Annotated in this window: 172 protein-coding genes, 3 pseudogenes and 2 riboswitches; of the genes and pseudogenes, 102 read left to right on the forward strand and 73 right to left on the reverse strand. The window is 65.0% G+C overall.

Features of this window, described 5'->3' with window-relative positions; translation table 11 throughout:
* From JWQ90_RS17085 to JWQ90_RS17115, 7 genes and pseudogenes are all read left to right on the forward strand, one after another.
* A pseudogene (locus JWQ90_RS17085) lies at window positions 1-133 on the forward strand (IS110 family transposase); the annotation flags it as partial.
* 144 nt (window positions 134-277) lie between these two features.
* Window positions 278-1,426, forward strand: a complete 1,149-nt coding sequence (locus tag JWQ90_RS17090) for an amine dehydrogenase large subunit (RefSeq protein ID WP_299696203.1) — start codon at window positions 278-280, stop codon at window positions 1,424-1,426.
* Complete coding sequence (locus JWQ90_RS17095; protein WP_299696204.1) at window positions 1,423-1,941, forward strand: MauE/DoxX family redox-associated membrane protein; 519 nt, start codon at window positions 1,423-1,425, stop codon at window positions 1,939-1,941. Before JWQ90_RS17090 ends, JWQ90_RS17095 begins: the two co-directional genes overlap by 4 nt.
* A gap of 28 nt (window positions 1,942-1,969) precedes the next feature.
* Window positions 1,970-2,581: a methylamine dehydrogenase accessory protein MauD gene (gene mauD, locus JWQ90_RS17100; protein ID WP_299696205.1), complete on the forward strand. Its 612-nt coding sequence runs from the start codon at window positions 1,970-1,972 to the stop codon at window positions 2,579-2,581.
* On the forward strand, window positions 2,578-3,144 hold the full coding sequence (locus tag JWQ90_RS17105; RefSeq protein ID WP_299696206.1) for a methylamine dehydrogenase light chain: 567 nt from the start codon (window positions 2,578-2,580) through the stop codon (window positions 3,142-3,144). Before mauD ends, JWQ90_RS17105 begins: the two co-directional genes overlap by 4 nt.
* Before the next feature lie 5 nt (window positions 3,145-3,149).
* Complete coding sequence (locus JWQ90_RS17110) at window positions 3,150-3,572, forward strand: cytochrome c (RefSeq protein WP_299696207.1); 423 nt, start codon at window positions 3,150-3,152, stop codon at window positions 3,570-3,572.
* Window positions 3,569-4,030, forward strand: coding sequence for a cytochrome c (locus tag JWQ90_RS17115; RefSeq protein WP_299696208.1), 462 nt, complete (start codon window positions 3,569-3,571; stop codon window positions 4,028-4,030). Before JWQ90_RS17110 ends, JWQ90_RS17115 begins: the two co-directional genes overlap by 4 nt.
* Window positions 4,031-4,106: 76 nt before the next feature.
* Here the strand turns inward: JWQ90_RS17115 and JWQ90_RS17120 are convergent, their stop codons facing one another.
* Together JWQ90_RS17120 and JWQ90_RS17125 are read right to left on the reverse strand one after the other, a co-directional pair.
* Window positions 4,107-4,523: a hypothetical protein gene (locus JWQ90_RS17120; RefSeq protein WP_299696209.1), complete on the reverse strand. Its 417-nt coding sequence runs from the start codon at window positions 4,521-4,523 to the stop codon at window positions 4,107-4,109.
* 2 nt (window positions 4,524-4,525) lie between these two features.
* On the reverse strand, window positions 4,526-5,536 hold the full coding sequence (locus JWQ90_RS17125; RefSeq protein WP_299696210.1) for an NAD-dependent epimerase: 1,011 nt from the start codon (window positions 5,534-5,536) through the stop codon (window positions 4,526-4,528).
* Between the two features lie 117 nt (window positions 5,537-5,653).
* Here JWQ90_RS17125 and JWQ90_RS17130 point away from each other — a divergent pair, with 117 nt between their 5' ends.
* Complete coding sequence (locus tag JWQ90_RS17130) at window positions 5,654-7,420, forward strand: permease (protein ID WP_299696211.1); 1,767 nt, start codon at window positions 5,654-5,656, stop codon at window positions 7,418-7,420.
* A 34-nt stretch (window positions 7,421-7,454) separates the two neighbouring features.
* Window positions 7,455-8,474, forward strand: coding sequence for an AI-2E family transporter (locus JWQ90_RS17135; protein ID WP_299696212.1), 1,020 nt, complete (start codon window positions 7,455-7,457; stop codon window positions 8,472-8,474).
* A 251-nt stretch (window positions 8,475-8,725) separates the two neighbouring features.
* Here the strand turns inward: JWQ90_RS17135 and JWQ90_RS17140 are convergent, their stop codons facing one another.
* The gene (locus JWQ90_RS17140) at window positions 8,726-8,935 is read right to left on the reverse strand and encodes a hypothetical protein (protein WP_299696213.1); all 210 of its coding nucleotides are present in this window, start codon (window positions 8,933-8,935) and stop codon (window positions 8,726-8,728) included.
* A gap of 28 nt (window positions 8,936-8,963) precedes the next feature.
* Between JWQ90_RS17140 and JWQ90_RS29220 the strand changes: the two are divergent.
* Both JWQ90_RS29220 and JWQ90_RS17150 read left to right on the forward strand, forming a co-directional pair.
* A pseudogene (locus tag JWQ90_RS29220) lies at window positions 8,964-9,154 on the forward strand (ferritin-like domain-containing protein); the annotation flags it as partial.
* 223 nt (window positions 9,155-9,377) lie between these two features.
* Window positions 9,378-12,686, forward strand: a complete 3,309-nt coding sequence (locus tag JWQ90_RS17150) for a M36 family metallopeptidase (protein ID WP_299696215.1) — start codon at window positions 9,378-9,380, stop codon at window positions 12,684-12,686.
* Window positions 12,687-12,815: 129 nt separating this feature from the next.
* Here the strand turns inward: JWQ90_RS17150 and JWQ90_RS17155 are convergent, their stop codons facing one another.
* The gene (locus tag JWQ90_RS17155) at window positions 12,816-13,640 is read right to left on the reverse strand and encodes a hypothetical protein (protein ID WP_299696216.1); all 825 of its coding nucleotides are present in this window, start codon (window positions 13,638-13,640) and stop codon (window positions 12,816-12,818) included.
* Between the two features lie 183 nt (window positions 13,641-13,823).
* Between JWQ90_RS17155 and JWQ90_RS17160 the strand changes: the two genes are divergently transcribed.
* Complete coding sequence (locus JWQ90_RS17160; protein WP_299696217.1) at window positions 13,824-14,762, forward strand: DUF3299 domain-containing protein; 939 nt, start codon at window positions 13,824-13,826, stop codon at window positions 14,760-14,762.
* Window positions 14,763-14,839: 77 nt separating this feature from the next.
* On the opposite strand, the gene JWQ90_RS17165 is transcribed toward JWQ90_RS17160, so the two are convergent.
* Window positions 14,840-15,190, reverse strand: coding sequence for a TfoX/Sxy family protein (locus JWQ90_RS17165; protein WP_299696218.1), 351 nt, complete (start codon window positions 15,188-15,190; stop codon window positions 14,840-14,842).
* Window positions 15,187-16,542, reverse strand: coding sequence for a class II 3-deoxy-7-phosphoheptulonate synthase (locus JWQ90_RS17170; protein ID WP_299696219.1), 1,356 nt, complete (start codon window positions 16,540-16,542; stop codon window positions 15,187-15,189). The genes JWQ90_RS17165 and JWQ90_RS17170 overlap by 4 nt, the downstream gene beginning before the upstream one ends.
* A 142-nt stretch (window positions 16,543-16,684) precedes the next feature.
* On the opposite strand from JWQ90_RS17170, the gene JWQ90_RS17175 reads away from it, so the two are divergent.
* Window positions 16,685-17,125: an Hsp20/alpha crystallin family protein gene (locus JWQ90_RS17175; protein ID WP_299696220.1), complete on the forward strand. Its 441-nt coding sequence runs from the start codon at window positions 16,685-16,687 to the stop codon at window positions 17,123-17,125.
* Between the two features lie 110 nt (window positions 17,126-17,235).
* On the forward strand, window positions 17,236-18,165 hold the full coding sequence (locus tag JWQ90_RS17180) for a DnaJ C-terminal domain-containing protein (protein ID WP_299696221.1): 930 nt from the start codon (window positions 17,236-17,238) through the stop codon (window positions 18,163-18,165).
* A gap of 102 nt (window positions 18,166-18,267) precedes the next feature.
* Here the strand turns inward: JWQ90_RS17180 and JWQ90_RS17185 are convergent, their stop codons facing one another.
* Window positions 18,268-19,755 (reverse strand): amidase, encoded by a 1,488-nt coding sequence (locus JWQ90_RS17185; RefSeq protein WP_299696222.1) that lies wholly within the window; start codon window positions 19,753-19,755, stop codon window positions 18,268-18,270.
* Window positions 19,756-19,759: 4 nt separating this feature from the next.
* Entirely contained in the window at window positions 19,760-20,884 is a 1,125-nt protein-coding gene (locus JWQ90_RS17190; RefSeq protein WP_299696223.1) for an SMP-30/gluconolactonase/LRE family protein, read from the reverse strand.
* 212 nt (window positions 20,885-21,096) lie between these two features.
* On the opposite strand from JWQ90_RS17190, the gene JWQ90_RS17195 reads away from it, so the two are divergent.
* On the forward strand, window positions 21,097-22,746 hold the full coding sequence (locus JWQ90_RS17195) for an AMP-binding protein (RefSeq protein WP_299696224.1): 1,650 nt from the start codon (window positions 21,097-21,099) through the stop codon (window positions 22,744-22,746).
* Window positions 22,747-22,817: 71 nt separating this feature from the next.
* On the opposite strand, the gene JWQ90_RS17200 is transcribed toward JWQ90_RS17195, so the two are convergent.
* The 3 genes from JWQ90_RS17200 to JWQ90_RS17210 all read right to left on the reverse strand — a co-directional run bounded on the left by JWQ90_RS17200 (window position 22,818) and on the right by JWQ90_RS17210 (window position 25,735).
* Window positions 22,818-23,285: a DUF4442 domain-containing protein gene (locus JWQ90_RS17200; protein ID WP_299696225.1), complete on the reverse strand. Its 468-nt coding sequence runs from the start codon at window positions 23,283-23,285 to the stop codon at window positions 22,818-22,820.
* A gap of 100 nt (window positions 23,286-23,385) precedes the next feature.
* Window positions 23,386-24,255 (reverse strand): formyltetrahydrofolate deformylase, encoded by an 870-nt coding sequence (gene purU / locus JWQ90_RS17205; RefSeq protein WP_299696226.1) that lies wholly within the window; start codon window positions 24,253-24,255, stop codon window positions 23,386-23,388.
* Window positions 24,256-24,397: 142 nt separating this feature from the next.
* Entirely contained in the window at window positions 24,398-25,735 is a 1,338-nt protein-coding gene (locus JWQ90_RS17210) for a thioredoxin family protein (protein WP_299696227.1), read from the reverse strand.
* A gap of 278 nt (window positions 25,736-26,013) precedes the next feature.
* Here JWQ90_RS17210 and JWQ90_RS17215 point away from each other — a divergent pair, with 278 nt between their 5' ends.
* Together JWQ90_RS17215 and JWQ90_RS17220 are read left to right on the forward strand one after the other, a co-directional pair.
* Complete coding sequence (locus JWQ90_RS17215) at window positions 26,014-26,493, forward strand: SET domain-containing protein-lysine N-methyltransferase (RefSeq protein WP_299696228.1); 480 nt, start codon at window positions 26,014-26,016, stop codon at window positions 26,491-26,493.
* Window positions 26,490-26,882 (forward strand): SET domain-containing protein, encoded by a 393-nt coding sequence (locus JWQ90_RS17220; RefSeq protein WP_299696229.1) that lies wholly within the window; start codon window positions 26,490-26,492, stop codon window positions 26,880-26,882. Before JWQ90_RS17215 ends, JWQ90_RS17220 begins: the two co-directional genes overlap by 4 nt.
* Before the next feature lie 91 nt (window positions 26,883-26,973).
* Here the strand turns inward: JWQ90_RS17220 and JWQ90_RS17225 are convergent, their stop codons facing one another.
* Window positions 26,974-27,867, reverse strand: a complete 894-nt coding sequence (locus JWQ90_RS17225) for an Hsp33 family molecular chaperone HslO (RefSeq protein WP_299696230.1) — start codon at window positions 27,865-27,867, stop codon at window positions 26,974-26,976.
* 109 nt (window positions 27,868-27,976) lie between these two features.
* On the opposite strand from JWQ90_RS17225, the gene JWQ90_RS17230 reads away from it, so the two are divergent.
* Complete coding sequence (locus tag JWQ90_RS17230) at window positions 27,977-29,113, forward strand: sulfotransferase (protein WP_299696231.1); 1,137 nt, start codon at window positions 27,977-27,979, stop codon at window positions 29,111-29,113.
* A gap of 125 nt (window positions 29,114-29,238) precedes the next feature.
* On the opposite strand, the gene JWQ90_RS17235 is transcribed toward JWQ90_RS17230, so the two are convergent.
* From JWQ90_RS17235 to JWQ90_RS17250, 4 genes are all read right to left on the reverse strand, one after another.
* Window positions 29,239-30,384 (reverse strand): beta-ketoacyl-ACP synthase III, encoded by a 1,146-nt coding sequence (locus tag JWQ90_RS17235; protein ID WP_299696232.1) that lies wholly within the window; start codon window positions 30,382-30,384, stop codon window positions 29,239-29,241.
* Window positions 30,385-30,463: 79 nt separating this feature from the next.
* Window positions 30,464-31,684 carry a beta-ketoacyl-ACP synthase II gene (gene fabF / locus JWQ90_RS17240; RefSeq protein WP_299696233.1) on the reverse strand — a complete coding sequence of 407 codons (1,221 nt, stop codon included), beginning with the start codon at window positions 31,682-31,684 and terminating at the stop codon, window positions 30,464-30,466.
* 7 nt (window positions 31,685-31,691) lie between these two features.
* Window positions 31,692-31,949 (reverse strand): acyl carrier protein, encoded by a 258-nt coding sequence (locus JWQ90_RS17245; RefSeq protein ID WP_299696234.1) that lies wholly within the window; start codon window positions 31,947-31,949, stop codon window positions 31,692-31,694.
* Window positions 31,950-32,006: 57 nt separating this feature from the next.
* Entirely contained in the window at window positions 32,007-33,431 is a 1,425-nt protein-coding gene (locus JWQ90_RS17250; protein WP_299696371.1) for a cytochrome P450, read from the reverse strand.
* A gap of 130 nt (window positions 33,432-33,561) precedes the next feature.
* Here JWQ90_RS17250 and JWQ90_RS17255 point away from each other — a divergent pair, with 130 nt between their 5' ends.
* Window positions 33,562-34,587 carry a methyltransferase gene (locus JWQ90_RS17255; protein WP_299696235.1) on the forward strand — a complete coding sequence of 342 codons (1,026 nt, stop codon included), beginning with the start codon at window positions 33,562-33,564 and terminating at the stop codon, window positions 34,585-34,587.
* A gap of 64 nt (window positions 34,588-34,651) precedes the next feature.
* Here the strand turns inward: JWQ90_RS17255 and gatB are convergent, their stop codons facing one another.
* Window positions 34,652-36,088, reverse strand: coding sequence for an Asp-tRNA(Asn)/Glu-tRNA(Gln) amidotransferase subunit GatB (gatB, locus tag JWQ90_RS17260; RefSeq protein ID WP_299696236.1), 1,437 nt, complete (start codon window positions 36,086-36,088; stop codon window positions 34,652-34,654).
* A 132-nt stretch (window positions 36,089-36,220) separates the two neighbouring features.
* On the opposite strand from gatB, the gene JWQ90_RS17265 reads away from it, so the two are divergent.
* The 5 genes from JWQ90_RS17265 to JWQ90_RS17285 all read left to right on the forward strand — a co-directional run bounded on the left by JWQ90_RS17265 (window position 36,221) and on the right by JWQ90_RS17285 (window position 40,195).
* On the forward strand, window positions 36,221-38,719 hold the full coding sequence (locus tag JWQ90_RS17265; RefSeq protein WP_299696237.1) for a DEAD/DEAH box helicase: 2,499 nt from the start codon (window positions 36,221-36,223) through the stop codon (window positions 38,717-38,719).
* A 72-nt stretch (window positions 38,720-38,791) separates the two neighbouring features.
* Complete coding sequence (locus JWQ90_RS17270; RefSeq protein ID WP_299696238.1) at window positions 38,792-39,028, forward strand: type II toxin-antitoxin system VapB family antitoxin; 237 nt, start codon at window positions 38,792-38,794, stop codon at window positions 39,026-39,028.
* Complete coding sequence (locus JWQ90_RS17275; protein WP_299696239.1) at window positions 39,025-39,432, forward strand: type II toxin-antitoxin system VapC family toxin; 408 nt, start codon at window positions 39,025-39,027, stop codon at window positions 39,430-39,432. The genes JWQ90_RS17270 and JWQ90_RS17275 overlap by 4 nt, the downstream gene beginning before the upstream one ends.
* Before the next feature lie 107 nt (window positions 39,433-39,539).
* Entirely contained in the window at window positions 39,540-39,770 is a 231-nt protein-coding gene (locus tag JWQ90_RS17280; RefSeq protein WP_299696240.1) for a type II toxin-antitoxin system HicA family toxin, read from the forward strand.
* The gene (locus JWQ90_RS17285) at window positions 39,767-40,195 is read left to right on the forward strand and encodes a type II toxin-antitoxin system HicB family antitoxin (RefSeq protein ID WP_299696241.1); all 429 of its coding nucleotides are present in this window, start codon (window positions 39,767-39,769) and stop codon (window positions 40,193-40,195) included. The genes JWQ90_RS17280 and JWQ90_RS17285 overlap by 4 nt, the downstream gene beginning before the upstream one ends.
* 23 nt (window positions 40,196-40,218) lie before the next feature.
* Here JWQ90_RS17285 and JWQ90_RS17290 read toward each other — a convergent pair whose 3' ends face one another.
* From JWQ90_RS17290 to JWQ90_RS17300, 3 genes are read right to left on the reverse strand one after another with little or no spacing between them, the layout of a single operon-like run.
* Window positions 40,219-43,557: a hypothetical protein gene (locus JWQ90_RS17290; protein WP_299696242.1), complete on the reverse strand. Its 3,339-nt coding sequence runs from the start codon at window positions 43,555-43,557 to the stop codon at window positions 40,219-40,221.
* A 3-nt stretch (window positions 43,558-43,560) separates the two neighbouring features.
* The gene (locus tag JWQ90_RS17295) at window positions 43,561-44,388 is read right to left on the reverse strand and encodes a hypothetical protein (RefSeq protein ID WP_299696243.1); all 828 of its coding nucleotides are present in this window, start codon (window positions 44,386-44,388) and stop codon (window positions 43,561-43,563) included.
* A 2-nt stretch (window positions 44,389-44,390) separates the two neighbouring features.
* Window positions 44,391-45,095, reverse strand: coding sequence for a hypothetical protein (locus JWQ90_RS17300; RefSeq protein WP_299696244.1), 705 nt, complete (start codon window positions 45,093-45,095; stop codon window positions 44,391-44,393).
* On the opposite strand from JWQ90_RS17300, the gene JWQ90_RS17305 reads away from it, so the two are divergent.
* The 6 genes from JWQ90_RS17305 (at window position 45,094) to JWQ90_RS17330 (ending at window position 48,279) form a co-directional block, all read left to right on the forward strand.
* Window positions 45,094-45,489: a hypothetical protein gene (locus JWQ90_RS17305; protein ID WP_299696245.1), complete on the forward strand. Its 396-nt coding sequence runs from the start codon at window positions 45,094-45,096 to the stop codon at window positions 45,487-45,489. The two genes, JWQ90_RS17300 and JWQ90_RS17305, sit on opposite strands and share 2 nt — an antisense overlap.
* Window positions 45,490-45,509: 20 nt before the next feature.
* A complete protein-coding gene (locus JWQ90_RS17310) occupies window positions 45,510-46,208 on the forward strand; it encodes a vWA domain-containing protein (RefSeq protein ID WP_299696246.1) in 699 nt (232 codons plus the stop codon).
* 14 nt (window positions 46,209-46,222) lie between these two features.
* Window positions 46,223-46,906, forward strand: a complete 684-nt coding sequence (locus JWQ90_RS17315; protein WP_299696247.1) for a hypothetical protein — start codon at window positions 46,223-46,225, stop codon at window positions 46,904-46,906.
* Window positions 46,900-47,292, forward strand: coding sequence for a hypothetical protein (locus JWQ90_RS17320; RefSeq protein WP_299696248.1), 393 nt, complete (start codon window positions 46,900-46,902; stop codon window positions 47,290-47,292). Before JWQ90_RS17315 ends, JWQ90_RS17320 begins: the two co-directional genes overlap by 7 nt.
* Before the next feature lie 359 nt (window positions 47,293-47,651).
* Window positions 47,652-47,882 carry an AbrB/MazE/SpoVT family DNA-binding domain-containing protein gene (locus JWQ90_RS17325; protein ID WP_299696249.1) on the forward strand — a complete coding sequence of 77 codons (231 nt, stop codon included), beginning with the start codon at window positions 47,652-47,654 and terminating at the stop codon, window positions 47,880-47,882.
* Window positions 47,872-48,279, forward strand: a complete 408-nt coding sequence (locus tag JWQ90_RS17330) for a PIN domain-containing protein (RefSeq protein ID WP_299696250.1) — start codon at window positions 47,872-47,874, stop codon at window positions 48,277-48,279. The genes JWQ90_RS17325 and JWQ90_RS17330 overlap by 11 nt, the downstream gene beginning before the upstream one ends.
* 156 nt (window positions 48,280-48,435) lie before the next feature.
* On the opposite strand, the gene JWQ90_RS17335 is transcribed toward JWQ90_RS17330, so the two are convergent.
* From JWQ90_RS17335 to gatC, 3 genes are all read right to left on the reverse strand, one after another.
* Window positions 48,436-49,035: a Uma2 family endonuclease gene (locus JWQ90_RS17335; protein WP_299696372.1), complete on the reverse strand. Its 600-nt coding sequence runs from the start codon at window positions 49,033-49,035 to the stop codon at window positions 48,436-48,438.
* 110 nt (window positions 49,036-49,145) lie between these two features.
* Window positions 49,146-50,600 carry an Asp-tRNA(Asn)/Glu-tRNA(Gln) amidotransferase subunit GatA gene (gatA, locus tag JWQ90_RS17340; protein ID WP_299696251.1) on the reverse strand — a complete coding sequence of 485 codons (1,455 nt, stop codon included), beginning with the start codon at window positions 50,598-50,600 and terminating at the stop codon, window positions 49,146-49,148.
* A 120-nt stretch (window positions 50,601-50,720) separates the two neighbouring features.
* Window positions 50,721-51,008, reverse strand: coding sequence for an Asp-tRNA(Asn)/Glu-tRNA(Gln) amidotransferase subunit GatC (gene gatC / locus JWQ90_RS17345; protein ID WP_299696252.1), 288 nt, complete (start codon window positions 51,006-51,008; stop codon window positions 50,721-50,723).
* 170 nt (window positions 51,009-51,178) lie between these two features.
* On the opposite strand from gatC, the gene JWQ90_RS17350 reads away from it, so the two are divergent.
* From JWQ90_RS17350 to lipB, 9 genes are all read left to right on the forward strand, one after another.
* Window positions 51,179-52,216 (forward strand): rod shape-determining protein, encoded by a 1,038-nt coding sequence (locus JWQ90_RS17350; protein ID WP_299696253.1) that lies wholly within the window; start codon window positions 51,179-51,181, stop codon window positions 52,214-52,216.
* Window positions 52,217-52,311: 95 nt separating this feature from the next.
* Window positions 52,312-53,286, forward strand: a complete 975-nt coding sequence (mreC, locus tag JWQ90_RS17355) for a rod shape-determining protein MreC (protein WP_299696254.1) — start codon at window positions 52,312-52,314, stop codon at window positions 53,284-53,286.
* Between the two features lie 8 nt (window positions 53,287-53,294).
* Window positions 53,295-53,771 carry a rod shape-determining protein MreD gene (mreD, locus tag JWQ90_RS17360; RefSeq protein ID WP_299696255.1) on the forward strand — a complete coding sequence of 159 codons (477 nt, stop codon included), beginning with the start codon at window positions 53,295-53,297 and terminating at the stop codon, window positions 53,769-53,771.
* 8 nt (window positions 53,772-53,779) lie between these two features.
* Window positions 53,780-55,756 (forward strand): penicillin-binding protein 2, encoded by a 1,977-nt coding sequence (mrdA, locus tag JWQ90_RS17365; RefSeq protein WP_299696256.1) that lies wholly within the window; start codon window positions 53,780-53,782, stop codon window positions 55,754-55,756.
* Window positions 55,757-55,763: 7 nt separating this feature from the next.
* Window positions 55,764-56,900: a rod shape-determining protein RodA gene (gene rodA, locus JWQ90_RS17370; RefSeq protein ID WP_299696257.1), complete on the forward strand. Its 1,137-nt coding sequence runs from the start codon at window positions 55,764-55,766 to the stop codon at window positions 56,898-56,900.
* 221 nt (window positions 56,901-57,121) lie between these two features.
* The gene (locus tag JWQ90_RS17375; RefSeq protein WP_299696258.1) at window positions 57,122-58,108 is read left to right on the forward strand and encodes a lytic transglycosylase domain-containing protein; all 987 of its coding nucleotides are present in this window, start codon (window positions 57,122-57,124) and stop codon (window positions 58,106-58,108) included.
* Window positions 58,105-58,965, forward strand: coding sequence for a septal ring lytic transglycosylase RlpA family protein (locus JWQ90_RS17380; protein ID WP_299696259.1), 861 nt, complete (start codon window positions 58,105-58,107; stop codon window positions 58,963-58,965). Before JWQ90_RS17375 ends, JWQ90_RS17380 begins: the two co-directional genes overlap by 4 nt.
* A gap of 73 nt (window positions 58,966-59,038) precedes the next feature.
* Window positions 59,039-60,208, forward strand: a complete 1,170-nt coding sequence (locus JWQ90_RS17385; protein WP_299696260.1) for a D-alanyl-D-alanine carboxypeptidase family protein — start codon at window positions 59,039-59,041, stop codon at window positions 60,206-60,208.
* A 13-nt stretch (window positions 60,209-60,221) separates the two neighbouring features.
* Window positions 60,222-60,854 carry a lipoyl(octanoyl) transferase LipB gene (lipB, locus tag JWQ90_RS17390; protein WP_299696261.1) on the forward strand — a complete coding sequence of 211 codons (633 nt, stop codon included), beginning with the start codon at window positions 60,222-60,224 and terminating at the stop codon, window positions 60,852-60,854.
* A 48-nt stretch (window positions 60,855-60,902) separates the two neighbouring features.
* Here the strand turns inward: lipB and JWQ90_RS17395 are convergent, their stop codons facing one another.
* Window positions 60,903-61,166, reverse strand: a complete 264-nt coding sequence (locus JWQ90_RS17395) for a hypothetical protein (protein ID WP_299696262.1) — start codon at window positions 61,164-61,166, stop codon at window positions 60,903-60,905.
* 109 nt (window positions 61,167-61,275) lie between these two features.
* Between JWQ90_RS17395 and JWQ90_RS17400 the strand changes: the two genes are divergently transcribed.
* From JWQ90_RS17400 to JWQ90_RS17425, 6 genes are read left to right on the forward strand one after another with little or no spacing between them, the layout of a single operon-like run.
* Entirely contained in the window at window positions 61,276-62,109 is an 834-nt protein-coding gene (locus JWQ90_RS17400; protein WP_299696263.1) for an ABC transporter ATP-binding protein, read from the forward strand.
* A complete protein-coding gene (gene mlaE, locus JWQ90_RS17405; RefSeq protein WP_299696264.1) occupies window positions 62,106-62,873 on the forward strand; it encodes a lipid asymmetry maintenance ABC transporter permease subunit MlaE in 768 nt (255 codons plus the stop codon). The genes JWQ90_RS17400 and mlaE overlap by 4 nt, the downstream gene beginning before the upstream one ends.
* 35 nt (window positions 62,874-62,908) lie before the next feature.
* On the forward strand, window positions 62,909-63,448 hold the full coding sequence (gene mlaD / locus JWQ90_RS17410; protein WP_299696265.1) for an outer membrane lipid asymmetry maintenance protein MlaD: 540 nt from the start codon (window positions 62,909-62,911) through the stop codon (window positions 63,446-63,448).
* A 2-nt stretch (window positions 63,449-63,450) separates the two neighbouring features.
* Window positions 63,451-64,116, forward strand: coding sequence for a phospholipid-binding protein MlaC (locus JWQ90_RS17415; protein WP_299696266.1), 666 nt, complete (start codon window positions 63,451-63,453; stop codon window positions 64,114-64,116).
* Window positions 64,116-64,376, forward strand: a complete 261-nt coding sequence (locus JWQ90_RS17420) for an STAS domain-containing protein (RefSeq protein WP_299696267.1) — start codon at window positions 64,116-64,118, stop codon at window positions 64,374-64,376. Before JWQ90_RS17415 ends, JWQ90_RS17420 begins: the two co-directional genes overlap by 1 nt.
* A 31-nt stretch (window positions 64,377-64,407) precedes the next feature.
* Window positions 64,408-65,229, forward strand: a complete 822-nt coding sequence (locus JWQ90_RS17425; RefSeq protein ID WP_299696268.1) for a VacJ family lipoprotein — start codon at window positions 64,408-64,410, stop codon at window positions 65,227-65,229.
* A gap of 117 nt (window positions 65,230-65,346) precedes the next feature.
* Here the strand turns inward: JWQ90_RS17425 and JWQ90_RS17430 are convergent, their stop codons facing one another.
* The 6 genes from JWQ90_RS17430 to JWQ90_RS17455 all read right to left on the reverse strand — a co-directional run bounded on the left by JWQ90_RS17430 (window position 65,347) and on the right by JWQ90_RS17455 (window position 75,111).
* Window positions 65,347-66,933, reverse strand: coding sequence for a thioredoxin family protein (locus tag JWQ90_RS17430; RefSeq protein ID WP_299696269.1), 1,587 nt, complete (start codon window positions 66,931-66,933; stop codon window positions 65,347-65,349).
* Between the two features lie 2 nt (window positions 66,934-66,935).
* The gene (purL, locus tag JWQ90_RS17435; protein ID WP_299696270.1) at window positions 66,936-70,769 is read right to left on the reverse strand and encodes a phosphoribosylformylglycinamidine synthase; all 3,834 of its coding nucleotides are present in this window, start codon (window positions 70,767-70,769) and stop codon (window positions 66,936-66,938) included.
* 140 nt (window positions 70,770-70,909) lie between these two features.
* Window positions 70,910-71,671, reverse strand: coding sequence for an MBL fold metallo-hydrolase (locus tag JWQ90_RS17440; protein WP_299696271.1), 762 nt, complete (start codon window positions 71,669-71,671; stop codon window positions 70,910-70,912).
* Window positions 71,671-72,006 (reverse strand): DUF1820 family protein, encoded by a 336-nt coding sequence (locus JWQ90_RS17445; protein WP_299696272.1) that lies wholly within the window; start codon window positions 72,004-72,006, stop codon window positions 71,671-71,673. The genes JWQ90_RS17440 and JWQ90_RS17445 overlap by 1 nt, the downstream gene beginning before the upstream one ends.
* Before the next feature lie 54 nt (window positions 72,007-72,060).
* Window positions 72,061-74,052 carry a pilus assembly protein TadG-related protein gene (locus JWQ90_RS17450; RefSeq protein ID WP_299696273.1) on the reverse strand — a complete coding sequence of 664 codons (1,992 nt, stop codon included), beginning with the start codon at window positions 74,050-74,052 and terminating at the stop codon, window positions 72,061-72,063.
* A 111-nt stretch (window positions 74,053-74,163) separates the two neighbouring features.
* A complete protein-coding gene (locus tag JWQ90_RS17455) occupies window positions 74,164-75,111 on the reverse strand; it encodes an outer membrane beta-barrel protein (RefSeq protein ID WP_299696274.1) in 948 nt (315 codons plus the stop codon).
* A 161-nt stretch (window positions 75,112-75,272) separates the two neighbouring features.
* Here JWQ90_RS17455 and JWQ90_RS17460 point away from each other — a divergent pair, with 161 nt between their 5' ends.
* Both JWQ90_RS17460 and JWQ90_RS17465 read left to right on the forward strand, forming a co-directional pair.
* Window positions 75,273-76,079, forward strand: a complete 807-nt coding sequence (locus JWQ90_RS17460) for a D-hexose-6-phosphate mutarotase (RefSeq protein ID WP_299696275.1) — start codon at window positions 75,273-75,275, stop codon at window positions 76,077-76,079.
* Window positions 76,080-76,096: 17 nt separating this feature from the next.
* Window positions 76,097-76,558: an NAD(P)H-dependent oxidoreductase gene (locus JWQ90_RS17465; protein WP_299696276.1), complete on the forward strand. Its 462-nt coding sequence runs from the start codon at window positions 76,097-76,099 to the stop codon at window positions 76,556-76,558.
* Window positions 76,559-76,822: 264 nt separating this feature from the next.
* Here the strand turns inward: JWQ90_RS17465 and JWQ90_RS17470 are convergent, their stop codons facing one another.
* Window positions 76,823-77,716, reverse strand: a complete 894-nt coding sequence (locus JWQ90_RS17470; RefSeq protein ID WP_299696277.1) for a LysR family transcriptional regulator — start codon at window positions 77,714-77,716, stop codon at window positions 76,823-76,825.
* Window positions 77,717-77,834: 118 nt separating this feature from the next.
* Between JWQ90_RS17470 and JWQ90_RS17475 the strand changes: the two genes are divergently transcribed.
* Window positions 77,835-78,317, forward strand: coding sequence for an SET domain-containing protein-lysine N-methyltransferase (locus tag JWQ90_RS17475; protein ID WP_299696278.1), 483 nt, complete (start codon window positions 77,835-77,837; stop codon window positions 78,315-78,317).
* A gap of 92 nt (window positions 78,318-78,409) precedes the next feature.
* Here JWQ90_RS17475 and JWQ90_RS17480 read toward each other — a convergent pair whose 3' ends face one another.
* From JWQ90_RS17480 to JWQ90_RS17490, 3 genes are read right to left on the reverse strand one after another with little or no spacing between them, the layout of a single operon-like run.
* Window positions 78,410-79,594 carry an acetyl-CoA C-acyltransferase gene (locus tag JWQ90_RS17480; RefSeq protein ID WP_299696279.1) on the reverse strand — a complete coding sequence of 395 codons (1,185 nt, stop codon included), beginning with the start codon at window positions 79,592-79,594 and terminating at the stop codon, window positions 78,410-78,412.
* A gap of 36 nt (window positions 79,595-79,630) precedes the next feature.
* Window positions 79,631-80,659: a phosphotransferase family protein gene (locus JWQ90_RS17485; protein WP_299696280.1), complete on the reverse strand. Its 1,029-nt coding sequence runs from the start codon at window positions 80,657-80,659 to the stop codon at window positions 79,631-79,633.
* A gap of 25 nt (window positions 80,660-80,684) precedes the next feature.
* Entirely contained in the window at window positions 80,685-81,005 is a 321-nt protein-coding gene (locus JWQ90_RS17490) for a 2Fe-2S iron-sulfur cluster-binding protein (RefSeq protein WP_299696281.1), read from the reverse strand.
* Between the two features lie 162 nt (window positions 81,006-81,167).
* Here JWQ90_RS17490 and JWQ90_RS17495 point away from each other — a divergent pair, with 162 nt between their 5' ends.
* A complete protein-coding gene (locus tag JWQ90_RS17495) occupies window positions 81,168-82,217 on the forward strand; it encodes an NAD(P)-dependent alcohol dehydrogenase (RefSeq protein WP_299696282.1) in 1,050 nt (349 codons plus the stop codon).
* Window positions 82,218-82,240: 23 nt separating this feature from the next.
* On the opposite strand, the gene JWQ90_RS17500 is transcribed toward JWQ90_RS17495, so the two are convergent.
* From JWQ90_RS17500 to JWQ90_RS17515, 4 genes are read right to left on the reverse strand one after another with little or no spacing between them, the layout of a single operon-like run.
* Window positions 82,241-83,365 carry a zinc-dependent alcohol dehydrogenase family protein gene (locus JWQ90_RS17500; RefSeq protein WP_366919539.1) on the reverse strand — a complete coding sequence of 375 codons (1,125 nt, stop codon included), beginning with the start codon at window positions 83,363-83,365 and terminating at the stop codon, window positions 82,241-82,243.
* A 2-nt stretch (window positions 83,366-83,367) separates the two neighbouring features.
* Window positions 83,368-83,823 (reverse strand): thioesterase family protein, encoded by a 456-nt coding sequence (locus JWQ90_RS17505; protein ID WP_299696284.1) that lies wholly within the window; start codon window positions 83,821-83,823, stop codon window positions 83,368-83,370.
* Between the two features lie 16 nt (window positions 83,824-83,839).
* A complete protein-coding gene (locus JWQ90_RS17510; protein ID WP_299696285.1) occupies window positions 83,840-84,535 on the reverse strand; it encodes a histidine phosphatase family protein in 696 nt (231 codons plus the stop codon).
* Between the two features lie 59 nt (window positions 84,536-84,594).
* The gene (locus tag JWQ90_RS17515; protein ID WP_299696286.1) at window positions 84,595-85,350 is read right to left on the reverse strand and encodes an SDR family oxidoreductase; all 756 of its coding nucleotides are present in this window, start codon (window positions 85,348-85,350) and stop codon (window positions 84,595-84,597) included.
* 184 nt (window positions 85,351-85,534) lie between these two features.
* Between JWQ90_RS17515 and JWQ90_RS17520 the strand changes: the two genes are divergently transcribed.
* Window positions 85,535-87,712: a malate synthase G gene (locus JWQ90_RS17520; RefSeq protein WP_299696287.1), complete on the forward strand. Its 2,178-nt coding sequence runs from the start codon at window positions 85,535-85,537 to the stop codon at window positions 87,710-87,712.
* Window positions 87,713-87,794: 82 nt separating this feature from the next.
* Here the strand turns inward: JWQ90_RS17520 and JWQ90_RS17525 are convergent, their stop codons facing one another.
* Complete coding sequence (locus tag JWQ90_RS17525) at window positions 87,795-88,682, reverse strand: LysR family transcriptional regulator (RefSeq protein ID WP_299696288.1); 888 nt, start codon at window positions 88,680-88,682, stop codon at window positions 87,795-87,797.
* A gap of 137 nt (window positions 88,683-88,819) precedes the next feature.
* On the opposite strand from JWQ90_RS17525, the gene JWQ90_RS17530 reads away from it, so the two are divergent.
* Window positions 88,820-89,239: a DoxX family protein gene (locus JWQ90_RS17530; RefSeq protein WP_299696289.1), complete on the forward strand. Its 420-nt coding sequence runs from the start codon at window positions 88,820-88,822 to the stop codon at window positions 89,237-89,239.
* A 100-nt stretch (window positions 89,240-89,339) separates the two neighbouring features.
* On the opposite strand, the gene JWQ90_RS17535 is transcribed toward JWQ90_RS17530, so the two are convergent.
* Window positions 89,340-90,605: an NAD(P)/FAD-dependent oxidoreductase gene (locus JWQ90_RS17535; RefSeq protein WP_299696290.1), complete on the reverse strand. Its 1,266-nt coding sequence runs from the start codon at window positions 90,603-90,605 to the stop codon at window positions 89,340-89,342.
* A 169-nt stretch (window positions 90,606-90,774) separates the two neighbouring features.
* Between JWQ90_RS17535 and JWQ90_RS17540 the strand changes: the two genes are divergently transcribed.
* Window positions 90,775-91,668, forward strand: coding sequence for an acyl-CoA thioesterase II (locus JWQ90_RS17540; protein ID WP_299696291.1), 894 nt, complete (start codon window positions 90,775-90,777; stop codon window positions 91,666-91,668).
* Here JWQ90_RS17540 and JWQ90_RS17545 read toward each other — a convergent pair.
* Entirely contained in the window at window positions 91,662-92,600 is a 939-nt protein-coding gene (locus JWQ90_RS17545) for a YbhN family protein (RefSeq protein ID WP_299696292.1), read from the reverse strand. The two genes, JWQ90_RS17540 and JWQ90_RS17545, sit on opposite strands and share 7 nt — an antisense overlap.
* A 213-nt stretch (window positions 92,601-92,813) precedes the next feature.
* On the opposite strand from JWQ90_RS17545, the gene JWQ90_RS17550 reads away from it, so the two are divergent.
* Window positions 92,814-94,487, forward strand: a complete 1,674-nt coding sequence (locus JWQ90_RS17550) for an alkaline phosphatase D family protein (protein WP_299696293.1) — start codon at window positions 92,814-92,816, stop codon at window positions 94,485-94,487.
* Between the two features lie 78 nt (window positions 94,488-94,565).
* On the opposite strand, the gene JWQ90_RS17555 is transcribed toward JWQ90_RS17550, so the two are convergent.
* A complete protein-coding gene (locus JWQ90_RS17555; RefSeq protein WP_299696294.1) occupies window positions 94,566-95,576 on the reverse strand; it encodes an AraC family transcriptional regulator in 1,011 nt (336 codons plus the stop codon).
* A gap of 99 nt (window positions 95,577-95,675) precedes the next feature.
* On the opposite strand from JWQ90_RS17555, the gene icmF reads away from it, so the two are divergent.
* On the forward strand, window positions 95,676-98,957 hold the full coding sequence (gene icmF, locus JWQ90_RS17560; RefSeq protein WP_299696295.1) for a fused isobutyryl-CoA mutase/GTPase IcmF: 3,282 nt from the start codon (window positions 95,676-95,678) through the stop codon (window positions 98,955-98,957).
* Between the two features lie 192 nt (window positions 98,958-99,149).
* Window positions 99,150-102,812 carry a WD40 repeat domain-containing serine/threonine protein kinase gene (locus JWQ90_RS17565; protein WP_299696296.1) on the forward strand — a complete coding sequence of 1,221 codons (3,663 nt, stop codon included), beginning with the start codon at window positions 99,150-99,152 and terminating at the stop codon, window positions 102,810-102,812.
* A gap of 230 nt (window positions 102,813-103,042) precedes the next feature.
* On the opposite strand, the gene JWQ90_RS17570 is transcribed toward JWQ90_RS17565, so the two are convergent.
* Complete coding sequence (locus JWQ90_RS17570; RefSeq protein WP_299696297.1) at window positions 103,043-104,392, reverse strand: sorbosone dehydrogenase family protein; 1,350 nt, start codon at window positions 104,390-104,392, stop codon at window positions 103,043-103,045.
* A gap of 153 nt (window positions 104,393-104,545) precedes the next feature.
* Here JWQ90_RS17570 and JWQ90_RS17575 point away from each other — a divergent pair, with 153 nt between their 5' ends.
* Window positions 104,546-106,096 carry a cellulase family glycosylhydrolase gene (locus JWQ90_RS17575; protein WP_299696298.1) on the forward strand — a complete coding sequence of 517 codons (1,551 nt, stop codon included), beginning with the start codon at window positions 104,546-104,548 and terminating at the stop codon, window positions 106,094-106,096.
* Window positions 106,097-106,427: 331 nt separating this feature from the next.
* Here JWQ90_RS17575 and JWQ90_RS17580 read toward each other — a convergent pair whose 3' ends face one another.
* The gene (locus JWQ90_RS17580; protein ID WP_299696299.1) at window positions 106,428-108,008 is read right to left on the reverse strand and encodes a cation:proton antiporter; all 1,581 of its coding nucleotides are present in this window, start codon (window positions 108,006-108,008) and stop codon (window positions 106,428-106,430) included.
* Between the two features lie 131 nt (window positions 108,009-108,139).
* On the opposite strand from JWQ90_RS17580, the gene JWQ90_RS17585 reads away from it, so the two are divergent.
* Window positions 108,140-108,298: a hypothetical protein gene (locus JWQ90_RS17585; protein ID WP_299696300.1), complete on the forward strand. Its 159-nt coding sequence runs from the start codon at window positions 108,140-108,142 to the stop codon at window positions 108,296-108,298.
* 497 nt (window positions 108,299-108,795) lie between these two features.
* Window positions 108,796-108,945: pseudogene (locus tag JWQ90_RS29225) on the forward strand (VOC family protein); the annotation flags it as partial.
* A 47-nt stretch (window positions 108,946-108,992) separates the two neighbouring features.
* Here JWQ90_RS29225 and JWQ90_RS17590 read toward each other — a convergent pair.
* Together JWQ90_RS17590 and JWQ90_RS17595 are read right to left on the reverse strand one after the other, a co-directional pair.
* Complete coding sequence (locus JWQ90_RS17590; protein ID WP_299696301.1) at window positions 108,993-111,065, reverse strand: tetratricopeptide repeat protein; 2,073 nt, start codon at window positions 111,063-111,065, stop codon at window positions 108,993-108,995.
* 136 nt (window positions 111,066-111,201) lie between these two features.
* On the reverse strand, window positions 111,202-111,744 hold the full coding sequence (locus JWQ90_RS17595) for a TetR/AcrR family transcriptional regulator (protein ID WP_299696302.1): 543 nt from the start codon (window positions 111,742-111,744) through the stop codon (window positions 111,202-111,204).
* A gap of 224 nt (window positions 111,745-111,968) precedes the next feature.
* On the opposite strand from JWQ90_RS17595, the gene JWQ90_RS17600 reads away from it, so the two are divergent.
* Window positions 111,969-112,661: an START domain-containing protein gene (locus tag JWQ90_RS17600; RefSeq protein WP_299696303.1), complete on the forward strand. Its 693-nt coding sequence runs from the start codon at window positions 111,969-111,971 to the stop codon at window positions 112,659-112,661.
* 167 nt (window positions 112,662-112,828) lie between these two features.
* Window positions 112,829-113,047 (forward strand): hypothetical protein, encoded by a 219-nt coding sequence (locus tag JWQ90_RS17605; protein ID WP_299696304.1) that lies wholly within the window; start codon window positions 112,829-112,831, stop codon window positions 113,045-113,047.
* 294 nt (window positions 113,048-113,341) lie between these two features.
* On the opposite strand, the gene JWQ90_RS17610 is transcribed toward JWQ90_RS17605, so the two are convergent.
* On the reverse strand, window positions 113,342-113,803 hold the full coding sequence (locus JWQ90_RS17610; protein WP_299696305.1) for a hypothetical protein: 462 nt from the start codon (window positions 113,801-113,803) through the stop codon (window positions 113,342-113,344).
* A 409-nt stretch (window positions 113,804-114,212) separates the two neighbouring features.
* Here JWQ90_RS17610 and JWQ90_RS29230 point away from each other — a divergent pair, with 409 nt between their 5' ends.
* The 4 genes from JWQ90_RS29230 (at window position 114,213) to JWQ90_RS17625 (ending at window position 116,628) form a co-directional block, all read left to right on the forward strand.
* Window positions 114,213-114,620 (forward strand): hypothetical protein, encoded by a 408-nt coding sequence (locus JWQ90_RS29230; protein ID WP_366919538.1) that lies wholly within the window; start codon window positions 114,213-114,215, stop codon window positions 114,618-114,620.
* 8 nt (window positions 114,621-114,628) lie between these two features.
* Window positions 114,629-115,066 (forward strand): hypothetical protein, encoded by a 438-nt coding sequence (locus tag JWQ90_RS17615; RefSeq protein WP_299696306.1) that lies wholly within the window; start codon window positions 114,629-114,631, stop codon window positions 115,064-115,066.
* A 220-nt stretch (window positions 115,067-115,286) separates the two neighbouring features.
* Window positions 115,287-115,943, forward strand: a complete 657-nt coding sequence (locus tag JWQ90_RS17620; protein WP_299696307.1) for a hypothetical protein — start codon at window positions 115,287-115,289, stop codon at window positions 115,941-115,943.
* Between the two features lie 184 nt (window positions 115,944-116,127).
* On the forward strand, window positions 116,128-116,628 hold the full coding sequence (locus JWQ90_RS17625) for a DUF2059 domain-containing protein (RefSeq protein ID WP_299696308.1): 501 nt from the start codon (window positions 116,128-116,130) through the stop codon (window positions 116,626-116,628).
* 213 nt (window positions 116,629-116,841) lie between these two features.
* Here the strand turns inward: JWQ90_RS17625 and JWQ90_RS17630 are convergent, their stop codons facing one another.
* From JWQ90_RS17630 to JWQ90_RS17650, 5 genes are all read right to left on the reverse strand, one after another.
* On the reverse strand, window positions 116,842-117,132 hold the full coding sequence (locus JWQ90_RS17630; protein ID WP_299696309.1) for a hypothetical protein: 291 nt from the start codon (window positions 117,130-117,132) through the stop codon (window positions 116,842-116,844).
* Entirely contained in the window at window positions 117,129-117,809 is a 681-nt protein-coding gene (locus tag JWQ90_RS17635; RefSeq protein ID WP_299696310.1) for a nucleotidyl transferase AbiEii/AbiGii toxin family protein, read from the reverse strand. The genes JWQ90_RS17630 and JWQ90_RS17635 overlap by 4 nt, the downstream gene beginning before the upstream one ends.
* Window positions 117,810-117,927: 118 nt before the next feature.
* Window positions 117,928-118,167 (reverse strand): hypothetical protein, encoded by a 240-nt coding sequence (locus tag JWQ90_RS17640; protein WP_299696311.1) that lies wholly within the window; start codon window positions 118,165-118,167, stop codon window positions 117,928-117,930.
* A gap of 130 nt (window positions 118,168-118,297) precedes the next feature.
* Entirely contained in the window at window positions 118,298-119,113 is an 816-nt protein-coding gene (locus tag JWQ90_RS17645) for a hypothetical protein (protein WP_299696312.1), read from the reverse strand.
* Between the two features lie 41 nt (window positions 119,114-119,154).
* Complete coding sequence (locus JWQ90_RS17650) at window positions 119,155-120,105, reverse strand: alpha/beta fold hydrolase (RefSeq protein WP_299696313.1); 951 nt, start codon at window positions 120,103-120,105, stop codon at window positions 119,155-119,157.
* Window positions 120,106-120,325: 220 nt separating this feature from the next.
* Between JWQ90_RS17650 and JWQ90_RS17655 the strand changes: the two genes are divergently transcribed.
* Window positions 120,326-120,964, forward strand: coding sequence for a Crp/Fnr family transcriptional regulator (locus JWQ90_RS17655; RefSeq protein WP_299696314.1), 639 nt, complete (start codon window positions 120,326-120,328; stop codon window positions 120,962-120,964).
* 30 nt (window positions 120,965-120,994) lie between these two features.
* Here JWQ90_RS17655 and JWQ90_RS17660 read toward each other — a convergent pair whose 3' ends face one another.
* The 5 genes from JWQ90_RS17660 to xerD form a co-directional block, all read right to left on the reverse strand.
* Complete coding sequence (locus tag JWQ90_RS17660; RefSeq protein ID WP_299696315.1) at window positions 120,995-121,273, reverse strand: hypothetical protein; 279 nt, start codon at window positions 121,271-121,273, stop codon at window positions 120,995-120,997.
* A 332-nt stretch (window positions 121,274-121,605) separates the two neighbouring features.
* The gene (locus JWQ90_RS17665) at window positions 121,606-121,914 is read right to left on the reverse strand and encodes a PGPGW domain-containing protein (RefSeq protein WP_299696316.1); all 309 of its coding nucleotides are present in this window, start codon (window positions 121,912-121,914) and stop codon (window positions 121,606-121,608) included.
* Window positions 121,915-121,933: 19 nt separating this feature from the next.
* Entirely contained in the window at window positions 121,934-122,749 is an 816-nt protein-coding gene (locus JWQ90_RS17670) for a DsbC family protein (protein WP_299696317.1), read from the reverse strand.
* A gap of 121 nt (window positions 122,750-122,870) precedes the next feature.
* Window positions 122,871-123,695 carry a DsbC family protein gene (locus JWQ90_RS17675; RefSeq protein ID WP_299696318.1) on the reverse strand — a complete coding sequence of 275 codons (825 nt, stop codon included), beginning with the start codon at window positions 123,693-123,695 and terminating at the stop codon, window positions 122,871-122,873.
* A gap of 114 nt (window positions 123,696-123,809) precedes the next feature.
* Window positions 123,810-124,781, reverse strand: a complete 972-nt coding sequence (gene xerD, locus JWQ90_RS17680; RefSeq protein ID WP_299696319.1) for a site-specific tyrosine recombinase XerD — start codon at window positions 124,779-124,781, stop codon at window positions 123,810-123,812.
* A 131-nt stretch (window positions 124,782-124,912) separates the two neighbouring features.
* Here xerD and JWQ90_RS17685 point away from each other — a divergent pair, with 131 nt between their 5' ends.
* Window positions 124,913-125,719, forward strand: a complete 807-nt coding sequence (locus JWQ90_RS17685; protein WP_299696320.1) for a lysophospholipid acyltransferase family protein — start codon at window positions 124,913-124,915, stop codon at window positions 125,717-125,719.
* The gene (zapE, locus tag JWQ90_RS17690) at window positions 125,716-126,813 is read left to right on the forward strand and encodes a cell division protein ZapE (RefSeq protein WP_299696321.1); all 1,098 of its coding nucleotides are present in this window, start codon (window positions 125,716-125,718) and stop codon (window positions 126,811-126,813) included. The genes JWQ90_RS17685 and zapE overlap by 4 nt, the downstream gene beginning before the upstream one ends.
* Window positions 126,814-126,820: 7 nt before the next feature.
* Here zapE and JWQ90_RS17695 read toward each other — a convergent pair whose 3' ends face one another.
* The gene (locus tag JWQ90_RS17695) at window positions 126,821-127,396 is read right to left on the reverse strand and encodes a DedA family protein (RefSeq protein ID WP_299696322.1); all 576 of its coding nucleotides are present in this window, start codon (window positions 127,394-127,396) and stop codon (window positions 126,821-126,823) included.
* Window positions 127,397-127,487: 91 nt separating this feature from the next.
* Between JWQ90_RS17695 and JWQ90_RS17700 the strand changes: the two genes are divergently transcribed.
* Window positions 127,488-128,042 carry a DUF1003 domain-containing protein gene (locus JWQ90_RS17700; RefSeq protein ID WP_299696323.1) on the forward strand — a complete coding sequence of 185 codons (555 nt, stop codon included), beginning with the start codon at window positions 127,488-127,490 and terminating at the stop codon, window positions 128,040-128,042.
* An 83-nt stretch (window positions 128,043-128,125) separates the two neighbouring features.
* Here JWQ90_RS17700 and JWQ90_RS17705 read toward each other — a convergent pair whose 3' ends face one another.
* Together JWQ90_RS17705 and JWQ90_RS17710 are read right to left on the reverse strand one after the other, a co-directional pair.
* The gene (locus JWQ90_RS17705) at window positions 128,126-128,590 is read right to left on the reverse strand and encodes a hypothetical protein (RefSeq protein ID WP_299696324.1); all 465 of its coding nucleotides are present in this window, start codon (window positions 128,588-128,590) and stop codon (window positions 128,126-128,128) included.
* Between the two features lie 46 nt (window positions 128,591-128,636).
* Window positions 128,637-129,845, reverse strand: coding sequence for an MFS transporter (locus tag JWQ90_RS17710; RefSeq protein ID WP_299696325.1), 1,209 nt, complete (start codon window positions 129,843-129,845; stop codon window positions 128,637-128,639).
* A gap of 179 nt (window positions 129,846-130,024) precedes the next feature.
* Between JWQ90_RS17710 and JWQ90_RS17715 the strand changes: the two genes are divergently transcribed.
* The 6 genes from JWQ90_RS17715 to JWQ90_RS17740 all read left to right on the forward strand — a co-directional run bounded on the left by JWQ90_RS17715 (window position 130,025) and on the right by JWQ90_RS17740 (window position 141,447).
* On the forward strand, window positions 130,025-135,769 hold the full coding sequence (locus tag JWQ90_RS17715) for an MG2 domain-containing protein (RefSeq protein ID WP_299696326.1): 5,745 nt from the start codon (window positions 130,025-130,027) through the stop codon (window positions 135,767-135,769).
* A gap of 186 nt (window positions 135,770-135,955) precedes the next feature.
* Window positions 135,956-138,064 carry a penicillin-binding protein 1C gene (pbpC, locus tag JWQ90_RS17720; RefSeq protein WP_299696327.1) on the forward strand — a complete coding sequence of 703 codons (2,109 nt, stop codon included), beginning with the start codon at window positions 135,956-135,958 and terminating at the stop codon, window positions 138,062-138,064.
* Between the two features lie 160 nt (window positions 138,065-138,224).
* Window positions 138,225-139,736, forward strand: a complete 1,512-nt coding sequence (locus JWQ90_RS17725; protein ID WP_299696328.1) for a S8 family serine peptidase — start codon at window positions 138,225-138,227, stop codon at window positions 139,734-139,736.
* A 174-nt stretch (window positions 139,737-139,910) separates the two neighbouring features.
* Entirely contained in the window at window positions 139,911-140,360 is a 450-nt protein-coding gene (locus JWQ90_RS17730) for an antitoxin Xre-like helix-turn-helix domain-containing protein (protein ID WP_299696329.1), read from the forward strand.
* Window positions 140,361-140,371: 11 nt separating this feature from the next.
* Complete coding sequence (locus JWQ90_RS17735) at window positions 140,372-141,067, forward strand: RES family NAD+ phosphorylase (RefSeq protein WP_299696330.1); 696 nt, start codon at window positions 140,372-140,374, stop codon at window positions 141,065-141,067.
* Between the two features lie 14 nt (window positions 141,068-141,081).
* Window positions 141,082-141,447, forward strand: a complete 366-nt coding sequence (locus JWQ90_RS17740) for a YajD family HNH nuclease (RefSeq protein WP_299696331.1) — start codon at window positions 141,082-141,084, stop codon at window positions 141,445-141,447.
* Window positions 141,448-141,530: 83 nt separating this feature from the next.
* On the opposite strand, the gene JWQ90_RS17745 is transcribed toward JWQ90_RS17740, so the two are convergent.
* The 6 genes from JWQ90_RS17745 to fdxA all read right to left on the reverse strand — a co-directional run bounded on the left by JWQ90_RS17745 (window position 141,531) and on the right by fdxA (window position 149,238).
* Window positions 141,531-142,235 (reverse strand): GntR family transcriptional regulator, encoded by a 705-nt coding sequence (locus JWQ90_RS17745; protein ID WP_299696332.1) that lies wholly within the window; start codon window positions 142,233-142,235, stop codon window positions 141,531-141,533.
* Window positions 142,232-143,719, reverse strand: a complete 1,488-nt coding sequence (locus JWQ90_RS17750; RefSeq protein WP_299696333.1) for an efflux transporter outer membrane subunit — start codon at window positions 143,717-143,719, stop codon at window positions 142,232-142,234. Before JWQ90_RS17750 ends, JWQ90_RS17745 begins: the two co-directional genes overlap by 4 nt.
* Entirely contained in the window at window positions 143,716-144,909 is a 1,194-nt protein-coding gene (locus JWQ90_RS17755; RefSeq protein WP_299696334.1) for an efflux RND transporter periplasmic adaptor subunit, read from the reverse strand. The genes JWQ90_RS17750 and JWQ90_RS17755 overlap by 4 nt, the downstream gene beginning before the upstream one ends.
* 61 nt (window positions 144,910-144,970) lie before the next feature.
* The gene (locus JWQ90_RS17760) at window positions 144,971-148,147 is read right to left on the reverse strand and encodes an efflux RND transporter permease subunit (RefSeq protein ID WP_299696335.1); all 3,177 of its coding nucleotides are present in this window, start codon (window positions 148,145-148,147) and stop codon (window positions 144,971-144,973) included.
* Between the two features lie 140 nt (window positions 148,148-148,287).
* Entirely contained in the window at window positions 148,288-148,785 is a 498-nt protein-coding gene (locus tag JWQ90_RS17765; RefSeq protein ID WP_299696336.1) for a GreA/GreB family elongation factor, read from the reverse strand.
* Window positions 148,786-148,914: 129 nt separating this feature from the next.
* Window positions 148,915-149,238, reverse strand: coding sequence for a ferredoxin FdxA (gene fdxA / locus JWQ90_RS17770; protein ID WP_299696337.1), 324 nt, complete (start codon window positions 149,236-149,238; stop codon window positions 148,915-148,917).
* A gap of 171 nt (window positions 149,239-149,409) precedes the next feature.
* On the opposite strand from fdxA, the gene gshA reads away from it, so the two are divergent.
* Complete coding sequence (gshA, locus tag JWQ90_RS17775; protein WP_299696338.1) at window positions 149,410-150,720, forward strand: glutamate--cysteine ligase; 1,311 nt, start codon at window positions 149,410-149,412, stop codon at window positions 150,718-150,720.
* An 11-nt stretch (window positions 150,721-150,731) separates the two neighbouring features.
* Here the strand turns inward: gshA and JWQ90_RS17780 are convergent, their stop codons facing one another.
* Window positions 150,732-152,048, reverse strand: a complete 1,317-nt coding sequence (locus JWQ90_RS17780; RefSeq protein WP_299696339.1) for an MFS transporter — start codon at window positions 152,046-152,048, stop codon at window positions 150,732-150,734.
* Window positions 152,045-152,863, reverse strand: coding sequence for a TetR/AcrR family transcriptional regulator (locus JWQ90_RS17785; protein ID WP_299696340.1), 819 nt, complete (start codon window positions 152,861-152,863; stop codon window positions 152,045-152,047). The genes JWQ90_RS17780 and JWQ90_RS17785 overlap by 4 nt, the downstream gene beginning before the upstream one ends.
* A 107-nt stretch (window positions 152,864-152,970) precedes the next feature.
* On the opposite strand from JWQ90_RS17785, the gene JWQ90_RS17790 reads away from it, so the two are divergent.
* The 8 genes from JWQ90_RS17790 to JWQ90_RS17825 all read left to right on the forward strand — a co-directional run bounded on the left by JWQ90_RS17790 (window position 152,971) and on the right by JWQ90_RS17825 (window position 163,109).
* On the forward strand, window positions 152,971-154,404 hold the full coding sequence (locus JWQ90_RS17790) for a M28 family peptidase (protein ID WP_299696341.1): 1,434 nt from the start codon (window positions 152,971-152,973) through the stop codon (window positions 154,402-154,404).
* Window positions 154,405-154,462: 58 nt separating this feature from the next.
* Window positions 154,463-156,766 carry a TonB-dependent receptor gene (locus JWQ90_RS17795; protein ID WP_299696342.1) on the forward strand — a complete coding sequence of 768 codons (2,304 nt, stop codon included), beginning with the start codon at window positions 154,463-154,465 and terminating at the stop codon, window positions 156,764-156,766.
* Window positions 156,767-156,973: 207 nt separating this feature from the next.
* On the forward strand, window positions 156,974-158,479 hold the full coding sequence (locus JWQ90_RS17800; RefSeq protein ID WP_299696343.1) for a carboxylesterase family protein: 1,506 nt from the start codon (window positions 156,974-156,976) through the stop codon (window positions 158,477-158,479).
* Window positions 158,480-158,562: 83 nt separating this feature from the next.
* On the forward strand, window positions 158,563-159,519 hold the full coding sequence (gene gshB / locus JWQ90_RS17805) for a glutathione synthase (protein WP_299696344.1): 957 nt from the start codon (window positions 158,563-158,565) through the stop codon (window positions 159,517-159,519).
* Between the two features lie 96 nt (window positions 159,520-159,615).
* Window positions 159,616-160,176, forward strand: coding sequence for a YqgE/AlgH family protein (locus JWQ90_RS17810; RefSeq protein ID WP_299696345.1), 561 nt, complete (start codon window positions 159,616-159,618; stop codon window positions 160,174-160,176).
* On the forward strand, window positions 160,173-160,598 hold the full coding sequence (gene ruvX, locus JWQ90_RS17815; protein ID WP_299696373.1) for a Holliday junction resolvase RuvX: 426 nt from the start codon (window positions 160,173-160,175) through the stop codon (window positions 160,596-160,598). The genes JWQ90_RS17810 and ruvX overlap by 4 nt, the downstream gene beginning before the upstream one ends.
* A gap of 122 nt (window positions 160,599-160,720) precedes the next feature.
* Window positions 160,721-161,701: an aspartate carbamoyltransferase catalytic subunit gene (locus JWQ90_RS17820; protein ID WP_299696346.1), complete on the forward strand. Its 981-nt coding sequence runs from the start codon at window positions 160,721-160,723 to the stop codon at window positions 161,699-161,701.
* Window positions 161,702-161,801: 100 nt separating this feature from the next.
* Window positions 161,802-163,109 carry a dihydroorotase gene (locus JWQ90_RS17825; protein WP_299696347.1) on the forward strand — a complete coding sequence of 436 codons (1,308 nt, stop codon included), beginning with the start codon at window positions 161,802-161,804 and terminating at the stop codon, window positions 163,107-163,109.
* Here the strand turns inward: JWQ90_RS17825 and JWQ90_RS17830 are convergent.
* On the reverse strand, window positions 163,106-163,426 hold the full coding sequence (locus JWQ90_RS17830) for a hypothetical protein (RefSeq protein WP_299696348.1): 321 nt from the start codon (window positions 163,424-163,426) through the stop codon (window positions 163,106-163,108). The two genes, JWQ90_RS17825 and JWQ90_RS17830, sit on opposite strands and share 4 nt — an antisense overlap.
* 196 nt (window positions 163,427-163,622) lie before the next feature.
* On the opposite strand from JWQ90_RS17830, the gene JWQ90_RS17835 reads away from it, so the two are divergent.
* Window positions 163,623-165,287 (forward strand): phosphoenolpyruvate carboxykinase (ATP), encoded by a 1,665-nt coding sequence (locus tag JWQ90_RS17835; RefSeq protein ID WP_299696349.1) that lies wholly within the window; start codon window positions 163,623-163,625, stop codon window positions 165,285-165,287.
* Window positions 165,288-165,436: 149 nt separating this feature from the next.
* On the opposite strand, the gene JWQ90_RS17840 is transcribed toward JWQ90_RS17835, so the two are convergent.
* Together JWQ90_RS17840 and JWQ90_RS17845 are read right to left on the reverse strand one after the other, a co-directional pair.
* Complete coding sequence (locus tag JWQ90_RS17840) at window positions 165,437-165,808, reverse strand: SDR family NAD(P)-dependent oxidoreductase (protein ID WP_299696350.1); 372 nt, start codon at window positions 165,806-165,808, stop codon at window positions 165,437-165,439.
* Window positions 165,809-165,821: 13 nt separating this feature from the next.
* Window positions 165,822-167,648 (reverse strand): acyl-CoA dehydrogenase C-terminal domain-containing protein, encoded by a 1,827-nt coding sequence (locus JWQ90_RS17845; protein WP_299696351.1) that lies wholly within the window; start codon window positions 167,646-167,648, stop codon window positions 165,822-165,824.
* 175 nt (window positions 167,649-167,823) lie between these two features.
* A riboswitch (glycine riboswitch) is annotated at window positions 167,824-167,917 on the forward strand.
* Window positions 167,918-167,921: 4 nt separating this feature from the next.
* Window positions 167,922-168,031, forward strand: a riboswitch (glycine riboswitch).
* Between the two features lie 79 nt (window positions 168,032-168,110).
* On the opposite strand from JWQ90_RS17845, the gene gcvT reads away from it, so the two are divergent.
* From gcvT to JWQ90_RS17870, 5 genes are all read left to right on the forward strand, one after another.
* Window positions 168,111-169,193 carry a glycine cleavage system aminomethyltransferase GcvT gene (gene gcvT, locus JWQ90_RS17850; protein ID WP_299696352.1) on the forward strand — a complete coding sequence of 361 codons (1,083 nt, stop codon included), beginning with the start codon at window positions 168,111-168,113 and terminating at the stop codon, window positions 169,191-169,193.
* A 45-nt stretch (window positions 169,194-169,238) separates the two neighbouring features.
* Window positions 169,239-169,628, forward strand: a complete 390-nt coding sequence (gene gcvH, locus JWQ90_RS17855; RefSeq protein ID WP_299696353.1) for a glycine cleavage system protein GcvH — start codon at window positions 169,239-169,241, stop codon at window positions 169,626-169,628.
* A 142-nt stretch (window positions 169,629-169,770) separates the two neighbouring features.
* The gene (gene gcvPA / locus JWQ90_RS17860) at window positions 169,771-171,129 is read left to right on the forward strand and encodes an aminomethyl-transferring glycine dehydrogenase subunit GcvPA (protein WP_299696354.1); all 1,359 of its coding nucleotides are present in this window, start codon (window positions 169,771-169,773) and stop codon (window positions 171,127-171,129) included.
* 14 nt (window positions 171,130-171,143) lie between these two features.
* Window positions 171,144-172,658, forward strand: a complete 1,515-nt coding sequence (gene gcvPB / locus JWQ90_RS17865; protein ID WP_299696355.1) for an aminomethyl-transferring glycine dehydrogenase subunit GcvPB — start codon at window positions 171,144-171,146, stop codon at window positions 172,656-172,658.
* 122 nt (window positions 172,659-172,780) lie between these two features.
* Complete coding sequence (locus tag JWQ90_RS17870) at window positions 172,781-173,713, forward strand: carbohydrate kinase family protein (RefSeq protein ID WP_299696356.1); 933 nt, start codon at window positions 172,781-172,783, stop codon at window positions 173,711-173,713.
* A gap of 194 nt (window positions 173,714-173,907) precedes the next feature.
* Here JWQ90_RS17870 and JWQ90_RS17875 read toward each other — a convergent pair whose 3' ends face one another.
* Window positions 173,908-174,342, reverse strand: a complete 435-nt coding sequence (locus JWQ90_RS17875; protein ID WP_299696357.1) for a TA system VapC family ribonuclease toxin — start codon at window positions 174,340-174,342, stop codon at window positions 173,908-173,910.
* Complete coding sequence (locus JWQ90_RS17880; protein ID WP_299696358.1) at window positions 174,339-174,617, reverse strand: type II toxin-antitoxin system VapB family antitoxin; 279 nt, start codon at window positions 174,615-174,617, stop codon at window positions 174,339-174,341. The genes JWQ90_RS17875 and JWQ90_RS17880 overlap by 4 nt, the downstream gene beginning before the upstream one ends.
* A 163-nt stretch (window positions 174,618-174,780) precedes the next feature.
* Between JWQ90_RS17880 and JWQ90_RS17885 the strand changes: the two genes are divergently transcribed.
* The 13 genes from JWQ90_RS17885 to der all read left to right on the forward strand — a co-directional run bounded on the left by JWQ90_RS17885 (window position 174,781) and on the right by der (window position 186,930).
* Window positions 174,781-175,032, forward strand: a complete 252-nt coding sequence (locus JWQ90_RS17885; protein ID WP_299696359.1) for a type II toxin-antitoxin system VapB family antitoxin — start codon at window positions 174,781-174,783, stop codon at window positions 175,030-175,032.
* Window positions 175,019-175,444: a TA system VapC family ribonuclease toxin gene (locus tag JWQ90_RS17890; protein ID WP_299696360.1), complete on the forward strand. Its 426-nt coding sequence runs from the start codon at window positions 175,019-175,021 to the stop codon at window positions 175,442-175,444. The genes JWQ90_RS17885 and JWQ90_RS17890 overlap by 14 nt, the downstream gene beginning before the upstream one ends.
* A gap of 21 nt (window positions 175,445-175,465) precedes the next feature.
* Window positions 175,466-176,638 carry a class I SAM-dependent rRNA methyltransferase gene (locus tag JWQ90_RS17895; protein ID WP_299696361.1) on the forward strand — a complete coding sequence of 391 codons (1,173 nt, stop codon included), beginning with the start codon at window positions 175,466-175,468 and terminating at the stop codon, window positions 176,636-176,638.
* 121 nt (window positions 176,639-176,759) lie between these two features.
* Window positions 176,760-177,572 carry a prolipoprotein diacylglyceryl transferase gene (gene lgt / locus JWQ90_RS17900; RefSeq protein WP_299696362.1) on the forward strand — a complete coding sequence of 271 codons (813 nt, stop codon included), beginning with the start codon at window positions 176,760-176,762 and terminating at the stop codon, window positions 177,570-177,572.
* Window positions 177,573-177,723: 151 nt separating this feature from the next.
* Window positions 177,724-178,155 (forward strand): nucleoside-diphosphate kinase, encoded by a 432-nt coding sequence (ndk, locus tag JWQ90_RS17905; RefSeq protein WP_299696363.1) that lies wholly within the window; start codon window positions 177,724-177,726, stop codon window positions 178,153-178,155.
* Between the two features lie 12 nt (window positions 178,156-178,167).
* Window positions 178,168-179,355 (forward strand): 23S rRNA (adenine(2503)-C(2))-methyltransferase RlmN, encoded by a 1,188-nt coding sequence (gene rlmN / locus JWQ90_RS17910; protein ID WP_299696364.1) that lies wholly within the window; start codon window positions 178,168-178,170, stop codon window positions 179,353-179,355.
* The gene (gene pilW, locus JWQ90_RS17915) at window positions 179,352-180,134 is read left to right on the forward strand and encodes a type IV pilus biogenesis/stability protein PilW (RefSeq protein ID WP_299696365.1); all 783 of its coding nucleotides are present in this window, start codon (window positions 179,352-179,354) and stop codon (window positions 180,132-180,134) included. Before rlmN ends, pilW begins: the two co-directional genes overlap by 4 nt.
* Complete coding sequence (locus JWQ90_RS17920) at window positions 180,131-181,063, forward strand: RodZ domain-containing protein (RefSeq protein WP_299696366.1); 933 nt, start codon at window positions 180,131-180,133, stop codon at window positions 181,061-181,063. The genes pilW and JWQ90_RS17920 overlap by 4 nt, the downstream gene beginning before the upstream one ends.
* A 31-nt stretch (window positions 181,064-181,094) precedes the next feature.
* A complete protein-coding gene (gene ispG / locus JWQ90_RS17925; RefSeq protein ID WP_299696374.1) occupies window positions 181,095-182,210 on the forward strand; it encodes a flavodoxin-dependent (E)-4-hydroxy-3-methylbut-2-enyl-diphosphate synthase in 1,116 nt (371 codons plus the stop codon).
* A gap of 130 nt (window positions 182,211-182,340) precedes the next feature.
* Window positions 182,341-183,615 (forward strand): histidine--tRNA ligase, encoded by a 1,275-nt coding sequence (hisS, locus tag JWQ90_RS17930; protein WP_299696367.1) that lies wholly within the window; start codon window positions 182,341-182,343, stop codon window positions 183,613-183,615.
* 70 nt (window positions 183,616-183,685) lie between these two features.
* Complete coding sequence (locus tag JWQ90_RS17935) at window positions 183,686-184,342, forward strand: tetratricopeptide repeat protein (protein ID WP_299696368.1); 657 nt, start codon at window positions 183,686-183,688, stop codon at window positions 184,340-184,342.
* A gap of 8 nt (window positions 184,343-184,350) precedes the next feature.
* Window positions 184,351-185,511 (forward strand): outer membrane protein assembly factor BamB, encoded by a 1,161-nt coding sequence (gene bamB, locus JWQ90_RS17940; protein WP_299696369.1) that lies wholly within the window; start codon window positions 184,351-184,353, stop codon window positions 185,509-185,511.
* Between the two features lie 12 nt (window positions 185,512-185,523).
* Window positions 185,524-186,930, forward strand: a complete 1,407-nt coding sequence (der, locus tag JWQ90_RS17945) for a ribosome biogenesis GTPase Der (protein ID WP_299696370.1) — start codon at window positions 185,524-185,526, stop codon at window positions 186,928-186,930.
* Window positions 186,931-187,366: the final 436 nt, after the last annotated feature.

The following is a 187,366-nucleotide window of genomic DNA, read 5'->3' on the forward strand; positions in this document are numbered from 1 at the left end:
CTTCTTCATGCTCAGCCGAAAAGAGCCCTACCGCGATACTGTCATCGACTTCCAAGCCCTCAGCGTCAAACGCAATGCACCTCGCTGGATCAAGGCCCTCACTCAGTACGGCCTGATCCCCGCAGCATCCTGATCTCCACCCCGCTTCCCATGGCCTCAAAAGGCCAGGGACCTCTGCGCCCTAAATCAGGTCTCTTTCACGTTAACCTACAAGCTACAAGCTGGCGCGACTGTTGCTATTTGTAACCGCAAACCTTCGGCCAAGAAGAAGAACGCTATGCGTGCGAGGATCGCCCCGCTTTCCGGACTTCTGCTCGCATTGCTGGCGTCGGCCGCCGCGGCCGAGCTGCCGCCGGAGGAGCTGAAAGTTGCCGAATTCCCGCCGGTCACGCCGCATACGCTGGCGCTGCTGAGTTACGAAGGCGGCGTCATGAACCGCTACTACTTCGTCGACGGCGACACCGGCAAGGTGCTCGGCATCCTGCCCGGGGCCTACAACTCGGCGCTGCGCTTCGCACCCGACGGCAAGTCGTATTACTCGGCCGACACGTTCTACGAGAAAATCGTCCGCGGCAAACGCAGCGACCAGATCACGATCTTCGACGCCAAGACCGGCCAGGTCTCCGGCGAGATTGCCATCCCGGCCAAGCGCCAGCTGTCGTACACGGTCAACAGCGCGTTCGACTACACCGAAGGCGGCCGTTATCTCTTGCAGTACAACATGGCACCGGCCGGCTCGGTCACGGTGATCGACACCGTTGCCAAGTCGGTGCTGACCGAAATCCCGACCGCCGGCTGCGGCCTAGTCTACCCGTATGCGCCGACCGCGTTCGCGATGCTGTGCGCCAATGGCGGCATGCTGCGCATCGCGTTCAACGACAAGGGCGAAGTCACGCAGCGGCAATCGGTGCCCAGCTTCTTCGACGTCAACACCGATCCGCTGATGCAGAACGGCATCACCGTGCCGGCCAAGGATTTGGGTGTCTTTGTCTCCTACGAAGGCCTGATCCATGAACTCGATCTGGCCGGGCCGAAGAAGACTTACGTCGCCAAGCCCTGGCCGGTGCGCGGCAAGGACGAGGGCAACTGGTGGCCGTCGGCCTGGCAGCCGATCGCGTACAGCGTCGCCAGGAATCTGGTCTATGTGGTGATGCGCGACGGCAAGCAATACGAGCACACCGCCGGCGGCACCGAGGTCTGGGCACTGGATCGCAAGACCCACAAGCGCGTGTTCCGCGCGGTGTTCGAGCATCCGATCTTCTCGATCGTGGTCAGCGGCGACGACAAGCCGCTGCTGTACGCGCTGACCAACGAAGACGACATCAAGCTCTATATCTGCGACGCGGGCAGCGGCGAGGTGCTGCGCGAGGTCGAAGAGCTGGGCAGCTTCCCGTTCGCGATGGTCGTGCCGGCGTTGACGCCGTGAGCCACGACATCATCAGCGGCATTTTGAACGCGGTACTGCAGGCGGCTCTGGGCGCGCTGCTGCTGGGATCGGGCCTCGCCAAACGCCGGGCTTTCGTCGCGTGGTGGCAGGCACTCGGTATGTATCGCGCGCTGCCGCTGCGGATGAAACCGCTGATTGCGCAGGTGATTCCGGCTGCTGAAATCGCGCTCGGCACGCTACTGGTGCTGCCGCTGTTCGATGCGTTTGCGGCACTGCTAGCTGCGGCGCTGTTCGCACTGTTCGCGCTCGTGGTCGCGATCAACTGGGCGCTGGGCGTGAGCCGCTTCGACTGCGGCTGCCAGTTCGGATCGCGGCGCTCGCATGCTCGCGTGATCCTGGCGCGCGCCGTGGCGCTGTCGGTTCTGAGCGGCGCCTCGATGCTGCTGCCGGCGACGGCGCCGCTGGAAGCCGGCGTCTGCGCAGTGACGGCGCTGCTGATCGCGCTGATCGCACTGAGCTGGCGCCAACTCGCGGCGACGCCGCGCCTCAACTGATCTTCGATCGTCGCTCTAAGGACCGGACATGGACACTCCCTTCATCGTGCTCGCCGTCACCCAGGGCATCAGCCTGGTCGCGCTCGTCGCCCTCGCCATCGTCGTGTTCGCGCTGGCGCGGCAGATCGGCCTGCTGCACGAGCGCATCACGCCGGTCGGCGCGCTGATGACGCATCACGGCCCCAACGTCGGCGAATACGCGCAGGCCTTCGACGTCAACACTGACGCCGGCCTGCCGATGAAAATCGGCGGCGCCAACAGCAACGGCAAGCGCAGCCTGCTGCTGTTCACCTCGCCGACCTGCCCGGTGTGCAAGAAGCTGATGCCCTCGGCGCTGTCGCTGGCGCGCGAAGAACGCGCAGGCCTCGACCTGGTGCTGATCAGCGACGGCCCCATGGCCGACCACACCGCGTTCCGCGAAATCACCGGCGTCAGCGACGCCAGCTACGTGGTCAGCAGCGCCGTCGGCATCCAGTACCAGATCGGCCGACTGCCGTTCGGCGTGCTGCTCGATGCCCAGGGCCGCGTGCTGGCGAAAGGCCTGACCAATACCCGCGAACACCTGGAAAGCCTGCTGAACGTGGAGACGCTCGGCGTCGCCTCGATCCAGGAATATCGCCACCGCAAGGCCCAGCCATGAGCAAGTTCGACGACCTGACGGAAAGCTGGACGCGCAACGCGGCCCAGCGGCGCTCGCGGCGCGGCTTTTTGGCGCGCCTGGCCGGCGTGCTGACCGCGACCGCCGCGGCGCCGCTGCTGCCGATCGATCGCAGCGGCCGCGCCAACGCCGCCGAGCCGCCCAGTCAAGTGCCGAGTGAAGTGCCGAGTGAAGTGCCGACGATGGGCGCATCCGATGGCCCCAGCGACGATCCCAGCGACTGCGAGTACTGGCGTTATTGCGGCATCGACGGCTACCTGTGCAATTGCTGCGGCGGCGGGCCGGCGCTGTGCCCGCCCGGCACCACCGCCTCGGCCACGGCCTGGGTCGGCAGCTGTATGAACCCGGCCGATGGGCTGACCTATCTGATCGCGTACAACGACTGCTGCGGCACCGGCGATTGCAGCCGCTGCGAATGCTGGCGCAACGAGGGCCAGACGCCGATCTACTCGCCGCAGCGCAACAACGACATCATCTGGTGCTTCGGTGCGCCGACCATGCTCTACAACTGCTCGATCGCGCGCGTGATCGGCCGCGCCGGCTGAGTGCCGTGAGCGTCTTCCCGGGTTTCGCCCGGGCTACGGTGGTGGTGGCGCTGCTATCGATCGCCACGGCCAGTTCCGCATCCGAAGGCGAGACGCTCTACGCGCTGAACTGCTCCGGCTGCCACGGCCGGGACGCACGCGGCATGCCGCCGCAGATTCCGGATTTGCGCGCCTCGCTGCCGCTGCTGCTGAGCACGGCCGCCGGCCGCGGCTACGCGCTGCGCGTGCCGGGTGTGGCGATGTCGATCGCCACGCAGCAGCAGGTGCGGACGATCCTCAACTGGATGCTGCCGGCACTGATTCCCGGCGGCGAGCGCTACACGCCGTTCACGCTGGCCGAGGTTGCGACCGCCAGACGTAGCCCGTTGACCGATCCGGAGTCGGCGCGCGCGCTGCTGCTCGACGATGGCTATGGAGATCCGCGATGACCCGAATATTTGTGCGCCGCTGCGCGCTGCTGCTGGCGATCAGCCTGCCGGCGCCAGCTGTGATGGCCGACCCCGGCGCCGAGATGTTCGCGACACAGTGCTCCGGCTGCCACCAGGCCGACGGCAGCGGCGTCGAGGGCATGTATCCGCCGCTGACCGGCTTGTCGGCCTGGGCCGCGACGCCGGCCGGCCGCGAATACCTGGCGCAGGTGCTGACGCACGGCCTGTTCGGCACTATCGAGGTCGGTGGCGCCTCGTACATGGGCGGCCTGATGCCGGGCTTCGCTCACCTGAAGATCGAGGAAATCGTCGATCTGCTGAACTTCGTCACCGGCACGCTGAACCAGCCTGCCAAGAACTACACGCCATTCGATGCGGCGCTGGTCGAGGCGGCGCGCGCGGCCAAGCTCAGCGGGCCGGCGATGAAGCCGGTGCGCGACAAGCTGCCGAAGCGCTAGGCCGTAGGTTGGGGTGAGCCTGCGAACCCCAACATCGGCGCGGAACGAATGTTGGGGTTCGCAAGCTCACCCCCACCTACGCGGGCGGCGCCTCCTCATCCGGCTCAACCGGCTTGCGCGTGCCCAGTTGGTCGATCGGCCGCGGTGGATTCCTGATCTCCGGTGGCAGCGACCATTCGTTGAGGTCATAGCCGGCGGCGCGCATCGAGCGTGCGATCGCCTCCAGTTGGCGCGGATGGCCGCGCGTCGAGGCGATGCTGCCGGGACGCGATACCAGCACCAGCCAGCGCTCGATCAGGCGGCCGCGGTCGTTCAGCGCATTGCCGCTGGCGATGCGCGCCGAGGCCCATTTCTGGGTCTGCACGAAATCCGCCATCGGCACGATCATCGCGCCCGCACCGTCGACGATGAAGCAGACGATGTCGATGTGCCGGACGACGCGCGCGCGCTGCATCGCTGATTCCAACAGGCTGCGCGTGCGCGGCACCGCCATGCTCAGCCGCCGTAGTAGCCGCGATACCAGTCGGCGAAGCGGCGCAGGCCTTCCGCGATCGGCGTCGCCGGCGCGAAGCCGACGTCGCGCTGCAGCGCGGCGGTGTCGGCATAGGTGGCGACCACGTCGCCGGCCTGCATCGGCAGCAGGTTCATCGTCGCCTTGCGGCCCAGCACGTCCTCCAGCACCGCGATGAAGTCCAGCAGTTCCACCGGCTGGTGGTTGCCGATGTTGTAGACGCGGTACGGCGCGCGGCTGCTCGCCGGGTCCGGCGCCTGCGCGTTCCAGTCCGGGTTGCCCGTCGCCGGCCGGTCGGTGAGCCGCACCACGGCTTCGACGACGTCGTCGATATAGGTGAAATCGCGCTGCATGCGGCCGTGGTTGTAGACGTCGATCGCTTCGCCTGCCAGGATCGCCTTGGTGAACTTGAAGTAGGCCATGTCCGGCCGGCCCCAGCTGCCGTAGACCGTGAAGAAGCGCAGGCCGGTGCAGGCCAGGCCGTACAGGTGCGCATAGGTATGCGCCATCAGCTCGTTGGACTTCTTGGTCGCCGCGTACAGCGACACCGGGTGGTCGACGTTGTCGGCCACGGCCCAGGGCATCTTCTCGTTGGCGCCGTACACCGAGGACGAGGATGCGTACAGCAGCGGCGGCAGCCCGTGATGGCGGCAGGCTTCGAGAATATTGGCGAAGCCGACCAGGTTGCTCTGCACATAGGCCTGCGGATGGGTCAGCGAATAACGCACGCCGGCCTGCGCACCGAGATTGATCACGCCATCGAACTTCGCTGAGGCGAACACCGCGTTCAGCGCCGCCGCATCCGCCAGATCGACCGGGGCGAACGAGAAGCCGGGCCGGCCCTCGAGCTGTGCGAGCCGGTCGCGCTTGAGCTGCACGCTGTAGTAGTCGTTGAGGTTGTCGATGCCGATCACGCGGTCGCCGCGGTCCAGCAGGCGGCGGCTCAGGTGGTAGCCGACAAAGCCGGCGGCGCCGGTCACGAGCAGGGTTTTCATGTGCGCCATCAGGCCATAAATGCAGTCGCGGGTACAATGTCGCAACCGGATACTCAACAAAACAATCGCCGGACGAACGACCCGCCGGGCGTGATCGTCTGCTGGCCCTCTTCGCCGATGAATCTCCTGCTGCTATCAGCGACTCTGCTGGCCCTGCTGTCGGGCCCGCTGCTGTATGGCGCGGCGCGCGAGCGGCCGGCGGTGCTGGCCTTCCTCGACGGCTTCGTGCTGGTCGCGATCAGCGGCCTGGTGATGCTGGAAGTGCTGCCCGACACGCTGCAATCCGGCGGCTATGCCTCGCTGGTGTTCCTGGCACTCGGCGCGCTCGGCCCCAGCCTGCTCGAGCATCAACTGCATCACGCCAAGCGCGCCCACGTCGCGGCGCTGGTGCTGGCGATGGCCGGCCTGGTGCTGCACAGCATTGGCGACGGCACCGCGCTGGCGCCGCTGCCCGGCGCGGCCGCCGGCGGTGATGAGCCCAACATCGCCCTGGCGCTGGCGATCGCGGTGCACAGCGTGCCGGTCGGCCTGATGGTCTGGTGGCTGCTGTACCCGGTGTTCGGCGCGCTGTTCCCGGCGCTGGCGATCGCCGCGATGTGCCTGGGCACGATCATCGGCTATGCCTACGCCGGGCCGGTCAGCGGCTGGCTCGGCGCCACCGGCTGGGCCTGGCTGCAGGCCCTGGTCGCCGGCTCGATCCTGCACGTGGTGTTCGGCCGCCCGCATCTCGGCGACACCTCGGCGCACCGCATCGCGCGGCCGCCGTTCGAAGGCCTGGGTAACCTGGCGGCGCTGGCCGCGCTGATCCTGCTCGAGAACCTGCACCCGGAAGGCCACCACAGCCACCAGGGCTTTCTCGACCGGCTGATCGACTTGGCGCGCCAAGTCGCACCGGTGCTGATGCTGGCCTGGATCGGCGGCAGCCTGCATGCCCACAGCCAGCGCCGCGTAAAGCCGACACGCTCGCGCCTCGGCGGCCTGCTGAGCGGCCTGCTGCAGAGCGAATCCGGCGAGCCGCTGCCCGAACACCTGCTGCGCACCAATGCCGGCGTGCCGCTGCCGGCGAGCCTGGCCTGGCTGACCGGCGCCAGCCTGCTCGGGCTGTCGGTGCTGCTGGTCGGCTGGCCCTTGCTCGGCTGGCAGCTCGCAACGGCGCGCGCCGCCGCGGCGCTGCTGATCGCGATGCTGGTGGCGTTGCCGCTGGCCTGGCTGTTCCGCGACGCGCCGCTGCGGGTGTTCCGGCCGATGGCCGCCGGCGCCGCGCGGTTCACGCCGATGACGCCGGCGGCCGCGCCGCTGTCGGTGCCGCCGCCCAAGCGCATCGACAACAGCGTCCGCGGCTACCTGCTGGCCCGGGTCGATCGCGACGCGCCCTGGCTGCTGGCCGGCCTGCTGTTCGCCGCACTGGCCGCACCCTGGCTGCAGCAGGCGCCCTGGACCAGCCTGCCGCTGCTGCTGCAACTGCCGCTGTTCGCAGTGCTCGGCCTTGCGTTCGCCGGCAACCCGCTGGCGGCGACTCCGATCGCGGCGCTGCTGATGGCATCCGGCCTCGGCTCCGGGCCGGTGCTGGTGTTTTTGCTGGTCGGGCCGCTGCTGAGCCCCGCGCTGCTGGCCGGCCTGGCGCGGATGCATGGCCGCGCGCTGGCGACCGGCTTCGGCGCGGTCTCGCTGGTGTCGAGCCTGGCGATCGGCCTGGCGGCGCAAAAGCTGCTGCCGGCCGGCAGCCTGCCGCTATCCTCTTCCGGCTCGACGATCGCAAACTTGCAGACCCTGCCGCTGCTGGCGGTTTGCCTGCTGACCGCGCACTCGCTGCTGCGGCGCGGCGGCCGCCAGTTCTTCGGCATGCTGCTGAAATATGTGAACCACAGCCACGACCACCATTGAGCACGCCCTTCATGAGTGACAGCGAGACCCGCCGATGACGCTGCCCGGCACCGCCACGCAACGCATCGATATCGCCACCTGGGCGCTGACCGGCATCGGACTGGTCGCGGTACTGCAACTGCATCTGCTGCCGGCGCTGCTCGGCGGCCTGCTGGTCTACGAGCTGGTGCGCGGGCTGGCACCGTTCATCCGCTCGCGGCCGATCGAGGCCGACCTAGCCAAGATCATCGTCGTCGCGCTGATCGCAGTGCTGGTGGTGACCGCGCTGACCGGCCTGATTCTCGGCGCGCTGTCGTTCTTCCGCAGCCAGGCCGGCGATCTGTCGGCACTGCTGGAAAAGCTCGCGCAGATCATCGACGAATCGCGCAACCGGCTGCCGGCCTGGATGCTGACCTACGTGCCGGGAACCGCCGACGATCTGCGCGCCGCGCTGTCGCGCTATCTGCGCGAGAACGCCAGCATGCTGCAGGGCGCCGGCACCAACTTCGTCCGCGCGCTGGTGCATGCGCTGGTCGGCATGGTCATCGGCGGCCTGGTATCGCTGCGCGAAGCCACCGTCGCGACCACGCAGCGGCCGCTGGCGGCGGCGCTGAGCGAACGCGCCGAGCGCATCAGCGACTCGTTCCGCCGCGTGGTGTTTGCGCAGTTCTGGATCGCGGCGCTGAACACCACGTTCACCGGGCTGTACCTGGGCGTGGTTCTGCCGCTGATGCACGTGGAACTGCCGCTGACCAAAACCCTGATCGCGGTGACCTTCGTCTGCGGCCTGCTGCCGGTGCTGGGCAACCTGATCTCCAACGCAGTGATCGTGCTGGTCAGCCTGTCGAACTCGGTACTGGTCGCGGTCGGCTCGCTGAGCTACCTGATCGTGATCCACAAGCTCGAATACTTCCTCAACGCCCGCATCATCGGCTCACGCATCCGCGCGCGCGCCTGGGAACTGCTGATGGCGATGCTGGTACTCGAAGCCACATTCGGCATCGCCGGCCTGGTCGCCGCGCCGATTTACTATGCGTATCTGAAGAACGAGCTGACGGCGAAGGAGCTGGTGTAGGTCGGCAATCCCTTGCCGACGTGCAAACCGACATGACCGACATGTGGAGCCGATGCGTAATCGGGGCTGCGTATGCCGTCGGGTGAGCAAAGGCCGCAGGCCGTTGAGTCAGAGCATGTAGGTTGAGGTGAGCGCAGCGAACCCCAACGGGGTTCCGCGCCGATGTTGGGGTTCGCCGCGCTCACCCCTACCTACTCAGTGCGCGCTGATCGCTTGAGCCTGTCGGCAACAGGATTGCCTACGGATCACGGCTACTTCTTGTGCTGCGCCTTGTATTCCTCTTCCTTGGCCTTGTTGCGCGTCGAGCTGCTGATCGCGTCGACCGCGTTGCGCGCGATTGCGTCAGTGCGGCGCACTGCCAGCTCTGTGATCGACAAGCTCAGCTCAACTTCCTTGAGGATGATCGCCGCGCGGTACTGCGCCATCGCCGACTTGCTGCCGTCGCTGGCGGCCAGCTGCACATCAGTGCTGAAACCCAGGCCCGATGCTCACTTCCACTGGCACATGAGAGGCCCCCACTTCCGCGACTACCATCTGCTGCCGAACGAGCAGGCGGACTGATCTACGCGATGACCGATCCGATCGACGAACGGATACGCGAAGTCGGCGGTTCGACTTTACGCTCGATCGGACACATTGCCCGCTTGCAGCGGATCAAGGACAACGACGCCGACTACGTCAGTAAAACTGGCCCATTGCACCTCCCTAAGTGAATTTTCCCACTCCACTCAGGGCGAGACCTGCGCAGGATGGTACGGATCACGCTTTTATGACGCGCCATTCAGGTCCGGCTCGTCTGGATTCTGCCCGCCTATCGCTTCGCCATCCGCAGTTCACCGCAAGGCCACGGCTCAATACGAGCCGGCGCAGGCGTTTCCTAAAAAACTTAAAGGGATTCACCCAATGCAACGCAGTGCACTCGTATTGCTCACATCGATGTCGATAGCCGCGGCGACCGCGGCAGCTGCGAGTCCCGACAGCTCGGTGATTACCCATGCCGCCTATCAGGCCCGCACAATCCCGGTAAACCCGGAACTCGCGCCGCGCCTGGCTGATATCGACGCCTTCCGCGCCGGTACCGCGGGCCGCAATCTGCCGGTTCCGGCGGCCGACTACAGTGGCCGGCACCAGTCGGCGCTGTTCGACGCGACGCTCGGCACACCGACCTTCCTCTGGGCCAAGACCCATGCGGCACCGATCGCGGTCGGCGCCCTGGGTTCGACCCGGGACCTGCTCGCCGCCAGCGCGCGCGCCCATCTGCGCAGTGAAGCGGCCGCGCTGAAGCTGAGCCCGGCGATGATCGACGACGCCCAGGTCAGCGACGCCCAGTACAACGGTGCCGGCCCGGCAGTGGTTCGCCTGCGCCAGCGCGTCAACGGCATTGAGGTGTTCCAGCGCTACATCAGCGTGCTGCTCGACCGGAACAACAAGCCGGTCGCCACGTCCGGCTATTTCGCCAACGGCTATCCCGCCCCCGCGACCACGTTCACGCTCAGCCCGGCTGTCGCCGTGTCCAGGGCCTGGGCTGCGCTGGGTGGTGTGATCGATCCGCTGACGCTGGTACACAGCGCGACGCGCGGCGAGTACGAGCTGTTCTCGCTGACGTCGCCGGTTCGCGGCAGCCATGGTTTCGAGCGCGAACCGCGCGTCCGCAAGATCTACTACCCCTCCGCCAGCGGCAAGCTGCTGCCGGCCTACCTGGTCGAAATCTTCGCCGCGGCGCGTTCCAACGGTGCGCTCAGCGCCTACTCGATGGTGGTATCGGCCGGCACCGGCAAGGTCCTGCATCGCCGCAACCTGAGCGCCAGCGACGCACCGGCGCCCTTCACCTATCGCATGTTCGCGGACACCACATCGCCCTACCAGGTCTTCGACCAGCCGCTGGGCAATGGCTACACGCCGTTCCCATCGACCAACCCCGCCGACACCATCGTCCGCATGCCGACACCGGCGATGCCCAACCTGGTCACGCTGGTCGCCGGTCCGATCTCCAACCCGGACGCCAACCCCTGGCTCGCCGACGACGCCAGCGAGACCCTGGGCAACAACGTCGATGCCTGCCTCGACACCAACGACACCGCCGTCGACGGTATTGTGTCGACGCCGCTGAACACCTGCGATCCGCAGCTCGGCGACATGCGCGGCACCCCCAGCTCGGACCACACCTTCGACTACGTCGCCACGCCGGACGCCGATCCGAGCACGCCGGCAGCCAAGGGTGGCGCGGTGGTCAGCCTGTTCTACCTGAACAACTTCCTGCATGACTGGTGGTACGACCACGGCTTCAACGAAGCCGCGGGCAACGCGCAGACCAGCAACTACGGCCGCGGCGGTGTCGAAGGCGATCCAATCAAGGCCCAGGGCCAGGACGGCTCAGGCCGCAACAACGCCAACATGTCGACGCCGGCCGACGGCTCGTCGCCGACCATGCAGCAGTACCTGTTCGACGGTCCCATCACCGGCGACGTGCGTGAACTGACGCCGTCCGACAGCGGCACCCTGAAGTTCAGCGGCGCCAGCTTCGGCCCCACCGAGTTCGACGTCACCGGCGCCGTGGTGCTCGCCGCCGATGGTGCCGGCACATCACCGACCGACGGTTGCGGAGAACCGATTCCGGATCCGCTCGGCACCGGCCTGATCCCGACGGTCCCGGCGCCGCCGCAGCTGTCGCTGCTCGGCAAAATCGCGCTGATCGATCGCGGCAACTGCAACTTCACCAACAAGGCGGCGTTCGCGCTGGCGTCCGGCGCCATTGCGATGGTGGTCGTCAACAACGATAACAATGATCCGATCACGATGGGCAATGGCGATATTCCGATCAATGTCGGCGCCAGCCCCACCGACCTGATTTACCAGATCCCGTCGGTGATGATCCGCAAGGACGCCGCCGCCGCGATCAAGACGGCGATCGCCGCCGGCGCGACGGCGATGCACGTTCAGCGCATCGCTTCGACCGATCTCGACGGCACGCTCGACAACCAGATCGTCGGTCATGAGTACTTCCACTACGTGCACCACCGCCTGACCGATTCGAGCAACCAGCAGTCCGGTGCGATGAGCGAAGGCTGGGGCGACATCGATGCGCTGATGGTTTCAGTCCGTGCCGACGATCGCAGTGCGCCGAATAACAACGCGTACCAGGGCGCTTACGGACTGGCCGGCTATGTGATCAACAACTTCTACAGCGGCATCCGCAGGGCGCCGTATTCGACCGATTTCGCCACGAACGCATTTACGCTCAAGCACATCGCCGACGGCGAGCCGACGCCTGACGGCGGCCCGGGCACCAGCAACTCTGAGGTCCACAATGCCGGTGAAATCTGGGCCAACGAGGTGTGGAACTGCTATGCCGGCATCCTCAATGAGCCGGGCCTGAGCTTCGACACCGCCCGCAGCCGGATGATGGACTACATCATTGGCGGCCTGAAGATGACGCCTGCCGACTCGACCTACACCGAGGCGCGCGACGCCATCCTGTCCGTGGTCAAGGCCGCAAACGCCTACGACTACGCAGTCTGCTCGGCGGGCTTCGCGGCGCGCGGCAGCGGCAAAAATGCGATCTCGCCGGCACGCGACAGCAGCGACCTGACCGGCGTGACGGAAGACTTCACGCCGTTTGTCGACTACACGCCGGATGCGTTCAAGTTCAGCAGCAAGCAGGCACAGCCGGGAACGGTGCAGGCTTCCAGTATCGTCACCATCACCGGTGTTTCGGAGCCGGTGCCGGTGTCGATTTCCGGTGACAGTTCGGCGATGTACTCGAAGAACGGCGGCGCCTTCACCAAGGATGCGGGCACCATTACCAACGGCGATACGCTGCAGTTGCAGCTGACCGCTGCGCCGAAGGCCAACAAGGCCATCAAGGCCAAGGTGACCGTCGGCACCTACACCAGCGGCTACACGCTGACCACGCTGGCCGACACGACGCCGGACGCCTACACCCTGACGGACAAGACCGGCGTCGGCCTTAATCAAACCGTGAAGCTGGGAGTGACGCTGACCGGATTCAACGTGACGATTCCGGTGGCAGTGACCGGCACGGCATGCACGATGCAAATCGCAGGCGGCAGCGCGGTTACCAGCGGCGACCTGATACCGGGTGACAAAATCAAGCTGCTGGTGCAGTCGGCGACGACCAGGAACACCACGAGCAATTGCGTGCTCAATGCCAACGGCGTCCAGGATACCTGGAGCGTCACGACCAAGCCCTAAGCTTGACCAGGTGGCGACTTTCAGGAGTCGCCACCCCACTCCGGGCATCGACAAAAAAGCGGCTTTGGCCGCTTTTTTGTTGGCCGCTGAAAATCCATCCGACGGCCTCAGGATTGCCTACGATCACGGCTACTTCTTGTGCTGCGCCTTGTATTCCTCTTCCTTGGCCTTGTTGCGCGTCGAGCTGCTGATCGCGTCGACCGCGTTGCGCGCGATTGCGTCGGTGCGGCGCACTGCCAGCTCGGTGATCGACAAAGTCAGCTCGACTTCCTTGAGGATCGCCGCACGGTACTGGGCCATCGCCGACTTGCCGTCCGGCGTCGCCGCCTTGCTGCCGTCGCCGGCGGCAGCAATCTGCGCCGACGCCCGGTTCACGATCGCGGACCGCGTGGTCTTCCAGTCCGTGAACAGCGAGGTCCAGGTGCGCAGATCGCGCTCGACCATCTCCTGCTTCTGCGCCTCGAACGGCGCGTTGGCCGCATTGATCGCCGCGTCCTGGCAGGGATACGGGCAGGGCTTCCACTTTTCGAACAGCTTGAGCGTCGGCTCGCCCATCGCCGCCTGCAGCCAGCGGGTGCGCTTGGCCAGCGCCGCCTTCGGCTCCTTGGTGCCGGAATTGTCGTTGAGGTAGGCGTCGTAGCCGCGGATCGCGGCCTGTAGCTCGGGCGCCTCCGGGATATTGGGGCTGGGTGCGGTACCCATCAGTGGCGGCGTGCCGCCATTGAGCGCGGCCTCGGCGGCGCGCTCGGCTTCGATCGCCGCCTTCAGTTGCAGATAGCCGGGCTCGATGATCTGGCCGTTCTGCACCCAGTTCATCGTCGTCGCCATGTCCTTGGGCGGCGCCGGCACGCTGGCCATCAGCTCGGCCAGATTCGCCGCCTCGGCGTCGCCGGCGCCAAAGGCCATCGCGGCCGCCACGAACGGGCTCAACACAAAGGAGCGATACCGGCGCATCAGTGGGGCTTCCTGCTTTGAACGAAGGCAAACGGGCAGCAATAGATATGCCGCTGGCGTCATATTGGGCAGCCGATGGAACCGCCAGACTCGCCGGGGTTCTGAGGGAGCAGCCCGATCCCGGGCCGGCCCATCCACACGGAAACGACACTGAAGATCAGCCGCAGAAAAACCGGGGCCGGAGTGCTAGCGCTCGCGGCGGTGCTCAGCCTGATGGTTCTGCTCCGGGCGCCTGCCGACGATCCGGCCGCGCCGGTGATGGTGCAGGACACCTCCGGACCCGACTTCTCGTTCCACGGCGACGAGGTGCAGGCGCCGGTCGGCGGCTGGCGCCGCTGGATGCGCCGTGCGCAGAAAATCTTCAGCCAGCTGGCCGGGGCCGATGGCGACGAAGTTGACGGCGGCGCCGGTTCCGACACCGACATGCAGCTGACTTCCGAGACCGGCATCGAGGATCACTCGCGGCTGCTGATCAATGCGCGGGTGCGCGAGATGGTGCCGATCAACGTCGCGCTCTACAACGGTGACGGCGAGCCGATGGCCGGGCACGAGGTGCATGTCAGCTCGTCGCAGAAAAATCCGCTGACACTGTCGGCGGCGCGTTCCGACGTCGATGGCGAAACCGACGTGCAGGTCTACGCCGAGCACGCCGGCCGCGACCGCATCGCGATCAGCGCCGCGGGCCAGACGCGCGTGGTGCTGCTGCAGGTACTGCCGGCTGCGGACAGCGGCGCGCTGGCGGCGCTCGGCATCCGCGAACAGGATCTGACGCCCTGGGATGTGCTGATGGACGGCAAGGATGGCGCGCAGCCGGCGGCCGGCACCACGCCGGCGTTCTCGCCTTCGCTGACCCGGCTGGCGGGCCAGCGGATCAAGGTCGCCGGCTTCATGCTGCCGCTGGAAACCGCCGCCAGACAGGGCCATTTCCTGCTGTCGGCATCGCCGCCGAGCTGCTTCTTTCACGCGGTGCCGGGCTCGACGACGGTGATCGAGGTGCACTCGACCCAGGCGGTCGCATCGACCGCCGATCCGATGGTGGTCGACGGTGTGCTGGAGCTGGTGACCGACGACCCGACCGGGATTCTGTACCGGCTGAATGACGCGCAAGCGATCACCCAGTAGGTCGGCAATCCTTTGCCGACGTGCGGCCTTCGTTGCGCATCGACGGTACACGTCGGCAAGGGATTGCCGACCTACGTTTAGCGGCGTGTCGGCGGACGTGTGCGGAACGCCGCTTCGCTGGAACGGCGCGCCCAGACCGCGGCCTCGCTCGGGCTGTCCAGAATCGCCGGCGGCGCCTTGAAGTAGGACAGGCGCACGCGGCGACCCTTCTGCTCGTACTGAAAGGCCTCGAGCCCGGCTTCGGTGAAGCTCGCCTGGTTCTGCGCATCGGCCTTCAGATACAGCACGTCGTCCTGCACCAGGCCAAACATCAGGCCGTCTCGATAAATGCCGTGCCCGCCGAACATGCGGCGCGTGTTGATCGCGCCGAACTCGGCGAACACATCGTGCAGGGTTTCAACGAAGGCGCTCATCTGCAGCGCGCTCACGCTGCGCGCCGCTGACGCGACACGATCTCGAGCGCCAGTTCCAGCGCCTGCTCGTAGTTCAAACGCGGATCGACCTGCGAGCGATAGGCACGCGCCAGATCCGCTTCGGTCAGATCGCGTGCGCCGCCCAGACATTCAGTCACGTCTTCACCAGTGAGTTCCAAGTGCACGCCGCCCAGATGAGAACCGGCGGCGCGATGCAGATCGAAGGACAGATGCACTTCGGCCAGAATGTCGTCGAAGCGGCGTGTCTTGATGCCGGTCGACGTGGTCTGGGTGTTGCCGTGCATCGGGTCGCACAGCCACAGCACGCGGTGCCCGGCGCCGCGCACCGCATCGATCAACCGCGGCAGATGCTCGGCGATTTTGGCCGCGCCCATGCGATGGATCAGCACCAGCTTGCCGGGCTCCTTGTCCGGATTCAGCGTGCGGCACAAGCCGAGCAGCCATTCGATGTCGATCGACGGCCCGATCTTCACACCGACCGGATTGCGGATGCCGCGACAGTATTCGACGTGCGCGCCATCCAGCGCCGCGGTGCGCATGCCGATCCACGGAAAATGCGTGGACAGGTTGTACCAGCCGCTTTTGCGCGGCACCTGCCGTGTCTGTGCCGCCTCGCCCGCCAGCAGCAGCGCTTCATGGCTGCTGAAGAAATCGACGCGGCTGAATTCATGGATCGCGTTGCCGGCCAGGGTCTCCATGAAGCGCAGCGAATCACCGATCGCGTCGACGCGCTTCTGGTAGTCCACCGCCAGGATCGAATGGCCGACCCAGTCCAGATCCCAGTATTCCGGGTGATGCAGATCGGCGAAGCCGCCGTCGATCAGGCCGCGGGTGAAATTGAGCGTCATCGCCGAGCGCGCATGCGCCTCGATCAGGCGCTCCGGGTTCGGCTGGCGCGCCTCCAAGGTGAACGCCGGCGCGTTGACGATATCGCCGCGATACGCCGGCAGCGTCACGCCGTCGCGCGTCTCGGTATCGGCCGAACGCGGCTTGGCGTACTGGCCGGCAAAGCGGCCGACGCGCGTCACCGGCCCGCGCAGACCGTGCACCAGCACCAGCGACATCTGCAGCAGAACCTTCAGGCGATTGGCGATGATTTCGGACCGGCAATCGGCAAAGCTTTCGGCGCAATCGCCGCCCTGCAGCACGAAGCGCTTGCCGGCTTCGGCTTCGGCGAACTGCGCGCGCAGCGTCTCCACTTCCCAGGACGTGACCAGCGGCGGCAGATGCGACAGGCGCTCGAGCGCGTCGGCCAGCGCAGCCGGATCGGGATAGGTCGGCTGCTGCACGGCTGGGTGGTTTTGCCAGCTGTACGGGTACCAATTCTGGAGAGGGTCGGGCGTCATAAGGCGCGGGAGTATACGGCAGTGCCCGCCGACACTTGTGCTCGCGCTTGACTCGGCTCTTGAAAGCTGCGCCAGCCACCCTAAGTTCTGCTGCACGGGACGAAGCCCCCCGGACACACCGCTCTCAACAAGGAGATTCAAAATGGCATTTCTGGCGCGTTATCAACCGTGGTCCGTCAATCACGAATTCCTCAACGAAGTGAGCCGCCTGCTCGATCGCAACAGCGCGAACGACGCCTCCACTTCCGCAACCGCTGACTGGGCGCCCCCGGTCGACATCGAAGAGTACGCCGACAAGTTCGTGCTGACCGCCGACGTCCCCGGCGTCGATCCGGCGACCATCGAAGTCACGCTGGAGAAAGGCGTGCTGACGCTGTCGGGTTCGCGCGCTGCCGCGGTCGAGCAGCAGGGCGTCGAGCGCCGCCGCAGCGAGCGCGCCAGCGGCCGCTTCCATCGCCGCTTCACGCTGCCGGACACCGTCGATGGCGATTCGGTGTCGGCCAGCGGCAAGAACGGCGTGATCGAAGTGTCGATCCCGAAGCGCGCGCAGGTGCAGCCGCGGCGGATTAGCGTCAAGGTCTGAGCCCGCGCGAGTCGCGGCAACGCGCTCGCTCCGGTAAAACCAGATGTACGGCAACATCACGGGGCGCTTCGGCGCCCCGTTCCTTTTCGATCTGTAACATACTTTGTCATATGGATTACAAGGACTATTACAAAACCCTCGGCGTCGCCCGCTCCGCCACGCCTGACGAAATCAAGAAGGCTTTTCGCAAGCTCGCGCGCGAATTTCATCCTGACCGCAACAAGGCCAAGGGCGCCGAGGATCGGTTCAAGCAGATCAACGAAGCCAACGAGGTGCTGTCCGATCCGGAGAAGCGCAAGGCCTACGACACTCTGGGCCCGAACTGGAAAGCCGGTGCGCAGCAGCCGCCTCCGGGCTGGGAGCAGAACTTTCGCGGCGCAGCTGGGCGCGGCCGTCGCACCGGCGGCACCGACGCCGGCAATGCGGGCTTCTCCGATTTCTTCTCGTCATTGTTCGGCAACGCCGCGGCCGGTGGCATGGGTGGCATGGGTGGCGCGGGATTCGGCGGAGCGGCGGATTTCGACGACGTCGAAGCCGTGGGCGGCCATCCGCAGCGCGCCAAACTGAGCATCAGCCTGGAAGACTCCTACCACGGCGGCTCGCGCCAGGTGAGCCTGTCGACCGGCCGCACGCTCAACGTGCAGATCCCCAAGGGCGTGACCGCCGGCCAGACCATCCGTCTTGCCGACCAGGGCGCCCGCGGCGCCGATCTGCTGCTGGAAATCGAGTTCGCGCCGCATCCGCAGTTCAAGGTCGAGGGCCGCGACATCCAGGTCAATGTCGCAGTTTCACCGTGGGAAGCAGCGCTCGGCGGCAAGATCGATGTGCCGACACTCGGCGGCACCGTCGAGCTCGCGCTGCCGCCCGGCGCGGCCAGCGGCCGCAAGCTGCGGCTCAAGGGCCGCGGCCTGCCGGGCACGACACCGGGCGACGAGTTCGTCACGATCCTGATCCAGGTGCCGGCGGCGGAAAGCGAGAGCGACAAGGCCTACTTCCGCGACATGGCGAGGCGCTTCGAGGATTTCAAGCCGCGCGGTTGAGGCTGCGCCACGCTCGATCCGCAACTGTAGGAGCGGACCTTGTCCGCGATTGAGGCGGCACCGACACCATCGCGGTCAAGGACCGCTCCTACAGTTCCAAAATCACAGCGGCGCTCGTTTGTCGAACCACGGCCGCGCCTGCTCCAGCTGCGCGGCCAGTTGCAGCAGCCTATCCTCGCGGCCGAACGGCGCGATGAACTGCGTGCCCAGCGGCAAGCCGTCCTGCGTCCAGTGCAGCGGCACCGACATCGAAGGCGTTCCGGTCAGATTCGACAGCTGCGTAAACGGCACATGGCGCAGGCTGTCGACCGCCATTTCCTCGACCAGGCCGCTGCGCCTGAGCAAGGCACCGACGCCGAGGCTCGCGCCCATCGCCAGCAGCGGTTTCAAAGCGAGCCGCTGCCAGGCCGGCAGCTGCCCGCCGACCGCGATCGGCGGCGTCGCCAGCACCGGCGTCAGGTAAAGATCCCAACTCTGGAAGTAGCGGCCGAGCGCGCGTGCGAAGTCGTTCCACTGGCCGCGCCATGCGACGTATTCGCCCGCGCTCAAGCTGTCGCCCAGCAGCGCCAGCACGCGCGTTTCCAGCTCGAATTCGCTGGCCGACGCACCGGTCTGCGCGCGGATCTGCGCGAGCGTCGCCGCGGTCTGGCCGAAGTACATGTGCAGGTAGGCGCGTGCCAGCTGCATGCCGTCGATCTGCGGCTCGGCGGCGTCGACGCTGTGGCCGAGATCGCGCAGCAGGCGTGCCGTGTCTTCGATCGCGGCAACGCATTCGGCATCCACCGGCGTGCCGATCGGCGAGCGCGTGGTGTAGCCGATGCGCAACCGGCCCGGCGCGCGCTGCATCGCATCCCGATACGGCTCATGTGGCGGCGCGATCACGAAGGGCGCGCCGACGTCGGCGCCCTGCAGTGCGTCCAGCATCGCCGCGCTGTCGCGCACGCTGCGCGTCAGCACATGCTCGCTCGAGGCGCCGTCCCAGATCTCGCCCTGCGTCGGCCCCGCCGGCACCCGGCCGCGCGAGGGTCTCAAGCCGAACAGCCCGCAGCAGGCAGCGGGGATGCGGATCGATCCGCCGCCGTCGCTGGCGCCGGCCATCGGCACGATGCCGGCCGCCACTGCGGCCGCCGCGCCGCCGGACGAGCCGCCCGGTGTGCGATCCAGATTCCAGGGATTGCGGCAGATGCCGAAACGCGCCGGCTCGGTGACGCCTTTCAGCGCCAGCTCCGGCGTGCTGGTCTTGCCGAAGATGGTGACGCCGGCCGCCAGGAAGCGGCGCGTGACCTCGGCGTGCTCGGCCGGCGCATGCTCGCGCGTGGCGCGCGATCCCTGCGTGGTCGGCACGCCGGCGTAATGCTGGCCGATATCCTTGATCAGGAACGGCACGCCGGCGAACGGCCCACTCACCGATTCGCTCGAGCGCGCACGGGCCTGAGCCGTCATCGGGATCGTCAGCGCATTGATCTTCGGATTGACTTCCGCGCAGCGCTGCAGCGCGGCTTCCAGCAGCTCTGCCGCGCTGACTTCGCGGCGCTGAACCAGGGCAGCGAGCCCCAGCGCGTCGTGCTGGACATACTCGGAAAAGTTCATCGCGTCATCCGGCATCGCAGCCCGGATGCAGCGGCGCTTGCGGCGCCTTGCCGGGCCCGGTGGCCAGCGCGTCTTCCAGGCGGATGCGTCCGAGCGCGGTGTTCGACAGGCTGCCGAAGATCAGCCAGCCGTCGCGCTCCTCGACGCTGGTGATGAAGCCGTAGGCGTCGGCGCCGGCGTATTGCAGATCGGCCACGATATGGCCGTCGAGGTCGAGACCGACGACGTGCGCGACCTTGGCCGGCTTCGGTCGCAATGCTTCCGGCAGCCGCGCGACGATCTTGCGCAGCCAGGGCGTCGGCAGGAACTGGTCGAGCATCGCGTCGCGCGGCGAATACAGCGCGACCCAGAAACGATCGCGGCCGTTGAAGCTCAGATTGTCCGGGAAGCCCGGCAGATTGTCGGTAAACGTGTCGGTCTGCCCGGCCTTGTCTCCGCTCAGCCAGTAGCGCGTGACGCGGTATTCCCAGGTCTCGGCGAACAGCAGGTAAGCCTCGTCGGGCCCGAGCGCGATGCCGTTCGCGAACGGCCGGTTCTGCAACAGGGTCTGCGTCGCAGCGGTTTCGAAGTCATAGCGCAGCAGGCGCCCGCTGCGGCCGTGCTCGAGCAGATCGTCCATATGGTGGCCGTAGCCGAAGCGCGAGGAGGCGTCGGTGAAATACACCCGGCGGCCGTCATGCGTCACGTCGACATCGTCGGTGAAGCCGAACCGGCTGCCGTCGGCAGCGTCGCTGAGCGCGCGCAGCTCACCATTGGCGGACAGGCCCATCAGGCCCTTGCGCGCATCGGCGATCAACAGGCTGCCGTCGGCCGCCACGGCGAGCCCCAGCGGACGGCCGCCGGTGTTGTCGAGTAGGGTGCAGCCGGAAAAATCCGCAGTGAACCGCAGCAGCTGCCCATCGCTCAGGCCGGCGTAGACGCGGCCCTGGGCGTCGAGCGCAATCCCCTCGGGGCCGGCAAAGCCGGTCAGGCTTGGCTCAATGCGCTGGATGCCGCGCAGCTTGTCGTTGGGCGTAGACGCGGCGAGCGGCGACGGCTGCCATGCGAGCGGCTCGATCGCCACCGGCCACAGCAGCAGATACGCCGCCAGCGTCGCGAGCACCCAAAGCGCTCCATACACAATCTTCATGCGCGTACTCCCCCTGAATACTGTGCAGATGGTTCCTGCGATGCGTCCTTGCCGGCCGGATTGTGCGAGCCGGCAAGGAGCCCGTCCACCGGCACCGCCCGCGACCCAAGTCCAAGGGCACTCGCGCCGGCCGCCGGGCTCGATAAGATGTCGGGATTCGATGGCGGAGCGTCGCGGATCAGCGTTTACCAAAACCTCACATGGAGGAGACCATGAAAGATCACCGCAACCCGGTGCAGATGCTGATGCATTGGGCCGAGCGCCGCCCCAACGCGCCGTGGCTGTTCCAGCCACACGGCGGCCAGTGGCAGCGCACCACCTGGGGCGAAGCCGACGCGCAGGTGCGGCGCATGGCGAGCGCGCTGCACAGCCTGGGCCTTGCGCCGGGCGCGCGGATCGCGATCTCGGGGCTGAATACCGCACACTGGTTCCTGGCGGACATGGCGATCACGATGGCCGGCTACGTCAGCGTCGGCCTGTATCCGAAGCAGCAGGCCGAGCACGTCACCTACATACTCGAGCACAGCGAGTCCCGCGCGCTGTTCCTGGGGCCGATGAGCGACGCCGACGAGTTCATGCGCGCGGTACCGGCCGGCACGCGCACGGTCCGCTTCCCGTATCCGGCCGCGCCCAAGGGCGAGTTCGACTGGGATGACTTGATCGCCGCCCACGTGCCGATGCACGGCTACACGCCGCCGGCGCCGGAGTCGCTGAGCACGCTGGTCTACACCTCGGGCACCACCGGCAAACCCAAGGGCGTGATGATCACGCAGCAGAACAGCCTGTTCGCAACCGCCGGCGGCCTGAAGGCGATGCCGCCGGTCGGCACCGAGCGCCTGTTCTGCTACCTGCCGCTGGCGCACATGTTCGAACGCGGCGCGGTGGAGCTGACCAGCCTGTATCTCGGCGCGGAGGTCTGGTTCCTGGAGAGTATCGACAAGCTCGGCGAGCAGATCGTCGACGTGCAGCCGACGCGCTTCTTCGGCGTGCCGCTGGTCTACACGCGCATGCAGGCGGCGATTCTTAAAAAACTGCCGCAGGCCAAGCTCGACAAGCTGCTCGGCATTCCGCTGGTGTCGACACTGATCAGGCGCAAGATCCGCAAAGGCCTGGGCCTGAGCCGCGCGCGCTACATCATCGTCGGCGCCGCACCGATGCCCGATCCGCTGACCAACTGGTTCGCCCGGCTCGGCGTGACGATCCTGCAGGGCTACGGCATGACCGAGAACTCGATCTACGCGACCGTGAACCTGCCGCATGCGAACCGTGTCGGCAGCGTCGGCCGCGAAATGCCCGGCGCCGGGCTGAAAATCGCCGACGACGGCGAGATCCTGTTCAAAAGCGACGCGGTGATGGCCGGCTATTACAAGGAGCCGGACAAGACGCGCGAGACCTTCACTGCCGACGGTTATCTGAAAACCGGCGACCAGGGCCGCGTCGAAGACGGCTATCTGTACATCACCGGCCGCGTGAAGGATCTGTTCAAGACCGCCAAGGGCAAGTACGTGTCGCCCTCGCCGATCGAGGGCGCGCTGGCGCGCAATGCGGACCTCGACCAGTTGTGCTTCATCGGCACCGGACTGAATCAGCCGATCATGCTGGCGACTTTGTCGGCGGCCGCCAAGTCACGCCCGCATGCGGAGATCGAAGCGCGGCTGATCGCCGACCTCGACGAGGTCAACGCCACGCTGGAGCCGCACGAGAAGATCGCCAAGATCGTCATCGTCAACGACACCTGGGGCATCGACAATGGCCTGACCACGCCGACGATGAAGATCAAGCGCAGCGAAGTCGAGAAGCGCTATGCGGCATTGCTGCAGCGCGAGGCGCAGACGCGCTCGAAAATCGCCTGGGAGACGTAGGTCGGCAATCCCTTGCCGACGTGTACCTTCGATGCGTAACGCGAGCCTCACGTCGGCAAGGGATTGCCGACCTACGCGCGTTTGCGAATATGCAGCGTCTTGGTAACGCGGGCGACGACCTTGTTGCTCGCGTTGCGGATATCGAGCCTGTAAACCGGCTCGAACTTGCCGCCGTTGAGCGTGGCGGCGCGTACTTCCTCGACCTGCTCGTCGCTGAGCACGAAGCGCGCGGTCACGGTGCCGGTGCCGGGCCGCACGAAATCGATCTGCGCGGCCTTGTCCCAGACCAGGTAGTCAGGGCCCAGCCGGGCGACCAGCATCAGCGCGTAGAACGGATCGGTCATCGAGTACAGGCTGCCGCCGAAATGCGTACCGAAAGCATTGCCGGTGAGCTTGGACTCGCGCAGCTCGACGACGACTTCGCCGAAGTTATCGGAGACATGGACGACTCTAATGCCGGCGCCCAGGTACGGCGGGTACAGGCTCATCACTACGCGGAACAGGCGCGGATTTTCGAAGACTCTGGAACGCAGGCTCACTGGCGTACCTTTTCGTATGTGTGAGGCTCGGATGCGTGAGCCTGCTGCCCTGCTCCCGCACCCGCTGCCGCTACGCGGCAGACACCGTGTCGCAGTGCACTCATGCGAACACCACGGTCTTGTTGCCGTCGACGATGATCCGGTCCTCGACATGCCAGCGCACCGCGCGCGACAGCACCTGGCGCTCCATGTCGCGGCCGAGGCGCTTCAGGTCATCCACCGAATGCCGATGCGAAACGCGCGCGGTGTCCTGCTCGATGATCGGGCCCTGGTCGAGTTCGGCGGTCACGTAATGCGCGGTCGCGCCGATCAGCTTGACGCCGTGCTGGTAGGCCTGCTGGTAGGGATCGCCGCCCGGGAACGCCGGCAGAAACGAGTGATGGATGTTGATGATGCGACTGGTGTAGTGCTGCACGAAGTCAGCGGACAGTATCCGCATGTAGCGCGCGAGCACGACAAAATCCGCTTTGCCGTGCAGTGCCGCCAGCATCTGCGCCTCGGCTGCCTGCTGAGTCTCGGCGGTAAACGCGACGTGCTGGAACGGCACGCCGAAGCCTTCGACCGCCGCCTTCAGATCGGCATGGTTCGACACCACCATCGGAATCTCGACGCGCAGCTCGCCGCGCGCGTAACGCCACAGCAGTTCCAGCAGCGCATGATCGTGGCGCGACACCAGGATCGCCATGCGCGGCTTGTCGGCCGCGAAGGCGATGCGCCAGTCCATCTCGAAACGCTTGCCGACCACGTCGCCGAACGCGCGCAGCAGTGCATCGCGCGTGAGGTCGAGGTTCGGCGTCTGGAATTCCAGGCGCAGAAAGAACTTGCCGCCACTGGGATCGGAGGAATGCTGATCCAGCTCGGTGATGTTGACGCCGTGGTGATACAGAAAAGTGGTCACGGCCGAGACGATGCCGGGGCGGTCCGGGCAGGTCACCAGCAATCGGGCCGTCGTTTCAGGCTGTGTGGTCACGTAAAAGTCGCTACGGCTTGATCGGGGGCGCGTATTGGAGCGCCCGGGCGGCCAATAGGCAAGTCAGATCGCCTGTAGGGCGGGTCATGACCCGCCGTTTCGCCAGCGCAACAAAATCCAAAACGGCGGGTCGCGACCCGCCCTACAGAGCGGCTTTCAGATGCGCGGTGTCTTCCGGAAACCAGGGGCCGTTGGCCTTCAGCGCTTCGGCGACGACGGTGCGCGCCTCGGCGTCGCGCTTCAGCGCCTTCAACGCGATCACGCGCTGCTCGGCCACCTTCAGACGGTTCTGGCCATAGGCCTTCTCGCTGGCCTGCTCCAGATACGGCAGCGCCTGTTGCGCCTGGCCGCGCGCCAGCAGGTTGCGGCCGTAGCGGAACGCATAGACGTAGTCGTCCGGATACGCGGCGATCAGCTTCGGATACAGCAGGTCCAGCGCCGCATTGTCCTTCAGCACCTCCAGATACACGCGCCAGTTGTCGGCCGCATTGCGATCGTCGGCAAGATGCGCGCTGGCGGCTTTGCTGAGCTGCGCGACCGCCTTGCGCAGCACCGCGATGCGCTCGGCATCCTGTCCCGTGCCTTCGTAGACGTCGGCCAGGCCGAGCACCGCGCTGCGCTTGTCGGCGCACAGTGCGGACTGCTTGGCACCGAACACACCGGTGTCGACCAGCTTCTTCATCGGCACCACTTGCGATGCGAACACCGCCTTGCGGCTTTCCGGCGAGGCTTTCTCGGTGCAGGCGCTCCAGCGGTCGATCTCGTAAGGACGCTCGCAGCCCAGATCGCCGGCGAAGACTTTCGGCGCGATCGATTCGCACAGCGCGACGTCGCCGAGCTTGGACGCCTGCAGCAGCTTGAGCCGCTCGATCAGCAGGGCGATCGCCGGATCGGCGTCGTACTGCTTGCGCGCATCGGCCGGCAGGCTCGCGTACCAGGCAAGACCGGATTCATCGTAGCGCGCGCGATACACGGCGAGCGCTTCGCGCGCGGTCTTCAAGCCACCGGCGCCGCCCTTGGCCGCGGCGGCTTTCAGATCGTCCAGCGTCGAGCTGCGCTTGAGGATGTCGTTCACCTGGGCAAAGAACTGCGGCTGGGTCTGCTCGGCCAGGATGCGGCCCAGTTCGGCGCCGTCAGGCTTCAGGATCACGTAACTCGGCAGCGCCTTTACGCCCCAGAGATTCTTCCAGTAAGCGCCCTCGGGGCTGTCGGCATCGAGCTCGACGACCACGGTCCTGTGCTCGATCTTTTCCCATTCCGGCCCGACCAATACATGCTTGGCCATGAAGTAGCAGGAGTAGCACCAGGGCGCCTGGAAATCGACGATCACCGGCGCCTGGCGCTCGACCGCGGTCTTCAGCGCCGCGTCGATGGTCGGCGTGTCGGGCTTGTCGGTGGCGGCTTGCGCCAGCCCGGCAAAACAAGCAACGAAACACAGCAGCGGAAACGACAGCAGTGCAGCGGTGATCAAACGGCGCATGGCGCCTCCGGATAATTCAACTAAGCGGCGGCCGGCGGAGGCAGCGTCTTGACTGCATCCGTCGGCCGCGGGTCGGGATCGATGGCGCGCATTGTAAGTCTTGGCGCTCGCCGGATCATGGACGTTCGGGATACCTCGATATTCCGCCAGCTTCTTGCCGCCCGGGCCATCCGGCAGCCGCAGCGGCGCGCGTAGGTCTTCGCACCGACCACGATCGGCACTGCAAAAGCGGCGGCCTCGGTGCTATACATGGAGTCTTCTTGGTTCAGGAATTGGGCATGGCAGTTTATGTGGCACCGGGCCTTGCGGGCACCGGCGTGTTCGCCGACCGCGCCTACGGGCGCGGCGAACAGATCATCGGCATTGACGGCCCGGTTCACAGCGGCGCCGAGCTCGACCTGATCGGCTTTCGCCCGGGTTATCCGCTGCAGATCGATCTGGACCGGTACATGCTCGTCGAAGCGCCTTTCGTCTACTGCAATCATTCCTGCGACCCGAATGGCGGCATCACGCCGGACTTGAAGCTGGTGGCGGTGCGCGACATCGCCGCGGGCGAGGAGATCTGCTTCGACTATTCCTCGACCATGCTCGAAGACAATGCGTGGACGATGGAATGCGGATGCAAGACGGCCCGATGCCGTGGTCGGGTCGAGGACTTCGACCGCCTGCCGCCGGACGATCAGCGCTATCTGCTGGACCATGTCGGCGTGATGCCGTTCATCGTTCGCGCGCTGGCCGCCCGGCCCGCGAACGCATGATCCTGGTGCCGCATTACGTCGATCGCAGCGCGATCGAGGGCCTGGGACTTTTTTGCGCTGCAGCCTTGCAGACCGGCCAGGCGATCTACCGCTACGACTGGCGCTTCGTGATGATCATCTCCGAAACCGAGCTGTGCGAGCTGCCCGAGGCGATGCAGCAGGCGGTACTGAAATATTCCTATCGTGGCCGCGGCACACAGCGTCTGAGCGGCGCGATGTACTACTGCGCCGACGATGCGCGCTTCATGAATCACGCCGACGAGCCGAGCACCTTGTGGGACGAGGACCAGGGCCAGTATGTCGCCGCACGCGATCTGCCGGCCGGGGCCGAGCTCACCTGCGATTACCGCGATTTCTGCGAGCCGGAAGACTGCGAGTTCGAGCTGTAAGTTGATTGGCGATGTTGGGGTTCGCTGCGCTCACCCCAACCTACCAGCGATTGTAGGTTGGGGTGAGCGCAGCGAACCCCAACAGTCCGGCTCAATGCCGTGAATCACCCTGGGGCTCGGCGATCTCCGCGGCGCGGAACAGCTCGTGCGCCTCGTGCCGCGTGAACACATGCTCGCGACCGCAGAATTCGCAGGTCACCGATACGCGCTGCTGCTCGTCCAGAATGCCGTCGACTTCTTCACGGCCGAGCGACAGCAGCATCAGTGAAATACTGGCGCGGCTGCAACGACAAGCGACCTGGATAGTCCGCGGCTCGAACGTCCGTATCTCTTCCTGGTGAAACAGGCGGTGAAGCACCGTATAGGGCTCGGTATCGAGCAGCTCGTCGTGCTGCAGGGTCGCGGCCAGCGTGTGCAGATGCTCCCAATCGGCCAGGCCGCCGCGCGCGCTCTGCAGCGGCAGGCGCTGCAGCATGAAAGCGGCCAGATGTTCGCCGCGCACCGCCAGGCGAATCAGCGTGGGTAGCTGCTCGGACTGCTCGAAATAGCCTTCGAGCGCCTCGGCCAGCGATGCGCCGCGCACCGCGACCACCGCCTGGCTCGACGGCACGGCCTCGTTGCTCGGCTCCAGCGTCAATGCGAGCAGGCCGCCGCTGAGCAGGTGAGTGAAGCTGCCGGACAATTCCGCCGGGGCCTTGGCCATCGCGCGCACGTTCAGATGGTGGTCGATCTGCGCGACCAGCAGCTTCATGCCGTCCTGCTGCCCGGGGTCGGCCTGGAACTGCAGGTTGATGCGGCCTTCGAAGCTCAGATGCGTCGCCATCAGCGGCATCGCGGCGATCGCCTCGCCGAGTAGGCGGCTCAGATCGGCCGAATACGGACGATGCGCGAGGAAGTCCGATACGCCCAGCTGGATCTGCACGATGGCGCCGTGCGCGACCTGGTTGTCGAACGTGAAGGGAAGCAGGAGATTGCTTGAGTCCATGACGAATTTTACCCCAGTGGAAGATACTAAGGACCTTGTGCGCGCGATTGGCCTTAAGCTTGCAGCAACCGGGGCATCTCACAAGAGCCCGCCATATAGTCCAATGGGCATGAACGACACACCCGCTCCATCCACCAGCGGCCGCCTCGCGACCAAGAAGCAGATCGAAACCCAGTACACCAGCTGGCTCGCGAAACTGCTGCTGTCCCGCATGTGGGAAAAGCAGCACAACGTCGCGATGGATCCGCCCAGGCACATCACCGCGTCCGCGCGCTTTCTGAGCAAGACTTTTTTGCCGTCGAAGATCGATCGCAGTGCGCCGATCAAGGCGCCGATTTTCATCCTCGGCACGCCGCGCTGCGGCTCGACCTTGGTGCAGGATCTGCTATCCCGTCACGAACGTATCGGTTACATCAATTACGGCATGGATCTGGTGCAGGACCCCGAGCTGTTCTACGCGGCGCACAAAATGCGCTCGGCGCTGGGGCTCGACGTCAAGGGCGAGCGCTACCTGCAGGACAGCATCCTGGTACACGGCGGCGCGCCGGCCGAGGCGATGCGCTTCTGGGGCACGGCGCTGAAGCTCGACCCGCATCTGCTGACGTGGCCGCAGCGGCGCGCGAGCGACTTCAGCGCCGCTGAGATCGAGTTCGTGCAGAACACGATCCGGCACGTGCTGTACTGCTTCGCTGATCAGGGCCGCGATCGCTTCCTGACCAAATGTCCGGCGCTGCTGACCGAGCCGCTGCTGCTGCAGGATATTTTCCCGGACGCGAAGTTCATCCATCTGGTGCGTGACGGCCGCATGGTCGCGAACTCGCTGATCAAGCTCTACGAACTGCAGGTGCAGCAGGACATCGCGGTGGATCACCCGGTGTTCAAGACCGATCACTTCGTGCCATATCCGCGCGTGCCGGGGCTCGAGGGCTGGATGAAGGAATACGGTCCGCGTGATCTGCGCACCACCGCGCATATCTGGGACAGCGCGGTACGCTACATCGACAGCGTGCGCGGCCAACTACGCAACTTCCACGAGATCCGCTACGAGGATCTGTGCGAGTCGCCGTCACAGCGGGTCAACGAGTTGATGGAGTTTTGCGAGTTGCCGCCGCCGGGCGCCAACAACCAGGCGCTGAACGAGCGGCTGTCGCAGGTCGGCAAGGTGTCGCATACCAACCGCTACAGCGGCTTCGAGGAAGTGGAGGCGATCGCTGGCGACAGCCTGCGGCGCTATCACTACCTGTAGGGCGGGTCGCGACCCGCCGCTTTTTTCGGGCCATGCAAATCAAAAGCCGGCGGGTCATGACCCGCCCTACAAAAATGGCCGCGGCCCTTTCGAGCCGCGGCCATTCTGCTTTTCGCCGAGAGAACTCAGACGACGGTCAGCGCCATGCCGGCAACCGTGAAGCGGCCGCTTTCGGGAACCGCGCAGAAGATCTTCTGGCCGCGCTGAAGCTTGCCGGAATGCAGCAGTTCTTCGAGGATGATGTAGATCGACGCCGAACCGACGTTGCCCTTGTAGCTCAGGTTGGTGAACCACTTCTCGTCGGGCACGTTGATGCCGGCGGCGCGCATGCCCTCGTCGAGGCGGCCCTTGAAGTACATCGACGACAGATGCGGCAGGAACCAGTCGATCTCGTCGAAGTTGACGCCGTGCTTGTCACGCGCGATCTTCAAGCCTTCGACACCGACACGGACCATATGCGCCTCGAGCGCGCGCACGTCCTGCTGCAGCATCAGGTAGCCCTTGCGGAACACATCGAACACGTCCGCCTCGTCCGTCCACAGCGCGAAGCTGCCGTCCTTCTGCTTGTTCATGCCGTTGTACATGCACACCGGCGTCTCGCCGGACCAGCACATCACGTCGAGCGCGTCGATGCGCAGGCTCAGGCGGTCCGAGCGCGGCTCGCTTTCCATCATCACAGCACCGGCGCCATCGGACAGCATCCAGCGCAGGAATTCCTTCTCGAAGCTGACCATCGGCGCGGCCTGGCCCGGATTCAGGTCCTGGGTCATGCCGGTGAAGATCTTCTTCATCATGAAGGCCGAGGCGCGCTCCGAGCCGGTGGCGACGAAGTTGTCGCGCAGGCCCATCGCCACGCACATCCAGCCGTACTTCATCGCCGTCATGCCCGAGGCGCAAACACCCGAGGTCGACAGGATTTCGGCCGGTGCCATCGCCAGTTCGCCGGCGACCATGTTCGAGTGCGAAGGCATCAGCTGGTCGGGCGAAGCGGAACCACAGGCCAGGCCCTGCACATCGGTCACCGGCATACCCAGGCGCGTGCATACATCGCGCACCGCTTCGGCGGTGAGCTGCGCGTTGGTATGCGTGCGCACGCCCGTGGCCGGGTCGAGCGCGTAGTAACGCTGCTTGATGCCGTTGTTCTGCAGCACGAACAACTTCACACGGTTGGGCTGGTTGTCGATCTTGCCCAGAACCGCTTCCACCTGTTCGTTGGTGATCGGCTCATTCGGCATAAAGGCGCCGACATCGGTGATGTATACGTTTTTCATCAACAGAAAGCTCCCAGCGGCGGCCCTTCGGCCGCCGCTTTCCCTAGAGATTGAATCTGCCCCTCGCCAGTGCTGGCGATCAGTGCCCGTCTAACGTGCGCAGCGCGAGAATCGCGTTGCAGCCGCCGAAACCGAAAGTGTTCGACAGAATCGTCGAGACCTTGGCGTCGCGGGCTTCGTTCGGCACGTAATCGAGATCGCAGGCCGGGTCCTTGTCGTGATAGTTGATCGTCGGCGGAACCACGCGATCGCGGATCGACAGGCAGGACGCAACGAACTCCAGCGCACCGGAAGCACCCATCGAGTGCCCCAGCATCGACTTGATCGAACTCATCGGCACCTTGTAAGCCAGGTCGCCCATGACCTGCTTCACAGCCTGAGTCTCGGTTGCGTCGTTGGCCGATGTCGCCGTGCCGTGGGCGTTGATGTAGTCGACCTGGTCGGTGTTCAAATGCGCGTCGTCGAGCGCCTTCTTGATCGCCTTGGCCTGGCCGTCCACGCTCGGACGCGTCGAATGAAAGCCGTCGTTGTTGTAGCCGTAGCCGACCAGCTCGCAGTAGATGCGCGCGCCCCGCGCCTTGGCGTGCTCGTATTCTTCGAGCACGACAACCGCTGCGCCTTCGGCCAGCACCAGCCCGTCACGGTCGCGCGCAAACGGACGCACCGCGGTGTCGGGAGCCTCGTTGCGCGTCGACATCACACGCAGCGCGTTCCAGCCGCTGAAGATGCCGTAGGACAGCGGCGCCTCGGTACCGCCGGCGAGCATCGTCGTCGCGTAGCCGTGCTGAATCAGCCGCATGGCTTCGCCGATCGCATTGGAGCCGGACGAGCACGCCGTGGAGATCGTCGAACTCGGCCCGCGGAAGCGGTGCTGGATGCAGATATGGCCGGCCGCGGCATTGAACATCGACAGCGGCACCGTCAGCGGGCTGACAAAACGCGGCCCCTTGGTGTGCAGCGATTTCTGCTGCTGATCGATGGTCGTGATGCCGCCGATGCCGGTGCCCATGATGACGCCGGTCATGTCCTCGTCGGATTCACCGGCGTCGGCGATGCCACTGTCGGCCACCGCTTCGGCCGAGGCGGCAAGCGCCATCTGGCAGACGCGATCCAGGCGGCTGGCATCCGGATAGGTCAGCGTCGTCGGATCGAAGGTCTTGCACTGGCCGCCGATGCGCGTCCGGAACGGAGTGGCATCGAACAGGTTGATCTCGCTGACGCCCGAGCGGCCATTGACCACGCCATCCCAGAAATTGGTCTTGCCGACACCGAGCGGGGAGACGATCCCAAGCCCGGTCACTACGACTCTATGCCGTTCCATTTTTGGAGGCCTCAATAGCAGTCTTGACGATGCGCACCAGGCCATCGAAGTCGGAAATCTTCTCGTTCTGCATGTCCGGGAAGGAGATACCGAAATGGGTTTCGATTTCGAATACGGTTTCGAGGAATTGCAGCGAGTCCCCACCCCAATCTTCGAGCTGTGAACCTTTCTGGACCAGGTTCTTGTCGATCTTCATGTTGTCGGCAAGAATCTGGCGCAGCTGTTCTTCAACTTCATCAAACATGGTCTAAAGCTCCCGGGTATTAGATTTAAATGCTTTTCCGTCACCAACCGAACGACATCAACTCTCCGATCCGGCCGTTAACCGCGCCGCCTCCACGATCGAAGGATTAGAAACAGAGTGATCGACATCCCGTTGCCTCAGCTTAACGGGTACTCCCCCCTTAGGAATCAAGGTGATAGAGGCAAACGGCTGCGGGTGTGACGTTCCGGCATATTCAAATGCAAAAAATTGCAAGAAATTTGCCAGGAGCAGCACACCCTCCATCATTGCGAAGCGATCGCCAATGCAAGTTCGCGGGCCGCCGCTGAAGGGCATATAGACGCAGCGCGGCAGACGGGCTTCCAGATCGGTACCCCAGCGCTCCGGCATGAAGCGCTCGGGATGCTCGAAATACTGGGGATCACTGTGCATCGCCGCTGGCGACACATAAAGTAGTGATCCTCCCGGGATTTGATAACCGCCGATCTCGCAGTCTTCCAGCGACTGGCGGGCCACCAGGGATACCGACGGATACAAACGCAGGCTCTCTTTAAACGTCCATTCGATCGGCGCCAGCGCCGCCATGTCCGAAACCTGGGGTGCGCGGCCCTTGAGCTTGTCGTCGACGACGGCCTGCAGCTGCTTCTGCCACTCCGGGTGCTGCGTCAGCAGATAAAGCGTCCATGACAGTGCAGTCGCGGTGGTGTCGTGCCCGGCGATGAACAGCGTCACCGACTCGTCACGCAACTGCTGCTCGCTCATCGGCTGGTTCTGATCGTCGCGAGCCTGCATCAACATCGCCAGCAAGGTAGTGCGCTGATCGAGATTCCGGCGATGTTCGGCGATGAAGCGATGGATCAGGTCGTCAATCCGCCGCACTGCGCGGCGATAACGCAGCACGCTCGGCGTCGGCAGCCAATCCGGTGCAACGAATGGATTGAGCATGCGCACCGTCACCGCCTCGAGCAAATCGGTCATCGCCTCCTCGACCAGTTGCACGTCCCCGGCCACATTCTCGTCGAATAGGCTGCGCGCCACAATCTTCGCTGCAACCGAGCGCATATCGGTGTACATGTCGCGAGTTTCGCCGTCTTTCCACTCCCCGACCAGTTCGCGCGCGTACTCCGACATGATGCGGCCGTACCCGGCGATGCGATCCCGCGCGAACGCCGGAGCCGCCAGCCGGCGCTGCTTGCGCCAGAAATCGCCGTCAGCTGACAACAGACCCAGGCCAAACACCGCCCGGGTGCGCCGGAAAAACAGCTGGTGCTTGATGAAGTTCTTGTAATTACCGAGCAGCAGGTACTCGTTGAGCTTGGCGTCACTCAACAGGAAAGCCCGGCGGTGCACCATTCTGAGGCGGGTTACCGGACCATACTTTCGGGCGCAAGCGCTGAGGAAGCCGTTCAAATCACGGCCGAAGTCCAGAATATTGCCCAAAAGGAAGTGCCCAGAGGGTCCGGGAGGCAGCTTCTGCTTAGCGGTAACTGAATTTGTTGTCACAGTGGTGCGTGCAGTCCCAAAAAGATGCAGGCATGATCGCAAGACTTACGCCATGGCGCCCCTTTTTGGGCCGGTTCTTGCGTGGCGGAGTCGGCTCTCATCATAACGTTCAACCGGAAAGGAATAACCAGTGGATTTTGTCATCGACATTCTGAAAAAGCTCAATGTCGTCCCCGTGCCGCTGCTAGACGCCCAGGCCCAAGTCGTCAAGGCCCGCGCGCTGATGGAAGCAAATCGTGCTGGCGTTTTCGTGACACTCGGCAAACATGAAGCTGGGCTCACCGTCTCCGAACTCGCCAAGGCCCATGACTTCTCCGAAGAAGGCGCCAAAGTGCTGCTCGATGCCCTGGTCGGCGTCGGCTATCTGAAGAAGAAAGATGGCCGCTATCGCAATGGTCGCTGGGTGAAAAAGTGGTTCCTCGATCCCAAGCACAGTCTCCACTATATGTTGCGCCTGCAGATGTACACCTACCATCGGCTGGAAGGTCTAGGCGAAAACCTGAAGTCCGGCCGACCCGCAATGGACTTCCATGCGATGGACGCGTCGCACCCGACGCCACAGCAGGAAACGTATACGCGTGCGATGCGCGAAGCAGCGCGGCTGATCATTCCCGATCTGATGAAGCGCGTCGACATCCCCAAGAGCGCAACACGGCTACTCGATATCGGCGGAGCGCACGGCGAATATTCGCGCACTTTCGTGCGTAAATTCCCAAACCTCAAGGCTACCGTACTTGATCTCGCCGGCCCTGTCGCGACGGCGAAGGAAATCATGGATGTCGAGGGCAACCCCGAAGGCCTGGACCTGCAGATCGGCAACTGCCTCAGCGATGACTTCGGAACGGGCTGGGACGCGATCCTGCTGGTCAATATGGTCCATCTGTTCGACGTTGCGCAGAACCTGGACCTGTTCAAGCGTTGCAAGTCCGCCCTGAAACCGGGTGGCTCCCTGCTGTGTGTCGATCAGTTCGTCGGCATCAGCGGCCAGCGCGACAAGATCTTTGCGCTGGTTTCACTGAACTTCTTCAACGTCGGCGGCAAGTCCTACGAAGCCGTGCAGATGCGCGAACTGCTGGCCGCAGCCGGCTTTGGCCGCGTCGAAGTCAAGCCGCTGGGTCTGCGGACACCGGCGTCCCTGATTCAGGCATATGCCTAAAGCAATAGCGGACAGGGCCGCTTCTGCAGAAGCGGCCCTGTCCGCGCTGAAGTCCGCATAGACCTCAACCGGCGAGCTTGTCCTTCAGCAGGCGGTTCAGCGCTTCCGGGTTGGCCTTGCCCTGTGTCGCCTTCATCGCCTGACCGACGAAGAAACCGAACAGCTTGTCCTTGCCGGCGCGATATTCGGCCAGCTGGCCCGGATTGCGAGCGATGATCTCGTCGATCGCACTCGCAATCGCCGACTCGTCGGTGATCTGCACCAGGCCCTTGGCCTTGATGATCGCGTCGGCACTGCCCTCACCCGCGAACATCGCTTCGAACACCTCTTTGGCGATCTTGCCGGAGATGGTCTTGTCGGCGATGCGCGCGATCAGGCCGGCCAGATCGGCCGCCGAAACCGGAGAATTCTCGATTTCCAGGTTCTGCTTGTTCAGCAGGCCCAACAGATCGCCGATGACCCAGTTCGCGCAGATCTTTGGATCGCCGCCCGAAGTCTTCACCACGGTCTCGTAGTAATCGGCGAGCGCGGCTTCGGCAGTCAGCACGCTGGCGTCGTACCTGGCCAGCGCGTACTGCTGCATGAAGCGGTTGCGCTTGGCTTCCGGCAACTCGGGTAGGCTCAAACGGATCGCTTCGATGTCCTCGAGCGTGACCACGACCGGCAACAAGTCCGGATCGGGAAAATAGCGGTAGTCGTTCGCGTTTTCCTTGCTGCGCATCGAACGCGTTTCGCCGGTGTCCGGATTGAACAGACGGGTTTCCTGATGGATCGTGCCGCCGGCTTCGATCACGCCGATCTGGCGCTCGATCTCGTACTCGATCGCCTTCTCCACGTAACGGAACGAGTTGACGTTCTTGGTCTCGGTGCGCGTGCCGAATTCTGAAGTGCCGCGTTTGCGCACCGACACATTGGCGTCGCAGCGGAACGAGCCTTCCTGCATGTTGCCGTCGCTGATGCCGAGATACACGACCAGCTGATGCAGCTTCTTCAGATACGCAACCGCCTCCGCAGCCGAACGGATTTCCGGCTCGGAGACGATTTCGATCAGCGGCGTGCCGGCACGATTCAGATCGATGCCGGTGACGCCTGCAAAGTTCTCGTGCAGCGATTTACCGGCGTCTTCTTCCATGTGCGCGCGCGTGATGCCGATGCTCTTGGTGACGCCATCGGCCAGCTCGATGTCGAGTTTGCCGCCATCGACAATCGGCAGTTCGAACTGCGTGATCTGGTAGCCCTTCGGCAGATCCGGATAAAAGTAGTGCTTGCGATTGAACACGCTGCGGCCCGTGATCTTCGCGCCGATCGCGAGACCGAACTTGATCGCCATGCGCAGCGCGTCACCGTTAAGCACCGGCAAAACACCCGGAAAACCGAGCGTGACCGCGTCGGCCTGGGTGTTCGGCTCGGCGCCATACGCGGTCGCCGCGCCGGAAAAAATTTTCGACTTCGTCAGCAGCTGACAGTGCACTTCCAGCCCGATCACCGCTTCCCAGGTCATATGCCGTTCTTCTTCCAGAATTGCGCCATTCTAACCCGTCCTCATCGCCCGCTCGCGGCGAGGCCCGCCTAGCTCGCCGTTGGCGCTGCTAAAGTCTGCACCGAGCCCGCCGGAAACCGCCCCAAAACCGATATGTCCACTTCATCGCCGAAGTCGAAAAAGAGCCATGCAACGCGCAAGCGGAAAGGCAAGCCGGCCGAGCCGCGGCTATCGCGCCAGCGGCAGCCGGCAGAGCTGGCGGTGGAGGATTGGCAGCGCGCCCTGCGCCGCCAGTTCGGCCGCGAACAGAGCTTCGGCCTGAAGAACATCGGCAGCGAGCGGGTATTCTCGGAGTACGCGGTCAGCAATCCGGGCAGTGGCGGCAGCTACCGCGTGGCGATCCGCGGTACCGCGTCCGGGCAGAACTTTTGCTCCTGTGCGGATTTCGCGACCAACGATCTGGGCAGCTGCAAGCACGTCGAATTCGTGCTCGCACGCATCGAGGCCGGGCGCGGCGGCAAGGCCGCGCTCAAGCGCGCTTACTCGACCCCTCACGCCGAGCTGTATCTGGACTACTCGGGCCAGCGCAGCCTGCGCTTCCGCACCGGCACAGCAGCGCCCAAGGCTGTCGCCGAACAGGCAGCGCATCTGTTCGGTAGCGATGGGCGCCTGCAGCCGGAGCGCTTCGACGAACTCGAAGCCTTCCTCGGCGCGGCCGCCAAAGCCGGCCTTGAGGTGCGCTGCCACGACGATGCACTGGCCTTCGTCGCGCAGGCGCGGGATTCGCGCTGGCGGCGGCGTGCCCTCGACGAGGCCTACCCGAAAGGCGCGCGCAGCGCCGCGCTGAAAAACCTGCTGAAAGTGCCGCTCTATCCCTACCAGGCCGAAGGCGCGCTGTTCGCGGCCCGCGCCGGACGCGCGCTACTCGGCGACGAAATGGGCCTGGGCAAGACCATTCAGGCGATCGCCGCGGCCGAGTTGTTCGCGCGCCATTTCGGCGCCACGCGCGTGCTGGTGGTCTGCCCGACCTCGCTCAAGCACCAGTGGCAGCGCGAGATCGCACGCTTCGCCGGACGCGACGCGCAGGTGATCCAGGGCCTGCGTACCCAGCGCGAGCTACAGTATCGCCAGGAGACTTTCTGCAAGATCACCAACTACGACACGCTGGCGCGCGATCTGGATCTGATTCAGGCCTGGGCGCCGGACGTGGTGATCGCCGACGAGGCACAGCGCATCAAGAACTGGAACACGCGCGCGGCGGTTGCGCTCAAGCGCATCGACAGCCCCTACGCCGTGGTGCTGACCGGCACGCCGCTGGAGAACCGGCTGGAAGAGCTGATCTCCATCGTCCAGTTCGTCGACCGCCACCGGCTGGGTCCGACCTGGCGCCTGCTGCACGAGCATCAGCGGCGCGATGAGGCCGGCCGCGTGATCGGCTACCAGGGGCTGGACCGCATCGGCGCCACGCTCGCACCGATCCTGCTGCGGCGGCGCAAGGCCGAGGTGCTGGAGCAACTGCCGGCGCGCATCGACAACACGCTGTTCGTGGCGATGACGCCGCAGCAGCGCATTCACCACGACGAGAACGGCGAGACCGTCGCACGCATCATCAGCCGCTGGCGCAAGACCGGTTATCTCTCGGATGCCGATCAGCGGCGCCTCACCTGCTCGCTGCAGAACATGCGCATGTCCTGCAACAGCACCTACCTGCTCGACGGCGTAACCGACCACGGCAGCAAGGTCGACGAACTGGAAACCGTACTCGCGGAATTGCTGGAGCAGCCCGACGCCAAGGCGGTGATCTTCAGCCAGTGGCTGCGCACGCACGAACTGATCGCGCGGCGGCTCAAGACGCGCGGCTGGGAGCATGTGCTGTTCCATGGCGGCGTGCCGGGCGAGAAGCGCGGTGCGCTGGTGGACCGCTTCATCGGCGATCCAGCATGCCGCGTGTTCCTGTCCACCGATGCCGGCGGCGTCGGCCTCAACCTGCAGCACGCGGCGGCCACCGTCATCAACATGGATCTGCCGTGGAATCCGGCGGTGCTGGAACAACGCATCGGCCGTGTGCACCGGCTGGGTCAGACGCGCAGCGTGCAGGTGGTCAACTTCGTCGCCCAGGGCACCATCGAAGAGGGCATGCTGTCGGTGCTCGCGTTCAAGAAATCGCTGTTCGCCGGCGTGCTCGACGGCGGCGGCGCCGATGTGTTCCTCAACGGCACGCGCCTGTCCTCGTTCATGAAGAGCGTCGAAGCCGTGACCGGCGCGATCGGTGAGGCGGAGCATCAGACTCCGTACGAGGCCGGGGACGGTGCAGAGAGCGGGCTGCCGCTCGCGACGCCCGCTTCCGAAACAAAACTCGCGCCGGCCGCCGTGGCGATGCCGGAATCGTCATCGCTCGAGACGGGCCCGGCGTCGATCGAGGCAAGCGTGGGCGCGCCGGCCCCGCCAGCGACCGCCGATCCTTTCAGCGCGCTGCTGGATGCCGGGCTGAGTCTGCTCGAATCCGTAGCCGCCGTACGGCGCGGCGATGACGTTACGTCGCCCTGGATCGCCACCGACCCGCAAACCGGCAAATCCTTCCTGAAGCTGCCGCTGCCGGAACCCGCAATGCTCGGACGCCTGGCCGCCGTCCTCGCCAAACTGGGCAGCTGAAGAATCCGGTCTTGCCGAGCTTGGGATCGAAATGTACATTGGCCATGTACATATCAACATCCAGAGCATCCCATGGCTATGCAAATCGCCAATCCGGCAGTGATCGGCAAGATCGAGCGGCTGGCGCGGGCCACCGGCCTGAGCAAAACCGCGGCCGTCGAACGCGCCGTCGACCAGCTTTTGCACACCGAAGCGGCCGATAGCGGCGGCAGCCGTATGCAAAGCCTGCTCGCCCAGCTGGATCGCATACCTGATCTGGCCGTGCCGGCCGATCCTCTGGACTGGGACGAGCACGGCCTGCCGCGATGATCGCCGTCGATACGTCGGCGATCGTGGCAATTGCTTTCGCCGAACCGGAACGCGCCGCCTTCACGCAGCGCATCCAGCAAGCCGGCAAGGCGCTGATCAGCAGCGTTTCCGTCGTCGAAGCGAGGATGGTGATCCATGGCCGGCGCGGACAACGGGCCGTGGTCCTGATGGACGACCTGCTGCGCTTGCCGTTCTTCGAGCTGGCCGCGCCGGGCTCGGCGGAGGTGGAGGCGGCCTACGCCGCCTTCGTTACCTACGGCAAGGACAGCGGCCACCCGGCCAGCCTGAACTTCGGCGACGTTTTCAGCTATGCACTGGCGAAAGTGCGCAACCTGCCCCTGCTGTTCAAGGGCGACGATTTCGGGCACACCGACATCGTGCCGGCTGTTTCGCTGGCACGCTGATCGGCCGGTGCCGGATCGCTATCCGAAAGCCTTCGGCAACTGGCGATGCCAGTCAATCGCAGCTTGGTCCTAGCGCCTATACTCGTCCAGTTGTAAGTCGGACATAAATGTCCGAGACTTCGCCCGTGAAGGGTGCTGAGTTCATTCGCAAGGTTCAAGCGCTCGCCCGCGCGCGGGGTCTGCCCTGCCGGGTGGATGAGAAACGCGGCAAGGGTAGCCATGTAACGCTCTACTTCGGAGAGCGCATGACCATCGTGCGCGATCCGAAGGACGAGCTGAAAACCGGAACCCTTCACGCCATGTGCAAGCAACTCGGAATCAAGAAGGACGATCTATGAGGCAATTCGCCTACGCTGTGAAGCTGACGCCGGATAAAGACGATGGTGGCTATGTGGTGACTTGCCGCGACCTGCCAGAAGCGATCACCCAGGGCGAGTCCATCGAAGATGCCTTGACCGAAGCGGCGGATTGCCTGGAAGAAGCCGTCGCAGCCCGAATTGATGACGGAGGCGATATTCCGACGCCGTCGGTAAGCAGGCGCGGCGAGCGAGCGGTGAGCGTGCCGGCGTCCATGGCACTCAAAGCCGCTGTGTACCTGGCCATGCGTGAGGCCGGCATCAGCAATTCCGAGCTTGCGCGGCGTATGCATCTGGATGAGAAAGAGGCACGACGCATCCTGGACCCGCACCATCCGACCAAGCTGCCGCGGATCGAAGCCGCATTGTCGGCGTTGGGGCGGCGAGTGGAGTTGATACTCGCTTGAGCCAAGGCGGAGCGGCTGATCGACTACAACTGAGCAAAAGCAGGCATAGCAATATCAGGAAGATCGAAGCCATTGAGAACCACCAAACGAGCACGGACTTTCTTGGAAGATAGGTTGTTTGCAAGGTAGTCCAACCCAAGATTACGGCGCTCTGCCGGATTGTTGCGGCGTAGTTCAGCAAACGGATTGAGGTTCGTCGCAACGCTCGGGTCGGTGTGCCCTCTTTGTCCCGCGACTCTTTGGCGCAGAACATTGTCGCGCTCTAGTTGCAGCAGCGCTGCCTTCTCCAGAACCCGCAGTCTAATCTGCTTATGCTGATTCGAATGCTCCGTCTGAGCATTGGCCTGCTGCAAAGCGCCGAAAAACCATGGCCAAGCGGTGATCCACCGCGGATTTCCAAGAACACTCCGAGCCAGAATTTCCACAGCGGTCACAGGATCTTCTTCGTCGCGCGCGATACGTTCGCACCACTCTCCGAGCGGGGCAGTAGCCAATTGCAGGTCCGTATCAGCCAACAGAATTTTCTTAACCTGCTGGTTCAGGTCGGACAGGCACAACGTATTGCACCAGCTCTGAACCGAAGTCTTGACCTCGTTCTTGAACTCAATGAGCGGACCCGCATCCCCTACGAGCGACTTCCACATTTTCACCAACACTTTGTCTTTTCTGAGCAGAGCCACTAACCCATCCAACCGGCTTACCACCGTACTGAGCAAACAGTCGTGGCTTTCGGAGAACTGGCTTGCGTCACAGTTCTTCAATGCATGTTCGAATAGTTGAAATATCCGTTTGAGTATGCCTTGCACAAAGGCCCGGGTTCCATCTATGTTGTGATTAAGAGCGGCCAGTACGTAGTTTTGGTCCCATGCGCAGATCAACGGGTTCAGCGCGATGCCCTCGCTTTTTAGGCAACGCGATTCCTCTTCGACCCACCGCATGACAACGAAGGGAGCGTCGCTGAGCAGGGCCGAACATCTCAAGGTGGATAAGCTCCGTCGCCGCGAGAATTTGTGCATGAAAAGATACTGCTCTTCTCGTGGTTGCGTTTCCTTGTGATCCTCGTTCGACGCATTGGACCATTTGCCGTCGTAGTGAATTGCCGCACCCAGGTGGTACGACGCCTCCAGCACGTTCGCAACCATGCTTGCCTCGTCTCGACTCAAACCAACACGCCTAACGTTGTAAGCGAGGAAAGATGCCAGTGCTCGTGTGGCCGCGTGATGATGGCGTGCTAAGGTACGCGGCTCCCGAATATTGATTGGCGCGCCTCGCCCTGATGCGACAATGTAGTCGCCATCGGGAAGCTTCCGGAGCCAGCCGCAATTCACCGCCGAATCCAGATGCTTCCGCAGGGTTAACCCGCGCCACTCCAAGTCCTGCAACAAAAAGGCCGCACAGGCTTGATCAAAACCAAATCGAAATACTCTGAGCCGGTCAAGCCAATCTGGCTCCGGAATGCTGGCCGGGCCTTCGGACTCGAAGGGATCGCGGAGTCTCATTGGAGCGAGAATGAACCGGCATACTACCGCGCTTCCAACCGAATTCTTGGCAAGACGATCCAGTTCCTGAAGAACGGGCTTCAGTCCATGTATCGACGCCGCAATGGCGGGGATCTGCTCCAACATCCGCCATCGTTCGCTCCCGCCAACGACGACGACATATTGAGGAGCAGCTCTCGGACCTCGAAGCTCTAACATTGCCACGAGCCGTTCGGCCAGTCGTACCGGTGAGCCGGCGCGAATCAGCCCATCGATCTCGGCTTCTGACGCACCGATTCCTTCGCCGATCAGCTCCCACAGCGCGTCGTCATCCTCGTCCTCGTGGATTCTTACGAACAGCCACGTTAGCGGATTTCCGGTAGCCGATTCGCGCTGGCGAAGGGCGAGATGAACTTCGCTGGCAGTCAGATCCAGTGCGGATACGTGATCGGCAATATCGACGTAAATGCCGGCGTTTTCCGCCAATGCGCGCTCGACCGATTCCGTCTGCGTTTGCACAAGCAAACCACACGGCGGAGGCAGCTCTTCTGCCGAAGAAAGTTCGGGGCACCGGACAAAGCGATGTGGGCTTGCGGTGAGGCCGATCGCAGCTTGCAACACTTGCCTCAGTTCCCGAATGTGGATCACTGAAGCAGTCTGTCTGCTGCGAGCCCCATTAAGAAAGTCGCCAACGGTGTTATCGTTGCTAGCAGGCACGATGACACGATCAGCCACAGCGGAAGAAAATACATAATCAAGCTTGCGCGGAACTCCGCCCGGCCAGACCAACTCAGCGTTTACGACCGCACCTTCGCTGACCTCCCCCGTAATCAATGTGGAGGGCGACACGGCCTGCCCCAGCAAGCGGCTGAGGATGACACTAATAAGGTATGCCTCCATGCTGCGGTCGGCAAGAGAAATTTTGGACAGTAAAGGCCTTATGAGCTCGTCGGCAAATCGAAAGTCGAAGACTGCCGCAACCCGGTCAATACTCGACGCGCCACCGATTCCTCTGGCATGACGGAACGTGCCGACAGCACCGCGAAGAATCCGCAAGTACGACGCGCGCCAGCGGTCGGGACTCACGGCCGGCGGGGCTCCCAAGATGTCCCGAATCCCCATGACGCCGCCAGCTTCCCGCATTTCAATGTCTACACCGAGAGGCAGGCTCAGCGCGGCGTCGTTTCCACGTTCATCACCGTCATGTCGCATAACCAGCAGGGGCCAGGCAACGAGCCGGTCCAGAAGGCCAAATTTGAAGCGCTTGACCCACCAGTTGTGCTGCTGCTTCCACATCAGTTTCTCACCCAGCAAGATGGCGGCTCGTAGCCGGTCCAGCGTCGACGGACCACTCATCCACGTCGAGCGCAGAATCCGGAATTCGCTCAGGTAGTCGCTATCTCGATCTTTCCACGAGGCGGCTGAAATACTGAACACCCGATCTGCCTGACTAACGAAAAGCCGGCCGAGCTGATCCGCACCCCAGTTGCTGTGAAACACAAGCGACTGAGTCTGCTCCACAAATCTTATTGGGCAGACAGCCTCCGGCTTGTCCGGATCCAATACCGTCAAGCGATCGATAACGCGAGCAAGGCAGGCAGCCTTTCCGGTAATTGCAGGCGGCAGCGGCACATCGTCGCTTGGCGGCAATTTGGCCAAGTGGAGCAGCCGCTCCAGCGTGTGGAGCGGCAGCCTGAGCAAGCGGTTGTCATCCCAACCATCGTCCGGGATCGGAGTGAGGTACTGCGCGATAAACTCCACAGCTCCCTCGATCGGGAGTTCCCAATGGCCATCAAGGCGCAAACTTGCAGCGATTCCGAGGCGGTGCCCTTCCAACCATTCCTGGAGGGTGTCATTCGCCAGCAGATCCTCGAACGTGACCATCCACTACTCCGACTCCGGCAACACCTTGAACGCCGACTCGTCTTCCGGGCTATCGATCGCGTGCTGAAGTTCCCGCCGGGTAAGTCCAGGAATCTTGTGCATCTTGAGTTCTGGCACCCAGACTAGCGAGTACGACTCGTTGCGTACCTCCAGTCCTGTGACGCCATTCTCCGGCAAGCCAGCAACATGAATCTGTTTGCGATCCGTGAAGAACGTCAGGGACCAATCCCCGTAGCTGCAATCCCACGGAAACTTATCAAAGCTGGAAGGACATGATCGAGTCGGGTCAGACGCAGTCTTGTCTTTAGTGGCGTTACCTGCCGCCGCCAAACGAAACGACGACTCCGCCAATTGTCTCAGCTTGACGATCAGTCGCGGTCTTGGGCGAATGACGGATGCCAATTTCGGGTGGTCTTCGTCGTCGTCGGACGCAAATGTCGGAATAGCCTCGCGGTCGATGCGTTCCACGTCAGAATCGTCGAGGTTGGCAATTAGTGCCGCTTTGAACTCGTCGGTTGAATACAGCAACATCTCGTAAGGCGGCTCCACTAACCACGGGCGATCACCCCGCCCCCCCCGTTGCCACTGAAAGAGTTGTCCTAGGAGCTCTTGCATCAGCGAGATCGTCTCGGAATGCGGTATTTTCAAGCTGGTAGAAACCCTTGTGGCATCGACGCTATGACCGAACACAAGTTCATCAGCGAGCAGTCGCGGTCCAGTTCCTACTTTGAGCGACACGATGAACGCCCACAATTGAGAGCGAGTAAAGCGCTTGGCAAATGAGGCGCTCGGTTTTTGAGCGAAATCGGATGGTTCAATTTTCATAGTCATTCTTAATCTCCACGAGGTCCACTGACCGAACCACCGTTAGGAAAAAGGGCGAGATAGATGTCGCGATACTCCGGAGCATCTATCGCAAGCTTTAGGAGCTTTCGTTCAATCACATCCTTTGCCTGGCGCTGTTGCTCGTAGGTTAGGCCAGTCTGATGTTTGACGTAGTCCCTCTTGGTTTCTTCAAACCAGTCCCAAGTCGAAGCAGGGCTCAATACTGCGTACGTCAATCTCGCTTCCAGTACTAGCGCAACGTTAGGGTGTCGCGAAAGGGATTTACCCGCTTGGTCCAGCTTGTCTCTCCATCGAATCCACATGGCAGCCTCGGCCACCATGTGCGGGGTTCCAATCTCATTGGCGGCTGGCTCAGATTTCGGAGAACTTTGTTGAGTTCGGCGCGCCTCCTTCGCCGCCTCTAGAAATTCAACAACTTTTCCCTTAACGACTTTTCTGGTCAATTCGCTTAGGGGGCGTCGCCCTTGATAGGTCCCGTCGTTTATTTTCGTTATTACGCATTCGCGGACCTTTGACGCAATATCATCGCTTGTCTCTTCGGAAAGGTTGAACTCGCATTGAGCGTCGCGTTTGGCGCATTCAATCAATGCAGCTAACAGCGCTCCAAATCTCAGCTCTGTCGGTCCGGCTTTCCATGCTTGGTAGAGCAGGTCCAGGTTTGTCAGCTCATTCTCCATAGCTGGCTGCGGCATGGGTAAGACACTCGATCTTAAACGGGGAGATTTAGGTCAGAAACGCGTCTCTGACGATCCAAGCCGGGGATATAAAAAAGCACGCGGACCGACCTTCGGACCGCCTGAAAACCTCAAGGAGATATTCCCAATGTTCATGCAAAAACCCCTTCATCCGCAACTGCCGCGCCTGCCTGATTCTTTCCGCCGTTTGGAGCTGTATTGCGACGGGAAGCGCAAACCCGGACACATCTTCGCCCGGTCCAAGTTCTCTGGATTTGCGCCCTCTGGGCGATTTGGCCTCGCCGTGGCGCCCCAGATGGTCGCGCAATACACCTGCGCTGTTTGCGGTGCCCGCGAGTTTTACGGCGCGGATTTCCGCACTAACCAAGCCCGCCGCCTCGGCTCCATCTGATTAGCAAGGAGAATTCAATCATGTCAACTGTCAATCTCAACCCATTTCTGAAAGCGTTATACGCCCTTACCTCGGCGCGCCCTGAGCCCGCCAAGCCTCATCAGTATCGCAGTCCGCCGAAGGCGAAGCACAGCAAGCGGCGCTACGAAATCGCGATGGTTGGCTACGGCACTCAGGCGTTTGTCATCAGCCGTCACGCCGGACCGCATGATCCGCAGCTCGCACAGCGCGTGATGAGCTTGCCCCAGCGCAAGTGCATCAGCGGGGGCAGCACCAACCTCACCGCCGGCATTCGTCTGGGCCTGAAGCTGTTGCAGGAGCGCCCCTCGGCGGAAAAAACCATCGTGTGCCTGACCGACGGCCATGCGAACGAGGAGCTTGCTCAGCTGCCGGCGGTGGTGGAGCAAGCGCGGCGTGCCGGTGTCACCATCCACGGTTTGGCCATGGGTCGCGGCTTCCACGGCGAGCAGTTGGGGAAGATCACGCACCCGACGGGCGGAAAGGTGATGCTGATCAATGATCTCCGCCAGCTTGGGAATGCGCTCACGGAGGTGGGCCGCACAGTGGTCAACCAGTCGCGCGGCCGGCCTGCGGTGATGTGCTTGGCCATAGACTACAGCGGGAGCATGTACGAGGACGCCGGCGGGAAAACCAAGCTCCAGCAGGTGAGCGAAGCGGCCAGCCATTTGGTGCGCTGGTTTGCCAACAACCACGCATAAGAGGGCGAGCGACGATGTATCCCAGCCTCAACGTTCACGGTGGCCGCGCAAGCGGCCACCGTGCCTTGTTTCAAGGCTCCTCGCACATTGTCATCCCGTTGACCACCGGGCCTCTGGACATCTTGCCCAACAAGCGCGCCCTAATCCTGCTCGACGTCGCCAACTTGCATTGTGGCGCCAAAACGGCCGGCTACGAACTTTCATTCGGAACGCTTGCATCCCTCCTGAAAGCCAAGCTTGGCTCCGCCGATCTGCACGCTTTTTTCGCTCGCAAGCCGAATGACTCCGGTCGCGGCGACGAGCTTGAAGGGCACGGCTACCACACTCATGCGCGCGAAGTTGAGTACGTCAAAACCGTTCGTGGCATGGAGCGCAAGAGCAACTGCGACAACGACCTCCTGTTCGTCGCCGGCGTGTTGTTGGCGACCATGTCCTACGACTTGGTCGTCGCAGGCACTGGTGACGGTGACCTGGCGCTCGATCTTGCACGGGGCGTGCGCGCATTCCGGGACAACATCGAGATAGTGAGCCTCGGATTTGCCCACAATAGCGCCTGGCGGCTCCATACCGGGGCCAATCGCGTAATCGACGGCAACATACTGATCGGCGCCGATTGCCTGCAGTTAGCGCGGATCGTCCAATCAGATGCGCAATCCATATCTCAGTGCCCCCTGTTACCGGGAGCGCTACCATGGTGAACAGTTCTCTGCGCCCGTCACCGCATCGACACGGTCGCGGTGGCCGTGGTCGCCAGTGCAGCGGTCATGGAGTGCAGAGACCAACGGTTGGCTATCGCGTTCGCGATTTCCTTGCCCCCTATTTGGTTGCACTGGTGGTCTGGTTCGTGTCGCTGGCGCTATCGGTGACGCTGCGTTTCCCGGTGTCATTCCTTGTGTACTGGATATGCGCTTGGGTGCTGACCCGTCACGTGACTGCGCTGCTTAGCACAAACCGTGGCCTCGGCTGGAACTGGCATGAAGCGAGCGTCGGCGATATTGCGCGCATGAAATGGAAAATATTTATGGGGTGGCCGGTAGCGGTTCCGGCGTTACTTTGGGATTTGGCGCGATTCAAGTTTTTATAACGGGTGACCTCCAATATGGAGCGATCCACGACGCGCTTCCCCGCCGCGTCATTCGTTCGCTGCGCCGCTAAGACTGCCGCTAAGACTAACGTCCCCCAGCGAACGCGCTTGTAGATCGTCGAAACGACTGAGGCCGGTGGCGGCTTTGGCGGCCAGTAGTCGCAGCAGGATGTCTGGGGCATTGGAAGCATCTCTATCGCATATCGGTTGGTGCCTGCCAGCCGCAGGCGCGCTTGGCCAATCCAATATCCCGCGCGGCGCTGCAGGAATTGATGGAGGCTGACGGCGGACCTTTGCTTGTTCGGGTTGCGACCTGCCGTTAAGATATACAAATCATTCGTATATCTTTGAGCGCGGAAATGCAGGTAGCCAAGTGGGGCAATAGTCTGGCGGTGCGCCTCCCCGCCGCGGTGGTCGAGGCGCTCGCGCTCAAGGAAGGCGACCAGATCGAGATTCACGTTGCGGGCACACGCTCGTTCGAGGTCAGCCGCGATAACAGCCGGCAGGCGGCGCTGGAGCGAATCCGCAAGCTGCGCCGGCCGCTGCCCCCCGGCTTCAAGTTCGATCGCGAAGAAGCGCATGAGCGCTAAGGCGTTCTTCGACACCAACATCCTGATTTACGCTTTCGCCCAAGGCGATCCTCGCAACGAGGCCGCAGAAGCCTTGCTCGCTGGTGGCGGTACGATCAGCGTGCAGATCCTCAATGAGTTCGTGGCGGTCGCCTTGCGCAAGCTGGCAATGCCCTGGGAAGAGGTTCTGGAATCCCTGGCGGCGATCCGGACGCTTTGTCTGCCGCCCGTCCCGCTGACCATCGAGACGCACGAAGCCGCGCTGAAGATCGCAAGGCAGTACGGCTACCGCATCTACGATTCCCTGGTCGTCGCGGCAGCACTCGAAACCGGATGCGGCACGCTGTATTCGGAAGACTTGCAGGACGGCCAAGTGATCGGCGGACTCACGATCCGGAATCCGTTTACGGGTGTTTGAAGGTGCAGCAGGTTCCGCGACACCAACGGATGTGACGCGGCCCAACCGTCCGAATCGGCCTGGCTACTCGAATCCCTTCGGCGAAGGCATGTGCCAGTCGCTGGCCTGCTGATCCTGGTGCGCGGCGTTGAGCATGCGCGATTCGTCGAAGGCTGTTCAGGCCACAGGATGCGACGGCAGGAAGCTGGCCACCGAAATGCGTAAGGCCGGAACCGAAAGCGACTCGATGTCCGCCTCGCGTGGCACGATGCGGATCAAGCGGTAGCCGGAAGACGAAGGCTGCGAGTGCTGCTCGACGCGAGCGGTTTGCACATCCACCAGCCAGTATTCGGCAATGCCGGCTTCGGCGTAGATGCGCCCCTTGCGTTCGCGGTCATACCGCAGCGAGGAGTCGGCAACTTCGATCACCAGCAGCACGTCCGAGGCTTCCGGATAGCGCTCGTCATAGCGTTCCGCCGGCCCCTGGAGCACCGCAACGTCCGGCTCAGGCATGGAATGCGTGCCGATGCGGATCGGGTCCTGAATTTGAATGACGGCGCGATCCGCGATCGCGGCAAATAGCTCTCGCGTCAGCCGGCGAACACGGGCCGAATGCGGAATACCCGTTGGCGACATTTCCAGAATCTCCCCTTCCAGTAGCTCCACGCGCCGGTCCTCCGGCAGCACGCCGTTATCGGCCATGCGCAGGTATTCATCGACGCTGAAGCGCAGCGGGCGAGGCGATCCGGGATCGGATTGGGCTAGCGCAGGAAACATGGAAACCTCCACAGGGAGAAAGCGGCTCTCTCCTGCAAATAGTACGCCCCGGCACCCGCCGGCCGCCAACCGCGGCGCAGCCAACAGGGATGTTCCGGGCCTGGCTCGGCTTACTCGAAACCTTTCGGTGAGCGCAGGTGCCAGTCCGTCGCCTGCTGATACTGGTGCGCCGCGTTCAGCATGCGCGATTCGTCGAAGAAATTGCCCATCAGCTGCAGACCGACCGGCAGCCCATCGGCGAAGCCGCAGGACAGCGACATCGCCGGGATACCGGCCAGATTCGCGGCAATCGTGTAGATGTCGTTCAGATACATCGCCACCGGATCGTCGGCGTTGGTTCCGAACTTGAACGCGGTATCGGTCGCGGTCGGGCTCAGCAGCAGATCGACCGACTCGAACGCGCGCCTGAAATCCTCGTAGATCAGCCGGCGGACTTTCTGCGCCTGAAGATAATATGCATCGTAATAGCCGTGGCTCAGCACATAGGTGCCGATCATGATGCGGCGCTGCACTTCCGCGCCGAAGCCTTCGCCGCGGCTGCGCTTGTACAACTCCTCCAGCGTGCGCGCCGTCTCGGAGCGATGGCCGAAACGCACGCCGTCGAAGCGCGACAGATTCGAGCTGGCTTCGGCCGGCGCGACGACGTAATAGGTCGGCACCGACAGCGGCGAATTCGGCAGCGACACTTCGGTGAAGCTCGCGCCGAGCTTCTTGAACACCTCGATCGCCTGCTCGATGCGAGCCCGTGACGACGGCGCCAAGCCTTCGGCGAAATACTCCTTGGGCAGACCGATGCGCAGGCCCTTGATCGAGTTGCCGAGCGCCGCGACGTAGTCGTCGACCGGCCGATCGACGCTGGTCGAATCGCGGGGATCGAAGCCCGACATCGCCTGCAGCACGATGGCCGCGTCCTCGGCCGAGCGGGCAACGACACCGCCCTGGTCCAGCGACGAGGCGAACGCGATCATGCCGTAGCGGGATACGCGGCCATAAGTCGGCTTGATGCCGGTCAGGTTGGTCAATGCGGCAGGCTGGCGGATCGAGCCGCCGGTGTCGGTGGCCGTGGCAACCGGCGCCAGGCCCGCGGCGACCGCGGCGACCGAGCCGCCGGACGATCCGCCCGGTACACGCTCCAGATCCCAGGGGTTCTTGACCGGGCCATACCAGCTGGTTTCGTTGGACGAGCCCATCGCGAACTCGTCCATGTTGGCCTTGCCGAGCATGACCATGCCGGCGGCGTCGAGCTTCTGCACGATCGTCGCGTCGTAGGGCGCGATGAACTTGTCGAGCATCTTCGACGCGCAGGAGGTGCGCACGCCCTTCGTGCAAAAGATGTCCTTCTGGATCAGCGGCACGCCGGTCAGCGGGCCGGCCGTGCCGGCGGCGATTACCGCGTCGGCCGCGTCGGCCTGGGCCAGAGCGCGGTCGGCGGTGGTGGTGATCAGGCTGTTCAGAGACGGCTCGTAGCGGGCGATGCGGCCCAGATAGAACTGGGTCAGCTCACGCGACGAAAACTGCTTGCCGTGCAGCCCGTCCGACAACTGTTTGATACTCAGCTTGTGCATAGAAAAACCAGTAACTCCAAATTGACGAGGTCAGTCCCGGCCCGCCGACGGATTAAGCGGCTCCGCCGCTTGAATCCGTCGAGTTATTGCGGAGTGCGCAGCAGTCCGCAATAACACTTTCTAGTCGAGGACTTTCGGAACCAGGTAAAGACCATTCTCGGTCGCCGGCGCAATGGTCTGGAACGCTTCGCGCTCATTCGGCTCGGTCACCGCATCCAGGCGCAGCCGCTGGTACATATCCAGCGGATGAGCCATCGGCAGCACGTTCGAGGTGTCGGCCTGGGACAACTGCCCGACCATTGCCATGATGTTGGACAGTTGGCGCGCGTAGGCGTCCGTCATCTCGGGCTTGAGTTCCAGCCGTGCGAGATGGGCCACTTGGCGTATTTGATCGGCGGTCAGGCTCATGTTGGTCTGCGGAAGAAATCGTTTATAGTGGCGATCGTCGCAATCTTACTTGATCGACACTCGATCAATCGAAAGCGACACCAAAATCTGATGCGTCCTCGTATCCGCCTCGATGCCGGTATGAGCCCATAAAATCCCCGTTTCACTGCCTACCCCAGCCAAACTTGCCGATGTTCGACGCCCTTCGCCGCCTGTTCATCAACGATCTCTCCATCGACCTTGGCACCGCCAATACCCTGATCTACGTCCGCGACGAAGGCATCGTCCTGAACGAGCCTTCGGTGGTCGCGATTCGCCTGGATTCGCGTGGCGCCAAAAAAATCGAGGCGGTCGGCATCGACGCCAAGAAGATGCTCGGCCGCACGCCGACCAACATCACCACCATCCGGCCGCTGCGCGACGGCGTCATCGCCGACTACACAGTCACCGAGAAGATGCTGCAGCACTTCATCCGCAAGGTGCAGAAAGGCCGGATGATGCGGCCGATGACCCGCGTGGTGGTCTGCGTGCCCTACGGCTCGACCCAGGTGGAACGCCGCGCGATCCGCGAGTCGGTCGAGAACGCCGGCGCACGCAAGGTCTACGTCATTGAGGAGCCGATCGCCGCCGCGCTCGGCGCCGGCATCCCGATCGGCGACGCCAAGGGCTCGATGGTCGTCGACATCGGCGGCGGCACCTCGGAAGTCGCGGTGATCTCGCTGAACGGCATCGTCTACGCCGAATCGGTGCGTATCGGTGGCGACAAGTTCGACGAGGCGATCGTCAGCTACGTGCGCCGCCAGTACAACATGCTGATCGGCGAGGCCACGGCCGAGCGCATCAAGCAGGAAATCGGTACCGCTTTCCCGGGCCACGAAGTCACCGAAATCGACGTCGTCGGGCGCCATCTGGCAGCCGGCGTACCGCGCAATTTCACGATGAATTCCAATGAGATCCTGGATGCTCTTCAGGAACCGCTGGCCGGTATCGTCAAGGCCGTGAAGCAGGCCCTGGAGCGCACCCCGCCGGAACTCGGCTCCGACGTCGCCGAGCGCGGCATCGTGCTGACCGGCGGCGGCGCGCTGCTGCGCGACCTCGACAAGCTGATCAGCGAGGAAACCGGCCTGCCGGTGATCATCGCCGACGACCCGCTGACCTGCGTCGCCCGCGGCGGCGGCATGGTGCTGGACATGCTCGACCGCCAGGGTGACTTCTACAGCCTTGACTGAGCTGTCAGCTTAAGCCCGTTTTACCGCCGAAAGGCGATGCCCAAGCCGCGTCGCTCGTGATATAACGTTGTAAATAGTTTCGGAAGGCGCGAGCTTTGAACACCCTGAGCGTCGACCATCGCGACCCTCTATTCCCCCGCGGACCGGGGCTGGGGCTACGCGCCCTGAGCCTGCTGATCATCTGCGGAACCCTGATCTACTTCGATTTTCGGACGCCGAAACTCGAATCGCTGCGGTCCACGCTGGCCCTGGCGCTGTCTCCGGTGCTGTGGGTGGCATCCCTGCCCGAGCATCTGACCGACGCCGGCGACTACCTCGACAGCCGTGACCAGCTCGCCGCCGAAAACAAGCGGCTGCACGACCGGCAATTCCAGCTCGAGGCCAAGCTGCAGAAGTTCGAAGCGCTGGAGGCGGAAAACCGCCGGATCCGCGAATTGCTGGCCTCTGCCAAAAACCTGCAGGAAAACGTGCTGATCACCGAGATCGTCGCGGTCAATCAGGATCCCTACCGTCACCAGATCACGCTCAACAAGGGCGCCCGCGACCGGGTCTATCGTGGCCAGGCCCTGGTCGATGCGAGCGGTGTGATGGGCCAGATCATCCAGGTCAATCCAACCACCTCGGTCGCGCTGCTGATCACCGATCCCGACCACGGCATCCCGGTGGAGATCAATCGCACCGGCCTGCAGACGATCGCGCTCGGCGTCGGCGACGGCCAGGCGCTGCGGCTGCCGTTCCTGCCCGGCAATGCCGACATCCAGAAGGGTGACCTGCTGGTGTCTTCGGCTCTCGGTGGACGTTTTCCGGCCGGCTATCCGGTCGCGCAGGTGTTCGAGATCAAGCACAACCCCGGCGAGCACTTCGCCGAGGCGCTCGCCTACCCGACCGCCAGGCTCAACCAGGGCCGCCAGGCGCTGCTGGTCTGGAGCGAGGATCACACTGACGATGCCGAAACCATCGTCAGCGTACCGGGCCCGGCGGCGGCCGAGACCGAGGTCAAGAAGCCGGCCACGATGCCCAAGCCGACGGTCACACCCGCGCCTGCTGCAGCCAAACCGACCAAGCCCTGATGAGGCGCGTGCCCCACCTGGCTTTCTGGCTGAGCCTGTTCGCCGCCTTGTTCCTGCAGATGGTCGTGCTGCCCGACAGCATCGCCGCAGTGCGGCCGCTGTGGGTGCCACTGGTACTGGCGTTCTGGGCGCTGCAGGATCCGCGGCTGCCGACGCTGATCGCCTCGTTCCTGTTCGGCATCATGCTCGACGTGCTGTTCGACTCGATCCTCGGACAGCACGCGCTGGCCTGTGTGCTGTGCATCTACATCGTGATCAAGCTGCGCAGCTTGTTCATCCTGTTCCCGCTGTGGCAGTCGACGGTGGCGCTGCTGCCGGTCTGGCTGATCTACGCGTTCCTGATGTTCTGGATCGACGGTGTCGCCAAGCACCAGGCCGATCCCTGGCTGCGCTGGCTGCCGGTAGCCTCGACGGCGTTGTTCTGGCCGCTGATTTTTGTGTTGCTGGATAGCTATCTGCGGCGCCGTCAGCGCAGCCAGGAATAAGCCGGGGAATGAGCCGGCACGACAAGCTCAAGGACCTTCACCGCGAGAAGGAGACCTTCGCGGCGCGCACCGTCGTCGCCGCCTGCGTGGCGCTGCTGCTGGCGGCGACTCTGAGCTTCCGGCTGTTCGATCTGCAGGTCCTGCAGCAGACCTATTACTCGACACGGGCCGACGAAAACCGCATGCGGCTGTCGGCGGTAGCGCCGGTGCGCGGCCTGATCTACGACCGCAACGGCGCGGTACTGGCGCAGAACACGCCGGCCTTCGTGCTCGAACTGGTGCCCGAAGAGGTCAAGCAGCTCGACGATACGCTGCAACGCCTGGCCAAGCTGGTGCGGCTGGACGACATCGACGTCGCCCGGTTCAAGGAGCGCGTGCGCAAGACGCCGCGCTACCGCGCGGTGCCGCTGCGCACCAACCTGAGCCTGGAGGAAGTCGCCAAATTCGAGATCAACCGCTACGACTTCGACGGCGTCGACGTCACCGCCGGCCTGACCCGCAGCTATCCGCTCGGCGACACCGCCGCGCACGTGGTCGGCTATGTCGGCGGCATCACCGAGGACGAGCTGCGCAAGGCGCCGGAGCCGGCGTTCCGCGGCCTGTCGCAGATCGGCAAGGTCGGCGTCGAGAAATCGCACGAGGACCTGCTGCGCGGCGAGCCTGGTGCCAAGGTGATCGAGGCCAACGCCTACGGCCGTCCATTGCGCGAACTCGACTACCAGCAGGGCAAGCCCGGCCGCAATCTGATCCTGACGCTGGACGCGAAAGTGCAGATGGTCGCCGAGCAGGCGCTGGGCGACTACAACGGCGCGGTCGTGGCGATCAATCCGCAGAACGGCGAGATCATCGCGCTGGTGTCCAAACCCGGCTTCAACCCGCACCTGTTCGGCGAGGGCATCGACGGCAAGACCTACAAGACGCTGCTGGACGACCCGAACCGGCCGCTGTACAACCGCGCGCTGCAGGGCACCTATCCGCCCGGATCGACGATCAAGCCGTTCATGGCGCTGGCCGGCCTGGAATACGAGGTGATCGACGCCAATCACCGCGAAGTCTGCAACGGCCAGATGTCGCTGCCGGGCTCGTCGCGCAAGTACCGCTGCTGGAAGCGCCACGGCCATGGCTCGCTGGACATGGCAGCCGGCGTCGCGCGCTCCTGCGACATTTACTTCTACAACGTCGCGATCAATCTCGGCATCGACCGCATCCAGGGCTTCCTGGACCAGTTCGGCCTGGGCCGCGCCACCGACGTCGACCTGCCGCTGGAAAAGGCCGGCCTGCTGCCTTCGCGCGAATGGAAGCAGCGCATGCGCAAGGAAAGCTGGTACCCGGGCGAGACGCTCAACGTCGGCATCGGCCAGGGTTATCTGACGGTAACGCCGCTGCAGCTGACGCAGATCACCGCGCGCATGGCGATGCGCGGCGACGGCTTCAAACCGCACCTGGTGCGCGCGACCCAGGACCCGATCTCGCTGGCAACCGATGCCATCGCGCTGGAACCGCTGCCGGCGATCCAGAACCGCCACAAAGCCGACTGGGAAACCGTGGTCCACGCGATGCAGCAGGTGACCCAGGTCCAGGGCGGCACCGCGTTCGCGACGTTCAAGGACGCGCCCTACACCGTCGCCGGCAAGACCGGCTCGGCCCAGGTCGCCGGCCTCAAGCAGGACGAGAAAGTCGCGCCGACCCAGGAATCGCTGCCGATGCATTTGCGCGACCATGCGCTGTTCATCGCGTTCGCGCCCGCCGACAACCCGCAAATCGCGATCGGCGTCATCGCCGAGCACGGCGGACACGGCGCCTCGGTCGCCGCGCCAGTGGCACGGCAGATCATGGACCAGTACCTTCTCGGCGAGATCCGCTATCGAGCGCCCGGCACACCAGCCCCGGCGGTCGCGGTGCCCGCCGCACCGGTGCCGGCAGTGGCCATCCCGCAGCAAGCCGCGCCGCCCGATGCCGAGCTGCCGGACACCGAGGACAATTGAACCCGACATGAATCCGCTCTTCCAACCGCTGACCTCGTCGCGGCCACAGCAGCAGGGCCTGGCGGACTGGTTCGGGCGCCTGCACCTGGACCTGTGGCTGATGATGCTGCTGGCCAGTGTCAGTGCGCTCGGCCTGATCGTGCTGTATTCCGCCTCCGGCCACTCGATGCCGACGGTGATGAACCAGTCCGAACGCCTGTTGCTCGGCCTGGGCGTGATGGCGGCCGCCGCGCAGGCCACGCCGGAGATGTACCGCGCCATCGCGCCCTGGTTCTACTCGATGGCGACGGTGCTGCTGATATTGACGCTGCTGTTGGGCGATCACGCCAAAGGGGCCCAGCGCTGGCTGGATTTCGGCGTGGTGCGGTTTCAGCCGGCCGAGTTCATGAAGCTGGCAATGCCGCTGTGCGTCGCCAGCTTTCTGCACGGCCGGCCGCTGCCGCCGAACGTGTCGACGATCGCGATCACGCTGGCCCTGATCGGCTTGCCGACCGTGCTGATCGCGGTGCAGCCCGATCTCGGTACCGCGCTGCTGATCGTCGCCGCCGGCGGCTTCGCGCTGTATTTCGGCGGCCTCGGCTATCGCTGGATCCTCGGCGCACTGGCGGCGATCGGCGCCGCACTGCCGGTGCTGTGGACGCGCCTGCACGACTACCAACGCCAGCGCGTGCTGACTTTTCTCGACCCGGAAACCGATCCGCTCGGCACCGGCTACCACATCACCCAGAGCAAGATCGCGATCGGCTCCGGCGGCCTGTTCGGCAAGGGCTGGCTCAACGGCACCCAGGCCAAGCTCGACTTCCTGCCCGAGTCGCACACCGACTTCATTTTCGCGGTGTATTCCGAAGAGCTGGGGCTGATGGGCGTGCTGTTTCTGATCGGTCTTTATCTGGCGATCGTCGGCCGCTGCCTGTACATCGCGGTGCGCGCCCAGGACACTTTCCAGCGATTGCTCGCGGGCGCCCTGGGCATGACGTTTTTCATCTACATTTTCATCAACATGGGCATGGTGATCGGCCTGCTGCCGGTGGTCGGCGTGCCGCTGCCGCTGGTGAGCTATGGCGGCACCTCGACGGTGAGCCTGCTGGCTGGCTTCGGTATGCTGATGTCCATACAAACTCATAGAAAACTACTGGCGAGCTGATGCGGCCGACACTAGGGAAGGTACTAGCAGCCCGTCGGACTTGGGAGATCGTAGCGAGGGTTTGGCCCGCTGTGTCCAAGCTGCGGGCGACGGAGGAGAATATCGAGTCATATTTGACGAGGGCGCCCGCAGCTTGGGCGCAGCGGGCCGAAGCCGCAGTAGATCTTGCCAAGTCCGACAGGCTGCTAGGCAAGGGACTGCTCACGCTCGGACTCCTGGCCATGGCAGGCCCCGCGGGAGCCGATTATTCCAAGCACCCCAGAGCGCAGGCTCTGTACGCCGCGCTGCAGAGCGAACATGGTTTCTCTGCTGCCGACATCGACTCCGTTCGCGTCGCGCTGATCGACGCGCAAACGATCCCGAGCCTGATCGAAGCCGAGCAAAAAGCGCCGGAACGCACCGAAACCTGGACCGTGTACTCGGCCAAGCGCGTCGACGCGCTGCGCATTCGTCGCGGCGCGCAATTCATCCACGACAACCGCGCGCTGCTGGATCGTGCCGAAACCGAATACGGCGTGCCCGGCCCGGTGATCGCCGGCGTCCTCGGGCTCGAGACCAACTTCGGCCGCTTCACCGGCAATGCGCGCGTGCTCGATGCGCTGGCGACGCAGGGCTTCGATCATCCGACGCGCTCGAAGTTTTTCTTCGAGGAGCTGGAGCAGTATTTCGTGTTCTGCCGCGATTTCGGCTTCCCGCCGACGCAGCCCAAAGGCTCCTATGCCGGCGCGATGGGCTGGGCGCAGTTCATGCCGAGCAATTACCGCCGGCTGGCGGTGGATTTCGACGGCGACGGCCGGCGCGACCTGTGGAGCGCCGCCGACGCGATCGGCTCGATCGCGCATTACTTCATCGATTACAAGCCCGAGCTGCGATGGCACCGCGGTGAGCCGCTGATCGTACCGGCGAAGCTGACCCGGCCGCTGCCGGGCACGATTGCGGTCAATACCAAGAACGTCGGCTATACGGTTGCGCAGCTGCGCAGCGCCGGCGTCGAGCCCTCCGCGCGTCTGCCGGCGAATCTGGCCGTCGGCCTGATCGAGCTGCAGCTCGACCCCGGCGGCACCACCGACAAGGAATACTGGATCGGCCTGCCCAACTTTTATTCGGTGATGAGCTACAACCCGCGCGTCTACTACGCGATGACCGTCAGCCGGCTGGCCTCGGCGATGGCGACCGAAGCGGCCAAGCTCGACCCCGACACTCAATGAACGGAGCTTGGTTCTCAACCGGCAGCGCAGTGCTGCTAATCGCCCTGCTCAGCGCCTGCGCCAACGGCCCGGCTCCGCGCTCGTCCGCCCCTCACCGCACGCCGGTGAGGGTGGTCGTGACGCCGGGCGCCGACGGGCCACCGACGGCCTCCGAGATCCCGCCGAACCTGATGGACGTCCCGGAGCCCGTGCCGCGCGCCGAGCCCAGGAGCCCCTACGGCAATCCGCCGAGCTACGAGGCCTTGGGCGACACCTACAAGACGCTGGATTCCGCGCGCGGCTTCCGCGAAACCGGCCTCGCCTCCTGGTACGGCCGCAAGTTCCAGGGCCGCAAGACCTCGAGCGGCGAACCCTTCGACATGTTCAAGCTCACCGCCGCGCACAAGACCCTGCCGCTGCCGACCTTCGCGCGGGTCACCAACATCACCAACGGCCAGAGCATCGTCGTGCGCATCAACGATCGCGGGCCGTTCCATTCCTCGCGCATCATCGACCTGTCCTATGCGGCCGCGGCCAAGCTCGGCCTGCTCGGCGGGCCGGCGATGGTAGAACTCGAGGCGCTGACGCCGGGCGAAGATCTGCCGCCGCCGCCGGGCAAACTCGAGCTGCCGCCGCCAGTGCCGTCGCAGCCCAATTATCTGCAGGTCGCCGCGTATTCGGACCCGATCAACGCGGTATCGCTGAAGACCGAGATCAACAAGCTCGGCATCAACGACATCGAGATCCGCACCGGCACCTACAACGGCGATGCTATCCACCGCGTGCTGGTCGGCCCGTTCTCGGACCAGGACTCGCTGGTCGCAACCCGCAACCGCCTGCTCAGCGCTGGCCTGGCCGCGGAGGCGGTCAGCCGCTGAGCTAAACTGCGCGCGCCCCCGATCCACGCAGGGCGCCTCAACCCAACACGATCCAGGTTCCCGATCCAGATCAATGAAGACATTTCTGAAGAAGCATGCTTTTGGCGCCGCACTGCTGCTGGCCTCGCTGCAGGCTCACGCTCAGCTCGACAAGATCCCCGAGCCGCCGGCTATCGACGCCAAGTCCTATGCACTGATCGATTTCGCCAGCGGCGATCTGCTGGCGTCCAAGGACCCCGACGCGCGTGTCGAGCCGGCCAGCATCACCAAGGTGATGACCACTTATGTCGCCTTCGACGAGATCAAGCGCGGCCGCCTGCACTACGAAGACGAGGCGCTGATTTCCGAGAAAGCCTGGAAACAGGGTATCGACTCAAGTGAGTCGCGGATGTTCCTCGACGTCGGCAGCCGCGTGAAGATCATTGATCTGCTGCGCGGCATCATCATCGCCTCGGGCAATGACGCGAGCATCGCGCTGGCCGAACACATCGCCGGCAGCGAGTCCGCTTTCGCCGAGCTGATGAACCAGTACGCGGCCAAACTCGGCCTGAAGAACACTCACTTCGTCGACGCCAGCGGCCTGCCCGATCCGGAGCACTACACCACCGCCCGCGATCTGGCGATGCTCGGCCGCGCGCTGATCCGCGACTTTCCGCAGGACTACAAGATCTACGCGGAGCGCTCCTTCCAGTACAAGATTGCGCACCCGCAGGAGAACCGTAACGGCCTGCTGATCAAGGACCCGAGTGTCGACGGCATCAAGACCGGCCATACCAGCTCGGCCGGCTATTGCCTGCTGTCTTCGTCGCAGCGCACCGGCCGCCGCCTGATTTCGGCGGTGATGGGCGCCAAAACCTGGGCCTATCGCGAACAGGCCAGCCTCGAGCTGCTGAACTACGGCTTCCGCTTCTACGAAATGGTGCCGCTGCTCGGCCCGGCCAACCCGGTCGCGACCGTGCCGGCCTACAAGGGCGAGCAGGACACGGTGCAGGTCGGCACCCTGCAGCCGGTGTCGCTGAGCCTGCCGCGCGGCGCCAAGGACCGCGTCAGGATGGAGCCCAAGATCACCCAGCAGGCGATCGCACCGATCGCGCCGGGCCAGGTCGTCGGCACCATCGCGATCACGCTCGACGGCCGGCTGATCCGCAACGAGCCGCTGGTCGCGCTGAAGGCGGTCGCCGAGGGCGGCCTGTTCACCCGAGCGGTCGATACCGTGCGGCTGTGGTGGGCCGGTGGGCAATAGCGAGCCGCTTCCGATGGGCCCGCGGCTGCGGGTCCTGGAAGGCTTGTCGGATTACGCGGCGACGCTCGCGCAAATGCGGGCGTTCACCGAAACCCGCGACGACGACACTCCGGACGAGCTGTGGTTTCTGCAGCATCCGGCGGTATTCACCCAGGGCCAGGCCGGGCGCGACGAGCATGTATTGATGGCCGGCGACATCCCGGTGATTCGCAGCAATCGCGGCGGCCAGGTCACGTATCACGGCCCCGGCCAGATCGTCGTCTACGTGCTGCTGAACCTGCATCGCGCCGGCTACGGCATCCGCACCCTGGTGTCGCGGATCGAGAACGCGCTGATCGACACACTGGCCGGCTACGGCATCACGGCCTATGCCGATCCCAAGGCCCCCGGCGTGTATGTCGACATCGGCCAAGTGCGCCACAAGATCGCCTCACTGGGGCTGCGCATCAGCCGCGGCTGCAGCTATCACGGGCTCGCGCTGAACACCGACATGGACCTTGCGCCTTTCGGCCGGATCAATCCCTGCGGCTATGAAGGCCTGCAGGTAACTCAGGTGCGGGCCTTGGGCGGCCCCGGGATCGCGAAGGTTCGCGCGGATCTGCAGGAAAACCTGGTCCGCACGCTCGGTTACACGTGCACCACATAGCGTAAATCAGCGCAACAAAGGCCAGACGGCGGCTCGATGGCCGACTGATCAGTGCCCGATGATGATCGGTGCGATCGCGGTCGCCGGCAGCTTGCCGGCATCGAAGCTGCCGGCGCAGCGCGGTGGACGCGAAACCGGCTGCGGCCCGGGCGATTGCATGTTGCGTGTGGTCTTGCACGGCTTGCTGCTGGCGACCGCGGCCTGCGGGTCTGGCGACCGATTCTTAGGTGCTGCCGAGCAGGCCGCGAGCAGGGCCGACAATACGACGGCGAGCGCCCGAGTCTGGCTTTTGTGCGCAACTTCAGGGTTCATCGCAGTCCAACCCTCAGACAGTCCTAATTATTTGCCCATACAATACGCCGCCCGGGCCGACATGCGCACAGCGCAACCGTTGCCCGCCTCCGGACGTATTGTCTAAGCGATGAACCCGACAACAGCGACAAAGGATGTCCCTGAGGACGTGCTGGTGCGTTGCCGCGGACTGCACTTCCGCCAAGGCCAGCGTGTCATCTACAACGGTATCGACATCGATATCGCACGCGGCAAGGTCACCGCCATCCTCGGCCCGTCCGGCACCGGCAAGACCACCTTGCTGCGCCTGATCGGCGGCCAGTGGCGGCCCTCGGCCGGCACCATCGAGTTCGATGGCACCGACGTGCACAAGCTCGGCCGCAAGCCGCTATACGATCTGCGCAAGCGCATGGGCATGCTGTTCCAGAACGGCGCCTTGCTGACCGATCTGACGGTCTTCGAAAACGTCGCCTATCCGCTGCGCGAGCACGCCGGGATTCCCGAGAATCTGGTGCGCGACATCGTGCTGATGAAGCTGCAGGCGGTTGGCCTGCGCGGCGCCCGCGACCTGTATCCGGAAGAACTCTCGGGCGGCATGGCGCGCCGCGTGGCGCTGGCCCGCGCGATCTCGCTCGATCCCGACATGGTCATGTACGACGAGCCGTTCACCGGCCAGGACCCGATCAGCATGGCGGTGCTGATCAAGCTGATCCGCACACTCAACCAATCGCTGGGCCTGACTTCGATCATCGTCTCGCACGACATCAAGGAAGTGCTGTCGATCGCGGATTACGCCTACGTGATTTCCGGCGGCAAGGTGCTCGGCCAGGGCACCGCCGACGAAATCCGCTCCAGCGAGTCGGCCTTCGTCCGGCAGTTCCTCAATGGCGAGCCGGACGGCCCGATCGCTTTCCACTACAAGGCTCCGGCTTATGCCGACGAACTGATGGGAGCGAAAAAATGAGCGGGGCGGTCAAGGTGCTGACCGAGTTCCTTTCGGGACTCGGCCGCTCGGTGTTCTTTCTGCTGCAGATACTCCGGGTGATCCCGGCCTCGCTGCTGCGGCCGCAGCTGATCGTGCGCCAGCTGTACATGCTCGGCCAGCTGTCGATGATCATTATCGTGATCTCCGGCATCTTCATCGGCATGGTGCTGGCGCTGCAGGGCTATCGCACCCTGGTGCGCTTCGGCGCTTCGGAATCACTCGGCGTGTTCGTCGCGCTGACCATCATCCGCGAGCTTGGCCCGGTGGTCACGGCGCTGCTGTTCGCCGGCCGCGCAGGTTCGTCGCTGGCCGCCGAACTCGGGCTGATGAAAGCCACCGATCAGCTGTCCGCGATGGAAATGATGGCCGTCGATCCGATCGAGCGGGTGATCGCGCCGCGCTTCATTGCCGGCCTGATCGCGATGCCACTGCTGACGATGATCTTCGCGGTAATGTCGATCGGCGTTGCCGGCGGCCACGCCGTCGGCGTCGAACTGCTGAAAGTGGATGCCGGCAGCTACTGGTCGGCGATCCGCGGCTCGGTCGATTTAGGCGACATCCGCGACAGCCTGGTCAAGGCCTCGGTGTTCGGTTTTGCGGTGAGCTGGATCGCGGTCTATCAGGGGTACACGGCAGCGCCGAACGCCGAAGGGGTATCGCGTGCAACGACGTCGACCGTAGTGGTGTCGTCGCTGGCGATCCTGGCGCTCGACTTCATGCTGACAGCATTCATGTTCAATTAATCGCCTGCTCACATCGTTAAGCTATAGGTAGATCCATGCAATCGAGAGCTTTGGAAATTCTGGTGGGCTTCTTCGTCTGCCTGGGCGTTGCGGCCGTTTTCGTGCTGACGTTCCGTGCGGCCAGCATCGACAACGTCGGCAAGGGCCCGACTTATCGCGTCACCGCCTCGTTCGACAACATCGGCGGCCTCAAGGCCGGTGCGGCGGTGACCATGGCCGGCGTCAAGATCGGCCGGGTGCGCGAGATCCAGATCAACCAGAAGACTTTTCAGGCCGATGTCGGCATCGACCTGTCACAGCAGTTCAACAAGATCCCGGAGGACTCCAACGTCAAGATCCTGACCGCGGGCCTGCTCGGCGAACAATATCTCGGCGTCGAGCCCGGCGGATCGGACGACGTGCTCAAGGACGGCAGCGTGGTCACGCTCACCCAGAGCGCGCTGGTGCTGGAAAACCTGATCGGCCAGTTCCTGGCCAGCCAGTCCGGCCCCAAGGACACCGCGCTGGCCGACGCCATCGGAAAATTGGCGGACTCCTTGAAAACCAAGGATTCGGCCGCACCTGGAGTCAAATGAACATGAAACCTTTCCTTTTCCGCGCCGCCACCCGTCTGGTCGCCGGCATTCTCGTGCTCGGTTCGGTGATGGCCGGCAATGTCGCCTTGGCGATCACCGCCCCGGACGAAGTGGTGCGCACCGCGTCCAACGAGCTGCAGTCCGACATCTCGAAGAACTACGCCAAGTACCAGTCCGACAAGGGCGCGTTCTACTCGATGGTCGATACCCGGATACTGGAGTACTTCGACACCCAGTACATCGCCCAGCTGATCCTGGCGCGCAACTGGCAGAGCGCGACACCGGACCAGCGCAAGCGCTTCGAAGTCGCGTTCAAGAACATGCTGATCCGCTCGTACGCCGATGCGCTGCTGCAGTATCACGACAGCGTCAAGGCCGAGATCAAGCCGGCGCAGATGGCCGCCGACGCGACCAAGGCAACGGTCAATTCCAACCTGATCCGCAAGGACGGTCCGCCGGTTCCGCTGGCCTTCGACATGCGTCTGAAGGACAACGCCTGGAAGGTCTACGACATCAAGGTCGAGAACATTTCTCTGGTCACCAACTTCCGCAGCCAGGTGGCAGCGCAGGTGAAAACGTCCAGCCTCGACGCGGTGATCACCAAGCTCGAGAGCGGCCAGCAGGTGGTCGCACCGGTGAAGGCCGGCGGCTCCGCCGGCTCGCCGTAATGAGCGCCACCGTCGTCGATGGTCCGCTGACATTTGCAACGCTCGCCGGCCATCTGCGCGAGCTCGATAGCGTTGCCGACGACGACACGCTGGACCTGGCGCGCTGTACCCGCATCGACAGTGCCGGCGCCGCCTACCTGATCGAGCGCACGCGTCGAGCCAAGACGCGCGGCGTATCGCTCAAGGTCGTCAACGCCAATCAGCAGGTCAAGAACCTGCTGAATTTTTTTGAACTGGATCAAGTCGTGGCCGTTTCCTGAACGGCGCGCAGTAGCTGCAAAGGGGATTGTGATGGGGAAATTGCTTCTGTGTGTAGGCCTAGTACTGGGTCTCGGTGCTTGTGCACATTCGCCGAGCTTTGACCCGGCTGATCCGCTGGAGAAAATCAACCGGCCGATCTTCAACTTCAACCTCAAGGCCGATCAGTACGTGCTACGTCCGGTCGCGAAAGCCTATGTCCAAGTGGTGCCGGACGTGGCGCGCCTGGGCGTCAGCAACTTCTTCGACAACCTGTTCTACCCGACCACGATCGTCAACGACTTGCTGCAGGCCAAGTTCGTGCAGGGCGGCCAGGACACGCTACGCTTCGTGTTGAATACGACGATCGGCCTGGCAGGCTTCATCGACGTCGCCACCAGCCAGGGCGTGGTCCGCCATGACGAAGACCTCGGCCAGACCTTCGGCCGCTGGGGCGTCGGTGAAGGCTGGTATTTGATGCTGCCGCTGCTCGGGCCGTCGGACAATCGCGATCTGCTCGGCAAAGTCGGCGATCACTGGACGCAGATCCCGACCTATGTCGACTCGCTCAACACCTGGCCGGCGACGATCGCGATCAACGCAGCCGACTTGGTCGACACGCGCGCGCGCCTGCTCGGCTCCGATCACGTCCTGAACGAACAGCTCGACAAGTACGTGTTCGTACGCTCCGCGTATCTCGATCGCCGCCAGAGCCTGGTATTCGACGGCCATCCGCCGGAAGAGGATCTGGGCTTCGACGAGAACGCCGATGACAGCGCGGCACCGGCTGCCGCTGCCAAGACAGCGGACGATTCGGGCAAGAAGAAAAAGAAGAAAAAGAAGCCGGCAGCGGATGCCGCCGCGCCGCGCAACTAATGTCACGTCGGCAAGGGATTGCCGAATATGCTAGCCAGCTTTCGTAGGTTGGGGTGAGCACCGCGAACCCCAACAGCGGTTCGCAGCAATGTTGGGGTTCGCGGTGCTCACCCCAACCTACGCCAGCCAGCTCTTGCAACTGCCCAGCGCTTCGGAATCCGCCGGCAACTTGCCGCAGACGCCGTCCATATGCGTGCGCAGGCGCTGCAGCACCGGCGCCTGCCGGTTCGACGCGCTCCAGCCCTTGAGCGACACCGCCAGCTTGTCGAAACGCATGCGCGTGCGCTGGTAGTAGCTGTCCGGATTCGCGGCAATCTCGTCGATCACCTGCGTCGTCGCGGTCTCGATGGTCCTCGCATCCTGGGGCTCGAGTTCGATCAGCCCGCGGACGTAGGCGACGCCCCATTGCGCGCGCGTCGCGGGGCCGTCGGACGCATCGTAAGCCTTGCGCAGCCAGTCGGCGGCCTGCTTGTTGTCGCCGCGCTCTTTCGCGAGATCGGAAAGATGCGGCATGTAGTAGTACGGCGCCTGCGACTTCGGCAACTCGGCGAGCAGCATCTGTTCGGCCTGCGCGTTGTCGCCGACGGTCTGCAGCAGATCGGCCGCGGTGCTGATCACCGCCTGACGCTCGAACGGCGTCTTCGACTGGGCATCGGCCCAGGCGGCACGGCGGCGCACCTTGTCGATCAGCGCCGGCGGCAGCGGCGCTTTCTCGCCGCTCTGCAGATGCGCCAGATCGATCTCGGCGGTGACCGCATCGAGACGGTCCAGCACCGGCAGGTTGTCGTTGGCATAGACGCGGTCCATCGCCTGGGTCAGCGCCTCGCTCAACTGGCGCCGCGGCTCCGACCCGGCGGCGCTCGCCGCCGCGATCATCGTGGCTCCGTCATACGACAGCTCGGCATGATTCGCCCGAAGCTGCGCACGGTCCTGCATCACCGACAGCAGCAGCGTCTGCGCGGCGGCCTGCTGCCCGGCCGGCAGTGCGGTCGCGGGCTTGTCGGCCTCGCGTGCCGCAGTCGCCAGCGCCAGGATCGCGAAGCGTGGACGCAGCGCGTCTACCGGGCAGGCGTCCGCCAGCTTTTGCAGCAACTGCGCGCCCTGCCCGGCTCCGGACAGGCGATCGAGATCGACATCCCAGCCGTAATTGGCGAGCAGCATCCAGTCGTTGGCGCTCAGCTGGTCCGGCGATTTTAGCGCGCGATCACGCAGTTCCGCCGCGGTCGCGGTCTGCCGCTGTGCCATCGCCAGCACTTTCGGGAACTGCTCGACGTCGGTGCCGCCGGAGATGCGCGTCAGCTCGGTGCGATCGCTGCGCAGCACGATCAGCGTCGGATAGCCGACGATGCCGAAGTACTCGCCCCAGCGCTGCGCGCCCGGTGAATCGCCGTCAAGATGCACGGCGACGAACTGCAGCGTCTGCTGGATGAAGGCCGGACGCTTGAACACCGTCGCCTTCAGCTGGTTGCAGGGCGGGCACCAGCGCGCGCCCCAGTACAGCAGTACCGGTTTATTTTTCTCTTTGGCCTCGGCGAAAGCCTCGTCGACATTGCCTTCGCGCCAGTCGATTTCAGAAGGAATCAGCGCCGCCGGCACGAAGGCGACTTCCTTCGCCGGCGACGCTTCCGGCTCTTTCCTGTGGCAGGCGGCGAGCGACAACAGCACGCCGATTCCGGCGAAACAAATCTTGATCGTAGGCTTCATGCTCAGCCGACCCAGCGGCGTGCGTTCTGGAACATGCGGAACCACGGCGTCCTGCCATCGAAAGCTTGCGGCCACCAGGAGCCGGTGACACCGTGAATCGTGCGCTCGGCGTGCGGCATCAGGATGGTGATGCGGCCGTCGTCGTTGCAGACCGAGGTGAGTCCCTCCGGCGAGCCGTTCGGGTTCGCCGGATACCTGGTCGCGATGCGGCCGTGATTGTCGATGAAGCGCATCGCGATCTGGCCGGCAGCCTGCAGCGTTTTCAGATCGCTGTCATGGGTGAAAACCGCAAGGCCTTCGCCGTGCGCGATCGCAATCGGCAGACGCGAGCCCGCCATGCCGTCGAACAGCATCGACTTGCTCTGCAGCACCTCGACCATGCCCCAGCGCGCTTCGAACTGCTCGGATGCGTTGCGGCGGAAAGCCGGCCATGCAGCCGCACCGGGCACGATGTCCTTCAGCGCCGCGAACATCTGGCAGCCGTTGCAGACACCGAGCGCGAACTTGGCCGGGTCGGCCAGAAACGCGGCGAATTCCTCGCGCCCGCGCTGCGAGAACAAAATGGTCTTGGCCCAGCCCTGCCCGGCTCCGAGCACGTCGCCATAAGAGAAACCGCCGCAGGCGGCGAGGCCGCTGAATGCACTCAAACGAACGCGGCCTTCGAGCACGTCGGACATGTGTACGTCGACGGATTCGAAACCGGCGGCCTGGAACGCGTAGGCCATTTCGATGTGACCGTTGACGCCCTGCTCGCGCAGGATCGCGACGCGCGGACGCTTGCCCAGCACCGCCGGCGCGGCGCCGATATCGAACGTCAGATGCAGGCTCAGGCCTGGATCGCCAGCCTCACCGATCGCGTCGAATTCCTCGCGCGCGCAATCCGGGTTGTCGCGCAGCGCGGCGATGCGATAGCTGGTCTCGGCCCAGGTCTTGTGCAGGCTCTGGCGCGGCTCGTCGAGCACGGTCCGGCCGGCAACGTTGATGACGATGCGATCACTGGCGTTGAGCGTGCCGATGTCCGTCGCGGTGATGCCTGCAGCCCGGGTTTTCGCGAGGATGCCGCCCAGGTCTTCGCTGCGAACCTGCAGTACCAGGCCCAGCTCCTCACAGAACAGTGTCGCCGCCGCATCGCGGCCGGCGAGTTCGACCGACACGCCGACATGGCCGGCGAAACTCATCTCGGCCAGCGTCACGAACAAGCCGCCATCGGAACGATCATGGCAGGCCAGGATCTTGTTCTGGGTGTTGAGCCACTGCACCAGCATGAACACCGTGCTCAGCTGCTCGGGATGATCCAGATCCGGCGCGGTCTCGCCGACCTGACCGAACACCTGTGCCAGCGCCGAGCCGCCGATGCGGTTCTTGCCGTTGCCCAAATCGATCAGCAGCAGACGCGTATCGCCGGCGTCGCTGCGCAGCTGCGGCGTCAGCGTGCGGCGCACGTCGGCCACCGGCGCGAACGCCGAGATGATCGCGGTCACCGGCGCGGTCTGAGCGCGCGCCGCGCCGTTCTCGCTCCACAGCGACTTCATCGACAGCGAATCCTTGCCGACCGGGATCGCGATGCCCAGCCTGGGGCACAGCTCTTCGCCGATCGCCTTCACCGCGTCGAACAGGCGCGCGTCCTCGTCATTCTGGCCACAGGCCGCCATCCAGTTGGCCGACAGGCGAATGTCTTCGATGCGCACGATGCTGGCCGACATGATGTTGGTGATGGCCTCGCCGACCGCCATGCGCGACGACGCGGCCGCGTCGAGCAGCGCCAGCAGCGGCCGCTCGCCCATCGCCATCGCCTCGCCCGTGCTCGCTTCGAAGCCGGTCGCGGTGACCGCGCAATCGGCAACCGGAACCTGCCAGGGGCCCACCATCTGGTCGCGCACCGACAAGCCGCCGACCGTGCGGTCGCCGATCGTGATCAGGAAATTCTTTGCCGCGATCGTCGGCAGCTTGAGCAGGCGCTGCGCGGCGTCGGCGATATCGATGGCGCTGGTATCGAACGCGCGCGTCAGCGATTTCTCGCGCCGCGTATTGCGCTGCATGCGCGGCGGCTTGCCGAGCAGCACCGGCATCGGCATGTCGACGGCGCGCGCATCGCCCAGCGCGTCTTCGACGATCAGCTGACGCTCGGCGGTGGCGACGCCGACCACCGCATACGGGCAGCGTTCGCGAGCGCAGGCGGCTTCGAGCATCGCCAGGCCTTCCGGCTTCAGCGCGAGCACGTAGCGCTCCTGCGATTCGTTGCACCAGATTTCCATCGGCGACAGCGAGGGATCGGCGCTCAGCACGTCGCGCAGCTGGAAGCGGCCGCCGCGATCGTCGGCATGCACCAGCTCGGGCAGCGCGTTGGAGATGCCGCCGGCGCCGACGTCGTGTATCGACAGGATCGGATTGGCATCGCCCAGAGCCCAGCAGGCATCGATGACCTCCTGGCAGCGGCGTTCCAGCTCCGGATTCGCGCGCTGCACCGAGGCAAAGTCCAGAGCCTCGTGACTGCTGCCGGTGGCCATCGAACTCGCGGCGCCGCCGCCCAGACCGATCAGCATCGCCGGCCCGCCGAGCACCACCAGCCTGGCGCCTTCGACGACCTCTTGCTTGAGCACGTTGCCGGCGCGGATGCTGCCGTAGCCGCCGGCGATCATGATCGGCTTGTGATAGCCGCGGTTGCGGCCATCGGCGGTGATCGCCTCGAACGTGCGGAAATAACCGTTGAGATTGGGACGGCCGAACTCGTTGTTGTAGGCGGCCGCGCCGAGCGGCGCATCGATCATGATCTGCAGCGCCGAGGCCATCCGTGTCGGCCGCGACAGCGCGGCCTCCCAGGGCTGCTCGAAGCCGGGAATGCGCAGATTGGCGACGGTAAAACCGGCGAGCCCGGCCTTGGGCCGCGAGCCGGTGCCGGTCGCGGCCTCGTCGCGGATTTCGCCGCCGGCACCGGTGGCGGCGCCCGGGTGCGGCGAGATACCGGTGGGGTGATTGTGCGTCTCGACCTTCATCAGGATGTGCACCGGCTCGTCGTGGCCGCGATACACGTGATCGGCGTCGGCGAACAGGCGCATCGCCGTGTGGCCTTCGATCACCGAGGAGTTATCGGTGTAAGCGGACAGCACACCCTGCGGCGAGGCCGCATGCGTCAGCCGGATCATCTGGAACAACGAATGCGGCTGCACCGCGCCGTCGACGGTGAATTCGGCGTTGAAGATCTTGTGGCGGCAATGCTCGGAATTGACCTGCGCGAACATCATCAGCTCGGCGTCGGTCGGGTTCTTGCCGGCGCGCGTGTAATGCGCGGCGAGGTACTCGATCTCCTGCTCCGACAGCGCCAGGCCCCAGTCCGCATTCGCAGCGGCGAGCGCGGCGGCGCCGCTGCCGAGCACGTCGACGCTGCGCAGCGGCCGCCGCGGCGGCGTCGCAAAGACGTTCTGCAGTGCAGTGACATCGCTCAGCACCGACTCCATCATCGGATCGTGCAGCAGCGCCTGCGCAGCCAGCGACAGTTCGCCGATGCCTTCAAACCGATAGGCACGGCCGCGCTCGATTCGCTTGACGCCGACGAGCCCGCAAACGCTCGCGATGTCGGTGGCCTTGGACGACCAAGGCGACAAGGTGCCGACGCGCGGCACGACGAATAGCGACAGCGCAGCTTTCGGGAACGCTGCGGGGCCTTCACCGACCAGTTGACGCAGATCGGCTGCCGAGGTCGATTCGGCATCGACCAGGTAAAAATCCAGAACCTTCAGCGCGCTCAGGCCGGGAGCCAGCGGGCGGAGTTCATCAAACAGGCGCTGAAGACGGAAGGAAGAAAGACTTGCGGTGCCGGGCAATACGAGCAGGGGCATCGACGATCCTGGTGCACAGGGGCTGCAATTGAGGCCGCTATTGTCTCATACGGAATCAAGCTCCCGTAGGTCGGCAATCCCTTGCCGACGTGTACGATCGATACGCAACCGGGGCCTCACGTCGGCAAAGGATTGCCGACCTACGCAACCTCGCGCCAGGCCAGTCCCTCGTCCTGACCCGCGCAGACGATCCAGTCGGCAGCCGACTGCATCGCGTCGCGGGCCGCCCGCAGCGCCAGCTCCGGCGTATTGTTGGTTTCCGACAGATGCGTGAGCACCAGATGCTGCAAGCGGCTGCGGTCGACGCCGCGCAGCAGCGCCGCGGACTGCTCGTTGCTCAGATGCCCAAGCCCGCCACCGACACGATGCTTCAGGCTGTACGGATACGGGCCGGCGGCCAGCATCGCGCTGTCGTGATTGCATTCCAGCATCAGCGCATCGCAACGATCCAGCATCAGCTGCATGTAGGGCGTCACCGCGCCGGCATCGGACAGGATGCCGACGCGCAGCCCGCGGTACGCGAACACGTACTGGCAGGGCTCGCGCGCATCGTGCGGCACCGGATAGGGCTGCACGTGAAGGTCGCCGATGCTCCAGTCCGCATGCGGGCTGAACAGGCGGACCTGCTCGACTCGGTGCTCCCCCCAGGCCGAGCAAGTCCCGGGCGTCATCCAGACCTCGATGCCGTGCCGCCGCGCCAGCCGGGCGACACCGCCGAGATGATCGCCATGCTCGTGCGTGACCAGGATCGCCGAAATCGAACCCGGCTCGATGCCGAGCCGCTGCAGCCGCGATTCGGTGACGCCGAGGTTGAAACCGCAGTCGACCAGCACGCGAGTAGCGCCGGCCTCGATCAGCGTGGCATTGCCACGGCTGCCGGAGCCGAGCATCGCGAAACGCATCACCGGCGCGTCAGATCGGGGTTGGTGTACGTTGGAAACGGCATGACCTTGGAACCGCCGTCACTGCCGCCAACGATCCGCGCCGCGCCCTGCTTGCTGACCTCGTCGATGCGGATCACCGCATGCAGCGGCACGTAGAAGCGCTCGACATTCTCGAACTCGGTCTTCAGCCGCTCCTCGGACGGATCGACCACCACGGTCGTGCGCTCGCCGAACACCAGCTTCTCGACCTCGACGAAGCCCGGCATGCTGCCATGGCTGACCTGGCGCGCGTAGATCTCGTAGATCTGGTTCTGGTTGTGGAAGCTGATGCGGTAGAGACGGGTGCTGGTCATCCGCTGCGGCATGAGTGACGGAACGCGGAGTATATCGGCTACATCTCGTCCGGCTTACTCGGGAACCTGACAACCGGTCGAGCCGGCACCGCCCGGAATACAGACCGCCGTCTTGGTCGGCCGGCCCACCTGGACGCTGTACATCGTCACCGTACCGGTTCCGGTCTGGATCCCCAGAGCGTCCAGTACCGGGTTGACCAGACTCGCGACCAGACCGTTTACCAAGTCGAGCAGCGGCTGGATAAGCTGTTCGGCAGTGGTCAACAGACCGGCAACCGTGGCGCCGATCGCTCCGAGCGTACCCGATCCACTCGGAATCACGGACAAGCCAAGGTTCAGAGTGATACTGATCGGCGCGCCGACGGTCTGCGGATTCGCCGCGACCGGCGTCACTGGCTGGACCGCCGCACTTCCCAGTGCGCCGTACACGAGCGGAACGCCAGCCGGTGCGTCCAAGCGCTCGAACATCGTTACATCCTGTAACGGGCGGACTCCGGAATCGCTGACGCCAAGCGACGTCAGGCCGAGGTGCACGGTTTCGACGATGGTGCCCAGCGGTCGCAGACCGACGGTTAGCGTGAGCACGTCCCAGCCGGTCGTCGAGCGGTCCAGCGGCGGCGAATACGTCGCTGTCGGCGTTCCCGAAAACGTACCGATATCGACATCCGCCAGCGAGGTCGAGGCGCTCAGCTGCGCAATCGGCATACCGTTGTTGATCGAGGGACAAACGACGCCGTCCAGATAGGCCGTGGCTGCGGCGACTGAAACATCGATGCCGATATTCAGCGAGTCGCTGACGTCCAGAACCAGCGTGACACCGAGCAATTTCAGCAAGTTGCCAGCGCCATTGATGATAATGCTCAGCTGACGAGTCAACTCGGTCAGCAATTGGTCGGCCTTGATCCGCACTTCGATCCGTATCTGCGAAGTGCTCGCCTTGGCGAACCCCGGGCGTGCAACCCCACTGGACTGTGCCGGCTGCAATATCCGCAAATAGGCGGTGACGGTCGCGACACTGGGAATGGAAAGCTCGATCGGCAACTCAATCGGCATTACCGCACCGTCTTCTCCCGCGTGCGCAGCGGCACCCAGCGCCATAATTAAATCGAGCGCATTGATGAAGGGCACCGCGCCGGCAACGTCATCTACGGCGCCGAGCACCTGCCCTAGTGGGATTTCGTTGCGGTTGCCGGCGGACGCCGCCGCCAGGTTAAGCAGCAGCCCTGTAACCGAACTGCTGACGGTACCCGAAAGACTACCAGCGAGCCCATTGAGCGCATCTGACAGTACGATCGTCTTTGTTGATAGCTCAAGAGGGTCAGACAAGTCTTTGACGCTGACACCAACCGCCGTCGAAAGCTGTCCTAGCGAGATCGAGGTATTGGCGAGCCCGGTCGAGTAGGAAACGACATTGAGACTGATCACGTTCGCCTGGCAGACAGTGTCACCGGCCGGACACAGCAGGCCGCCCAGCACCTGATTCAATAGACCGCCTTTGAGGCTTAGCAGTGTCGACCCGACAGTAAAGCTGCCGGTCAACGGCTGCTCGGCCGTTGCCGAAACCCGCAGCGTATTTCCACCGGTCAGAAAGCCGGTGAAAGGCGTCGGCTGGGGGCGCGTCAGGTTGACCCTGATCGCAGTAATGCCCGGATCGCCCTCGACCAGGGGCTTGAAGACCCGTAGATCGTTCTGGGTCACCATCGTACCCAACTCGACCGGAACGTAGCCGTTGATGCCAGAGGTCAGATAAGTCGAGTCGCCGCCATTGCTGACGATGAAGTTGCTGACCAGCGAGGTGACCTCAGTCAGGCCGCCAAGCGTACCGTTGCTGTTTGGTCCGGCGCAGCCGCTTGCGAATTGCACACCGGCAACCGCAGCCAGATTCGCCATCCTCTGCAAATCACGCTGCGTGTAATAAAGCCGCCCGGTCTCGATCGCCAGAAACGCGGCCGTCAGCAGCGCGACGATGGATACGCCGACCCAAATGGCGACCGCACCCCGTTGGTAGGCAGTTACCCGCACATTTCGCTGCATCCTGCCGCCCATGACCGCTCCCGTGATCGTGGCGGCATTACGCCCCAAAACCCGAACCGCGGTTCGGATGTTCCGTCGAGCGGTCGGGTTTGCGCCGATGACCGTGCCGGCGCGGCGCGAATGCTAGCCGCCGAAGCGCCAGATCAGCGAGGTCAGCAGGCCTTCACGGGCGCCGAGTGCGTACTCGCCCTGCAGCGTCCAGCGCCGGGTGATGTCCCAGTTGACGCCGGCGAGGTAGCTCCAGTCGTGGTCGTTCTTCTGCGACAGTGAGTAGTCGAAAGTGATTTCGGCGGGGATGTCGCTGCCGCTCGGCGCTCCGGTTTCGAACACAGTCTGGCTGTTGATCTCCACCTTGCTGTCGACGAAGCTGGCGCCGCCGTAAACCGACACGACACCGCCGGTCTGCGTGGTAAAGCGCCAGCCCAACCGCGGTGAGGCGGTGAACGTGGTCACCTTGGTGTCTCCGCCGCTGGCGTCGCTGGTGGCGTAGATCAGTCCCAGCAAGGCAAAAGCCGGCCCGCGCGCGGCGGCAAGCAGCGCACCGCCGCCGTAGTTCAGCGCGTCCGAGTCGCGGTCGATGGTGCCGGTGAAGTTGCGGTCGCAGAAGGCGGGCCGGTCAGTCGCGTCGTCGCAGGCGGTGGAGCCGTAGTAGTCCGCGACCTCGGAGCCGTTGACCGAGTAGTCGACCTTGAGCTTGTTGCTGGCCTGGCCGACGAAGGCGAACACATCCAGAAACGGCAGCAGCCAGACGTCGCCCTTGACCAGCACGCTGCTGGACTTGATGTCGGAGTGGCCCAGGTGCAGCAGGCTGCTCGCGCTGGTCGGATTGCCGTTGGCGGTGACGTCGAGGTTGTCGAGCACCAGATCCTGCTTGGTATCCGAATAGACCACGGCGAGGCCATAGGGCATCGGCAGACTTTCACCCCGATTGGCGGCGAGGTCCTTCATGAACGGCGGGCCCTCGGCATGGGCCGGGGCAGCGGCGGCCATCAGCGCGGCGATCAGCGCCGGCAGACCGCAGTTCGCGGGGATATTGCGCAGCCGCAACGGCTGCAGGGGACGAGAGTGCATGAAATAGCTCCTTTAAGTTCTGTGATCGCTGGCTTGCCTGTGGACGACGATCGGCTCTTGGACGGGCTCCCCCCGGCTCCACACCATGCAGTGTCCGTACCGCTTGAGCCGCCCCATACTAAGACCAACGCCAGTAAAGCCCCACTACAAGACGCCCGCCGATGAACCTTTCCCCGTCCCTGCACCTGCAATCCACCGACGGCGCCAGCGCCGAGATCCATGCGCAGGGCGCCCATCTGAGTTCCTGGCGCAGCGCCTCGGGTGTCGAGCAGCTGTTCCTGAGCACGCGATCCGCTTTTGCTCCCGGGGTCGCGATCCGCGGCGGCATACCGGTGATTTTTCCGCAGTTCGCCGGCGAAGGACCGCTGCCCAAACACGGCTTCGCACGCAGCCGCCTGTGGACACTGCTTGAACAGCAGGCCGATCGCGCGCGCTGGTCACTCGAATCCAGCGCGGCGAGTCTGGCGATATGGCCGCAGGCTTTCCGCTGCGAACTGGCCATCGAAATCGGTGGATCGCAGCTGCAGGTCGAGCTGAGCGTGTTGAACACCGGCGAGACGCCGATGCAATTCACCGCCGCGCTGCACACCTATCTGCGTGTGGCCGCGATCGACGAGGTACGCGTGCTCGGTCTGCAGGGTCTGCGTTATCGCGATTCGGCTCAGGGAAGCGCGGAGTTCGTCGAACTGGGCGAACAGCTCGCGATCGTAGGCGAAGTCGACCGCATCTATTTCGATGCGCCGCCGCAGCTCGAGCTGATCCAGCCGAGTAGCCGGCTGCTGATCGGGCAGCGCGGATTCACCGATACCGTGGTGTGGAATCCGGGTGCCGAAAAAGGCGCGGCGCTCGCGGACCTGGAGGTCGACGGCTACCGCCGCATGCTCTGCATCGAAGCCGCGACGGTCGGCCGGCCGGTGCACCTGGCGCCGGGCGAGCGCTGGGCCGGCTCGCAGACACTGCGCGCCTGAGCCGGCGAATCAACCCGATGAAGAAGCAACTGCTGCTGGTGTACGCAAGCCAGAGCGGGCGCACGCGGCAGCTGATCGATGCCGCACTGGACGGTGCCGCCGAGTTCGCCGACGAAGTCGAATGCCGGCTGCTGCACGGTCTGCAGGCCGGTGTCGACGAGTTGATGAGCTGCGACGGCCTGCTGATCGGCACGCCGGAAAATTTCGGCTACATGAGCGGCGCGATCAAGGACTTTCTGGATCGCACCTACTATCCCTGCGAAGGCCGGCGCATCGGCCTGCCTTATGCGCTGCTGATCAGCGCCGGCAACGACGGCAGCGGCGCGCTGCGCGGCATCGAGCGCATCGCGAGCGGCTTTGCGTGGAAGGCAGTGGCGGAGCCGTTGATCGTGATCGGCGAGCCGGACCAGGCCGCGCTGCAGCGTGCACGGGAGATCGGGCAGACGCTGGCGGCGGGACTGAGCATCGGCGCGTTTTGAGAGACGGCGGGTCGTGACCCCAATGACACTACCTTAAGCGTTGCAGTCCCTTCTCCCGCTTGCGTTCGATGCTGCCCCGAAGGGGCGGATGAGGGGCTGTTCGGCGGGAATAAGCCCCTCACCCGGCGCTCCGCGCCACCCTCTCCCGCAAGCGGGAGAGGGGATTTTCTTCTTAAGGTAGTGCCATTGGGGTCGTGACCCGCCCTACGATCCGCATCTTGTAGGGCGGGTCATGACCCGCCGTTTTTCCGTCAAAACCAAAAATCAAGGCAGCGGCGAATCCGGCGCCCAGACTTCGCGGATGATGCCGACCATCGCCTGGATGATCGGGTCGTCGCTGCGTTCCCTGGCGTGGATGAACTGCAGCTTGGTCGCCAGGCGCACATCGCCCCACAGCATGACTTCGCCGGAGCGTGCGCGCTCCATCGCCTTTTCTTCGCGCATCAGCGCGATGCCCAGGCCGGCAATCGCCAGCGAGCTGATCACGGCCTCGTGATCGGCCTCGACGATGCGCGAGGGCCGCACGCCGTGCTGCTTGAACAGGCCGCTGATCAGCTCGTGATGCGTACTGATCGGCGGTGGAATCACCCAGGGCTGGGTCGCGATCTCTTCGAAGCTATTGGTCTTCAGCCGGTCTTTCCAGGCGCTCGGCACGGCGATGCGGAACACCACTTCGCGCAGCGGCACCGACACCACGTCGGAATGGCTCAGATCACCATAGTAGAAGCTCGCGTCCAGGCCGCCGTCGCGGACCATCTCGAAAGCCTCGCCGGTGACCACGTGATGGAACTCGATCTCCACCAGCGGATAACGGCTCATGGTCGCGCTCATGAACGGCGCGACGCGGATGAAATCGGGGTCGGAGACGGTGCCGACGCGGACGATGCCGCCGATCTCGCCCTTGATCGCGCGCGCCTCGTTGCGCATCGCCTGCGCCGCCGACAGCACTTTCTCGGCCATCGGCAGCAGGCGGCGGCCAGCCGCGGTCAGCATCATGCCGGCCGGCGTGCGCTCGAACAGCGGGGTCGCAAAGGTGTCTTCGAGCGCGCGGATCTGCGCCGACAGCGCCGGCTGGCTGATATGCAGCTTCTCTGCCGCGCGCGTCAGGTGGCGCATCTCGGCCACGGCGATGAAACTTCTAAGCTGGTACAACTCCATGAGGTTCTCGGGTCGCCTGTCGGCGGTGCGCTCTGAGGGTCGCCATTATGCCTGTGCCGGCGACTTTCCCGCTGCGCTTCGGCTGACGCACAATACCCGCAGTCCAGCCGCGAATCCCATGACCCGATCGATCATTGCCCGCCGTTCCCCCATCCACGGCACCGGCGTTTTTGCCGCCCGCACACTCAAAGCCGGAACCGAGGTTATCGAGTATCGGGGCAGGCTGATTACCCACGCCTACGCCGACCGTCATTACGGCGACGGCGGCGAGACCGGCCACACCTTCCTGTTCACGCTCAACGAGCGCTACATCATCGACGCCAACGTCGATGGCTCCGATGCGCGCTGGATCAACTACAGCTGCGACCCCAACTGTCAGGCGGTGCTGCACGAGGACGACAAGGGCCGGCCGAAGAAGGACCGCGTGATCATAGAAGCACTACGCGATATCAAGCGCGGCGAAGAGCTGACCTACGACTATGGCATCACGCTGGAAGTACGCCAGACCGCGCGGCTGAAAAAGATCTGGGAATGCCGCTGCGGCAGCCCCCAGTGCATCGGCACCATGCTCAAGCCCAAGAGCCGCGTTAAGAAGGCCTGAGCTTTTGTTGCGGGGATGTTGGGGTTCGCTTTGCTCACCCCAACCTACGGGTCGATTGGTAGGTTGGGGTGAGCGCAGCAAACCCCAACGGGTCACATCAGTTCCACCGCCATCGCCGTGCCTTCACCACCGCCGATGCACAGCGTCGCGACGCCGCGCTTGCCGCCGCTGCGCTTGAGCGCGTGCAGCAAGGTCACCAGCACGCGCGCGCCGCTGGCGCCGATCGGATGGCCGAGTGCGCAGGCGCCGCCATGTACGTTGACCTTGTCGTGCGGAATCTTCAGCTCGACCATCGCCGCCATCGGCACCACCGCGAAGGCTTCGTTGATCTCGTAGAGATCCACGTCCTCGGACTTCCAGCCGATGCGCGCAAACAGCTTTTGCATCGCACCGACCGGGGCCGTGGTGAACCAGGCCGGCTCCTGCGCGTGGCTGGCGTGGCCGACGATTCTCGCCAGCGGCTTCAGGCCGCGCTTCGCTGCTTCGCTTTCGCGCATCAGCACCAAGGCCGCGGCGCCGTCGTTGATCGATGAGCTGGAGGCGGCGGTGATCGTGCCGTCTTTCTTGAACGCCGGCTTCAAGGTCGGGATCTTGTCGAGCTTGATCTTGCCCGGGCCTTCGTCGACCGAGACGATGGTTTCACCGCTGCGATCCTTGACCGTCACCGGCACGATTTCGTCGAGAAAGGCGCCGTCCTTGATCGCCGCCTGCGCACGCTGCACCGAGGCGGTGGCAAACGCGTCCTGGGCTTCGCGGCTGAACTGGTACTTGTCGGCGCACTGCTCGCCGAAGGTGCCCATCGAGCGGCCCGCTTCGTAGGCGTCTTCCAGGCCGTCGAGCATCATGCTGTCGAAGATCTGCGAGTGGCCCATGCGGTAGCCTGCGCGGCCCTTGCTCATCAGGTAGGGCGCACCGGTCATGCTCTCCATGCCGCCGGCGACGACAATCTCGGCGCTTCCGGCCAGGATCGCGTCGTGAGCAATCATCACCGCCTTCATTCCCGAGCCGCAGACCTTGCCGACCGTGGTGCTGGGCGTGCCCATCGGCAGGCCGGCTTTCAGCGCCGCCTGGCGCGCCGGCGCCTGGCCGACACCAGCGGTCAGCACACAGCCCATCAGCACTTCGGAAACCGCGCCCGGCGCCAAGCCGGCACGCTGCAGTGCCGCGCGGATCGCGGTGGCGCCGAGTTCGGGCACCGGCACATCCTTGAACGCGCCCTGGAAGGCGCCCATCGGCGTACGGATTGCGGAGACGATGACGACAGGATCGGCGGACATGGGTTTTTACTCCTTAAAGATCTGTGGAACCGGCGCTCAGGCGCCGTCGACGAGCTGCATCGCGCGTTGCGAGAACACCGCGCCCAGACGGCCGACCTGTTCGGCGTTGTCGGCGACCGCGATACCCTGCCTGGCTCGCGCAGCGATGCCTTCGAAAATCACCGCGATGCGGAACAGCGCGAATACGAAATGGAACTGCTGAATCGGCTCCTGGCGCCTCGACACACGGTAGTAGTCGGCAATGTGCTCGGCCTCGCTGGGGATGCCGAGCGCGGCCAGCTCCAAACCGCGCAGGCCGTAGTACTCGTCGGCTGCGGTGTGCCAGGCGATGCAGTGATAAGCCAGGTCGGCCAGCGGATGGCCGAGCGTGGAAAGCTCCCAGTCGAGCACCGCGATCACGCGCGGCTCGGTGGGATGGAACATCAGGTTGCCGGCGCGATAGTCGCCGTGCGCGATGCTGGATTCATCGCCGGGCGGGATGTTCGCCGGCAGCCATTCCAGCAGGCGCTCCAGCGAGGGATTGTCGCTGACCTTGGTGTCGCGCCACTGCTTGCCCCAGCGGTTGATCTGGCGCTGGAAATAATTGCCCGGCTTGCCGTAGTCGCCCAGGCCTATCGCGGCGAAATCGACGTTGTGCAGTCGCGCCAGGGTCTCGGCCATCGAGCGATACATCTGGCGGCGCTCGGCCGGCGTCACGCCCGGCAGCTCGTAGCTGGCGAACACGCGGCCTTCCAGGCATTCCATCACGTAGAACGGCGTGCCGACGATGTCGCGCTCGGCATGGAAGAACAGCACCACCGGCACCGGCACGTCGGTGGCGGCCAGCGCGTGCATGATCCGCGCCTCGCGGTCCACCGCGTGCGCGCCCGGCAGGATGTCGGGGCCGGGCTGCTTGCGCAGCACCAGCCTGCGATTGTCGAAGTCAACGAAGAACGTCGGGTTCGACTGCCCGCCACCGATCCGCTGCAGGCGCATCCCGCCCTGCAGGCCCGGCAGCTTCAGACGGAGAAACCGCTCCAGGGTCGCCGCATCGAATTCAAGGCGGCTGGGCGTGGGGCTGCTCATGTTTCGCGGTTGCGGATCGCGCGGCTCAGAACTGGCTGACGGGCAGCTCGACCACCAGCCCATCGACATCCGGGTTCACATTGATCTGGCAGGTCAGCCGGCTGGTCGGCCTGACATTGAGCGCGCCCTCGAGCATCATCTCTTCATCTTCCTGCTTGGCCGGGAGCTTGGCGGCCCATTCCGGCGCGACGTAACCGTGGCAAGTCGCGCAGCTGCAGCAGCCGCCGCAATCGCCGACGATGCCGGGCACCATATTGTCGACGGCCACCTGCATCACCGACTTGCCGATCGGCGCCTCGACGACGTGCTTGGTTCCGTTGTGTTCGATGAAGGTGATTTGGGGCATGTGTCCTCAGCCGCGTGGGGGGCCGGCCTGGGGCGCGGCAAGAATGCGCATTGTACCTCGGCGCTCCCGGTTGCGATCCCGGTTGCGATCCCCATACGCACCGACCATGCCGGCCGGGCGTGGCAGAATCGCCCGATCCGTCCCGCCCACAGGAGAGCCCGCTTGATCACCTCGATTGGCTATGCCGCGACGCAGGCCCGGGCACCGCTGCTGCCTTTCAACTTCGAACGCCGCGATCCGGGCGAGTACGACGTGGTGCTCGAAGCGCTGTTCTGCGGCGTCTGCCACTCCGATCTGCACGCGGTCAACAACGATTGGGGCAGTACGCGCTACCCGCTGGTACCCGGCCACGAAATCGTCGGCAAGGTCGTCGAGGTCGGCAGCGCGGTCACCCGGTTCAAAATCGGTGATCACGCCGGCATCGGCTGCCTGGTCGACAGCTGCCGCGAATGCGCGCCCTGCCACGAAGGCGACGAACATTTCTGCGAGTGCGGGGCGACCGGCACTTATGGCGGTTTCGAGCGCGGCACGCGCATCCCGACCTACGGCGGCTATTCGAATAACTACGTCGTCGCGGAACGCTTTGCGCTGACGATTCCGCAGAGCCTGGATCTGGCCGCCGCGGCGCCGCTGCTATGCGCCGGCATCACCACCTACTCGCCGCTGCGCCACTGGAGGGTCGGGCCGGGCCAGCGCGTCGGTATCGTCGGCCTCGGCGGCCTTGGCCACATGGGCCTGAAGATCGCCAAGGCGCTCGGTGCCGTCGTGGTGCTGTTCAGCACCTCCGAGAGCAAACGCGAAGACGGCCTGCGTCTCGGCGCTGATGAAGTGGTGATCTCCAGCGACCCGGCGCAGATGAAAGCGCAGGGCAATCGCTTCGATTTCATTCTCGACACGGTGTCGGCCGAGCACGACATCAACGCCTATCTGCGCCTGCTCAAGCGCGACAGCACGATGTGCCTGGTCGGCCTGCCCGAGAAACCGACGCCGTTCAATGCCCGCAGCGTCGTGCTCGGCCGCAAGAGCCTCGCCGGCTCGTTCATCGGCGGCCTGCGCGAAACCCAGGAGATGCTCGACTTCTGCGCCGAACACGGCATCGTCTCCGACATCGAGATGATCGATATCCAGCAGATCAACGAGGCTTATGCGCGGCTCGAAAAGGCCGACGTGAAGTATCGCTTCGTGATCGATCTGGCGTCGCTGAAAAGCTGATTTCGCACCTGTAGGTGCAGCTCTCAATCGAACAACACCACCTGCCGCACTGCCTCCCCGAGCGCCAGTCGATCGAAGCCGGCGTTGATCTCGTCCAGCCGCAAGCGGTGCGTCAGCAGCCGATCAACCGGCAGCAGTCCGGCGCGGTACAGAGCGACATAGCGCGGGATATCGCGGCTCGGCACCGCCGAGCCCATGTACGAGCCCTTGATCGTGCGTTCTTCGGCAACCAGGCTGACGGCGGGCACCGAGAACATCCTGCTCGGATGCGGCAGGCCGGCGGTGACCGTCGTGCCGCCTCGACGTGTGGCCGCATACGCCTGTGCCAGCACCATTTCGTTGCCGACGGTTTCGATCGTGATCTGCGCGCCGCCACGGGTGATCGAGCGGATTTCGGCGACCGCGTCCTCGCCTGCCGCCACGACATGATGCGCGCCGAGTTCGCGTGCGAGTTCGAGCTTCGACGGCAGCACGTCGATCGCGATCAACGGATACGCACCGGCCGCCCGCGCGCCCAGCAAAGCGGCCAGACCGACGCCGCCGAGGCCGAATACCGCCACGCTCCCGCCCGGCTGTACGTGCGCCGTGTTCACCGCGGCGCCGACACCGGTCATCACCGCGCAGCCGAACAGCGCCGCGATTTCCGCCGGCAGGCTGGAATCGATACGCACCGCGGAGCGCGCCGATACGACCGTGGTCTCGGCGAAGGCTGATACGCCGAGATGATGATTCGGGCTCGCGTCACCCAGATGCCAGCGGCGAGCGCCGCCAAGCAGTGTGCCGGCGGTGTTCGCGGCGGCACCGGGCTCGCACAGCGCCGGCCGGCCGCTGGCGCAGGGCGCGCAGTGGCCGCAAGTCGGCACGAACGAGAACACCACCTGGTCGCCGATCGCATAGCCCTCGGTATCCGGACCGATCGCCATCACCCGGCCGGCCGCTTCGTGGCCGAGCACCATTGGCAGCGGCCGGGGGCGCGAGCCGTCGATCACCGACAGATCGGAGTGACACAGGCCCGCCGCACGCACTTGCACCAGCAGTTCGCCGCGGCCCGGCGGATCGAGATCCAGCGTGCGCAGCTTTAGTGGCTGCGACTGCGCATACGGCGCCGGCAAGCCGAGCGTTTCGAGTACCGCGCCGGTGACCTTGATACTCATGACCCCGGATCCTTCTGCAGGCGCTGCAGTGCGCTGCGGACCGGCTCCGGCAGCGCCTGGGGCCGCCGCGTATCGCGCGCGACGAATACATGGACGAACCAGCCTTCGGCCGCAGGCTCGGCATCACCTTCGCGGAACAGCGCGATCTCGTAGCGCACGCTGCTCCTGCCCAGGTGCGCGACGCGCAGAGCGGCGTCGACCGCGTCCGGAAACGCCAGCGCCTTGAGAAATCTGCAATGCGATTCGGCACAGAAACCGATGGTGTCGCCGCAGTGGATATCGAGCCCGCCTTGACGTATCAACCAGGTGTTGATGACGGTATCGAAGAAGCTGTAATAGTCGATGTTGTTGACGTGGCCGTAGACGTCGTTGTCCTTCCAGCGCGTGCCGATGCGCTGGACGTAGGGATAGCTTGCACGGCTTGCAGCGGTACTCGGATACGCGTCGTCCATCGCTCGCCCCGGCGGTTCAGCGATAAGTGATCAGCTGTCTCGAACGCTCGCCTTCGAAATGGGCGTGCTCGTTGAACGTCGACAGATACAGGCCGCGATCGCTGTAGATCAGCTTGGTCACCGAGGCATTGGCGATGATGCGGTTCAAGCGCGCCGCATCGCGCAGCGGCACATGCAGCAGATCGGCGGCGGTCGATGCCACCGGCCCGCCGGAAGTGAACACCAGCGCGGTCTGCGAAGGGCCCATCGATGTCACCAGCTCCCGCAGCGCGCCCGTCACGCGCGCATTGAAGGCCGGCCATGATTCGGCGTAGTCGCCGTCATGCTCGCCGCTGATCCAGCGCTCGGTAGCCTGCTCGAACATCGCCTGGAAAGCGCGGCGCGGATCGGCTTCTCCGGCGAAACAGGCATGCCGCTCGGTCGGGTCGGCGAGGCGCGGGTCGAAGCGCGCGATCATCTCGTCGTGGTCGTACTCCTTCCAGCCCGGATGCTCGTCCCAGCGCGCCGACAGGCTCATGCCGGCGAGGCAGGCTTCGGCGGTCTGGCGATGGCGGCGCATCGGCCCGCAGGCGATGCGGTCGAGTCGTATACCGCGTTGCTTCAAGGCCAGGCCGAGTATGCCCGCCTGCTCGACACCGAGCGGCGACAGCGCGTCGTAGTCGGCCGCGCCGAACGAGGCCTGCCCATGCCGCACCAGATAAATCGCGCCCATCTACTGCTCTCCGGTTGTGTTCCCTGCTGCGCACGCGAGGAAGGAGACCCGCGCAGACATCACGCCAGTTTTGCGACGATCGCCAGCGGCAGATGCTTCAAGAAGAAACCGACCAAGGTCCACGGCCAGGACGGCACATAGGCCTCGGCAGGTTCGCGTTCGATCGCGCGTACCAGTGCGCGGCAGCCGGTTTTGGTGTCGACGATGAACGGCACTCTCTTGAGCTTGTCGTTGATCTCCGAGCGGATGTAGCCCGGGAAAATCGTGCTCACCTTGATCTTGCTTTTCCTGGCCAGCAGATCGGCGCGTATGCCCTCGCTCAACGCCGCGAGGCCGGCCTTGGTCGCCGCGTAGGTCGTCATCGCGCCAGGCATGCCGCGCACCGCGCTCATCGACGAGATCGTCACCAGATGGCCTTCGCGCTGATCACGCAATATTTCCAGCGCGGCTTCGCATTGCGCCAACGCCGCGACGAAATTGGTTTCTGCCGTCTTCAGATTGGCCTGGAAATAACCGGTGCCCAGCGGCGCGCCCTTGCCCATGCCGGCGTTGACCAGAATCCGGTCGATCGTGCCGAACTCTTCGCGAAACGCGCGGAACACCCGGAACACTTCGTCGTGATCGTTGACGTCCAGCGCCCGTACGCTGACCTGGATATGCGGATAGGTGGTCAGCAGTTCGTCGCGCAGCGCCTCGAGCCTGTCGGTGCGACGCGCGCACAGCGCCAGGTTGCGCCCACGCGCGGCCCATTCGCGGGCCATGCCCTCGCCCAGGCCGGAACTGGCGCCAGTGATCAGGATGTTGTTGCGCACCATCGGGAATCGATCCTTGCGGATGTTGGGGGCCGACTACGGTAATGGCTTTCCGTATTGGGTTCCATTACCACACGGCCCGGTCGCCGCGATCCGAGCCATAGCTGCCCCGACCATGTAAAATTCGCGCCCCGGCCGGCCGGCCAGCCCTGCCCGCGCGCCCTTTCACCCCATCGATGAGGATTTCATGAGCACCACGCGTATCCAGAAAGGCGGCCTGCAGGTTGCGAGCGTTCTGAGCGAGTTCATCGAGCAACGCATTCTGCCCGGCACCGGCATCGAGCCGGCCGCGTTCTGGGCGGGCTTCGAGAAGATCACCGATACGTTTGCGCCGCGCAACCGCGACCTGCTCGCCAAGCGCGACAGCCTCCAGGCGCGCATCGACGCCTGGCACCGCGAGCGCGCCGGCAAGCCGCACGACGCGGCCGCATACAAGAAATTCCTCGGCGAAATCGGCTACCTGCTGCCCGAGCCGGGCGAGTTCAAGGTGACCACGGCCAACGTCGATCCGGAAATCGCCGAGCAGTGCGGCCCGCAGCTGGTCGTGCCGGTGATGAACGCGCGTTACGCGCTCAACGCCGCCAACGCGCGCTGGGGCTCGCTGTACGATGCGCTGTATGGCACCGACGCGATCCCGGAGATCGACGGCGCCGCGAAGGGACCGGGCTACAACGAAGTGCGCGGCGCCAAGGTCATCGCCTGGGCGAAAAGATTCCTCGACGAAGCGGCACAGCTGGCCAGCGGCAGCCACAAGGACGCGAGCGCCTATGCCGTTGAAGGCGGCACGCTCGTCGTGACCGTCGGCGGCGCCAAGACCGGCCTCGCCGACGCGGCGAAGTTCGTCGGCTACACCGGCGACGCGGCGAAGCCGAGTTCGGTGCTGCTGAAGAACAATGGCCTGCATGTCGAGATCGAGATCGATCGGCGCCACGTGATCGGCGCCACCGATGCGGCCGGCGTCAAGGACGTGGTGCTGGAATCGGCGATCACGACGATCCAGGACTGCGAGGATTCCGTGGCCGCGGTCGACGCGGTCGACAAGGTCGTGGCCTACTCCAACTGGCTGGGTCTGATTGAAGGCGATCTCGCCGAAACCCTGGAAAAAGGCGGCAAAATGATCAGGCGCGCGCTGAACCCGGACCGCGAGTACACGACGCCGGCCGGCGGCAAGCTGACGCTGCCGGGCCGCAGCCTGCTGTTCATCCGCAACGTCGGCCACCTGATGACGAACCCGGCGGTGATCCTGGCCGACGGCTTCGAGATTCCGGAAGGCATACTCGACGGCATCGTCACCGTGCTGATCTCGTCACGCGACGTCGCAGCCCGCAACCACTACCGCAACAGCAGGGCCGGCAGCATCTACATCGTCAAGCCGAAGATGCACGGCCCCGAGGAAGTTGCTTTCACCTGCGATCTGTTCTCGGCGATCGAGGATCTGGTCAAGCTGCCGCGCAATACGATCAAGATCGGCATCATGGACGAGGAGCGCCGCACGACGGTCAACCTCAAGGCCTGCATCTACGCCGCGCGCGAGCGCGTCGCGTTCATCAACACTGGCTTCCTCGACCGCACCGGCGACGAGATCCACACCTCGATGGAAGCCGGCCCGATGGTGCGCAAGGCGGTGATGAAGCAGCAGCCGTGGATCGCCGCGTATGAGGACTGGAACGTCGATATCGGCCTGGAATGCGGCCTGCCGGGCCATGCGCAGATCGGCAAGGGCATGTGGGCGATGCCGGACCTGATGGCGGCGATGCTGGAGCAGAAGATCGGCCATCCGAAAGCCGGCGCGACCACGGCGTGGACGCCGTCGCCGACCGCCGCGACCCTGCATGCGACGCACTATCACCAGGTCAAGGTGTTCGAGCGCCAGGCGCTGCTCGCCCAGCGCGCCAGGGCCAGCCTCGATGCGATCCTGACGATCCCGCTGCTGGGCGATACGCAGCTCACCGCCGAAGAAATCCAGCACGAACTCGACAACAACGCCCAGGGCATCCTCGGCTACGTGGTGCGCTGGATCGACCAGGGCGTGGGCTGCTCCAAGGTGCCGGACATCAGCAACATCGGCCTGATGGAAGATCGCGCGACCTTGCGCATCAGCAGCCAGCACATCGCCAACTGGCTGCGCCACGGGCTCACCAACAAGGCTCAGGTGATGGAAACGCTGAAGCGCATGGCCACGGTCGTCGACGGGCAGAACGCCGGCGATCCGCTGTATCGCGCGATGGCACCGGCCTTCAACGACATCGCCTTCGATGCGGCCTGCGACCTGGTGTTCAAGGGCTGCGAGCAGCCCAACGGCTACACCGAGCCGCTGCTGCATCAGCGCCGTCAGCAAGCCAAGGCGAAGTACGGCCTGCTGTAAAACGTGCGTAGGTCGGCAATCCTTTGCCGACGTGAGGCTTGGTTTACGCATCGAAGCTACACGTCGGCAAGGGATTGCCGACCTACTTCGCTTGGAAAGTCTCGACCAGGAAATCCGCGAACGCACGCACCGCGGACGAGGTCTGCCGATGCGCCGGATAGACCACGTAAACCGCGCCCGGGGGCGGCATCCAGGCGTCCAGCACGCTGACCAGCCGGCCGTCTTTCAATGCGTTGCCGACGATGAAGTCCGGTAGCAGCGTCAGGCCGAGCCCGGCAATCGCCGCGTCGCGCCCGAGTTCGCCGTTGTTGGCGCGGAGCTGTCCCTGTACCGGGATCGCGATGCGCTTTCCGCTGCCGTCGACAAACACCCATTCGACGCTCGGGCTGTGCCCGTACAACAGGCAGTCGTGCCCACGGATATCGGCCGGTGTCAGCGGCGTGCCGCGTTGCCGCAGGTAGTCGGGACTCGCGCAGACGTAGGGCTGCACCGGCGTGACGGTACGCGCGATCAAAGACGAGTCCGCCAGCAGCGCAATACGCACCGCGACGTCGTAACCCTCACCGACCACGTCGACCAGCCGATCGCTCAGGTCCAGCTCGACGCTGACCTCGGGATTGCGTTGCAGGAACAGCGGCAACAGCGGGCTCAAGTGCAGAGTGCCGAAGGACATCGGCGCCGAGATCCGCAGCTTGCCGCGCGGCTGCAGGTTCTGGCTGCTCACCGCGCGATCGGCGTCGTCCACCTGCTCCAGGATGAGCCGGGCTCGCTCGTAATAGTCGCGGCCGAGATCGGTGACGCTGAGCTTGCGCGTGGTCCGCAGCAGCAGGCGCACGCCCAGCCGCGCCTCCAGCGTGCCGACCCGGCGGCTGACGAACTGCTTGGACAGGCCGAGCCGGCCGGCGGCAGCGGTGAAGCTTTGCGCGTTCACGGTCGCGACGTAGATCCGCAGGTCGTCCAGCTGGTCCATGTCCCATCCATTGTCATGCTTGAGTGGACGATCTTACGGATTTCAGCATCTTTATACACACGGTGCGACTATCTAGACTGCATTCATACCGACCTGATCCCCAGCGCCGGCCTACTCACCCACTGAACGAGGTCGCCATGAATACCACCACCCCCATCCAGAACCCTTCCTACCCCGCCACCGTCGGCCGCGTAATGCTGAGCCTGCTGTTTCTGGCTGCCGGCTTCGGCAAGCTCGCCGCTCCGGCCGCCACCAAGGGCTACATTGCTTCGGTCGGCCTGCCGGCTCCGGATCTGGCTTACCTGATTGCCGTTGTCGTCGAAGTCGGCTTCGGCCTGGCGCTGCTGGTCGGCTTCCGCACCCGCATCGTCGCGGCGGTGCTGGCCGCCTTCAGCCTGGTCACCGCGGTGGTATTCCACAACCACTTCGCCGACCAGAACCAGATGATTCACTTCCTGAAGAACCTGGCGATCGCGGGTGGCTTGATCCAACTCGCTGCAGCCAGCCAGAGCGCTGTCGGCATCGACCGTTTTCTGGCTCGCCGCCAGGCCGCGTAGTCCGACGCGGGTTTTTCCTAGGTCGGCAATCCCTTGCCGACGTGCACCCTTCGATACGTAAAGCAGGCCTCACGTCGGCAAAGGATTGCCGACCTACAACTCAGCTCGCTGGCGCCAGCAGCTCCTTCAGCGGCCTGGTCTCGTCGGCGAGGCGGGCGGGCTCGACTTTCAGCCGCTCGGCGACCAGCTTCTTGGCGACCATGAATTCCGGCAGGCGGCTGACCGAGTCCACCGCCAGCAACACGCCGTCCTTCAGGTAGAACGCCAGGAAGCTGCGGCTCGATGGCGAGCCGCGTAGCGCCACGGTGTCGTAGCCCTGGTTGAGTCCGACCATCTGCAGCTTCAGGTCGTACTGGTCCGACCAGAACCAGGGCACCGCGTTGTAGGGCTTGAGCTGGCCGACCAGCAGCGCCGCGGCGCTGCGCGCCTGCTCCAGCGCGCTGGGCACCGACTCCAGGCGGATGCGCCGGCCGGCGTAGGCGCTCGGGTGGCTGCTGCAGTCGCCGATGGCGAGGATGTCCGGGTCGGAGGTCCGGCCGTATTCGTCGACGGCGATGCCGTTGTCGATCAGCAGGCCGGCTTCCTGGGCGATCTCGACGTTCGGGATCAGGCCGATGCCGACGATGACCATGTCGGCCGGGATTCTGAGGCCGTCGCCGGCCAGCACCGTGGTGATCTTGCCGGCCTCGTCGAACTCGAAGCCGGTCAGCGCGGTGTTGACCCGGATATGCACGCCAGCCTCGGTGTGCACGCGCGAATAGAACTCGGACAGCTCCGGCGCGGTCACCCGCTGCAGCACCCGCGGCATCGCCTCGAGCACGGTGACGTCGATACCCTTCTTGCGCGCCACGGCCGCGACTTCCAGGCCGATGTAGCCGCCACCGATGATCACCAGCTTGTTGCCGGCCTTGAACTGCTCGCGCATCGCGTCGACGTGGCCAATGGTGCGCAGATAGTGCAGGTTCGGCGCCTGGTTCACGCGCTCGTCCCCCAGGCTCAGCAACCGCGGACGGCCGCCGGTGGCCAGCACCAGCTTGCCGTACGACAGCTTGCGGCCGTCCTCGAAGCTCACGGTCCTGGCCGCGCGATCGATCGACACCGCGCGCGCATTGGGCAGGAACTCGATCTTGGCGTTGTCGTAGGTCGCCGGCGCCTTCACATGCAGGCGCTCAACGGTGATCTCGCCGGACAGGAAAGCCTTCGACAGCGGCGGGCGCTGGTACGGCAGGTGCGGCTCTTCGCCGGCCAGGGTCACCGCGCCGGTGTAGCCGTTCATGCGCAAAGCAATTGCCATTTCGCCGGCCGCGTGGCCGGCACCGACGATCAACACGGAATCCGTCGCGGTGAAGCTACCCTCGGTGGTCATTATCGGCAATCTCGGTCTTGGTGGACGGGCAAAGCGGGCGGCAAGATTACTCGCTAGCCGGCCCTCGGCTCAAACCTGCGTATGGACGATACCCATCCGGGCTGGCCGGGCGATACGATCGGACCCGACAATGACCATCCTCACCCATTACCGGTCCGACGCTGCCCCGATGAGCGACTCTCCTACCCCGATGTCTCCGGCCCTCTGGGACGGCCGCAATCTGAGCACGCTGTTGCCGCTCCAGGATCTCGGCGGCGACCGCTACGCCAGTCGAGCTTCGGACGGCAACGTCAATCAACGCCTTTACGGCGGGCAGCTACTCGGCCAGGCCTTGCTCGCGGCCACCCAGACGGTTGCGCCGGAGCGCCGCGTGCACATGCTGCAGGCGACTTTCCTGCGCGGCGCAACGATCGATCACCCAACCACACTCCAGGTACAGCGTCTGCTCGACGGCAGCCGGTATTCGTCGCGGCACGTCCGCGTCTCTCAAGGCGAGCAGGCGGTGCTCGACGCCCAGGTGTCGTTCCAGGTCGCCCAGGATTCACCCCTGCACCGGCAGATCGATGCCGACCCCGTGCCCGATCCGGACGCTCTGACCGACATGGTCGATCTGGTGCGCAATTCGCCGCAGAAGTTCGTACTGGGCACGGTGCCGCTGATCGAGAAGCATTGCGTCGAAATGCGGCCGGTCGCGCCCGAGGATTTTCTGTTCGTGGCCAACACCCAGCCGAGACTGCGCTTCTGGCTGAAGCTGCGTGAACCGCTGCCCGATACACCGGCCCTGCACGACGCGGCCGTCGCTTACCTATCGGATTATTTCATCACGTTCTGCAGCTACGGCCTCTACACCCCGATGGTCGGGATGCGCGACTACTATGTCGCGAGCCTGAATCACGGACTGTGGTTTCACGAAAGCCCGCGCGGCGACGACTGGCTGCTGTTCGACTGCGAAAGCCCGGCGACCGGTCATCGCCGCGGGTTTGCGGTGGTGAAGATCTTCGATCGCGCGCGGCGTCTGGTCGCGTCGGCGACGCAGCAATGCACGCTGGGTGAGCGTCAGTAACTCGCTGCCGCGTGCTTGGCGCGCATCTCCAGCGCCAGATGCAGCACCAGCGCCGCGATCAGCGGCGCGATGTAGTAGACCGCGCGGAATGCCAGCAGGGCAGCCATCAGCTTGCCGTGGCCAACACTGCCGCCGAGTAGTGCGATGAACGTGCCCTCCAGCACACCGATGCCCGCCGGCAGCCGCACGATCAGGCCGCCGAGGCCGCTGGCCATGAACGCGATCATCACGGCCGCGAAAGGCACATGCGCCGGCATCAACAGAAACACCGAGGCCGAGGCCGCGCTCCAGGTCACCGCCGATAGCGCCAGCTGTAGACCGGCATATGGCAGCGACGGACACTGGAATTCAACGCCGCGGATCTGCCGCTTGCGGCCATGGAACACCGCGCAGAACGCCAGATACGCCGCGACAATGCCAATCAACAGCAACCCGCCGCCCTGCAAGGCCGCGTGGCCCATGTGCCAGGAGGTTTTCAGCTGCGGCGGGGTGATCAGCAACAGCAGGCCGGCGAGCAGGATGAAACCGGCCCAGTTGGTCAGCACCGACAGGCCGATGATCTGCGTGGTCTGCGCTGTGCCCAGGCCATAGCGCGAATACAGCCGGTAGCGGAAACCCATGCCGCCGAGCAGCGCGCCGACGTTGAGGTTGACCGCATAGCTGACGAACGCGATCGCCAGCACCGTCGGTGTCGGGATGTCGTGCTTCACGTAGTGCCGCGACAGCAGGTCGTAGGAGCTGCAGGCCAGATACGCGATCATCGCCAGCGCGAACGCCGACGCGAGCGTCGCCACACGGTAGGCACGCAGCGACTCGCCGATCTCGACCCAGTCGAGTTCGCTGCCGCGATCGACGACGATCCAGACAACTGCGGCCAGAAACACAGCGGAGAGCAGCCATTTACCGCGGCGCCGCCAGTCAGACTTGTCCATGGGCGCCAAGCACATCCGTCCGCCATTTGCCGGCAGTCTTTTGCCTGGGCACTGAATCGGGCATGAAGGCCCTGCCGCAGACAGTGCCGGACGGCCCTGTAGGTCGGCAATCCCTTGCCGACAGGAGGCCCCGGTCGCGCATCGACGACACCGTCACCATGCCGACATTCGGGCAAGCTAGCCTGAGGCGATCACCATCCTGGAATCAGCATCATGGGCCGTTCCCGCAGCAACAAGCCCCGCAAGGGACTCAGCCGCCGCGACTTCCTGACGCGCTCGGCCGTCGCCACGCTGGCACTCGGCAGTTCAGCATTCGCGCCGGCGAAAGCCGCAAGCAGCGCCGCTCCGGCGGACGCATCCTCGAACGCTTTCCAGCACGGCGTCGCGAGCGGCGATCCCTTGAGTGACCGGGTCATTCTGTGGACCCGCCTCACCACCACGTCGAGCGAAAAAATCAGCGTCGAATATCGCTGGTCCACCGATCCGATGATGCTCAGCGGGGTCAAAACCGGCACCGCCAAGACCTCGTCCGCGACCGACTACACGGTCAAGGTCGATCTCAAGAGTCTGAAACCCGGCAAGACCTACTACTACCAGTTCTCGGCGCTCGGTTATTTGTCGCCGGTCGGCCGCACGCGGACCTTGCCGACCGGCAGCCCCGGCCGCCTGCGCATCGGCGTCTCCTGCTGCGCCAGCCTGGCGCATGGCTATTTCAACGCCTATGCGCGGATCGCCGCGCGCAATGACCTCGCCGCGGTGCTGCATCTCGGCGACTACATCTACGAGTACGGCACCGGCGAATACGGCAATGTCCGCGCGTACCAGCCGGACGACGAGATCCTGACGCTCACCGATTACCGCACGCGTCACGCACAGTACAAAACCGACGTGGATCTGCAGGAGATGCATCGCCAGCATCCGGTGATCGCGGTCTGGGACGACCATGAGACCGCCAACAATGCCTGGACCGGCGGCGCTGCGAATCACGACGAGGCAACCGAAGGAAGTTGGGATCAGCGCGTCGCCAACGCGCTGCAGGCCTACTACGAATGGATGCCGGTGCGGCACGCCAAAGATACCGATCTCAAGCTCAATTACCGGCGCTTTCAGTTCGGCGATCTGGCCGACGTGATGATGGTCGAGACGCGCCTGCTGGCGCGGGCGCAGCAGCTGCCGCCCAACCAGGGCGCGACATTCACGCAGACCGGCGATTTCGCCGACCCGAACCGCGACCTGTTCGGCAGCACCCAGGCCGACTGGCTGAGCCAGCAGCTGCGCGGCTCCGCCTGCAAGTGGAAGCTGCTCGGCCAGCAGGTGATGCTGGCGCAGCTGAAAATCCTCGGCACGCCCAACGCGACCGGCACCAGCCGTTATGTGAATCCGGACCAGTGGGACGGCTACAACCCGGCGCGCGAGCGGCTGTTTTCGGTGCTGAAGGGCGACGAGTCCAACGCTCCGGTCGGCAACGTCGTGGTGCTGACCGGCGACATCCACAGCTCCTGGGGCGCCGACCTGACCGAAGACCCGAACAACCCGGACGTCTCCGCCGGCGGCTACGATCCCAAGACCGGCGCGGGCTCACTGGCGGTCGAGTTCGTCTCCACCTCGGTGACCTCACCCGGCCTGGATACGCTGCCCAAGCTCGCCGACGTGAGCAAGACGATCAATCCGCACTTCAAATACGCGGAGGTCACGCGGCGCGGTTATCTGTTGCTGGACGTGAAGCCGGAGCGGGTATCGGGCGAATGGTGGTATGTCGACACGATTCTCGACCCGGCCAGCACCGGCGAGACGTTTGCGGCCGCGTACAAGGTCGGCGACGGACAGAACCATCTGCAGGTGTCGTCCGAATCCTCGCCGATGAGCGGGCCGCCACCGGCACCCTGACCCGTAGGTCGGCAATCCCTTGCCGACGTGAGGCCTCGATTGCGTATCGAAGGTGCACGTCGGCAAGGGATTGCCGACCTACGGGCGATACGCTCCCGGCCGCAGCCCGGTCCACTGCTTGAACGCGCGGTGGAAGGCGCTGGCTTCGGCAAAACCGAGCTGGGCGGCGATGTCCGCCAGGCTGGCGTCGCTGCCGGTCAGATGCTGTACGGCCAGGTCGCGGCGCAGCGAATCCTTGATCTGGCTGAACGACACGCCCTCGCGCTCGAGCCGGCGGCGCATCGTCGTGGCGCCGATGTGGAAGACATCGGCCAGCTCGTCGAAGCCCGGCCATTCGGTCGGCGGCAACGCCATCAGATGGCGGCGAATACGCCGGCCGAGGCTGTTTTCGTCGCGGAACTTGAGGATGAAATTCGCCGGCGCACCGCGTAGGAACTCCTGCAGGCTGCGCGGGTTCTGCACCACCGGCGCCTCCAGCAGCAGTGCGCTGAACGCGATCGAGGTGTCCGGCGCGTCGAACTCCAAAATCTCGGAAAACACGTCCCGATATTCGCGATGCCAGGCGGGCGCCGGGTAGGCGAAGCGGGCACGCAGGATCGGAATGCGCCGGCCGATCAGCCAGCAGGCCAGGCCGTGGCTCAGCACCAGCAGGGTTTCGTGCGCGAACACCCGATCGCTGCCCGCCGCGCCCGGCACGGGCTTCAAAATCAGGCACGCCTCCGGGCCGGATAGCTGCAGCTCGATGCGGGTGTCGTCCAGCAGGATGCCGAAAAACTGCACGATGCGGCGCAGCGCCTGGCTGAGCTTGGGCGTGTCCAGCGACAGCCGGCACAACGCAGCGAAGCTGCCCACCTTCATGCGCCGCGAATCCTGGCCGAAGAATTCGTCGTCGAGCGCGCGGGCCACAGTCAGCCACAGCGCGCCGAACGTGGCGGCGGAGACTCGCGCGCCGTCGTCAGCGAGCTGATCCGCGGCGATCCCGGTGGCGGCGCAGATCGCCTCGACGTCCGCGCCACCGCGATGCGCGGCAGCCAGCGCCTCACGCACGAAGGCGATCGAGACAGTGCCGCTGCGGGTCTGCGGGTCCATGGCGGATTCTCTCACTGCGGATGGCAGTTTTCGACATCCTCGCGCGGGGCCGGGCTTCATAAAATCAGGCGGTTAACTCACGCGCCACCTAGAGCTGCCATGAACGATCTGTCGATGCACGCCAAGCCGGTCCCCTACAAGGCCAAGAACAAGGTCCGTTTTGTCACCGCCACCAGCCTGTTCGACGGCCACGACGCCACCGTCAACATCATGCGCCGTATCCTGCAGGCCACCGGCGCCGAGGTCATCCACCTCGGCCACAACCGCTCGGTCGGCGAGATCGTCAACGCGGCACTGCAGGAAGACGTGCAGGGGCTGTGCATCACCAGCTACCAGGGCGGCCACAACGAGTTCTTCCGCTACATGGTAGACCTGCTGCGCGCCAACGGCGGCGAGAACATCAGGATCTACGGCGGCGGTGGCGGCGTGATCGTGCCGGCCGAGATCAAGGGCCTGATGGACTACGGCGTCACCCGCCTGTACTCGCCCGAAGACGGCGCGATGATGGGCCTGCAGGGCATGATCAACGACGTGATCCAGGGCTGCGACTACGACCTCACGCCGCTGGCACCGAAGGCCGAAGACGCGATCGTCGCGCTGAAGACCGGAAACCGCCGGCACCTGGCGCAGGTGATCACCGCGATTGAAAACGGCAGCTACCCGGAGGCCGTCAAGCAAGCGATCCGCGACGCGGCAGCCGAGGTCAAGACGCCGGCGCTGGGCATCACCGGCACCGGCGGCGCCGGCAAGTCCTCGCTGACCGACGAGCTGGTGCTGCGCATGCGCCTGGACCAGAACGACGCTTTGAAAATCGCGATCGTCTCGATCGACCCGTCGCGCAAGCGCACCGGCGGCGCGCTGCTCGGCGACCGCATCCGCATGAACGCGATCGAACCCTGGACCGAGGGGCAGAACAACATCTACATGCGGTCTCTTGCGACGCGCGACACCGGCAGCGAGCTGTCCGCCGCGCTGCCCGACGTGATCGCCGCCTGCAAGCTGTCGGGTTTCGACCTGATCATCGTCGAGACCTCCGGCATCGGCCAGGGCGACGCGGCGATCGTGCCCTTCGTCGATACCTCGCTGTACGTGATGACGCCGGAATTCGGCGCCGCCTCGCAGCTCGAGAAGATCGACATGCTCGACTTCGCCGATTTCATCGCGATCAACAAGTTCGATCGCAAGGGCGCGGAGGACGCATTCCGCGACGTACGCAAGCAGTACCAGCGCAACCGCGAACTGTTCATGCAGGCGCCGGACAGCATGCCGGTGTACGGCACGATGGCCTCGCGCTTCAACGATGACGGTGTCACCGCGCTGTACCAGGCACTGGCCGTGAAGCTCGGCGCGCTCGGCCTGAAGCTGGCACCCGGCGCGCTGCCGAAAGTCACGGTCAAGGCCTCCAGCGCCGGCCGCGCCATCGTGCCGCCGGATCGCGCGCGCTATCTCGCCGACATCGCCGACAGCGTGCGCGGTTATCACAAGGACATCGCACGCCAGGCGCGTGCCGCGCGCGAGCGCCAGTCGCTGCGCGTGGTCAAGGCGATGTTCGAGGCCAGCGGCAAGCCGGCCAAGGATTTCGACGAGCTGATCTCAGCCAAGGACGGTGAACTCAGCACGCAGGCGAAGCAGCTGCTCGCGGCCTGGCCGGAACTCGTCAAGCGCTACGCGCAGGACGAGGACGTGATGAAGATCCGCGACAAGGAGATCCGCACGCGCCAGATCAGCGAGTCGCTGTCGGGCACCAAGATCCGCAAGGTGTCCCTGCCCCGCTTTGAGGACGAAGGCGAGACGCTGCGCTTCCTGATGAAGGAAAACCTGCCAGGCTATTTCCCGTTCACCGCCGGCGTATTCCCGTTCAAGCGCGAAGGTGAAGACCCGACGCGCATGTTCGCCGGCGAAGGCGACGCCTTCCGCACCAACCGCCGCTTCAAGCGCGTCTCCGAAGGCATGCCGGCGCATCGTTTGTCGACCGCGTTCGACTCGGTGACCTTGTACGGCTGGGACCCGGACTTGCGCCCGGACATCTACGGCAAGGTCGGCAACTCCGGCGTGTCGATCGCCAGCCTCGACGACATGAAGGTGCTGTACGACGGCTTCGACCTGTGCGCGCCGACGACCTCGGTGTCGATGACGATCAACGGCCCGGCGCCGATGATCCTGGCGATGTTCATGAATGCCGCGGTCGATCAGCAGGTCGACAAGTTCAGCACCGGCAAAGGCCGCGCGCCAACGGCCGAAGAACACGCGCAGATCAAGGCCAGGACCTTGTCCAGCGTGCGCGGCACCGTGCAGGCCGACATTCTCAAAGAGGACCAGGGCCAAAACACCTGCATTTTCAGCACCGAATTCGCGCTGAAGATGATGGGCGATATCCAGCAGTACTTTGTCGATAACAAGGTGCAGAACTTCTACTCGGTGTCGATCTCCGGCTATCACATCGCGGAGGCCGGCGCGAACCCGATCAGCCAGCTCGCTTTCACCTTGAGCAACGGCTTCACCTACGTCGAAAGCTATCTCGCTCGCGGCATGAGCATCGACGACTTCGCGCCGAACCTGAGCTTCTTCTTCTCAAACGGCATGGACCCGGAATACACCGTGATCGGCAGAGTCGCGCGCCGCATCTGGGCGGTGGCGATGAAGAACCGCTACGGCGGCAACGAGCGCAGCCAGAAGCTGAAGTATCACGTGCAGACCTCGGGCCGCTCGCTGCACGCGCAGGAGATGAACTTCAACGACATCCGCACCACCTTGCAGGCACTGCTGGCGATCAACGACAACTGCAACTCGCTGCACACCAACGCCTACGACGAGGCGATCACCACGCCGAGCGAGGAGAGCGTGCGCCGTGCGATGGCGATTCAGCTGATCATCAACCGCGAATTCGGCCTGGCCAAGAACGAGAATTCGCTTCAGGGCAGCTTCATCATCGACGAGCTGACCGACCTGGTCGAAGAAGCGGTGCTGAAGGAGTTCGAGGCCATCGCCTCGCGCGGCGGCGTGCTCGGCGCGATGGAGACCGGCTATCAGCGCGGCAAGATCCAGGAAGAATCGCTGTACTACGAGCACAAGAAGCACGACGGCTCGATGCCGATCATCGGCGTCAACACCTTCCGCAATCCGAACGGCGAAGAAGGCCAGAAAGAGATCGAGTTGGCGCGCTCCACCGACGACGAGAAGCAGAGCCAGCTGCTGCGCCTCGCCGACTTCCAGAAGCTCAACGCCGCCCAAGCCCCGGCGCTGCTGCAACGGCTGCGCGACGCCGTGGTCACCGACGGCAACCTGTTCGAAGTGCTGATGGACGCGGTCCGCGTCTGCTCGCTCGGCCAGATCACGCAGACCCTGTTCGAGGTCGGCGGCCGGTATCGCCGCAATATGTAAACGGCTTTGAATGCACTGTAGGAGCGGGTCATACCCGCGACTGAGGCCATCAAGAGCACAGTCGCGGGTATGACCCGCTCCTACAGGCCCAGTGATCACGCCGGCCAACCGCTGGCAAGATCACCGCCTACCGCCCAAAATGCCGGCCGTGCACCTCCACGGTCCCGGCCTTGAACACTCGCGTCTGCCGCAATGACCCAGACTGACGGACCCACGCCCAACTGGCGCGAGGCCTTCGTCGAGTTCGAGCGCCTGCTGGCGCTGGACCCGTCGGCGCAGCTCAACGAGCTCGACGCGCTGCAACGCTCCAACCCCGGCCTGTATCCGCAAGTCCACACGCTGCTGAGAGCCAACCAGCAAGCCCAGGACGGCGCCTTCATGGCGACCGAACTCGGCACCCGGCTCGGCCACCTGGACGACGAGCGCATCGCCTCCGAACTCAAGCCCGGCGAACAGATCGGTCTATATCGCCTGGAACGCCCGCTCGGCGAAGGCGGCATGGGCGAAGTCTGGCTGGCGCGGCGCGCCGACGGCCTGTTCGAGCAGCCGGTCGCGCTGAAGCTGATGCATCTGCATCTGGCACAGTCATCGGCGCGCGAACGCTTCGTCCGCGAGGGCCGCATCCTCGGCCAGCTGACCCACGGCAACGTCAGCCGCCTGCTCGACGCCGGCGTGCTGCCCGGCGGCCAGCTGTACCTCGCACTCGAATACATCGCCGGAATGCGCATCGACGTCTGGTGCGACCAGCGCCGGCTAGCCGTGCGCGCACGGGTGCGGCTGTTCCTGCAGGTCTGCGAGGCGGTCGCCCACGCTCACGCGCACCTGGTCGTGCATCGCGACCTCAAGCCCTCGAACATCCTGGTCACCGACGACGGCGTGGTGAAACTGCTCGACTTCGGCATTGCCAAGCTGGTCGAAGACGAGCAGCACAAGACACCGGAATCCGATCTGACCCAGGTCGGCGGCCGCGCGCTGACGCCGGACTACGCCGCGCCGGAACAGATCGAAGGCCTGGCGATCACCGTCGCCACCGACGTCTACACGCTCGGGCTGATCCTGTATGGCCTGCTCAGCGGAGCACGGCCTTACGGCGCTGCCAGTAACGGCTCGCAACGCGAACTCGAGCGCGCGATTCTGGACATAGAGCCCAAGGCTCCAAGCGCCGCGACAACGACGCGCACCGACACCAGTGAAAGCGCCACGCTGCGCGCCACCACACCGCGCCGGCTGCGCGAAGAACTGCGCGGCGACCTCGACATCATCATCGGTAAGACGCTAAAGAAGTCGCCGACGGAACGCTATCCGACAGCACTCGCGCTGGCCGCCGACCTGCGTGCCTATCTCGACGAGCAGCCGATCAGTGCAAGGCCCGACAGCCTCGCGTATCGCAGCGCCAAGTTCATCCGTCGCCACGGCTTGAATACGCGGCGTGTGCGTATCACGTCGGCGGTGCTGATCGTCGTCGGCGTCACGCTGCTCAGCGTTGTCTGGCAATGGCAGCAACGCGAAAAGCAGCAAGCGCTGGATCAACAATCGCTACGCGCGCGCGTAGCGTTGCTCTACGACAACGGTCGCCGCGACCTGCTGGCACACAACGAGGCGCGCGCCGCGGTGTATCTAAACGAAGCCTATAAGCTTGGCGTCGACACGCCGGCGCTGCGCTACATGCTGGCGCGCGCGATGCGCGTAGTCGACGCGCAGAAGCTGCGGATTGATACCGGTACGCCAGTGATAGCGGCGCAGGCCAGCCCCGATGGCCGTTATGTGTTCGCCATCGGCGACGATCACCACCTCCGAGAATACGATCAGAACGCCGGACAACCTGTATTCGACGCGAAACTCGCCGAGCCCGACGATTTTGGCTTCAGCGTCGCGGCTGAATATAGCCCTGGCGGCAGCTTGATCTGGGTCGATTCCAATCACGCCACAGAACCCTTGCGACAGCTTCGACTGTTCGATGTGAAAGCCGAGATACCGCCGACCCGCTTGCTGCCCCTTGCGCCGAGTTACAGCACGACGCCAACGCCCGTCGACAGCCTGGACCGTAACATCGCCTTCATCGATCGCAACGGCGCCATCCAATTGACCGATCGAAATGGAGATAAGAAAGGCGTGATCGCAGGCACATTCGTCAGCGTCAGCTTCTGCCGGGACAGCGACTTGCTCCTCGCCGGCCTGGCTAACGGCAATCTTCAGCTGCTGAGCCGCGACGGACGTCTGCAACGTACATTCAGCGGACTGCACGGCGCAACCGTGGCGATGAGTTCGACGCCGGGCTGCGGCACCGTCGCCGCCGGTAGCGATCAAGGCAACGTGCGGACCTGGGATCGCAACAGCGGCGATCTCTTGATGAGCGGAGGACACGGTTATCTGGTCAGTGACCTGAAGATCGACAGCAGCGCCTCGCGGCTGATGTCCCTGAGCCGCGACAGTGTCGCAGTGTGGGCGCCCCGAACCGGCGAATTGATCTATTCGGCCAAGTTTCTCGGCAGCAGCCACGATCTTGCGCAAATGAGCCCCGACGGGCAGACACTGGCGCACCTAGAAGGCGGACGCCTGTCGGTACTCGATCCCATCAGCGGAGCCGATCTGTACTCTCTGGATGGGCATTTGGGCGCGGCTTCGACATTCGCATACGACGCGTCGAGCCAACAGATCATCAGCGGCGGCGCCGACGGGGCTCTGGCGTTGTGGAGCTTGCCGACGCAGCAATTGGCCGAATTCATTCAGGGCAGCGGCGTGCCGGCGCCCGATGAAGCTCCAGTCGCGCCCGCGATTTTCAGCCACGACGGTCACTGGATATTCGCCGGCGGTGCAAATGGCGGCGGTGCGATCTGGGACGCAAAGAAACTGCTTCGCGTGACCAAGGTGCAAGCAAGCGGTACGCCGCTCAGTGCGGCCGCTTTCAGCCCTACTGACAGACTGCTGGCTATCGGCGACTGGAATCAGACGCTGCGAATCATTGACCGGAGCAGCGGCAAAATCCTGCGCACCCAGCCCGATTCGGGCGGCCGATTTTTCCTGCTCGACTTCGACGCCACCGGCCGCGTGATCTCCGGTGCAATGGCAGGTGGCCTCGCGAAACTGTGGGATGCGACTAGTGGTCAGGAACTCGCGCGCTTTCAACGCGACGAGGCGCGTGCCACAGCGTTTTCCCCGGATGGCAGCAGCTTCGCCGTTGGCAGTGCCGGTACCGTCAAGCTGTGGAATCTAGGGCGTCGCGAATACGTCTGGTCGACCGCGTTGCCGAAGGAAGCCGAGCCTCGTGTCGGCGTGGTCGCCTTCAGTCGTGACGGCACGCGCTTGCTGGTGACGTCGATGCTTCAGCATGCCTACGTGCTCGATGCCCGCAGCGGTCACATCCTGCAGCACACGAGCATTCCTGCATCCACTTACTTTGCCGTCGGCGGCTTCGACTCCAAAGGCACGCAGATCGTGTTGGGCGACGGCTCCAAATCGCTGGTGCTGTGGCGGCTGCGCGATGGACGAGTCCTGAGCCTGACAGGTCACACCGGGCCGCTATTGGCCGCTTCGTTCAGTCCCGATGGTGCGTTTGCGCTGTCGTCGGGTGACGATGGCGTTGTCAAAATCTGGGATGCGAGCAACGGCGATCTGCTCGACTCGTTCAACGCCCAGGCTGGCTCCATCCAGTGGAACTACGCCCGATTCAGTCCGGACTGGACGCAGATTCTGACCGGGGGCACGGACAATGTTGCGCGGCTATGGGGCGCGCCGCGAGAGCAACGCAGCGCCGCACAAATCGAGGCGGTACTGAAATGCCGCGTCGCATGGAAAGCAGTCGCGACATCACTGGAGCCGCGGTTACCCGAACCTCAAAAGTGCGGCATACCGTAGCTCGGGATTGACACAGCCAAGCCCGAGCCAGGCGCTACTTGCGAAACTGATCCGGAACCCGGATCGACAGCGTTTGCTGATCCCGGGAATGCACCATCTCGTTCAGAGCGTAGCCGGCAATCAGCCCCAGCAAGAACGCGGCAATTGCGATCGGCCATGGAAAATGCGGCTGCGGCGGACCGCCCGGAATTTTTGTCGCCATAACTCTCCCCCTTTGAAGAGTCCCAATCTTAGCGCAGCGCGGTCGCGGCCGCGGGAGCCGAACTGACCCGCCACACCAGGTTTCCGACATCGTCCGCCACTAGCAGCGCCCCCTTGCCGTCCAGAGCGACGCCGACCGGCCGACCATAAGCGTCTCCGTCCGCGCTGACAAACCCGGTCAGCACATCAACCGCCGGCCCCACCGGCTGGCCACCTGAGAACGGCACGAAGATCACCTTGTAGCCACTCAGCGGCTTGCGGTTCCAGGAGCCGTGCTGGCCGATGAACATGCCGTTGGCGAACGCGGCCGGCAGTTGGTTGCCGCGCGCCGCGGCCAGGCCCAGCGAGGCGGTGTGCGAGCCGAGCGCGTAGTCGGGCACCAGCGCCTTGGCGACCAGGTCCGGGTTCTGCGGCTTGGCCCGTTCGTCGACGTGCTGACCGTAGTAGCTGTAGGGCCAGCCGTAGAAGCCGCCGTCCTTGACCGAGGTCAGGTAGTCCGGCACCAGGTCGTTGCCGATCTCGTCGCGCTCGTTCACTGCGGTCCACAGCGCGCCGCTGTCGGGTTCCCAGGCCAGGCCATTGGGGTTGCGCAGGCCGCCGGCGTAGATGCGGTGGCTGCCGCTGGCGATGTCCACTTCCCAGATCGCGGCGCGCTCGTTCTCGGCGGCCATGCCGTTCTCGGCAACGTTGCTGTTGGAGCCGACCGTGACGTAGAGCTTGCTGCCGTCGGCGCCGGCGATCAGATTCTTGGTCCAGTGATGGTTGATGAGGCCCGACGGCAGATCGACCAGCTTGGTGCCGGCGCCGCTGATCTGCGCCGCGCCCGGCACGTAGGGGAAGCGCAGCACCGCATCGGTGTCGGCCACGAACAGTTCGCTGCCGACCACGGCCATGCCGAACGGCGAGTGCAGATCTTTCAGGTACACGCTGCGCTGATCGGCGACACCATCGCCATCGGTGTCGCGCAGCAAGGTGATGCGGTTGGCGCTGGGCACGCCGGCGCCGGCGTGCTTCATCATCAGCTTCTGCACCTTGCCCCTGAGGCCCTTGCCGTCTTCGGGCTTTGGCGGCGCATTGGTTTCGGCGACCAGCACGCCGCCGTCGGGCAGCGTATACAGCCAGCGCGGATGATCGAGCTTGTCGGCAAACGCGATCACTTGTATGCCGGCAGCAGCCGTCGGTTTGCTGCCCTCGGGCCAGCCCTTGGCAGGTGCGATGTTCAGTGTCGGGATCAGCGATCTTTGCGGCTCGGGCAGCGTCGGATTGGGGCCCATGCCGGCGCCATCCGGCAGCGTCGCACTGGAACCGCAGGCGGCGAGCAGCGCGGCGGCGAACAGCAGCAGCAGCAGCAGCAGAGCAGCTTTGCTTTCGATGAACACGGGCGAGGCCCCAGAACGGTATTGGATGCCCGCGATTAGGGCAGAGCCGGATGAGCGACAGATGAAGCCCCGCTACCGCGCCCCGGGGTGATATTTCCTAGCTCGCGCGATCGGTGGCAGCGGCTACAGTCTGAATGTACCGGGGGGGCTCGCATGCCGAAACGCATTGCTGCATTGCTTCATTTGAACACGCGAATGGGCGCCGCGCGGCTGGGTTTGGCCGCACTGCTGGTGGCGGTGCTCGGCAGCTGCGGCGCTTCATCGACACCGACCAGCGACAAGGCCGGCAGCACCAAATCGGCCGTCGCCACGATGGCGCTGCCGCTTAACCATGCCGGCCGCTGGATCACCGATGCGCAGGGCCGCGTCGTGACGCTCCACGGCATCAACATGGTCTACAAGCGTCCGCCGTATGCGCCCGATGCGATCGGCTTCGACGACGACGACGCGGCGTTCCTCGCCGGCGAGGGCTACAACACCGTGCGTCTCGGCATCATCTACAAGGCGCTGGAGCCGACGCCGGGCGTCTACGACGATGCCTATCTGGACCGCATCGCGCAGACCGCCGACACGCTCGCCCGGCACGGCATCGTCGCGCTGCTCGATTTCCACCAGGACTTGTACAACGAGAAATTCGGCGGCGAAGGCCTGCCCGACTGGGCCGTGCAGGACGATGGCCTGCCGAACCAGCCGCAGCTCGACTTCACGCTGAACTACTTTCTGGAACTCGGCCTGAACCGCGCCTTCGATCACTTCTGGCACAACGATGCCGGCCCCGACGGCGTCGGCCTGCAGGATCGCTACGCGCTGGCCTGGCGGCATGTCGCCGAGCACTTTCGCGGCCATAATGCCGTGCTCGGCTACGATCTGTTCAACGAGCCCTGGCCGGGCACGCAGTATCCGACCTGTCTGTCGCCGCTGGGATGCCCGGTATTCGATCAGCTGCTTGCCGATTTCAGCCGGCGCGTGATCGCGCAGATTCGCGCGGCCGATCCGCAGGCTCTGGTGTGGTACGAGCCGAACGTGATCTTCAACAACGGCGCGCGCAGCCATCTGGGCGATCTCGGCGACGCTAACCTCGGCTTTTCGTTTCACGACTACTGTCTGACCGAGCCGATCACCGGCAGCAACCTCGCCTGCGATCCTTTCGACAATCTGGTGTTCAACAACGCGCTCAGTCAGATCGATGCCAGCGGCGATACTTGGCTGCTGACCGAGTTCGGCGCTAGCGACGATCTCGCGAATCTGCAGGCGATGCTCGACCGCGCCGACAGCTTCATGGTCGGCTGGCAATACTGGGCCTACTGCGGCTGCAACGATCCGACCACCACCGGCGAGAACGACACGCAGGCCATCGTCTACGATCCGGCGCAGGCACCCACGGGCGACAACCTCAAAGCCGACAAGCTCGCGCTGCTGTCGCGGCCCTATCCGCAACGGGTCGCGGGCACGCCGCTGAGCTATGGCTACGCCATGGCCAGCCGTACTTTCACGCTCCGCTACAGCACGGCTGCAGCCGATGGCAGCGGCGCTTTCGGCGACGGCGCGGAGACGGTGATCGCGGTGCCGATGCGTGCTTATCCGCAGGGCTATCGCGTCAGCGTCGAGCACGGCTCGGTTGCATCCGCCGCCGATGCACCGCTGCTGCGCGTGCGCTCGGCATCGGGCGCCGGCATGATCACGGTGACGGTGACGACACATTAGATTTCGACACGACGGCGTCGTGTTCCTGCTCCTTCCCCCGCTCGCGGGGGAAGGTTGGGACGGGGTCGGACGACAGCGCCGCGCCTGCTCGCCCCCACCCCAGCCCGCGCGCGCGGGAGGGAGTTCAAGGGGTCGCACTAGTGCGATGACTCATAAGTTTGGAAATATTGACGGCAGCGCTGGTCTCCTTCCCCCGCCTGCGGGGGAAGGCCGGGATGGGGGCGCGGACGCGGAAGAAAGCTCGGTTCTGTCATCACGCCCCCACCCCAACCCTCCCCCGCACGCGGGGGAGGGAGCCCAATCTTTGTTTCCAAACTTATGAGTCATCGCACTAGGCCGCATCCTGCGGCCCCGCGGGATGCAGGCCCTCGATCGACAGCGGCTGGAAGTGGCCCGCCGGCGCGGCGTCGAGTTCCGACCAGTCGAGCTCTTCCTGCAGTAGCCGGAACGCGTCGTCGCCGATCGCGCCGGTCTTCCACAGCTCACGCAGCGAAACGCGAGCGGCGCCGATCGCCGTCAGTCGCAGCCGGTCGTAGCGACTCGCACCCTGCGGCTGTTCCAGGCTTTTCGCGATCTCGGCATCGTCTTCGTACTGGGTGCGCAAGGCGGTGGCTTCGACGGAACCGTCCTGCTTCAGGCTGTCGATCGCCGCCCGGATCATTCGCTGGCGGCCCAGCGAGATATCGTGCCGCGCGCCATGATCCTCGTCGAGTCGCAGTGCGCGCATCAGCGGCTTCAGGCTCAGCCCCTGTAGCACCAGCGTGCCGAGCACGACCGCGAACGCGCTCAGCACGATGTGATCGCGGCCGGCGATGTCCGCCGGCAGCGCGAACGCGGTAGCCAGCGTGACCAGGCCGCGCATGCCGCACCAGGAGACCAGCACACTGGACTTGCGATCACTAATCACCGGCTCCTTGCCGCCGAGACGCGGGTATAGCCGCGACGCGACGTGATGCAGCATCACCCACAGCACGCGCACCAGGATCACCGTTAGCAACACCCAGCCGGCCAGCACCAGCGCGTCGATGCGCTCGGCACTCGGCAGGCGCATCAGGATCGGCCGCGCCTGCAGCCCCATCAGCACGAAGGCCAGCACGTTGAGCACGAACACCACGGTTTCCCAGACCGAATACGAACTGACGCGCGTGCGCGCCGGCATGCGGCCGACATCGCTCTGCGCCAGCGTCATCGCGTAGGCGACCATCGTTACGATCGCCGACAGGCCGACGCGCTCGGCCAGCAGCCAGACGCCGAAGGTCGATACGAATTGCAGCACCGTCGCGCTGGCCGGATCGCGCACCGATATCGTCGCACGCAGATACAGCCGCGCCAGCACGAAGCCGGCCGGCACGCTGAGCAGCGCGGCCAGCACCATCCACGGCGCGCCGCTGGAGAAGCCGGCGCCGGTGACCGCGGCGACCACCGCGAGCCGATAGATCAGTAGCGCGATCGCGTCGTTGAGCAGGCCCTCGCCCTGCAGGATCAGCATCAGTGCTCGTGGCGGCTTCAGATGATTCAGGATCGCAGTCGCGGCGGCAGCATCCGGCGGCGCGACGATCGCGCCCAGCGCGATGGCCGCCGCGAGCGTCAGCCCGCCGAACCGCCAACCGATATAGGCGACCGCCGCCGTGGTCAGCAAGGTCGCCGCCAGCACCAGCGAAGTCAGCGGCACGATATAGCGGCGCAGGTCGCGCGGCGAGGTATCGAAGGCCGCGTCGAGCAGCACCGGCGCAACGAACAGCGCCAGTGCGAGATCCGGCGCTATCCTGATCTCGGGAGCAAACGGCAAAAAGCCGACGCCGGCACCGGCCAGCGCCAGCAGCGCCGGATACGGCAGGCCGGTGCGCCGCGCCAGGCCGGCCAGCACGACCGCGCCGAGCAGCAGGGCGAGTATCCATTCGAACAGGAGCATCGCCGCAATCTAGCAAAAGCCGCTGGCCTGAACGGGCGGTCCGGATTGCCAAGTCGCGCCCGCCGAGTAACCCTCGTCTCGCTACCGGCCGGCAAAAGGCCTCGGCGCCCGCCTCGACTCCAGCCACGGTCATGTCCCCGACGCCTACGCCCGCGGCGCGTTCGGCTGCTTCCGCTGCTATCGACAAAGCGGCTGCCGGTTCCCTCATCTGGCACTTCGCCGGCGCGGTACTCGACGAACGCACGATGGAGTTGCGCGTCGAAGAACTGCTGGCCGACCCGGCTGTTTGACACGGGAGCACTGGCGCAGTCGGTGTATGCGCGGTGCCGGCTCAAGATGCCGGCGCGACCATCCGATTGCCTGTAAAAGCTCGAAAATAAACCTGAAAACTTCTGAAATCCGGGGCTGAGGATTTGTAGCCAGGAACAACTTAAGCCTTCGATCCTTGCCTCTGCGTTCGACGCCGCCCCGTAGGGACGGATGAGAGACGTGGAAACCGCGCGAACTTCGAGGCCCGCATATCCCTCCATGAACCCGACGAAGGTAGGTCGGCAATCCTTTGCCGACGTGCTCAGGCGATCAGGGCGCACACGTCGGCAAAGGATTGCCGACCTACGTCGTTTGCGAGGCGAGGCTGGTTCATGGAGAGGGGACTTCTCGTTAGGTTGGTGACATTCGGCTGAAGGCAGCTGCCTGTGCGTATCGATGGCCATCAATCAGCCTTGGGCCTCGGCACGAGAGCCGTCATGGAGCAAGCCAGCAAGGAGCCGTCCATGAGGAATTCATCATGCAACTTGGCAACTTCTCTGTCAGCCTCGCAGTTAAAGATATCGCGGTATCTCGCGCTTTCTACGAGAAGTTGGGCTTCACCGTATGGGGCGGAGATCAATTGCCTGAGTTCACTGATGTTCGCGATCTGCAGCGCAAGCTCAAAGCAGACTTTGCAAAACTGACTTTGATCCAGGGCATGGCCACGCTCCCTGCTCAACTCCGCGCTGCCGCCTTTTCCGCCGCCGCACCCGCTTCAATCAGCCGCGCGAAGCGCGGATCGTCGCGCAGCGGGTCCCATACCGGATCGTGCTTCAGCCGCGTCAGGCTCATCACATTGCCGGCCGGGATCGACAGCAGCTGCTCGATCAGTTTCAGCGCCGGTTCGGGCTCGCCGGCCTGCGCTTCGATCTGCGCCAGGCCGATCAGGTAATACGGCCCGTAGTAGGCGTCCGTGCTCAAGGGCCGCAGGTCGATCGCGCGGCGCGCCGCGGCAAGCGCCTGTGCCTTGTGCCCCAGGCAGAGTTGCGCCCAGCTCAGCGGGCCGAGCAAGGCAGGGTCTTCGGGGCTACTCGCGATCTCGGCGACGAGCAGCGTGTCCAGCTGCTGGCATTCGCTGGTCGCCGGGCCCGGCTTGCCGGCCAGCATCTGGATCACGACGCGCGCCGCGAGTTTGTCGATGCGCTGACGCGGCGTGACAGGCGATACCGCGTCCCATAGTTTCAAGGCCGCGTCGAAGCGCCGCTCGACGACCAGTGGATAGGCGCGCGGCGCGACCAGGTACAGCGTGTCGCCACCCTGGTAGACCTGTCCGGCCAGGCGCTCGGCAGGGGCGGCGTCGAAAGCATGCAGTGCGGCCTGCGTGTCGCCGTCGCCGAGCAGATGGATATAGGCCGAATACTCCATCGAGTTGATGTCGTTCGGGTCCAGCGCCTGGGCATGGCGAACTTCGAGTTCGGCGTCGTCGTAGCGGCGCAACAGCACGTAGGTGATGGCGCGCTCCGCGACCAACCAGGGGTCGCGCGGTGCCAGTTCGATCGCCTGCTGCAGCCTGGCCAGAGCTTGCGGCCACTGGCCCTTGCGGCGATGCACGTAGGCCAGCGCGCTGACCGCTTCGGAATCGCTGGGCGAGAGTTGCAGCACGTGCTTGAACGCGGTGATCGCCGGGTCATAGTCGCGGTAGCCCCAGTAGTGGAAATAGCCCAGCGCGAGTTGGGATTCGGGCAGATTCGGCCCCAGCTCCAACGCGGTATCGACCGATGCCTTGATGTCGGCCAGTTGCGCCTTGGTCGCGGTCACCAGGTACCAGTGCTGTTTCAGCTCGCAGAACGCCAGGCGCGCATGGGCCAGCGCGAAACGCGGATCGAGCGCGATCGCCTGCCGGTAGAGCTGCCCGGCGCGCAGGTAGTCGACCTCCACGTTGGAATCCTGCGCCTGCCGGAACTCGAACTCGGCGCGCAGGTACAGATCGTAGGCCGCCGCGTCGGCCGTCGGCGCCTTGGCCAGCGCGGTGGCTTCGCTGGGCGACAGGTGTGCCTTGAGCGCGTCGGCGATGGCCTGGGAGACTTCGCTTTCGACGGCGAAGGCGTCCTTGAACTCGCGGTCGTAGCTGCTGGCCCACAGGTGCGTGTCGCTGCTCGCGTCGATCAGCTGCACGTTGATGCGCACGCGCTCACCGGACTTCTGCACGCTGCCTTCGAGCAGCGTGGCGACGCCCAGCTCGGCGGCAACGAGCTTCAGATTGTCCGGATGGCTCGCGTATTTTTCGGTGGACGTGCGCGAGATCACCTTGAGCGCCGCGATGCCGGCGAGCCGGGTCAGGATCTCGTCCTGGATGCCGGTGGCGAAGTAGGCATTGGCGTGATCGTCGGACAGATTGTCGAACGGCAGCACGGCGATGGACTTGTCGCTGAGCGTGCCGGATGCGCCTGCATGCGGCCACAGCAGCCGCGCCAGCAGCAGCAGTACCGCCAACGTCAGCACGCCGATGATCGCCTGGTTGAGCCGCTGCCCGGTGCCGCGCGTGATCGAGACATCCGGCGCGACCTCGTCGGTGCGCACGATGCCCTGCGGCGTCAGCTCGTAAATCCACGACAGCACCAGCGCCAGCGGAAAGCCGGCAATGATCGCCACCACGATCAGCTGCTGGATGCGTTCGCCGACATGGAACACCGGGAACACCTGCGTCACCACCTGCACGATCAGCCAGCCGGCGACCGTGTACATCGCGCCGACCTTGTAGACGTTGCGGCGCTGGAGTTCTTTGAAGAACGAGGAAAGAACGCTCATCGACCGGCGCTCGGCAGGGAAGGCCGAAACGAGTCGATCAGCTGGCCGTAGACGCGTCCATACGTCATTTGCCCGATCCCTGCGCGCTGACGTACTGGCTGCGCTTTGTTCCCTGCAAAAAAGTATCCGGGGCCGATCATTCCGCCGATCCCGACAGGACCAGCGGCGACATCACCAGCCAGTCGAGCATCTTGGCGACCTGTGCAACCGGCACTTTCTCCGTTTGCCGCAGCCACCAGGACAGGATCTCGATCGTCGAGCCCGCAGTGACCAGCACGCCGACTTCGGCGGGGATCCAGCCATTGGCACGGGTGGATGAGACCTCCATCGCGACGCGCGCAAATTCGTCGCGCATGACCTGTTGCGCGCCACTGGTCAGCAGCGCGGACCAGATGGCGCGGTGCTCGTCCACGTAGGTGCAAAGCGCCATACACGATGCGCGGGTGTCGGTTGCGTCCATCACCGCCAGCGCGGTCGCGACCAGCTGGCGGATCTGATCGGCCGCCGCGCGTTCCAGCAGCGCCTCCTTGCTCGCGTGGTGGCGGAAGAACGTCGCGTAGCCGACCCCCGCCTGTGCGGTGATGTCGCGGACCGAGATCTGGTCGAAAGGGCGCAGCGCAATCAGCTCCAGCAGGGCGCTGTTGAGCGCGGCGCGCGAGCGCAGCATCCGCGCGTCCACGACATTTGACGCCCGCGATCGAGCCTGCTTATGATCCATGTGTATCATATATAGGGAGCTGTACCTGGGAATGCGTGGCGGCGACGAGGCAGGCGGTGCACCGAAGGATCACGGATCGGCACCCCATCCCCTTATTTTGAACATGTTTGTGCGCCTTGCCGGGATGAAGAGCCACCGGGTGAGCAACAGGCGCCGGTCGATGCCGATGCGAGGAGAAAGCTGAGATGGGCCGTTTTGGAGTCTTGCGTCGGGTCCGGAAACTCCGGGCTTTCACCGTCGCCGCGCTGGTTCTGGCCGCCCCGCTTGCCGCGGCGAGCGATGCCGACTGGAAACTGGAAAAGGACAAGGACGGCATCCAGATCTATTCGCGCGCCGTGCCGGGCTGGCAGATCCACGAAGTGCGCGGCGTCACCCGCATCGCGGCCCGGCTCTCCAGCGTCGCCGCGGTGGTCACCGACGTGGCGGCGATCCCCGAACTCACCGACGTGGTCGCGCACTCCGAAGTCGAGCATCGCGACAGCGACACGCGCTATCGCGTGTATTCGATGATGAAGATGCCCTGGCCGGTCAGCAACCGGGACATCCTCAACGAACGCATGATCGCGCAGGACCCGGCAACGCTGGCGGTCACCGTCACCGACACCGCGACCCAGGACCTGATGCCGCTCAAGCCGGACCTGGTGCGGATCGTCAAGTCGCGGCAGCAGTGGACGCTGACACCGACCGCCGACGGCGGCGTGCTGGTGGAAACCCGGCTGCTGTCCGACCCGGCCGGCCCGATGCCGACCTCGCTGATCAATGCGATGTCGGTGAGCACGCCGTTCAAGACCTTGAGCAAGCTCAAGGAGCTGGTGCAGCGCCCGGCGTACCGGCAGGCCACGCTGCCCTTCGTCAAGGAAGCGGCGCCGGGCCCGTAAACGCACTCCCGGTTTTTTTGCCCGGCGCCCGGTCCGGCCCGCGGTGGGAACGGCGCCGCCCCGGTTACACACCGTAACGTAGCGACATCGACGGGTCATCCCCCAGCAAGGCAAGTGCGGGATGCTGACGGTGCCGGAAACAGCCGGCGCGAACCGTGCAGATTCCCGTGAAAGCACAAACCGAAAAGAGCAGGCAGTTGGTGGCGACGCCGCAGATCAAACGGTCCCCGCCCCATCCCGCTATCGACCGGCCCACGCAGGCGGAATACATCGCCTGGCGCATCCACGTGCTGAGTTCACCCGACCAGACCGATGATTGCAGCGGCGACGTACTGCCCAGCGGCAGCGAGATCCGCGCGCTGCTCAAGGCTGCGCGCCGGCATTGAGGCTTGCGCTGTCGGCCGGGCCGCTGACACCCAGCGACGCCCCTTTTCGGCCCACACGCCACCCAAAACGTCCCGCCACCCGCCTTCAAAGACCCAGGCGCCACCCAAAAAGGGGCGTGCGCCGCACTAAAACACCGGCACGCCGGGCAAAAAGTCCGAAGCGCCGCCCGCCGAGTCCCACCCGTCGCTCTCCGAACCCGGCCCCTGCCCCAAAAAGACCCGCCGGCCGGGTTCCGAATCCGGCGGGCGGGTCTTTTATCCCCATCGCTGCGCGCCGCACCGCGGCGCCGATGATCAGGTGGTGGCAGGCGGCGTGCGCTTGCGCTGGAAGCGCACCGAGATCTCCTTGACCAGGCCATCCAAACCCTGGCCCTTGCCGGCGATCTTCAGCAGGCCGTAGCCGTCCATGGCAGCGCACATCAGATCGCTGCCCAGCGCCATCTCCGAATCGTCCGCCTTCTGCATCAGCTTGCTCAGACGCATGAAGCGCGGGCGCAGCGCATCCAGATCGGCAAGATCGCGCTGCGCTTCCGCGACGTCCAGCGTGGGCGGCACCACCTGCGGGTTCTGCGCCAGCAGATTGATCGTCTGCCGGCAGAACGCCTCGGACTTGTCGCCCATCTTGTTGAGCTTGCGCCGCTCGTCCGGCTCCAGCGAAATCAGCGGCTCGAGCTTCTGCTCCAGCGTCGTAAGCAAGGTGTCGATTTCGGCCATATCGGCCGGCGCGAAGTTGAGTGAAATGATGTTCTGTGACATTGGAAGCTCCGTTGTGAGTCGTAGGGTTGATGCGAGGATCGGCGGCGGGTTAGGCCGTGTCACCACGCGGTTCAACGCTAACGGCGGAGCGCGTGTTCAGTCGGCGAACTGGTTAGCAGTCGGCTGCGAAAGCGAGGACGCTTTGTGAGGTAGTCGACAGATGTAGTGCCGGCAGACGCGCGAGCCTCGCCGCCAAGCGGCCTATAAGCTGCATTGGTCTGCCTTATCGAATCCCTCAATTACTCCTGATGGCTGTCGCTGGGAGTTCTGCTGTATAACTCGGCGCAGATCATCATCAGTGCACGCAGAATCAGCTACATGCAAATCCATTGTCCGAGTTATACGGCTCAAGTGCGGCAATTAATTGCCGCACTTGAGCCGTTCTGTTGGCGTTGGACCGCAAGAAGCCATGCGCCATATTGAAAGCTACGTGCACCAGAGCCGAATCGGGGTTTTGGTTGAGTTTGAAGCGGAGACGGTCGTGCCGTTTAAATCTGAAGGTTTCATCCGGCTGGCTAAGGACGTCGCAATGCACATTGCTTCAGAGTGTCCAGCCGACCTTGCCCACCTTTCAGAGCAGCCGTTCATCAAGGACCCGGACAAAACGATTGGGGCGCTGCTGAGTCAAGCATCAAATGCATGCTCTGAAACCGTGATAATCACAAGATTCACTCGCTGGTCCTGTGATAGTGCGCCGAGCGAAGAAACAGCACGCCAGATAAAGAGAGGCCCATCCGCTGGCGGGGAAGCGGTCCAACTATCGGTTCTACCCGACCCGGCCTCCGCGGCTTCGCCGCTCCAGCCGGGTCGCGGGTGAACCGGGCATTGGACGGCAAGATGAAGCGATCGACCGTTGTGCTGATTGTAGTCGCGTTGACCTACATCCTAGGCGGACTTGTAGAGCCATTTGTGCCAAACCCCGGTCAGCCGTTCAATGAAGCCACACTGGTGCAGAACCTCCTGTCGGCAATACTCGGCTTTACCTGGTGCAAGCTGCACACGTCAGAGAGAGGAATCGAGGCCCCTGCGGGCTCGGCTTTATTCGTTGGTCTTTTCGCTCCCTTAGGCGTACCTCTTTACTTCTTTCGCTCAATGCCGTGGAAGAAAGCGGCGACATCAACCTTGAAGGCGGTTGGCTTTCTCGTACTAATTCTGGTGCTATTTGGTGTTGGTGCGGAGATCAGTAGTGCAATTGCCGTCCAACTATCGGTTCCACCCGTCTCGGCCTCCGCGGCTTCGCCGCTACAGCCGAGCCGCGGGTGAACCTGGGCGTTGAACCTGACAAACATGCACCCCAGGTATAAAAGCACATCGACGGGTGCGCGTTCGTGGTCGCCACAGAAGCGAGACATCAGCCTAAAATCCAATTTTTCAACCGGCATTTGATAACGCTATGAAATATCGTTGCGGTCAGTCCCTATTACTTGCAATTACCGTCTGCGGATGCGCGACAAATCCGGAAACCCTAAAGGCGCCAACGGCGATGACCTGCATCGACGTAAAAGAGCCCATTTCATTTACCGGGCACTACGGAATTGCGAGTACAGCTTGGACGACAAGGCTAGAGAGGGGACCCTATTGGTCGGAAAAGGAGGACGAGAAAGGTACTTTTTACCGCGCGCCTCCGGGTGGAATATCCATTGCGGATGAAAAAGGTGTCGGTATTCCTGGCATGGGCACCACCACGGACGGCGGTTTTTATGTCCCGAAAGATCCGAAAGATCCGAAAGATCCGATAACGACCTATCGATACTTCACTACGAAGTCAGTCCCAGCCGAGCCCCCGCCCGCTGAGTCGAATTGCACCACCGTCGGATATTCAAAGGACCCGACCAGCACGAAGGTGAGTTTTGTATCCTTTGCCGTAGGCGGCGCACTTGGTGGTGCGTCCGGCGGCATAGTCGGCCGGGCTATAAATCAAGGGAGCAACATAAGCTATGGGCAGTCAGCGGGTGCCGGAGCAGCTGGCGGTTTAGCTGGTGGTTTAATTGTCGCAGCGATCATTAACGCCGACATAGGCAAGATCACTGGCGGGATGCCGATACAGGATGCACAGTTCGAAGAAAAACTAAAGGCGCTTTCGGTTACGAAAGTGCCTCTTAAAGAAGTACAGATATCAGAAAGTGAAAAAACTCATTGAGCCGACGTTCTGCTGAAGAGAAGCCCACTTCAATAAGTAAGTGAAGGCGAAACTTATCCACTGATATGGCGGCCACGTCCAACATTTCAGTCGAGCGGATGGCCTTTAGGCTTTTGTCATTGAACCCGGTCGGTTGGTGTAGTGGCCACCGCTCACTTCGGCGTTAGCCATTAAGAGAGAGACGATGAAAGCTAAACTTGTTGCTCTGGTACTTATGGTCTTCTCAGCATGCTCGTTTGGAGCTGAGGATCGTCGGACTGGCCTCATAAGAGACATAGCTCAGGCCCAAGGCCTGTTACAGGCATTTGAAGGACAGCTAGCCGAGCAACGCAAGGGAGCCCAAGACTTTGGCCGTCAAGTTTTTGAGAAGATGCTTTCAGAGTCAGGGGGAAAAACAAATCCAGAAGCCCAAAAAGCGTTTGACCGCTTTGTCGATGGTTGCTACCACATGTTCGCAGCCGATGAGTACTTGGCAACCTGGGTCAGCCTGTATGGAAAATCATTGTCTGAGGAAGATCTCGAACAAATACTGCAGTACTACAAATCTAGTATAGGGCAGAAGGATGTGGCGGCGTCCCAAGTTGCAACACAGGCTTTTACGGCATGGGCGGTTCAACAGAGCCGGGAGCGCTCCAGTGCACTGCTGTCCCAGCTAATGTCCGAGCTACGTGCTGCCAAGAGGTGAAGAATCGGCGGGGAATGGCTAGTCGAGCGAGCCGCGGATGCTGAGCAGGGCGCCGGGGTATTGGGTGATGGAGTGGTCCAGGTCGATGCCGCGGAAGCTTTCATAGAAGGCGCGCCAAGTCAGGCTAGCTTGGGAATCGGGCGATTCCTTCAGCAGCCCATCTCCCAAAGCAACAAGGGTTTCGGGCTCAAGCGCGGCGATGGCCCGGTGCGATCAGCCTAGCTTCCGGGTCGGCATCGGCGGCGCGGGATACCGGCCCATTTTCGAGTTCCAGTAAGCCCAGGAACGCCGATCGATGATGCCCGGCGGTGCCTGGTCCAGCACTTCTCTAAAATCGTCCTCGGACACATAGCGCCGCAGCACATTCAGATCCTCGTGCGTAGCCGAGGCCAGCGCGTAGGCCATGAAACGGATCGGATCGTCCAGCGCCTCGGCGGGCGACTCGAACCAGATCACGCGCCGCGCCACGGCCTCGGTTTCCGGGGTCAGCGGTATCGGTTTCATCGCTCCAATCCCCTATCTCGCCCGGTGGAGTGCGCAACACCCGGCACGGTCGGCAAGCGATCCAGATCAACTGACCGCGCCGCCGCCGCCAGCCGATCACGAGTGGCCTGCGGCACCCGCTGGAGATTGCCGTCGTCGAAGAAGGACAAGGCCTTGAGCGTGATTTGGGGATTGAAAGAGCGGCCGTAAATCGCCTGCGCGCCGGCCAGTGCCAGCGGCAGATTGATACGCCCGTCGGTGAGCATGGCGTCGATGTCGATATAGTCCTTGGCCTCGGCGCGCTGCTGCACGACGGCGGCTTTTGTACCAGCAAGATCCAGCAGCGAAGCCACTTGCAAGCCATTGTCCGCCGCGATGTGCGGCGGGACCAGGCGCTGAATCCCCGGGACACCGAAGAACGACAACTTCACCGGCCCGCCGCGATCAACGATCCCGCTGAGCGTATTGGCTTCCTGCTGCGTCACCGTAGCCGACGCCAAGAAGGCGATACGCCCGCTCAACTGGGCCGGATCGAAAGCCTTGTTGCCGAAGAAATCGAAATCCACCGACTCGCGGTGCCCCAGATGCAAGGCGATGGCGGTCCCGCCGTACAACACAAACTCCGGCGGCACCTGGTCGAGCTCGTCCCAAAGCCGGCGTTGCGGCGGCGGCAGAATATGAAGTTGTGGTGTGAACATAGACCCTACCTTTCAAACAACCCTAGCAGAACTCGCCCGTGTTTCAACCGAATTCTGCGATGATCATCCGGCCCAACTTCTCCCGCTACTAGCGAAGCACGACAACTATGCAAACCCGCTACGTATCGAGCATGTCCCATTCGTCGCCGAGCATCCAGCGAATCGCCGACAGCTTGCCATTGATCATGCCCCACTCGAAATCGGTCCAAGGGCCAAGGTCTTTCTTGCCGTACCGCCTCTCAGTGTTCCTTGCCGCCCTTTGAGCACCTTTCCAGACGTTGCGTTGAATCGTCTCTGGAGAACCCGCTGCCTTTGGATAAGTTTCCTTGTCAGCGACCGCAATCGTTCCATCCTCCATGCCGGTGCGAAGGCCCAGTGCCGGTTGTACCAAACTTGATGGAACAATAGATCTTCAGCCTTCAGCAGCCTGGAATTTATTGTTAAGGCATGCGACGACGATTGGTCTACTAACCTATTCGGCACCTGGACTATTCCTGCAACTGATACCGCTCTCCATCCCATCGCCATTTCATAGTCGAGGAAGTCTTCTTCCGCTCGGCATCCTGCTTGTCGTCTCCGCATTCGATCCACTCTTGCTGCTCGTACTTCACGATGATTTCAGGCCATCCTTTGTGGTTGTCGCCATATTGCTGGACGCCTTTGCTTTCCTGCACTTCATAGCAATCGTTAGAGCTGCTGGGATAATGGGATTCGCTGTCCAGTGACACGCCGAGAACGCTGACTAGCTGGCGCTTGTCGTGACGAATGTACTCGTACCCTTTCCATCCCATCCCGAAGCCAGCCCCATCGTGCCCACCGCCGGATCCAATCCGGATCAGAGACACACCATTGGGGAATGTGACCCGTTCGGCGGCGCTGCCGAAATACAGAACCGTGGATTCGTCGAATGGGAATCGGCCGCTCGCTATTTCCACCGTGCTGCAACTCGTGACGCTGGGCTGGATCAGTTTCATACGCGGCTCACCCACGCCGCTCTCGATCAACAACCAAAGCTGCGGTTGGGTGTTCGCAATCGGGAGTGCTTGCTGCGCTTCCGAGCCGGAGATCCAACCGTGCTGCTTGACGATCTCCGCAGCCATCGTTGCGTCGTATTCTTTGGCGAGGACAGTGGCCAGCACTTCGGACAAACCAGCTTCCGGTGGCTCGCATTCGTTCTCGGCTGAAGCCGCATTTCCTGCGGGGCTGAAAACAATGAACGTGATGGCCAACAGAAGGAGTAGTGACCATTGGTTCCGGCCCATTGCTGCCAAAGAGTGAGAATTAATTATCATGGCTAAGAGCACTCCAGATTCCTTGGCGGCTCCAAGGCATTCCAGATCAGCCGCTACAACGTCCGCCCAAACCACCCCACCGTCACCTCAATCGCCCGCTGCGCCTGCGTCGCTCCTGCTTCAAACACTTTGAAGATGTGATCCGCCCCGCCAATGATCACGGCCTCGGTCGGCTTGCCTGGTGCCAGGCGCATGAATTCGGCTTCGTGCGGCGGCAGGTAGTCGAGCGAGCCGCGGATGCTGAGCAGGGCGCCGGGGTATTGGGTGATGGAGTGGTCCAGGTCGATGCCGCGGAAGCTTTCGTAGAAGGCGCGCTGGGTGGTGATCTTTTTCCAGCCCGGCACTTCTTCGGTGGCTTCGCCGTCGCGCAGGGCCTTGTCGACGGTTTCCGGCGACAGCTTTTGCCACATTGCGAACTGGTCGCCGCTGGGGCTGGACCATAGCGCCATGGTTTTGAACCAGCGCGGATGGCGCGCTCCGGTTTCGATCGCGGTGCTGGCGCCGAGGCTGAAGCCGTGGACGCCGATGCGCTCGGCGTTGACGCCCGGCTGTTTGACGACGAAGGCGTAGGCTGCGGCGGTATCCTCCAGCCGGGTCGTGAAGGTGGATTCGATGTAGGTGCGTTTGCGGTCGCCTTCGCCGCGGAAGTTGATGCGCAGGCTGGCGATGCCCTGTGCGGCCAGGGCCTGCGCGAGGTGTTTGCCGAGATCGCCGGCGCCGTCCATGTCGTCGGCGAAGCCGTGCAGCATCAGCACGCTGCGGCCGTCCCAGCCTTTGTCGGGTGTCAGCCAGGCGCCGCCGACAGCAGGGGCCACTTCGACGCGCTGCTCGGCGGCGTGCGCGGCGCCGGTCAGTGCGGTGATGCAAGCGAACAGCAGCAGCAGTCGTTTCTTCATTGGGATCGCCAGTCGGATGGCTCGGCAGCACGCAGGGAGCGCGCCAGGCGCTGCCGCGCCGGCATGCTGGCCGCCACCGTGTCGGATAACGGCGGCTGCCTTCTCCACCGACTCGCCATACAGGGGTTAGCGAACAGAACGCCGGGAGCGGAGTCGTCTATGCTGGGGCCAGCAGTGTTCAACGGCCACCAACCTAGTCCCCGGTTTTCTGGTGCCTTACTCGCTGCGGGAACAGTCCATGCCCTCCGTGGCGCGCATCCCCGCAATCAATCGACTCCTCGACGCCCTTCCCAAAAAAACGAATCAGCGCATTCAACGCGAATGCGAGATGGTGGAACTGAGTTTTGGCGATGTGCTGTGCGAAGTCGGGGCCCCGATTCGCGACGTCTATTTTCCGACACAGAGCTTTATTTCGCTGATGGCCACCGGCGGTGGCGACGCGCGGCTTGAAGTCGCGCTGATCGGCAACGAGGGCATGCTCGGCGTCCCGCTGGTGCTCGGCCTGGATCGCTCGCCGATCCGCGCGCTGGTTCATGGCGCCGGCGGCGCCTGGCGCATGCAGGCGGCGCGTTTCCGCAAGACGGTGGCCAGCGTGCCTTTACTGAAGCTGGAGCTGGACCGCTACGTTTACACGCGGCTCAATCAGGTGGTTCAGACGGCGGTGTGTACCGGCTTCCACGATATCGAGGCCCGGCTTGCGCGGTGGCTGCTGACGGCTCAGGACCGCGTGCAGGGCGACCGCCTGCACCTGACTCATGTTCTGCTGGCCGAGTTGCTGGGCGTGCGCCGCAGCGGCATCACCACCGCGGCCGGAGCCTTGCAGCGCAAGCAGCTGATCCACTACAGCCGCGGCGGGATCACGATCCTGGATCGCCTCGGCCTCGAACAGGCGGCCTGCGACTGCTACCGGATCGCCAACCAGGCTGCTCCGGCTGCTGCTGCCGTCGTCGCTGCTGCTACCGCCTGAGCGTGCGCGGGGCTCATCGGCAGCGGCTTATCAGTCGAGGCAACCCCATGCCGAACTAAGGCCGTCGAAATGCCAGCAACGGCCGCAGGACTGGCATACGAAGGTCTGGATCAGGCGATGTGGCCCCTGCAGCATGGCGTCGTCCAGCAGGTAGACGGCAGGCTCCAGCGTGGCCGGCAGCACCGGGGTTGCCAGGGCCCCGACGAGCGGGCCGCAATCGTGGCAGGAGCGGCGCGCGGCCCAGTCCCGTAGCGGCATCGTCGCTTCGACGGAGCCGTCCGCACTGCCCAAACCTGTTTGTGTGTTCATCGCTGCACCTAACCTGTCCACGCAACGGTTTCATCGCGTCCTTGCGATGAGCGAATGCCAGAAGCATTCGCGGTTGCCTGCTGCGGCTGGGAGCTGCCACCGAGGTAGAGTGAATGACGGCGTGCGCCGAGTCCGTGCGATAGCGAACACAATGCGGCGAACAATGCGCCGGTTTACCGGCCGCTTGCCGAGGCGGCTCGGAATCCGGTCTGGTGACCTGCAATCGGTGAAGAGCATTTCCCGGCAACAGTAGGTCGGCAATCCCTTGCCGACGTGGACTCTCGGATGCGCAAGCGAGGCCTCACGTCGGCAAGGGATTGCCGACCTACGTGTCACCGGCGGCGTTTGTACCAGGCGATCAGGCGCAGCACGCTGGGGCGGGCACGCAGCTCGGCCGCATCCAGCAGCCGCGCGGCCATCATCGATTCACGCGCCAGCAGCACCAGGCCGAACGCGACCACCAGCATGCCCGGCCCCGGCGCCGGCATCAGCACCAGGCCGATCAGCGTGACGATGATCGCCAGCGTCGCGCGCACGCCGCGGGCGAGCGGTGTCTTGGAGCGGCGATGCTGCGCCTGGAAGCGCGTCCCCGGCGGGTGTGCCTTGAACTGTTCCCAGTGATGTTTGAGCGAGTCGAGCATCGGGTCTACAACGTCAGCTTTAAGGCGCGGTCGGCGGCTGATCGCCGCGCGGCGCGGCGGCCGCGGCGCGGCTGCGGATTTCTTCGACGATGCTTTCGGCCTTGGCGTAGCCGTAGAACAGGCCGCCGTCGGGCAGGATCATGGCCGGCGTGCCGTGGATGCCCAGATCGACCGCGGCCTGGTACTGGTCGCGCACCGGGTCCTTGCAGCTGGCGTCGCGCGTCGGCACCACGCCGGACAGCAGGCCGACGTTCAACGAGGCCTGGCGGTCCTTCTGGCACCAGATCACGCGAGCCCGATCGTAGGCCTGCGACGGCGAGCCGTACTTGGAGAAGAACACGTAGCGGATGCCGATGCCGAGCTTATTGAGTTCAGGCACTTCGCGGTGCAGCAGCCGGCAGTAGTGGCAATCGACGTCGGTGAACACGGTGATCCATTGCGTCGGCGCCGCGGGCGCGAACACGATCGCGTCCGGCTGCAGCCGCTGGGCGATGCCCAGGCGCTCGCGGTCGCGGCGCGCCTCGGTGATGCGCTCGCCGGTGCTGAGGTCCGCCATCTCGCCGGAGATCACGTACAGCCCGTCGGCGGTGACGTAGCCGAAGGTCATGCCGGAACGAACTTCGAACAGCCCCGGCGCCGCCGAGCGCTGCACGTCTTCGCGGCGCACTTCGGGCAGGCGCGTCGCCAGGCGATCGCGCATCTGCTCGAGCTCCGGGTCGGGCGCAGCGTCGGCGGCGATCGAGGGCGTTGTGGATGCCAGCAGCAGCAGTACGGCGATCGCGATGCGCATCAGGCGATGCAGTTGAGCCAGTGGGCGGGAATCGGTTACAGGCATGCGCTGGATCATGAACTCGTAGGTCGGCAATCCCTTGCCGACGTGAGGCCTCGCTTGCGCATCCGACAGTACACGTCGGCAAGGGATTGCCGACCTACGGCGGATGAGGGAGAGGGCGCGATCAGCCCGTCGGCGGCGGCGGCAGTGCGCCGGCAGTGTGCTGCAGCACCTGCAGCAGATCGGCCGGCGCGCGATAGCCGGGCACCAGCTCGCCGCTCGGCAGCACGATCGACGGCGTGCCGCGCAGGCCCAGTTGGGCCGCGGCCTGCAGGTGCTCCATCACCGGGTTGGCGCAGCTCTTGTCGGAATTCAGGTCGACGCCGGTCTTGGCCTTGGTCAGCGCGGCCTTGCGGTCGGCCGAGCACCAGACTTCTTCGGCCTGGTAGTACGAGGGCGTGTTCGGGCCGGTGCGCGGGAAGAACACGTAGCGCACCGCGATGCCGAGCGCGTTGTAGTCCTTGATCTGGCGATGCAGCATCCGGCAGTAGCCGCAGTCGACATCGGTGAACACGGTGACGGTGTACTTGGCCGGCGTGGTTTCGGGCGCGAACTCGATGAAGCCGGCGCGATCGATCTTGTCGATCAGCGCGACGCGCGCTTCGCGGCGGCGGTCTTCGGTGATCTCCTGGCGGGTCTTCAGGTCGGTGAGGTCGCCGGCGATCAGATAGCGGCCGTCGGCGGTGACGTAGCCGAAGTTCATTCCGATCTGGATTTCGTAGACGCCGGGCATCGGGCTGGCGCGCACCGCCTCCGGCGCCAGGTCCGGCATGTTGGCCTGGATCGCGGCGCGTACCGCGGCCAGCTCGGCGGGGTTGTCGGTAGCCGGCAGCTGCGGCACGGCGGCGGTCTTGGGGCCGACGGCCTTGTCGCCGGCCTCCGGTGTCGGCGGCGCGCACGCGGCCAGGGACAGCAGCAACAGGGGCAGGCAGTAGCGGAGATTCTTCACGGTGCGGTCCAGGGGATATCCAGGGAGATCCAGCTTTTCGGGGAGAGGCGCCGGCGCTCGGGCCGGGCCGCATGATGCCACTTACGGCCGATTCAAGCTCGCATCAAGCTCGCATCAGGCCCGCGGATGATGCCGCGCATGCAGCTCGCGCAGCCGCAGCCGGGTGACGTGGGTGTAGATCTGGGTAGTCGAAAGGTCGGCATGGCCGAGCAGGGTCTGCACCACGCGCAGATCGGCGCCGTGGTCGAGCAGGTGGGTCGCGAAGGCATGGCGCAGCGTATGTGGCGACAGGTGCTGGCGGATGCCGGCCTTGAGCGCGTAGCGCTGGATCAGCTGCCAGAAATTGTGCCGCGTCATCGGCCCGCCACGCTGGGTGACGAACAGCGAATCCGACTCCCGGCCGCGCGCCAGCTCCGGCCGGCCCTGGGCCAGGTAGCTCTGCAGCCATTGCTCGGCGAACTCGCCCATCGGCACCAGGCGCTCCTTGCCGCCCTTGCCGACCAGCTGCACCAGGTTGCGGTCGAGGCTCACCTGGTGGCGCTTCAGGTTCACCAGCTCGCTGACGCGCAGGCCGCTGGCGTACATCAGCTCGAGCATCGCGCGGTCGCGCAGGCCCAGCGGGCTGTCGGTGTCGGGCGCGTTCAGCAGGGCTTCGACCTGGGCCTGCTCCATGTGCTTGGGCAGGCCGCGCGGCAGCTTGGGCGAGGTCAGGCGCGCGCTCGGGTCGTCCTTGCGCTGGCCGTCGCGCACCAGGAAGCGGTAGAAGCGCCGCAGCGCCGACAGCAGCCGCGCCTGAGAGCGCGCCGAGAACTGCAGGCTGCGATCGCTGCCGCGCATCTGCTCGTGCAGCCGGCCGCGTGCCGCGAGGTAGTCGCGGATGTCGCCCTCGCCGGCCTGGCTGATCGCGACCTCGCGGCGCAGCAGCCAGCGCGCGAACAGCGACAGGTCGGAGCGGTACGCGGCCAGGGTCTGCTTGCTGCTGCCGCGCTCGATCCACAGCATGTCGAGCAGGCGCTCGATCGCGGCGGCATCGTCGGGCGCCGGCTCTGCGGCGAATGGGGATTCTGCGGATGGCACGGCGGGCATTGTAGGTCGGCAATCCTTTGCCGACGTGCTCAAGGGATCGGGGTGCACACGTCGGCAAAGGATTGCCGACCTACGGGGCGGGGCGGTCCGCCGTCCCCTAAACCCGGGCGATGCCCGATAATGCCGGGCTTATGCCGCCCCGCCCCGCCTCCCCCTTCGGCCTGCTGTTCAGTGGGCTGTACACCGTCTATGCGACGGCCATGTTCTGCATCAACACCTTCGTGCTGATCTGCCCGCTGATCCTGGTGCTGCCAGGCGTCGGGCTGCGCCGTCGCATCGCCTCGTTCGGCGTGCGCCTGGGCATGCTGCTGATGGGCGTGCCGTTCCGGGTGCGCGGCAGCGACAACCTGCCGGCCGGGCCGTGCATCGTCGTCTCCAACCACGCCAGCTACCTCGACGGCCTGGTGATGACCGCGGCGCTGCCGGCGCGCTTCAATTTCGTGATCCAGCACGGCGCCGCCAAGTGGTTCTACGCCGGCACCGTGCTCAGGCGCCTGGGCTACCGCTTCGTCAATCGCAGCAGCGCGCGCGCCGGCGCCGTGCAGACGCGCGCGCTGCTGCGCGATCTGCGCGCCGGCGAGTCACTGGCGATTTTTGCCGAGGGCACGTTCAAGGCCGAGCCCGGCCTGCTGCCGTTCAAGAACGGCGCGTTCCTGCTCGCCGCGAAAACCAGCGTGCCGGTGGTGCCGGTCACGATCTGCGGCACGCGCCGCCTGCTCGGTGGCGGCACCACGCGCTTCCGCTGGAGCCGGGTCAGCGTCGACATCGGCCGGCCGCTGCCGGTGGGCGGCCATGCGCCGACGCTGCGTGACGCGGCGCGCGCCGCGATCCTCGCGCAATGCGGCGAGCCGGATGCGCAGGCGCCGGCCGCGGCGGACGAGGCGATGGGCGAGCCAATCGACGAGCCGATGGACAGAGCCGCCGTGGAGGCCGCATGAGCGACGATATGCGGGCGCTGTCGCCGCGCGAGCGTTATCAGCAGGATCTGGCGCGCAGCGGCTTCGTCTCCGACGCCTCGCAGGCGGCCGCGGTCGATGCGCTGGACAGAGTTCAACGCGACCTGCTGGCGCAGCCGCCGAAGAAGAAGCTGCTCAGCGACCGGCTGATCTGGCCGCCGGTCCAGGGGCTGTACATGTGGGGCGGCGTCGGCCGCGGCAAGACTTACCTGATGGATGCGTTCTACGAGTCCCTGCCGTTCCGCTACAAGCAGCGCACGCACTTTCACCGCTTCATGCACGACGTGCACGAGCGCCGCCGCACCTACTCGCACAAACGCGATCCGTTGAAACTCGTTGCACTCGAAATCTCGCACCAGATCCGCGTGCTGTGCTTCGACGAGTTCTACGTCTCCGACATCGCCGACGCGATGATCCTGGGCCGGCTCGTCGAGTATCTGTTCGACGAGGGCGTGACCCTGGTCGCGACCAGCAACTGCGCACCGGACGAGCTGTACAAGGATGGCCTGCAGCGCCAGAACTTCGTGCCGGCGATCGAGCGGCTCAAGCGCCAGCTGCGCGTACTCAACGTCGACGGCGGCATCGACTACCGGCTGCGCACGCTGACACGCGTGCAGCTGTACCTGCACCCCAGCGATGCGGACGCGGAATCGCATCTGGATGACTGGTTCCGCGACATCGCGCTGAAGCCCGGCGAGCCGGATATCGCGATCGAGATCCAGGGCCGCAAGCTGCACACGCGCCGCCACGCCGACGGCGTGGTCTGGTTTGACTTCGGCGAACTCTGCGAAACCGCCCGATCCGCCGCCGACTACATCGAGCTGGCGCGTGAATATCACACCGTGCTGGTGTCGCGGATTCCGCAACTCAACGTCGAGAACGAAGATGCGGCGCGGCGCTTCATCAACCTGGTCGACGAGTTCTACGATCGCGGCGTGAAGCTGGTGCTGGCCGCCGCGGTAGCGCAGGACCAGCTCTATGCCGGCAGAAAGCTGCGCTTCGAGTTCAAGCGGACCTTGTCACGCCTGAAGGAGATGCAGTCCGAGGAGTATCTGGCGAAGCCGCATCTGGTTTGACCCCAACCTACCGATCTTCGCGCCTGCGTCGCAGCCCGCTGATCAACAGGTACAGCAGCCAGCTCGCCACGCCGAGTACCAGCACACCGAGCAGCAATTCCTTGGGCCGGATCGGGCGGCCGATCAGGCTCGACAACGCGGCCCCGAGCCCCCAGCCGGCCGCAGTCAGCAGCACCGTCCACAAGGCACCGCCCGCAACGTTCAACAAGGCAAAGCGCATCACCGGGTAGCCGCGAGCGCCGAGCAGCACCGGCGTGATCGTGCGCACCAGCGGCACCGGCAAAAAACGAAACAGCACGACGAACATCGTGCCGTAGCGGCTCAGCAGGCGATCGACGAAAGCCAGCCGCCGGCGCCAGGCCGGACGGCGATCGATAAACGGCTGGCCGAAATGGCGGCCGATCTGAAACCAGATCTGGTCACCGAGCACGCCGCCGAAAAAAGCCACTGCGAGCACCAGCGGCAGCGACAGCAGGCCGCGATGCGCCATCGCACCCGCGGCCAGCAACGTGGTCTCGCCCTCGAACAGCGTGCCGAACACGATCGCGACATAACCCCAGCGAGCGATCAGCTCTTCGATCACGAAACAATGCGCCGTGTGAGGAGTCCGGCATGCAGGAACATAATGGTCATCTGCCGATGATGCCACGGCGCGATAGCCAGGAGCCTGACCGATGAGCCAAACCCAAACCCCCGCAGCCGCCGCATTGCGCTGGATCGGCAAGGCCCGCATGCACCTCGACGAGAACGAGCTTGCGGTGCTCGAGCAGGTCGAGCAGCGGCGCGCGCTGACCACGAAGCTGCACGATCAGGACGAGGCGGCTACTTTCGGAGAGCGCCTTGCGGATAGTGTTGCCTCCTTTGGCGGCTCCTGGCGCTTCATCCTGATCTTCACCGGGCTGCTGCTGGCGTGGACCGTTTTCAACACCGAACTGCTAGGCAGAACGGCGTTCGATCCGTATCCGTACATCTTTCTGAATCTGCTGCTGTCGATGACCGCAGCGCTGCAGGCGCCGGTGATCATGATGTCGCAGAACCGCCAGAACGCCCGCGACCGGCAGAGCGCCGAAAGCGACTACGCGGTCAACCTGAAGGCCGAGATCGAAATCATGGCGCTGCACGAGAAGTTCGACGCGATGCGCACGGACCAGATCATCGCGCTGCTGGAGCGCCAGCAGGCGCAGATCGAAGAGCTGACCCTGCTGGTGCGGGGACAGACCATCGGGTAGCCCGATCGTAGGTCGGCAATCCCTTGCCGACATGCACCCGCGGATGCGCAATCACCGCCTCACGTCGGCAAGGGATTGCCGACCTACGGGCTTCGCCTTGCCTGTTTTGCGGCCAGCGCGATAGGAACACCGAACAGCAGCATGTGGGACAGCAGATCCAGCACCGTTGCCAGCGGCTTGAAATGCACCGGATGCGGGAATGCCGACAGCGGCAGCACGATCAGCCGCATCACCAGAAACACGCCGATGCCGAACACGATGCCGGAAAGCAGCGCCTGCCGGCTCAGCAGCGGAACCCGTCGCGCCGCGGCCAGAAACAGGCCGGCCAGCAGAAAGGCGATCGCGAAGTGCAGCGCCAGCCCCAACGCCGCGGTCCACGCGCCGCCGGAATAGGCCGCCTTGCCGAGCAGGCCGCTGGCGACGGTCTGCAACAGCCGAGTAGGCGGCACGCCGTTGTAGGCCGCGAAAGAAATGGCAAAAACGATGTCCAGCGTGCCGGCAATGGAGCCGCCCACCAGGATCGCCCATAAGCTCGATCGTCGCGTCATCGGTTTCTCGGCAAATTATTGGGGTCGCTGCACATCGACGAGGTTATCACTGGCATCGCGGTCGATCAGCTTCGGCCTTGAATGGTTCGACGCGCAGCGCCTGCACCAGCAGCAGCTGCAACAGCAGCAATCCGGCGAACGCGTAGCCGGCCAGGCTCCACAGTTGGTGGTCGGCCAGATACGACAGCGCATAGATCACCGCGGCCGCGCCGGCATTGCCGGCCAGCCAAAACGCGCTCATCGCCAGGCCACCGTGATGATCGCCGGCCAGCTCGCTGACGGTATCGAGCAGCAGCGGCAGCGGCGCGAGCATGGTGACGCCGAGCACCACGCCGATCGCGCACAGCAGCGGTAGTTCGTTGGAGCGGGTCAGCATCAAGGTCAGCGGAATACCGAGCGCCGCGGCGAGACTCAAGGTCAGGCGCAGGCGCGCGGCGAGCACCGGCAAGGCCGGCACGAACACCATGCCGGCGACGCCGCCGGCGAGCATCGCCAGCGCGACGTAGCCGGCGGCGTCCGCGTTCAGGCCGTTGGCGCCGAGCATCGGCTCGATCCAGGTGAACAGCGCGTTGAAGAAACCGTTGCCGATGAAGATCAGCGCGAACAGCAGCAGCAAGGCGGGCTGGGTCAGCAGAAAGCGCGCGCTGCTTTTACCTGAAGGCGCGGCCATTGTGTCGCCGATCGGAGCCGGTGGATCGCGCGGCACCAGCGCGAACACCAGTGCGGCGACGATCGCCAGCACGATCGTATCGATCGACTGCGAGGCCGCGACGTCGCCGGCCGACAGCGGGATCAGCACGAAGGCCGCACCGAGGCCGACGAACAGCGCCAGCGTGCCGACCGCGGTCGCCTGCAGTCGTTGTTCGGGCTCGAACCAGACGCGCGCCAGCGGCGCCAGCGACGACATCAGCATCGGCTGCACCAGCGCGATCAGGATCTGTCCCGCCAGCAGGCCGGCAAAACCCGGCCACAGCTCGCGCAGCAGCGCGCCCGCCAGCAGCACGCCGGCGACCAGGCGAAGACCGGAGCGCAGGCTGAGCCGGTCGACCCAGGCGCCGCTGGGCAGCGCCAGCGGCAGGAACAACAGCGGGAACACCAGCGACAGCCAGCCTACGGTTCCGACGGATACGCCGTACTGCGCGGCCACGTCGTTGGCGATGGGCGCGAAGCGCAGCCATTGGAACTGCATCAGCGCGTTGAGCAGCGCGTAAAGCGTCAGGACGCGCCAGCGCGCTGAGATCGAGGTCGGAGTCATGCCCACGACTATCGCAAGAAAAATGCGAGTACACCCCTGATGAGCCGGATTTCTTCACTGGTAGGAGCGGGTCATACCCGCGACTCAGGCTCCACCGGCACAGTCGCGGGTATGACCCGCTCCTACAGTCCGGTCACGACAAGCAGCTACAGTAGCTAAAAACCAGGGAGGGGAACCTGATGCGTCAGATGCCGCTGTTGCTGCTCGCATTGTGCTGGCCGGCGCTGGCCGGCGCCGCCCAGGTGCAGAGCTTTTCTCCCCAGGGAACGGTGCGCGACGTGCGCCAGGTGACGGCGCGCTTCTCCGAGCCGATGGTGCATTTCGGCGATCCGCAGCTGGCCGATCCGTTCACCGTGGACTGCGCGGCCACCGGCCATGGACGCTGGGCCGACGAGCGCAACTGGGTCTACGACTTCGAGGCCGACATGGCGGCCGGCCAGTCCTGCCACTTCAGCCTGAAGCCGGACATCAGGAGCGTCGCCGGCGCTGCGGTCACCGGCAAGAAAGAATTCAGCTTCGCAACCGGAGGGCCTGCAGTTCGTGCGGCGATGCCCAGTGAAGGCGCGCAGACGGTCGATGCCGACCAAGTCTTCCTGCTCGCACTCGATGCCCCGGCGACCAAGGCCGGCATCGAGGCGCATGCCTATTGCGCGGTCGCCAATCTCGCCGAACGCCTGCCGTTGCAGCTGGTCGAGGGCCAGGAGCGCGACGCAGTGCTGGCGCAGCGCCGGTCGCTGAGCTACTCGTACTACCGCGTGCTGTTCAAGAACGGTGGCACCGATTACCTGCAGATGAAAAGCGACGAGCTGGCGCGTCGCGAACGCGATATCGCGGTGCTGCGCTGCTCGCGCCCGCTGCCGGAAGACACCGAGTTCGACCTGGTCTGGGGCAAGGGCATCGCCACCGCCGGCGGCACTGCAACCACCATCGATCAGGTGCTGAAATACAAGACGCGGCCGGCGTTCGGCGCCAGCTTCAGCTGCGACCGGGTCAATGCCGATGCGGCCTGCGTGCCGGTGCTCGCGATGAGCCTGCGCTTCAGCGCGCCGGTGCCGACCCAGCTGGCGATGCAGATCCGGCTCAAGGGCAGCGGCGACACGCGCGAGCCGGAAGCCGCCGACGAGGACTCGCCTTTCGTCGATCGCGTCGAGTTCAAGCCGCCGTTCCCGGAATCGTCGGCGCTGGAGCTGCAGCTGCCGTCGGACTTCCACGACGATGCCGGCCGCCGGCTGGCGAACGCCGGCAGCTTTCCGCTGAAAATCGCCACCGACAGCGCGCCGCCGCTGCTCAAGTTCAGCGGCGAATTCGGCATTCTCGAAGCCAGCGAAGGCGGCGTGTTGCCGGTGACTTTGCGCGATGTCGAGGACCCGGTCGGCGCGAGCCGCATCGGCGGCGCGAGCAAGCGCATCGACGACGAAGCCGAAGTGCTGCACTGGATCTCGCGAGTCAAATACGCGATGAGCGGCCACTGGGATCAAGAGGCCTATACGCAACCGGGCATCGCCTCGGTGTTCGCCGACAGCAGCAGCGAGCACTTCGAACTGACGCGGCCCGCCGGCGGCAAGGCCTTCGAGGTGATCGGCATTCCGCTCAAAACGCCGGGCTTCTACGTGGTCGAGCTGGCCAGCCCGCGTCTGGGCGCGGCGCTGCTGGGCAAACCGGCGCCGCGCTTTGTCGCGACCACCGCGCTGGTCACGAATCTGGCAGTGCATTTCAAATGGGGCCGCGAAGGATCGCTGGCCTTCGTCACCACGCTGGACACTGGCAAACCGGTCGCAGCCGCGGCACTGAAAATCGTCGACGGCTGCGACGGCTCGCCGCTGTGGAGCGGCGATACCGGCGCTGACGGCATCGCGCGCATAGCCGGCCTGAAAAAACCGCAGACCTATTCAAGCTGCGATGACAACGCCGACCATCCGCTGATGGTGAGCGCCAAAAAGGACGGCGATTTCTCGTTCGTGATGTCGAGCTGGGCCGACGGCATTTCGCCCTCGGATTTCAATCTGAATATCGGCCTCTGGGATACGCCGACGATCGCCCACACGGTGTTCGATCGCAGCCTGTTCCGCGCCGGCGAAACCGTGTCGATGAAGCATTACTGGCGTCAGCACGGCAAGGACGGCATCGGAGTGCCTTTGGTGCGGCCGGACAAGCTGATCATCGAGCACAACGGCAGCGAGGAACGCATCGAATTGCCGGTGAGTTTCGACGATCACGGCATCGCCGAGTCGCAGTGGCAGATTCCCAAGACCGCCAAGCTCGGTGAATACAGCCTGCGTTTTGAAGGCCCGGACGATCTGTCGGCCGACGCCGGCTCGTTCCGCGTCGAGCAGTATCGCGTGCCGCTGATGCGCGCCCTGGTGCAGCCGCCGGAAGCGCCTGCCATCGCGGTTACCGAACTGCCGCTGGATCTGTATGTCGGCTATTTCAGCGGCGGCGGTGCGGCCGGCCTGCCGGTCAAGCTGCGCACGCAGCTGCAACCACGCGAGCTCAGCTTCAAGAGTTACCCGGGCTTCACCTTCGACAGCCAGCCGATCAAGCCCGGCATCGAGGAGAACGGCGATGGCGGCTTGTTCCCGGACGACAACGCCGACGCGGCAGCGGACGCCCGCGCGACGCCGAAGCCGAGCCGCACGCTGCCGCTGAGCCTGGACGCGAACGGTTCGGCGCACAGCACGATCAGCGAACTGCCGCGGTCCGAGCGCGCGCAGACTCTGGTCGCAGAACTCGAGTATCCCGACGCCAACGGCGAACTCGCCAGCGTGCGTACGAGCACGCCGCTGTGGCCGGCGGCGCTGGTCGTTGGCGTGGCTACCGAGGGCTGGGGCTCGGCCCGTGATCAGCTGCGCTTCCAGACCGTGGTGCTCGATCTGAAAGGCCAGCCGCTGAAGAACCGCGCGGTAACTGTCGCCTTGTATCAGCTGAAGACGCACTCGTATCGCAAGCGCCTGGTCGGCGGCTTTTACGCGTACTCGCACAGCAGTGAAACCATCAAGCTGGATGAGAATTGCAGCGGCCGCACCGACGCGAACGGCCTGCTGTTCTGCAAGCTCGATCCGGGCGTGTCCGGCCAGGTCTTGATCGAAGCCGTCGCCCGCGACGACGCCAAGCGCGCGGCGCGCGCGGTGGCCAGCACCTGGATCGCCGGCGCCGACCAATGGTGGTTCGCTCAGGGTGATTCCGACCGCATGGACCTGATTGCGGACAAACGCGAAGTCGAGCCTGGCGAGAAGCTCAAGCTGCAGGTGCGCATGCCGTTCCGTCATGCCACCGCGCTCGTGACAATCGAACGCGAAGGCGTGATCGACGCCTTCGTCACCGAGCTGTCGGGGCGCGAGCCGGTGATCGAGATCGCGATGCTGGACCGCTACGCGCCGAACGTGTTCGTGTCGGTGCTGGCGCTGCGTCCGCGCATCAGTGACTTCCGCTCGAAGTTCTACAGCTTTCTGCGCTGGCTGGGCCTGGATCGCTGGCTGAAGCTCGACGGCGGCAATCCGACCGCGATGGTCGATCTGTCCAAGCCCGCGTACCGGCTCGGCATGACCGCGGTCGATGTCGGCTGGGCCGCGCATCGTCTCGAGGTCACGGTGAAACCGCAGCAGCAGACCTACAAGACGCGGGGTGTGGCCAAGGTCGATGTGCAGGTCAAGCCAGTCGGCAGCGGCAAGATGCCGGACGCCGCCGAGATCGCATTCTCGGCGGTCGACGAAGCCCTGCTCGACCTGCTGCCGAACACCAGCGTGAACCTGCTCGACGCGATGATGCAGCGTCGCGGCATCGAGGTGTTCACCTCGACCGCGCAGATGCAGGTGGTCGGCAAGCGACATTTCGGCCGCAAGGCGCTCGCGCCCGGCGGTGGCGGTGGCCGCGGCGCGCCGCGCGAAATGCTCGACAGCCTGTTGCTGTGGAAAGGCCGCGTGCCGCTGGATGCGCAAGGCCGCGCAAGCGTGGAAGTGCCGCTCAACGATGCGCTGACCGCGTTCCGCCTGACCGCGGTCGCCAGCGCCGGCCTGGACCGCTTCGGCGAAGGCCACGCCAGCATCCGCACGACCCAGGACATCCAGATCCTGTCCGGCCTGCCGCCGCTGGTGCGCGAGAACGACCGCTACGATGCGATCTTCACGGTGCGCAATACCACCGCGGAGGCACAGCCGATCATCGTCGATGCCGAAATCCTGGTGCCGGGCCAGGACGCGCCGATCAGGCAGACCCTGGAGTTGACGATCCCGGGCAACACCGCGGCACCGGCGCGCTTCAACTTCCAGGTGCCCTACGGTATCGACAAGCTCGCCTGGACCGTGACCGCCGAAAGCAAGGACGGCACGCAGACGCTCGACGCGCTGAAGATCGCGCAGCAGGTGGCGCCGGCTTATCCGGTGCGCGTGGTCCAGGCGACGCTGCTGCAACTCGATGGGCATTACGAGATGCCGATCGCCAAGCCCGCCGATGCGATTGTCGACCGGGGCATTACGCGCGGTGGCGTGCGCGTGAACCTGTCGCCGTCGCTGACCAGCAGCCTGGACAGCGTGCGTGCCTGGATGAACGACTACGTCTACAGCTGCGCCGAGCAGATCGCATCCAAGGCGATCGCGCTCGGCGATCGCGCGATGTGGGACGCGCAGATGTCCGGAATCTCCGCCTACCTGGACAGCGACGGCCTGGTGAAATACTTCCCCGCCGGCTGGCTGGAAGGCAGCGACACGCTGACCGCCTACCTGCTGCAGATCGCCGACGAAGCCGGCTGGGAAATCCCCGAGAACGAACGGATGCGCATGCTGGCCGGCCTGGAGCATTTCGCCGAAGGCCGGCTGCAGCGCGGCATGCGTGTCAACAACGCCAGCGTCACCGAGCGCAAGCTGGCCGCGATCGAGGCGCTGTCGCGCTTCGATCGCGCCAAGCCCGAGTGGCTGAGCACGATCACGATCGATCCGAACCTCTGGCATACCTCGGCGCTGATCGACTGGATCGGCATCCTGCAGCGCGTCAAGGGTGTGCCCGAGCATGACCAGCGACTGGCCGAGGCGAAGACGCTGCTGCGTTCGCGGCTGAACTTCCAGGGCAGCACGATGACGTTCTCGGCCGAACAGGACGATGCGCTGTGGTGGCTGATGATCTCGGCCGATGTCAACGCAGTGCGCGCGGTGCTGGCCCTGCTGCCGGAAGCGGACTGGCACGAGGATATGCCGCGACTGGTGCGCGGCGCCGTCGGCCGGCAGCTGCGCGGCCACTGGAACCTGAGCACCGCCAACGCCTGGGGCACGCTGGCGCTGAACCAGTTCGCGGCTCAGTTCGAGCGCGAAGCCGTGACCGGCACCACCAGCGCGAAACTCGCCGCCGACACGCAGCAGCACGTTTGGAAAGACCGACAGCCGGCAACGCTGGACCTGGCCTGGCCGGCCGCTACCGGTGTGCTGTCGCTGGATCACGGCGGCAGCGGCGCGCCCTGGGTCACGGTGCAGAGCCGCGCCGCGATTCCGCTGCGCGAGCCGTACTCCTCGGGCTATCGCATCACCCGCACGGTGACGCCGGTCGAGCAGAAAATCCAGGGCCGCTGGACGCTGGGCGACGTCGCGCGAGTGCGGCTCGACATCGACGCGCAGTCGGACATGACCTGGGTGGTGATCGACGATCCAATTCCGGGCGGCAGCAGCCTGCTCGGCGGCGGCCTGGGGCGCGATTCGCAACTGCTGTCGCAGGGTGATCGCAAGGACGGCGACGCCTGGCCGGCCTTCGAGGAACGGCGCTTCGATTTCTACCGCGCCTACTACGCGTTCGTGCCCAAGGGCCGCTTCAGCACCGAATACACGCTGCGCTACAACAACGCCGGCCGCTTCGAAATGCCGGCGACGCATGTCGAGGCGATGTACTCGCCGGAGATGCTCGGCGAGCTGCCGAATGCGGCGGTGGAGGTGCTGGCTCCGTGACGATCACCACCGCTTGCTGTTCTCCCTCCCCCGCCTGCGGGGGAGGGCCGGGGTGGGGGCGAGTCGTCGCAGAGTGGCTCTGTCGTCGCGCCCCCATCCCGGCCTTCCCCCGCAGGCGGGGGAAGGAGACCCGCTCGAGCGAACGCTGAGATGCAGCGCCGAATATCCACACGCTCGATTGCTGTTGTGCTGGTCACCACGACCGCACTGATCGCGGCGGCCTGGCTGAACGAGGTCACGCACATCAGGCCGCCGCCCTCGCCGGCTGAGGTTCGCGCGAGCTATCGATCGTCCGAGGCGCAGCTGCTCGACCGGCATGGCGAAGTCGTGCAGACCCTGCGCCTGGATCTCGGCGGCCGGCGCCTGCAATGGACCTCGCTGGACCGGATTTCGCCGGCGCTGATCGATGCGGTGATCTCGGCCGAAGATCATCGCTTTCGCGCGCATGGCGGCGTCGATCTGCCTGCGGTGGTCGGCGCGATCCGCGATCGTCTGCGCGGCCAGGCACGGCGCGGCGCCAGCACGATCACGATGCAGCTCGCGGCGCAGCTCGATCCGGCGCTGAGCAGCCGGCGAGCGCGGCGCAGCCTGCTGCAGAAGTTGCGGCAGATGCGTGCGGCCCGCATGATCGAAAGCAGCTGGAGCAAGGACCAGATTCTCGAGGCCTATCTGAACCTCGTCAGCTTCCGCGGCGAGAGCCAGGGTGTCGCAGCGGCGGCCGCGGCGCTGTTCGGCAAGCACCCCGATGGCCTGACGAACGCGGAAGCCTGGACGCTCGCCGCGCTGCTGCCCGCGCCCGGCGCAGCGGCTGCCGTCGTCGCAAAACGCAGCTGCGCTCTGGCGGATCTCGCCGGCGACGAATGCGATGCACAGCAACGCGTCGCGCTCGACGCGTTGTCGCGACCCGCCGCGTCAACGCCCACCGACGAGCTCGCGCCGCATCTGGCGCGACGCCTGCTGCGCAAGCCCGGTGAAAGCCTGATCTCGACACTGGACGCGCGTACGCAGCGCATCGCACTGCATGCCTTGCGCGCGCAACTCGCGAGCCTGTCCGGCGAGCGCGTGCGCGACGGCGCCGCGGTGGTCGTCGACAACGCCAGCGGTGAGGTGCTCGCCTATGTCGGCTCGGCCGGCCCGGCCAGCCGCGCGGCACAGGTCGATGGGGCACGCGCACTGCGCCAGGCCGGCTCGACCTTGAAACCTTTCCTGTATTCGCTCGCGATCGAGCACCGCTGGCTGACCGCGGCCTCGCTGCTCGACGACGCGCCGGTGGCTCTCGAAGCCGGGCCCGGCCTGTATCTGCCGCAGAACTACGAACACGACTTCAAGGGCCTAGTCAGCGTGCGCACCGCGCTGGCCGGCTCGCTGAATATCCCAGCGGTCCGCACGCTGCTGCTGACCGGCGTCGATCGCTTCCGCGAGCGCCTGCACGATCTCGGCTACATCAGCGGGCTGACCGAATCCGGCGATTACTACGGCTATTCGCTGGCGCTGGGCTCGGCCGAAGTGAGCCTGCTGGAGCAGGTCAATGCCTACCGCACGCTGGCCAACGGCGGGCGCTGGTCAGCGCTGCGGCTGCAGCCTGACGCCGCAGCGCCGGTGATGCGCGGAGTGGTATCACCGCAGGCCGCGTGGATCGTCGAAGACATCCTCGCCGACCGCGGCGCGCGCTCGGTGACCTTCGATCTGGAGGGGCCGCTGTCGACGCCTTACCGCGCCTCGGTGAAGACCGGGACCAGCAAGAACCTGCGCGACAACTGGTGCATCGGCAGCACCGCGCGTTACACCGTCGGCGTCTGGGTCGGCAATTTTGAAGGCGATGCGATGCGCACCGTGTCCGGCATCACCGGCGCGGCACCGGCCTGGCGCGACATCTTCGACGAACTCGAGCGCGGCGATGCGCCGGTGACCGCAGCGCCGCCCGGATTGGTGCATCAGCCGGTCCGCTATGCAGACAGCATCGAGCCGCCGCGCGACGAGTGGTTTATCCAGGGCACCCAGGCCGCGCTGATTGCGCCCGCGGCGCGGACCGCCGAACGCGCTCGGCTGGTATCGCCGGCCAAGGGCAGCCTGATCGCGCTCGACCCGGATATCCCGCTCGATCGCCAGCATCTCAGCCTGCGTGCCGAGCCCGCCGCCGCCGGCCTGCGACTGTTGATGGACGGCCATGCGATCGGCAGCGCCGAGCAACCGCGCTTGTGGACGCCGCTGCCCGGAGCCCACCGGCTGGAACTGCTCGATGCCGCTGGCCGCAGCCTGGACAGCGTCGAATTCAGCGTCAGGGCGCCGCGATAGACAGGCGCGCCCATTTTGTGTAACTAAAGAAGGGGACTGGTTACATTCTGAGGCATTCCGGCAAAGATCTTGCCGCTCAAAGCGGCCGTCGCAGGCACTCGGGGCCTGCGTCCAGGATTCTTTGGGAATTAACTTTTAAGGTTTTTAGGGGAGATATTTCATGAAGCGTCAAATCGTTGCGGCCAGCTTGATGCTGGCCATAAGTGTGTCTGCGTTCGCTGCCAGTCAGCAGGAACGCGTTTTTGTGCAGTTCGCACCGGGCAAGGCGCAGGCCCTGCGCGAGCAGGTCGGCCGCGAAGGCGGCGTGATCCACTATCAGTTCGACGACCTGTCGACCCTGGTGGTCACCCTGCCGGAAGCTGCTGTGGCACGTCTGCAGAAGAACCGCGATGTCGTGCTGGTTGAAGAAGACGTCAAGCGCTACCCGATGGGCCAGACGACGCCCTGGGGTGTCAAACAGGTCCAGGCCAAACAAGTCTGGGACGCCAACAACGACGGCGTCGTCGACGCCGGTGCACCCACGGGCGCCGGCCGTACGCTGTGCATCATCGACTCCGGCATCGACCTGAATCATCCCGACCTGCAGGGTCTGTCGATTATCGGCGGCTATCCGTCCAACTACGGCACCGACAACTGTAGCCACGGCACTCATGTCGCCGGCACCATTGCCGGCGTAAACAACGACATCGGAGTGATCGGCGTGTCACCCGGCGCAGTCAGCCTGTACTTCGTCAAGGTGTTCGGCACCGACGACTCGATGTCCTGCGACTGGAGCTACGCATCGACCCTGGTCGACGCCGGCAAGCAGTGCCTTGCCAACGGCGCGTCAGTGATCAGCATGAGCCTGGGCGGCGGTCGCAAGAGCAAGACCGAAAAGAAGTTCTTCGACAACGCCGCGGCCAGGGGTGTACTGCCCGTCGCAGCAGCCGGCAACGACGGCACCACCGGCTACAGCTATCCGGCCAGCTACCCCTCGGTGATGTCGGTGGGCGCGATCGACAGCAACCTCGTGATCGCCTCGTTCTCGCAGCAGAACGACCAGGTCGACGTGGTTGCGCCCGGTGTCGACGTGTACAGCACCGTGTCGCACAAATATCAGGGCTCTCTCTCGGTCGACGGCGTGTCGTATTCGGCGATCTCGCTGGACAATTCGGCCCTGGGCAGCGTCAGCGGCGCCATGGTCGATGGCGGTCTGTGCTCGACCAGCGGTGCCTGGGCCGGCATGGTCGTGCTGTGCCAGCGAGGCGACATCACTTTCGCCGAAAAGGTTACGGCGGCTCAGAACGGTGGCGCAGTGGGCGTGATCATCTACAACAACGTCAGCGGCGGCTTCGCCGGCACCATGGGTGATACCCCTTCGACGATTCCGGCCGTGACCATCAGCATGGAAGATGGCGCGATTCTTCTGCCGATGGTCGGCACCGTCGCCAAGGTCAAGGTCAAAATCGTGTATGACACCTACGACTACTACAGCGGCACTTCGATGGCGACTCCGCACGTTTCGGCCGCTGCGGCGGTATTGCTGAGCAGCAACCCGGCGCTGACTGGCGCCGACGTGCGCTCGGCACTGGAATCAACCGCCAAGGATCTGGGTGACCCGGGCCTCGACAACGCCTATGGCTACGGCCTGATCCAGATGAAGAAGGCGCTGGATCAACTGAACGGGCAGTAAGCCCCGCCAGAGCGCCACGGCCGACCGGTTTCAGCCGGAGGCCACCCAACCGTCGCGGAGCGATCCGCGGCGGTTTTTTTTATTGAGCGCTACCCGAACCGTGGGGTCGAATCAGTTGCCCAGGATTTGGAATCTCAAGCTTGATTTGTACTTTAACGGACATATACTGTCCACATGAAAACGTATAGCCCCAGCATTCTCAGCGATGACGAGCGCCTCGGCGTGCAGGAAGCCCTGCCCGCCGGCCGAGTCACATATAGCAAGGACGAGCGCTCGCGCCTGGCCAAAATGATCACCCGGCTGTTTGAGCACTGGAGCGTCGATACCAGCGCGCAGGCCGAGTTGCTGGGCCTGTCCGGCGGCAGCCGGACCGCGGTCAGCCGCTATCGCCGGGGTACGCCGCTGCCGGAAAGCCGCGACCTGATCGACCGCGTCGGCAACCTGTTCGGCATCCACAAGAGCCTTCGCCTGCTCTATCCGCACAATCCCGAGCTGGTCTATCGCTGGCCAACACTGCGCAACAGCACGCTGGACCACTACACGCCGGTGGAAATCATGGTCGAGCAGGGCCTGCCGGGTATCGTCGCGATCCGCGGCTATCTCGATCACCTGCGCGGCCTGTAACGGCCGCAGCGATGGCGCTGTTCGATCAGGCGATTCACTACGAGGGCGATCTCTACCGCAACGTCGTCAGCCTGCGCGTGTCGCAGAACCTGGCCGACGACCTGAGCAGCGATCCGGACGACGCCGATCTGTTCGTGCGTGCGGAACTCGCGTCCAAGCCACGGCTGCCGGTGCCGGCGATCAACCGCCCCTTCGAAACTGGCTACGGCCAGGCCGTGCTGTATCCGTTCGTGCAGGCGCACTGGTTTGCCACACGCTTTTCCGACGGCAGCTACCCCGCCTGGTACGGATCGCTGGAACTCGAAACCACGGTCCACGAAACCGCCTATCACTTCCGTCGGCGCCTGATCGAGGAAGTCGGGCTAAGCCATCACGAGCGGCCGATTGTCGGTGAACGCCGCGTCTACCGAGTCGCGGCCGATGCGCTGATGATCGACCTGCGCGGCAAGCTCGGCGAGGAGCCTGGGCTGACCGATCCGCAGTCCTACGTGGTCTGCCAGCGCGTCGGCCGCGAACTGCAGCAGCGCCGTCATCCGGGCGCGCTGACACGATCGGCGCGCTGCGCCGGCGACAATGCCGTACTGTTCGACCAGCACTACTTGTCGAACGTGCGCGATCATTGCTACCTGACTTACCGCTACCAGCCGGCCGACGGCATGGTCGAAGTCGAACGCACGCCCGGGCAAACCTGGCTGCGCCTGAATTAGTCACAGAACCGACCATGCCGATCAACAAGACCATAGACCACGCCAAACTCGACCGGATCGTCGCCGACGCGCGCCGTGCCTCGGAGCAGCGCAACCTCGGCTACCGCGAGCGGGCGCTGAAGATGTATCCCTGGATCTGCGGCCGCTGCGCGCGGGAATTCACTCGCGCCAACCTGCAGGAACTGACGGTGCATCACCGCAACCACAATCACGATTTCAACCCGGAAGACGGCAGCAACTGGGAGCTGCTGTGCGTGTACTGCCACGACAACGAGCACTCGCGCTACACGGATTTCAGCGGCGATACCTCGGCACCGGATCGCAAGCCGGCGGCGACCGGCAATCCCTTCGCCGATCTGAAATCGCTGATGAAGAAGTAGCCCGTAGCCCGTAGGTTGGGGTGAGCTTGCGAACCCCAAAATGAGTTCCGCGCCTATGTTGGGGTTCGCAAGCTCACCCCAACCTACACGTTGGCGCTGTCGCTGAAAATTTCGATGAACACGCCGAAGATTCCGCGCAGGGCCGCGGCCGCACCCGGCCCGTCATCGGCACGCAGGCGTTCCAGCAAGGCCTCGTGCATCGGGTACATCGATGTCACGTCGCCGCCGGCGTCGGCGATGCGGCGCAATACCACGCGCGCGCGCACGTCCCAGATAAAGCTGTCCCAGGTGCGCAGAAAAGTCTGATTGTCGCTGGCCAGCACCAGCCGGCGGTGAAACTTCAGCGCGGCTTCGGCATGCGCGTCGCGGTCACGCCGATCCAGCGCGATGCGCATCTGTTCCAGCAGCACACCGAGTTCGTCGCAGAGCCCCGGCGCACAAGGCACTGCCAGCTCGGCGCAGCGCGCCTCGATCACCGAGCGCAACTCATAGGCTTCGCGCAGCGCGTCGACGTCAAAGGGCCGCACGCGCGTGCCGCGATACGGTTCCGACACGACCAGGTCGAGCGCAACCAACTCGCGCAGCGCTTCACGCACCGGCGCCTGGCTGACGTTGAATTCGCGTGCCAGGTTGAGCTCCTTGAAACGGAAATCCGACGGGTATGTGCCGTCCAGGATGCGCGAAATCAGCACATCGCGAATACGCGAATGCATGCAGGCGCGATTCAACGCGGGCTGCGACCCCACACCCGCCGATGCGTAACGGATGGCGGGCGTGACCGGTTTCATGGAGCCGCTGCCTGCGCGGCGGAAACGGCGCCATCCGCCGCTTCCAGCTGATCGCGCGACCAGCCGCCACCGAGCGCGCGCACCAGTTGCACCGCGGCGGTGACCCGGCGAACCCGCGCGTCCAGCGCCGCGCGCTGCGCGGACAGCGCGGCGGTTTGCGTGGTGGTCACTTCCAGATAGCTGGCGACGCCCGAGGCATAGCGTTTGTTGGCGTGAAACAGCGAGCGCTGAGCCGCAGCAGCCGCGGTCTCGTCGCTGGCGACTTCGTCTGCAAGATGCCGCAGCGCCGCCAGGTTGTCCTCGACTTCCTGATACGCCGTCAGCACGCTCTTGCGATAGTTGGCGACGGCCTCATCAAAGGCCGCGCGCGACTGGCGGCGGATCGCCGACAGCGCACCGCCATCGAGAATCGGCGCGGTCACGCTGGGGCCGATCGACCAGTAGCGGCTCGGCGCGTCGAACCAGTCCGAGGTTCTGGTCGCCTCGTATCCGCCGCCCGCGCTGAAGCCGAACACCGGGAACCACGCCGCCTTGGCGACCCCGATCTCAGCGTTTGCCGCCGCGACCTGGCGCTCCGCCGACGCGATGTCGGGGCGGCGCTGCAGCAGCGTCGACGGCAGGCTGGTGACGACCACCGGCGGCTCGCCGACGAATTCGGCCGGCGGCAGCGAAAACGCCGACGGGGCGAAGCCGAGCAGCACGGCGATGCCGTGTTCCAGTTGCGCACGCTGCAGCCTGGCAGCGGCGAGTTGCGCGCGCGTGTTGTTCAGCGTGGTTTCGGCCTGATCGACGTCGACGGCCGCGGCGATGCCGCCTTCGTAGCGATTGCGCGTCAGATCGAGCGCACGCTGGTAAGCCTTCAGGCTGTCTTCGAGCAGCCCGATGTCGGCATCGGTGCCGCGCAGCTGAAAGTACTGGCTGGCGAGCTCCGCCTGCAGGCTCAGCTGCAGGGCAGCGAGATCGCCTGCGCTGGCTTCGAGCCTGCGGTCGGCTGCGTTGCGCGCATTGCGCAGCCGGCCGAATACATCGATCTCCCATGACAGATTCAGCGACGCCAGGAAATCATTGCCGGTGCCGCTCACGCCGTCAGCGCCCGGTGCGTTTGCCGAAGCGCCCGCGCGCGTCGCCGCGGCATTCGCGGACAGCGAGGGATAAAGGCCCGACTGCGACTGCCGCGCCAGTGCGCGCGCCTGCTCGTAGCGTGCGACCGCGGCCTGCAGATCGGGACTGGCGGCGGCCAGCTGCGCCTGCAACTCGTCGAGCTTGGGATCGGCGAACGGTGCCCACCAGTGGCCGCGCGGCGCGGCGTCGGCAGGCTGTGCCGGCTGCCAGCCAGCAACGGGCTCGGCGGCTTCCTTGAAGCTGCTGCTCGCCGGCGCGGCCGGCGCCTGGTACGGCGGCGCCAGCGAACAAGCCGGCACCAGCGCCGCCGCCAGCAGCGGCAGCAGTTGTCGCAGCGGCGTTAACGGCGGGCGCCTGATCACGACTTCGCTTCCGCGACCGGCGGCACCGCGGCGGGCTGCACCAGGCGCACCCGGATGCCGTCGGTCATCGAATCCGAAGGCGCGATGATCACCTGATCACTGCGGCTGATACCGTCGACGATCTCGATCTGGGTGCCGAGATCGCGGCCCAGCTTGACCGGTTTCATCACCACTTTCTGATCCGGGCCGACCGTGGCGACGCGCAGGCCCGAGCCATTGAACAGCAGCGTATTCGACGGCAGCAGCAGCGCGCCGCTGCCGGTCTGCGCCGGGATCTTGAAGCGGACTTCGGCATACGCACCGGGCAGCAGCAGGCCATCGGCGTTGTCGACCTTGAGTTCCGCCAGCAAGGTGCGCGAGCCGGCGTCGAGCGCGCCCGAAGTCCGCGCGACCGTCGCCGTCACCGGCGTGCCGGGCCGATCGGGGAAACGCACTTCAGCAATCAGCCCGGGCTGCATCGATGCCGCGTATTGCTGCGGCACGCTGACGTAGAGTCGCAGCGAACGCATGTCGGCGATGCGGAACAGCTCACCGCCGCTGCTGCCGGAGGCGATCAACCGGCCCAGGTCGGTACTGCGCGCGGTGATCACCCCGTCGAAAGGCGCGACGATCTTCTTGAAGCCGGACAGCTCGCGCAGCCGCTGCAACTCGGCGCGAGCCGCGTTCAGCGAAGCGCTGCTCGCAGCGGCGGCGGCGATCTTCTCGTCGGCTTCCTGTTTGGAAACCGAATCGCTTTCACGCAGGTCGCGCCAGCGCTCGGCAGTGACCTGCGCGATCTTCTCGTTGGCCTGGGCGCTGGCGAGATCGGCCTGGGACGCGCGCAGCTGCTGATCGAGTTCCGGTGCATCGATCTCGGCCAGCTCCTGGCCGGCCTTGACCTTGGTACCGATGTCAACCAGCCAGTGCCGCAGGTAACCGTCGGTGCGCGCGTAAATCGGCGCCTCGGACTGCGCCTGCACATTGCCGGGCAACAGCAGTTCGAGCTCGCCGGCGGATGCCTGCGGCTTCACCACCTGCACCGGCTGGGCAATCTGCGCGTCGGTCGCTTTGTCCAGGCTGGCGCTGGCGCGATGCCGCGAAAACAGCCCCCAGGTGATCAGCACCCCCGCCACCACGATGATGATCAGGCTGGTGCGGGCCATGCCGCGCTGGCGCTGCGCATGGAGCATCTCGGGTGTCGGGGTTTGCATCGCGAATTCCTTGGGTGAAAGCTTGCGGCGGTCAGACGGCGGGTCAGATGCTGGGATGGACTCAGGCACGGGCCGCCTCGCGCGCTTCGCGGCGCCCGTGCAGCAACGTGAATACCGTGGGCACGAACAGCAGGGTCGCGAGCGTCGCCAGCAGCAAGCCGCCGATCACCGCGCGGCCCAGCGGCGCGTTCTGTTCGCCGCCTTCGCCGAAGCCCAGTGCCATCGGCATCATGCCGATGATCATCGCCAGCGCCGTCATCAGCACCGGGCGGAAACGCGTGTAGCCGGCGTCGAGCGCGGACTGCAGCGCGCTTGCGCCCTGTGCCAGGCGATCACGCGCAAAACTGACCATCAGGATCGAGTTGGCGGTGGCGACGCCCATGCACATGATCGCGCCGGTCAGTGCCGGTACCGACAAGGTGGTGCCGGTGATGAACAGCATCCAGGCGATGCCGGCCAGCGCCGCCGGCAACGCGCTGATGATGATGAAGGGGTCGAGCCAGGACTGGAAGTTGACCACGATCAGCAGGTAGACCAGCACGATCGCGCCGACCAGGCCGATCAGCAGGCCGGTGAACGAGGCCTGCATCGTCAGCAGCTGGCCGCGCGAGATGATGCGCGTGCCCTTGGGCAGATGCTGGCTGCTGTCGGCGACGATTTTGTCGATGTCCTTGCCGACGCTGCCGAGATCGCGATCCTGCACCGATCCATAGATTTCGATCACGCTCTGCGCATCGTACTTGGTGACGACCACCGGACCGAAGCCGCGCGTGATCGTCGCCAGGCCGCCGAGAATCTGCGGATCGCCGCCCGAAGTGCCGGCGCCAACCGGCAGGTTCTGCAGATCCTGCAGGCTGGCCAGCCGATGCTGTGGCGTCTGCGTGACGATCGGATATTGAATGCCGGTCTTCGGATTCAGCCAGAACGTCGGCGAGGTCTGCAGGCTGCCGGACAGCGCGATCAGCATGTTGCCGGCGATGTCGCGCTGCGAAAGTCCCAGCTGCTCGGAGCGCGCGCGGTCGGTGGCGACACGCAGCTCCGGCTGGTTGTTCGGCTGCTGGATACGCAGGTCGACCAGACCCGGAACATGGCGCAGTTTCTCGAGCAGCCGGTTCGCGAGTTCGCGGTTATCCGGGCTGTTGCCGGAAATCTGCACATTGATCGGCGACGGCAGACCGAAGTTCAGAATCTGGCTGACGATGTCGGCCGGCAAGAACGAGAACGTGCTGCCGGTGAATTTCTCCGGAAGGATTCTGCGCAGCTCGCGCACGTAATCCTCGGTCGGGCCGTGGCCCTCCTTGAGCTGTACCAGGATGTCGGCGTCGCCCGAACCGATCTGGCCGGAATTGCTGTATGTCAGGTTGATGCCCGACGACGGCAGGCCGATGTTGTCGACCATGCTTTCGATCTCGCCCTGAGGAATCGTGCGGCGGATCTCAGCTTCGACGTGATCGATCAGCACCGCGGTTTCCTCGACGCGCGTACCGCTGGGGGCGCGCACGTGCAGCTTCATCTGGCCGGCGTCGATCGCCGGGAAGAAATTGCGACCCAGCGTCGGGAACAACAGCGTCGACAGCAGCATCGCGCCCAGGAACAGGCCGATGAACAGGCCGCGATGATCCATCGTCGATGTCAGCACCGCGTGATAGCGGGCGCGGACGCGCTCGAAGCGCGACTCGAAAGCGCCCTGGAAGCGCTGGAACACATTGCGCCGCGATTCCTGGCCGGGCTCGAGCGGCTTGTGCTCGTGCAGCCAGTACATCGACAGCGTCGGCACCAGCGTCCGCGACAGCAGGAACGACGCGATCATCGCAAACACCACCGCCTCGGCCAGCGGCACAAACAGATAGCGCGCGACACCGGACAACATGAACATCGGCACGAACACGATACAGATCGACAGCGTCGACACCAGCGCCGGCACCGTAATCTGCTGCGATCCCTCGAGGATCGCGGTCTTCACGTCGGCGCCTTCTTCCAGAAAGCGATTGATGTTCTCGATGGTCACCGTCGCATCGTCGACCAGGATGCCGACCGCCAGCGCCAGGCCGCCGAGCGTCATGATGTTGATGGTTTCGCCTAGCGCGTTGAGGGCCAGGATCGAGGCGATGATCGCCAGTGGAATCGAGATCGTGATGATCAGGGTGCTGCGCCAGCTGCCGAGGAACAGCAGGATCATCAGCGCGGTCAGCGCGGCGGCGATCAGGCCTTCGGTGACCACGCCCTTGACTGCGGCCTTGACGAAGACAGACTGGTCGCCGGTGGCGTTGATCTCGGCACCCTCGGGCAACTGTTCGCGAATGAACGGCAGGCGCTGCTTGATCGTGCTGACGATGTTCAAGGTCGACGCCGAGCCGGTCTTCTGGATCGTCATCAGCACCGCGCGCTGGCCGTTGACGCGCACCACATTGGTCTGCGGCGGATGGCCGTCATGCACATGCGCGACGTCGCGCAGGTAGGTAACCGTGCCGTTGACGTTGCGCAGCGGCAGATTGTTGAGCTCGTCCAGCTCCAGCGGGCTGGCGTTGAGCTTGACGTTGTATTCGGTGTTGCCGATCTTCTGCGTGCCTGCCGGGATGATCAGGTTCTGGTTTCCGATCGCGGTGTTGACGTCGGCCGGCGTCAGGCCCTGCGCCAGCAGCTTGGCCGGCTCCAGATCGACCATCACCTGGCGCTGCGCACCACCGAACGGGAACGGAATCGAGGCGCCGGCCACCGTCGCCAGCTGCGCGCGGATGAAGGAGTTGCCGAAGTCGAACAGTTCGGACTCGGCGAGCTTGGTCGACGACAGCGCCAGCTGCAGGATCGGCACCGTCGACGCGTTGTACTTGAGCACCAGCGGCGGCTGCACGCCCGAAGGCATGTTGCGCAAGGTGGTCTGCGCAAACGCGGTGATCTGGGCCATCGCCAGGTTGATGTCGACCCCGGGCTGGAAGAACACCTTGATGACGGTGACGCCCGGGTAGGAGGTGGATTCGACGTGCTCCACGTCGTTGACGATGGTCGTCACCGGCCGCTCGAAGTTCGAGGTGATGCGGCCCGACACCTCGTCGGGCGGCAGGCCGCTGTAGTTGTAGACCACGCCGATGACCGGGATGCGGATGTCCGGGAAGATATCGGTGGCCATGCCCGGCTGGATCGGCGTACCGATGACCACCAGCGCCCCCAGCAGGGGTAGCAGAATCGCGAGGACGATGAAGGTGTACGGCCGGTCCAGCGCGATGCGAACAATCCACATGAGGGCAGTCTTCCAGACGGCGGCGGCAGGGCTGAAGGTGGCCTGCCAGATCATCGATTATCGATAATTTACCGATCGCTTGGCAAGACCGATCGGTAACAAGTTGAATCGATCATGCCGTGGACGAGCCCGTCCGGGCGCTAATCGTCGGCGACGCCGATGTCGGCAATTCGAACGTCGAGATCGCCTGCAGGCCTCGGCCAGGTCACGATGTCGCCCCGCTTAGCTCCGTCGACGGCGCGCGCCAGCGGGGCCACCCAGCTGAGCAGGCCTTCAGCCGGGTCGGCCTCGTCCTCGCCGACGATCCGATAACGATGCCGGGTACCGGACTCCAGCTCCACCAGTTCGATGCAGTGGCCGAAGGCGACGCGCTCGGGCCGGTAATCCGGTTCGGATGAAAGCTCGATCGCCGCCAGCAGCCGCGCCTGCAGCCAGCGCAGCTCGCGTTGCAGACTGGAACGCTCGCCGGCGTGTAGCGGCGCGTCGCCAATCAGCGCCAGCCGCCGCTGGCACGTATCGAAGCGCTCGCGCAACAGGCGCAGCCCGCGCGGGGTCACATAATTGGGATGCGAGCTCAGCGGCATGTCGCCGGTGTCGTCTGCCGGCGTATCGGATTCCTTGACGAAGGCGCGGCTCATGCAGGATGGAGCGCAGGCGACGCCGAAGGTTCAATCGAAGCGGGAGTAACCCGTAGGGTCATGACCCGCCGCTTGTATTGCGGAACCAGCAAAAGCGGCGGGTCGCGACCCGCCCAGGCACAGACGAGACTAGCGCTCGAGCAGCTTGAGCTTGTCCGGCTTTCCATCCCAGTCCTTGGCCTCGGGCGGCTGCTCCTGTTTCTCGGTGATCACCGGCCACAGCTTGGTCAGCTCGGCATTCAGCGCCTTGAACGCGGCCTGGTGCTCCGGCAAATCGTCCTCGGCGAAGATCGCCTCGGCCGGGCATTCCGGCTCGCACAGCGTGCAGTCAATGCACTCCTCCGGATCGATCACCAGGAAGTTCGGACCTTCATGGAAACAATCGACCGGGCACACCTCGACGCAGTCGGTGTATTTGCACTTGATGCAGTTTTCAGTGACGACAAATGTCATGGCGCGGCTGGAAGTCCGGGAGGCTGGGAATGATGGCGAAGCGCGGCGCATTGTAGCCGATGCCGCCACAGGGCAGCCCCTCATCCGGACGATGGCGGGGATCAACGCCGCCGGACGTCCGGCCGACGGTGGAGTTACCATGCGCGTCACTTCAAAGCACCGGATTCGACCATGGCCGACGACGCCCTCGCCCTCACCAGCGGCAACACCTCACCGCTGCTGAGCTTCGAGACGCAGCTGCTGCAGAAGTCCCCGGACATCGAAGCCTGGTTCCGCAGCCAGTGGCACCAGACCGCCCCACCCTTCTACTGCTCGGTGGATCTGCGCAACGCCGGCTTCAAGCTGGCGCCGGTGGACACCAACCTGTTCCCGGGCGGATTCAACAACCTCAACCCCGAGTTCGAAACCGTCTGCGTGCAGGCGATCCAGTCGGCGGTCGAGCGCGTCTGCCCGACCGCCACCAGCCTGCTGCTGGTGCCCGAGAACCACACGCGCAACAAGTTCTACCTGGAAAACGTCGCGACGCTGTACGACCTGATCCAGAAAGCCGGCTTCCACGTGCGCATCGGTTCCTTGCTGCCGGACCTGCGTGAACCGACCGAACTGCTGCTCGAGATCTCCGGCCGCAAGCTGCTGCTCGAGCCGCTGCAGCGTACTGGCGACAAGCTGCATCTGTCGGGCTTCGAACCCTGCCTGGTGCTACTGAACAACGATCTGTCCGGCGGCATTCCGGAGATCCTGCAGAATCTCGACCAGAACGTGATGCCGCCCCAGGCGCTGGGCTGGCATTCGCGGCTCAAGTCTTCGCACTTCAGCTATTACCGCGAAGTCGCGCGCGAATTCGGTGAGATCGCCGGCATCGATTCCTGGTGGGTCGATCCGCTGTTCCGCAACTGCGGCCAGATCAACTTCCTGAAGCGCGAAGGCGAAGAATGCCTGATCAGCAACGTCGAACTGCTGCTCGAGGACATCACCGCCAAGTACAAGCAGTACGACATCAAGGAGCAGCCCTTCGTCATCGTCAAGAGCGACGCCGGCACCTACGGCATGAGCGTGATGACGGTGCGCAGCGTCGACGAACTGCGCGAAATGAACCGCAAGGCACGCACCCACATGGCGAGCGCCAAGGAAGGCCGCGACGTCACCGGCGCGATCATCCAGGAAGGCGTCTACACCTTCGAGACCTGGGGCGCCGAGCAGCACACCGCCGAGCCGGTGGTCTACATGATCGACCGCTTCGTGGTCGGCGGCTTCTATCGCGTCAATGAGAAGCGTGGCAACCAGGAGAATCTGAATTCGCCCGGAATGTCGTTCAAGCCGCTGCCGTTCGAAAGCTGCTGCAGCCACCCGGACCGCCGGCTGTCACCGGACGCGATGCCGAACCGCGCCTACGCTTACGGCGTGGTCGCGCGATTGGCGCTGCTGGCCGCGGCACGGGAAGTCGCGGCATCGCGCGAGCAGCTCGCGGCCAAGGCCGCCTAAGGAATCATTGATCAGCCCGGCCTGCCGGCCGCCTGTCTGGCGTAGCTGAGCCGGAACGGCGCCAGGCCCCAGCCGAGCAGCGCCGCGGCGCCGGCAAACGCGATCACGCAGACGATCATCAGCGACTGCCCGACGGCGCGGTCGTCGGCGAACACCGTCTCGGTCAGCACGGCCACGCAGGTCGGCCCCAAGCCCAGGCCCACCAGGTTGATCACAAACAGATAAATAGCCGAGGCCTGCGCGCGCATCGCCGGCGGCACGATCTCCTGCACGCCAGCGGCGGCGACACCAAACGGCGCCGCCATCAGCAGCACGACCGGAATCAGCCAGAATGTCGCGGCGACGTCGCTGTGCACACGCAGCAAAGCGATCACGCAGGGGATCGCCAGCAGTGCCGACCACAGGCCGAGCCGCATCGTCGCGTCGCTGACGCCGCGCCGCTGCAGGCGGTCCGCGATGGCACCGGCGCCGACCACGCCGAGCACACCGAAGATCGTCACGACCACGCCGTAGATCATGCCGACCTTGGCCGGGCTCCAGCCATGCACGCGGATGAAGAAGCTCGGCAGCCAGGCGCTGCCGGCATAACTGGCGAGTGCGATCAGGCCGAAGCCGAAATGATGCGCGGCCAGCACCCGCTTGTTTGCGCGCAATTCCGCGAGCACCGCGGCGAACGGCAGCCGCGCCGCGCGCTCGGCGGACCGCGGCGGCTCGCGGATCGCCAGCAGCAGCAGCGCGAACAGCACGCCGATGCCGCCGAGCACCAGGAACACCGTCTGCCAGGGACGTATCGCGCCGAGCAGCGGCAAAACCAGATCGCCACGGGCCGACGCGAACTCGATGATCAGACCACCCAGCAGATAGGCGATACCCGAGCCCAGCGAAATGCCCATCGAATAGATGCTGATCGCGGTCGCGCGCTGCTGTTGCGGCACGGTATCGGCGATCAGCGAATACGCGGCCGGCGACAGCGCCGCCTCACCAACGCCGACGCCGATGCGCGCCAGAAACATCTGCGCATAATGCTGCGCAAGGCCGCAGGCGGCGGTCGCCAGGCTCCAGGCGAGCACGCCGAACACGATCAGTCCGCGCCGGCTGCGCGTATCCGCCCAGCGCGCCAGCGGAATGCCGCAGACTGTGTAGAACAGCGCGAACGACAGGCCCATCAGCAGGCTCATCTGCGTATCGCCTATACCCAGATCGCGGCGTATCGGCCCGACCAGCAGGCTCAGAATCTGCCGATCGACGAAGGACAGCACATAGGCCAGCGTCAGCAACGCGACGACGAACCAGACATAGGCCCTGGAGCGTTCGGATTGGTTGATCATTGTCGGTCCTCGGGGCGGTCCTCGAATGGGCTGAAATCACCGGATAGAGCGGCGCGTGCGGCAGCCGGCAAGCCATAAATCGTCAGCGTCAGGTAGAGCACCACCGGCAGCATCTGCTGCAGCTCCCTGGCGCCGCCGGATTCGATCTGCGCGGTGACGATCTTGTTGATGCCGCCGACCAGCGCCAGGTAAGCCGTATCCGGCAACTCGGGCAAAGCCGGGTCCTGCTTGCGGCAGCGCTTGTGCAAGCTGCGGTGCAGCGCGGCGAACTGCTCATGCGCCTCGGCGCGGCGCCGGATCGCGGCCGGCCCCGCCGAACGCACGCCGACGAAAAACGCCTGCGACAACACCGGTTCCGCGGCCAGGAATTCCAGGTAGGCCGTGTGCGCCGCGCGGATCTGCGCCAGCACAGCGGTCCGCTGCTTCTGTGCCTGGTCCAGCGCCTCGATCAGCGCCTCGTGCACGGCGTCATAGGCCGCCAGGAAGCAGGATTCCTTGTCGCGGAACAGCTCGTAGAACGTACGCCGCGATATCCGCACCTCGGCGAGCACGTCGGCGACGCTGGCGCCGACGTAACCCTTGCGCGCCACCGCCTGCGCCATGCCCAGCAGCAGGCGCTGGCGCTGGTTGTTGACGACTTCGGCCGAGGACGGCCGCGCCAGCGGCGCTATCCGCCAGAACGCGGGCTTGGCCGCGGGCGGAGTGGCCGCCGCAACCGGCTTGTTCGAAGCTGATTGATCGGCCTTCCCGGCAAGCGGCGTGGAGGCCGGCCTGACCGCTTTCGTGACGCCAGCTGTAGCCGCTTTTTTTGCCACGACCGATGCCTTTGACATATCGATAGACGTTGACATTTATACAGAAACATGTTCGTTTACGCGAGCACCTGGCGGCAGTACGATAGACCAATAAACAGGAGACGCAGGTGGTTCAGGGACGAAAGTTCGCGGCCGCGCGCCGCACGCGACTGTGCCTGTCGGGCGCGCTGCTGGCGGTTATCGCAGCGGGCTGCGTAGCCGCGCCCGGCCCTGCCCCAAAAGCCGACTCCACCGATTCGTCGGCCGCGAAAACCGCGTATCGCTACACCTTGGACTACGTCGCGCATGCTCCCTACCGCAGCGGCAGCGACGGTGATCGCGCCGTCGGCGACTGGATCGCCGGAGAGCTGCGCGCGATGGGCTACGCAGTCAGCATCGAGTCGTATCCGTTCCAGCGTTACGCGATAAACCAGGCCGAGCTGCGCGTCGGTGATTTCGCGCCTCCGGTCTTTCCCCAGTACTACTCCGGCGCGACTTCCGCGGCGGGCTTCGACGCGCCGCTGGTCGATATCGGCTCCGGCAGCGCCGCGGAAGCCGCGGCGGCGAAGGACGCCATCGCCCTGGTACAGGTGCCGCTGCTGTTCAATTTCTTCTCGCCGACGCTGGACAGCGCGCTGCGCAATGCCGCCGCGGCCGGCGCCAGGGCCCTGGTGGTCGCGTTCCAGGGGCCGGCCAACGAGATCGTGGTCAAGAACGTCGATGCCGGCACCGGGCTCTGCGGCCTGCCGGTGCTGCTGGTCGGCAAGCAGGATGGCCAGCGTCTGAGCAAGCTCGCCGGCGCTCGTGCTCATTTCACACTCGATGCACAGCTGGCGGCAGGCGAATTCCGCAACGTCGTCGCGCGGCGCGGCAGCGGCACCGATCTGCTGGTGGTCGGCACGCCGGTCAACGGCTGGTTCACCGCGGCCGGCGAGCGCGGTTCCGGCCTCGGCGTGATGCTCGAACTGGCACGCGAATTTTCAAAGAAGGATCTGGGCGATCACAGCCTGGTGTTCCTCGCCAGCGGCGGCCATGAAGTCGGTTATCTCGGCCTGCCCGCCTTCATCGACGCGCACCAGAACTGGCTGCCGCATATCGGCACCTACGTGCACCTGGGGGCGAGCATCGGCGTGCGGCAACTTGTCGACAGCAGCGACGGCGGCGATGCGCCGGTCGATCTGGGCTCTTTGAGCCTGCTGACGTTCTACGTCTCCGAGAATCCGCTGCTGCAATCGCTGGTCGCGCAAAGCCTGCGCGACGGCTCGCGAACGCTCGGCAGCTTCACGCCGCCGTCGATGCTCAATCCCGGCGAGCAGGCCGCGATGTACGCCCGGCATGTGCCGATCGCGGCGGCATCGACCTCGCACTACTGGTTTCACACTGCGCGCGATCTGCCCGATCTCACCGGCCCCGTGCAGCTGGCTCCGGCACTGGCCGGTTATCGCGATCTGATTTCGGAATTGCTGCGGCGCACGACCGCGCAGCTGCGCGCGCAGAACCGGCTCGCCGACACGCTGGCCAAGCCGGCTCCGGCGGCAGTGTGCGCGGTTCCGCCGCGCTGACAGGAAGGGATTCAAAACACGATCGGTCCTCGTCACCGATCGGCACAGGGAGAGCGACATGAGCAAGGGAATGAAGCCGGTCTGGCCGCTCGCGGCCTCGTTCGCGGCCTTGTCCGCGGTCACCGCGCCGGTGGCGGGTTGGGCACAGCAGGAAGCACCGGTGCAACCTGCGCAGACGAGCGTCGAAGCCGCGCCCGAACCGGTGCCGGCGCAATTGGAGGAGATCATCGTCACTGCGACCCGGCGCGAGCAGAGCCTGTCAAAAGTGCCGATCGCAGTCACCGAAGTCAGCGCCGAGCAGCTCGATTCGGCCGTGGTGCGCGACACGCAATCGCTGCAGATGCAAGTGCCTTCGCTGGCGGTCACCGTGTCGGGCAGTGAGTCCGCCGGCGCGGTGATCCGCATCCGCGGTGTCGGCACCTCTGGCGGCAATGCCGGCTTCGAAAGCTCGGTCGGGACCTTCATCGACGGCGTCTACATTCCGCGAGCCGGCCTGGCCTTGAACGATCTGGTCGACATCGATCGAATTGAAGTGCTGCGCGGCCCGCAGGGCACGCTGTTCGGCAAGAACACTTCGGTCGGCGCGATCAACGTCTACACCAAGCAGCCGACGTTCGAGCCCGAGGCCGAGCTGTCCGGATCGGTCGGCAGCTACGAGAACATCATCGCGCGCGGCAGCGTCAGCGGCGGCGTCACCGACAAGTTGGCGCTGCGCCTGGCCGGCCAGTACAACGTCCGCGACGGCTATATCCAGAACCAGACCGACGATCGCCGCTACAACGATCGTGACCGCTTCGTGCTGCGCGGGCAGGCGCTGTACCAGTTCACGCCGGACGTCTCGCTGCGCCTGATCGCCGACCACTTCCGCAAGGACGAGCGCTGCTGCGTGGCGCCCTACACGCTCAACGGCGCGATCCCGTCCGGCGTCATTGCCGGGCTCGGCGGCACCGTGTTCGACCCACCTCAGGACTACACCACCGCCTTCGATGCCGAAGTCGGGTCGGAGGCCGAGGACAGCGGCATCTCCGGACATCTGAGCTGGAACCTGGGCTGGGCCGAGCTGAAAACGATACTGGCGTATCGCGATGGCAACGCGCACGACGTTTCCGACGCCGACTACAGCGATCTGGCGATTGCCTATATCCCGTACCAGGATTCGACGCTGCGTTCGCGCACCGCGGAAATCTCGCTCAACGGCGAAGCCGGGCGGCTGAACTGGCTGGCCGGCGCGTTCTACTCGAAGGAAGACGTCAGCCTGAATTCGTCGACGCTGTTCGGTGCCGATGCCGGCGCCTATCTGCAAGCCCTGGTGCGCGCGACCAGTAGCTCGCAGATACCGCGATCCTTCTACCCGAGCGGAACCGGACAGGTCACGCATGCCGAGCAGGACGGCGACAGTTTTTCGCTGTTCACGCACAACGTCGTCGACCTCGGTGCGGGCTTCGATTTGAGCGCCGGCCTGCGCTGGCTGCACGAAACCAAGGACGGTGGCGGCGAGTCGACCACCACCGCACCGACCTGCGCCAACGCGGCATTGCCCGCCTCGCTGAAGCTGCTGTGCGGCGCAGCGCCCTACGAGGATCACTACGACGACAACCGACTGACCGGAACCGCGGCGCTGGGAAAATCTTTTGGTACCGGGCGCTACGTCTACGCCAGCTATTCGGCGGGCTTCAAATCCGGCGGCATCAATCTGAATCCGCCTTCGACCACCGGCGGCACCACCAGTTTCGATCCGGAGAAAGTGAAATCCTACGAACTCGGTCTGCGCCTCAGGCTCGGCAACCGGATCGCGACGCGCACCACGCTGTTCTACATGGACATCAAGGATTTTCAGCTGCTGAGTTTCGACGGCGTGACCAGCACGGTGTCGAACGCCGCCGCAGTAATTTCCAAGGGCGTCGAATTCGAGAGCGACTGGCTCGCACTGGACACGCTGATGCTGCGCGGCTCGCTCACCTACGCCGACGCGAAATACGGCAAACAAACCGACAGCGATACGCTGCGCGGCGAGCAGCTGACCAACGCCCCGCGCTGGACCGGCCAGCTCGGCGCCAACTACGAGCGCCCGCTGAGCTGGGCCGATACGCGCCTGCTCGGTAACGTGGTCGCGCGCTATCAGAGCAAGCTCAACACCGGCTCCGATCTCGACCCGAGCAAGGAACAAGGCGCGTACACACTGGTCAATGCGCGCCTGGGCCTGCGCTTCGTCAGCGGCTACGAGGCCTCGCTGTGGGGCGCGAATCTGCTCGACGAGTATTACCGCCAGATCGTGTTCAACAGCGTCGCGCAGACCGGCAGCTACAACGGCTATGTCGGCCTGCCGCGGACCTGGGGCGTCGAGGTCAAGAAGCGGTTCTAGTGATATCTCGACCTGTAGGAGCTTGCAACGCGGGTCCGCGCCGTAATCGCGAAACAAACACCGGGACGAGCCCGGTTCGGAAATTTACATTTCCTGTTTGATGGAAGCGGGTCATACCCGCGACTGGCACCCCATCGGCCCAGTCGCGGGTATGACCCGCTCCTACAGCTGCGGATTGAAATGCACATCGACACCAAGGAGCCGAGCATGCAAGCGTATCGAGTGATCGCCGCAGCATTGCTGTCGCTGATCGCAGCCTCTGCGCAGGCGCAGCAGCCGCTGGTCAAAATCAGCAGCGGCGAGCTGCTGGGCCAGCAGCGCGACGGCGTGCGCCGCTTCATCGGCATTCCCTACGCCGCGCAGCCGATCGGCGCGCTGCGCTGGCAGCCGCCGCAGCCGGCGCCGCCCTGGACCGCGCCACTCGATGCCTCGGCCTACGGCCCCGCCTGCCCGCAGCCCGACGATCGGCTGTTCGGCTTCACGCCGCCGAAGCAGGACGAAGCCTGCCTGCATCTGAATGTCTGGGCACCCGCGGCGCACGACCAGGCTCTGCCGGTCATGGTCTGGCTGCATGGCGGCGCGCATCGCATCGGCAGCGCCTCGCTGCCGTTCTACGACGGGCAGAAACTCGCTGCGCGCGGCGTGGTGCTGGTGACGCTGAACTATCGCCTCGGCTATCTCGGCTTCTTCTCGCACCCGGCACTGGATGCCGAGGGCAAGGCCGGCAACTTCGGGCTGATGGACCAGATCGCCGCGCTGAAATGGGTGCGCGACAACATCGCCGCATTCGGTGGCGACCCCGCGCGCGTGACCGTATTCGGCGAGAGCGCCGGCGGAGCGGACGTGCTGTATCTGATGAGCAGCCCGGCCGGCAGCAAGCTGTTCTCGGCCGCGATCGTCGAATCCGGCGGAGGCTGGAACAAGCCGCCGACGCGCAAGGCGATGCAAAAACTGGTGCTCGACGATCTGGAAACCGTCGGTGTCGACGATCACGCCGACGCCTCGGCGCTGCGCAAGCTGCCGGCAAAAAAGGTGGTCGATGCCCAGGCCCACGGCGCACTCGGCTTCGGGCCGTTTGTGGACGACACCACGACATTCGAAAAACCGAGCACGGTTTTCGCCGCCGGCCGACAGCTGCCAGTGCCTCTGATCATCGGCAACAACGATTACGAAGGCAGCCTGCTGAAATACCGCGACATGGGTTTCATGGGCGCGCTGTTGACCCGGCTTCCGGTCATCGCCGGCTGGTACGAAAGCCAGGCGCCTGCAGCAGCGGATCGTCAACCGCTGCTGTTCCGCGACACGGTATTCGCAGCGCCGGCTCGCTGGATCGCGGCACACCAGTCGCGACTCGCTCCGACCTGGCTGTATCGCTTCTCCTACGTCGCCAGCGCCCGGCGCGGAAAACAGCCGGGCGCCGCGCACGCCGGCGAAATCGGCTACGTCTTCGACACGCTGGATACGGTGCCCAAGATCGGCGCCGCCACCAGTGACGAGGATCGTCAGATGGCGCGCCAGGTCGCCGACTGCTGGGTCGCTTTCGCCAGCACCCATGAACCGCGCTGCGCGCTGGCCTGGAAACCCTATGAGCCGGCGGCCGACAATGTGCTGATGATCGATGCGCAGCCGCACGAGGCGCGCCATCCCGAAGGCAGGATTCTGGACGGCGTCACCGAGTGGTTCGGCCCGGACTCGTTCCTGGGCCGACACTGAAGCCGGCACTGAAAACAGCAGAGGCGCAGGCGGACCGATAAACTGGCCACAAGCCTGCGCTTCCGCGCATCAAGGAAAACGACATGCCACGCCTCGGCGTCATCATGGACCCGATCGGGTCGATCAAGCCCTACAAGGACACCACGCTGGCGCTGATGCTGGCGGCGCAGAAGCGCGGCTGGGAACTGGTGTATTTCGAACTCGGCGATCTGTGGCTGCGCGATGGCGTCGCACTGGGCCGCGGCCGCGCCGTGAGCGTGTTCGACGATAAAAAAAAGTGGTACGAATTCGGCAGCGAAGCGGCGACGATCAAGCTCGGCGAACTCGACGCGATCCTGATGCGCAAGGACCCGCCTTTCGATCTCGAATACGTGACCGCGACCTACCTGCTGGAGCGCGCCGAAGCCCAGGGCGCACTGGTGGTGAACAAGCCCGAGTCGCTGCGCGACTGCAACGAAAAGATGTTCACCGCCTGGTTCCCGGAGCTGTGCCCGCCGACCTTGTTCGCACGCGACTCCGCTACCTTGCGTGCGTTCCACGCCGAGCATGGCGACGTGATCTACAAGCCGGTCGATGGCATGGGCGGCATGGGCATCTTCCGTGTCGGCACGGACGGCATGAACCTGGGCTCGGTGATCGAACAGCTGACGCTGCTGGGAACGCGCACCATCGTCGCGCAGCGCTATCTGCCGCGGATCAGCGAAGGCGACAAGCGCGTGCTCGTCGTCGATGGCGAGGCCGTGCCGTATTGCCTGGCGCGGATACCGCAGGCTGGCGAAACCCGCGGCAATCTCGCCGCCGGCGGCACCGGCGAACCGCGGCCGCTGACCGACGACGATCGCCGCATCGCGGCCGCCGTCGGCCCGGAGCTGAAACGCCGCGGACTGCTGTTCGTCGGCCTGGATGTGATCGGCGACCGGCTGACGGAAATAAACGTTACCAGCCCGACCTGCGCACGCGAGATCGACGCCGCCTACGGCACCGACATCGGCGGCCTGCTGATGAGCGCGATCGAGACCCGATTAAGCGCGAGGAGTTAGGGCCGCTCCATCCGTTTACACAGCTTTACCGACCGTTGGTACTGAAAATGCGGAACGCGCCTTGACACCCCATGCGTCTGGGTAATACTCCCCCCCATGAACCAGGGACTTTTCCTCAAAAACCAGTTTCTCATCGCCATGCCCAGCCTGGTGGATGGGAACTTCAGCCAGACCGTGTCCCTGCTGTGTGAGCACAACGACAAGGGTGCCGTCGGCCTGGTCATCAACCGCCCGACCGACCTCGCGCTGACCGCGATGCTTGAGCAAATGGGCCTGACTCACGACAAGATCGGAGCCGACCAGCCGATTTACTGGGGCGGCCCGGTGCAACCGGAGCGCGGTTTCGTCGTACATCGCGAACCTGGCGGCTGGGAATCCTGCCTGCAGGTGCAGGACGACCTGTACATCACCACCTCACGCGACATCCTGACCGCGATCGGCATTGGTGAAGGGCCCAGGGAATACCTGGTCACGCTGGGCTACGCGGGCTGGGGCGCCGGCCAGTTGGAGGACGAGATGCTGCTCAATTCCTGGCTCAATACGCCGGTCGATTCGGCCGTGCTGTTCGGCATGCCGCCGCGCCAGCGCTGGCAGGCGGCGACGCGCCTGCTCGGCGTCGACGTGACCCAGCTCAGCGGCTCGGTCGGCCACGCCTGAGCGGATACCTCGCTTTCGACTATGGCCTGCGCCGCATCGGCGCCGCTGTCGGCGACGACATCACCGGCTCGGCGCGGCCGCTGCCGACCGTCGCCAACGCCGCGCAACCCGACTGGGCGGCGATCGACAAACTCATACGTGAATGGCAGCCGGCAGCGCTGATCGTCGGCCTGCCGCTGGACGAAGACGGCGGCGAACAGGCGATCACCGAGCCGGCGCGCAAATTCTCGCGGCAGTTGCAGGCGCGCAGCGGCCTGGTCGTGCACCTGGCCGACGAGCGCTACTCGTCGCGCGCCGCCGACGACGCGCTGCGCGACGCCCGCTCCAGCGGCGCGATGAGCCGCCGCGTGAAGAAGGGCGACCGCGATGGCCAGGCCGCGCGGATTATTCTCGAGCAGTGGATGGCAGAGAAACACCCGTAGGTCGGCAATCCCTTGTCGACGTGAAGCTTCGGTAGCATATCGACGGTACACGTCGGCAAAGGATTGCCGACCTACGTCTACGTCGAGCAACCGGCGGCGCTCTGCTAAACTCGCGCCCCAGCATGAAGACACCTTCCCTGCAACTCGACAGCAACGGCCGCCTGCGGCACCTGTTGACGATGGAGGGCTTGTCGCGTGATCTGATCCTGCGCCTGCTGGATCGCGCCGCCGGGCTCGCCGACTCCACTTCCGGCGCCGAGAAAAAACTGCCGCTGCTGCGCGGACGCACCGTCGTCAACCTGTTCTTCGAGGCCTCGACCCGTACCCGCACGACCTTCGAGCTGGCGGCCAAGCGACTGTCGGCCGATGTGATCAACCTGCAGATCGCCGCCTCGTCGACATCCAAGGGCGAAACCCTGCTCGACACGCTCAAGACCATGGAAGCGATGCAGGCCGACATGTTCGTGGTACGCCACGAAGCCAGCGGCGCCGCCCACTTCTTCGCCGAGCACGCGGCGCCGGGCGTGTCGATACTGAATGCCGGCGACGGCCGCCATGCGCACCCGACGCAGGGCCTGCTCGACATGTACACGATCCGCGCGCACGCGCCGAAGGCGCGGCTGGGCTTCGGCGGGCTGTCGGTCGCCATCGTCGGCGACGTGCTGCATTCGCGCGTCGCCCGCTCCGACATCCACGGCCTGCGCACGCTGGGCTGCGCCGACATCCGCGTGGTGGCGCCGCCGCCGCTGATCCCGGCCGGCATCGAGACCCTGGGCGTGCGCGTATTCCACGACCTGGAACGCGGCCTGGACGGGGTCGACGTGGTGATCCTGCTGCGGCTGCAGAAAGAACGCATGCTCGGCGCCTTCCTGCCCTCGCTGGCCGAATTTCATGCTGATTTCGGCCTCACCCGCGAACGCTTCAAACGCCTGAAGCCGGACGCGATCGTGATGCACCCGGGCCCGATCAACCGCGGCGTCGAGATCGAAGGCGAGCTTGCCTATGGCGAGCGCTCGCTGATTCTTCAGCAGGTGACGCACGGCATCGCGGTGCGCATGGCGGTGATGGCCGAGATTCTGGGCGAAGCCGAGGCCGGCGCATGAGCGCGCCGACACGGTGCTTGCACGAAGCGCAGCCGGTGCGGGAGGCGCGCGTCTGCTCACGGCGACACCTGCACACTCCTCTCGGCGACAAGGTGCACCAGTGAGCACCAGCCTGTCGCTGCTGATCCGCAACGTCCGCGTGCTGGACCCGACCAGCGGCTTCGACGCCATAGTCAACGTCGGCATCCGCGACGGCCGCGTCGATTACCGCGATGTGGCCGCGCCGGCTGCCACCTACGATCAGACCCTGGACGGCAGCGGACGCTGGCTGATGCCGGCAGCCATCGACCTGGCCGCGCGCTTCCGCGAGCCCGGCGAAACCCACAAGGCCGACTTCGTCTCGGAAACCGGTGCCGCCCAGGCCGGCGGCATCGGCTGTGTGGTGCTGCCGCCCGATACCAGTCCGGTAATCGACTCGCCGGCCGTGGTCGACCGGATCCGGATCAAGGCCGAGGCAGTGGGCGGCATCGACGTACAGATTCTCGGCGCGCTGACCCAGGGCCTGAAGGGCGAGGCACTGGCGTCGATGAGCGCGCTCAAGCGCGCCGGCTGCGTCGGCTTCAGCCAGGCGCTCGCCCCGATGCGCAGCGCGCTGGTCGCAAGACGCGCACTGGAATACGCAGACGGCCTGGGCGCGACCGTCCACGTATTCGCCCAGGACGCCGACCTGGCCAACGGCGGCTGTGCCCACGAAGGCCCGGTCGGAACGCGGCTCGGCCTGGCGCCGATCCCGGTCGCGGCCGAGGTCGCCGCGATCCGGCTGTGGATTTCGCTGGTCGAGGACACCGGTGCGCGCGTGCACTTCTGCCGGCTGTCGACGGCCAGCGGCGCGACGCTGATCGAATCGGCGCAGGCGCGCGGTCTGCCGGTCAGCGCCGACGTCGCCGCGCACCAGCTGTTCATGACCGAGGCCGATCTCGAAGGCTTCGACGCCATGGCCCACGTGATCCCGCCGCTGCGCGCGCTGCGCGACCGCGACGGCCTGCGCGAAGCGCTGAAGCGCGGCGTGATCGGCACGGTCTGCTCGGATCACCAGCCCCACGAGCCCGACGCCAAGGTCAACCCCTTCCCGCTGACCGAGCCGGGCATCGCCGGGCTGGAAACGCTGCTGCCGCTGGTACTGCAGCTGGTCCACGAGCAAGTGCTGACGCCGCTGCAGGCGGCCGCGCGGCTCAGCCTGGGGCCGGCCCTGGTGCTCGGCCGGGCCGAGCCCGGCGTATCGCCGGGCGCGAGCGCCGACCTGGTGCTGATCGACCCGGAAATCGAATGGACCCTGGATACCGCCGACGCCACGCGCTGGCACAGCCGCGGCCGCAACACCCCGTTCGCGGGCCGCCGCTTCCGCGGCCGGCCGGTGATGACGCTGTACGCCGGCCAGATCGTCTGGCAGGCGCCGACGACGATCTAAGGTTTCGCGTCGGCCGGTGCGGGCAAGGTCACGTAGGGCGACTCGGCCGGAGCCAGGGGCTTGCGGAAGATGCTCTGGCTCGCCCGGGTCGGTACTGCATAGACCGGCCGCATCTGCCCTTCCTGGGCGCGCGGGAAGTTGTTCTCGATGAAGTTGCCGGCCGCAGTGTTACCGAAGTTACCCTGGTCGATATCGCCGAAGCTTCCCACCTGGCGGTCGCCGTACTGGGCCGGCGCGCTGGCAGTCTCGGACGCGGCGGCGATCGAAGACCCGGCCAGCAGTACGGCGGAGACGCAGAAAAAAGCAATCCGATTCATCGCTGATACATTTATTGGCAGCCAATCTTGCATTCAGTATAAGCGTGGCTGGCGGCTCCCTAGGGGACCGCGATCATGGATATTTTGCCCCCCGCTGACTATGCTTCCGAATATGGGTCGCAGCGCTTTTGCATATGACAGCGGGCTTTTCACCCAGCCCCACTCCCATTCAATTCCCGTTCCTTGAGGATGCATCATGACGTTTCAGACGAGCTTCCAGGCCGATCTCGAGAAACTGTTCGGTCTGAAGACCGTCAGCTACAAGTACAACCTGGGCAAGACCGAGTTGTTCCATGAAGCGATCGCCAATGATCGCGGCCGGGTCAAGCGCGGCGGCGGCAGCAACGAGCAGAAGGCCTTCCCGACGATACTCGGCGACCAGGGTCCGCTGGTCTATTACACCGACCCGGACTGCACCGGCCGCCGCACCAAGGACACCTACGCCGTCAAATGGCCGGAGGTCGCCGACGAAATCTGGTTCAAGGCCGACCTGAACCCCTACGATCCAGCGAAGTACGAGGCGCTGCTGAAACGTGTCGTCGCTCATCTGAACGCGAAAAAGAGCTCGCTGTACGTCAAGGACCTGTTCATGGGGTCCGACCCGGATTTCGCGGTGCCGTACCGCTTTGTCGGCGAATACGCGAGCCACGCGATGTTCTGCCACAACATGTTCCCCAAGGACCTGCAGGGCGTGAAGGACGTCGACACGCGCCGCTGGACCATGCTCAACGTACCCAGCTTCGTCTGCGAACCCGAGATCGACGGCTGCCGCTCCGAAGCCGCTGCGATCATCGACACCCGGAACCGGATCTGCCTGGTCGCCGGCCGCGCCGACTACTGCGGCGTCAACAAGAAGACCATCTTCACGGTCGGCAACTACCTGCTGCCCAAGGAAGGCCGGCTGTCGATGCACTGCTCGGCCAACGTCGGCAAGAACAACGACGCGGCGATCCTGTTCGGCCTGTCCGGCACCGGCAAGACCACGCTGTCGGCCGACGCCAGCCGCCGTCTGATCGGCGACGACGAGACCATCTGGTCCGACAACGGCCTGTGCAACCTCGAAGACGGCTGCTATGCCAAGCTGATCGACCTCGACAAGGAGAACGAGCCGGTCATCGCGCAGGCACTGAGCAAGGCCGGCACGATCATCGAGAACGTGCCGCCGCTACCTGGCAAGAAGATCGAAGAATGCCACCCGGACGAACTCGACCTGTTCGATGGTTCGCTGGCCGAAAACACCCGCTTCAGCTATCCGCTGGACGCCAATCCCAACGTGATGCCCAACGGCCAGGGCCCGCATCCACGGACCATCGTGCTGCTGACCGCGGACGCCTTTGGCGTGCTGCCGCCGATCAGCATCCTGGAACCCAAGGACGTGATGTACCACTTCGTCTCCGGCTTCACCGCGCGCGTCGCCGGCACCGAAGTCGGCGTCAGCGAGCCGCAGCCGACGTTCTCGGCCTGCTTCGGCGGCCCGTTCATGGCGCAGAAGCCCAATGTCTACGCCAAGCTGCTCGCCGACAAGATGGAGCAGCACAAGGCGCGCTGCATCCTGCTCAACACCGGCTGGAGCGGTGGCCCCTACGGCACCGGCAAGCGCATGTCGCTGAAGATCACCCGCGCGTTGCTCAACGCCGCACTCAACGGTGAACTCGACGGTGTCGAGACCGAGACCCAGACCATCCTCAACCTGAAGATGCCGAAGAGCTGCCCGGGCGTCGACAGCGCGATCCTGAACCCGCGCAACACCTGGGCCGACAAAGCCGCCTACGACGCCACCGCGACCCAGCTGCGCGACATGTTCCGCGACAACTTCAAGAAGAAGGGCTTCGCCGCGTTCGGTATCGAAGAGCGCATCTAGTGTCGTGAGTCAGAAGTTCGCATGCGAATTCGCCGCGTCTTTTCGCGCCTGGCCGCGTTGCAACTCCTCGCCATAGTTCGACTATGGCTCGTCGTTGCGCCTTGCCAGTCACGAAAAGCCGTCGGCGAATTCATCACGGAACTTCTGACTCACGACACCAGGTAGTGCACGGTCACGTCGTAGTTGATACGCATGCAGGCCTTGACCATCGCGGCCGTGGCGGTGGCCATGTTGTACGCGGGGCCTTCGCCGATGTTCAGCAAGGCAGCGTCGATGCGGCCGAACTCCGCGATTGCGCGCTCGACGACGCCGGCCGCGGCTGCCTCGTCGAGCGCGTCCGCGGGCAGTACCAGACAGCGGCTGCCGCGAGCGCGAATGATCGACGCGAGCGCTTCCAGCTCCGCTGCGCGGCGCGCGGTGATCACCAGATTGTTGCCGCCGGGCGCCAGCTGTTCGGCAACGGAGCGGCCGATGCCGGCCGATGCGCCGGTGATCAGGATGGTCTTGCCGGACAGCCGCATGCCGATGCCCGCCTTATTCGAAGATGAAGCTGTCCACCGGCAGCCGGGTCAGCGAGCGGCTTGGCTTGACCATCGAGGTCGCGTGGCCCTTGGCGCGCGGCAGCAGGTGGTCGAAGTAGAAGCGCGCGGTCGCGATCTTGGCCTTGTAGAACTCCGGTGACTCACTGCCGCCATGCGCCAGCTTGTTGCCGGCGATGGACGCCTGCAGCGCCCAGAAGTAGGCCATCATCACGTAGCCCGAATACATCAGGAAGTGATGGCTGGCGGCGCTGACCACATCGCGATCCTTGCGCGCCATCAGCATCAGACGCACTGTCAGCACGTTCCACTCGGCAGCGTATTTGCCGAGTGTCGTTGCGATCAACCGCAGCTTCGGGTTGCGCAGGTTGTCGACCGCGAACTTGGCGATCAGCCCGGTGAATTCCCGCACCGCGCCGCCGCGGGTCATGACCAGCACCTTGCGGCCGAGCAGGTCCAGCGCCTGGATACCGGTGGTGCCTTCATACAGCGTGGCGATGCGCGCGTCGCGGGCGATCTGCTCCATGCCGTGTTCCTTGATGTAGCCGTGGCCGCCGAATACCTGGATGCCCTGATTCGCGGCTTCAAGGCCCATCTCGGTCAGAAAGCCCTTGATGATCGGCGTGAAGAAGCCGAGCTTGTCGTCCCACTTCTTGTATTTCTTGGCATCGTTTTCGATGATGCCGTTGACCATGTGGTCGGCGTATTGTGCGCAGAAATAGATCATCGCGCGGCCGCCTTCGGCGAAGGCTTTCTGCGTCAGCAGCATGCGGCGCACGTCGGCGTGGTGGATGATCGCATCGGCGACCTTGTCCGGCTCTTTCTTGCCCGACAGCGCGCGCATCGAGCGGCGGTCCTTGGCGTAGGCGACCGCGCCCTGGAACGACAGCTCGGCATGGCAGACGCCCTGGATCGCGGTGCCGATGCGCGCGGTGTTCATGAACGTGAACATCGCCTCCAGGCCCTTGTTCGGCTCGGCGATCAGCCAGGCCTGCGAGTCTTCGAAGTTGATCACCGCGGTGGCCGAGGCCTTGATGCCCATCTTGTGTTCGATGGCGCTGCAGACCACGCGGTTAAAGTCCCCGATTGCGCCGATTGCGCCGCCCGCGGCCGGCAGATGCTTGGGCACGATGAACAGCGAGATGCCGCGGGTGCCGGCCGGCGCGTCGGGCAGGCGAGCGAGCACGATGTGGATGATGTTCTCGGCCAGGTCGTGTTCGCCGGCCGAGATGAAGATCTTGGTGCCGGTGATGCGGTAGCTGCCGTCGGCGTTGGCTTCGGCGCGGGTCTTCACCTGGCCCAGGTCGGTGCCGCACTGCGGCTCGGTCAGGCACATGGTGCCGGTCCAGCGGCCTTCGGTCAGCGGCGGCATGTAGGTGTTCTTCAGCTCGTCGGAGGCGTGCTGCAGGATCGTGTTCATCGCGCCCAGCGACAGGCCCGGATACATGCCGAACGACCAGTTCGCGCTGCCGACCATCTCGGTCTTGAACAGGCCCAGCGACATTGGCATGCCCTGGCCGCCGTATTCGGTCGGGTGCGACAAACCCTGCCAGCCGCCGGCGACCCACTGCTCGTAAGCTTCTTTAAAGCCCTTGGGCGTAGTGACCTTGCCGGCGTCGAAATGACAACCCTCGTCGTCACCCGACAGGTTGATCGGCGACAGCACTTCCTCGCAGTACCTGGCGCACTCGTCGAGGATCGCGTTGACCGTGTCCGGGTCCGCGTCCTTGCCGTTGGACAGCGCGGCGTAGTGCGCCGGGTAGTCGAATACCTCGTTGATCAGGAAGCGGATGTCGCGCAGCGGGGCTTTGTAGGCGGGCATGGGAAAAGGTAGGGCTCGTTGGGACGGCGATTGTGTGCAAGTGTGCACCGGCTGCCATTGGCCTTGCCGCCGGCTTCGCTCTGGCAGCGCGGATCAGCCTGGTGCGCAGCCGCGCCGGCTTGGGTGGATTGCCGCTGTCACCCGGCGGAACGCTCCGGTAGACTGGCCACCGGCAACAGACCCCGCGAAAGAGACCACCCAGCCGTCCTGGGTGGCGCCGAAGGCGCAACCGCCCGGAATCGCTCAGGCAAAAGGATCGTGTGGTCTGCCGACTCTGGAGAGCGACGCTGCCTCGTGCAACGTCCACCGATGGGGCAAGGCGGCGCTTTTTTCGGCGCCGCCGGAACTCTCAGGTCCGAACGCATCGCGTTTGGAAAGACAGACGGGGCGAATGACGCGGCACCTGGCTCAGCCGGGCGCTGGCGCGACCCAATGACCCTGTCCGATAACCGAGTCGACCGCATGCTCAAGCAAACCGCGCTGCATTCCGAACATCAGCGCCTCGGCGCCCGCCTGGTCGATTTCGCCGGCTGGGACATGCCGATCCAGTATCAATCCCAGCTCGACGAACACCACGCCGTGCGCAGCGGCGCCGGCATGTTCGACGTCGCGCATATGTCGGCGGTGGATCTGCATGGCGCGCGTACCCGCGAATTCCTGCGCCAGCTGCTGGCCAACGATGTCGCCAAGCTCAAGATTCCGGGCAAGGCGCTCTATACCTGCATGTTGCGCGAGGACGGCGGCATCCTCGACGACCTGATTGTCTATTTCCTCAGCGACGACTGGTTTCGCCTGGTGGTCAACGCCGGCACCACCGACAAGGACCTGGCCTGGATCAAGGCCAAGGCGACGGATTACGGCGTCAGCGTCAGCTATCGCGACGACCTCGGCATCCTTGCGGTGCAGGGCCCGCAGGCGCGCGCCATCGTCGCGCGCCACCTGCCGGGCAAGCTCGCCGAAGCCTCGCTCGCGCTGGTCGCGTTCCAGGCGGCGCATGAAGGTGAGCTATTCGTCGGCCGCACCGGCTACACCGGCGAAGACGGCTTCGAGCTGATCCTGCCGCATGCGGAGCTGGTGGCGCTGTGGACCCAGTTGCTGGCCGACGGCGTCAAACCCTGCGGACTCGGCGCGCGCGACACCTTGCGCCTGGAAGCCGGCATGAACCTGTATGGCCTTGACATGGACGAGAGCGTACATCCGCTCGAAGCCGGCCTGGGCTGGACCGTGGCCTGGGCTCCGGAGGATCGCGACTTCATCGGTCGCAAGGCGATCGAGGCTTATCGCGCCGCGAGCCCGAAAGTATTCGTCGGCCTGTTGCTCGAAGGCCGCGGCGTGATGCGCTCGCATATGAAAGTGCGCTTCGCTGATGCCGGTGCCGGCGAAACCACCAGCGGCGGCTTCGCGCCGACGATGAAGCAGTCGATCGCGCTGGCGCGGGTCGACGCCGCCCATGCCGGCGCCTGCGAAGTCGAGATTCGCGGGCAGTGGGTCGCGGCACGCATCGTGAAAGCGCCGTTTGTGCGCAACGGCAAAGTTCTGATCTGAAGCAGCCTCAACTCACGCGACGCAGCAATCTCTGGAGAGACCTGGATGAGCAATATCCCCGCTGACCTGAAGTACGTCACCAGCCACGAATGGATCAAGCTGCAGGCCGACGGCACTTTGCTGATCGGCATCACCGACCACGCTCAGGGCGCGCTCGGCGATCTGGTGTTCGTGGACGTACCGAAGGTCGGCCGCGTGCTCGTGGCGCACGAAGCCTGCGCCGTGGTCGAGTCGGTCAAGGCCGCGTCTGACGTGTACGCGCCGCTGGCCGGCGAAGTCATCGCGGTCAACGAGGCGCTGGCCGGCGCGCCGGAACTGCTCAACAGCGATCCCTACGGCGCCGGCTGGATGTGGCAGCTGAGGCCGGCCAACCCCGCGGATATCGACACGCTGTTGGACGCGGCGGGTTACGCCAAGGTTCTCGAAACCGCCTGAGTTTTTATTCCCTCCCCCGCGAGCGGGGGAGGGCTAGGGTGGGGGCGAGACGTCGCGGAGTTGCTCTCTCGGCTCGCCCCCATCCCAGCCTTCCCCCGCAAGCGGGGGAAGGAGCAAAGCCCATCATTTCACCGACGATCCCATGCCCTTTATTCCTCACACCGAAACCGATGTCGCCGACATGCTGTCGGCGATCGGTGCCCCGAGTTTCGACTCGCTGTTTGACGAGATCCCGGCCGAACTGCGCTGCGGTCCGCTCGCGCATGTGCCGCAGCGCTTGACCGAAATGGAAGTCGCGCGGCTGATGCATGGCCGCGCGCACCAGGACCGGCACGGCCTGAGTTTCATCGGCGCCGGTGCCTACGAGCATCACATTCCGGCCGCAGTCTGGGAGATCACCACGCGCGGTGAATTCTACTCCGCGTACACGCCGTACCAGGCCGAAGCCAGCCAGGGTACGCTGCAGCTGCTGTACGAATTCCAGAGCATGATGACCGCGCTGACCGGCATGGACGTCAGCAATGCGTCGATGTACGACGGTGCTTCCGCGCTGGCCGAATCGGTGCTGATGGCCGAGCGCAGCCACAAGGCCGGCAAGCGCCGGGTCGTCGTGCCGCGCACCCTGCATCCGCTATATCGCAAGGTGCTGTTCGCGCTGATCGACGCGCAGAAGATCGACATTGTCGAGATTCCGCATGATGCTTCCGGCCGCACCGATATCGGCGCGATCGAGGCACTGGAAGCGGGCAGCTTCACTTGCCTGGTGATTCCGCAGCCGAACTTTTTCGGCGCGTTCGAAGACGTCGACGCGCTGACGAATCTCGCACGCGCAAAGGGCGCGATGGTGATCGCCGTGGTCAATCCGGTGTCGCTGGCGCTGCTGAAACCGCCGGGCGAGTGGGGAGCCACTGGAGCCGACATCGTCTGCGGCGACGGACAGCCGCTGGGCGCGCCGCTGGCTTCGGGTGGCCCGTACTTCGGCTTCCTGACCGCGAAGCAGGAGCTCGTCCGCCAGATGCCGGGCCGCATCGTCGGCCGCACCGTCGACCTCGACGGCAAGCCGGGTTTCACGCTGACCTTGCAGGCGCGCGAGCAGCACATCCGCCGCAGCAAGGCGACGTCGAACATCTGCACCAACCAGGGTCTGCTGGTGACGGCGGCGACGATCCACATGACGCTGCTCGGCGCCGAAGGTCTGGCTCGTGTGGCTACCGCGAGCATGCACGGCACGGCCGAGCTGCTGAAACTGTTGTCCGACATCCCCGGCGTCAGCCGCGTGTTCGACAACGGCGGCTTCCATGAGACGGCGATCGTGCTGCCGCGCGCGGTCGCGCCGGTGTTGGAGGCGCTCGCTGCGGAGTACGGAATCCTCGGCGGTTTCGATCTGTCCGCCGACTATCCGGAGCTTGGCAATGCACTGCTGCTGTGCGTGACCGAAACCAAGACGCACGCCGACCTGCGCCATTACGCCGAAGCGCTCGCTGCCGTGCTGGCCCGTTAACAGAGAAACCTTCCATGTCCGAACCTCTGATCTTCGAACGTTCCTCACCGGGCCGCAGCGCCTACGCGCAGCGTCCGGCCGCGGCGGCGGATTTTTCCGCCATTCCGGAAGCACTGCGCCGCAAGACGCCGCCGCTGATGCCGGAAGTCTCCGAACTGCAGGCGGTGCGTCATTACACGCGCTTGTCCAAGCGCAACTTCTCGATCGACACGCACTTCTACCCGCTGGGTTCGTGCACGATGAAGTACAACCCGCGCGCCTGTAACACGCTGGCGATGCTGCCGGAATTTTTGGCAAGACATCCGCTGGCGCCGATGTCGCATAGCCAGGGATTTCTGGCCTGCATGTACGACCTGCAGGAGATCCTGAAGGACGTCACCGGCATGGCCGGCGTCAGCCTGACGCCGATGGCCGGCGCACAGGGCGAGTTCGCCGGCGTCGCAATGATCCGTGCTTATCATCGTGCGCGCGGCGACAGCGCGCGCACCGAAATCCTGGTGCCCGATGCGGCGCACGGCACCAATCCGGCGACCGCGACGATGATGGGCTACACCACGCGCGAAATCCCGACGAACAGTGAGGGCGATGTCGACATCGAAGCGCTGCGCGCCGCGGTCGGGCCGCACACCGCCGGCATCATGCTGACCAATCCGTCGACGCTGGGCGTATTCGAGCGCCGCATCAAGCAGATCGCCGGCATCGTCCACGACGCCGGCGGCCTGCTGTATTACGACGGCGCCAATCTGAATGCGATTCTCGGCAAGGTGCGGCCCGGAGACATGGGCTTCGACGTGATCCACATGAACCTGCACAAGACCTTCAGCACGCCGCATGGCGGCGGTGGGCCGGGTGCCGGTGCGGTGGGTGTGTCACAGCGCATGCTGCCGTTCATGCCGATCCCGATCGTCGGTAAAGCAACTTCCCCTCCCCCGCTTGCGGGGGAGGGTCAAGGTGGGGGCGCGAGCGGCGAAGCCGCGAGTTTCCGATGGCTGGACGAGCGCGATCTGCCGCAGTCGATCGGCCGCCTGTCGACCTTCATGGGCAACGCTGGCGTGCTGATCCGTGCGTATATCTACGCGCGCATGCTCGGCCGCGACGGCATGCAGCGTGTCGCCGAATACGCGACGCTCAACGCCAACTACCTGATGGCGAGTCTGCGTGACAAGGGCTTCGATCTGGCGTTTCCGGGCCGCCGTGCCAGCCACGAATTCATCATCACCTTGAAGCGCCAGAAACAGCAGATCGAGCTGAGCGCGACCGACGTCGCCAAGCGCCTGCTGGACTACGGCTTCCACGCGCCGACCGTGTATTTCCCGCTGCTGGTGCCGGAATGCCTGCTGATCGAGCCGACCGAGACCGAAGACAAGCAGACGCTGGATCTGTTTGTCGACGCGCTGGTCGCGATCTGGGCCGAGGCCAGGCGCGACATCAAGTATGTGAAGGGCGCGCCGTACACCATGCCGGTACGCAGGCTCGACGACGTCCGTGCTGCGCGTCAGCTGGATATTCGCTACCAGCCGAAGCCGTAGCCGTAGGTCGGCAATCCTTTGCCGACGTGAGACCTTGCTCGCGCAACCGAGCCTGCACGTCGGCAAGGGATTGCCGACCTACGGCTGGCACCTCATCCTGAATTTCAATCCAAGGAAGCAACATGAGCGTACTCATCACCGGTTCCATGGCCTACGACACCATCATGGTGTTCCCCGGCTACTTCAAGAACGAGATCCTGCCGGACAAGGTGCACATCCTGAATGTGTCCTTCCTGGTGCCGCAGCTGCGCCGCGAGTTCGGCGGTTGCGCCGGCAACATCGCCTACAACCTGCACCTGCTCGGCGGTGACGCGCTGCCGATGGCGACGGTCGGCAAGGACTTCGACATGTACTCGGCCTGGATGCAACAGACCGGCGTGAATCAGTCGATGCTGAAAAAGCTGGACGACACCTACACCGCGCAGGCCTACATCACCAACGACCTGGATGACAACCAGATCACCGCCTTCCATCCGGGCGCGATGAGCTTTTCGCACCAGCAGGACGTGCCAGCCAAGGGCATCACGCTCGGCACGGTGTCGCCGGACGGGCGCGACGGCATGCTGCTGCACGCCCGGCAGTTCGCCGAGGCTGGCATTCCGTTCATCTTCGATCCGGGCCAGGGCCTGCCGATGTTCGGCGGCGACGAGTTGAAGGCCTTCATCGACCAGGCGACCTATGTGGCGGTCAACGACTACGAGGCCGAGATGATCATTGCCAAGACCGGCCTGACGCTGAAGCAGATCGGTGAGCGCGTCGAGGCGCTGATCGTCACCCGCGGCAGCAAGGGCTCGGAGATCTACACCAAGGGCAAGCTGTTCGAGATTCCCTGTGCCAAGGCCGAGTCGCTAGCCGACCCGACCGGCTGCGGCGACGCCTATCGCGGCGGCTTGCTGTACGGTCTGTCGAATGGGCTTGACTGGGAAACCACCGGCCGCATCGCCTCTCTGATGGGTGCGATCAAGATCGAGCGTCTCGGTCCGCAGAACCACAAGTTCAGCCCGGAAGGCTTCCGCGCGCGCTTCAAGCAGGAGTTCCACTACGACCTGGCGTAAGGCGGGAGAAGCGAAGCGCATCGCGCCTCTCGCGCTCGGGACAAACCGGTTTTTGCCGCTGGCCAGTACAACGACATTCCGGTCCTCCCGACTAGCGCCAACGGCGCGGACGCATGCCTTGCCGGCAACCGCGAAACGCAGGGGCCGCTGTTCCTGGTGAATTTGCAGAGCTCGGGCGCGCCTGCCTCCGTGCATTACACCAACAGCGGATTGACCACCTTGAGCCGCGGGAACCGGCTGAAATCGCGGTCGGCGGACCACAGTTCGGTGATGCCGTGATGCAGGCACAGTGCAGCGATACGGGCGTCATGGATCATTGGGCCTTGAACCCTGGCCGTGGTCGCGACGGACTTCAGTTGCTCCAGGTAGCCTTCATCCTCCGCCAGCAACTGCAGCTGGGTCTGCCGGCAAAAGCCAGCGACAATATCCAAGGCAAGCGCAAGCGGCGTGGGCTGTTTGAATATGCGCGCATGAGTCACGACCGAGATGAATTCATGCATGCAGGGCCAAGGGATCGCCCAGCGCGCTTTGCCGTTGAGAAGCTGCTCCAGCAAAGATGACGCACGATTGTGGAACGGCGAATCCGCCCGGTGCGCATAGACCAGCAGGTTGGTGTCAACTCCGATCAAGGTTTGGGCTGGCCGGGCATTTCGTCGGGCATCTCGACGTGCCTCTCGTATAGGGCATCGCGGATTTGCGACCATCCCGCGTTCTTGAATTCATCGGTCAATCCACCGCTACCGAAAACGGGCATCACAAACGAGGGCTCGGTCTTTTGGCTGCGCGCCTGCAGTGCCAGCCGCAAGCCTTCTTCCACCAGCGCACGCAGGGTCTTGCCTTCCCGCTTCGCCGCCTTGCGGCTACGGGCAAAAAGCTCGTCGTTGATCTCTATGGTGGTCTTCATATGGGTTGCCCATATCATGAATATGGGAAGACTGTAAGGATGGTTCTGGGCTGACGCAAGCTCTTATGAAATCCGAGGCGATCACCGCGCTGGTTACCCGCCTTGCGGGATGTTCCGCCACGGCGTGCTAAACTGCATGCAGATTTCTGCATCAGAGCCGTCAATGCGAACCACGCTCGACATCGAGGACCGCCTGCTACGTGAGGCCAAGTCCGCGGCCGCCCAGCAGGGAACCACGTTGACCGCGATCATCGAACAAGCGCTGAGGCGTTTGCTTGAAGGCGCGGGCGGCAAGCCAAGTGGAAAAAAGATAGGCAAGCTGCCGCCCCTTCCGCTGGCCAAGCCGGGCAAAGGTCAGCTGATCGACCTTGCCAGCAACGAACGCATTTCCGAATTGCTGGATGAACATCCCTGACGTCAATGTACTGGTTTCGGCGTTCCGCACCGACGCCGTCCATTACGAGGTCAGCGAACTTTGGCTCAGAACGGCGATCGAGGCCGGAGAGCCGATCGGCTTGCTGGATTCGGTGGTGACCGGATTCTTGCGGGTGGTGACCAATGTCCGTGCGTTCGACCCGCCTTCCGAAATGTCCGATGCACTGGAGCGCATCGATTTTCTGCTGGCGACGAACGAGGTGCGCTGGCTGAAGTCGGGTCCCGGCTATTGGGACAGTCTCAAACGTCTGGTGGAATCGGCGCAGATCCGCGCCCATCTGGTTTCCGACGCTCATATCGCTGCGATTGCGCTCAACGAGGGCGCGACCGTGGTGACTCTGGATCGCGACTTCAAGCGCCTGAAGCCGGTCAAAACGAAGTTTCTGATTTAGGCCAGTTCAGGCCGGACCAACATGCTCACCGTAAAACTCAAGAAGAACGAAGACCGCCGCCTGCGCGCCGGTCACCTGTGGATCTATTCCAACGAGATCGACACCGAGGAGACGCCGATCAAGGGTGTCGTCGCCGGCACCTTGTGCCGCTACGCCGACAACCGCGGCAAGATTCTCGGCATCGGCTACATCAACCCGACGGCGCTGCTGTGCGGCCGCCTGCTCACCGGCAAGGCCGATGCGACGATCGACATCAACTGGTTCCAGCGCCGTCTGCAGTCCGCGCTGAACCTGCGCAAGCGCATCTACCCGACGCCGCATTACCGCATGGTGTTCGGCGACAGCGACGGCCTGCCGGGCCTGGTCGTGGACCGCTACGACGACGTGCTGGTCGTGCAGTTGACGACTGCCGGCATGGAGCTGCTCAATCCCCTGGTGATCGACGCGCTGACCCGCGTGTTGAAACCGCGCGGCATCCTGCTGCGCAACGACACCTCCTCGCGCGAAATCGAAGGCCTGTCGCTGTACGAGGAAGTGATCGGCGACGTGCCCGAAGTGGTCGATCTGATCGAGTCCGGCGTGCCGTTCAAGGCGCCGATCCGCGGCGGCCAGAAGACCGGCTGGTTCTACGACCAGCACGCCAACCGCGACCGCCTCGCTCCTTATGTAAAGGACGCGCGCGTGCTCGACGTGTTCAGCTATGTCGGTGCCTGGGCGGTGCGTGCCGCCAAGTTCGGTGCCTCCGAGATCAGCTGCGTCGACAGCTCCAAGCTGGCGCTGGATTCGGCCAAGATCAACGCCGAACTCAATGGCCTGACGGTCGAAACCCATCAGGGCGAGGCGCTCGACGTGCTCAAGCGCCTGCGCGGCGAAGGCAAGCTGTACGACGTGGTCGTGGTCGATCCGCCGGCACTGATCAAGCGCAAGCGCGACACCGACGCCGGCACCGAGCACTACGCGGCGCTGAACCGCCAGGCGATCCAGCTGCTGGCGCCGGACGGCTTTCTGATCAGCTGCTCTTGCTCGTTCCACATGGAGGCGTCCGAATTGCAGCGCATCCTGCTGCGCGAAGCGCGCGCCGCGGGGCGTCGCCTGCAGATCCTGGAAGTCGGTGGCCAGGCCCAGGATCATCCGGTGCACCCGGCGATCCCGGAGACGCGGTATCTGAAGAGCTTCGTCTGTCGGCTGGCCTAGCGGCGGCCCTGTAGGAGCGGGTCATACCCGCGACTGTACCCTTCAAGGTTCCAGTCGCGGGTATGACCCGCTCCTACAATCGCTTCACCCCTGCGCCACTGACTGATAAAAGATCGTTTCCATGATCAAGTACCCGCATATCGATCCCGTCGCCGTCACTCTGGGCCCGCTCAAGGTGCATTGGTACGGCCTGATGTACCTGCTCGGCTTCTGGGCCGGCTGGTGGCTGGGCGTGCGCCGCGGGCGCCGCGACTTCACGCCTTTTTCAAGCCAGGCGATGTCCGACCTGCTGTTCTTCATCGTGCTCGGCGTGATTCTCGGTGGGCGCGTCGGCTACACCTTCTTCTATAACGTCGATGCCACCGGGCACCTGATCTTCCTGCGCGACCCGCTGGTGATCTTCCGCATCTGGGAAGGCGGCATGTCGTTCCACGGTGGCCTGATCGGCGTGCTGATCGCGCTGGGCTGGTATGCGCGCAGCCGCAAGCTGAGCTTTTTCTACGTCGCCGATTTCATCGTCCCGGTGGTTCCGGTGGGCCTGCTGACCGGCCGTATCGGCAACTTCATCAACGCCGAGCTGTGGGGCGCGCCGACCACGCTGCCCTGGGCGATGATCTTCCCGACCGATCCGCTGGGTTTGCCGCGCCATCCGTCGATGCTCTATGAAGCCTTCCTCGAGGGCTTCGTGCTGCTCTGCGTGATGCTGTGGTTTTCGCGCAAGCCGCGGCCGCCGATGGCGGTGTCCGGGCTGTTCCTGCTGCTCTACGGCATTTTCCGCTGGGCCGTCGAGTTCGTGCGTACGCCGGATACCCAGCTCGGTTACCTGGCTTTCGGCTGGCTGACGATGGGCCAGGTCCTGTGCATCCCGATGCTGGTGGCCGGTGCGCTGATGCTAGCCCTGGCCTACGGCAGGCCGCCGCGGCGCCCCACTTGACACGATCGCGATTGCTGCGCAAGCCCCCTGGCGACTAAAATGGAGGGCTTTTCTACCGCCGGGTCGGTTGCCGGCCGCGCGGAGCCGCATTTTCCCGGCCCGGGATCTTCCCGGGCACTACACCCGCTCCAACATCAATAGGATTATTCAGATGGCTGTCGAACGCACACTCTCCATCATCAAGCCGGACGCGGTCTCCAAGAACGTGATCGGCCAGATCTATACGCGCTTCGAGCAGGCCGGCCTCAAGATCGTCGCATCGCGCATGACCCACCTGACCGAGAAGGAAGCCGGCGGTTTCTACGCCGCCCACGCGGCCCGCGGTTTCTTCAAGGATCTGGTGGCCTTCATGGTCAGCGGTCCGGTCGTGATCCAGGTGCTGGAAGGCGAAGACGCGATCGCCAAGCACCGCGAGATCATGGGAGCCACCGACCCGAAGAAGGCAGCCAAGGGCACCATCCGCGCCGATTTCGCCGACTCGATCGACGAGAACTCGGTGCACGGCTCCGATAGCACTGAGGCGGCCGCCACCGAAATCGCATACTTCTTCCGCACCACCGAACTCGCTCCGCGCACCCGCTAAGAGCATGAGGCCATGCAGGACCTGATCCCCGAGACGCAGCCGCAGACCGAGACCCCCGTGGTCTCTGTGCCGGCGGCTGGCTCGAAGAAGGTCAACCTGTTCGGCCTCAACCGCGTGCAGATGCGCGCGCTGTTTGCCGACATGGGCGAAGCCGCCTACCGCGCCGACCAGATCATGGGCTGGATCTACCGGCGCGGCGTCGACGACTTTGAAGCGATGACGAACGTGTCGAAGGACCTGCGGCAACGCATGCAGGCGCGCTTCGACATCTTTCATCCGGAACTGCTCGCCGAGCAGACTTCCACCGACGGCACCCGCAAGTGGGTGCTCAAGCTCGACGGCGGCAATGCGATCGAGACAGTGTTCATTCCGGAGGCCAATCGCGGAACCCTGTGCATCTCCTCGCAGGTCGGCTGCGCGATGGACTGCTCGTTCTGCTCGACCGCGCAGCAGGGTTTCAGCCGTAATCTGAGCGCGGCCGAAATCGTCGCCCAGGTCTGGTTTGCGGCGAAGACGCTCGGCGGCGATTTCCAGAACGAACGCGTGATCAGCAACGTGGTGTTCATGGGCATGGGCGAGCCGCTCGCCAACTATGCGCAGACCCTGGTCGCGATCAGCATCCTGCAGGACGACTTCGGTTTCGGCCTCTCCAAGCGCCGCGTCACCGTGTCGACGTCGGGGCTAGTGCCGTTCATGGACCGGCTGCGCACGGACTGCGACACCGCGCTGGCAGTGAGCCTGCATGCGCCGAACGACGAGCTGCGCAACCAGCTGGTGCCGATCAACCGCAAGTACCCGATCGCCGAGCTGATGGACGCCTGCCGCCGTTACACCTCGGGCAAGGATCGCAAGATGCACATCGTCTACGAGTACGTGATGCTCGACGGGGTCAACGACCATCCGGATCTCGCCCGCCAGCTGGCCAGGCTGCTCGCCGGCATGCCGGCCAAGGTCAACCTGATTCCGTTCAATCCGTTCCCGCAGACTCAGTACAAGCGCTCCAAGCCCGACGTGATTGCGCGCTTCGCCGAAATCCTGCGCCAGAAGGACATCCTGGTGACCACGCGGCGCACCCGCGGCGACGACATCGACGCCGCCTGCGGTCAGCTGGTCGGCCGGGTGCAGTCCAGGCAGAAGCAGCGGCTGCGCGATCTGGGCGTCAAAGTCGAGATCGGTTCGGCAGCGTCGAACGGTCGATGACCCGAGCCGTCCGCACTGTTCTCATTATCCTGCTAGCGGTGCTGCCGGCTGCCTGCGTCAGCACCACCAGCAACGACCAGGGTGCGATCCAGAACGACAGCAAGCCCGACTACGTCGAAGCGGCCAAGCTCAACACCCAGCTCGGCATCGACTATGCGCGCCAGAACCAGGACGACCTGGCGATGGAGAAGCTCAAGCGCGCGCTCGAGCAGGACCCGCGGCTGCCAGCAGCACACTCGACCATCGCCTACCTGTACGCCAAGCGCGGCGAAGACGGCGAGGCCGACAAGCACTACCGGCGCGCCCTCGAGCTGGACCCGAAGGATGCCTCGACTAAAAACAACTACGGCGTCTTCCTGTGCGCGCACCAGCGCGCCGTCGAGGCCGGCAAGCTGTTCCACGAGGCCGCGGCGGACAAGCAGTACCGCTCGCCGGAAGTGGCTTTGACCAATGCAGGCGTCTGTGAGCGCAAAAAGCCCGATCTGGCCGCCGCCGAGCGCGATTTCCGCGCGGCGCTGAAAGCCAACCCCAATTTTGCCGACGCCTTGTCGCAGATGGCCTGGCTCTCGTACCAGCAAAAAGACTACCTGCGCGCCCGTGCTTTCCTGCAGCGTTACCAGCAGGCCGGCCCGGCGACACCAGAAACTTTGCTGATCGGTGCACTCACCGAGAAGGCTCTCGGCGATACTGTCGCTGCCGGCGCCTACGAGCAGCGGCTCCGAAAAGAATTTCCCGAATCCGACGAGAGCGGCAGCCTGCCGCACGCATCCGCACCATGAACGCCGAGACCCCGCAAGCCCCTGCTGCCCCCGCGCCTGCCGCGCCTGCATCGTCGGCCGAAAGCCCCGGGACGCTGATCCGCGCCGCCCGCGAGCGCGCCAAGCTGACCCTCGCCGATTTCGCCAGCCAGACCAAGCTGGCGATCACCACGCTCGACGCACTCGAGCGTGACGATTTTGCGGCGCTGCTCGAGCCGGTCTACGTGCGCGGCTATTATCGAAAGTGCGCCAAGGTACTGAACATCCCCGAGCCGCAGCTGATGGCGGCTTATGCGACACGGGTGCAGCCCAAGCCAACCACGCCGCCGGCCAAGCTGCGGCTCGGCACCGGCAGCGAAGGCGGTGGGCGGCGTTTCAGCGGCGTGCTGCTGGTGGCGCTGCTGGCGGTCTTGATCGGCGTCGTGGTCTGGTATCTGCGCGGCGAGAAAACCTCGCTGATGAGCTTGCCGATCAGCGCGCCGCCGGCGACCAGCGAATCACCGGCCGTGACTAGCCCCGATTCCGCGCCGCCCACGTCATCGAACGCCACCGGCGAGGAGGCCGGCTACAGTGCCGCGCCATCGGCCGGCAATACGGTGACTCCCGCGGCTTCGTCCGAGACCGCCGCGCCGGCGTCCGTCGAAGCGCAGCCGGCCAGGCCGGCCGCGAGCGCGCCGATCACGACTCAGCCTGGTGGTTCGCAGTTGCTGCTGAACTTCGTGTCGATCTCCTGGGCACGTGTCGCCGACGCCGACGGCAAGGTGCTGTTGAACCGTGTGGTGCAGGCCGGCGAGCGCCAGGTGCTCGAAGGCAAACCGCCCTATGCGGTATTTCTGGGCAATGCGCCCGGAGTGCAGCTGCAATACCAGGGCGCGGCAGTCGACATCAAGGCCTTGATCCGCGACAGCGCGACCGCGCGCTTCTCGGTGCCGCTGGCGTCGCAGCCGTAGCGACCGGCCGGCAGCGAGCGACGCCATGTCGATGACCGCGCATCACAGGATCGAGCGGCGCAAGAGCCGGCAGATCCGGGTCGGCCGCGTCGCGGTCGGCGGCGACGCGCCGGTGTCGGTGCAGACGATGACCAATACCGACACCGAGGACGTCGCGGCCACCGTCGCCCAGATTCAGGCCGCGGTGAAGGCCGGCGTCGATATCGTCCGCGTGTCGGTGCCGACGCTGGCCGCGGCGCGCGCGTTCAAGCAGATCAAGATCCAAGTAGGCGAGGTGCCGCTGGTCGCCGATATCCACTTCAACTACAAGTGCGGCATCGCCGCGGCCGAAGCCGGTGCGGATTGCCTGCGCATCAATCCTGGCAACATCGGCAGCGAGGCCAAGATCGCCGAGGTGATCGCCTGCGCGCGCCATCACGGCATCCCGATCCGCATCGGCGTCAATGCCGGTTCGCTGGAAGCCGACCTGCAGGAAAAATACGGCGAGCCGAATGCCGACGCGCTGGTGGAATCGGCGCTGCGCCATGTCGAAATCCTGCAGCGCCACAATTTCAACGACTTCAAGGTTTCGCTGAAAGCCAGCGAGATTTTTCTGACCGTCGCCGCGTACCGCAAGCTGGCGGTGCTGATCGACCAGCCGCTGCACCTGGGCATCACCGAGGCCGGCGGCCTGCGCTCCGGCGCGGTCAAAAGCTCGATCGGCCTGGGCATGCTGCTCGCCGACGGTATCGGCGACACCATCCGCATTTCGCTGGCCGCCGATCCGATCGAGGAAGTGAAAGTCGGCTGGGACATCCTGAAGTCGCTGCATGTGCGCAGCCGCGGCATCAACCTGGTTGCCTGCCCGAGCTGTTCGCGGCAGAACTTCGACGTGGTCAAGGTCGTTGCCGAACTCGAGCGCCGCTTCGAGGACATCGACGAGCCGCTGGATCTGGCGGTGATCGGCTGCGTCGTCAACGGCCCGGGCGAATCGCGCGAGGCCACCATCGGCGTCGCCGGTGGTTATCCGAATTCGGTGTATATCGACGGCAAGGTCCAGCAGAAAGTGCACAACGATCAGCTGGTCGAGCGGCTCGATACGCTGGTGCGCGAGAAGATCGCGGCCGCGAAGACGGCGAGAACAGCAGCGGGGGAGAGCACCACTTAGAAAGTTCCCTCCCCCGCGAGCGGGGGAGGGCTAGGGTGGGGGCGAGTCGACTCAACGGCGCTCCATCGTCCGCCCCCATCCCAACCTTCCCCCGCAGGCGGGGGAAGGAGCAAAAGCAACAGCAAAAACTATGGCCCAGAAATTCCAATCCGTCCGCGGTTTCAATGACATCCTGCCAGCCGACACTGTGATATGGCAGCGAGTGGAAGCTGCCGCGCGCGAGACCTTTACCGCCTACGGTTATGGCGAGATCCGCATTCCGCTGCTGGAGAGCACGGCGCTGTTCAAGCGAGCCATCGGCGACGCCACCGATGTAGTCGAAAAGGAGATGTTCTCTTTTGACGACCGCGACAGCGGCAATCTCACATTGAGGCCTGAGTTCACCGCGGGCCTCGTGCGCGCGGGGCTCGAACATGGCCTGCTGCACAATCAGCAGCAACGCCTCTGGTGCATGGGCCCGGTGTTTCGCCACGAGCGGCCGCAGGCGGGACGCTATCGGCAGTTCCACCAACTCGACGTCGAGGCCTACGGTATTCCCGGGCCGGACGTCGACATCGAGATCGTTGCGCTGTCGGCACGGTTGCTGCGCCGGCTGGGGCTTGCCGATCTCACACTGGAGCTCAATTCACTGGGCGAGGGCGATGCCCGCGTCGCCTACCGTGCGGCACTGGTCGAGTACTTGGAGCGTTACGAATCGAGTCTGGACGAGGATTCGCGGCGGCGGCTGAAAACCAATCCTCTGCGCGTGCTCGACTCCAAGGTGCCGGCGACTCAGGAAATTGCCCGTGACGCGCCACTGCTGCTCGATCATCTTGACTCCGTTTCGCGTGCGCATTTCGATGCTCTGCGCCAGGGCCTAGAAGATCTGGGTATCGATTACGTGGTCAATCCCCGCATCGTCCGTGGCCTGGATTACTACACCCGAACTGTCTTTGAGTGGACTACAACCCGTCTTGGCTCGCAGGGCACGGTGCTGGCCGGCGGCCGCTACGACGGCCTTGTCGCCCAGTTGGGCGGCAGCCCCAGCCCCGCGATTGGCTGGGCCAGCGGCATCGAGCGCCTGATTCTGCTGCTCAAGGCGCAGGGTGACATCGAAGCGCCGCCCTTGGCCGATATCTACGTTTGCGTCCTCGGCGAGCAGGCGCAGCGACCGGCGGCACGCCTCGCCGAGCAGTTGCGTGATAGCGGATTCTCTGTCGTGTTGAACGTCGGTGGGGGTAAGCTGCCGGCCCAGTTCAAGCGCGCCGACCGCAGCGGCGCGCGGTTTGCGCTGGTGCTGGGGGATGTCGAGGCAGCGGCGGAGCAGGTTCAAGTAAAATCCCTGCGCGACGCCGCCTCCCCGCAAGAAACCTGCACCTGGGCTGAACTGCCGGCCCGGCTACGTAGTCTGTTCACAGTCCTTTAACCGCTAGCCGCTGGTCGGCGAAGCGTTCCTGCATTCCGCCGGCGAGCGGTAGCACTCCACTAGAAGAATCATGGCCACCCATTTAGACGAAGAAGAAGATCTCGAGAACCTCAAGCGCTGGTTCAAGGAGAACTGGGTGGCGCTTGCCGCCGGCCTGGTGATCGGCTTCGGCGCGATCGGCGGCTGGCAGGCCTGGAAGACCCACAAGGAGAACCAATCCCTGGCCGCGTCGCAGATGTACGACGACATGAAGAAGGCGCTGGCCGCGTCCCAGACCGACGAGGCCAAGACCATCGCCGACAAGCTGCAGGCCGACTACGCCGGCACGCCCTACGCCAGCGCCGCGGCGCTGCGTCTGGCCCAGGTCAGCGTGGCCGCGCAGGACTACGACGGCGCGCTGAAGCGTCTCGACTGGGTCGTGGAGCATGGCGGAGAAGAGGGCCTGCAGCGCCTCGCCACGCTGCGCAAGGCGCGCGTGCTGTGGCAGCAGAGCAAGCCGGACGACGCGCTGAAACTGCTCGATGGCGAGGTCGGCGACTACGCCAGCCTGTACGCCGAACTGCGCGGCGACATCGCCTACTCCAAGAACGACCGCGACACGGCGCGCAAGGCCTATCGGGCCGCGCTCGACGCCTCGCCCGAGGCCGCGGCCAACCGCGCCCTGCTGCAGCAGAAACTCGACGATCTGGCGGTGGAAACCGTCGCAGCAGACCCGGTGAAATCCTGATGCGTGTTATGCGTGGTTCCTATGCGGTCGCGGCTCTGCTGATCCCGGCGCTGCTCGCCGGCACGCTCGCCGGCTGTTCGAACAAGGGCAAGGTGCGCGAGCCGGCCAAGCTGGTCTCGATCGACAATCCGGCGGTCCAGCCGCGCAACGCCTGGTCGGCGAGCGCCGGCAGCGGCAGCGACAAGTTCTTCACCGAGCTGGCGCCCAGCCTGCAGGTCGATGCGGTCTACGCGGCCGACATCAAGGGCCGTGTCTACGCCTTCGGCGTCGACAACGGCAAGCGCTTGTGGGAGGTCAACACCAAGTCGCGCGTCGCCGCCGGCCCCGGCGTCTCCGGCGATCTGATCCTGGTCGGCACGCTCGAGGGGGAGATCATCGCGCTGAAGCGCAGCGACGGCTCCGAGGTCTGGCGCGCACAGCTGTCCAGCGAAGCTCTCGGCACGCCGGCCGGCGATGGCAACGTCGTCGTCGCGCGCTCGGTCGATGGCCGCGTCTTCGGCCTGTCCGCCGCCAACGGCAGCCGCCTGTGGTCGTTCGATCGCACCGTGCCGGAACTGGTGCTGCGCGGCATGTCGCGGCCGATCATTGTTGGCCCCAATGTGATCATCGGCATGGAGAACGGCCGTATGGCGGCGCTGAACCTGGCCGACGGCGAGCCGCGCTGGGAGCAGGCGATCAGCGTGCCCAGCGGCCGCACGGTGCTCGACCGCCTGGTCGACATCGACGGCGACATGGTGCTCGGCGACGAGTGCCTGTTTGTCGCCAGCTTCGGCGGCGAAGTGGTGTGCCTCGACCCGGCCAGCGGCCAGGTCGGCTGGCGCCGCGGCGTCAAGTCCTACAACAGCCTGGCCGCCGGCGGCGACAAGCTGTTCGTCTCCGACGAGAGCGGCGTGATCTGGGGCCTGGACGCCAAGAGCGGTGCCGCCGCCTGGAAGCAGGAAGGCCTGCTGTATCGCCACACCTCGCCGCCGGCGTTCTTCGGCGGCTATGTCGTCGTCGGCGACTATGAGGGCTATCTGCACTGGATGGATCCGTCCAACGGCAAAATCATCGGCCGCAGCCGCGTCGGCTCCTCGCCGATCACGGCGCAGCCCGTGACCAGTGAAAATCTGTTGTACGTGCAGAACGCCGACGGCCGACTCGCGGCCATCACGCTCAGCAAAAAATAGAAGAAAAGTAAAATGCAATCGGGACTCCCGGTACTGGTGTTGGTGGGACGTCCCAATGTCGGCAAATCAACCTTGTTCAACCGCCTCACCGGCACGCGCGACGCGCTGGTGGCGGACTTCGCCGGCCTGACGCGCGATCGTCAGTACGGCTACGGCGTGTTCGAGGAGAAATCCTTTATCGTCGTCGACACCGGCGGCCTGATGCCGGAGTCCGCCGATCCGCTCGCGGCGCTGGCCGAAGAGCAGGCGCAGATGGCGCTGGAAGATGCCGACCACATCTTCTTCCTGACCGACGCCAAGGCCGGCCGCCACAGTAGCGACGAGGGCATCGCCGCCCAACTGCGCAAGCTCGGCAAGCCGCTGACGCTGCTGGTCAACAAGCTCGAGGGCCGCGCACGCGGTGTTGATCGCGGCACCATGGTTGCGGATTTCTACGCGCTGGGCCTGGGCGAACCGCAGCCGGTTTCCGCTGAATTCGGCGACGGCATCGCCAGCCTGCTGCGCTCGGTGCTGGGTAAGTTCCCGGCGAACGACGCGCAATTGCCGGACGTGGAAGGCGAGGTGCGCGTCGCCATCGTCGGCCGCCCGAACGTCGGCAAATCCACGCTGGTGAATCGCCTGATCGGCGAAGAGCGCGTGGTCGCGGCGGACAAGCCTGGCACCACGCGCGACGCGATCCGCGTGCCGTTCGAATACGAAGGCAATCCGTACACGCTGATCGACACCGCCGGCATCCGGCGCCGTTCGCGTGTCGAGGAAGTGATCGAGAAGTTCTCGATCATCAAGACGCTGCAGGCGATCGAAGGCGCGCACGTGGTGATCGCGGTGGTCGACGCGCACGCCGACATCGGCGAGCAGGACGCGCGCCTGATGGGGCTCATCGCGCAACGTGGCCGCGCGATGATCCTCGCGGTGAACAAATGGGACGGCCTGGATTCCGGCGCGCGCGACCAGGCGCGCTACCAGGTCAGCCTGAAGATGCCGTTCCTGGACTACACGCCGGTGCACTACATCTCGGCCAAGCACGGCTCCGGTGTCGGCGTGGTGATGCGTGACGTCAAGGTCGCGTACGAGTCGACGATGAAGGATCTGCCGACGCCGGAGCTGACCCGAATCCTCGAGCGCAGTGTCGACCGCCACCAGCCGCCGGCGGTGCTCGGCCGACGCATCAAGCTGCGCTACGCCCACCAGGGCGGCAGCAACCCGCCGCACATCGTCATTCACGGCAACCAGACCGACAAGCTGAGCACCACCTACAAGCGCTACCTGGCCAACGAGTTCCGCGACCACTTCCAGCTCAAGGGCGTGCCGCTGGTGCTGAGTTTCAAGACCGGCGACAACCCGTTCAAGGACAAGAAGAACGTGCTGACCGGCCGCCAGGTGAAGAAGCGCCAGCGGATGATCAAGCGCTTCAAGTAAAAAACCGCGGACGCGTTTTGCGTAGGTTGGGGTGAGCGCAGCGAACCCCAACCTACGGGTTGTAAAGGCTATCGTCAGAACTGGTAGCCCACCCGCATCGTCAACTCGTCGGCGTAACCCAGCGTCGACAGCGCGTTGTCGTTCGGATTGCCGCTGACCGAGCCGTTGACGTAGTTGTAGAAGGCCTCGACGGTGAACTCGGTGTTCGGTTTCCAGCGCAGCGCCGGCTGTACCAGGATGCCGCCCTGCGCGTCGTACAGAATCGACAGGTCGGCGCGCCAGATCAGGTTCGGGAACGGCTGCTGCAGGGTAAGCGTCTGCCCGCCTCATCTTCCGACCGTTTGATCTGATCGGCAATCTTGTCTCACGCACAGGCGAGGAGGCGAGACGGTGAAGAGGAAGTCGAAGCAGGCGTTGTGGACGCGGCGGGTTCGGG

The organism is Hydrocarboniphaga sp., from assembly GCF_028291725.1.
Taxonomy (GTDB): domain Bacteria; phylum Pseudomonadota; class Gammaproteobacteria; order Nevskiales; family Nevskiaceae; genus Hydrocarboniphaga.

Excerpts from the sequence above, each read along its gene's own strand:
- JWQ90_RS17090 (WP_299696203.1), top strand. The coding sequence starts at position 278 with ATGCGTGCGAGGATCGCCCCGCTTTCCGGACTTCTGCTCGCATTGCTG.
- mauD (WP_299696205.1), top strand. The coding sequence starts at position 1,970 with ATGGACACTCCCTTCATCGTGCTCGCCGTCACCCAGGGCATCAGCCTG.
- JWQ90_RS17105 (WP_299696206.1), top strand. The coding sequence starts at position 2,578 with ATGAGCAAGTTCGACGACCTGACGGAAAGCTGGACGCGCAACGCGGCC.
- JWQ90_RS17115 (WP_299696208.1), top strand. The coding sequence starts at position 3,569 with ATGACCCGAATATTTGTGCGCCGCTGCGCGCTGCTGCTGGCGATCAGC.
- JWQ90_RS17120 (WP_299696209.1), bottom strand. The coding sequence starts at position 4,523 with ATGGCGGTGCCGCGCACGCGCAGCCTGTTGGAATCAGCGATGCAGCGC.
- JWQ90_RS17125 (WP_299696210.1), bottom strand. The coding sequence starts at position 5,536 with ATGAAAACCCTGCTCGTGACCGGCGCCGCCGGCTTTGTCGGCTACCAC.
- JWQ90_RS17130 (WP_299696211.1), top strand. The coding sequence starts at position 5,654 with ATGAATCTCCTGCTGCTATCAGCGACTCTGCTGGCCCTGCTGTCGGGC.
- JWQ90_RS17135 (WP_299696212.1), top strand. The coding sequence starts at position 7,455 with ATGACGCTGCCCGGCACCGCCACGCAACGCATCGATATCGCCACCTGG.
- JWQ90_RS17150 (WP_299696215.1), top strand. The coding sequence starts at position 9,378 with ATGCAACGCAGTGCACTCGTATTGCTCACATCGATGTCGATAGCCGCG.
- JWQ90_RS17155 (WP_299696216.1), bottom strand. The coding sequence starts at position 13,640 with ATGCGCCGGTATCGCTCCTTTGTGTTGAGCCCGTTCGTGGCGGCCGCG.
- JWQ90_RS17170 (WP_299696219.1), bottom strand. The coding sequence starts at position 16,542 with ATGACGCCCGACCCTCTCCAGAATTGGTACCCGTACAGCTGGCAAAAC.
- JWQ90_RS17175 (WP_299696220.1), top strand. The coding sequence starts at position 16,685 with ATGGCATTTCTGGCGCGTTATCAACCGTGGTCCGTCAATCACGAATTC.
- JWQ90_RS17180 (WP_299696221.1), top strand. The coding sequence starts at position 17,236 with ATGGATTACAAGGACTATTACAAAACCCTCGGCGTCGCCCGCTCCGCC.
- JWQ90_RS17185 (WP_299696222.1), bottom strand. The coding sequence starts at position 19,755 with ATGAACTTTTCCGAGTATGTCCAGCACGACGCGCTGGGGCTCGCTGCC.
- JWQ90_RS17190 (WP_299696223.1), bottom strand. The coding sequence starts at position 20,884 with ATGAAGATTGTGTATGGAGCGCTTTGGGTGCTCGCGACGCTGGCGGCG.
- JWQ90_RS17195 (WP_299696224.1), top strand. The coding sequence starts at position 21,097 with ATGAAAGATCACCGCAACCCGGTGCAGATGCTGATGCATTGGGCCGAG.
- JWQ90_RS17210 (WP_299696227.1), bottom strand. The coding sequence starts at position 25,735 with ATGCGCCGTTTGATCACCGCTGCACTGCTGTCGTTTCCGCTGCTGTGT.
- JWQ90_RS17215 (WP_299696228.1), top strand. The coding sequence starts at position 26,014 with ATGGCAGTTTATGTGGCACCGGGCCTTGCGGGCACCGGCGTGTTCGCC.
- JWQ90_RS17220 (WP_299696229.1), top strand. The coding sequence starts at position 26,490 with ATGATCCTGGTGCCGCATTACGTCGATCGCAGCGCGATCGAGGGCCTG.
- JWQ90_RS17225 (WP_299696230.1), bottom strand. The coding sequence starts at position 27,867 with ATGGACTCAAGCAATCTCCTGCTTCCCTTCACGTTCGACAACCAGGTC.
- JWQ90_RS17230 (WP_299696231.1), top strand. The coding sequence starts at position 27,977 with ATGAACGACACACCCGCTCCATCCACCAGCGGCCGCCTCGCGACCAAG.
- JWQ90_RS17235 (WP_299696232.1), bottom strand. The coding sequence starts at position 30,384 with ATGAAAAACGTATACATCACCGATGTCGGCGCCTTTATGCCGAATGAG.
- JWQ90_RS17245 (WP_299696234.1), bottom strand. The coding sequence starts at position 31,949 with ATGTTTGATGAAGTTGAAGAACAGCTGCGCCAGATTCTTGCCGACAAC.
- gatB (WP_299696236.1), bottom strand. The coding sequence starts at position 36,088 with ATGACCTGGGAAGCGGTGATCGGGCTGGAAGTGCACTGTCAGCTGCTG.
- JWQ90_RS17265 (WP_299696237.1), top strand. The coding sequence starts at position 36,221 with ATGTCCACTTCATCGCCGAAGTCGAAAAAGAGCCATGCAACGCGCAAG.
- JWQ90_RS17270 (WP_299696238.1), top strand. The coding sequence starts at position 38,792 with ATGGCTATGCAAATCGCCAATCCGGCAGTGATCGGCAAGATCGAGCGG.
- JWQ90_RS17275 (WP_299696239.1), top strand. The coding sequence starts at position 39,025 with ATGATCGCCGTCGATACGTCGGCGATCGTGGCAATTGCTTTCGCCGAA.
- JWQ90_RS17280 (WP_299696240.1), top strand. The coding sequence starts at position 39,540 with ATGTCCGAGACTTCGCCCGTGAAGGGTGCTGAGTTCATTCGCAAGGTT.
- JWQ90_RS17285 (WP_299696241.1), top strand. The coding sequence starts at position 39,767 with ATGAGGCAATTCGCCTACGCTGTGAAGCTGACGCCGGATAAAGACGAT.
- JWQ90_RS17290 (WP_299696242.1), bottom strand. The coding sequence starts at position 43,557 with ATGGTCACGTTCGAGGATCTGCTGGCGAATGACACCCTCCAGGAATGG.
- JWQ90_RS17295 (WP_299696243.1), bottom strand. The coding sequence starts at position 44,388 with ATGACTATGAAAATTGAACCATCCGATTTCGCTCAAAAACCGAGCGCC.
- JWQ90_RS17305 (WP_299696245.1), top strand. The coding sequence starts at position 45,094 with ATGGGTAAGACACTCGATCTTAAACGGGGAGATTTAGGTCAGAAACGC.
- JWQ90_RS17300 (WP_299696244.1), bottom strand. The coding sequence starts at position 45,095 with ATGCCGCAGCCAGCTATGGAGAATGAGCTGACAAACCTGGACCTGCTC.
- JWQ90_RS17310 (WP_299696246.1), top strand. The coding sequence starts at position 45,510 with ATGTCAACTGTCAATCTCAACCCATTTCTGAAAGCGTTATACGCCCTT.
- JWQ90_RS17315 (WP_299696247.1), top strand. The coding sequence starts at position 46,223 with ATGTATCCCAGCCTCAACGTTCACGGTGGCCGCGCAAGCGGCCACCGT.
- JWQ90_RS17320 (WP_299696248.1), top strand. The coding sequence starts at position 46,900 with ATGGTGAACAGTTCTCTGCGCCCGTCACCGCATCGACACGGTCGCGGT.
- JWQ90_RS17325 (WP_299696249.1), top strand. The coding sequence starts at position 47,652 with ATGCAGGTAGCCAAGTGGGGCAATAGTCTGGCGGTGCGCCTCCCCGCC.
- JWQ90_RS17330 (WP_299696250.1), top strand. The coding sequence starts at position 47,872 with ATGAGCGCTAAGGCGTTCTTCGACACCAACATCCTGATTTACGCTTTC.
- JWQ90_RS17335 (WP_299696372.1), bottom strand. The coding sequence starts at position 49,035 with ATGTTTCCTGCGCTAGCCCAATCCGATCCCGGATCGCCTCGCCCGCTG.
- gatA (WP_299696251.1), bottom strand. The coding sequence starts at position 50,600 with ATGCACAAGCTGAGTATCAAACAGTTGTCGGACGGGCTGCACGGCAAG.
- gatC (WP_299696252.1), bottom strand. The coding sequence starts at position 51,008 with ATGAGCCTGACCGCCGATCAAATACGCCAAGTGGCCCATCTCGCACGG.
- JWQ90_RS17350 (WP_299696253.1), top strand. The coding sequence starts at position 51,179 with ATGTTCGACGCCCTTCGCCGCCTGTTCATCAACGATCTCTCCATCGAC.
- mrdA (WP_299696256.1), top strand. The coding sequence starts at position 53,780 with ATGAGCCGGCACGACAAGCTCAAGGACCTTCACCGCGAGAAGGAGACC.
- rodA (WP_299696257.1), top strand. The coding sequence starts at position 55,764 with ATGAATCCGCTCTTCCAACCGCTGACCTCGTCGCGGCCACAGCAGCAG.
- JWQ90_RS17375 (WP_299696258.1), top strand. The coding sequence starts at position 57,122 with ATGGCAGGCCCCGCGGGAGCCGATTATTCCAAGCACCCCAGAGCGCAG.
- JWQ90_RS17380 (WP_299696259.1), top strand. The coding sequence starts at position 58,105 with ATGAACGGAGCTTGGTTCTCAACCGGCAGCGCAGTGCTGCTAATCGCC.
- JWQ90_RS17385 (WP_299696260.1), top strand. The coding sequence starts at position 59,039 with ATGAAGACATTTCTGAAGAAGCATGCTTTTGGCGCCGCACTGCTGCTG.
- lipB (WP_299696261.1), top strand. The coding sequence starts at position 60,222 with ATGGGCCCGCGGCTGCGGGTCCTGGAAGGCTTGTCGGATTACGCGGCG.
- JWQ90_RS17395 (WP_299696262.1), bottom strand. The coding sequence starts at position 61,166 with ATGAACCCTGAAGTTGCGCACAAAAGCCAGACTCGGGCGCTCGCCGTC.
- JWQ90_RS17400 (WP_299696263.1), top strand. The coding sequence starts at position 61,276 with ATGAACCCGACAACAGCGACAAAGGATGTCCCTGAGGACGTGCTGGTG.
- mlaE (WP_299696264.1), top strand. The coding sequence starts at position 62,106 with ATGAGCGGGGCGGTCAAGGTGCTGACCGAGTTCCTTTCGGGACTCGGC.
- mlaD (WP_299696265.1), top strand. The coding sequence starts at position 62,909 with ATGCAATCGAGAGCTTTGGAAATTCTGGTGGGCTTCTTCGTCTGCCTG.
- JWQ90_RS17415 (WP_299696266.1), top strand. The coding sequence starts at position 63,451 with ATGAAACCTTTCCTTTTCCGCGCCGCCACCCGTCTGGTCGCCGGCATT.
- JWQ90_RS17420 (WP_299696267.1), top strand. The coding sequence starts at position 64,116 with ATGAGCGCCACCGTCGTCGATGGTCCGCTGACATTTGCAACGCTCGCC.
- JWQ90_RS17425 (WP_299696268.1), top strand. The coding sequence starts at position 64,408 with ATGGGGAAATTGCTTCTGTGTGTAGGCCTAGTACTGGGTCTCGGTGCT.
- JWQ90_RS17430 (WP_299696269.1), bottom strand. The coding sequence starts at position 66,933 with ATGAAGCCTACGATCAAGATTTGTTTCGCCGGAATCGGCGTGCTGTTG.
- purL (WP_299696270.1), bottom strand. The coding sequence starts at position 70,769 with ATGCCCCTGCTCGTATTGCCCGGCACCGCAAGTCTTTCTTCCTTCCGT.
- JWQ90_RS17440 (WP_299696271.1), bottom strand. The coding sequence starts at position 71,671 with ATGCGTTTCGCGATGCTCGGCTCCGGCAGCCGTGGCAATGCCACGCTG.
- JWQ90_RS17445 (WP_299696272.1), bottom strand. The coding sequence starts at position 72,006 with ATGACCAGCACCCGTCTCTACCGCATCAGCTTCCACAACCAGAACCAG.
- JWQ90_RS17450 (WP_299696273.1), bottom strand. The coding sequence starts at position 74,052 with ATGGGCGGCAGGATGCAGCGAAATGTGCGGGTAACTGCCTACCAACGG.
- JWQ90_RS17455 (WP_299696274.1), bottom strand. The coding sequence starts at position 75,111 with ATGCACTCTCGTCCCCTGCAGCCGTTGCGGCTGCGCAATATCCCCGCG.
- JWQ90_RS17460 (WP_299696275.1), top strand. The coding sequence starts at position 75,273 with ATGAACCTTTCCCCGTCCCTGCACCTGCAATCCACCGACGGCGCCAGC.
- JWQ90_RS17465 (WP_299696276.1), top strand. The coding sequence starts at position 76,097 with ATGAAGAAGCAACTGCTGCTGGTGTACGCAAGCCAGAGCGGGCGCACG.
- JWQ90_RS17470 (WP_299696277.1), bottom strand. The coding sequence starts at position 77,716 with ATGGAGTTGTACCAGCTTAGAAGTTTCATCGCCGTGGCCGAGATGCGC.
- JWQ90_RS17475 (WP_299696278.1), top strand. The coding sequence starts at position 77,835 with ATGACCCGATCGATCATTGCCCGCCGTTCCCCCATCCACGGCACCGGC.
- JWQ90_RS17480 (WP_299696279.1), bottom strand. The coding sequence starts at position 79,594 with ATGTCCGCCGATCCTGTCGTCATCGTCTCCGCAATCCGTACGCCGATG.
- JWQ90_RS17485 (WP_299696280.1), bottom strand. The coding sequence starts at position 80,659 with ATGAGCAGCCCCACGCCCAGCCGCCTTGAATTCGATGCGGCGACCCTG.
- JWQ90_RS17490 (WP_299696281.1), bottom strand. The coding sequence starts at position 81,005 with ATGCCCCAAATCACCTTCATCGAACACAACGGAACCAAGCACGTCGTC.
- JWQ90_RS17505 (WP_299696284.1), bottom strand. The coding sequence starts at position 83,823 with ATGGACGACGCGTATCCGAGTACCGCTGCAAGCCGTGCAAGCTATCCC.
- JWQ90_RS17510 (WP_299696285.1), bottom strand. The coding sequence starts at position 84,535 with ATGGGCGCGATTTATCTGGTGCGGCATGGGCAGGCCTCGTTCGGCGCG.
- JWQ90_RS17515 (WP_299696286.1), bottom strand. The coding sequence starts at position 85,350 with ATGGTGCGCAACAACATCCTGATCACTGGCGCCAGTTCCGGCCTGGGC.
- JWQ90_RS17520 (WP_299696287.1), top strand. The coding sequence starts at position 85,535 with ATGAGCACCACGCGTATCCAGAAAGGCGGCCTGCAGGTTGCGAGCGTT.
- JWQ90_RS17525 (WP_299696288.1), bottom strand. The coding sequence starts at position 88,682 with ATGGACCAGCTGGACGACCTGCGGATCTACGTCGCGACCGTGAACGCG.
- JWQ90_RS17530 (WP_299696289.1), top strand. The coding sequence starts at position 88,820 with ATGAATACCACCACCCCCATCCAGAACCCTTCCTACCCCGCCACCGTC.
- JWQ90_RS17535 (WP_299696290.1), bottom strand. The coding sequence starts at position 90,605 with ATGACCACCGAGGGTAGCTTCACCGCGACGGATTCCGTGTTGATCGTC.
- JWQ90_RS17540 (WP_299696291.1), top strand. The coding sequence starts at position 90,775 with ATGAGCGACTCTCCTACCCCGATGTCTCCGGCCCTCTGGGACGGCCGC.
- JWQ90_RS17545 (WP_299696292.1), bottom strand. The coding sequence starts at position 92,600 with ATGGACAAGTCTGACTGGCGGCGCCGCGGTAAATGGCTGCTCTCCGCT.
- JWQ90_RS17550 (WP_299696293.1), top strand. The coding sequence starts at position 92,814 with ATGGGCCGTTCCCGCAGCAACAAGCCCCGCAAGGGACTCAGCCGCCGC.
- JWQ90_RS17555 (WP_299696294.1), bottom strand. The coding sequence starts at position 95,576 with ATGGACCCGCAGACCCGCAGCGGCACTGTCTCGATCGCCTTCGTGCGT.
- icmF (WP_299696295.1), top strand. The coding sequence starts at position 95,676 with ATGAACGATCTGTCGATGCACGCCAAGCCGGTCCCCTACAAGGCCAAG.
- JWQ90_RS17565 (WP_299696296.1), top strand. The coding sequence starts at position 99,150 with ATGACCCAGACTGACGGACCCACGCCCAACTGGCGCGAGGCCTTCGTC.
- JWQ90_RS17575 (WP_299696298.1), top strand. The coding sequence starts at position 104,546 with ATGCCGAAACGCATTGCTGCATTGCTTCATTTGAACACGCGAATGGGC.
- JWQ90_RS17580 (WP_299696299.1), bottom strand. The coding sequence starts at position 108,008 with ATGCTCCTGTTCGAATGGATACTCGCCCTGCTGCTCGGCGCGGTCGTG.
- JWQ90_RS17585 (WP_299696300.1), top strand. The coding sequence starts at position 108,140 with ATGTCCCCGACGCCTACGCCCGCGGCGCGTTCGGCTGCTTCCGCTGCT.
- JWQ90_RS17590 (WP_299696301.1), bottom strand. The coding sequence starts at position 111,065 with ATGAGCGTTCTTTCCTCGTTCTTCAAAGAACTCCAGCGCCGCAACGTC.
- JWQ90_RS17600 (WP_299696303.1), top strand. The coding sequence starts at position 111,969 with ATGGGCCGTTTTGGAGTCTTGCGTCGGGTCCGGAAACTCCGGGCTTTC.
- JWQ90_RS17610 (WP_299696305.1), bottom strand. The coding sequence starts at position 113,803 with ATGTCACAGAACATCATTTCACTCAACTTCGCGCCGGCCGATATGGCC.
- JWQ90_RS29230 (WP_366919538.1), top strand. The coding sequence starts at position 114,213 with ATGCGCCATATTGAAAGCTACGTGCACCAGAGCCGAATCGGGGTTTTG.
- JWQ90_RS17620 (WP_299696307.1), top strand. The coding sequence starts at position 115,287 with ATGACCTGCATCGACGTAAAAGAGCCCATTTCATTTACCGGGCACTAC.
- JWQ90_RS17625 (WP_299696308.1), top strand. The coding sequence starts at position 116,128 with ATGAAAGCTAAACTTGTTGCTCTGGTACTTATGGTCTTCTCAGCATGC.
- JWQ90_RS17630 (WP_299696309.1), bottom strand. The coding sequence starts at position 117,132 with ATGAAACCGATACCGCTGACCCCGGAAACCGAGGCCGTGGCGCGGCGC.
- JWQ90_RS17635 (WP_299696310.1), bottom strand. The coding sequence starts at position 117,809 with ATGTTCACACCACAACTTCATATTCTGCCGCCGCCGCAACGCCGGCTT.
- JWQ90_RS17640 (WP_299696311.1), bottom strand. The coding sequence starts at position 118,167 with ATGGAGGATGGAACGATTGCGGTCGCTGACAAGGAAACTTATCCAAAG.
- JWQ90_RS17655 (WP_299696314.1), top strand. The coding sequence starts at position 120,326 with ATGGTGGAACTGAGTTTTGGCGATGTGCTGTGCGAAGTCGGGGCCCCG.
- JWQ90_RS17660 (WP_299696315.1), bottom strand. The coding sequence starts at position 121,273 with ATGAACACACAAACAGGTTTGGGCAGTGCGGACGGCTCCGTCGAAGCG.
- JWQ90_RS17665 (WP_299696316.1), bottom strand. The coding sequence starts at position 121,914 with ATGCTCGACTCGCTCAAACATCACTGGGAACAGTTCAAGGCACACCCG.
- JWQ90_RS17670 (WP_299696317.1), bottom strand. The coding sequence starts at position 122,749 with ATGCCTGTAACCGATTCCCGCCCACTGGCTCAACTGCATCGCCTGATG.
- xerD (WP_299696319.1), bottom strand. The coding sequence starts at position 124,781 with ATGCCCGCCGTGCCATCCGCAGAATCCCCATTCGCCGCAGAGCCGGCG.
- JWQ90_RS17685 (WP_299696320.1), top strand. The coding sequence starts at position 124,913 with ATGCCGCCCCGCCCCGCCTCCCCCTTCGGCCTGCTGTTCAGTGGGCTG.
- zapE (WP_299696321.1), top strand. The coding sequence starts at position 125,716 with ATGAGCGACGATATGCGGGCGCTGTCGCCGCGCGAGCGTTATCAGCAG.
- JWQ90_RS17700 (WP_299696323.1), top strand. The coding sequence starts at position 127,488 with ATGAGCCAAACCCAAACCCCCGCAGCCGCCGCATTGCGCTGGATCGGC.
- JWQ90_RS17705 (WP_299696324.1), bottom strand. The coding sequence starts at position 128,590 with ATGACGCGACGATCGAGCTTATGGGCGATCCTGGTGGGCGGCTCCATT.
- JWQ90_RS17710 (WP_299696325.1), bottom strand. The coding sequence starts at position 129,845 with ATGACTCCGACCTCGATCTCAGCGCGCTGGCGCGTCCTGACGCTTTAC.
- JWQ90_RS17715 (WP_299696326.1), top strand. The coding sequence starts at position 130,025 with ATGCGTCAGATGCCGCTGTTGCTGCTCGCATTGTGCTGGCCGGCGCTG.
- JWQ90_RS17725 (WP_299696328.1), top strand. The coding sequence starts at position 138,225 with ATGAAGCGTCAAATCGTTGCGGCCAGCTTGATGCTGGCCATAAGTGTG.
- JWQ90_RS17730 (WP_299696329.1), top strand. The coding sequence starts at position 139,911 with ATGAAAACGTATAGCCCCAGCATTCTCAGCGATGACGAGCGCCTCGGC.
- JWQ90_RS17735 (WP_299696330.1), top strand. The coding sequence starts at position 140,372 with ATGGCGCTGTTCGATCAGGCGATTCACTACGAGGGCGATCTCTACCGC.
- JWQ90_RS17740 (WP_299696331.1), top strand. The coding sequence starts at position 141,082 with ATGCCGATCAACAAGACCATAGACCACGCCAAACTCGACCGGATCGTC.
- JWQ90_RS17745 (WP_299696332.1), bottom strand. The coding sequence starts at position 142,235 with ATGAAACCGGTCACGCCCGCCATCCGTTACGCATCGGCGGGTGTGGGG.
- JWQ90_RS17755 (WP_299696334.1), bottom strand. The coding sequence starts at position 144,909 with ATGCAAACCCCGACACCCGAGATGCTCCATGCGCAGCGCCAGCGCGGC.
- JWQ90_RS17760 (WP_299696335.1), bottom strand. The coding sequence starts at position 148,147 with ATGTGGATTGTTCGCATCGCGCTGGACCGGCCGTACACCTTCATCGTC.
- JWQ90_RS17765 (WP_299696336.1), bottom strand. The coding sequence starts at position 148,785 with ATGAGCCGCGCCTTCGTCAAGGAATCCGATACGCCGGCAGACGACACC.
- fdxA (WP_299696337.1), bottom strand. The coding sequence starts at position 149,238 with ATGACATTTGTCGTCACTGAAAACTGCATCAAGTGCAAATACACCGAC.
- gshA (WP_299696338.1), top strand. The coding sequence starts at position 149,410 with ATGGCCGACGACGCCCTCGCCCTCACCAGCGGCAACACCTCACCGCTG.
- JWQ90_RS17780 (WP_299696339.1), bottom strand. The coding sequence starts at position 152,048 with ATGATCAACCAATCCGAACGCTCCAGGGCCTATGTCTGGTTCGTCGTC.
- JWQ90_RS17795 (WP_299696342.1), top strand. The coding sequence starts at position 154,463 with ATGAGCAAGGGAATGAAGCCGGTCTGGCCGCTCGCGGCCTCGTTCGCG.
- JWQ90_RS17800 (WP_299696343.1), top strand. The coding sequence starts at position 156,974 with ATGCAAGCGTATCGAGTGATCGCCGCAGCATTGCTGTCGCTGATCGCA.
- gshB (WP_299696344.1), top strand. The coding sequence starts at position 158,563 with ATGCCACGCCTCGGCGTCATCATGGACCCGATCGGGTCGATCAAGCCC.
- JWQ90_RS17810 (WP_299696345.1), top strand. The coding sequence starts at position 159,616 with ATGAACCAGGGACTTTTCCTCAAAAACCAGTTTCTCATCGCCATGCCC.
- JWQ90_RS17820 (WP_299696346.1), top strand. The coding sequence starts at position 160,721 with ATGAAGACACCTTCCCTGCAACTCGACAGCAACGGCCGCCTGCGGCAC.
- JWQ90_RS17830 (WP_299696348.1), bottom strand. The coding sequence starts at position 163,426 with ATGAATCGGATTGCTTTTTTCTGCGTCTCCGCCGTACTGCTGGCCGGG.
- JWQ90_RS17835 (WP_299696349.1), top strand. The coding sequence starts at position 163,623 with ATGACGTTTCAGACGAGCTTCCAGGCCGATCTCGAGAAACTGTTCGGT.
- JWQ90_RS17840 (WP_299696350.1), bottom strand. The coding sequence starts at position 165,808 with ATGCGGCTGTCCGGCAAGACCATCCTGATCACCGGCGCATCGGCCGGC.
- JWQ90_RS17845 (WP_299696351.1), bottom strand. The coding sequence starts at position 167,648 with ATGCCCGCCTACAAAGCCCCGCTGCGCGACATCCGCTTCCTGATCAAC.
- gcvT (WP_299696352.1), top strand. The coding sequence starts at position 168,111 with ATGCTCAAGCAAACCGCGCTGCATTCCGAACATCAGCGCCTCGGCGCC.
- gcvH (WP_299696353.1), top strand. The coding sequence starts at position 169,239 with ATGAGCAATATCCCCGCTGACCTGAAGTACGTCACCAGCCACGAATGG.
- gcvPA (WP_299696354.1), top strand. The coding sequence starts at position 169,771 with ATGCCCTTTATTCCTCACACCGAAACCGATGTCGCCGACATGCTGTCG.
- gcvPB (WP_299696355.1), top strand. The coding sequence starts at position 171,144 with ATGTCCGAACCTCTGATCTTCGAACGTTCCTCACCGGGCCGCAGCGCC.
- JWQ90_RS17870 (WP_299696356.1), top strand. The coding sequence starts at position 172,781 with ATGAGCGTACTCATCACCGGTTCCATGGCCTACGACACCATCATGGTG.
- JWQ90_RS17880 (WP_299696358.1), bottom strand. The coding sequence starts at position 174,617 with ATGAAGACCACCATAGAGATCAACGACGAGCTTTTTGCCCGTAGCCGC.
- JWQ90_RS17885 (WP_299696359.1), top strand. The coding sequence starts at position 174,781 with ATGCGAACCACGCTCGACATCGAGGACCGCCTGCTACGTGAGGCCAAG.
- JWQ90_RS17890 (WP_299696360.1), top strand. The coding sequence starts at position 175,019 with ATGAACATCCCTGACGTCAATGTACTGGTTTCGGCGTTCCGCACCGAC.
- JWQ90_RS17895 (WP_299696361.1), top strand. The coding sequence starts at position 175,466 with ATGCTCACCGTAAAACTCAAGAAGAACGAAGACCGCCGCCTGCGCGCC.
- lgt (WP_299696362.1), top strand. The coding sequence starts at position 176,760 with ATGATCAAGTACCCGCATATCGATCCCGTCGCCGTCACTCTGGGCCCG.
- ndk (WP_299696363.1), top strand. The coding sequence starts at position 177,724 with ATGGCTGTCGAACGCACACTCTCCATCATCAAGCCGGACGCGGTCTCC.
- rlmN (WP_299696364.1), top strand. The coding sequence starts at position 178,168 with ATGCAGGACCTGATCCCCGAGACGCAGCCGCAGACCGAGACCCCCGTG.
- pilW (WP_299696365.1), top strand. The coding sequence starts at position 179,352 with ATGACCCGAGCCGTCCGCACTGTTCTCATTATCCTGCTAGCGGTGCTG.
- JWQ90_RS17920 (WP_299696366.1), top strand. The coding sequence starts at position 180,131 with ATGAACGCCGAGACCCCGCAAGCCCCTGCTGCCCCCGCGCCTGCCGCG.
- ispG (WP_299696374.1), top strand. The coding sequence starts at position 181,095 with ATGACCGCGCATCACAGGATCGAGCGGCGCAAGAGCCGGCAGATCCGG.
- hisS (WP_299696367.1), top strand. The coding sequence starts at position 182,341 with ATGGCCCAGAAATTCCAATCCGTCCGCGGTTTCAATGACATCCTGCCA.
- JWQ90_RS17935 (WP_299696368.1), top strand. The coding sequence starts at position 183,686 with ATGGCCACCCATTTAGACGAAGAAGAAGATCTCGAGAACCTCAAGCGC.
- bamB (WP_299696369.1), top strand. The coding sequence starts at position 184,351 with ATGCGTGGTTCCTATGCGGTCGCGGCTCTGCTGATCCCGGCGCTGCTC.
- der (WP_299696370.1), top strand. The coding sequence starts at position 185,524 with ATGCAATCGGGACTCCCGGTACTGGTGTTGGTGGGACGTCCCAATGTC.